At 30.9% G+C, this 230,686-nt stretch carries 194 protein-coding genes (1 of these 194 cut by a window edge); 116 read left to right on the top strand and 78 right to left on the bottom strand.

Going from position 1 to position 230,686, the window contains the following annotated elements:
- The 6 genes from pgi to Q4586_RS00945 all read left to right on the top strand — a co-directional run.
- A protein-coding gene (gene pgi, locus Q4586_RS00970) for a glucose-6-phosphate isomerase (protein WP_068701759.1) crosses the window boundary here: on the top strand, positions 1 to 1,246 show its 3' portion. 323 nt of this gene lie to the left of the window's left edge; the window shows 1,246 of its 1,569 coding nt (coding positions 324–1,569); the start codon falls outside the window, past its left edge; its stop codon occupies positions 1,244 to 1,246.
- A 134-nt stretch (positions 1,247 to 1,380) separates the two neighbouring features.
- On the top strand, positions 1,381 to 3,945 hold the full coding sequence (locus Q4586_RS00965) for a TonB-dependent receptor (RefSeq protein WP_303525534.1): 2,565 nt from the start codon (positions 1,381 to 1,383) through the stop codon (positions 3,943 to 3,945).
- 11 nt (positions 3,946 to 3,956) lie between these two features.
- Entirely contained in the window at positions 3,957 to 5,753 is a 1,797-nt protein-coding gene (locus tag Q4586_RS00960) for a hypothetical protein (RefSeq protein WP_303525533.1), read from the top strand.
- Between the two features lie 98 nt (positions 5,754 to 5,851).
- Complete coding sequence (locus tag Q4586_RS00955; protein WP_303525531.1) at positions 5,852 to 6,262, top strand: hypothetical protein; 411 nt, start codon at positions 5,852 to 5,854, stop codon at positions 6,260 to 6,262.
- A 63-nt stretch (positions 6,263 to 6,325) separates the two neighbouring features.
- A complete protein-coding gene (locus Q4586_RS00950; protein ID WP_303525529.1) occupies positions 6,326 to 7,054 on the top strand; it encodes a lysophospholipid acyltransferase family protein in 729 nt (242 codons plus the stop codon).
- A 31-nt stretch (positions 7,055 to 7,085) separates the two neighbouring features.
- Positions 7,086 to 8,066, top strand: coding sequence for an acyl-ACP desaturase (locus tag Q4586_RS00945; protein WP_068701751.1), 981 nt, complete (start codon positions 7,086 to 7,088; stop codon positions 8,064 to 8,066).
- Between the two features lie 29 nt (positions 8,067 to 8,095).
- On the opposite strand, the gene Q4586_RS00940 is transcribed toward Q4586_RS00945, so the two are convergent.
- Complete coding sequence (locus tag Q4586_RS00940) at positions 8,096 to 8,881, bottom strand: amidohydrolase (protein ID WP_303525526.1); 786 nt, start codon at positions 8,879 to 8,881, stop codon at positions 8,096 to 8,098.
- 74 nt (positions 8,882 to 8,955) lie between these two features.
- Here Q4586_RS00940 and Q4586_RS00935 point away from each other — a divergent pair, with 74 nt between their 5' ends.
- On the top strand, positions 8,956 to 11,712 hold the full coding sequence (locus Q4586_RS00935; protein ID WP_303525524.1) for a PD-(D/E)XK nuclease family protein: 2,757 nt from the start codon (positions 8,956 to 8,958) through the stop codon (positions 11,710 to 11,712).
- 189 nt (positions 11,713 to 11,901) lie between these two features.
- Here the strand turns inward: Q4586_RS00935 and Q4586_RS00930 are convergent, their stop codons facing one another.
- Positions 11,902 to 12,324, bottom strand: a complete 423-nt coding sequence (locus Q4586_RS00930) for a molybdenum cofactor biosynthesis protein MoaE (protein ID WP_303525522.1) — start codon at positions 12,322 to 12,324, stop codon at positions 11,902 to 11,904.
- A 112-nt stretch (positions 12,325 to 12,436) separates the two neighbouring features.
- Here Q4586_RS00930 and Q4586_RS00925 point away from each other — a divergent pair, with 112 nt between their 5' ends.
- Together Q4586_RS00925 and Q4586_RS00920 are read left to right on the top strand one after the other, a co-directional pair.
- Complete coding sequence (locus tag Q4586_RS00925) at positions 12,437 to 13,624, top strand: phosphoglycerate kinase (protein WP_303525520.1); 1,188 nt, start codon at positions 12,437 to 12,439, stop codon at positions 13,622 to 13,624.
- Positions 13,625 to 13,696: 72 nt separating this feature from the next.
- Entirely contained in the window at positions 13,697 to 14,737 is a 1,041-nt protein-coding gene (locus Q4586_RS00920) for an aldo/keto reductase (protein WP_303525518.1), read from the top strand.
- A 72-nt stretch (positions 14,738 to 14,809) separates the two neighbouring features.
- Here the strand turns inward: Q4586_RS00920 and Q4586_RS00915 are convergent, their stop codons facing one another.
- Positions 14,810 to 15,112, bottom strand: coding sequence for a DUF6370 family protein (locus tag Q4586_RS00915; RefSeq protein ID WP_303525515.1), 303 nt, complete (start codon positions 15,110 to 15,112; stop codon positions 14,810 to 14,812).
- Positions 15,113 to 15,122: 10 nt separating this feature from the next.
- Positions 15,123 to 16,091 carry a tryptophan--tRNA ligase gene (trpS, locus tag Q4586_RS00910; protein ID WP_303525512.1) on the bottom strand — a complete coding sequence of 323 codons (969 nt, stop codon included), beginning with the start codon at positions 16,089 to 16,091 and terminating at the stop codon, positions 15,123 to 15,125.
- Positions 16,092 to 16,196: 105 nt separating this feature from the next.
- Here trpS and Q4586_RS00905 point away from each other — a divergent pair, with 105 nt between their 5' ends.
- Positions 16,197 to 16,988, top strand: coding sequence for a lysophospholipid acyltransferase family protein (locus Q4586_RS00905; protein WP_303525509.1), 792 nt, complete (start codon positions 16,197 to 16,199; stop codon positions 16,986 to 16,988).
- Entirely contained in the window at positions 16,960 to 17,601 is a 642-nt protein-coding gene (trhA, locus tag Q4586_RS00900; RefSeq protein ID WP_303525506.1) for a PAQR family membrane homeostasis protein TrhA, read from the top strand. Before Q4586_RS00905 ends, trhA begins: the two co-directional genes overlap by 29 nt.
- A gap of 2 nt (positions 17,602 to 17,603) precedes the next feature.
- Here the strand turns inward: trhA and Q4586_RS00895 are convergent, their stop codons facing one another.
- Positions 17,604 to 18,074: a CYTH domain-containing protein gene (locus tag Q4586_RS00895; RefSeq protein ID WP_303525503.1), complete on the bottom strand. Its 471-nt coding sequence runs from the start codon at positions 18,072 to 18,074 to the stop codon at positions 17,604 to 17,606.
- Between the two features lie 92 nt (positions 18,075 to 18,166).
- Here Q4586_RS00895 and recO point away from each other — a divergent pair, with 92 nt between their 5' ends.
- The 10 genes from recO (at position 18,167) to Q4586_RS00845 (ending at position 31,127) form a co-directional block, all read left to right on the top strand.
- The gene (gene recO / locus Q4586_RS00890; protein ID WP_068701732.1) at positions 18,167 to 18,889 is read left to right on the top strand and encodes a DNA repair protein RecO; all 723 of its coding nucleotides are present in this window, start codon (positions 18,167 to 18,169) and stop codon (positions 18,887 to 18,889) included.
- Between the two features lie 3 nt (positions 18,890 to 18,892).
- Complete coding sequence (locus Q4586_RS00885; RefSeq protein WP_303525500.1) at positions 18,893 to 21,355, top strand: TonB-dependent receptor; 2,463 nt, start codon at positions 18,893 to 18,895, stop codon at positions 21,353 to 21,355.
- A 9-nt stretch (positions 21,356 to 21,364) separates the two neighbouring features.
- Positions 21,365 to 21,634 (top strand): DUF3817 domain-containing protein, encoded by a 270-nt coding sequence (locus Q4586_RS00880; RefSeq protein ID WP_068701728.1) that lies wholly within the window; start codon positions 21,365 to 21,367, stop codon positions 21,632 to 21,634.
- A 499-nt stretch (positions 21,635 to 22,133) separates the two neighbouring features.
- Entirely contained in the window at positions 22,134 to 22,343 is a 210-nt protein-coding gene (locus Q4586_RS00875) for a hypothetical protein (RefSeq protein ID WP_303525493.1), read from the top strand.
- A 100-nt stretch (positions 22,344 to 22,443) separates the two neighbouring features.
- A complete protein-coding gene (locus tag Q4586_RS00870; protein WP_303525491.1) occupies positions 22,444 to 23,181 on the top strand; it encodes a GLPGLI family protein in 738 nt (245 codons plus the stop codon).
- A 375-nt stretch (positions 23,182 to 23,556) separates the two neighbouring features.
- A complete protein-coding gene (locus Q4586_RS00865) occupies positions 23,557 to 24,294 on the top strand; it encodes a GLPGLI family protein (RefSeq protein ID WP_303525489.1) in 738 nt (245 codons plus the stop codon).
- A gap of 220 nt (positions 24,295 to 24,514) precedes the next feature.
- Entirely contained in the window at positions 24,515 to 27,184 is a 2,670-nt protein-coding gene (locus tag Q4586_RS00860; protein ID WP_303525486.1) for a carboxypeptidase-like regulatory domain-containing protein, read from the top strand.
- Positions 27,185 to 27,457: 273 nt separating this feature from the next.
- Entirely contained in the window at positions 27,458 to 27,655 is a 198-nt protein-coding gene (locus Q4586_RS00855; RefSeq protein ID WP_303525483.1) for a hypothetical protein, read from the top strand.
- Between the two features lie 57 nt (positions 27,656 to 27,712).
- Positions 27,713 to 28,450 carry a GLPGLI family protein gene (locus Q4586_RS00850; protein WP_303525480.1) on the top strand — a complete coding sequence of 246 codons (738 nt, stop codon included), beginning with the start codon at positions 27,713 to 27,715 and terminating at the stop codon, positions 28,448 to 28,450.
- A gap of 13 nt (positions 28,451 to 28,463) precedes the next feature.
- A complete protein-coding gene (locus tag Q4586_RS00845) occupies positions 28,464 to 31,127 on the top strand; it encodes a carboxypeptidase-like regulatory domain-containing protein (RefSeq protein ID WP_303525477.1) in 2,664 nt (887 codons plus the stop codon).
- Between the two features lie 33 nt (positions 31,128 to 31,160).
- Here the strand turns inward: Q4586_RS00845 and Q4586_RS00840 are convergent, their stop codons facing one another.
- The 5 genes from Q4586_RS00840 to Q4586_RS00820 form a co-directional block, all read right to left on the bottom strand.
- A complete protein-coding gene (locus Q4586_RS00840) occupies positions 31,161 to 31,403 on the bottom strand; it encodes a MoaD/ThiS family protein (protein WP_303525474.1) in 243 nt (80 codons plus the stop codon).
- A 34-nt stretch (positions 31,404 to 31,437) separates the two neighbouring features.
- Positions 31,438 to 33,903 carry a DUF5686 and carboxypeptidase regulatory-like domain-containing protein gene (locus Q4586_RS00835; protein ID WP_303525472.1) on the bottom strand — a complete coding sequence of 822 codons (2,466 nt, stop codon included), beginning with the start codon at positions 33,901 to 33,903 and terminating at the stop codon, positions 31,438 to 31,440.
- Positions 33,904 to 34,027: 124 nt separating this feature from the next.
- Positions 34,028 to 36,616 carry an AsmA family protein gene (locus Q4586_RS00830; protein ID WP_303525470.1) on the bottom strand — a complete coding sequence of 863 codons (2,589 nt, stop codon included), beginning with the start codon at positions 36,614 to 36,616 and terminating at the stop codon, positions 34,028 to 34,030.
- Between the two features lie 122 nt (positions 36,617 to 36,738).
- Entirely contained in the window at positions 36,739 to 37,365 is a 627-nt protein-coding gene (locus Q4586_RS00825; RefSeq protein WP_303525468.1) for a PAS domain-containing protein, read from the bottom strand.
- A gap of 73 nt (positions 37,366 to 37,438) precedes the next feature.
- Positions 37,439 to 38,050 (bottom strand): PAS domain-containing protein, encoded by a 612-nt coding sequence (locus Q4586_RS00820; protein WP_068701704.1) that lies wholly within the window; start codon positions 38,048 to 38,050, stop codon positions 37,439 to 37,441.
- Between the two features lie 133 nt (positions 38,051 to 38,183).
- Between Q4586_RS00820 and Q4586_RS00815 the strand changes: the two genes are divergently transcribed.
- The 8 genes from Q4586_RS00815 to Q4586_RS00780 all read left to right on the top strand — a co-directional run bounded on the left by Q4586_RS00815 (position 38,184) and on the right by Q4586_RS00780 (position 51,257).
- Positions 38,184 to 40,460 carry an NADP-dependent malic enzyme gene (locus Q4586_RS00815; protein ID WP_068701702.1) on the top strand — a complete coding sequence of 759 codons (2,277 nt, stop codon included), beginning with the start codon at positions 38,184 to 38,186 and terminating at the stop codon, positions 40,458 to 40,460.
- A 53-nt stretch (positions 40,461 to 40,513) separates the two neighbouring features.
- On the top strand, positions 40,514 to 41,095 hold the full coding sequence (gene ruvA / locus Q4586_RS00810) for a Holliday junction branch migration protein RuvA (protein ID WP_068701700.1): 582 nt from the start codon (positions 40,514 to 40,516) through the stop codon (positions 41,093 to 41,095).
- 5 nt (positions 41,096 to 41,100) lie between these two features.
- The gene (gene sov / locus Q4586_RS00805) at positions 41,101 to 48,243 is read left to right on the top strand and encodes a T9SS outer membrane translocon Sov/SprA (RefSeq protein ID WP_303525461.1); all 7,143 of its coding nucleotides are present in this window, start codon (positions 41,101 to 41,103) and stop codon (positions 48,241 to 48,243) included.
- Positions 48,244 to 48,267: 24 nt separating this feature from the next.
- A complete protein-coding gene (gcvH, locus tag Q4586_RS00800) occupies positions 48,268 to 48,648 on the top strand; it encodes a glycine cleavage system protein GcvH (RefSeq protein ID WP_068701695.1) in 381 nt (126 codons plus the stop codon).
- On the top strand, positions 48,614 to 48,991 hold the full coding sequence (locus tag Q4586_RS00795; RefSeq protein ID WP_084442999.1) for a VanZ family protein: 378 nt from the start codon (positions 48,614 to 48,616) through the stop codon (positions 48,989 to 48,991). The genes gcvH and Q4586_RS00795 overlap by 35 nt, the downstream gene beginning before the upstream one ends.
- Before the next feature lie 64 nt (positions 48,992 to 49,055).
- On the top strand, positions 49,056 to 49,778 hold the full coding sequence (locus Q4586_RS00790; RefSeq protein ID WP_068701693.1) for an energy transducer TonB: 723 nt from the start codon (positions 49,056 to 49,058) through the stop codon (positions 49,776 to 49,778).
- A gap of 105 nt (positions 49,779 to 49,883) precedes the next feature.
- On the top strand, positions 49,884 to 50,630 hold the full coding sequence (locus tag Q4586_RS00785) for an energy transducer TonB (RefSeq protein ID WP_068701691.1): 747 nt from the start codon (positions 49,884 to 49,886) through the stop codon (positions 50,628 to 50,630).
- A 45-nt stretch (positions 50,631 to 50,675) separates the two neighbouring features.
- Positions 50,676 to 51,257 carry an acyltransferase gene (locus Q4586_RS00780; protein ID WP_303525453.1) on the top strand — a complete coding sequence of 194 codons (582 nt, stop codon included), beginning with the start codon at positions 50,676 to 50,678 and terminating at the stop codon, positions 51,255 to 51,257.
- A 103-nt stretch (positions 51,258 to 51,360) separates the two neighbouring features.
- Here the strand turns inward: Q4586_RS00780 and Q4586_RS00775 are convergent, their stop codons facing one another.
- From Q4586_RS00775 to Q4586_RS00750, 6 genes are read right to left on the bottom strand one after another with little or no spacing between them, the layout of a single operon-like run.
- The gene (locus Q4586_RS00775) at positions 51,361 to 52,740 is read right to left on the bottom strand and encodes an MptA/MptB family glycosyltransferase (protein ID WP_068701686.1); all 1,380 of its coding nucleotides are present in this window, start codon (positions 52,738 to 52,740) and stop codon (positions 51,361 to 51,363) included.
- The gene (locus Q4586_RS00770; protein WP_303525448.1) at positions 52,740 to 54,230 is read right to left on the bottom strand and encodes a cellulose synthase family protein; all 1,491 of its coding nucleotides are present in this window, start codon (positions 54,228 to 54,230) and stop codon (positions 52,740 to 52,742) included. Before Q4586_RS00770 ends, Q4586_RS00775 begins: the two co-directional genes overlap by 1 nt.
- Positions 54,230 to 54,922, bottom strand: a complete 693-nt coding sequence (locus tag Q4586_RS00765) for a glycosyltransferase family 2 protein (protein WP_303525446.1) — start codon at positions 54,920 to 54,922, stop codon at positions 54,230 to 54,232. Before Q4586_RS00765 ends, Q4586_RS00770 begins: the two co-directional genes overlap by 1 nt.
- 3 nt (positions 54,923 to 54,925) lie before the next feature.
- Positions 54,926 to 55,369 (bottom strand): toxin-antitoxin system YwqK family antitoxin, encoded by a 444-nt coding sequence (locus Q4586_RS00760; RefSeq protein ID WP_303525444.1) that lies wholly within the window; start codon positions 55,367 to 55,369, stop codon positions 54,926 to 54,928.
- Positions 55,370 to 55,415: 46 nt separating this feature from the next.
- Positions 55,416 to 57,020 carry a 4Fe-4S binding protein gene (locus Q4586_RS00755; RefSeq protein WP_303525443.1) on the bottom strand — a complete coding sequence of 535 codons (1,605 nt, stop codon included), beginning with the start codon at positions 57,018 to 57,020 and terminating at the stop codon, positions 55,416 to 55,418.
- A 4-nt stretch (positions 57,021 to 57,024) separates the two neighbouring features.
- The gene (locus tag Q4586_RS00750) at positions 57,025 to 58,368 is read right to left on the bottom strand and encodes an NAD(P)/FAD-dependent oxidoreductase (RefSeq protein WP_068701676.1); all 1,344 of its coding nucleotides are present in this window, start codon (positions 58,366 to 58,368) and stop codon (positions 57,025 to 57,027) included.
- Between the two features lie 139 nt (positions 58,369 to 58,507).
- On the opposite strand from Q4586_RS00750, the gene Q4586_RS00745 reads away from it, so the two are divergent.
- The 3 genes from Q4586_RS00745 to Q4586_RS00735 are packed head-to-tail and all read left to right on the top strand — an operon-like array spanning position 58,508 to position 61,649.
- The gene (locus tag Q4586_RS00745) at positions 58,508 to 59,380 is read left to right on the top strand and encodes a transporter (RefSeq protein ID WP_303525441.1); all 873 of its coding nucleotides are present in this window, start codon (positions 58,508 to 58,510) and stop codon (positions 59,378 to 59,380) included.
- 21 nt (positions 59,381 to 59,401) lie between these two features.
- Positions 59,402 to 60,397, top strand: a complete 996-nt coding sequence (locus tag Q4586_RS00740; protein ID WP_303525438.1) for a glycoside hydrolase family 113 — start codon at positions 59,402 to 59,404, stop codon at positions 60,395 to 60,397.
- Entirely contained in the window at positions 60,387 to 61,649 is a 1,263-nt protein-coding gene (locus Q4586_RS00735; protein ID WP_303525436.1) for a BamA/TamA family outer membrane protein, read from the top strand. Before Q4586_RS00740 ends, Q4586_RS00735 begins: the two co-directional genes overlap by 11 nt.
- 10 nt (positions 61,650 to 61,659) lie before the next feature.
- Here the strand turns inward: Q4586_RS00735 and Q4586_RS00730 are convergent, their stop codons facing one another.
- The 4 genes from Q4586_RS00730 to Q4586_RS00715 form a co-directional block, all read right to left on the bottom strand.
- Positions 61,660 to 62,544, bottom strand: coding sequence for a sterol desaturase family protein (locus tag Q4586_RS00730; protein WP_303525434.1), 885 nt, complete (start codon positions 62,542 to 62,544; stop codon positions 61,660 to 61,662).
- 47 nt (positions 62,545 to 62,591) lie between these two features.
- On the bottom strand, positions 62,592 to 63,587 hold the full coding sequence (locus Q4586_RS00725) for an inorganic phosphate transporter (RefSeq protein WP_303525432.1): 996 nt from the start codon (positions 63,585 to 63,587) through the stop codon (positions 62,592 to 62,594).
- Positions 63,588 to 63,702: 115 nt separating this feature from the next.
- Entirely contained in the window at positions 63,703 to 64,449 is a 747-nt protein-coding gene (locus Q4586_RS00720; protein ID WP_068701663.1) for a uroporphyrinogen-III synthase, read from the bottom strand.
- Between the two features lie 12 nt (positions 64,450 to 64,461).
- Entirely contained in the window at positions 64,462 to 65,109 is a 648-nt protein-coding gene (locus Q4586_RS00715; RefSeq protein ID WP_068701661.1) for a DUF4271 domain-containing protein, read from the bottom strand.
- Between the two features lie 81 nt (positions 65,110 to 65,190).
- Here Q4586_RS00715 and Q4586_RS00710 point away from each other — a divergent pair, with 81 nt between their 5' ends.
- From Q4586_RS00710 to Q4586_RS00700, 3 genes are read left to right on the top strand one after another with little or no spacing between them, the layout of a single operon-like run.
- Positions 65,191 to 65,913, top strand: a complete 723-nt coding sequence (locus tag Q4586_RS00710; protein ID WP_303525427.1) for a polyprenol monophosphomannose synthase — start codon at positions 65,191 to 65,193, stop codon at positions 65,911 to 65,913.
- Between the two features lie 2 nt (positions 65,914 to 65,915).
- Entirely contained in the window at positions 65,916 to 67,253 is a 1,338-nt protein-coding gene (locus Q4586_RS00705) for a dihydroorotase (RefSeq protein ID WP_303525424.1), read from the top strand.
- Positions 67,254 to 67,709 (top strand): DUF4296 domain-containing protein, encoded by a 456-nt coding sequence (locus Q4586_RS00700; protein ID WP_068701655.1) that lies wholly within the window; start codon positions 67,254 to 67,256, stop codon positions 67,707 to 67,709. It abuts the gene before it with no gap.
- On the opposite strand, the gene Q4586_RS00695 is transcribed toward Q4586_RS00700, so the two are convergent.
- Positions 67,710 to 68,711, bottom strand: coding sequence for an NAD-dependent epimerase/dehydratase family protein (locus Q4586_RS00695; RefSeq protein ID WP_303525418.1), 1,002 nt, complete (start codon positions 68,709 to 68,711; stop codon positions 67,710 to 67,712). It abuts the gene before it with no gap.
- A 61-nt stretch (positions 68,712 to 68,772) separates the two neighbouring features.
- Here Q4586_RS00695 and tyrS point away from each other — a divergent pair, with 61 nt between their 5' ends.
- The 13 genes from tyrS to Q4586_RS00630 all read left to right on the top strand — a co-directional run bounded on the left by tyrS (position 68,773) and on the right by Q4586_RS00630 (position 85,091).
- Complete coding sequence (gene tyrS, locus Q4586_RS00690; RefSeq protein ID WP_068701652.1) at positions 68,773 to 70,077, top strand: tyrosine--tRNA ligase; 1,305 nt, start codon at positions 68,773 to 68,775, stop codon at positions 70,075 to 70,077.
- 368 nt (positions 70,078 to 70,445) lie between these two features.
- Positions 70,446 to 70,772: a hypothetical protein gene (locus tag Q4586_RS00685; RefSeq protein WP_084442997.1), complete on the top strand. Its 327-nt coding sequence runs from the start codon at positions 70,446 to 70,448 to the stop codon at positions 70,770 to 70,772.
- Positions 70,773 to 71,024: 252 nt separating this feature from the next.
- Positions 71,025 to 71,825, top strand: coding sequence for an MbnP family protein (locus Q4586_RS00680; RefSeq protein ID WP_303525412.1), 801 nt, complete (start codon positions 71,025 to 71,027; stop codon positions 71,823 to 71,825).
- Positions 71,826 to 71,895: 70 nt separating this feature from the next.
- Positions 71,896 to 72,933: a cytochrome-c peroxidase gene (locus Q4586_RS00675; protein WP_303525409.1), complete on the top strand. Its 1,038-nt coding sequence runs from the start codon at positions 71,896 to 71,898 to the stop codon at positions 72,931 to 72,933.
- Between the two features lie 25 nt (positions 72,934 to 72,958).
- Complete coding sequence (locus tag Q4586_RS00670; protein WP_303525406.1) at positions 72,959 to 73,888, top strand: transporter family protein; 930 nt, start codon at positions 72,959 to 72,961, stop codon at positions 73,886 to 73,888.
- Position 73,889: 1 nt separating this feature from the next.
- Positions 73,890 to 76,226 carry a TonB-dependent receptor gene (locus Q4586_RS00665; RefSeq protein WP_303525403.1) on the top strand — a complete coding sequence of 779 codons (2,337 nt, stop codon included), beginning with the start codon at positions 73,890 to 73,892 and terminating at the stop codon, positions 76,224 to 76,226.
- 69 nt (positions 76,227 to 76,295) lie between these two features.
- Entirely contained in the window at positions 76,296 to 77,534 is a 1,239-nt protein-coding gene (locus tag Q4586_RS00660) for a PepSY-associated TM helix domain-containing protein (RefSeq protein WP_303525400.1), read from the top strand.
- Between the two features lie 91 nt (positions 77,535 to 77,625).
- A complete protein-coding gene (locus Q4586_RS00655; protein WP_068701639.1) occupies positions 77,626 to 78,168 on the top strand; it encodes a DUF2911 domain-containing protein in 543 nt (180 codons plus the stop codon).
- A 152-nt stretch (positions 78,169 to 78,320) separates the two neighbouring features.
- The gene (locus tag Q4586_RS00650; RefSeq protein WP_303525395.1) at positions 78,321 to 81,635 is read left to right on the top strand and encodes a leucine--tRNA ligase; all 3,315 of its coding nucleotides are present in this window, start codon (positions 78,321 to 78,323) and stop codon (positions 81,633 to 81,635) included.
- A gap of 79 nt (positions 81,636 to 81,714) precedes the next feature.
- Positions 81,715 to 81,972, top strand: coding sequence for a SemiSWEET family sugar transporter (locus tag Q4586_RS00645; RefSeq protein WP_068701635.1), 258 nt, complete (start codon positions 81,715 to 81,717; stop codon positions 81,970 to 81,972).
- A 35-nt stretch (positions 81,973 to 82,007) separates the two neighbouring features.
- Positions 82,008 to 82,967 carry a hypothetical protein gene (locus Q4586_RS00640; protein ID WP_303525394.1) on the top strand — a complete coding sequence of 320 codons (960 nt, stop codon included), beginning with the start codon at positions 82,008 to 82,010 and terminating at the stop codon, positions 82,965 to 82,967.
- An 81-nt stretch (positions 82,968 to 83,048) separates the two neighbouring features.
- Positions 83,049 to 84,203, top strand: a complete 1,155-nt coding sequence (locus Q4586_RS00635; protein WP_303525390.1) for a GNAT family N-acetyltransferase — start codon at positions 83,049 to 83,051, stop codon at positions 84,201 to 84,203.
- Between the two features lie 21 nt (positions 84,204 to 84,224).
- A complete protein-coding gene (locus tag Q4586_RS00630; RefSeq protein WP_303525387.1) occupies positions 84,225 to 85,091 on the top strand; it encodes an acyl-CoA thioesterase in 867 nt (288 codons plus the stop codon).
- Between the two features lie 70 nt (positions 85,092 to 85,161).
- On the opposite strand, the gene Q4586_RS00625 is transcribed toward Q4586_RS00630, so the two are convergent.
- The 6 genes from Q4586_RS00625 to Q4586_RS00600 all read right to left on the bottom strand — a co-directional run bounded on the left by Q4586_RS00625 (position 85,162) and on the right by Q4586_RS00600 (position 95,918).
- Entirely contained in the window at positions 85,162 to 87,411 is a 2,250-nt protein-coding gene (locus Q4586_RS00625) for an inorganic phosphate transporter (protein WP_068701628.1), read from the bottom strand.
- 72 nt (positions 87,412 to 87,483) lie between these two features.
- Positions 87,484 to 88,686 (bottom strand): porin, encoded by a 1,203-nt coding sequence (locus Q4586_RS00620; protein ID WP_303525382.1) that lies wholly within the window; start codon positions 88,684 to 88,686, stop codon positions 87,484 to 87,486.
- Between the two features lie 233 nt (positions 88,687 to 88,919).
- A complete protein-coding gene (locus tag Q4586_RS00615) occupies positions 88,920 to 89,804 on the bottom strand; it encodes a metallophosphoesterase (protein ID WP_303525381.1) in 885 nt (294 codons plus the stop codon).
- A gap of 71 nt (positions 89,805 to 89,875) precedes the next feature.
- A complete protein-coding gene (locus tag Q4586_RS00610) occupies positions 89,876 to 91,840 on the bottom strand; it encodes a DUF5689 domain-containing protein (protein ID WP_303525379.1) in 1,965 nt (654 codons plus the stop codon).
- Positions 91,841 to 91,854: 14 nt separating this feature from the next.
- Complete coding sequence (locus Q4586_RS00605; RefSeq protein WP_303525377.1) at positions 91,855 to 94,638, bottom strand: carboxypeptidase-like regulatory domain-containing protein; 2,784 nt, start codon at positions 94,636 to 94,638, stop codon at positions 91,855 to 91,857.
- 179 nt (positions 94,639 to 94,817) lie between these two features.
- Positions 94,818 to 95,918: an acyltransferase family protein gene (locus tag Q4586_RS00600; RefSeq protein ID WP_303525374.1), complete on the bottom strand. Its 1,101-nt coding sequence runs from the start codon at positions 95,916 to 95,918 to the stop codon at positions 94,818 to 94,820.
- Between the two features lie 144 nt (positions 95,919 to 96,062).
- On the opposite strand from Q4586_RS00600, the gene Q4586_RS00595 reads away from it, so the two are divergent.
- Entirely contained in the window at positions 96,063 to 97,109 is a 1,047-nt protein-coding gene (locus Q4586_RS00595) for an endonuclease/exonuclease/phosphatase family protein (protein WP_068703867.1), read from the top strand.
- 2 nt (positions 97,110 to 97,111) lie between these two features.
- Here the strand turns inward: Q4586_RS00595 and Q4586_RS00590 are convergent, their stop codons facing one another.
- The 3 genes from Q4586_RS00590 to Q4586_RS00580 form a co-directional block, all read right to left on the bottom strand.
- Positions 97,112 to 97,456 carry a hypothetical protein gene (locus Q4586_RS00590; RefSeq protein WP_068701615.1) on the bottom strand — a complete coding sequence of 115 codons (345 nt, stop codon included), beginning with the start codon at positions 97,454 to 97,456 and terminating at the stop codon, positions 97,112 to 97,114.
- 55 nt (positions 97,457 to 97,511) lie between these two features.
- Entirely contained in the window at positions 97,512 to 99,197 is a 1,686-nt protein-coding gene (gene recJ, locus Q4586_RS00585; RefSeq protein ID WP_068701613.1) for a single-stranded-DNA-specific exonuclease RecJ, read from the bottom strand.
- Between the two features lie 109 nt (positions 99,198 to 99,306).
- Positions 99,307 to 99,732: an OsmC family protein gene (locus Q4586_RS00580; protein WP_068701611.1), complete on the bottom strand. Its 426-nt coding sequence runs from the start codon at positions 99,730 to 99,732 to the stop codon at positions 99,307 to 99,309.
- Positions 99,733 to 99,844: 112 nt separating this feature from the next.
- Between Q4586_RS00580 and Q4586_RS00575 the strand changes: the two genes are divergently transcribed.
- Positions 99,845 to 100,435, top strand: a complete 591-nt coding sequence (locus Q4586_RS00575; protein WP_068701609.1) for a carboxymuconolactone decarboxylase family protein — start codon at positions 99,845 to 99,847, stop codon at positions 100,433 to 100,435.
- A 67-nt stretch (positions 100,436 to 100,502) separates the two neighbouring features.
- Here Q4586_RS00575 and mscL read toward each other — a convergent pair whose 3' ends face one another.
- The 3 genes from mscL to Q4586_RS00560 are packed head-to-tail and all read right to left on the bottom strand — an operon-like array spanning position 100,503 to position 102,657.
- Positions 100,503 to 100,913 carry a large-conductance mechanosensitive channel protein MscL gene (gene mscL / locus Q4586_RS00570; protein WP_068701607.1) on the bottom strand — a complete coding sequence of 137 codons (411 nt, stop codon included), beginning with the start codon at positions 100,911 to 100,913 and terminating at the stop codon, positions 100,503 to 100,505.
- 45 nt (positions 100,914 to 100,958) lie between these two features.
- Positions 100,959 to 102,059: an alanine racemase gene (gene alr / locus Q4586_RS00565; protein ID WP_068701605.1), complete on the bottom strand. Its 1,101-nt coding sequence runs from the start codon at positions 102,057 to 102,059 to the stop codon at positions 100,959 to 100,961.
- The gene (locus Q4586_RS00560; RefSeq protein ID WP_303525359.1) at positions 102,052 to 102,657 is read right to left on the bottom strand and encodes a thymidine kinase; all 606 of its coding nucleotides are present in this window, start codon (positions 102,655 to 102,657) and stop codon (positions 102,052 to 102,054) included. Before Q4586_RS00560 ends, alr begins: the two co-directional genes overlap by 8 nt.
- A gap of 101 nt (positions 102,658 to 102,758) precedes the next feature.
- Between Q4586_RS00560 and Q4586_RS00555 the strand changes: the two genes are divergently transcribed.
- The 3 genes from Q4586_RS00555 to Q4586_RS00545 are packed head-to-tail and all read left to right on the top strand — an operon-like array spanning position 102,759 to position 105,588.
- Positions 102,759 to 103,568 carry a DUF8457 domain-containing protein gene (locus Q4586_RS00555; RefSeq protein ID WP_303525356.1) on the top strand — a complete coding sequence of 270 codons (810 nt, stop codon included), beginning with the start codon at positions 102,759 to 102,761 and terminating at the stop codon, positions 103,566 to 103,568.
- Positions 103,569 to 104,561: a glycosyltransferase family 4 protein gene (locus Q4586_RS00550; RefSeq protein ID WP_303525354.1), complete on the top strand. Its 993-nt coding sequence runs from the start codon at positions 103,569 to 103,571 to the stop codon at positions 104,559 to 104,561.
- Positions 104,548 to 105,588, top strand: coding sequence for a DUF3089 domain-containing protein (locus tag Q4586_RS00545; protein ID WP_303525351.1), 1,041 nt, complete (start codon positions 104,548 to 104,550; stop codon positions 105,586 to 105,588). The genes Q4586_RS00550 and Q4586_RS00545 overlap by 14 nt, the downstream gene beginning before the upstream one ends.
- 1 nt (position 105,589) lies before the next feature.
- Here the strand turns inward: Q4586_RS00545 and Q4586_RS00540 are convergent, their stop codons facing one another.
- Positions 105,590 to 106,417 carry a universal stress protein gene (locus tag Q4586_RS00540; protein ID WP_303525348.1) on the bottom strand — a complete coding sequence of 276 codons (828 nt, stop codon included), beginning with the start codon at positions 106,415 to 106,417 and terminating at the stop codon, positions 105,590 to 105,592.
- A 166-nt stretch (positions 106,418 to 106,583) separates the two neighbouring features.
- On the opposite strand from Q4586_RS00540, the gene rimP reads away from it, so the two are divergent.
- From rimP to infB, 3 genes are all read left to right on the top strand, one after another.
- Complete coding sequence (gene rimP, locus Q4586_RS00535; RefSeq protein ID WP_068701592.1) at positions 106,584 to 107,045, top strand: ribosome assembly cofactor RimP; 462 nt, start codon at positions 106,584 to 106,586, stop codon at positions 107,043 to 107,045.
- Positions 107,046 to 107,057: 12 nt separating this feature from the next.
- The gene (nusA, locus tag Q4586_RS00530) at positions 107,058 to 108,314 is read left to right on the top strand and encodes a transcription termination factor NusA (protein ID WP_068701590.1); all 1,257 of its coding nucleotides are present in this window, start codon (positions 107,058 to 107,060) and stop codon (positions 108,312 to 108,314) included.
- A 130-nt stretch (positions 108,315 to 108,444) separates the two neighbouring features.
- Positions 108,445 to 111,288, top strand: coding sequence for a translation initiation factor IF-2 (gene infB / locus Q4586_RS00525; RefSeq protein ID WP_068701588.1), 2,844 nt, complete (start codon positions 108,445 to 108,447; stop codon positions 111,286 to 111,288).
- A 265-nt stretch (positions 111,289 to 111,553) separates the two neighbouring features.
- On the opposite strand, the gene pruA is transcribed toward infB, so the two are convergent.
- Positions 111,554 to 113,179, bottom strand: coding sequence for an L-glutamate gamma-semialdehyde dehydrogenase (gene pruA, locus Q4586_RS00520; RefSeq protein WP_303525340.1), 1,626 nt, complete (start codon positions 113,177 to 113,179; stop codon positions 111,554 to 111,556).
- A gap of 193 nt (positions 113,180 to 113,372) precedes the next feature.
- Here pruA and Q4586_RS00515 point away from each other — a divergent pair, with 193 nt between their 5' ends.
- From Q4586_RS00515 to Q4586_RS00500, 4 genes are all read left to right on the top strand, one after another.
- Positions 113,373 to 114,050, top strand: a complete 678-nt coding sequence (locus Q4586_RS00515) for an NRDE family protein (RefSeq protein ID WP_303525338.1) — start codon at positions 113,373 to 113,375, stop codon at positions 114,048 to 114,050.
- 234 nt (positions 114,051 to 114,284) lie between these two features.
- The gene (locus Q4586_RS00510; protein ID WP_303525335.1) at positions 114,285 to 114,797 is read left to right on the top strand and encodes a hypothetical protein; all 513 of its coding nucleotides are present in this window, start codon (positions 114,285 to 114,287) and stop codon (positions 114,795 to 114,797) included.
- 8 nt (positions 114,798 to 114,805) lie between these two features.
- Positions 114,806 to 116,521 (top strand): hypothetical protein, encoded by a 1,716-nt coding sequence (locus tag Q4586_RS00505; RefSeq protein ID WP_303525332.1) that lies wholly within the window; start codon positions 114,806 to 114,808, stop codon positions 116,519 to 116,521.
- 4 nt (positions 116,522 to 116,525) lie between these two features.
- Positions 116,526 to 117,869 (top strand): hypothetical protein, encoded by a 1,344-nt coding sequence (locus Q4586_RS00500; protein WP_303525329.1) that lies wholly within the window; start codon positions 116,526 to 116,528, stop codon positions 117,867 to 117,869.
- A gap of 1 nt (position 117,870) precedes the next feature.
- On the opposite strand, the gene Q4586_RS00495 is transcribed toward Q4586_RS00500, so the two are convergent.
- Genes Q4586_RS00495 through Q4586_RS00485 form a run of 3 tightly spaced genes read right to left on the bottom strand, consistent with a single transcriptional unit; the run spans position 117,871 to position 120,634 of the window.
- Positions 117,871 to 118,986: a DUF3667 domain-containing protein gene (locus Q4586_RS00495; RefSeq protein WP_303525327.1), complete on the bottom strand. Its 1,116-nt coding sequence runs from the start codon at positions 118,984 to 118,986 to the stop codon at positions 117,871 to 117,873.
- Complete coding sequence (gene apaG, locus Q4586_RS00490) at positions 118,986 to 119,372, bottom strand: Co2+/Mg2+ efflux facilitator ApaG/CorD (RefSeq protein WP_068701572.1); 387 nt, start codon at positions 119,370 to 119,372, stop codon at positions 118,986 to 118,988. Before apaG ends, Q4586_RS00495 begins: the two co-directional genes overlap by 1 nt.
- A 41-nt stretch (positions 119,373 to 119,413) precedes the next feature.
- On the bottom strand, positions 119,414 to 120,634 hold the full coding sequence (locus Q4586_RS00485; RefSeq protein WP_303525323.1) for a type IX secretion system plug protein: 1,221 nt from the start codon (positions 120,632 to 120,634) through the stop codon (positions 119,414 to 119,416).
- Positions 120,635 to 120,791: 157 nt separating this feature from the next.
- Here Q4586_RS00485 and Q4586_RS00480 point away from each other — a divergent pair, with 157 nt between their 5' ends.
- The 15 genes from Q4586_RS00480 (at position 120,792) to Q4586_RS00410 (ending at position 139,284) form a co-directional block, all read left to right on the top strand.
- Positions 120,792 to 122,144, top strand: a complete 1,353-nt coding sequence (locus tag Q4586_RS00480) for a Na(+)-translocating NADH-quinone reductase subunit A (protein WP_303525320.1) — start codon at positions 120,792 to 120,794, stop codon at positions 122,142 to 122,144.
- 3 nt (positions 122,145 to 122,147) lie between these two features.
- Positions 122,148 to 123,353 carry an NADH:ubiquinone reductase (Na(+)-transporting) subunit B gene (locus Q4586_RS00475; protein ID WP_068701566.1) on the top strand — a complete coding sequence of 402 codons (1,206 nt, stop codon included), beginning with the start codon at positions 122,148 to 122,150 and terminating at the stop codon, positions 123,351 to 123,353.
- Between the two features lie 2 nt (positions 123,354 to 123,355).
- Entirely contained in the window at positions 123,356 to 124,096 is a 741-nt protein-coding gene (locus Q4586_RS00470) for a Na(+)-translocating NADH-quinone reductase subunit C (protein ID WP_068701563.1), read from the top strand.
- A gap of 2 nt (positions 124,097 to 124,098) precedes the next feature.
- Positions 124,099 to 124,743 carry an NADH:ubiquinone reductase (Na(+)-transporting) subunit D gene (locus Q4586_RS00465; RefSeq protein ID WP_068701561.1) on the top strand — a complete coding sequence of 215 codons (645 nt, stop codon included), beginning with the start codon at positions 124,099 to 124,101 and terminating at the stop codon, positions 124,741 to 124,743.
- Between the two features lie 30 nt (positions 124,744 to 124,773).
- Positions 124,774 to 125,508 carry an NADH:ubiquinone reductase (Na(+)-transporting) subunit E gene (nqrE, locus tag Q4586_RS00460; protein WP_303525311.1) on the top strand — a complete coding sequence of 245 codons (735 nt, stop codon included), beginning with the start codon at positions 124,774 to 124,776 and terminating at the stop codon, positions 125,506 to 125,508.
- The gene (gene nqrF, locus Q4586_RS00455; protein ID WP_303525309.1) at positions 125,508 to 126,824 is read left to right on the top strand and encodes an NADH:ubiquinone reductase (Na(+)-transporting) subunit F; all 1,317 of its coding nucleotides are present in this window, start codon (positions 125,508 to 125,510) and stop codon (positions 126,822 to 126,824) included. Before nqrE ends, nqrF begins: the two co-directional genes overlap by 1 nt.
- A 199-nt stretch (positions 126,825 to 127,023) precedes the next feature.
- Positions 127,024 to 128,376: a DEAD/DEAH box helicase gene (locus Q4586_RS00450; RefSeq protein ID WP_271405853.1), complete on the top strand. Its 1,353-nt coding sequence runs from the start codon at positions 127,024 to 127,026 to the stop codon at positions 128,374 to 128,376.
- Complete coding sequence (locus tag Q4586_RS00445) at positions 128,376 to 128,738, top strand: DUF8840 domain-containing protein (protein WP_068701555.1); 363 nt, start codon at positions 128,376 to 128,378, stop codon at positions 128,736 to 128,738. The genes Q4586_RS00450 and Q4586_RS00445 overlap by 1 nt, the downstream gene beginning before the upstream one ends.
- Before the next feature lie 571 nt (positions 128,739 to 129,309).
- Positions 129,310 to 129,564, top strand: a complete 255-nt coding sequence (locus tag Q4586_RS14000) for a uracil-DNA glycosylase family protein (RefSeq protein ID WP_367997982.1) — start codon at positions 129,310 to 129,312, stop codon at positions 129,562 to 129,564.
- A gap of 203 nt (positions 129,565 to 129,767) precedes the next feature.
- A complete protein-coding gene (hflX, locus tag Q4586_RS00435) occupies positions 129,768 to 130,970 on the top strand; it encodes a GTPase HflX (protein ID WP_303525304.1) in 1,203 nt (400 codons plus the stop codon).
- Between the two features lie 343 nt (positions 130,971 to 131,313).
- Positions 131,314 to 131,928: an energy transducer TonB gene (locus Q4586_RS00430; RefSeq protein ID WP_303525303.1), complete on the top strand. Its 615-nt coding sequence runs from the start codon at positions 131,314 to 131,316 to the stop codon at positions 131,926 to 131,928.
- Positions 131,929 to 132,066: 138 nt separating this feature from the next.
- Positions 132,067 to 132,792, top strand: a complete 726-nt coding sequence (locus tag Q4586_RS00425; protein WP_303525301.1) for an energy transducer TonB — start codon at positions 132,067 to 132,069, stop codon at positions 132,790 to 132,792.
- A gap of 32 nt (positions 132,793 to 132,824) precedes the next feature.
- Complete coding sequence (locus Q4586_RS00420) at positions 132,825 to 135,503, top strand: TonB-dependent receptor (RefSeq protein ID WP_068701547.1); 2,679 nt, start codon at positions 132,825 to 132,827, stop codon at positions 135,501 to 135,503.
- Between the two features lie 134 nt (positions 135,504 to 135,637).
- Positions 135,638 to 136,369: an energy transducer TonB gene (locus Q4586_RS00415; RefSeq protein ID WP_303525294.1), complete on the top strand. Its 732-nt coding sequence runs from the start codon at positions 135,638 to 135,640 to the stop codon at positions 136,367 to 136,369.
- An 80-nt stretch (positions 136,370 to 136,449) separates the two neighbouring features.
- Positions 136,450 to 139,284 carry a TonB-dependent receptor gene (locus tag Q4586_RS00410; RefSeq protein ID WP_303525291.1) on the top strand — a complete coding sequence of 945 codons (2,835 nt, stop codon included), beginning with the start codon at positions 136,450 to 136,452 and terminating at the stop codon, positions 139,282 to 139,284.
- A 71-nt stretch (positions 139,285 to 139,355) separates the two neighbouring features.
- Here the strand turns inward: Q4586_RS00410 and Q4586_RS00405 are convergent, their stop codons facing one another.
- From Q4586_RS00405 to Q4586_RS00380, 6 genes are all read right to left on the bottom strand, one after another.
- Complete coding sequence (locus Q4586_RS00405) at positions 139,356 to 140,432, bottom strand: CNNM domain-containing protein (RefSeq protein WP_068701541.1); 1,077 nt, start codon at positions 140,430 to 140,432, stop codon at positions 139,356 to 139,358.
- Between the two features lie 91 nt (positions 140,433 to 140,523).
- Positions 140,524 to 141,366, bottom strand: a complete 843-nt coding sequence (locus tag Q4586_RS00400; RefSeq protein ID WP_068701539.1) for a DUF3078 domain-containing protein — start codon at positions 141,364 to 141,366, stop codon at positions 140,524 to 140,526.
- A gap of 71 nt (positions 141,367 to 141,437) precedes the next feature.
- Positions 141,438 to 142,289, bottom strand: a complete 852-nt coding sequence (locus Q4586_RS00395; protein ID WP_068701537.1) for a DUF3078 domain-containing protein — start codon at positions 142,287 to 142,289, stop codon at positions 141,438 to 141,440.
- 19 nt (positions 142,290 to 142,308) lie between these two features.
- The gene (locus Q4586_RS00390; protein WP_303525280.1) at positions 142,309 to 142,818 is read right to left on the bottom strand and encodes a DUF2480 family protein; all 510 of its coding nucleotides are present in this window, start codon (positions 142,816 to 142,818) and stop codon (positions 142,309 to 142,311) included.
- 1 nt (position 142,819) lies between these two features.
- Positions 142,820 to 143,140 (bottom strand): DUF59 domain-containing protein, encoded by a 321-nt coding sequence (locus tag Q4586_RS00385; RefSeq protein ID WP_068701533.1) that lies wholly within the window; start codon positions 143,138 to 143,140, stop codon positions 142,820 to 142,822.
- 13 nt (positions 143,141 to 143,153) lie between these two features.
- Positions 143,154 to 143,579, bottom strand: a complete 426-nt coding sequence (locus tag Q4586_RS00380) for a SufE family protein (RefSeq protein ID WP_068701531.1) — start codon at positions 143,577 to 143,579, stop codon at positions 143,154 to 143,156.
- A 73-nt stretch (positions 143,580 to 143,652) separates the two neighbouring features.
- Here Q4586_RS00380 and Q4586_RS00375 point away from each other — a divergent pair, with 73 nt between their 5' ends.
- Complete coding sequence (locus tag Q4586_RS00375) at positions 143,653 to 144,579, top strand: PfkB family carbohydrate kinase (RefSeq protein WP_068701529.1); 927 nt, start codon at positions 143,653 to 143,655, stop codon at positions 144,577 to 144,579.
- 84 nt (positions 144,580 to 144,663) lie between these two features.
- Positions 144,664 to 146,562 (top strand): amidophosphoribosyltransferase, encoded by a 1,899-nt coding sequence (locus Q4586_RS00370; RefSeq protein WP_303525276.1) that lies wholly within the window; start codon positions 144,664 to 144,666, stop codon positions 146,560 to 146,562.
- A gap of 68 nt (positions 146,563 to 146,630) precedes the next feature.
- On the opposite strand, the gene Q4586_RS00365 is transcribed toward Q4586_RS00370, so the two are convergent.
- Positions 146,631 to 146,993, bottom strand: coding sequence for an SPOR domain-containing protein (locus tag Q4586_RS00365; protein ID WP_068701525.1), 363 nt, complete (start codon positions 146,991 to 146,993; stop codon positions 146,631 to 146,633).
- A gap of 215 nt (positions 146,994 to 147,208) precedes the next feature.
- On the opposite strand from Q4586_RS00365, the gene Q4586_RS00360 reads away from it, so the two are divergent.
- The 9 genes from Q4586_RS00360 to recQ all read left to right on the top strand — a co-directional run bounded on the left by Q4586_RS00360 (position 147,209) and on the right by recQ (position 160,886).
- Entirely contained in the window at positions 147,209 to 148,498 is a 1,290-nt protein-coding gene (locus Q4586_RS00360) for a c-type cytochrome (RefSeq protein ID WP_303525272.1), read from the top strand.
- A 31-nt stretch (positions 148,499 to 148,529) separates the two neighbouring features.
- Entirely contained in the window at positions 148,530 to 151,670 is a 3,141-nt protein-coding gene (locus Q4586_RS00355) for a TAT-variant-translocated molybdopterin oxidoreductase (protein ID WP_303525270.1), read from the top strand.
- 26 nt (positions 151,671 to 151,696) lie between these two features.
- Positions 151,697 to 153,094: an NrfD/PsrC family molybdoenzyme membrane anchor subunit gene (gene nrfD / locus Q4586_RS00350; RefSeq protein WP_068701519.1), complete on the top strand. Its 1,398-nt coding sequence runs from the start codon at positions 151,697 to 151,699 to the stop codon at positions 153,092 to 153,094.
- Positions 153,084 to 153,611, top strand: a complete 528-nt coding sequence (locus Q4586_RS00345) for a DUF3341 domain-containing protein (RefSeq protein ID WP_068703864.1) — start codon at positions 153,084 to 153,086, stop codon at positions 153,609 to 153,611. The genes nrfD and Q4586_RS00345 overlap by 11 nt, the downstream gene beginning before the upstream one ends.
- A 9-nt stretch (positions 153,612 to 153,620) precedes the next feature.
- Complete coding sequence (locus Q4586_RS00340) at positions 153,621 to 154,166, top strand: c-type cytochrome (protein ID WP_176714932.1); 546 nt, start codon at positions 153,621 to 153,623, stop codon at positions 154,164 to 154,166.
- Positions 154,167 to 154,188: 22 nt separating this feature from the next.
- On the top strand, positions 154,189 to 155,733 hold the full coding sequence (locus Q4586_RS00335; protein ID WP_068701517.1) for a quinol:cytochrome C oxidoreductase: 1,545 nt from the start codon (positions 154,189 to 154,191) through the stop codon (positions 155,731 to 155,733).
- Between the two features lie 34 nt (positions 155,734 to 155,767).
- Positions 155,768 to 156,775, top strand: coding sequence for a cytochrome c oxidase subunit II (locus Q4586_RS00330; RefSeq protein WP_068701515.1), 1,008 nt, complete (start codon positions 155,768 to 155,770; stop codon positions 156,773 to 156,775).
- A gap of 29 nt (positions 156,776 to 156,804) precedes the next feature.
- Positions 156,805 to 158,574 (top strand): cytochrome c oxidase subunit I, encoded by a 1,770-nt coding sequence (locus Q4586_RS00325; protein ID WP_068701513.1) that lies wholly within the window; start codon positions 156,805 to 156,807, stop codon positions 158,572 to 158,574.
- A gap of 197 nt (positions 158,575 to 158,771) precedes the next feature.
- Complete coding sequence (gene recQ, locus Q4586_RS00320) at positions 158,772 to 160,886, top strand: DNA helicase RecQ (protein ID WP_068701511.1); 2,115 nt, start codon at positions 158,772 to 158,774, stop codon at positions 160,884 to 160,886.
- A 52-nt stretch (positions 160,887 to 160,938) separates the two neighbouring features.
- Here recQ and Q4586_RS00315 read toward each other — a convergent pair whose 3' ends face one another.
- Both Q4586_RS00315 and Q4586_RS00310 read right to left on the bottom strand, forming a co-directional pair.
- Positions 160,939 to 161,556 carry a hypothetical protein gene (locus Q4586_RS00315; RefSeq protein ID WP_068701508.1) on the bottom strand — a complete coding sequence of 206 codons (618 nt, stop codon included), beginning with the start codon at positions 161,554 to 161,556 and terminating at the stop codon, positions 160,939 to 160,941.
- Positions 161,540 to 162,022 (bottom strand): RNA polymerase sigma factor, encoded by a 483-nt coding sequence (locus Q4586_RS00310; RefSeq protein ID WP_068701506.1) that lies wholly within the window; start codon positions 162,020 to 162,022, stop codon positions 161,540 to 161,542. Before Q4586_RS00310 ends, Q4586_RS00315 begins: the two co-directional genes overlap by 17 nt.
- Before the next feature lie 119 nt (positions 162,023 to 162,141).
- Here Q4586_RS00310 and Q4586_RS00305 point away from each other — a divergent pair, with 119 nt between their 5' ends.
- The 4 genes from Q4586_RS00305 to Q4586_RS00290 are packed head-to-tail and all read left to right on the top strand — an operon-like array spanning position 162,142 to position 163,776.
- Positions 162,142 to 162,648 (top strand): GbsR/MarR family transcriptional regulator, encoded by a 507-nt coding sequence (locus Q4586_RS00305; RefSeq protein WP_068701504.1) that lies wholly within the window; start codon positions 162,142 to 162,144, stop codon positions 162,646 to 162,648.
- Between the two features lie 38 nt (positions 162,649 to 162,686).
- A complete protein-coding gene (locus Q4586_RS00300) occupies positions 162,687 to 163,058 on the top strand; it encodes a hypothetical protein (protein ID WP_068701502.1) in 372 nt (123 codons plus the stop codon).
- Complete coding sequence (locus Q4586_RS00295) at positions 163,055 to 163,399, top strand: hypothetical protein (protein ID WP_141677634.1); 345 nt, start codon at positions 163,055 to 163,057, stop codon at positions 163,397 to 163,399. Before Q4586_RS00300 ends, Q4586_RS00295 begins: the two co-directional genes overlap by 4 nt.
- A gap of 2 nt (positions 163,400 to 163,401) precedes the next feature.
- Positions 163,402 to 163,776 carry a Yip1 family protein gene (locus Q4586_RS00290; protein WP_068701498.1) on the top strand — a complete coding sequence of 125 codons (375 nt, stop codon included), beginning with the start codon at positions 163,402 to 163,404 and terminating at the stop codon, positions 163,774 to 163,776.
- An 80-nt stretch (positions 163,777 to 163,856) separates the two neighbouring features.
- On the opposite strand, the gene Q4586_RS00285 is transcribed toward Q4586_RS00290, so the two are convergent.
- The 4 genes from Q4586_RS00285 to Q4586_RS00270 form a co-directional block, all read right to left on the bottom strand.
- A complete protein-coding gene (locus tag Q4586_RS00285; RefSeq protein WP_068701495.1) occupies positions 163,857 to 164,492 on the bottom strand; it encodes a peroxiredoxin-like family protein in 636 nt (211 codons plus the stop codon).
- Positions 164,493 to 164,615: 123 nt separating this feature from the next.
- Positions 164,616 to 168,047: a methylmalonyl-CoA mutase family protein gene (locus tag Q4586_RS00280; RefSeq protein ID WP_303525243.1), complete on the bottom strand. Its 3,432-nt coding sequence runs from the start codon at positions 168,045 to 168,047 to the stop codon at positions 164,616 to 164,618.
- A gap of 70 nt (positions 168,048 to 168,117) precedes the next feature.
- Positions 168,118 to 168,441 (bottom strand): hypothetical protein, encoded by a 324-nt coding sequence (locus Q4586_RS00275; protein WP_068701492.1) that lies wholly within the window; start codon positions 168,439 to 168,441, stop codon positions 168,118 to 168,120.
- 57 nt (positions 168,442 to 168,498) lie between these two features.
- Positions 168,499 to 169,389: a LysR substrate-binding domain-containing protein gene (locus tag Q4586_RS00270; protein ID WP_303525240.1), complete on the bottom strand. Its 891-nt coding sequence runs from the start codon at positions 169,387 to 169,389 to the stop codon at positions 168,499 to 168,501.
- A 79-nt stretch (positions 169,390 to 169,468) separates the two neighbouring features.
- Here Q4586_RS00270 and hutH point away from each other — a divergent pair, with 79 nt between their 5' ends.
- The 11 genes from hutH (at position 169,469) to Q4586_RS00215 (ending at position 180,838) form a co-directional block, all read left to right on the top strand.
- Entirely contained in the window at positions 169,469 to 170,956 is a 1,488-nt protein-coding gene (gene hutH / locus Q4586_RS00265; RefSeq protein ID WP_303525237.1) for a histidine ammonia-lyase, read from the top strand.
- 14 nt (positions 170,957 to 170,970) lie between these two features.
- A complete protein-coding gene (gene hutU, locus Q4586_RS00260) occupies positions 170,971 to 172,965 on the top strand; it encodes a urocanate hydratase (RefSeq protein WP_303525971.1) in 1,995 nt (664 codons plus the stop codon).
- Between the two features lie 12 nt (positions 172,966 to 172,977).
- On the top strand, positions 172,978 to 173,505 hold the full coding sequence (locus Q4586_RS00255; RefSeq protein WP_303525236.1) for a DUF4136 domain-containing protein: 528 nt from the start codon (positions 172,978 to 172,980) through the stop codon (positions 173,503 to 173,505).
- Between the two features lie 88 nt (positions 173,506 to 173,593).
- Positions 173,594 to 173,758: a C1orf53 family protein gene (locus Q4586_RS00250; RefSeq protein WP_303525234.1), complete on the top strand. Its 165-nt coding sequence runs from the start codon at positions 173,594 to 173,596 to the stop codon at positions 173,756 to 173,758.
- Between the two features lie 56 nt (positions 173,759 to 173,814).
- Complete coding sequence (locus Q4586_RS00245) at positions 173,815 to 174,522, top strand: DUF4197 domain-containing protein (protein ID WP_303525231.1); 708 nt, start codon at positions 173,815 to 173,817, stop codon at positions 174,520 to 174,522.
- Positions 174,523 to 174,682: 160 nt separating this feature from the next.
- The gene (gene ruvB / locus Q4586_RS00240) at positions 174,683 to 175,705 is read left to right on the top strand and encodes a Holliday junction branch migration DNA helicase RuvB (RefSeq protein WP_068701478.1); all 1,023 of its coding nucleotides are present in this window, start codon (positions 174,683 to 174,685) and stop codon (positions 175,703 to 175,705) included.
- Between the two features lie 10 nt (positions 175,706 to 175,715).
- Positions 175,716 to 177,029, top strand: coding sequence for a hypothetical protein (locus Q4586_RS00235; protein WP_303525226.1), 1,314 nt, complete (start codon positions 175,716 to 175,718; stop codon positions 177,027 to 177,029).
- Positions 177,030 to 177,042: 13 nt separating this feature from the next.
- Positions 177,043 to 178,770 carry a SulP family inorganic anion transporter gene (locus tag Q4586_RS00230; RefSeq protein WP_303525225.1) on the top strand — a complete coding sequence of 576 codons (1,728 nt, stop codon included), beginning with the start codon at positions 177,043 to 177,045 and terminating at the stop codon, positions 178,768 to 178,770.
- An 8-nt stretch (positions 178,771 to 178,778) separates the two neighbouring features.
- Entirely contained in the window at positions 178,779 to 180,185 is a 1,407-nt protein-coding gene (locus Q4586_RS00225) for an MBL fold metallo-hydrolase (protein ID WP_303525223.1), read from the top strand.
- A 7-nt stretch (positions 180,186 to 180,192) separates the two neighbouring features.
- Positions 180,193 to 180,570 carry a rhodanese-like domain-containing protein gene (locus Q4586_RS00220; protein WP_303525222.1) on the top strand — a complete coding sequence of 126 codons (378 nt, stop codon included), beginning with the start codon at positions 180,193 to 180,195 and terminating at the stop codon, positions 180,568 to 180,570.
- A 1-nt stretch (position 180,571) separates the two neighbouring features.
- Positions 180,572 to 180,838, top strand: a complete 267-nt coding sequence (locus Q4586_RS00215) for a heavy-metal-associated domain-containing protein (RefSeq protein WP_068703860.1) — start codon at positions 180,572 to 180,574, stop codon at positions 180,836 to 180,838.
- Between the two features lie 34 nt (positions 180,839 to 180,872).
- Here the strand turns inward: Q4586_RS00215 and Q4586_RS00210 are convergent, their stop codons facing one another.
- From Q4586_RS00210 to Q4586_RS00180, 7 genes are all read right to left on the bottom strand, one after another.
- On the bottom strand, positions 180,873 to 181,052 hold the full coding sequence (locus Q4586_RS00210) for a hypothetical protein (RefSeq protein WP_068701468.1): 180 nt from the start codon (positions 181,050 to 181,052) through the stop codon (positions 180,873 to 180,875).
- A gap of 150 nt (positions 181,053 to 181,202) precedes the next feature.
- Positions 181,203 to 183,542: a TonB-dependent receptor gene (locus Q4586_RS00205; RefSeq protein WP_176714930.1), complete on the bottom strand. Its 2,340-nt coding sequence runs from the start codon at positions 183,540 to 183,542 to the stop codon at positions 181,203 to 181,205.
- A 382-nt stretch (positions 183,543 to 183,924) separates the two neighbouring features.
- Complete coding sequence (arfB, locus tag Q4586_RS00200; RefSeq protein ID WP_068701464.1) at positions 183,925 to 184,329, bottom strand: alternative ribosome rescue aminoacyl-tRNA hydrolase ArfB; 405 nt, start codon at positions 184,327 to 184,329, stop codon at positions 183,925 to 183,927.
- Between the two features lies 1 nt (position 184,330).
- A complete protein-coding gene (locus Q4586_RS00195; RefSeq protein ID WP_068701462.1) occupies positions 184,331 to 184,942 on the bottom strand; it encodes an AAA family ATPase in 612 nt (203 codons plus the stop codon).
- On the bottom strand, positions 184,903 to 185,538 hold the full coding sequence (gene pnuC, locus Q4586_RS00190) for a nicotinamide riboside transporter PnuC (protein ID WP_068701460.1): 636 nt from the start codon (positions 185,536 to 185,538) through the stop codon (positions 184,903 to 184,905). The genes Q4586_RS00195 and pnuC overlap by 40 nt, the downstream gene beginning before the upstream one ends.
- A complete protein-coding gene (locus Q4586_RS00185; protein ID WP_068701458.1) occupies positions 185,522 to 185,782 on the bottom strand; it encodes a hypothetical protein in 261 nt (86 codons plus the stop codon). Before Q4586_RS00185 ends, pnuC begins: the two co-directional genes overlap by 17 nt.
- 65 nt (positions 185,783 to 185,847) lie before the next feature.
- Positions 185,848 to 186,474: a 4'-phosphopantetheinyl transferase family protein gene (locus Q4586_RS00180; RefSeq protein WP_303525205.1), complete on the bottom strand. Its 627-nt coding sequence runs from the start codon at positions 186,472 to 186,474 to the stop codon at positions 185,848 to 185,850.
- Between the two features lie 63 nt (positions 186,475 to 186,537).
- On the opposite strand from Q4586_RS00180, the gene ahcY reads away from it, so the two are divergent.
- The gene (gene ahcY / locus Q4586_RS00175) at positions 186,538 to 187,854 is read left to right on the top strand and encodes an adenosylhomocysteinase (protein WP_303525203.1); all 1,317 of its coding nucleotides are present in this window, start codon (positions 186,538 to 186,540) and stop codon (positions 187,852 to 187,854) included.
- Between the two features lie 57 nt (positions 187,855 to 187,911).
- On the opposite strand, the gene Q4586_RS00170 is transcribed toward ahcY, so the two are convergent.
- The 12 genes from Q4586_RS00170 to Q4586_RS00115 all read right to left on the bottom strand — a co-directional run bounded on the left by Q4586_RS00170 (position 187,912) and on the right by Q4586_RS00115 (position 204,152).
- On the bottom strand, positions 187,912 to 188,094 hold the full coding sequence (locus tag Q4586_RS00170; protein WP_068701452.1) for a hypothetical protein: 183 nt from the start codon (positions 188,092 to 188,094) through the stop codon (positions 187,912 to 187,914).
- 895 nt (positions 188,095 to 188,989) lie between these two features.
- A complete protein-coding gene (locus Q4586_RS00165) occupies positions 188,990 to 189,997 on the bottom strand; it encodes a TlpA family protein disulfide reductase (protein ID WP_303525199.1) in 1,008 nt (335 codons plus the stop codon).
- A gap of 79 nt (positions 189,998 to 190,076) precedes the next feature.
- The gene (locus tag Q4586_RS00160; protein WP_303525197.1) at positions 190,077 to 191,615 is read right to left on the bottom strand and encodes a YifB family Mg chelatase-like AAA ATPase; all 1,539 of its coding nucleotides are present in this window, start codon (positions 191,613 to 191,615) and stop codon (positions 190,077 to 190,079) included.
- Positions 191,616 to 191,697: 82 nt separating this feature from the next.
- Positions 191,698 to 193,662 carry a protein-disulfide reductase DsbD family protein gene (locus Q4586_RS00155; protein WP_303525194.1) on the bottom strand — a complete coding sequence of 655 codons (1,965 nt, stop codon included), beginning with the start codon at positions 193,660 to 193,662 and terminating at the stop codon, positions 191,698 to 191,700.
- Positions 193,663 to 193,667: 5 nt separating this feature from the next.
- Positions 193,668 to 195,002, bottom strand: a complete 1,335-nt coding sequence (gene tilS, locus Q4586_RS00150) for a tRNA lysidine(34) synthetase TilS (protein ID WP_303525192.1) — start codon at positions 195,000 to 195,002, stop codon at positions 193,668 to 193,670.
- A gap of 16 nt (positions 195,003 to 195,018) precedes the next feature.
- Positions 195,019 to 195,840 (bottom strand): alpha/beta hydrolase, encoded by an 822-nt coding sequence (locus Q4586_RS00145; RefSeq protein WP_068701440.1) that lies wholly within the window; start codon positions 195,838 to 195,840, stop codon positions 195,019 to 195,021.
- Between the two features lie 3 nt (positions 195,841 to 195,843).
- Positions 195,844 to 196,077 carry a hypothetical protein gene (locus Q4586_RS00140; RefSeq protein ID WP_068701439.1) on the bottom strand — a complete coding sequence of 78 codons (234 nt, stop codon included), beginning with the start codon at positions 196,075 to 196,077 and terminating at the stop codon, positions 195,844 to 195,846.
- 22 nt (positions 196,078 to 196,099) lie between these two features.
- Entirely contained in the window at positions 196,100 to 197,410 is a 1,311-nt protein-coding gene (locus Q4586_RS00135; RefSeq protein WP_068701437.1) for an anthranilate synthase component I family protein, read from the bottom strand.
- Positions 197,411 to 197,473: 63 nt separating this feature from the next.
- The gene (locus Q4586_RS00130) at positions 197,474 to 199,846 is read right to left on the bottom strand and encodes a sodium-translocating pyrophosphatase (RefSeq protein WP_068701435.1); all 2,373 of its coding nucleotides are present in this window, start codon (positions 199,844 to 199,846) and stop codon (positions 197,474 to 197,476) included.
- Between the two features lie 118 nt (positions 199,847 to 199,964).
- A complete protein-coding gene (locus Q4586_RS00125) occupies positions 199,965 to 200,492 on the bottom strand; it encodes an inorganic diphosphatase (RefSeq protein WP_303525189.1) in 528 nt (175 codons plus the stop codon).
- Positions 200,493 to 200,594: 102 nt separating this feature from the next.
- Entirely contained in the window at positions 200,595 to 203,099 is a 2,505-nt protein-coding gene (locus Q4586_RS00120) for a DUF5686 and carboxypeptidase-like regulatory domain-containing protein (protein WP_303525188.1), read from the bottom strand.
- A 69-nt stretch (positions 203,100 to 203,168) separates the two neighbouring features.
- Entirely contained in the window at positions 203,169 to 204,152 is a 984-nt protein-coding gene (locus Q4586_RS00115) for a pyruvate dehydrogenase complex E1 component subunit beta (protein ID WP_068701429.1), read from the bottom strand.
- A gap of 216 nt (positions 204,153 to 204,368) precedes the next feature.
- On the opposite strand from Q4586_RS00115, the gene Q4586_RS00110 reads away from it, so the two are divergent.
- From Q4586_RS00110 to gldA, 8 genes are all read left to right on the top strand, one after another.
- Positions 204,369 to 205,109 carry an electron transfer flavoprotein subunit beta/FixA family protein gene (locus Q4586_RS00110; protein ID WP_068701427.1) on the top strand — a complete coding sequence of 247 codons (741 nt, stop codon included), beginning with the start codon at positions 204,369 to 204,371 and terminating at the stop codon, positions 205,107 to 205,109.
- Positions 205,110 to 205,180: 71 nt separating this feature from the next.
- The gene (locus Q4586_RS00105; RefSeq protein ID WP_303525183.1) at positions 205,181 to 206,134 is read left to right on the top strand and encodes an electron transfer flavoprotein subunit alpha/FixB family protein; all 954 of its coding nucleotides are present in this window, start codon (positions 205,181 to 205,183) and stop codon (positions 206,132 to 206,134) included.
- Positions 206,135 to 206,276: 142 nt separating this feature from the next.
- On the top strand, positions 206,277 to 206,885 hold the full coding sequence (locus tag Q4586_RS00100) for a bifunctional nuclease family protein (RefSeq protein WP_303525181.1): 609 nt from the start codon (positions 206,277 to 206,279) through the stop codon (positions 206,883 to 206,885).
- 14 nt (positions 206,886 to 206,899) lie between these two features.
- Positions 206,900 to 208,645, top strand: a complete 1,746-nt coding sequence (locus Q4586_RS00095) for a nucleoside transporter C-terminal domain-containing protein (protein WP_303525179.1) — start codon at positions 206,900 to 206,902, stop codon at positions 208,643 to 208,645.
- A gap of 111 nt (positions 208,646 to 208,756) precedes the next feature.
- Positions 208,757 to 209,581 carry a thymidylate synthase gene (locus Q4586_RS00090; RefSeq protein WP_303525177.1) on the top strand — a complete coding sequence of 275 codons (825 nt, stop codon included), beginning with the start codon at positions 208,757 to 208,759 and terminating at the stop codon, positions 209,579 to 209,581.
- A 63-nt stretch (positions 209,582 to 209,644) separates the two neighbouring features.
- Positions 209,645 to 209,830, top strand: a complete 186-nt coding sequence (locus Q4586_RS00085; RefSeq protein WP_068701417.1) for a hypothetical protein — start codon at positions 209,645 to 209,647, stop codon at positions 209,828 to 209,830.
- A 20-nt stretch (positions 209,831 to 209,850) separates the two neighbouring features.
- Positions 209,851 to 210,336, top strand: coding sequence for a dihydrofolate reductase (locus Q4586_RS00080; protein WP_068701415.1), 486 nt, complete (start codon positions 209,851 to 209,853; stop codon positions 210,334 to 210,336).
- 96 nt (positions 210,337 to 210,432) lie between these two features.
- Positions 210,433 to 211,326: a gliding motility-associated ABC transporter ATP-binding subunit GldA gene (gene gldA, locus Q4586_RS00075; RefSeq protein WP_303525174.1), complete on the top strand. Its 894-nt coding sequence runs from the start codon at positions 210,433 to 210,435 to the stop codon at positions 211,324 to 211,326.
- On the opposite strand, the gene Q4586_RS00070 is transcribed toward gldA, so the two are convergent.
- From Q4586_RS00070 to dnaE, 3 genes are read right to left on the bottom strand one after another with little or no spacing between them, the layout of a single operon-like run.
- Positions 211,319 to 211,957 (bottom strand): hypothetical protein, encoded by a 639-nt coding sequence (locus Q4586_RS00070; RefSeq protein WP_303525172.1) that lies wholly within the window; start codon positions 211,955 to 211,957, stop codon positions 211,319 to 211,321. The two genes, gldA and Q4586_RS00070, sit on opposite strands and share 8 nt — an antisense overlap.
- 35 nt (positions 211,958 to 211,992) lie before the next feature.
- The gene (locus Q4586_RS00065) at positions 211,993 to 212,349 is read right to left on the bottom strand and encodes a hypothetical protein (RefSeq protein WP_068701409.1); all 357 of its coding nucleotides are present in this window, start codon (positions 212,347 to 212,349) and stop codon (positions 211,993 to 211,995) included.
- 1 nt (position 212,350) lies between these two features.
- Positions 212,351 to 216,724 carry a DNA polymerase III subunit alpha gene (gene dnaE / locus Q4586_RS00060; protein ID WP_303525167.1) on the bottom strand — a complete coding sequence of 1,458 codons (4,374 nt, stop codon included), beginning with the start codon at positions 216,722 to 216,724 and terminating at the stop codon, positions 212,351 to 212,353.
- Positions 216,725 to 216,965: 241 nt separating this feature from the next.
- Here dnaE and Q4586_RS00055 point away from each other — a divergent pair, with 241 nt between their 5' ends.
- From Q4586_RS00055 to rimM, 3 genes are all read left to right on the top strand, one after another.
- Positions 216,966 to 217,157: a cold-shock protein gene (locus Q4586_RS00055; protein ID WP_068701405.1), complete on the top strand. Its 192-nt coding sequence runs from the start codon at positions 216,966 to 216,968 to the stop codon at positions 217,155 to 217,157.
- Positions 217,158 to 217,327: 170 nt separating this feature from the next.
- Positions 217,328 to 217,837, top strand: coding sequence for a 30S ribosomal protein S16 (locus Q4586_RS00050; protein WP_068701402.1), 510 nt, complete (start codon positions 217,328 to 217,330; stop codon positions 217,835 to 217,837).
- Positions 217,838 to 217,853: 16 nt separating this feature from the next.
- Positions 217,854 to 218,384, top strand: coding sequence for a ribosome maturation factor RimM (gene rimM / locus Q4586_RS00045; RefSeq protein ID WP_068703857.1), 531 nt, complete (start codon positions 217,854 to 217,856; stop codon positions 218,382 to 218,384).
- Between the two features lie 77 nt (positions 218,385 to 218,461).
- On the opposite strand, the gene Q4586_RS00040 is transcribed toward rimM, so the two are convergent.
- The gene (locus Q4586_RS00040) at positions 218,462 to 218,965 is read right to left on the bottom strand and encodes a GNAT family N-acetyltransferase (protein ID WP_303525161.1); all 504 of its coding nucleotides are present in this window, start codon (positions 218,963 to 218,965) and stop codon (positions 218,462 to 218,464) included.
- Positions 218,966 to 219,021: 56 nt separating this feature from the next.
- Here Q4586_RS00040 and Q4586_RS00035 point away from each other — a divergent pair, with 56 nt between their 5' ends.
- Complete coding sequence (locus tag Q4586_RS00035) at positions 219,022 to 219,612, top strand: PhnA domain-containing protein (RefSeq protein ID WP_068701398.1); 591 nt, start codon at positions 219,022 to 219,024, stop codon at positions 219,610 to 219,612.
- A gap of 95 nt (positions 219,613 to 219,707) precedes the next feature.
- Here Q4586_RS00035 and Q4586_RS00030 read toward each other — a convergent pair whose 3' ends face one another.
- Positions 219,708 to 220,766, bottom strand: a complete 1,059-nt coding sequence (locus Q4586_RS00030) for a nucleoid-associated protein (RefSeq protein ID WP_068701396.1) — start codon at positions 220,764 to 220,766, stop codon at positions 219,708 to 219,710.
- Positions 220,767 to 220,799: 33 nt separating this feature from the next.
- Positions 220,800 to 221,399, bottom strand: coding sequence for a ribonuclease HII (gene rnhB / locus Q4586_RS00025; protein WP_068701394.1), 600 nt, complete (start codon positions 221,397 to 221,399; stop codon positions 220,800 to 220,802).
- Between the two features lie 137 nt (positions 221,400 to 221,536).
- Between rnhB and Q4586_RS00020 the strand changes: the two genes are divergently transcribed.
- Positions 221,537 to 223,495, top strand: a complete 1,959-nt coding sequence (locus Q4586_RS00020; RefSeq protein WP_303525152.1) for a putative porin — start codon at positions 221,537 to 221,539, stop codon at positions 223,493 to 223,495.
- Positions 223,496 to 223,760: 265 nt separating this feature from the next.
- Here the strand turns inward: Q4586_RS00020 and nhaC are convergent, their stop codons facing one another.
- Together nhaC and Q4586_RS00010 are read right to left on the bottom strand one after the other, a co-directional pair.
- Positions 223,761 to 225,245, bottom strand: a complete 1,485-nt coding sequence (nhaC, locus tag Q4586_RS00015) for a Na+/H+ antiporter NhaC (protein ID WP_303525149.1) — start codon at positions 225,243 to 225,245, stop codon at positions 223,761 to 223,763.
- Positions 225,246 to 225,289: 44 nt separating this feature from the next.
- On the bottom strand, positions 225,290 to 225,490 hold the full coding sequence (locus tag Q4586_RS00010; RefSeq protein ID WP_303525147.1) for a hypothetical protein: 201 nt from the start codon (positions 225,488 to 225,490) through the stop codon (positions 225,290 to 225,292).
- Between the two features lie 411 nt (positions 225,491 to 225,901).
- Here Q4586_RS00010 and Q4586_RS00005 point away from each other — a divergent pair.
- On the top strand, positions 225,902 to 230,686 hold a 4,785-nt coding region (locus tag Q4586_RS00005), incomplete at its 3' end, for a BspA family leucine-rich repeat surface protein (RefSeq protein ID WP_303525145.1).

The raw sequence follows: 230,686 nt of genomic DNA, 5'->3' as shown, positions 1-230,686 counted from the left end.
ACCTATTGTAATTGACGGAAAAGATATAAAGCCTAAAATACAAACTACATTAAGAAAAATAAAAGCCTTTAGTAATAAGGTAATTTCAGGAAAATGGAAAGGTTTTACAGGGAAACCAATTACAGATATTGTTAATATTGGAGTAGGAGGGTCAGATCTAGGGCCAAGAATGGTGGTAGAATCATTACAGTTTTATAGGAATAGATTGAATACACATTTTGTATCTAATATTGATGGAGATCATGTGTCAGAAACTTTAAGTAAGTTAAATCCTGAAACCACTTTATTTGTCGTTGTATCAAAATCATTCACCACAGATGAAACCATAACAAATGCAAATACGATTAGAAATTGGTTTTTAAAATCAGCTTTGGTTTTTGATGTTGCTAAACATTTTGTAGCTGTTTCCTCTAATATAGAGGAGGCAATTAATTTTGGAATAGATAAAAAAAACATTTTTCCAATGTGGAATTGGGTTGGAGGTCGTTTTTCTTTATGGTCTGCAGTAGGTTTATCTATAAGTTTGTCTATCGGATATGATAATTTTAAAGAGTTGTTAAATGGTGCCGAAATAGTTGATGAACATTTTAAAACGGCTGATTTTTCTAAAAACATCCCTGTAATACTTGGTTTGTTAGGGGTTTGGTATACTAATTTCTTTGAATGTGAAACAGAAGCCATTCTACCTTATAGCAATTATTTAAGAAAACTACCTGCTTATTTACAGCAGTCTATTATGGAGAGTAATGGTAAGGGAGTTGATAGAAATGGACAAGAAATAAACTACCAAACCGGAAATGTAGTTTGGGGAGCAGCTGGTACAGATATGCAGCATGCTTTTATGCAATTGGTACATCAAGGTACCAAATTAATACCAACAGATTTTATTGGTTTTGAACAGTCTTTATACGGGGTAACTTCTCATCATAAAAAGTTAATGGCTAATTACTATGCGCAAATGGAGGCTTTAGCAAATGGTAAAACAAAAGAAGAAATCCATTTAGAATTAAAAATGGAAAACAAACTAAATGAAATTAACCAGCTATTACCTTATAAAACCTTTAAAGGAAACCGTTCTAGTAACTCACTTATTTTTAATAAATTGTCTCCTAAATCTTTAGGGATGTTGATTTCAACTTATGAACACAAAATTTTCACACAAGGTGTCATATGGAATATTTATTCTTTTGATCAATTTGGTGTAGAATTAGGTAAAGAAATTGCTAAAAAAATGCTATCAAGTTAAATTATATTCTAATTTATTGAATTTTTTATTGCGATTTTTGTTAAAATGATGTTAAGAAACTTAACATTAACTTAATATTGGCAGGAAAGAAAAGCAAGACCTTTGCGCTGCATTTAATAACAATTAGATTAAAAATGAAAAAATTCAAAAATGTTTTACTTGTAGCACTGTTCTTTGTAACAGCTACAGTTTTAGGGCAAACAAAACTTACTGGTACAGTGGTTGATGAAATGGGTGAACCATTACCAGGGGCAAGTGTTGTAGTTAAAGGAACTACAAATGGAATAGCAACAGATTTTAATGGAGAATTTAAGCTTAATGCTAAAAAAACTTCAGGGTCTGTAATTTTATCTTTTATAGGATACATTAATAAAGAAGTTACTTATTCAGCTTCAAGTACTAATTTAGGAACTATTAAATTAGAACCTTCAAATGTTTTAAACGAAATCGTAGTAACGGCAACTTCTTTCGCTATCGATAGAAAAACGCCAGTTGCAGTATCTACAATTAAAGCAGAAGAAATTGAAACTAAATTAGGAACTCAAGAATTTCCTGAAATTTTAAAATCTACACCTGGTGTGTATGCAACCAAAACTGGTGGTGGTTACGGAGACTCAAGAATTAATTTACGTGGGTTTAGATCTGAAAATGTAGCTGTAATGATTAACGGAGTTCCTGTTAATGATATGGAAAACGGAGCAGTATACTGGTCTAACTGGGCAGGTTTATCAGATGTAACATCTGCAATGCAGGTTCAAAGAGGTTTAGGAGCTTCTAAAGTAGCGGTGCCATCTATTGGAGGTACAATTAATATTATTTCTAAATCTACTGATGCTGAAAAAGGAGGGAACGTTAAAATGTCTGTAGCAAATGATGGTTATTTTAAATATGGAATGACTTTATCTACAGGAGTAATGGATAATGGTCTTGCTATTACAGCTTCTGCAGCACACGTTTCAGGAGACGGTTATGTTGATGGACTTCAATTTAATGGAGTGAATTACTTCTTAAATATATCTAAAGAGTTAAATGATGATCATAAATTATCTTTTAATATAATAGGAGCACAACAAGAGCACGGACAAAGATATAATACAAGAACAATTGCACAAAATAGAGCAACTGAACAAGGGGGTAAAAGATTTAACCCAGATTGGGGTTATAGAAATGGTAAGGTTGAAAATGTTTCACAGAACTATTACCATAAACCACAAATATCTTTAAATCACGATTGGACAATTTCAGACAAAACTTTTGTAACCACAGCAGTATATGCTTCTTTTGGTTCTGGAGGAGGAAGAAGAACAGAAGGTACAGGGAAATTCACAAACGATGAATATAGATTAGGTGACGTTGATACACCAATTGATTTTGATAGAATTGTTGCAGAGAACAAAGCAAATGGAGCAAATGGAGCTACAGATGTATTTACAGCTTCAGTTAACGAGCATAAATGGTATGGTATTTTATCTACATTAAAAACCGAATTGTCTGATGAATTAACTTTATCAACAGGTATCGATGGTAGATATTATGTAGGAACTCATTATTATGAAGTTACAGATTTATTGGGAGGTCAATATTTTTTAAATCCAAAATCAAACGATAATAATTATAATCAACCATTAAAAGTTGGTGATCGTTATAATAGAGATTATGAAGGAAGAGTATTAAGATATGGTGTTTTTGGTCAATTAGAATATTCTAAAGATGATTTATCAGCATTTTTATCTACAACAATATCTAATACAAGATATGGTAGATCAAGTTTCTTAGATGATTCTTCAAATCCAAACGGAAATGTTTCAGATAATGCAAATTTCTTAGGATATGGAACAAAAGGTGGAGTAAATTATAACATCAATGAAACACACAATGTATTTGCAAATGTTGGTTACTTTTCAAAAGCACCTTTTTTAACAGGAAATGTATTTCTTGATAAAGAATCAGTAGAGTTAAACGATCAAGCGCTTAATGAAAAAGTATTTAGTGCAGAAATAGGATACGGTTATAGAAGCGAAAGGTTTAACGCAAATGTAAATATTTATAGAACTTCTTGGTTAGATAAATCATTAACAAAAAGTATAAATGACCCAGATAATGTTGGTCAGCAATTAGAAGCAAACTTAGCAGGTTTAGACGCATTACACCAAGGTATTGAGGTTGATTTTGTATATAAAATGACAGATGACCTTATCTTAAACGGTATGGCATCATTAGGAGACTGGAGATGGAAAAGTGATGTAAGTGGTAGAATTTTTGACCAATCAGGTACATTGTTAGAAGAAGTAGTGGTAAATGCAACTGATTTAAAAGTATCTGATGCAGCACAAACTACTTGGTCTTTAGGCTTAAAATATAAAGCATTAGAAAAATCATCTATCTTTATAGATTATAACTACGCAGGTGATTTATATGCTAAAATGGATATTAATAGAAGTACTGATAGAAAAAATACATGGCAATTACCAGAGTATCATTTATTTGATTTAGGATTTAACCATGGTTTTGAAATAGGAGGTTTAGATGCTTCTTTATCAGGAAAAATGAATAATATTTTTGATGTAGAATATATATCTGACGCATTTGATAAAACTGAAGAAGTAAGCCCTGGTGTATTTGAGCATACAGCAACTAACGCAGGTGTATATTACGGAGCAGGAAGAACTTTCAGTTTAGGTTTAACAGTTAAATTTTAATAAACAAAACCATGAAAAAAATATTTTTATTATTAACAGTTTTTACAATGGTTTTCACTTCATGTGAGCCATTAGAAGATATCAACGCTTTAGTTGATGCAAAAGAAAATGCAATTGTAGGTGATGCAGAATATACACTAACAGATGATGACTACGATACGTTAGAGCTAAACTATGGAAGTTTCAATTCTGAAGATGATGCTAAAGAAAAGATACCAGCATTATTAGCAGATTTATACCCAGCATGGGGAAATAAGTCATCTGTATTAGTAGGTTATAAATTATACAGAGGTAGAGCTTTTAGTTTAAAAAACTATGAGTTAAGCGAGAGTGATTATGCAGTAAGCGGAAGTAGTACAAATGCTTTTGAAAGTAGCGTTACACCTTCAGATTATTTACCGGGAATTTTATCAAATAAATATAGTTCTTCTGATGAAGGAGATTATGTTTCTACAACTTATGCACAATATACAGGTAGTACAACAGCTGTTACTCCTAAAGTTTCTTTAGAAGAAAACTTTGATTATGGCGCAACTGCAGGGTATTTAACAACTGTTTCAGCAGGAGCATGGGTAAAACACTCAGGAGCTGATAATCAACTGAAATATGCAACAACAGGATTGTCTATGACAGATTATCCTTCAGATGCTGCAGGTGCAATCTCTTTATCTAGTGCAAATTCAGAAGATGTAAATAAAGCTTTTACTTCTGATATTACTTCAGGTATGGTATATTCAAGTGCTTTAATAAACTTAAGTGAAGTTAATGGAGGTACTTATTTCTTCCACTTAATGAATGAGAGTACTACTTATTCTGCAAGGGTTGGTGCGAAAAATAATGGGTCAGATAAAATTTTATTTGGTATTGGAGCTAGCTCTAGCTCTTTAACTTACGGAAGTAACGCTTATGATTTAAATAAAACTTACCTTATAGTTGCATCTTATAACACAGCAAATGGGGTATCAAATTTATATGTGTTAGACGCTGTTACAGATACTGAACCAGATACACCAGAAGCTACTAATACTGGTAATCCAAATAATACAGCAAAAAGAATAGGTATCCGTCAAGGAAACGGAGGGCCAACAGGAACAGTAGATGGTATACGTGTTGCTAACACATGGTCAGCAATAATGAATAACGGAACATTACCTGATGAAGTTGTTGGAGAAAAAATGTTTACTACTGTAATGTACACCTATGATGGAACTACATGGAAATTACCTACAGACAATTATTACTCAGTAACTGAAGATGATTTTACATCAATGGGATTAAGTAATTTTGGAAGCTCTAAACCAGCAGCAAATTATTTACCAACATTTTTAAACATCAAATTTCCTTATGCTCAAGATGGAGATGTATTAGATGTAGTGTATAACTATGTGTCTAGTTCAAGCGGAGCACAAGTAAGAGGAGATTTATATACAAAAACTGATGGAGTTTGGGAAGCTTATAAATCTACAATTGAAACTACTTTACAATTTGGTCACGATGGTACAAACTGGGTACCAGACAATACAATTAAGTATACCTTGGTAAGAAATGCAGATTATGAATATATGGCATCTCAACTTACCTCTGCTGAATATGCTGGATTAATAGGTAACTTAGCTAGTTATGGAGACTTTGATTATAATTGGTCAGATACTCAAATAAACTATGCCTTAGCCTTATTCTTAGATCACCATGCACCTACAGCAGCTGAAGGTCAAAAGTATTTATTATCGTACGTAGTATACGATAATGGAGAAAATGAGTTTCAAAGATTATTTGAAAAAGTTGAAGGAGCTTGGGTAGTTAAATAACCAAAATCAAAAATAATATTTCTAAAACCACCTCAATAGAGGTGGTTTTTTTATGCCCAAAAATTAGTACATTTACGCTAACAAAAAACAAACAAATTATGATAAAGACATTACATTCTTATTGGGCATATATTGTAGTAGCGGTATTGATTTTTACAGTACTAAATGCGGTTATTGGTTTGATACAAAAAAAAGAATTTACCCATAAAGAATTCCGATTAGGATTATTTAGCTTAATAACAACTCACATTCAATTATTATTAGGGTTCTTAGTATATTTTATTGGCGGGTTTCAAAAAGGATTAGGAGATATGAAAGATGCTCCTGTTAGATTATTAGCGTTAGAACATCCTTTAATGATGATTATTGCTATTGTTTTAATAACAATAGGTTGGTCTAAACATAAAAAACAAGTAAAAAGTGCTGCTAAATTTAAAACATTCACAATATTTTATGGAGTAGCATTATTATTGATATTATCAAGAATTCCTTGGAATAATTGGTTTTAATTTAAATAAATAGTCCCGCTTTCGCGGGATTTTTTATTTTTGTTCACTAATTAAAATAAAAGAATGAAATTATTTAGTTATATTATATCGTCAATATTTGCATTGGTGTTTTTTTTACTACTCATAATATTCCATCCCTTACAATGGTTGGGATTAAAATTGTTTGGGCAACAAGGACATCAAAATGTAGTCGATATCATGAATTGGTTTTTAATCAAATCTTTATTAATTTTAGGGATTCGAGTACAGGTAGAAAATGAACAAGAACTACCAGAAAACACAAGTTTAATTTTTGTGTCAAACCACCAGAGTACATTTGATATACCGCCAATTATTTGGCACTTTAAAAAACATTATCCTAAGTTTGTATCTAAAAAAGAACTAGCAAAAGGAATACCAAGCATTTCTTTTAACTTAAGGCATGGAGGGGCAGCCTTAATAGATCGTAAAGATGCAAGACAAGCATTAACAGAACTAGGAAAATTCTCAAAAAAAATAAATAAGAATAATTGGTCAGCGGTTATTTTTCCAGAAGGTACAAGAAGTAGAACGGGTAAACCTAAGTCATTTTCAATAAATGGTTTAAAAATGATTACAAAATACAATCCAGATGCCTATATTGTACCTTTAACAATTAATAATTCATGGAAAGTGTTTAAATATGGTAAATTTCCATTAGGTTTAGGAAGTCCAATAAAAATTAAGACACACGCACCAATAAAAGTAAACAGTTTACCGTTTAATGAGTTAATTGCTAATGTTGAAACTACAATAAAAGAAGCAATTTTTTAGTAAAGAAACAAACAACAACAAACAATATATTATGTCATTACAAAATATCCGAAAGGAAGTAATGCAAACACTGGAAAAAAACATTGACAGTTTTGTAGATAAATTTTTAATTCCTGCTGAGAAAATTTGGCAACCAACCGATTTTTTACCAAACTCACAAAAAGATACTTTTATAACAGAAGTTGAAGAAATTAGAGAGTTATCAAAAGAATTAGACGACGATTTTTGGGTTGTCTTAGTAGGAGATACGATTACCGAAGAAGCTTTACCAACATACGAATCTTGGTTACTAGATTTAGATGGAGTTTCACAGCAACCAGACAATGGTTGGGCAAAATGGATACGTGCTTGGACTGCTGAGGAAAACAGACATGGTGATGTTTTAAATAAGTATTTATACCTTTCAGGAAGGGTAAATATGAGAGAAGTCGAAATATCTACCCAACACTTAATTGCTGATGGTTTTGATATTGGTACAGCTACCGACCCTTATAAAAACTTTGTATATACAAGTTTTCAGGAATTGGCAACATACATATCGCACAATAATGTAGCAAAAATCGCCAAAAAGAAAGGACACAAAGCATTAGCAAAAATGTCTAAAATTATTGCAGGTGATGAAATGCGTCATCATATTGCTTACGCTGATTTTGTAAAAGAAATTTTTAAAATTGACCCAAGTGAAATGATGTTGGCTTTTCAGCACATGATGAAACACAAAATAGTAATGCCTGCAATGCATTTAAGAGAATCATTTGGAGCTAAAGGAAGTTTATTTGACGATTTTTCTACCGTAGCACAAAGAGTAGGTGTATACACTGGTTTTGATTATGTAGATATTCTTAAAAAACTAAACACCGTTTGGGAAATTGATAAAGTTACCGGTTTAACACCTGAAGCTGAAAAAGCACGTGATTATTTAATGAAATTACCAGACAGAATGTATCGAATTACCGAACGTATCGTAGTTCCTGATACAAAATTCAATTTTAAATGGATGATTCCAGCATAGTAAAAAAGCAACCTATAAGGTTGCTTTTTTTATTGAATATTAAAAATATCTTTATCGTCTAAAAATTTAAATTTATCACGAATTTTATTTTGAACTTCTTTATTTAGCTCAATAATCAAACAAGTTTCCATTCCTTTATCATTTTTAGCTAAACATTTTCCTAGCGGGTCATATCCAACAGAATTACCGTTGTATTCGTAATTATTAGCATCTTGTCCAACTCTATTTACACCAATAGTATAACTCATATTTTCAATGGCACGCGCCTTTAATAAAGTATCCCAAGCTTCAATTCTATTAATTGGCCAACTAGCTACATATAAAAGTAAATCATAATTTTCGGTATTTCTAGCCCAAACAGGAAAACGTAAGTCGTAACAAATTAATGGACAAATTTTCCAACCTATATAGTTAATTATAGTCTTTTTATTACCTGCTGAAAATATTTTGTGTTCGCCAGCTAAAGTAAAAGTATGTTTTTTATCGTAAAAATCAATTTTACCAGAAGGATGTACAAAAAGAAGTCGATTAAAATATTGATTTTTTTCAGTAATAATAATACTTCCTAGAAGTGCACATTTTTTTCGAGCAGCTAATTTTTGCATCCAAATTAGGGTAGGCCCATTCATGGTTTCAGCTAAATTAGTAGCATTCATGGTAAAGCCAGTAGTAAACATTTCGGGTAAAATGACGATATCAATATTTGAAGAAAGTGTGTTTATTTTTTCTTCAAAGTTTTTTCTATTTTCAGATGGATTTTCCCACACTAAATCAGCCTGAATTAATGCTACCGTAAGTTTGTTATTTGTATTCATTATAAAAAAATGAAATTGTTAATCATCTCAAAAATAAGATAAAAATTGTACTTTGGGTTGATTAAAAAATAGCTATGAACTCGTTTATTTCTGAAACTTTAGATGATATTTTACAAACGACCAAATCGTTTGAAAATGTTGTGTTTATACTTCCGTCTCAAAGAGCTGGAGTATTTGTAAAACAAACTTTTAAAAACAAAATTTTAGCAGGTTTTTTACCTAAGGTTGTTAATATTGGCGATTTTGTTGAAGAAATTTCTGAAATTAACAAGGCAGATTCGGTACAATTATTATTTCATTTTTATACCATCTATAAAGAGATAGAAAAAGAACCAGATACTTTTGATGTATTTTCATCATGGGCTTTTACAGTTTTACAAGATTTTAATGAAATAGATCAACATTTAATTGATACAAAAGATATTTTCGTGTATTTACGCGACATTCATCGATTAAAAAAATGGTCGGTAAAAGGCGAGTTTAAAGAAACAGAACTGATAAAAGATCATTTTTCTTTCATGGAAAAGTTAGAAAAATTTTATGCTGTTTTCTATCAATTTTTACTTGAAAATAAAATTGGTTATCAAGGAGTTTTATATCGAGAAGCAACTAAAAAGGTTGAAAGTTTTATCAAAAAAAACGATGGTAAAAAATATTATTTCATCGGTTTTAATGCTTTAAATACAGCTGAAGAATACTTGTTTCAAGAGTTTTTATCAGTAGGAAAATCAGAAGTTTATTGGGATGTTGATAAAGCATTTTATGAAACAAACCATCAAGCGGGGAGTTTTCTTAGAAAATATAAAAAACAATGGAAGTATTATGAGAAAAATCAGATGCAAACAATTAAAAATTATTTTTCAGCATCAAAAAATATCGAAGTTATTGGTGCATCAAAAAATATCACACAAATAAAATATGCGGGCGAAATTTTATCAAAATTACCAAACCATAACAATACAGCCTTGGTGTTGGCAGATGAAACATTGTTGCCAATAACATTAAACTCATTACCCAAAAGTGTTGAGGCTATAAATATTACTATGGGATATCCGTTAAAAGACATTCCTACAACAAGTTTAATTTTTGCTATTTTTCAGTTGTTTAACAATCAAGAAAAATTAGCAAAGCAAACAACACAGCAGTTTTATCATAAAGATGTTGTTAGGTTTGTAAAAGATGCAGCGGTTTATAAGTTATTACAACTTGATGAAACTAAAAATATTGCCGATCTTATTTCTGAAACAATTGTTAAAGAAAACAATACTTTTATAACTCAAAAAGAAATTAATGATTTCCTTTCGCCTTTAAATGAGGAAATTAAATTAACATTAAATTTAATTTTTAATCCATTTACAACAGTTGCTGAATTTTTGGCAAGAATATTAAGGTTAATTGCTGTTTTAAAAGAGCATGCCAACGATTTAGAAAAAGAATATTTATTCCGTTTTTATACGGCATTTACACAATTACAAAACTTACATATTGAGTTTAATTATGTGCAGGATTTAAAAACATTACATCAGTTTTTTAAGCAATTAATACAATCAGAAAGTTTGTCTTTTCAAGGAGAGCCTTTACAAGGATTGCAATTAATGGGAGTTTTAGAAACGCGAATGTTAGATTTTGAAAACGTAATTATTACTTCGGTAAATGAAGGGGTATTACCAGCAAGTAGTCAACAAAATACCTTTATTCCGTTTGATGTAAAAATAGCCTTCGGATTACCAACATATAAAGAAAAAGACGCGTTGTTTTCGTATCACTTTTTTAGATTATTACAACGAGCAAAAAATATTTTTATTTTATATAATACCGAACATGATGTTTTTGGAAGTGGAGAAAAAAGCCGATTTGTTACGCAATTAGAGATGATGCGAAATGATATTTCAGAAAAAATTATTAGTCCAAAAGTGGTTACATCATCAGTAAAATTAAAAGAGATAAAGAAAGATGAAGCCGTTTTAAGCCGATTAAAGGAAATTGCAAAAAGAGGAATATCACCATCAGCATTAACCAATTATTTATACAATCCGATTGCTTTTTACAAACAAAAGATTTTAAAAATTAATGAGTTTGATAATGTTGAAGAAACCGTTGCTGCAAATACTATGGGAACAGTGGTGCACGATACTTTAGATAAGCTATATCAGCCTTATTTTGGCAAGTTTTTAAAACTAGACGATGTTTGTAAAATGCAAAAAGAATCGAAAGAGCTGGTAATACATTATTTTACTGAGCATTTTAAAAATGGTGATGTTTCAACAGGAAAAAACAGATTGGTTTTTGAGGTAGCAAATCGTTTTGTTGAAAATTTTTTACAGAAAGAAATCGAATTGTTAAAAGATAAAAACAATCAACTTAAAATTATAGAAACTGAAAAGAAAATTGCTACAGAAATAACTGTTGAAGGCATTGATTTTCCAATAAAAATTCATGGTGAAGTTGACCGAATTGATGAGTTAAATGGAGTTACCAGAATTATAGATTACAAAACTGGAATGGTTGATGCAAACAAATTAAAATTGGTAGATTTTACAAATATTCGTGATTTAAAACATCATAAAGCAATTCAGGTATTATTGTATGCTTTTATTTATACACAAACAACAAATTTCCATTTTGAAAATGGCTTAGAAACAGGAATCATCTCTTTTAAAAATTTAAAAAGTGGCTTTTTAAAAATGAATTTCTCATCCAATTACCGAAATCCCGATAATGAAGTTACATCAAAAAAATTAGAAGAATTTATGGAAGAGATTAAAGAAATTTTAAAAGAGTTATATGATCCGAAAGTTAACTTTATCGAACCAGCAGATTTGCCATATTAATTTTTACGCAAAAGAAAAGAGTAAAATTTATTTTACTCTTTTAAACTCATTTGAAAAACGCAAATATATTTCCCCCCAGAAGTATATTAACATTGTAAATATATAAATGAATTTAATAAGTAAATTGTAAATAATCGTAATGCTTTGTTTATCTGAGTAATATATGTATAATTAATGCGAGAAATAATATTATGGATGCGCATTTACCCATACTTCACCATCTTCAAAATATTCTTTTTTCCAGATAGGTACAGTCTCTTTTAAGGTGTCAATTGCAAATTGGCAGGCCTCAAAAGCAGCATTTCTGTGTGGTGAAGAAACCGTAATAATTACAGGAATGTCTTTTATTTGTAAAAGTCCTTCAGCATGATGAATAGCAATTCTTTTTATCGGAAATTGAACTAAAGCTTCTGCTGCAATTTTTTGCATTTCTTTAATAGCCATTGGTTTGTAGGTAGAAAAATCTAATTGTGTAACAGCTTTGTTTTGAGTGGCATTTCTTACAGTACCTACAAAAACTGCGATTCCGCCACAAGAAGCATCTTCTACAAAATTATAACATTCTTGTAAATTAAGTTTTTCAGATGTAATTTTAATTGATGTGTTGCTCATAGCTAAGTAAAAAAGTTTAACAAAGATATAAGTTTTGAAAACTACTTTTTATGTAAATCAATCAGAATTAAATAATTATTTTAGCAATTGATTTATAAAGATTACAACAAACATGACAACATTAAACGATTTTAATTTCGAAAACAAAAAAGCATTAATCCGTGTAGATTTTAATGTACCTTTAAATGATGAATTTCAGGTAACAGATATTACAAGAATTCAAGCAGCAAAATCAACAATTATTAAGATTTTAGAAGATGGAGGTAGCTGTGTGTTAATGTCGCATTTAGGTCGCCCAAGCGGAGTTGAAGAAAAATACTCGTTAAAACATATTGTTAGTAAAGTTACCGAAGTAATTGGTGTACAGGTAAAGTTTGTTGAAGATTGTATTGGTGATAAAGCAGAAAAAGCTGTTGCTAACTTAAAAAATGGTGAAGTTTTATTATTAGAAAACTTACGTTTTTATAGCGAAGAGAAAAAAGGAGATGTAGCTTTTGCTGAAAAATTATCAAAATTAGGAGACGTTTATGTAAACGATGCTTTTGGAACCGCGCATAGAGCACATGCATCAACAGCAGTTATAGCACAGTTTTTTGCTGATAATAAATATTTTGGAAACCTATTAGCAACCGAAATTAAAAGTATAGACAAGGTTTTAAATAATTCAGAAAAACCTGTAACTGCAATTTTAGGAGGGGCAAAAGTATCATCTAAAATAGGAGTAATTGAAAATATTATCGAAAAAGTAGATCATATTATAGTGGGTGGAGGTATGACGTTTACCTTTATTAAAGCCTTAGGAGGATCGATAGGAAATTCATTAGTGGAAGATGATAAATTAGAGTTAGCATTATCTATTTTAAAATTAGCGAAAGAGAAAAATACCGAAATACATTTACCTGTAGATGCAGTTATTGCGGATGCTTTTTCAAACGATGCTAATACACAAACTGTTGATACAACTAAAATTCCTGATGGATGGATGGGGCTTGATTGCGGACCAAAAACCTCAGAAAAATTTGCAACAGTCATTGCAAAATCGAAAACTATTTTATGGAACGGTCCTTTAGGAGTTTTTGAATTAGAAAACTTTGCCAACGGAACAATTCAATTAGGAAATGCTATTGCAACAGCAACCGAAAATGGAGCTTTTTCACTTGTTGGAGGAGGAGATTCGGTAGCAGCAGTAAAACAATTCGGTTTTGGAGATAAAGTAAGTTATGTTTCAACTGGAGGAGGCGCAATGTTAGAAATGTTAGAAGGAAAAACATTACCAGGAATTGAAGCGATCATTAATTAAACAATTTTTTAATATAACAATGTGTCAATTTATTGTTTCATTGCTACATTAGTTCATTTTTATATTATTACAATGAAATACACAACATTACCAAATACCGATATAAAAGTTTCTAAAATTTGTTTAGGAACTATGACTTGGGGAAATCAAAACACACAAGAAGATGGTTTTGAACAAATGGATTATGCTTTAGAACAAGGTGTAAATTTTTGGGATACTGCCGAATTATATTCAGTACCTGCAACACCTGAAACTTATGGAGCAACCGAAAAAATTATTGGAAACTGGTTTAAAAAAACGGGTAAAAGAGAAGAGGTTGTTTTAGCAAGTAAAATTGCTGGAGGAGGTGATTATACGAAGCATATTCGTACCGGCGGATTTACCAAACAAAATATTATTGATGCCGTTGAAGGAAGTTTAAAACGCTTACAAACCGATTATATTGATTTGTATCAATTTCACTGGCCTTCACGAGGCGTAAATTGTTTTGGTGTACGTGATTATCCGTATAAAACAGCTACTAAAGAAGCCGAAAATCATTTAGAGATTTTAGAAACAATGGCTGCCTTGGTACAGGAGGGAAAGATAAAACACATTGGATTATCTAACGAAACTCCTTGGGGAACGATGAAGTATTTACAAACTGCAGAGCAACATAATTTACCAAGAATGGCAACTATTCAAAACTCGTATTCGTTAATTCATAGAGGCTACGAAGTAGGTATGAGTGAGGTTTCTATGCGAGAGAACATTGGTTTACTAGCCTATTCACCATTAGCGCAAGGTGTATTATCGGGTAAATATTTAGATAATAAAACACCAGAAGGAGCAAGAGGTACTTTATTTCCAAGGTTTATTGCACGTTATATGAGTGAGGGTTCTTTAAAAGCGGTTAAAGAATATCAAAAAATAGCACATAAACACGGTTTATCATTGGCAGAATTATCGTTGGCTTATATTAATCAATTGCCGTTTGTAACTAGTAATATTATTGGGGCTACAAAAATGAGTCAGTTAAAAGAGAATATCAATTCTATTAATATTGATTTATCAGAAGAAATTTTAAATGAAATAGAAGCAATACATGCAATAATTCCAAACCCTGCACCATAATTTAAAATGTAAAGAGGTAAAAAAATCCGAAGTAAATTTCACTTCGGATTTTTTATGCTTACTTATAAAAAATTACTCAGCGATTTTAAGCGTTGTAGCTTTAAACCTGTTATTTTCTAATTTTCCGGTAATTTTTACTTTTCTAATAACGTTACAAAAGCCAATTTTTTCGTCGTGTGCATCTCCAAAATCATCAATATGGGCACCATCAATAAAATAGGCTTTACCGTCAACTTTAATAGCTAAATCACATCCTTTTTGGCTTTCTAAATCAAATTTACATTGACCGCAAGAAGCATCAGCAATAAAAGTTTTTTCTTTTGGAGCTGAACAAGCTAAGGTTCCTAATAAAAATAAAAAAAGTAATTTTTTCATACTAAAATTTTTAATATCCAATTTTAGCACGAGTTCTTGATAGAACATCTTGCGCCACTTTTTTTGCTTTTTCAGCACCAATAGCTAAAGCTTCATCAATTTCGTGTTTGTTTTCCATATAATGTGCGTATTTAGCACGAACCTCTTTAAAGTTTTCTATAATAAGTTCGTACAAAGCTTGTTTTGCATGTCCGTAACCATAATTACCACCTTCGTAATTTGCTCGCATTTCTGCAATTTGCGTATCCGAAGCTAGTAGTTTATAAATAGCAAAAACATTATCAGTGTCTGGGTCTTTAGGGTCTTCTAGCGCTTTGCTATCAGTTTGAATACCCATAATTTGCTTGCGCAATTTTTTATCAGCCAAGAAAATATTGATAAAATTATTTCTTGATTTACTCATTTTTTCACCATCTGTTCCAGGAACTAATTTGGTGTTTTCATTTGTTTTTCCTTGAGGTAATACAAGTGTTTCTCCAACAATATTATTAAGTCTGCTAGCTACATCACGAGCCATTTCTAAATGCTGTAATTGGTCTTTACCAACAGGCACAATTTCGGCATCGTATAATAAAATGTCGGCAGCCATTAACATCGGATAGGTAAACAAACCACTATTAACATCAGCTAAACGATCGGCTTTATCCTTAAAACCATGTGCTAATGTTAATCGTTGGTACGGAAAGTAACAGCTTAAATACCAAGATAATTCTGCTACTTGCGGAATATCACTTTGTCGATAAAAAACAGTTTTATTAATGTCAATTCCACAAGCAAGCCAAGTAGCAGCAACGCTATAAGTATTTTCTCTTAATTCGTTACCATCTTTAATTTGTGTTAACGAATGCATATCGGCAATAAAAATAAAGGATTCATTTTTAGTGTCATTTGCCATTTCAATGGCTGGTAAAATTGCACCTAATAAATTACCTAAGTGTGGAGTTCCTGTACTTTGTACTCCTGTTAAAATTCTTGACATGTGTTTGTTTTAAAAAAATTATGTAAACAATGTTTACGACTACTTGATAGTAGCAAAAATAAGCTTAAAATTGATGAAACAAAAGAAATTACTACATTCGCATTCATGAAATACTTACTTTTTCCTTTCCGATTACTTTGGCGTATTTGGTTTTATTTATTGATGATTGTTTCTGTCTTAGCGATGGTTCCTTTTTTATTAGTGCTTTTGTCTGATGAAAAATATTACGGTACTTTTTGGAAGTTAATGAGAGCTTGGTCGTTCTTTTTAATTTATGGAATGGGTTTTCGTTTAAAAATTGATAAAGAAGAAAAAATCGATCCGAAAAAAAGCTATGTATTTATTGCAAATCATGCCTCGTTACTAGATCCTTGGATTATGATTGCAATGAATAAAAACCCGTTGTTGTTTGTAGGAAAAAAAGAATTGGTAAAATTACCAGTATTTGGTTTTTTTTACAAAAAGGCTGTGGTTATGGTTGATAGAAAAGATCCGAAAAGTAGAAAAGAAGTATATGCTCGCATAAAAAAACGATTAGATGAAGGATTAAGTATTGCTATTTATCCTGAAGGATTAGTGCCTACAGAAAATGTTGTGCTTGCTCCTTTTACCAACGGAGCATTTAGCTTAGCAATTGAGCACCAAATGCCAATAGTTACGCAAGTTTATTATGATGCAAAACGATTGTTTTCTTGGGATTTTTTTAAAGGACATCCAGGGGTTTTTAGAGTAAAACAATTAAAATTTATTTCAACTCAAAATTTAATAATTCAGGATAAAGAAGCTTTAAAAAAGCAATGCTTCAATTTAATGAATAATGAATTGTTAAATGATAAAAAATATATGAAAGATACAAACCGACCAAATAATGAGCGAGAGTTTAAATCACCAGTATAGTAAAAAGGAAGAAAAACTAAATGTATTAACACATGGTTTTGGTTTGGTACTGGCTATTATAGCTATGCCTTTTTTGGTTTTAAAATCGTTAGAATATAACGAGTTTTGGAAAATAAGTAGCTTTGTTATTTATTCTCTGAGTTTAATTATTTTATACGCTGCCTCTACATTTTACCATGCCGCAAAAGAACCGAAATTAAGACGCAGACTAAATATTTTTGATCACGCAGCTATTTATGTGTTAATTGCTGGTAGTTATACCCCTTTTTGTTTGGTGGTTTTACCAGATTCATCGGGCTGGTGTTTGTTTGTTTTTGTGTGGTTGTTTGCATTAGCAGGGGTTGTGCTAAAATTTTTTTTTACAGGTAAGTTTGATAAATTATCAACAGCATTATATTTAATAATGGGTTGGCAAGTAATTTTTTTGATAAAGCCTTTAATGAATAGTTTATCTTCTGACGGATTATTTTACTTAATGGCTGGAGGTGTTTTTTATACTGTTGGTGCCATTTTATATTCGATAAAAAAAATACCATATAATCATGCTATTTTTCATGTTTTTGTACTTTTAGGAAGCTTTAGTCATTTTTGGGCAATATATAAACATGTGTAAATTTACCATTTTAAAAATGGAAGTTTGCTTAAGTTTGAGTTATAATATTTAATATTACCGGTTACTTCTTCACCCAACCAATTTGGTTTTGTAAAATGTTCGTTTTCATTATTTAGTTCTATTTCAGCAACTAATAAGCCTTCGTTTTCACCTAAAAACTCATCAATTTCATAAGTATGATTATCAATCTTAACTAAATATCGATATTTTTCAATAATACCCTTTTCACATAAGTTTAGTAACTCTTTAGCCTCTTGTAAATCAATTTCTTTTTCCCACTCAAATCTTGAAGTTCCAGTTTTGTTAGAAGCCCCTTTTATAGTTAAAAATCCTAAATAATTCATTATTCTAACTCTGACTACACGATTTTTATCAGCGTTTAAAAAACCTTGTTTTATGTAGTTTTTTTGATGCGCTTTTTGTTTAAATTCATCCGAAGTAATTAAAAATTTACGTTCTATTTCTATTGCCATATAAGTTGATTCATTTTTACGCTAATGTACCAATTTTGTTGTGTTTATTAAATTATCTTTGACGCGTGTTTTTATAAATAAAAAAAAATTAAATGGCGTTAGTTACCACAAAAGCAATTGTTATTAGTGCGCTTAAATATGGTGATACTAGTTTAATTGTAAAGTGTTTTACGTTAAAGGACGGAATTCGATCGTACATGATACGTGGAGTGTTAAAATCAAGAAAAGGAAAACTTAAGGCAGCTTATTTTCAACCATTAACACAGTTGAAAATTGAAGCAAATCATAATAATAAAAACACTTTAAATTCAATAAAAGAAGCCCAAGTTATTCATCCATATGAGCATATTTATACTTCGGTTATAAAACAATCTATTGTGCTTTTTTTATCTGAAACGCTTTCAAATATTATTAAAGAAGAAGAAGAAAATTCGGTATTATACGAGTATATTGAAACAGCTTTAGTATGGCTAGATACACATGACAGTATTGCAAATTTTCATTTACTTTTTTTATTGAATTTATCTCGTTTTTTAGGGTTTTATCCTGATGTGTCTCAATCTGATAAACCAGCCTTTAATTTATTAGAAGGAAATTTTACAGATGCCACTTATGAGAAATTAATTATAACGGGACACGAATTAATACTTTTTAAAAAGCTGTTAGGCATAAATTTTGATGAGATACACACAATTTCGTACAATAAAAATGAAAGGCAAATAATACTCAGAACCATAATTAGATATTTTGAATTACATTTGGAGAGTTTTAAAAAGCCAAAATCATTAGACGTTTTAGAAACCGTATTTAATTAATATATGAAGCAAATTATCACATTATTTTTTTTACTAACATTTACTATTGTTTTTTCACAAAGCCTTATTATTACTGATGCCGAAACAGGTAAAAGTATTGACGGTGTTGCCGTATTTAATAAAAATAAAACAACCGCTGCGGTTAGTGGTGTTGATGGAGTTGTAAATATTTCAGATTTTAAAAAAAATGAGATTATTATCTTTTCGCATGTAGGTTATGCTGAGTTACAAGAAAAAAAATCAGCATTAAAAGAAAATAATTACCAGGTATACCTATCTAAACATTCTGAACAATTAGATGAAGTTGTGGTTTCAGTTTTTAAAAACAAAGAAAAAACAAATCGCATTGCCGAACAAATTGCAGTTATTTCGTTAAAAGAAATTCAAAAAGTATCGCCACAAACATCGGCAGATTTGTTGGCTGCAATTCCAGGAATAAAAGTACAAAAGTCGCAATTTGGTGGTGGTAGTCCGGTGCTTAGAGGTATGGAGAGTAATCGTGTTTTATTGGTGGTTGATGGTGTGCGTATGAATAATGCAATTTACAGAAAAGGACATTTGCAAAGTTCAATAACCGTAAATCCGAATTTATTAGATAGAACCGAGGTGGTTTTTGGACCCTCATCGGTTATTTATGGATCAGATGCGTTAGGTGGTGTAATTCATTATTATACAAAAACACCAAAATTATCAGAAAAAAATCAAATTAAAGGAGGTAGTTTTTTACGATACAGTTCGGTTAATAATGAGGTAACAAATTCGGTGTCGGCTGAGTTACAGTTTAAAAAGTGGGCAGCACTTACTAGTTTGTCACATAGTAATTTTGGAGATTTAAAAATTGGTAAAAACCGTTCTCACGGATTTGATGATTGGGGAAAAACTTTTTTTTACTCTGATAATTTAAATGGAAATTATGCCGAAAATCCAGTTGCGAATAACGATGTAAATTTACAGAAAAATACAGGGTTTAGCCAAACTGATTTTTTACAGAAATTTTTTATTCCCTTATCCTTAAAAACCGATTTAAAAGTAAATATTCAATATTCAACATCATCAGATATACCAAGATTTGATAAGCTGAGTGAACTTAAAAGTGGTTCGTTAAAATTTGCTGAATGGCAATATGGTCCACAAAACAGATTATTAGTTTCGTCACAATTAGCAATCAATCCCAATAAAAAATGGTTAAATAAAGGTACTATTACTGCGGCATATCAAAACATAGAAGAAAGTCGAATTCAAAGAAAATTTGGTAGTTTAGAAAGGTCTTATAGAGAGGAAACAGTAAATGTGTATAGTTTAACGGCCGATTTTACAGTTCCTTTAGCAAAAAAACGCGATTTAGGTTATGGTTTTGAAGTTGCTTATAATAATGTGCAATCTAATTCTTACGGAAAGACGTTGCGAGTAATAGATAATAATATTGTTGGTTTTGATGCTGATTTTAAAGTGCAATCTCGTTATCCTGACGGAGGAAGTAGTTACTTTAGCTCGGCAATGTATTTAGATTATCGACAAGATATTACCTCAAAATCAACTTTAAATACAGGTATTCGTTTAACAAACACACAATTAGATGCTACTTGGGTAGACGATACTTTTATAACCCTACCAAGTAACGATATCGATTTAAACAATACCGCACTTACAGCCACTATTGGTTATGTGTATAAACCTGTTAAAACATGGCAATTAAATGCAGTGTTGTCATCAGGATTCCGCTCGCCAAATATTGACGATGTTGGTAAAGTAAGAGAAAAAAATGGTGAAGTAACGGTGCCAAATATCAATTTAAACCCAGAACATGCTTATAATGCAGAGATTGGTGTTCAAAAATATTTTAATAACCGAAAATTTAGAGTTGGTGCTAACGTATATTATACCTTGTTAAATAATTATATTTATCGTGAAGGTTATCAATTGAACGGAAGTAACACCGTTTTATATGATAACGAACTTGGTGATATTGTTGCTAATGTAAATAAAGGAACTGCTTATATTACGGGAGCAACGGTAAGTTATCAAGGGAAATTATTTGCTAATTGGAGTACTTCAGGCTTTTTAACTTATACCAAAGGAAAAGCCTACGACACTAATTTACCAATGTCTTCAATTCCGCCATTATTTGGCCGTTTCGAATTAAATTATTCAAAAAATAAGTTTGAAGGTGGTGCAAATTTAGTATTTAATGCTAAAAAAGATATTACCGATTATAATTTAGACGAAGGTATTGATAACCATACCCAAACACCTATCATAAATGAAACCGCAACAAAAGATATTGATACATATTATGGTACTCCAAGTTGGATGACCGTAGGTTTGTATGCAAAATATACTGTAAACGATAACATATCAGTACAAACACAATTTACCAATTTGTTTGACGAACATTATAAAGAATTTGCCAGTGGAGTTTCTGCTGCAGGACGTAATATTTCAGTATCTTTAGTCACTAATTTTTAAACACACAAAATGATTAATATATTTAAAATAGTAAGTTTATTAGAAGGAGTTTCTTATATATTATTACTTTTTATAGCAACGCCTATTAAATACTTACAAGGAAACCCTGAATATGTAAAATTATTAGGAATGCCACACGGATTACTATTTGTAGTATACATAATTATGGCTATTATGTTAAAGTACGAGCTTAATTGGAATGGTAAAACATTCGGAATTGTATGCTTATTATCAATTTTACCTTTCGGAACTTTTTTTGTTGGCAAGTACTTAAAATAAACAATATTATATTTTATACTTACAAAAAGCTGCAATTTTTAATTGCAGTTTTTTGTTTTTTAAAGGTGCTTTAAGTTTAAAAAAAACAAAAAAACTAAATATGTTTAATTTTTTCATTTTCTTTAAAAAGAGCATTTTTTTTTGAATTTATCCTTCGGTAAATATAAATCGTTAATAATGAGTGGTTAAGGTTGTTTTTTTTAACATTTTTTTAACATTTTTTTAACAAAAAATTAGGGATATCCCTAATATGAAATAGGGTTACCCCTAAAAACGTTAACATTTTTTAAATATTTAATTTTTAGTTTTACAACAGTAGTAAAATAGTTGATCACTTTTTTATTATAAGATAGCTATCAAAAAGAAGGATGTTTATAAATTGCGCGCATTTTTCTTTTTAAATTTTCGATGTGTTACCTTATGTATCTAATAAGGAAGGTTGTCTTCTTAAAAAAGAAGAGTATAAATAAATTAATCAAATTAAAAATTTAGTAAGTTTATGAAAGCTTTAAAATCAATGTTAGTTTTAGGAGTGTTTTCTGTTGCATTAACAGCAATGTCAACACCCAATGAAAGAGAGAAAGAAATTAACCAAAAAGAAATATTAAAAATGAATGTACCTTGTTCTACTGTTTATACAGTTTGTGATAAAGCACACCCTGATAGTTATGGTAATTTTGCTTCTTGCATGGATAAAAATGGTTGTTAAAAGTATTTAATAATGTAATATATAATGTCTTTGATAGGTTTTTTTATAGCAGTATTTTGTATGTTAAAACTATCAAAGACATTTTTTTAAAATAAAAATAATGTTAAAGACAAGAGTGGTATTAATACTTTTTATAGCTGTTTCTATACAGATTATAGCTCAAAGTAAAAAAGGAAGTATTGTATATAAGGCAGAACTTAATAAAAAGTATATTGACAGCTTTTTGGTGGAGTTGAATAAAGAAAAAGATACTCCTATGAGTATAAAACAAGAGGTTGTACGAATGTATAGAAACTCAAAACCAGATGAGTTCATTTTGAGTTTTAAAAATGAAGAGTCATATTATAAACACATACCAAAACTAGAAGAAGAAGGAGGTTATAATATTGGTAGTTCAGCAGGTACAACACCATATTATACAAATAACAAAACAAAATCCATTATTCAAATGAGTGAATATTTAGGATATATTGCTCATAAACCTTTAGATTGGAAAATAACTAATAAAACAAAAAATATAGGTAAATATAAATGTTATCAAGCCATTGCATTAGAAAGACTTTATAGCAGAAGAGGTTTTTATTATACCAAGAGAATAATAGCTTGGTTTACCCCAAGTATTCCTTTAAATTTTGGACCAAAGTATTATAAAGGTTTACCAGGTTTAATTTTAGAAATTAATAGAGATAAATTTAATATTAGTGCGATAAAAATAAACTTCAATCCTACAAAAGAGTTAAAAATTAAAAGACCTTCCAAGAAAGCTAAAATAAAAACAGAAAAAGAAGCACATGGAATAATTAAAGATTTAGAGAAAGAAAGAAAAAAAAGAGATTAAAATATTGCAAAAAGAAGCAAGAAACGCAATAATGATTTGAAAAGGTAAAAACTAATTTTGATGATAGTAATGGTATTTGCTACAAGCAGTTTAGTGAATGCGAATACAAGTGTTGAGGTTAATATAAAGTTATATTAAGAAATAGAAGCGTATGATAAATGTGGTGGTTTTGCAGGAAGGGTAGCACGTGACTATTCAAATAGAGGATATGACTATTGGATAGTATGGTTTGCAGCCTACGGACATTGTTTTGATAGAACGGTAACGGTAGCAGAAACGGTAGTGCCAGATGCAGTAATTATTGAAAGAATAAAATAATGCAAAAATGTAGTCATTTTAAATGACTACATTTTTATAATTTTTAAATACCATAAAATGAAAAACGCAATTACAACAATATTTTATTTACTCATAACTGCTAACTTATTTTCACAAGAATTATTTAAATCAGGAGAAGTAGTTTATAGTGTTAAAATAAGTCCTGAGCAAAACTTAAACAATTCCTTAGAATCTAAAAACATGTATCATAGTTTTCAAAAGAAAACCAACCTTTTTTCTGAGAAACTAAAATATACGCTTAAATTCAATAAAAAGAATTCTATTTTTTATTTAAACTCAAACTTAGCTATGGATAGTGAAGAGAGTTTTAATAAACTAGCTCTTATTTTAAATAAAGGAGATAATAGGTATTTTGTAGATTTAAAGAAAAGGCAAATGACAGAGGAAAAACCTTTTTTTGGAGAAGATTTTTTAATTGTATCAGCAACTTCTGATTTAAAGTGGAGGTTAGTTAATGAAAAGAAAAAGATTGGAAAATATATTTGTTATAAAGCCACGGTGAAGAGAAAAAATAATGGACCTAAAGGTGTAGTTGATCCTTATTCTACCTATACGGCTTGGTACACTCCTGATATTTCGTTTAACTATGGGCCGTTTGAATTTAATAGTTTGCCTGGTTTAATTTTAGAACTTTCTATTAAAGATAGAACATATACAGCATCAAAAATTACATTGAAAAAAGAAACAATAAAAATAAATAAGCCTAATAATGGGAAATTAGTTACTAAAAAAGAATTTGATAATATTGGCAAAAAAGCTTTTGAAAATAGGTAGCATTATAGATTATAAAAAAGGATTACAAATTACCTTTTATATATTTTATTTAAAACACTACTATTAGCACAAAACAGGTTACAAGGTAAGATGTTTTAAATCCTAAAGAGAAAATTGTTATAAAAAAACCAACTAAAGGAAAACGAATGACAAACGAAGAATATGAAGAAATGAATAGAAATTTCTTTAAAGATTTAGGAAGAAAATAAAGAAAATAAAAATGCTAAAAAGAATTATATTTCCATTACTAGTTTTAATTACTGTTAATTTTTGTAGCGCGCAGACTGTAGTTTTTAAAGGTACTGTAAAAGATAGTTTGCAAAATCCGTTATCGTATACTAATATTATAGCAAAACCCAAAGATGTTACTAAAAACATGAATTTTGCTATTACAGACGAGCAAGGTCGTTACCGTTTAGAGCTTACTAAAAACAACGCATACACCATAAGTATAAGTTATTTGGGCTATGAAAAAGTTGAGATTGAAATAATACCAGCTACAAATAGCACAAAAAATTTTGTGCTAAAAGAAGCTAAAAATCAATTAGATGAAGTAGTTATTGAGCTTCCTGTAACGGTAAAACAAGATACCATTATTTACAATACTGATAAGTTTGTAAACGGTAGCGAGCGCAAGCTTAAAAATGTACTTAAAAAATTACCAGGTGTTGAGGTTGATAAAAACGGAGGCGTAACTGTACAAGGTAAAAAAGTAACCAAGTTATTGGTAGATGGTAAAAAGTTTTTTGGAGGTGGTACTAAATTAGGAGTAGAAAATATTCCTGCAGATGCGGTTGATAAAGTGGAGGTAATAGACAATTATAATGAAGTTGCTTTTTTAAAAAATGTATCAGATTCTGATGAAATGGCAATGAATATTCAGCTTAAAGAAGATAAAAAACGTTTTCTTTTTGGTGATGTTGAAGCTGGTGCAAATATAAGCTATGATTCTTTTTATAAAACCAATGCAAACTTGTTTTATTACTCTCCTAAAACCAATGTTAATTTTATTGGTAACTTAAATAATATTGGTGAAAAAACTTTTACGTTTAAAGATTATATGAGTTTTCAGGGCGGCATTAATGCTGTTTTTAATGGTGATTTTAATTGGCGAGGCGGCGATTTTTCTCAGTTTTTAGAAAACAAGGATGTGCTAGAAAGCGTACAGCGTTTTGGCGCTTTAAACATTACAAAAACCGTAGCCAGTAAGTTAGATATTTCTGGTTATGCTATTTTTTCTCATAATAATACCCAAAGTTTTAACGAGGCAACCAATCAATACACTACTTTTTTAGAAGAAAAAGAAAGTAAAACAACTTCAAAAAACATATTAGCTATTGGTAAGTTTAATATAGAGTATACTCCCAATATTAAAGAGCAATGGTATGTACGAACACAGGTTAAAAAATCGGCTATAGAAAGAGGTAATTTAACCAATACGTCTATAAATACTCAACTAGATAACATCAATATAAATAAAGAAAATGATATTTGGTATGTAAATCAGAATATAGAATGGCATAAAGATCAGTCTGAAAAACACACGTTTTCAGCTACCGCAAATTACACCTTCGATAAAAATAATCCAACTACTTTTTGGAATGCTTCACAATCATTTTTAGCTAGAATAAAACCAATTATTCAGCCTTTAAATACGAATCAAGCTTCTTTAAGAATTAATCAATTAAATCAAAACGAAAAGCATCATTTGTACACAGTTTTTAAAGATTTTTGGGTGTTAAATAATGACAATCATATTTATACAACGATAGGAAACACTCATCAGCAAGAAAAATTTATAAGTAATGATTTTCAACTGTTGGATGATGGTACCGAAAACGATTTTTCATCAAACGGATTTAACAATACTACGGTTTTTAAACACAATGATTTTTTTGCAGGTGTTCATTATAAATTCAGAACCGGAATATTTACTTTTAAGCAAGGTGCGTATACGCATAATTATAATTGGCGTGTAAATCAATCAACATCAATCAAAAAAAATAAATGGGTGGTATTGCCAGATTTTCTACTAAAGATTGAGTTTAATAAGTCAAAAAAAATTCAACTGAATTATAATTTAAAAACTAATTTTTCAAACGCTTCTAAATTGGCAAGTCGATTTTATTTACAATCCTATAATTCGGTATTTAAAGGAAATCCTAATTTAGAAAATGAATTGTATCATTCGGCACGTATTCGTTATAGTCGTTTTAGTTTGTATCGCGGTTTAATGTTGTTTGCAAACGCAAATTACACCAAAAGAGTAAAAGGATTTAGAAGTGCGGTGAATTTTGATGGTGTAAATCGTTTTTTAACCATTGATATGTTAGATAATCCGAATGAAAGTTGGAGCGTTAGAGGTTCATTACGAAAGAAAATTAAAAAAATTAGATATAATTTAGAGGGTAATTATAAGGCTTCTAATTTTAAACAAAGCATCAATAATAGTTTTGTAACCAATAAAAGTAACGATTACGGTTTTGATGTTGGTATAGAAACATTGTTTGATAAATTCCCAACTATAGAAACCGGTTTTAGAAGAAATATTGGTAAATACACTTCTAGCAATTCAACATCTAAATTTACAACCAGCGAACCGTATGTAAATATAGACTATGACTTTTTAGATGGATTTGTTTTTAATTTAGATTATACGCATTATAATTATCTAAATAAAGCAGAAAATATTGATAATAAATACAACGTTGCAAATGCAGTGTTGTCATATCAAAAAGAAGATAGTCCTTGGATGTTTAAATTAACGACTCAGAATTTATTTGATACTACTTTTAAACAAAACAATAGCTTTTCTGATTATTTAATAACCGATTCTAAAACATATATAATGCCAAGAGTTGTATTGTTTAGTATTGGTTATAAATTATAAAACACAGGTCATTACGAGGAAGAGTTAAGAATAATGTTATTGTATAAAGCGAAATTTTTCTCTATCAATAAAGATATTGCTTAACTTTATATTGTTTTATTCATAAAGATAAAAGTATATTTACGGTTTTACCTTACTTTTTTTACGGTTTTTTTTTAATTTATTGGTTTTTTTTATGAGTATGTTTGAATTATTCTTTCGCGAAGAATAGTTCAAGACTTTGAAAAGTTATAAACATTCAAAGTTATAATTAATCATTTAAATTATTTAATAATGAAAAAATCAATATTAGAGTTAGGAAAACCATTAAACAAAACAGCACAAAGAAATATTACAGGTGGAATAACAAAGCATCTTCAATGCAAAGCAAATGCTTTATCTATAGAGTTTACTAGTGCGGAAATTCTTAAGAGAAAACCTATAGTTTCAAAGTTTATGGACGAATATAAAAAATGTATGGGTTATAATTAATCTACAATATTCTTCGAGCAGTTTTTATTGCTCGGAGAGTGTTTTAAATAAATAAACATGAAACATATACTATTACTATTTTTTATAGCAACAACCAATTTGTTTTCTCAAGCAACAGGTGAAATTATTTATGGAGTTAAATTAAATTTAACTATTGATGAAATAAATGAGAAAGCAAAAAAAATGAATAAGAAGTATCTTAATAAAGGTCTTATAAGGAGCATTAAAAGAATGGTTGAAAATTCAGCAGAGGTTGAAGGTATTTTAAGTTTTTCTAATCGTGTAGCTAATTATAAGGCTATTGAAGAACTAGATAATGAAAGAATTTATGGTTCAGGAGCTTCTATATTAGAGGGTAGTAGTGGAGGGGATACATTATATTTTACTTCATTAGTTTCTCAAAAAAATAAAGAGAATGATTGTGAAACTTTAGATGAATGTTATGTAATAGAAAACGAAAAACCAATATGGCAACTAACACAAGAAACAAAAAAAATTGGAGGATATTTGTGTTATAAAGCTATTAGAACAAATTCTGAATTTATAAACTTTAATCCTGTCGCTTGGTACACTAATGAAATACCGTTAGGCTATGGCCCTTTAGATTATTATGGTTTACCTGGTTTAATACTAGAGTTAGAATTAACGGCAGTTACATTTAAGGTTAAAAAAATAACATTAAATCCAAAAAATAACATTGAAGTAAGAGAGCCTAAAGGAAAAAAAATAACCAAAAAAGAGTATGATAAATTATTAAGAAAATCTTTTCCTGATTTTTATAATTATAAAAAATAAGTGTACGTTATATATGATTAAAAATGTTTTTTTAACCATTCTAATAGTATATTCAATAACACTTACTGCTCAGAATATAGAATTAAAAGGTGTTGTAAGAGATAGTTTACAAACTCCTTTAGCTTATACTAATATAATTGCAAAACCGAAAGATGTTACAAAAAACATGAGTTTTGCTATAACAGACGAGCAAGGTAGGTATCGTTTAAATCTTAAAAGTAAAAACACTTATACAGTAAGTGTAAGCCATATTGGTTACAAAACTGTTGATTTTGTAATTAAGCCTTCCCTAAAAAACAATCAAAAAAATATTATTTTATTAGAAGCAAAAAATAAATTGGATGAGGTGGTTATTGAATTGCCTGTTACCGTTAAAGGAGATACGACCATTTATAACACTAATAAATTTGTAAACGGTAGCGAACGTAAGCTTAAAAATGTACTAAAAAAATTACCAGGCGTTCAGGTAGATAAAAACGGAAACGTTACGGTACAAGGAAAAAAAGTAACCAAAATGTTGGTTGATGGGAAGCCTTTCTTTGGAGGAAGTACAAAGTTAGCTGTTGAAAATATACCTGCTGATGCTGTTGACAAAGTAGAGGCAATAAAAAATTATAATCAAGTTGCATTTTTAAAAGGGTTAAACGATTCTAATAAATTAGCAATGAATATTAAGTTAAAAGAAGATAAAAAACGATTTATTTTTGGTGATGTAGCAGCAGGTAAAGGAAATGAAAAGTACTATAAAGCCAATGCAAATTTATTTTATTATTCGCCAAATACAACGATGAACTTCATCAGCAGTTCTAACACTATTGCTGAAAAAATATTTACGTTTAAAGATTATTTAAGTTTTAAAGGTGATGTAAATAGTGTATTCAAGAATGATTTTAATTCGAAAGATTCTAATTTATCGCAGTTTTTAGAAAAATCTGACATCACAAAAAGTAACGAGCAATTTGCTGCATTAAATCTTACCCGAGCTTTGTCAGCCAAATTAGACGTTTCTGGTTATGCCATTTTTTCACACACAAAAACGAACAGTTTTGTAACCAATAAAAATACATATGCAGGGTTTTTAGAGCAACAAGAAAATAATACTATAACTAAAAATACTTTGGGTATTGGTAAGGTTAACTTTAGTTATGGGCCAAACATTAATGAACAATGGTATTTTAAAACTCAAGTAAAACGTTCGAAAAATAATAACAAAAATGCGCTATCATCAATTGTTAATACTAATGAAAATGATATTTATACTGATAAAAATGGTATTACATCTAGTATAAATCAGAATATAGAGTGGCATAAAAAAGGAAAAGGTAAACATACATATTCTGCCATTGCTAATTTTACATTTAACAACAATAATTTACATTCTTTGTGGAAGACAACAAACCCTATTTTTAATGGTTTAATACCTATTGATAATGGTCAAAACACAATAGTACTTAAGCAAAGTAAAAATGCAAAAAATTATAATTTTACAACTGTTTTTAAAGATTTTTGGGTGTTAAACCGTAAAAATCATATTTACGTAACGTTAGGAAATATATATCAAAAAAATAAGTTTTTTACAAGCGATTCTCAATTACTAGATAACAGAACAGAGCGTGATTTTATGGAAGATGGTTTTGGTAATGATACTCAATTTAATTTTACTGATTTGTTTTTAGGAATGCATTATAAATTTAAAACAGGAATTTTCACTTTTAAGCAAGGAGTTTATTTGCATAAATATGATTGGGAAATAAATCAGAACACTAATTTTAACAAGAAAAAATGGGTTGCATTACCTGATTTTTTAATGAAAATTAAGATCAACAACTCAAAAAGTTTAGTTATAAAATATAACTTAAAGACAGATTTTACTGATGCTTCAAAGTTTTCTAATAGATTGTATTTAAATACGTATAATTCGGTTTTTAGAGGGAATGAGAAGTTAGAAAATGAATTATATCATTCTGCAAGTATTAATTATGGGCATTTTAGTTTTTATAAAGGATTATTTTTAAATGCTAACTTAAACTATACAAAAAAGAAAAAAGGGTATAATAATACTATTGAGTTTTATGAAAATGCAAATAGTATAGATAGGTTTTTAACAATTAAAATGATAGAAAACCCCAGCGAAAGTTACAATGCAAGTGTATTTCTTGAAAAAAAAATAAAGAGTATTAATTACAGGCTTTTAGGTGATTATATGAAATCTAATTACATACAAAATATCAATAATAATTTTGTAACTAATAAAAATACTGATTATACCTTTGATGTTGGTATAGAAACTTTGTTTGATAAATTACCTACTATAGAAACTGGTTTTAGAAAAAGTATTGGTAAATATACTTCAAGTAATTCAACGTCTAAATTTGTAACCAACGAACCGTATGTAAATATCGATTATGACTTTTTAGACGGATTTGTTTTTAATTTTGATTGTACACATTATAATTATCAAAATAAAGCAGAAAACATTAATAATTCGTACGATGTTGCCAACGCAGTACTGTCATATCAAAAAGAAGATAGTCCTTGGATGTTTAAATTAACAACTCAAAATTTATTCGATACTACTTTTAAACAAAACAACAGTTTTTCTGATTATTTAATAACCGATTCTAAAACCTATATAATGCCAAGAGTTGTATTGTTTAGTATTGGTTATAAATTATAAAAACAGCTCATTACGAGGAGGAATGACGAAGCGTTACCCTCCACTAACAGGCGGAATAATAGCAACTACATCATTTTCTGTAATAATAGTTTCATCAGTTGCATAACTTTCGTTGATAGCAATAGCATACGAACTCATTTTTTGTAATTCAGGATATTGTTTTGTAATCAGTTCTTTAAAAGAAGTAATATTACAGTTAATAGGAAGCGCAATCTTTAAAGAAGCACTTCCTATTAAATCTGTTGCAATACCAAAAAGTAATACATTTATCTTCAAACGCGTAAATTTTGATTAAAATTCAGAAGTAAAATTACAATTTAATTCCGAATAACACTCTGTTTTCTTGTTTTCCGTTAAAGTTAGATCTTGCAAAATCTACGCGTAAAAAACGCCATTTTCCAAAACCAATATTATCTAATCCAACAGCAAATTCGGTATACGGTTTGTTGCCTGCTGTAAACAAACCTTTTGCACCTGTTACTAAATGAAAGTTTAATTTATTTAACAACGGAACTTTACTTAATAAGGCGCCTTTAAAATTATATTCTCCATGTAATTCTCCGTATTTGTCATTGGTGCTTAACTGATAATAAGGTAACATGTAAAAGTTGTTTAAATAATTATTGTTAGGTGCAATTAACAAGCGATTTCCGTTAAAATGAGCGTAGTCTATAAATGGGATATCTTTTTTCTCTAAAAACATACCTCCTTTTGCTTTGTATTTAAACTCTCCCCAATTACTTAAGGATGTTTTTTGAGTTAATTGAGCATACACTACATCTGAGTTCCATTTGGTATTATCAGTACTAAAATTCTTTTTATATCCCACAAATAACGAAGGGTATTTATTGCTACTTACAGTATACTTTCCGTTAGGATAAGATACATATTTTTGATCAAAATTAATGGTACTACCAACAGAAAAAGTCCACATTTTATGAGGTGTAAAACCAGTTGTAAAATCGGAAGTATTTTGCGGATTGTTAGAGGTGTAATCAACATCACTTTTAGGAAACATTACATAATTAGTGGTGTTAAATAATGGTTTTCTATCTGCATATTCTAATGAAGAAGACATGTGAATACCATTAATTACTTCTCTTGAAAAAGATACTTTAGCAAAAGTTTTTTCGTAAATTTTTAAATAGTTTCTTTCAAAAAGTACTGAACTAATAGTATTCCAGAATTTTGAAATAGGTTGTTTTGCATTGAATTGTGAAGTTGTAATACCTCCACTAATTGTTAAAACAGGTTTGGTTGTATTGTTCCATTTGTATGAAAAATAACCAGTAGGTCTCAATTTTTTATCAGAAAAGCCATAGTTAAAATTTGTACCAATATTAAAACGTTTTCCTTTTTTGTTTACAGATTTGTAGTAGTTTATTCCTATAGAAGAGTTCCAACCTTGTACAGTGTTAAAATTTATATCTGTTATAGGTGATGAAAAGTTAAGTCCCCATTTGTTATAGGTATCATTGTATGAGTACCCTGTAAGAATATTTAAAAGGTTAAATTTATTTTGTTTTACATCAACAGAGTCTAAATATTTTTTAGATTTTCTGATGATTTTAATACTGTCTTTTAATTTGTAATCGGCCACTTCTTCAGTAGTTAAGGTAACAGGACGAATTTTAGTCCAATACAAACTATCTTTTTCAGTAGCATTTTTAGCGAAAGATAAAATTTCACTTCCAAAGTATTTTTTAGTGTAATTAGGGGTAAAGTTATAGTTTGAATAGGCTGCTGAAAAACGACCATTAAAATTAAACCCAAACATACCGGCCTTAAAGTCGATGGTTTGTGTAACAGGTACCCAAGCTTTGTTTTTAAGTGAGTAATTGTAGTTTTGTTTAATACGAAGAGAGTCGATCATAGGTATACCTACCTGCCCTCCGGTAGCAACAATATCAGCACCGTAAATTGCCCAGTCATCTTCAACAATGTAAAGGAAACCGCTAAAAACACGATCATTTTTTCTTTTAGGAAGTATTTTTATTTTACTAATTAATTTACTGTTTTTATCGTAAAATGTTCCTTCCAATTTGTAATTATAATAGCCAAAAGCACCATTTGCAATGGGTGAAACCATTTGAGCATCTGCTAAATCAAAAGAGTTTTCATATAAATTAAAATTAACTTCTTTTGCTTGGTTAAAGCTAATTCCGTTATCGCTACCAGAAACTTTTGAGGCTATAATGTGTTCTTTAAAATTACGAGGTTTTTTTTGGAATGAAATTTTAGAAATTGTTTCAGAAAGGTATACGATTCCACTTCTTGTAGAGTCTAATCCGCCACCCATATCGCCAATTTTTTGGCCTAAAAATTTTTTCGGAAGATTTTTTACTTTAAATAATCCGCGAGAATAAAAATCGGCTTTGTATTGAGCAAATTTATCAGTGTTTTTGCTTTTGTTGGCAATCACGTTTCTAATAATTTTATTCGCGGGATTTTCATCCGAAGAAATTAAAACTTCATCTAAGGTAACTTCTTCCTCAGAAAGCTCCACATTTACAACAAAAGGAAAAGAAGAAATGGTAACAGGTTTTTTAATTGTTTTGTATCCTAATATTTGATAAACAATGGTATGTTTTCCTTTTTTCGTTATGGGTAATTCATAATTTCCACTATTGTTTGTGGTAGTTCCTGTAATGGAGTTTTCTAAATAAATACTAACAAAAGATAATGGTTGCTTTTTAGTATTTGTTACTTTTCCTTTAATTTGAGCAACCAAAAAAGAAGTGCTTATTAAAAGTAAAAGGGTAGTTATTCTCTTCATAATTAGTTTTTTATTGCAAACATAAAAGAAGACTTATGTAAAGTGTATTTAAAAAATGTTAAATAACTTACAAAGTCTCCTTAAATATAGACAAGACAAATAATAAAAAGGTTGCCTGTAAATTTTAATTACCTTTTTTCTTTTTACCAAATAAGCCTTTTAAAGCATTGGTAACTTTTTTTACGTTGTCTTCTTTTTTATTTGTTGTTTTGCTAGTATCCTTCTTTTTACTAGGTAAAAATTTACTTAAAGTGTTAGAAACTAATTTATCTTTTTGTTGTTTAATTAAGGTTTGACTTAATTTTGTTACAGAAGAAGATAAATCTGTTTTTACAGACGGATTTGACATGTTACCAGTAATATTAGCAGTTACTGGTACGGTAACATTTTGCTCATCGGTACTTAATTTTGATAGTAAACCCTGTACATCTTTACCTAAATATTTGGCAGGTACATCTAAGGTTAAATTGTAGTTCATGTTTTGGTCAAAACCATGACTACCACCAACATTAATACCGATATCTTTATATTTTAATTTAAACGGTTTTACAACCACTTTTCCTTTGTTAAACGATAAATGAGTTTTAACGTCAGATAAATCAAGGTCATTTAAATTAATAAACGATAGTTTATCTGTTAATAAACTTAACGCTTTTGTTTTCTTTGGATTTATTTTTGTGGTTAATAATTCTGCAAAAGCTTTACCCGTAAGTGAAGTTAAGTTTGGTGTAAAATCAGTATTTAAAGCTCCTGATAAATTAATATCAGAATTTAATTTACCATTCATGGCACCTACAACAGGTCCTAATGATTGTAGTAATTCTAAGCTAGAAAAAGATTCAGCAATATCAAACGATTTTATACCTAATTTCATGTCGAAAGTAGGTTTTTCGTTTTGCGTATTTACTTCTCCATTTAAAGCAACTTGACCGTTAAAAATACCTACGGTAACGTTTTGTAAAATTGCTTTTTGGTTTTTTATAAATAAGGTTCCTTTTACATTTTTTAAGGCTAAATTATCGTAATGCACTGTTTTTGCATTGGCTAAAAGTGTACAGTCTAAAAATGCAGGGATTTTGATTGAAGTTCCATTAGTATCATCTTTAGGAGTAGTTTCTTCTTCTTTCTTTTCGGTAGTATCTGAAGTTTCTTGCATAAAATCGCCAATGTGTAAATTGGTTGAATTTACGTTTAGTTTTCCTTGTAATTTTTTATCAGAAAGTAAAAAACCTAGTAAATTTTTAAGGGTACCATTGGCTTTTAAATCACTTTTACCCGTAGTTGCGTTAAACTTGGTTAAGGTAATTACACTGGGCTTAAAATCAACCGCAGCTTCTTTAATATGAAAAGCGTTTATAAGATCATTTGAAGAAAACACAAAATCGTTAATTTGTATTGTTCCATTATTTTTTATACGATTTACAGCACTGTTTTTAATAGCATTCATATCAAATTGCGTGCGTAAATTCGCCTTTAAAATACCACTTAATTTTTGCTCTAAATTAACAGGGTAGGCTTGGTTAATTTTTGCAAGATTTAAAGTTCCTTTTATGGTTGCATCTAGTTTAGGGTTGGTTGTTATATTGTGCGCCGTTGCTTTACCAGAAAAAGTATCTTCGTCAATTTTAAATGAAAGATTGTTAATACTCGCAAAAGTATTTTTAAGTTTACCGGTGGTGTTTTTTACCTGTGCATTTATGTTAATGTTTCGAACAGTTTTAGGTAAATCAGGATATTTGAATGAAGCGTTTTCAGACTGCACAACAATATCTAATTTAGGTATGTGCGTTGCATCTAAAATTCCGTTAACTTTTCCTTTTACACTAAAATTTCCTTTTGTGGTAACGTTGGCAATACCTTTTGTGTAAGCTTGCGGAATTAAACCTAAAAAGTTTTTAAAGTCTGATGAAGGTGTTTTAAAGTTGATGTCAATTTCTTGATTGGTATTGTTTAATTGCACATATCCATCAAAAATTAAAGGCAGGTCATTTAGTTTTAATTCGTTTTTTAGGAAAGAAAATTTATTGTTAACTAAATCCATCCCTAAAACAGCATCGAGTTGTATTTTTTGGTTTTTAGCGTATGAATTTCCATCCATAGCAAAAGAAATATCAGTTGTTGTATGAGTGTCTAACTCAGTGTTTGATTGTGAAAAATCACCACTTCCACTATGGTTAAAATTAGCAAATTCAACAGCTATTTTACCTTGTTTGTCGTTATATTTTATTGCCGTGTTGGTAATTGCATACGAATTGATTGATAATCCAAAGTTTGAAGGGGTTTCATCAACTGTTTTTGTAGTTTTTTCAGAAGGAATAGCAATGTCGTAATTAGCATTTCCTTTTTCATCAACAAGTACGTTTACTAAAGCATCATTAATTGTAAAAGATTGGATGCTTAATTGACCAGACGAACTTTTAAGTAAGTCGGTAAGTTTTAATTTTAATAAAATATCTTTTGCAAAAACTAAAGTGTCACCTTTAAAAGGAGCTTTGTTTATAACGGTAACATCTGATAATTGTACTGATGCACTTGGGAAGTTTCGAATAAAACTTAGGTTAGCATCGCTAAAATCTACCTGAGCATTTACATTATTATTAACCGTGGTTTTTACTAAATCAATTATTTTATCTTGAAATAAAAGCGGTATGCTAATTAAAAGAATAAAAAAAACTAGCGCGATACCTAAAAGTATTTTATAAATCTTTTTCATAAATGTAAATGAGTTAATTATTAAAAAAAAACAAAGGTCAGTATTTATTTACAAATAAAAAGAGAAAGAAAAGGTAAAGTTTATGTAATAAAAAAAACAGCCTTTAAAAAAAGGCTGTTTTTTTATTTAGGATTTGTGTCTCCGAAGAAAAACCAATTTATACCTTTTTTCAATTTATTAGGTTCACTAGTATTATTAGTGTTTTGTTCTTTTTTTGATTCATCTTCAAATAAATCAACAACAAAATCATCGTAACTTTTACCAATCTCTTCTTTTAAATATGCTTTAAAATACAATTCGCTAGCAGCTTCACTTTTAGCGGTTTCAATATCTAAAAGTGTTTTGTATAATGGTTCTATTTTTTCAACAACACTATTAGGTAATGCTTTTCTACGTCCAGTATATCCTGTAATTTTTCCTTTTTCATCTTTATCGATGGTAAAATCGGTAATTACCCAATAATACCTACCGCTACGAGTAAGGTTTTTAACGATGGCATGAATGTTTTCTCCTTGTTTTAAACTTTCCCATAATACTTTAAAAACTACTTTAGGCATATCGGGATGCCTAATAATATTATGAGGCTCACCTATTAATTCTATTTTATTGTATTCAGATACTGCTTCAAAAGCATCATTCATATACAGTATTGTTCCGTTAGCATCCGTTTTACTACTAATAATTTGTGTTTTGTCCCATTTTATTTCTTCATCGAGAATTTGTTGGGGGCGCATAGGGTGGTTTTTCATAATTTGTTCACTTTTTTTGGGAGAACGAAATTACAATTTTATTCTGTCTTATATTAAGCTAAATTGAATGTTTTTATTGCGGATTGGTATCTCCAAAAAAGAACCAATTTAATCCTTTTTTAAATTTACTAGTTTCGTTTTGTTTTTCTTCATCTTTTTTAGATTCTTCTTTAAATAAATCAACAACAAACTCGTCATAACTTTTACCTATTTCTTCTTTTAAATAAGCATCTAAATAGAGTTCACTAGCAAGTTCACCTTTTGTTTTTTCAATTTTTAAAAGAGTGTTATATATCGGTTCTATTTTTTCAACAACACTATTAGGAACTGCTTTTCTACGACCTGTATATCCAGTGGTTTTTCCAGTTTCATCTTTATCAATAGTAAAATCGGTAATTACCCAATAATACTTACCAGTTTTGGTTAAGTTTTTAACAATAGCGTGGTAATTTTTACCTTCTTTTAAAGCGCTCCACAATGCTTTAAAAGCAACTTTTGGCATGTCAGGATGCCTAATAATATTGTGAGGTTCGCCAATTAATTCAATAGCATTGTATTCACAGGCATCAGTAAAAGCATTGTTTGCGTATAGAATAGTACCGTAAATATCAGTTTTACTTACTATTGTTTGAGTTTTATCCCAGTTTACTTCTTTGTTGATGATTGATGTTGGAGGATTTTTCATGGTTTTTATTTTAATAATTAAGGCAAAATTAGATACTAAACTATTTTAAAAAAATGATTTTAGTCATGTTTTAAAGTTTTAACTAAATAACAAAAATGTATATTTGTAAGTTCAAACAAACAACAACGAACCTATGAGTGATTCTAGAAAAAGGCACGAAGCTTTGTTATACCACGCAAAACCAAAACCAGGAAAAATAGCAGTAGTACCTACTAAAAAGTATGCAACACAGCACGATTTATCGTTAGCATACTCCCCAGGAGTAGCAGAGCCTTGTTTAGAAATAGCTAAAGACAAAAACAATGTTTACAAGTATACAGCAAAAGGAAATTTAGTAGCTGTTATATCTAACGGAACAGCAGTTTTAGGTTTGGGAGATATAGGTCCTGAGGCATCTAAACCTGTAATGGAAGGAAAAGGATTACTGTTTAAAATATTTGCTGATATTGATGTTTTTGATATTGAGGTTGATGCTACAGATGTTGATAAATTTGTAGAAACAGTTAAAGCAATAGCTCCTACTTTTGGAGGGATTAACTTAGAAGATATTAAAGCACCTGAAGCTTTTGAAATAGAGAGAAGGTTAAAAGAGGAATTAGATATTCCTGTAATGCATGATGATCAGCATGGTACCGCAATAATTTCAGCAGCAGCATTAAAAAATGCAATAGAAATCATTAATAAAGATATTGCAACAATAAAAATTGTAGTAAATGGAGCAGGAGCCGCCGCTATATCTTGTACGCGTTTATATTTAGCTTTAGGAGCAAAAAGAGAAAACGTGGTGATGTGCGACAGTAAAGGAGTTATCAGAAAAGACCGTGATAACTTGACTTCACAAAAAGCCGAATTTGCAACAGATAAAGATGTAAATACGCTAGAAGAAGCAATGCATAATGCAGATGTTTTTATAGGATTATCAAAAGGGAATGTAGTAACGCCAAAAATGTTACTTTCTATGGCCAAAGATCCTATCGTTTTTGCAATGGCAAATCCTGAACCAGAGATTGAATATCAATTGGCAATAGATACTCGTGATGATATCATTATGGCAACTGGTAGATCAGATCATCCTAACCAAGTAAATAACGTATTAGGATTTCCGTTTATTTTTAGAGGAGCTTTAGATGTTAGATCCAAAAAAATTAATGAAGAAATGAAAATGGCAGCAGTGCATGCCTTGGCAGATTTGGCAAAACAGTCAGTGCCTGAACAAGTAAATATTGTATATGATGAAGTAAGTCTTTCTTTTGGAAAAGAATATATAATTCCAAAACCATTTGATCCAAGATTAATTTACGAAATTCCTCCAGCAATTGCAAAAGCTGCAATGGATTCTGGTGTAGCCCAAGAACCTATTACCGATTGGGATAAATATCGTGAAGAGTTAATGGATCGGTCAGGTACAGGAAGTAAAGAAATACGATTGCTACATAATAGAGCAAAAAAAGCACCAAAACGTGTTGTTTTTGCAGAAGCAGATCATTTAGATGTGCTTAAAGCAGCACAACGTGTACATGATGAAAAAATAGGGATTCCTATTTTATTAGGAAGAAAAGATATTATATTAGAGCTAAAAAATGAATTAGGTTTTGATGCTGAGGTACTTATTATAGATCCTAAAACAGATGAAGAAACCGAAAGAAGAAATCGTTATGCAGAGGCTTTTTGGAAAACAAGACAGCGCAAAGGAATTTCTTTTTTAGAGGCTCAAAAATGGATGCGTGAACGTAATTATTTTGCTGCAATGATGGTGAATACTGGTGAGGCTGACGCTTTAATTACTGGATATTCTAGGTCATATCCATCGGTTGTAAAACCAATGTTAGAGTTAATTGAAAAAGACAAAGGTGTTACAAGGGTGGCAGCAACCAATATGATGCTAACTAAACAAGGACCTATGTTTTTAGCAGATACGACTATAAATATTAATCCAACAGCAAAAGATTTAGCAAAAATTAGCCAGTTAACCTCTTCTTTAGCAAAAATGTTTGGTATGAAACCGCATATTGCTATGTTAGGTTTTTCTAATTTCGGATCGTCAAAAGCAGAAAGTTCTACAAAAATAAGAGAGGCAGTTTCATACATACACCGTTACCATCCTAATGTTATTGTTGATGGTGAGTTACAAGCAGATTTTGCCTTGAATCCAGAGTTGTTAGCAAAAGAATTTCCTTTTTCTAAATTAAACGGTAAACGTGCAAACATTTTAATTTTTCCAAATTTAGAGTCTGCAAATATAACTTACAAATTAATGAAACAAGTTGATGGTGTTGAATCTATCGGGCCAATTTTGTTAGGTATGAGTAAGCCTGTTCATATTTTACAATTAGGAGCAAGTGTAGATGAAATGGTAAACATGGCAGCAGTAGCAGTGGTAGATGCTCAAAATAAAGGAAATAAAAACTAAAAATTTTTAAACTAAAAAAAATGTCTAACTTGGGCATGTTGAAAATTAATTAAATGATCACACAAATTAAGGGGAAACTTGTGGAGAAAAATCCTACACATGCAGTAATAGACTGTAATGGAGTAGGCTACTTATTACATATTTCTTTAAATACATTTTCATTGTTGCCTGACAATGAAAATGTGCTATTATATACACATTTATCAATTCGTGAAGATGCACATACTCTGTATGGGTTTTTTAATAAGATTGAACGAGAAATATTTAAATTACTTATTTCGGTTTCGGGAGTAGGACCAAGTATTGCACGAACAATGTTGTCATCAATGACATCTGAAGAAATACAACAAGCTATTGCTTCTGAAAATGTAAAAGTCATACAATCTGTTAAAGGAATTGGTGCCAAAACTGCTCAAAGAGTTATTGTTGATTTAAAAGATAAGGTGCTAAAGATTTTTGATTTAGATGAAGTTTCAGTTATTCAAAACAATACAAATAAAGAAGAAGCGTTATCTGCATTAGAAGTACTTGGTTTTGCTCGTAAACAAGCAGATAAAGTTATAGGAAATATTTTAAAAGAAACACCTGATGCTAGTGTAGAAAAACTAATAAAACAGGCGTTGAAAAATTTATAAAAAGGTTGAAAAAAAGCATTATTAATAAATTACTTACAACACTTACTATATTGGTAAGTGTTGTTTCGTTTTCACAAAACACCTCGGGTAATAGCACAAACCCTGTTAAAAATGATACAATTGTACCTTTAAAATATAATTTTAAAAGCAATCAAAAAGGGAGTCTTTTTTTAAATAACCCAACAGTAAAACAAGTAACGTACGATAAGTCAATCAATAAATTTGTAATGGTTGAAAAAATAGGAGATTATTATGTAGGTACTCCTATTTTTATGACACCTGAAGAATACGATAAGTACCGATTAAAAAATGATTTAAAAGATTATTTTAAAGAAAAGGTAGATGCTACGAACCCTAAGAAAAAAGGAAACAAAAAAGCTCGTAAAAATCTATTACCAAAATATTATGTAAACTCTAAGTTTTTCGAATCTATTTTTGGAGGGAATACAGTTGAAGTAAATCCAACAGGGCAGGTAAATATAAAATTGGGAGGAATTTATCAACGAAATGAAAACCCTCAAATATCTATTGAAAATCAAAGCAGTTTTACGTTTGATTTTGATCAACAAATAAGTACAAGTTTACAAGCAAAAGTTGGTAAACGATTAAAGGTAACGGCAAATTATGATACACAATCTACCTTTGATTTTCAAAATGTTATAAAATTAGAGTATACACCTACCGAAGATGATATTATAAGAAATATCGAAGCAGGTAATATTAGTATGCCAATAAAAAACTCATTAATAAATGGGGCGCAAACACTTTTTGGTGTAAAAACAGAACTGCAATTTGGTAAAACCTATGTTACCGCAGCTTTTTCACAACAAAACTCGCAATCTAAAACAGTTATTGCCGAAGGAGGTGCAACCATTGAAGAGTTTGAGTTAAGAGCCTCTGATTATGATAATGACCGTCACTTTTTTTTAGCACAATATTTTAGAGAAAACTATACAGATGCCTTAAGTAATTATCCTTTAGTAAATAGCCCTATAAACATTACAAGAGTAGAGGTTTGGATAACCAATAGAACTCAAAATGTTACTGATTATCGTAGTATTGTAGGTCTTGCCGATATAGGAGAATCTAATGACGTAAACAAAGTAAATCCAAACGAGGTAAATACCGTTCCCAGTCCTATCTCAGCAAATTCCAAGGTATTACCATATAACGGGGTAAATAATTTAAACTCTTTATTAGCAACCACTACAGGAGGTATTAGAGATGTTGCTACTGTAGATTCGGCTATTAATACCATCATGCCAGCTCGCCAAGGGTTTAACTATTCTTATCTTCAAAATGCAAGAAAATTACAAGCTAATGAATTTAGGTTACATCCGCAATTAGGTTTTATCTCTTTAAATAGAAGATTAAATGACGGCGAAGTTTTAGCTGTTGCTTATGAATATACTGCTGTTGGAGCATCAGGAGGAGAAACAGTATTTAAAGTAGGAGAGTTTTCTAATGATGGAGTCGTAGCACCATCAAATTTAGTGGTAAAATTATTACGTAGTGAAATTTTAAATACAACAAGAAAAAACACGGTTACTAATGAAGATGAAGGTTTTCCTACATGGCGTTTAATGATGAAAAATGTTTATGCATTAGGAGCCTCTCCTTTACAACGTGAAGGATTTCGTTTTGAGTTATTATATCGTGATGATGAAACAGGAACACTACAAAATACACTACAAAAGGCAGAAACTGATAAAAATGATCCAGATGAAGATAAACAAGTTAGAAAAAAGCCACTGTTACGTATATTTAATTTAGATAAATTAGATCAAAGTGAGTATGCTGTACCAAAGGGAGATGGTTTTTTTGATTATGTAGATGGAGTTACTGTAAATTCTGAAAGAGGGTACGTGTTGTTTCCAGATCCCGAGCCATTTGGAAGCGATTTAAAAAATGTACTAACCAGTACAGTCGATCAAGATAAATATCTTTTCGAAGAACTATATTTAACTACCAAAATTCAAGCTAAAAACGAGTATCAAAATAAAGATAAATTCTTTTTAAAAGGATATTTTAAATCAGAAACTAGTAGAGGAATTTCTTTAGGAGGCTTTAATATTCCTAGAGGTTCTGTAAAGGTAACAGCAGGAGGACGACAATTGGTTGAGGGGATAGATTATGTGGTAGATTACCAATTAGGGCGTGTACAAATTTTAGATCCAGGATTAGAAGCTTCAGGAGTACCAATTAACGCAACAACTGAAAGCAATACTCTATTTAGTCAACAACAAAAAACCTTTATTGGTATTGATGTAGAACATCGCTTTTCTGAAGAGTTTATCTTAGGTGGAACATTTTTAAATGTAAGCGAAAAACCAATTACCCCAAAAGTAAATTTTGGAGGAGAACCGATTGATAATGTAATGTTAGGATTAAACCTAGATTACTCAGCAGAAGTACCTTATTTAACAAAATTAGCGAATAGGCTGCCATTTGTTGAAACCGACGCTCCGTCAAATGTATCTGTTAGAGCAGATATGGCATATTTATTACCAGGATCGCCAAGCGGAATTAATGTAGACGGTACAGCAACTTCATATTTAGATGATTTTGAAGCCTCTCAAATACCGATAAACTTAAGCTCACCACAACAATGGTTTTTAGCAAGTACACCCGAATCACAAGGGTTTAACGGAGGTGCAGGTGATTTAACATATAATTATAAAAGAGGTAAAATAGCATGGTATAATATAGATCAACTATTTTACGGTAGCGGAAATAGACCAAACAGTATTGATGAAAATGAACTGTCACGAAATGAGGTGCGCCAAATACGTTACAACGAATTATTTCCAAATACAGATTTAGATATTACGCAACAAAACTTAGTAAGAACATTAGACTTGGCCTATTATCCGTCTGAAAGAGGACCATATAACTATAATGCAAATGCAAGTTCAGTAACTCCCGAAGAGCGTTGGGGAGGAATTATGCGTTCATTAACAACTAATAATTTTGAACAAGCAAATGTTGAGTATATTCAGTTTTGGTTAATGGATCCTTATGAAAACTACTCAATTAGACAAGAAGAAGGGGTGCCAGTAGGTGTTGACCCTCAGGACCCAAGTAACCATGTAGGGAAATTATTTATAAATCTAGGAAATGTATCTGAAGATATATTAAAAGACGGAAGAAAACAATATGAAAACGGTTTGCCTACTGATGGAGATAAAGTTGATGGTGCCAATGTAAACGAAACAACCTGGGGTAATACACCAATAAATCCTTCAATTTTATACGCTTTTGATTCGAGCCCTGATGCAAGAAGGCAGCAAGATATAGGTTTAGATGGTTTAACTGATGCAGAAGAAAAAATAAAATATCCAGCATTTGCTTCTTTAGATGACCCAGCAGGAGATAATTTTCAATATTTTAGAGGTGGTGCTATAGCATCAAGCTCTTCGGTATTATCAAGGTATAAAAATTTTAACGGTACACAAGGAAACTCGCCTACAGCAAGTCAGTCAAATGAATCTTACCCTACATCATCAACAGCATACCCAGATGTAGAAGATATCAATAAAGACCAAACAATGAATCCCGTAAACAGTTATTTTGAGTACGAGGTTTCATTAAATAAAAGTGATTTACAATTAGGTAGAAATCATATTATCGATGTGAAAAGTGAACCGATTACATTAGTTAATGGAGCATCTAGAAACACAACATGGTATCAGTTTAGAATTCCAGTTAGAAATGTGGTTGACGCTCAAAAAATTAATGGAATTACAGATTTTAATAGCATTCGTTTTATACGAATGTTTCTTTCGCAATTTAAAATTCCTGTTGTTTTAAGATTTGGAGAATTAGAATTGGTAAGAGGAGATTGGCGTAGATATACAAAAACATTACCAAATACAGGCGTACCTGCAGATTTAGATAATACGCAGCTTAATAAGTTTGAAGTTGGGGTTGTAAGTATAGAGCAAAATCAAGAAATTTATAAACTTCCTCCAGGTATTCAAAGAGAACAATTGCAAGGGACTAATAGAATTCAACGTCAAAATGAACAATCGGTAACTTTAAAAGCAACAGATTTACCTGCTGATGAAGTACGAACTATTTTTAAAAATATAAGTATTGATATGCGTAGGTATAAAAGTTTACGTATGTTTTTACATGCCGAAAAACCTAGTACAGCAAGTACACAAGACGGAGATGTGGTTGCTATTGTAAGGTTAGGAACCGACTTGAATGATAATTATTATGAAATCGAAAAACCATTAATATTATCAACTGAAAGAACTACTTCATTAGATGTTTGGCCAGAAATTAACAATTTAGAAGTACCGTTAGAAGAATTAGCAAACTTAAAAATAGAAAGACCAACAGGTACAGGAACAAGTATTACCGATATTTTTTCAGGAACAAGTTCAAACGGATTAAAAATATCAGTAAAAGGAAACCCTACTTTAGCCCAAATAAGAACAGTAATGCTAGGAGCTAAAAACGTATCAAATTCAGATAAAACAGTTGAAGTTTGGTTTAATGAATTGCGTGCCGTAGGTTTTGACAATAAAGGTGGTTGGGCAGCCGTTGTAAATGCAGATGCAAACTTAGCTGATGTTATGGATGTATCTTTAGCAGGTAGAATGTCTACCATAGGTTTTGGTAATGTTGAAGATCGTGTGCAGCAAAGAAGCATCGAAGAAATTAAACAATACAGCGTTGCAACTAATGTTCAGTTAGGAAAAATGATGCCTAAAAACTGGAATTTACAAGTTCCAATGAGTTATAGTTATGGAGAAGAGTTTAGAGACCCTAAGTATGATCCACAATTTCAGGATGTTAAATTAGAAGACGCGCTAGATAAAAACCCAAATAGCAAAAACGCACAAGATTATACGCGAAGAAAAAGTATTAGCTTTATTAATGTTAAAAAGAATAAAAATCCGAAAAGCACAAAAAAACCTAAGTTTTATGATGTAGAAAATTTTTCGGTTTCGTATGCACATAGCGAAGAATTTCATAAGGACTATAATATTGAAAAATTCGAAAATAAAAATGTAATGGCAGGGGCGAGTTATAACTTTAATTTTAAACCTTTTGTTATTGAGCCTTTTAAAAAATCGAAAACGTTTAGCAGTAAATATCTACGATTTATAAAAGATTTAAATTTTAATCCAGTTCCCAAAACAATTGCATTAAATTCTCGAATTAATAGAAGTTATAATTCACAACAATCAAGAAACTTAATAGAGGGTTTAACAGCACAACCAGAACTCATTCAACGTAGATTTTTATTTAATTGGGATTATACGATTGGTTTTGATTTAACTAAATCATTACAATTAAATTTTAACGCAACAAATAATCATATTTATGATAATTTTGGGCAAAATGAATTAGAAGTTTACGATCAGTTTTTTACAGTTGGTAGGCCTGATAATTATCATCAAAAGTTAAATGCAACTTATAAATTACCACTTAATAAGTTGCCGTATTTAAGCTTTTTAAGTGCGGATTATGGATATAATGCTGATTTTGATTGGAAAGCAAGTTCTCAAAGTAGTTTAGAGTTACCTAACGGACAAAATATAAGTTACACTGATGTGGTAGGTAATATGATACAAAATGCCAATACACACAATTTAAATACTAATATTGATTTTGGACGTTTTTACAAAACGTTGAAACTAGATAAGTTGTTGTTAAAAGGAACCAAAAAGAAAGTTGCGAAAAAAGGAGCAGCTACTTTAGGAGCTAAAGCATCAAAACAAAAAGCAAAATTAAAAAGGAATGCTTCTTTTGGTCATAAAGTGATGAAAGGGATGTACGATGTATTAACCTCAGTAAAAAGAGCGAAAATTAGTTACACTCAAAATAACGGAACCCTGTTACAAGGATATAAACCATCAGTAGGTTTTTTAGGAAGAAATAATTATGGAGGAGGGGCTGCACCAACTTTAGGCTTTGTGTTTGGTAGTCAAACAGATATTTTAAACAAAGCAATTGAAAACGGGTGGTTGGTAACAAGAACAAGTCAAACTGATGAAAATCAACCATATTACAGTAAAAATTACGGTAAAACAAGATATAAAAAGTTAGATTATAACATTTCAGTAAAACCATTTAAAACACTAACTGTTGATTTACGAGGAAACCGTATTCAAACCAGTAATTTAAATCAACAATTAGATGTAATTTCTGATGGAAATGGAGGTTTTCATCAAGACCCTAATATTAAGGCCTTTGAAACAGGTAATTATAGTATTAGTCATTTTATGTTAGGAACAGCTTTTACTGATAGTGAAGTTTTATACCAAAATTTCTTAGATAATCGAACAACCATTTCAAACAGGTTGTCCGCAGCCTCTGGTTTACCAAACACTCCAGGAGGGTCAGGATATAAAACAACAGGGCAACAAGCCATGTTACCAGCTTTTATAGCGGCATATTCTGGTAATAATGCTAGTTCTGTAAGTACTGGTATGTTTAAAAACATACCAATACCTAATTGGACATTACGTTTTAATGGCTTTATGAAGAATAAGTGGTTCAAAAAAACATTTTCTTCTTTTACCTTATCACATGGGTATAAATCATCCTATACTATCGGAAATTATACAAATAATCTCCAATATGATTTATCTGCACCAACAAATACAAATACTTCTGGTAATTATCAATCAGAACTATTACTTTCGTCAGCAACTTTAATAGATGAATTTTCGCCATTAGTAAAAGTAGATTTTAGAATGAAAAATTCATTTTCATTTAAAGGAGAAATAAGAAAAGATAGAAGTTTAACATTAAACTTTAATAATAACACATTAACCGATATTAAAGGAACAGAATATGTTATTGGGTTTGGATATAAGATTAGAGATGTTAAATTTGTAACTCGATTTACAGGTAAAAAAGAAACATTAAAAGGAGATATTAATTTAAGAGCAGATATTTCGCTAAGAGATAATTTAACTCTAATACGAAGTGTTGATGAAGAAAATAGTCAAATAACAGGAGGAGAAAATTTATTTGGATTAAAATTTATAGCAGATTACAATTTAAGTAGTAGTTTAACGGCGTCGTTTTATTATAACCATCAAACGTTTCAATATGCGGTGTCAACTACATTTCCGAGACAGTCAATCAATGCAGGAATTAATATAATATACAATTTAGGAAATTAAAATAAACACAATAAAAATAGAACAATGAACATTCCATCAGAATTAAAATATACAAAAGACCACGAGTGGGTTAAGGTAGAAGAAGGCGTAGCTACTATTGGTATTACAGCTTTTGCGCAAGGAGAATTGGGCGATATCGTGTATGTAGATGTTGATACTTTAGATGAAACTTTAGATATTGAAGAAGTTTTTGGTTCAGTAGAAGCAGTTAAAACGGTATCAGACCTTTTTATGCCTTTATCAGGAGAAGTAATTGAGTTTAATGAAGCATTAGAAGATGAGCCAGAGTTAGTAAATTCAGATCCTTATGGAAAAGGATGGATGATAAAAGTAAAACTATCTGACGATTCACAAACAGCAGACTTGTTAAGTGCTGAAGCATATCAAGAACTTATTAAGTCGTAATTTAATAAGAATAGCAATACTAATTACGATTGGTATTGCTGTTTTTAGCTTAATAAAAATTGAAAATCAACAAATTCAAATAAAAAATATAGATAAGCTAAAGCATTTGATAGCTTATTTTATTTTAACTTTTATTTGGTTGTTGGCATTTAAAAAAACAAAAACTAGCAAATTATTTATAGCTTTTTGTTGTTTTTTTTTCGGCATAGTTATTGAAGCTCTTCAAGTTACAATAACAACACATCGTTCAGGTGAGTTGTTAGATATTGTAGCAAATACGATGGGTATTTTAATAGCTTACATTATTTACTTTCTTTTTTTTAAGAAAAATGTAGCTATTTAAAGGATTAGCTTGTAAAAGTTAAAATAATTTAATTAAATTAGCGAACTATTAAAAAATATTTAGGATGGAAATTAAGAAAAATCCAAAATCAAACTTAGAAAACTATAGTAAACTGTTTATGCAGTTAGGTTTGGTTTTAGCTTTATTTGTAACGTATATTGCAATTGAAAATAAAACATACGATAAAGAGTATGGAGATTTAGGAATGGCTAATATGGCTTCTGAAATAGAAGAAGAAACTATAGAGCTTCAAATAGAACCGCCAAAACCAAAACCTAATACACCACCACCACCAGCACCAGATAAGATAGAAGTTGTAGAAGATGAAAAAGAAGTTGAAGAAACAATTATTGAATCTACAGAAACAGATGAGTCAGAAGCCGTAGAAGTAGAGGATATCGAAGAAGCAGTTGAAGAAGAAGTTTTGGTAGAAGATGTACCTTTTGCAATTATTGAAGAAGTACCAATTTTTCCAGGATGTAAAGGAACAAAATCTCAAAAGAAAGCTTGTTTAAATAAAAAATTACAGAAACATGTTCAGCGCTATTTCGATTCAGAATTAGCAAATGAATTAGGCTTAGCACCAGGTAAAAAGAGAATTTATGTTCAATTTAAAATTGATAAAGATGGTTCTATAACAGGTGTAAATGCAAGAGCACCTCACCCAAGATTAAAAAAGGAAGCTATGCGTGTAGCTAGAAAGATACCTAAAATGAAACCAGGTAGACAAAGAGGTAGAGCGGTAAGAGTAGGTTATACCTTACCAATTACTTTTAATGTAGAGTAAATTTTACCAAAAAATATAAAAAAAAGCAACCTAATTAGGGTTGCTTTTTTTTATTGGCACACTTCTTGTTTTTAACATAGTATTAACTTAAAAAAAATTAAAGCTATGAAAAAACTAAAAAAATCTCCAAGAAAACAACTAGAAAAATTTTCATCAATTTTTACTCAGTTAGGTTTGGTACTTACTTTATTTATTGTTTTTATCTCGTTAGAGTATGAAACAGAAAAGAAAATAGCAGATGTGCCTATTCCTTTTGATAATTCGATTGAAACTGTATTTACATTTTCTCGCCCTATTGTTGTTAAAAAAGTAGAAAAGAAAGTAAAGGCAGTGGTAAAAAAACAAATAGTTAAAACAGTTGTGCTTCCTAGAATTATTAAAAGCACCGAAGCTGTAATTGAAACAATTATTAAGCCTACCAAGGATAACACACCTATTGTTGATTCGAACCAAAATATAGTTACACCAAAAATAATAGAACCCTTAGTTGAGAATACAATGTCAATAAATAACGTACAAAACACCCCTGTTTTTAAAGGATGTGAAGGTTTATCAGAAATAGAAAACAAAAAGTGTTTTGAACGTAAAATTCAACAACATGTACAGCGTTATTTTAACGCAGAAATAGCACAAGATGTAGGTTTAAGAGCTGGAAAGTATAAAATTTTTACACAGTTTATAATTGATAAATCAGGTGTAGTTTCTGAAATAAAAATTAGAGCACCACATAAGCGATTGGAAAAAGAAACAAATAAAGTAGTAACAAAAATACCTAACTTTATACCTGGTAAACAAAATAATAAACCCGTAAAAGTAAAATACACATTGCCAATTACTTTTAAAGTAGAATAATTTTAAAAACTCAACTTTTTAAGTTGAGTTTTTTATTTTTGTTTTATGGATACAACAAATTCTTTTTTTGCTCACGAAACAGCTGTAATTGATACTAATAGTGATATTGGTAAAGGAACCAAAATTTGGCATTTTAGCCATGTTATGCCTGATTGTAAAATTGGGAATGACTGTAATATTGGACAGAATGTGGTAATATCACCAAAAGTAGTTTTAGGAAACAATGTAAAAGTTCAGAATAACGTATCTATTTATACAGGAGTAATTTGTGAAGATGATGTGTTTTTAGGGCCTTCAATGGTATTTACCAATGTAATTAACCCTAGAAGCGCAATTAAAAGGCAAGATCAATACTTAAAAACGATTGTAAAAAAAGGAGCAAGTATTGGAGCCAATGCCACCATTGTTTGTGGAAACAATATTGGTGAATACGCATTTGTAGGTGCAGGTGCAGTTGTTACAAAAGAAGTACTGCCTTATGCATTGGTTGTAGGAAATCCATCAAAACAAATAGGGTGGATTAGTGAATATGGGCATCGTTTAGAGTTTAATGATCAAGGAGAAGCATTTTGTTTTGAAAGTAAGGAAAAATATAAACTAGAAAATAATAGCGTGTTAAAAGGCTAATTTTTTAAAAAAGTACTTGTTTATAAGCAATGACTTCTCTATATTTGAGAAGTGGTTGTAAAACCACATTCTTTTTCATAGCAATTTTTCCCACTTGATTTTATTAAGTGGGTTTTTTTATAGATACTTCCCAAATTAAAAAAACATATAGAATTATATATTCTAAGCCAACAAACCATAAGTTTTCTTTCCATGGTAAATTAGCATAGGCTTGATAGCTTAAAATAATTACAAAACTCCAAATTAACGGAAATCTATATTTTGTAAATACACTTAAAATTAAAAGTGTAGCAGTATACCATGGATGCATTGTAGTAGAGGTAAAGTAATAGAAAGATAACCCAAACAACATGGCTGTAATTAGTTGTATCGTTGATTTATTGTTGCGAAAAAAACTTAGTCCAATCAAAAATAAAACAGTTAAAATGGGCATTATTTTGCCGATTATAGCAATTTCATTATAACCTCTAAATAAATAACCTATTTCTCGTGCGATATAATAAAAGCTAGCATTAAATTCAAAACTTTTAAACCATAAACCAACGGAGTTAAAATAATTCGAAATTAATTCTGATGAGTAAAAAGGCAAAAACAATAAAAGTATAATCGCTAGAATCAATAGATAAAAATAGAGTAATTTTTGTGGTTTTTCGGAGTAAAACTTAAACCAATTCCATGTAATTAAACTTTTATTATGAACCCTTTTTTTTACAAACCATTGAAAAAATAAGGGTAAAAATAATAAAGGAATTAATTTTACCGAAACCGAACAGGCGAAAAGTATTGCTGCTAACACCCATTTTTGTTGCTGTAGTTTATACAAGCTCCACACTAAAAAAAATAACATAACAGGTTCGAAATGTAAGTTACCAGTCATTTCGATAATTATAAAGGGGTTTAAAGCATATAAAAAAATGTTACGAACTGGTAAATTTAACGATGCTAATAATTTTTTTCCGAAATATAAAATTCCAATATCCGCTAAAATAATAATAACTCGCATAACCAAAACACTACCTAAAATACTTTTGTTGGCAAAAATAGCAGCTATTAAAAAGCATAATTGATTTATTGGTGGATAATTGGTGTAATGACTTCCGTTCATTATTCCCATTCCGTTGTATAATTCAACGGCTTGGTTTACTGGGTATTTTTGCTGCTCGATAAATACTTTTGGTAATGATAAATAAGGATTTAATCCCTCAAAAATCATTCTGCCATCCCAAATAAATCGATAAAAATCTTGTGATAAATTTGGTATAGCAACTAGAAAAATCAGTTTAAATAAAATAGAAAGTAAAGCTAAGGTGTTAAAAGAGAATGTATTACTTTTTAATAGCCAATAAAAGCATCCGAAGAGAGAAATCCACAGGAATAAAAGCAAATTAAACTGCGTGCGTTCTAAAAAATATCCAAAGAAAAAATATAAAATTACACATAAAATTATAGCGGTAATTCCATTATATTTTTTCCACAAGAGCATTAAGATTTAGAAAAAAGAGATTTAAAAAACACGTATCCAAAACCAGTAAATAACATTAAGTGAAAAGGAAATAAACCAAAATCACCTCCTTGATCACCAACAATAAAAGCACTATACATACCAAAGGCAAAGTATAGGGTTAAAAAGCCTTCAATGATTACGTTTAAAGATACTTTTTTACGAATGTATTTATTGTTTTTCCAGCCATCTTTAAGACTTTTAATATTAAATTTTGGTGTACGTACAAATTCACTTTTTTTACCAAAATGACCTTCTAAAACAGCTATTGAGTTATGTAAAGAAAACCCCATAGCAATAGAGAAAAATGTGAAAAAAGTACCTACATAGCTAAAAAAGTTTTTAATACCAGCGCCATAGGTTCTTTTATACATATGCCAATAGCAAATGAAAAATATTAAAGAGCTAATAACAAAAAAACTCATTGTGTAAAAGAAAGGTTTTAAATGAGCATACTCATTTTTAATATATAACATAGGAATACTTAGTATACCAACAATAAATACGTTTAAAAACATAGAGCTGTTTAACAAATGTAAGAGCCCATGAATTTTTGATTTAAAGGATAGATTATTGTTGGTAACCACCCGTTTAAACATCTTTTGAAAGTTTTCGGCACCACCTTTATTCCATCGAAATTGTTGTGAGCGAGCTGCACTAATTATTACGGGTAATTCGGCTGGTGTTTCTACATTTTCTAGGTATTTAAATTTCCAGTTTTTTAATTGTGCTCGGTAACTTAAATCTAAATCTTCAGTTAAGGTGTCGCCTTCCCAATTACCAGCTTCATAAATACATTGTTTACGCCATATACCTGCTGTACCATTAAAATTTATAAAGTGCCCTTTGCTATTTCTACCAACTTGCTCTAACGTAAAATGGGCATCTAAAGCAAAAGCTTGAATTTTTGTTAAGGTTGAGTAATTTCTGTTAATATGTCCCCAACGTGTTTGTACCACACCAATTTTAGGATCTTTAAAATAAGGAACAGTTTTTTCTAACCAATCTTCTTGAGGTAAAAAATCGGCATCAAAAATAACAATGAACTCTCCTTTAGCAATTTCTAGTCCTTCTTTTAACGCTCCGGCTTTAAAACCTTGACGGTTTTCCCTTCGAATGTGTACAATATCTAATCCTGTTTTTTTAAGTTGATCGATATGTTTTGCGGTAGAAATTACTGATTCATCTGTAGAATCGTCTAAAACTTGTATTTCTAATTTGTGATTCGGGTATTTAATTTTTGCAATGTTATTTAGCAAACGCTCCATTACATACAACTCATTAAATACCGGTAGCTGAATGGTTACAAAAGGGATTTCTTCGGGCTTAGAAAAATCGAATTTTGGCGAATTATCTTGTTGCTTTTGCGCTTTTAAGTAATTAAACAATAAGTTTAATTGTGCTAAAGCATACATAAAAATTAGTATCAACGAAATAGTATAAATGACTATTATTATATACTCTAAAATCATTATTTAAAACTGTATTTAAATATCCAAGTTAATATTTTAACGCCGGCTAAGATACTACCTTTTACGGTACCAGAAACTTTTGATACACCAATTCTGTTCCTATATTTCATAGGTATTTCGGTATAGCTAAATTTTTGTTTTAAAGCTTTTAATTGCATTTCAACCGTCCAGCCATAGGTTTTATCTTCCATATTTAAAGCAAGTAATTTATCGTATTTGATAGCTCTAAATGGACCTAAATCTGTAAAATTTGCCTTAAAAAAAAATTTCATTAAAAAAGTAGCTAACCAATTTCCGAAAATTTGTTGTGGAGTCATTGAACCGTTTTCTCTTAATTTTTCAACCCGAGCACCAATTACAAAATCTATATTTTGATTGATGATCGGGCTTACTAATTCGGTAAGTTGTTCAGGGTAATCAGAATAATCACCGTCTAAAAAAACAATAATATCTGGCTTGTTTTTTTGATTAGCAATGTGTTCCATACCTTTTAAACAAGCATGCCCATAACCTCTTCTGTTTTCTGTTAAAACGGTTGCTCCCGCTTTTTTTGCATTTTGTTCGGTAGCATCGGTTGAGTTGTTACTAATTACAATTATTTCATCAACAATTGATGGAATATCGTTAATTACAAGTCCAATAGAATCTTGTTCATTGTAAGCAGGAATGATAACTTTAATTGATTGCTTCATTATTTATTGTAAGTCAGAGAGTTTGTTTTCTTTTTTGAAAGAAGAAAAACTATCCCATTCTTTTATTTTTTTTCCGTTTTTAAATTTAGATGCTCTCGTTAATTTTTTATTTTTATACAGTAAACAATAACCATTTTTTTGGTTGTCTTTTAATTGGCATTTATGATTAATATTTCCGTTTTTATCATAATATAACCACCAATCGTTTTGTTTTCCATTACTAAAATGTCCTTCTTTTTCTTTAGAAGCATCTTTACGGTAAAAGTACCAATATTTATCAGGATGATTGTTTTTAAAATGCCCTTCTTTTTTAACGTTTCCGTTTTTATAGTAAAACTTCCAGTACTTAACTTTTGCTGTTTTTAAAATCCAACCTTCAGCTTTTATATTACCATTGTTAAAGTTGATTTTTGTATATTTATTTTGTCCCAATATTGTAATGCTCATAAATAATAACAAAAGCAAAAAAATACTTTGAATATTATATTTTACTTTATTTATCATTCACTAACTTCATTAAATCAACATCGTTTCCTAGTAATACTTCTGTCGGATTTATACGCCCTTCTTCTGGGCCATTTTCTAACTTTAAAACTCCACGCGGACAAACAGCAGAACAAACACCACAACCAACACAACTTGAACGAACAATGTTTTCTCCTTTTTGTGCATAAGCTCTTACATCAATTCCTTGTTCGCAATAAGTAGAACAATTACCACAAGAAATACATTGCCCTCCGTTTGTGGTAATTCTAAAACGAGATTTAAAACGCTGCACAAATCCCATATAAGCAGCTAACGGGCAACCAAAACGACACCAAACACGGTTTCCTAAAATAGGGTAAAATCCGGTTCCTATAACTCCAGAAAAAATAGAGCCTATTAAAAATCCGTAGCTAGTTTGTATATCATAAGCAGAAATACCAAAAGCAATTTCTTTCCAGCTTTCTATTTCAGCAAAATAAGTGTATAAAGTTAAGGCAGTCATCCCTAGCGCAAAAACTAAAACTCCGTGTATTAAATAGCGTTCAATTTTCCAAGAAAATAATGATTTACTCGATAACTGTCTATATGGATCACCTAGGGTTTCGGCCAATCCACCGCAACCACAAACCCAAGAACAATACCATCTTTTTCCATAAAAATAAACCATTACAGGAACGATAATTAAGGTTAGTAAAATTCCCCATACCAACATAAAAACACCTAAGTTTCCGCTTTCTAATAAATTGTTGATATTCCAATCGAAAAAGAAAGAATAATTTAACGGAAAGGCATTTTTAAAATCAAACCAAGGTTTGTTAAAAGCAACTAATATTTCAGGAATTAAAAAGGCAAAAGCAATTTGAAAAAATAATACAACTGCTGTTCGTAGTATTTGATAGTTATTATGACGGTACTTGATAAACATTCTTATAGCAAAAACACTCATTACTGCGCAATACATAAATCCGTATAAAAACCATTGGCTAGCAGGGTTACCACTTAAATTTTTACTAATAGGGTTGGTTGCTAAAATAGGATTTACCAAATAGTTAGGGTAAAAGTATAGGAACATATAAAAGCCCACAAAAAATATAAAAGCTACAATTCCTAAATAACCTCTGTTGGTTGCTGAATGTTGAAAAATACCATTGTTTTTAATCCCTGCTGGACCTAATAATTTGTAATCTGTAGCAAAAGCAATTGTGCCTCCTAAAATTGCTAATCCAAACGTTAAAAAGAAAAATAAACTTTGATTGTTTTTAACCCAACCCGTTGCCGATTCTCTAACCAAAGGATATATAAAATCTTTAGATGTTTTGTTCCATTTTAACCAGATAATTTTATCCCAAGCAATTTCTTTTTGTGCTTTATGGTATTGGTTTGATGCTTTTGCTATTTCGATTATTTTAGAAGATAAAGCATAGGTACTTAAGTTTTTATCTACAATTTCATGCTGTGCCTTTTCTATAAAAAACTCACTTTTTACCTTTTGAACTACCCACGTGTCAAAAGTTTTTTGAGAAACGTTATTTGTACCTGTAAATATACTTGCAGTAAAAATTGCAAAACCGATAAAGCATATTAGCAATCCGATGTTTTTAATTGTTTTCATGTAATTATGCTTTATTAAAAATTCGTTTCCAACTCTTCTTTTTTAGTTGAATATTAGTGTCATTTTCTTTGTTGAATTTTGCAATAATTTCTGGTTCGTGAAGTTTAAAAAATTCAGGGTCAAAATTAGCATCTGCTAAATGTTCTAAAACATGTTCTACCGATTTTTTGTTGGTTAAAACAGCGTCAAAAAACTCATGACGCATTCTAATACCAAAAGTGTTAATTCCAATAAACTCATGGGTGTTTTTGTCATAATTAATGTGAATACATTTTTTGCCACTTTGGTGTTCCCAATAAAAACGAGCTTCATTTTCTTTAGGTTTCGCCCAAACCCAACCGTAGGTTTGATATTCAATATCAATAAATTTAGCAGAGTTAAACCAATGCCCGGGTTTGTAGGCAGTTTTGTTATCACAAATAGTTTGCGCAACAGTTTCTCCCATCATTCTACCAGTGTACCAAACAGCTTCAATTGGCCTGCGATTACCAATTGCTTCATGTTGTTCAGCGCAATCACCAATGGCATAAATATCGTTAATGTTGGTTTCTAAAAACGAGTTTACTTTTACACCACGACCAATTTCTATCTCTGAAGATTTTATAAAATCGATATTTGGCGAAACTCCAGCTGTTAATCCAACTACGTTACATGTTATTTCTTCGCCAGTTTCAGCAATTATAACAGATTTTACCTGTCCATTTTCATCAGCTTTAATCTCTTTTAGGTTTACACCTAATCGTAAATCAATATGATTGTTAGTAATTTCTTTGTTAATCATTGCAGACTCTTCTTTTGGTAAAACTCCACCCCAAAAACTTTGTTCACGAACCAAAAAAGTTACGGGTATATTTCTGCTATGTAACATTTCAGCAAGTTCTATTCCTATTAAACCACCACCAACAATTACAGCCCTTTTACATACTTTGTTATTAGGAGCAAATTTTTCTAATTTTTCTAGGTCTTGTTTATGATACATTCCCAAAACACCTTCTAAATCTTGACCTGGCCAACCAAACTTATTAGGTTTAGAACCTGTAGCGATTATCAATTTATCAAAAGAAAAAGATTCTCCATTTTTAAATTCTAATTCCTTTTTTTGAGTATCTATATGGCTAACAAACCCTTTTTTTAATTCGATGTTATTCTTTTTCCAAAACCAAGGTTCATAAGGTTGCGTATGTTCAAATTTCATATGCCCCATGTAAACATACATTAAGGCAGTTCTTGAAAAGAAGTATTCAGTTTCAGAAGAAATAATGGTAATTTTTTTGTCAGATAATTTTCTGATATGCCTTGCGGCAGTAACACCAGATATTCCATTACCGATAATAACAACGTGTTCCATAAAAGTTGATTTGCAGTTAGGTCGTTGTTAAAGTTAAGAACTTAATAGAATAAATAAATTTAGAATGGTTTTAAATAAAGATAAAATGCAAGTAAATTAAAAATACTACGTCTTATAATTCAATTAAAAAAGATTAAAAATGAAAATTAAATTCGGTTATATTGTTGCAATAGTGTTGTTTAGCGTTATAAGAGGTTACTCTCAAGAAAAAGAGTTAGAAAAAAGTAATATACAAACGTATACACCATCAAAGCTATTAAATAAAGGGCAATGGGATGTTAAATGGGGAAATAACTTATATACAGAAACAAAATTTGCAAATGAAAACGGAGATTCAAAATCAAAATTAAGAGAAAACTTTTTTACATCGTCTGTTGAGATTTTTACAGGGATTTCAGATAATAATCGTTTTAATATTGGTTTTTTAGCAGAGTTTAGATCCAATACAATTGGTGGGAGACAAGCTTTATCTGTTTTTAGTTTAGAAACTGGACAAACCGAAAGAAAAGGAATTACCTCTATTGCTCCGGCAATTAAATTTCAACCGATAAAAAGCTTAGGGAGTTTTTCGATACAATCTGCAATTCATATTCCTTTAGTTGATGTTGAGCAAGATGCTAATGGAGTTTTTTTAGATCAAGCTTCATGGATTTTTCAAAATAGATTTTTTTATGACTATACATTCGAAGGAGGCAAATGGCAATTATTTACTGAACTAAATACTGAATATAGTTTTGGAGAGGAAGGTAAAAGTTATGCTAATAATAGCTATTTATTAGTGCCAAGTGTTTTTATGAGTTATTTTCCATCATCTAAAGCAACTGTTTTAGGTTTTGTTCAACATTCTGAGCGTTTCGGAGATTTTACACAAGATTATACTGCGTTAGGCTTTGGAGGGAAATACCAATTAACTAAAGAGTTAAATATAGAAGCTTTGTATAGTAATTTTGTTAGAGGAACCAATAATGGATTAGGGCAGAGTTTCAATATTGGCATACGAGCGTTATTTTAAAAAATGTGTAAATTAGGAGTTATGAAATTATATAAACTCCTTTTACTTTGTTTGCTCTGTTTATCATGTAAAAGTCAAACAAAAAAAATAAACGGAATTAGCTTTGTAGCTTCTTCTGATAAGATAAACCAAAAACATACATCCCCAGTTATAAAGGTGTCTGCCAATTATGTTGCGCTGATGCCTTTTGGTTTTATTAAAGATTTAGCATCACCTACAATAACTCATAATACAAATCGACAATGGTTTGGCGAAACTGAAAAAGGAGTAATTCAATATGCTGAGGAATTTAAAAAGAATAATATTAAACTGATGATAAAACCTCATATATGGGTTTGGAAAGGCGAGTTTACCGGAAATATAACAATGAAAAATGAAGATGATTGGAAGGTTCTAGAAACATCATATGCAGCATTTATTTTAACGTATGCAAAAACAGCACAAAATTTAAAAGCTGATATTTTTTGTATTGGTACCGAATTAGAACAATTTGTTAAAAATAGACCGGTTTTTTGGAAAGGACTGATAAAAAAAATTAGAAGTATTTATAAAGGAAAACTTACTTATGCAGCCAATTGGGACGAGTATAAAAGAGTGTTTTTTTGGAATGAATTAGATTATATAGGTATTGATGCCTATTTTCCGTTAAGTGATAAAAAATCACCAACTCTCAAAGAATTTGAACAAGGTTGGCAAATTCATAAAGAGGAAATTGATAGGGTTAGAAAGAAACTAAACAAACCTGTTTTGTTTACTGAATTTGGATATAGAAGTATAGATTATACAGGGAAACAACCTTGGGATTCTAAAAGGGTTATTGATAAAATAAACCATCAAAATCAAAAAAATGCAATGCAAGCTTTGTATAATCAATTTTGGAAAGAAAATTGGTTTGCTGGCGGGTTTATTTGGAAATGGTTTCATAACCACCAAGAAGTTGGTGGAGAAAAAAATAATAGGTTTACGCCACAAAATAAACCAACAGAAGAATTAATTAGAAAATTATATGCGCAATAAAATAATAGTGTTTTTAATTATTGGAATCAATTTTTGTTCATTTTCACAAAAAAATACAATTCTTGATGTAAAAATTAAAGGGTTAAAAAAAACAAAAATAGGGCTGATAAAAAAGATTTTAGCAACTAAAAATAATACTTCTTTAGATTCTGTTTTGTTAAGTAAAGATATGGTGCGTTTAAAACGTTTGCCTGCAATTTCACATGCTTATTTTCAAGTATTTCATTCACATGAAAACAAGTACAATGTTTTTGTAAATGTTGTAGAAAATCATACGCTAATACCAGAGTTAAACCTTTGGACAACTACGAATGAAAAAACAGCGTATAAAATTGGGGTTTCTGACTATAATTTTTTAGGGCAAAATATTATACTCGGGGCATTTTATCAAAATAACGGATTTGATTCGTATGGCATTAATTTTAAAGCACCAACATTGTTTTCTAATAAATGGGGCTTGGCGTTAAATCATCAAAAATGGATAAGTGAAGAGCCTTTGTATTTTGATGATAAAACCGCCAATTATAAATATCAAAACACATCATACGAAGCGCTTGCTTTGTATCAAATAAATTTTAAAAATAACCTGCAGTTTGGATTGAATTATTTCAAAGAAAAGTATAATTATTTATCAGGAAATACATCGGCAAAAATCCCCTTAAAATTAGATGTAAATAAGTTGTTGTTTAAAACAGTTTATACTTACGATAATTTAAATTATCATTATCAAAATATAAGTGGATTTAAAAGTCAATTTTACGGGCAATACGTGATTTCTGAAAATGAATATCAAGATGATTTTTTAGTTTTTTGGAACGACTTTTTGTATTACAAACGAATAGGAAAAAAAGGAAATTGGGCAAATAGATTACGGGTAGGCTTGGCATCAAATATAAAAAGTCCATTTGCACCTTTTGCATTAGATAATAACGTAAACTTAAGAGGTGTTGGTATTTTAGTTGATAGAGGTACAGGTAGTATTGTTTGGAATACCGAATACCGACACACAATGTATGAAAACAATTGGCTAGCAATACAAGGAAATGCTTTTGTTGATGTAGGTAGTTGGAGAAATCCAGGAGGTAGTTTTAATGACTTTACTAAAACAAAAAACATGCAAGCATACTCAGGATTAGGATTACGGTTTATCAACAAAAAAATATTTAATGCAATATTTAGAATTGATTATGGATATGGTTTAACTAAAAATGCATCAAAAGGATTTGTTTTTGGAATTGGGCAGTATTTTTAAGCTCATTTAATTACTTCTCGCGTAGCGGATACAATTCTTGACTGATAAAATCTTGCGGGAAATTTTCATCATTTTCAAAACCTAATTCAATATCTCTTCCATTATACGGAATGTAATTTGTTTTAAAAATATAATCCCAAATACTTAAGGTTATTCCAAAATTGACACCGGTTTTTCTGTTTTCTGGAAGTTCTTTTGCATGATGCCAAATATGCATTTTAGGATTGTTTAAAATGTATTTTAAAAAACCATAATCCCAGTTGATGTTAGCATGATTTAAATGACCAATAGTAATGTTAAAAAAATGAACAAAAGCTACATCTTTGGCTGTAAAACCACCGATAATTGCTAACGGAATGTACTTCATTGAATTGTATAACACAGGTTCCATCCAGTGATAACGTAAATGCGCAGCAAATCCCATTTCTTTTACTGAATGATGTACTTTGTGAAATTTCCACAAAAAATTATATTTATGTAACAATGTATGTGTAAACCATTGCACAAAATCGATAATTATAAAAAAGACAAAAATTCTTATCCAAAAGTTAAATTGATTAATATCAAAAACTTGAAAACTCTTAATTGATAACTTGAACGTATTTAAAAAATCATTAAAAAATTGTGCTGCCGAATTAGATAAAGCTATTAAAACGATTAAATTCAGTATAAAGAAGTTAAAAAACATATAGAAAAGATCTAGCCAAAAATCTTTTCTAAATATTGATTGATTTTTTCGCCAAGGAAAAACTATTTCTAACGCCCAAACAACTAAAGAAATTATAATTAAACCGTAAAAATAATTCTCCCAATTTAATTCCATTAAAACAGATTGTTTTAGATAGTTCCAATAATCTCTATAAGAGTTTTTTATAATGTCTAAATATTTATTCATTTACATATAAAATATGTTAGTAACTACACAATAAATATACTAATTTTTTATCCTACAATTTCTAGTAATTTAAAAATCAGCGCACTCATAATTGCTGCTATTGGTAAGGTAAGTATCCAAGATAAAATAATCTTACCAATTACTTTATAGTTTGCTTTTTTTGTAACGGTTCCAATTCCAAAAAGAGAACCAACTGAAACATGTGTTGTAGAAACAGGTAAGCCATGAACACTTGCGGTAGTTACTAATAGCCCGGTAATTATATTGGCGGTAAAGCCTTGACCTGAGTTCATTTTTGTAATTTTGTTACTCATTGTTTCCCCTACTTTTTTAGCATTTATCAATCCACCTAAAGCCATAATAATTGCAACAGAAATCATGCTCCATTTAATGTTAATTGTATTAATAATTATTAATAAACCTACAATTTTAGGAGTGTCGTTTAATCCTCTAGCAAAACTTACAATACCTGAACTTATATAATGTAACGAATCTAAAATTTTGTTAGAATCTATGTTTAATAAAGTTGAGTGTTGTTTATTTAATGTGGGTATTTGTTTTCGTAAAAACTTAAAGAATAAATAAAAAGTTAAGCTTAAAAATGCAGCCATGAGTGGACTAACAATTAATGGGATTAAAAAAGTATTACTAAGTTTTGTAAAATTAAATTCTGCACCTACGGCCATAATTCCTGCACCCAATAAACCACCAACTAAACTGTGTGTTGTTGAAATAGGCATCCCTATTTTAGTTGCAGTAAAAACGGTAATGGCGGCACCTAAGGCAATAGCAATTGCAAAATTTGGAGTTTGTATTAAATCATTAGGAACTAATCCTTTTCCTGAAAAATTTTTAACTAATTCATCGGCTAAGAAAATAGCAGCAACAGCCCCTGAAAAAGTTGTAATTGTAGCCCAATTTATGGCTTTCTTATAGCTAGTAATTCCGCTGCCAAATAAGGTAGCAACACCTTTAAAATTGTCATTTGCACCATTACTGTATGCTAAAAAACATGCGGCAATAAAAAGTAGTAATAAGATCATTGAATTTAATTTTTCAATTTTGACGTAAAACGTACTTTATACTTACGGATATAAAAAAGAAAACCATCAAAGAACAAAATCTTTGATGGTTTTTATAATTATAAAAAAGTAAATGCTACTTTTTGTTGTTGTCTTTAATATATTTATCTAAAGCCATAGTCATTGAAGGAGTTTCTGGGGTTGGAGCAGCAATGTCTACACGCAACCCTCTGTCTTCAACAGCTTTAATTGTTGAATTACCAAAAACAGCTATTCGAGTGTCATTTTGTTTAAAATTAGGGAAATTTTTAAATAAGCTATCAATTCCTGAAGGACTAAAAAACACTAAGATGTCGTAAAAAACATTTTCTAAATCTGATAAATCACTCACAACTGTTTTATATAAATCAGCACGTTTCCAATTTACACCTAATTTATCTAATTCTGCTGGGATTAACGGTTTTAGTTTATCTGACGAAGGAAGTAAAAATTTTTCGTCTTTATGTTTTTTTATCAATTTACTTAATTCAGGAAAAGTACGAGTACCCACATAAATTTTACGCTTTCTGTATACTACATATTTTTGTAAATAATAAGCTACAGCTTCTGATTGGCAAAAATATTTCATGCTATCTGGTACTGTGAAGCGCATCTCTTCAGCAATTCTAAAAAAATGATCTACTGCATTTCTACTCGTTAAAATGATTGCAGTATAGTTGTTTAAATCAATTTTTTGAGATCGAACTTCTTTTCCGTCAATACCTTCAACATGAATAAAAGAGCGGAAATCAATTTTTACTTTTTGTTTTTCAGCTAAATCAAAATAAGGAGAAGTTTCCGTCTTAGGAGCTGGTTGAGAAACTAAAATAGTTTTTACTTTCATATGTTTTTCTCTTTACGTAGTCGTTGTTATTTTATAAACAATTAATAGCGGTGCTATTTCAAGGGTGCAAAAGTACAAAATAAAATAAAATAACTTACGTAATACTATCTTTTTGTTGTTTTTTAAAATTAAAAACCCTCTGAAAATAAATAAGATACCAAAACACATTAATAAAAAAATAACACTATTAAAGGCATATTGATACACAATAATAATAGGAAGTAGTAGTAAGCAGAGAGAGTTTAAGTATTCTGATTTAAGTACTAAAAAATACTTAATAATAGGTGAAAGCCCTAATGTATTTGATAGGAAGAAATTTAAAAAATGTTTTATAGATAAGTAAGAGATAGAGAAAGAAAATATAATTAAATAATTAAAAAAACTAACATCATAATCAGTATCAGTTAAGTTGATTATTAAAATTAAAAAAAGAGCAATCACAACCGAAGAAAATAAAAACAATAATAAATTAAAAGGTGTGTAAAAAGAAGTGTTATTAGTTACTTTTTTTTTAAAAAAACCAGGGGTGAAAAAAGCAAGGGTGTAACCAAATAACTTATTTGGCGCAAGTAATTTCATTAACGCTAATAAAATAATAGCAAATACAATTACCAAAGTAATCCAATTATTGTCAGTTATAATGCGTTCTATTGCTTGCAATTGTATTTGTTTTATGCTTTTATTTAACACAAAATTAGTGATTATTTAGTGTATATTTGCTCAGATTTAGATGAAAATTACATGAAATCAGACGCTTTAGTTATAATTCCTACTTATAACGAAAAAGAAAACATCGAGGCAATAATACAAACAACCTTTAATCAAAAAAAAGAGTTTGATATTTTAGTTGTTGATGATAATTCACCTGACGGAACAGCAGATATTGTAGAAAAATTACAAAAAACATATCCAAATAATCTTTTTTTAGAAAAAAGAGAAGGTAAAAACGGTTTAGGTACCGCATACATTCATGGATTTAAATGGGCTATAAATAAAGGTTATGATTTTATTATTGAAATGGATGCCGATTTTTCGCACAATCCAAACGATTTAGTAAAATTATACGAAGCTTGCAAAAATAACGGGGCAGATGTAGCTATCGGGTCACGTTACTCTGTAGGTGTAAATGTTGTTAATTGGCCTATGAGCAGAGTGTTATTGTCTTATTTTGCTTCAAAATATGTGCGTTTAATTACAAGAATGCCAATTCATGATACCACTGCAGGTTTTGTATGCTACAGAAGAAAAGTTTTAGAAAAAATACAATTGGATAAAATTAAATTTATAGGATATGCTTTTCAGATAGAAATGAAATTTAAAGCTTGGAAACATAAATTTAAAATAAAAGAAGTTTCGGTAATTTTTACTGATAGAGTTTTAGGACAATCAAAACTAAGTTCAGGAATTATAAAAGAAGCTATTTTTGGAGTTATAAAAATGAAATTAAAAGGTTTACCAAAATAATTATGAAATCATATTTAATAAAAAACGCAACTATTGTTAACGAAAACAAAGTTTTTAAAGGCGATGTTTTAATTGAAGGGAATTATATAAAAGAAATTTCAACCGAAATTAATGCGAATTCAAATGTTGAAATTATCGATGCAGAAGGAAAATATTTAATTCCGGGTATGATTGATGATCAAGTACATTTTCGTGAACCAGGATTAACTCATAAAGCAAATATAGCTACCGAAAGTAAAGCAGCTATTGCTGGTGGAATAACATCGTTTATTGAAATGCCCAATACGGTACCACAAGCAACTACGCAAGAGTTGTTAGAAGATAAATTTATAACAGCCTCTAAAACATCGTATGCTAATTACTCATTTATGTTTGGTGGTACGAATGATAATTTAGAAGAGTTGTTAAAAACAAATCCTAAAAATGTAGCAGGAATTAAATTGTTTTTAGGATCATCAACCGGAAATATGTTGGTTGATAACGAAGAGGTGTTAGAAAAGATATTCTCATCAACTGATATGTTAATTTCGGTACACTGCGAAGACGAAGCTACCATTAGAAAAAATACCGAAGAATATAAAGCAAAATATGGTGATGATATTCCGTTAAAATACCATCCAATTATTAGAAGTGAAGAAGCTTGTTATTTATCATCTTCAAAAGCAATAGCGTTGGCTAAAAAAACTGGCGCAAGATTACATGTTTTTCACTTGTCAACAGCTAAAGAAACAGCATTGTTTAGAAATGATATTCCGTTAGAAGAAAAGAAAATTACCGCCGAGGTTTGTGTGCACCATTTATGGTTTACAGACAAAGATTATGAGGAAAAAGGAACTCACATAAAATGGAATCCGGCAGTAAAATCTCAAAAAGATAAAGACGGATTATGGAAAGCTCTATTGGATGATAGAATTGATGTAATTGCCACTGATCATGCGCCGCATACTTTAGATGAAAAAGACAATGTATATACAAAAGCACCTAGTGGAGGACCATTAGTGCAACATGCAGTAACAGCTATCTTAGAAAAAGTAAAAGAAGGAGTTTTGCCAATTGAAAAAGCGGTAGAAAAAATGTGTCATAACCCAGCAAAATTATTTAGGGTAGAAAAACGCGGATTTATAAAAGAAGGTTTTTATGCCGATTTAGTTTTGGTTGATACTGAAAAAAAATGGATGGTTGCTAAAGAAAATATTTTATATAAATGCGGATGGTCTCCTTTTGAAGGTGTTGAGTTTTCAAGTAAAATAACACACACTTTTGTAAACGGAAACTTGATGTTTGTTAATGGAGTTTTCGACGAGAACACAAAAGGAAAACGCTTAGAGTTTAAAGCATAAATGAAAAAAATAACCTACATAATCGTTCTGTTACTTATTACTTCATGCACCACAAGTAATACTATTTACAAAGCACCAAAATCTTTAATCCCTAAAGACTCTATGGTTATTTTGTTAACAGATATGTATATCGCTTCGTCTGCCGAAAATGTTAAAAATAAGTTTTTAAAAAAAGAAAAAAACTATATGATGTTGGTGTATGAAAAGTATAAAATTGATAGTTTACGATTTGATCTTAGTAATAAATATTACACTTCTGAAATAGAAGAATATTCTGATATGATTAAAGAAGTGAAAAAGAATTTAGACTCTATAGAAACATATTATATCGGAAAAGATACCTTGAGGGGTAAAAATAAAAAAATTGAGGACAAATTAATTTTAGAAGAAGATTTTAAGGAAGAAAGTAAAGTTGTTTTTAAAAGAAAACCGTTAAATATAAAGAAGCGTGAATAATTATGAATTATAATTTTCACAAATTTGATTGATGGACGTATTGATTAATTCAAATTTAAAATTCAATTTTTTTACTATTTTTTCTGACGAATAATAAGATTTATTGTGAGAGGCCTTTGCTGAATTTTTAGTTAGCAAAGGCTCTTTTTTTGTTATCAAAGTTATTACCGAATCAATTCTCCAAATAAACGAAGTTATTAGCGTTCCAACTTTTATATACGGTTTCTTTTTGTGCAAACCATCTGCAATAGTAAATAAAACATCTTTAAAAGATTTATTTTCTGATACCAATACGAATCGTTCGTTTTTAATATCAGATTGCAATAATAAAATCATTGCTTTTACAACATCTTTTACACTTACAAACCCAGTAATACCTTCTGTGTAAAACTTAAATCCATTGTTTATTTGTGTAAATAATTTTCCCGATCCTTCATTCCAAAAACCGCTCCCTAAAATTACCCCTGGGTTAACAATTATAACATCTAATCCTTCTTGACTACCGCGCCAAACTTCCATTTCGGCACCATATTTTGTAATCGAATACCCGTTATTGTTATCTTCGTCTGCCCATTCATTTTCCTCATCAATAGGTTTTCCGTTTATAGCATTTCCAACCGCAGCAATAGAGCTTACAAAGCAAAACTTAACAACTTTAGCATCAATAGATAAGTTAATCATGTTTGCGGTACCATCAATATTTACCTGACGCATCTTTCTATAATCCTTCGGATTAAAAGAAACCAAAGCAGCACAATGATATACATTTGTTATACCTTTAAAAACAGGAATTAAAGATGGAATTTCAGTAATATCAGCCTTAATCCATTCAATTTTGCTAAATAATTGCTCAATATTTTCGGTATAGTAAGAAAATATTTTTTTTACCTGCTCTTTTTTTTCTTCAGTTCTATAAATAGCACGAATCGTATCATTTTTTTGAGTTAAATGATATAATAAATGTGAGCCTACTAAACCTGTTCCTCCTGTAACTAAAATCATATAACGAAAATAGAATTTTTTAAACGATAAATGTATCTTTGTGTCTTTAAAACTCATAAAAATGACCAAAAATTTAGTAGCAGAATTACGTTGGCGTGGAATGGTTCACGACATGATGCCAGGAACAGAAGAGCAATTACAAAAAGAAATGACGGCAGCATATATTGGTTTTGATCCAACATCTGATTCATTGCATATAGGAAGTTTGGTGCCAATTATATTGCTTGTACACCTTGAAAAAGCAGGACATAAACCTGTTGCTTTAGTTGGTGGAGCTACTGGAATGATTGGTGATCCGTCAGGAAAATCAGACGAACGTAATTTATTAAATGAAGAAGCTTTAGCTAAAAATGTTGATGGAATTAAGCGAACTTTAGCACGTTTTTTAAATTTTGATAATGGTACTGAAAACTCTCCAATTTTAGTTAACAATTACGATTGGATGAAAAATTTTTCATTTATCGAATTTGCGCGTGATGTTGGTAAACGTATTACAGTAAATTATATGATGGCGAAAGATTCTGTAAAGAAACGAATTTCTGGTGATTCTAATAACGGAATGAGTTTTACCGAATTTACGTACCAGTTAATTCAAGGATACGATTTTTATCATTTGTATAAAAACCATAACTGTTTGTTACAAATGGGAGGTTCAGATCAGTGGGGAAATATTACTACTGGTACCGAGTTAGTGCGTAGAATGAATGTTGGTGAAGAAGCAAAGGCATACGCAATGACCTGTCCGTTAATTACCAAAGCAGATGGTTCTAAATTTGGAAAATCAGAAGGAGGAAATGTGTGGTTAGATGCCGATAAAACATCTGTATATAAATTTTACCAATTTTGGTTAAACACTTCAGATGAGGATGCTGAAAAGTATATTAAAATATTTACCTTTTTAGATGAAGCTACTATAAATTCATTAATTGAGACACATAAGGAAGCACCACATCAAAGAGCATTGCAAAGAAAATTAGCTGAAGAAGTTACTACTTTTGTACACTCAAAAGAAGCATTAGACAAAGCAATTGCAGCTTCTAATATTTTATTCGGAAAATCTACATCGGAAGATTTAAAGAGTTTAGACGAGCAAACATTTTTAGATGTTTTTGATGGCGTACCGCAAGCGGAAGTTTTAAAAGCAGATATTTCAGAAGGTTTATCAATGATTGATGCATTGTCAGGTAAAACTAGTTTTTTAAAATCTAACGGAGATGCAAAAAGAGCTTTAAAAGAAAATGCGGTATCGGTAAATAAAGAAAAAGTAAAAGAAGACTTTACAATTACAGCAAAAGATTTAATTGCTGATAAATATGTGTTATTACAACGCGGAAAAAAGAGTTATTTTTTATTAAAAGTAGCGTAATTAAGAAGCTATTTTAATATCAAAAGTTAAAGGGCATCGCTTACAGTTGATGCCTTTTTTTTGGTACTTATTGCAGCATTTATTTTTAGGTTTTATACAGTTAGCAGTGCAAATAGAAGTGCATACGGCTTCTTGTTGCATTGAAACAACAGGAAGAGCTTTTTTATTTTGAGTATAAAATACAATCATAACTTATGTAATTCGGTGCAAATATACTGCTTTATTTAGAATAAATTAAAATAGTATTTTCTTAAGTTTTAGTTGAGTAAAAAAAATACTTAAACTATCTTTGTACTAAGTATTTTTAAACATAAGTTTTGTTACAAAAACTAAGTATATATTTTTTCATCTTATTGTACATGGTCGCTATGTTACGACCTATAGCTCCCTTTGTAGAGTATGCAATAAACTACGACTATATATCAAAAGTGTTATGTATAAATAAAGATAAACCAGCACTTCAGTGTAATGGTAAATGTCAATTAATGCAAAAAATACAACAACAACAAGATGATGACTTTAGATCTTTACGAATTGTTGCTGAAGATTACCCAATTGGTTTTGTAGAGTTGCTTAGTTTAAAAGATAAAAAACAAAAGAAACATATAAACCAGACTCATTTTTTTTACAAACAAACCTATTCTTATTTGTTTGTATCTGCTACATTTCATCCACCAAATACTTTTCATTTATAACGGTTGGCTTAATTTATACTTGTGTTTATAATATGAGTATAACATGCTATTTATTAAATAGAATTTCGATCAATTTATCTATTATTCTGTTTGTTTCCTAATGTTAAATTTTAAGCAAATGTTTAAAATTTAATTAAGAAAAAATACAGTACAAAAAACTGAACTAATTTTAGTTTTTAGATAAAGCAGTTTGATCAAATAAAAAATAGTTGACAAACATAAAACAGTTTGTCAACACTAAAAACGTATAAAATGAAAAAAACAATCACTTTATTGGCAATTACTATTGCCTTTACTTTCGCGTCTTGTAGCGATAATACTCCTTTGGCTTTAGAAGGAAAAAATAATATTTCAATAGAATTTGATAACTCATTTAAAGGAGATGATTTAATTTTAGGAAACACTTCATACACTAATGGTAATAACGAAAACTTAACCATAAGCGCTTTTGATTATATCGTAAGTAATTTTGTTTTAGTTACTGAAAGTGGTGAAGAGGTTATATACCCTAAAGAAAAGGGGTATTTTATTATTAGCGAAGGTGGTGGTGATAAAGTTAAAAATGTAAAAGTAATGTTAGAAGATGTTCCTGCTGGGATGTATACTCAACTAAAATTTGGTATTGGCGTAGATCAAGAAAGATATATTCAAGGACAAGCAGCACAAGAAAATTTTTGGACTAAAGCTGAAGACTACAGCTTAACTTGGAGCTGGCAAGCTGGTTATAAATTTGTGGTTTTAGAAGGTGGTTTTGAATCAGCTACACAAATTGAAGAGAAAAATTTTATGTTACATATTGCAAGCAGAGGTACCACGGTAGATTTGTATAAAGAGGTAACACTTTCGATGGAAACAGCATTGGTTAGCAATGATAAATCGCCACAAATTCATATACAAGTTGATGCAAGTAAAATGCTTGACGGCGCTAATAAAGTTAAACTTTCTGAAGGAGAAACGATAATGGGCGGAGAAAAAGCAGGGTTAGTTGCCGAAAATAACAAGGAAATGTTTTCGGTACACCATGTGCATAATGGTAGTGATTCTCATCACTAAACTTACATTAAACCTTAGAAGTTTTTTAAATTTCTAAGGTTTATTTCAATTACTTAAAACATTTATATAGATGAAAAAGTATATACTATTAATAATAGGTATGTGTGTTTTTGTTGGTTGTAATAATGATGAAGGAGTTTACGAAAAAGTACCAATAACATTCGTAAAACCGAGTAACTTTCCCGAAGTAACGTATACTTTAAATAATAATCCGCTTACCGAAAAAGGTGTCGAATTAGGTAAAAAGCTATTTTATGAAGGTAAGTTGTCATCCGACGGAGTCGTTGCTTGTGCATTTTGTCATCAACAAAAATTTGCATTTACACATCATGGGCATCAGTTTAGCCATGGAGTAGACGATAGAAAGGGAACACGTAACGCGCCACCAGTACAAAATATGGCATTTCAAAAACAGTTTTCTTGGGATGGAGCAGCCTTTCATTTAGATTTATTTTCAATTATTCCGATAACAAATCCAGATGAAATGGGCGAAACCGTAACCAATATTTTAGAAAAATTACGAAAAGACGAAATGTATGAAAAATTATACAATCAAGCTTTTGATGACGGTCAAATAAATACAGAAAATACTTTTAAAGCCTTGTCGCAATTTATGGTAACGATGGTTTCATCAAACTCTAAATACGATAAGTATGTTAGACACGAGTCTGGTGGTAATTTTACAATTGAAGAAAAAGAAGGCTTGGACTTATTTAAAAGTAAATGTGCCACTTGTCATAAAACAGCATTATTTACCGATGATGCTTTTAGAAATAATGGACTGCCTATAAATCCAGCAATTAATGATTTAGGCAGAATGCGAGTTACACTTGTAGAAGACGATAAGTATAAATTTAAAGTACCAAGTTTAAGAAACATTGCTTTAACGGCACCTTATATGCACGACGGTCGTTTTGGATCGTTAGCATCAGTACTTAATTTTTATGCAAACGGAGTACAAGAAACTCAAAATTTAGATCCCATATTAAAACATGCTAATGGAAATTTAGGAATTTCAATAGCAACAGATGAAAAAAACAAAATTATAGCATTTTTAAACACATTAACCGATGATGAATTTATTGAAGATAAAAGATTTGCTGACTAAAAAAACACATACATTTCTTTTTTGCATGTTAACAATAGTCATGTATTCTAGAAATCCTTTTCCTGCCGATTACCGTCTTTTTTTAGAAGATTGCGACGCCTGTGGTTGTAGTAATAATGGCGGAAGTTTAGGAATGGGAGGTGTTGTTGATAATAATTTTGTAGGAGTGAGATATTTATATCAAAAATATGAATCGAGAGATGGAATTTTTAATAATTCACCAATAATAAACGAAACATTTAATACGCTTCAAGTATGGTCGCGTATTCCTCTTGCAAAAAAAATAGCGCTACAGGTTTTTATTCCTTTTCATTTTCATAATAGAAATTATGTAGATAAAATAAATGAAATAAATGGACTTGGAGATATAACAGTGCTTTCTAATTATACGATTTTAAATAAAAAAAATGGCGCGTATAATGAAGCAACAGATAAGGTTTCCTCTTCAAATCACTTATTAAAAATTGGTGTAGGAGTAAAGTTGCCAACAGGTAACTATGATGCAGCAATAAACAATAGTATCAATCCTAGCTTTCAACTAGGTACCGGAAGTGTAGATTATATAGCAAACATGCAATATGTTTACAAATACAATAAATTCGGCATAACAAACTACTTAAATTACTATTACAAAACAACCAATAAAAAAGAGTACAGATTCGGAAATCAGTTTAATTTTAATAGTACTTTTTTTTATGTTTTTAAAGATAATAAAAATCATGCTTTTGTGCCTTCTTTAGGTGTGTCAGGAGAGTTTTATGCACATAACAAAAACTTTAATATTCAGGTGATAAATACAAACGGACACGCGTTGTTTACAAACATAGGGGTTGAGTATAATACTGAAAAAATGACATTTGGTGGGTTAGCAATGTATCCAATCAACCAAAATTTAGCGCAAGGAACTATTGAGGTAAAATATAGAACAAGTTTGTATATCAATTACAATTTTTAACATGATGAAAAAATTAAAAATAATTTTATTAATAGGACTTTTAATACCTATTTATAAAGGGTTTACTCAGGTTAAATACAAAGGTAAAATAAGTGATAAGGATAATAATCCAATTGTAGGAGCTGCTATTATTTCAACAGTAAATAAAAACAAAGGAGTTGCTACCGATTTTGAAGGTAATTTTATAATTAAATTACAAAAATCAACAGTACAGATAACAAGTGTCGGTTATAAAACAAAAACGATTAAACTTATTAGCGATTTTAATAAAATTACATTAGAAGAAGACGAACATAGCTTAGATGAAGTTATTGTTTCTGCAAGTAGAGAGTCGCAAAAAAGAACAGAGGTTCCTGGGGCTATTGGTATTGTTACTTCAAAAGATATTGATGAGACGAAAGCCTTTGGAGTTGATCAATTAGTAAATCAGGTTCCAGGAGTATATATGAGTTCATCAATGGCAGCAAGTAACGAACAACATATGATGGCCATTCGTACACCAATCGCAACCAAAGCATTATTCTTGTATTTAGAAGATGGTTTGCCAATTAGACCTGTGGCAGTATTTAATCATAATGCGCTTTTAGAAATGAATAGCACATCCTTTGGTAGAGTTGAGGTTTTAAAAGGACCAGCATCGAGTATTTATGGTAGTGAAGCAATTGGGGGTAGTATAAATTTTATTACTGAAAATCCAAGAAAAGAATTTGGAGGGTCATTTGGTATAGAGGGAAACTCATTAGGATTGCAAAAGATTGAAGCAGAGGTTTCAACAACTGCATTAGATAAATATGGTTTTTATGTAGGGGTACATAAAGTGCGTCGTGTAAATGGATTAATTGAACATTCAGATTATGAGAAATTTGCAATTACTTTTAAGAATGTAAATGATTTTAGTGAATCTTTACGATGGACAAATACGGTGTCCTTTATAGATTTTCGATCTGATATGGGGTCAAGTTCTTTATCAGAAGAAAATTATTTAGCAGGTAAATATGAAAGCAATCATACATTCGCAGAAAGAGAAGCAAGATCACTACGCTTTCGATCTACATTAGATAAAATTTGGAATGATAATAATAAAACATCATTCAATTTCATTTATCGTGATAATGAAATGAATCAAATTCCGTCATACAGAATATCTACAAGAAGTGAATTTGGTGAAATTAATTCCAATAAATTTAAAAGTGTTGTAGGTTTAATTCAACATAAAATAGATTTTAACTTTGCTGATGCATCATTAATTATAGGGGGAACAGTAGATTATTCGCCACAAGAATATTATGCGAAACAAATTAGAGTTACGTACGATGCTACCACCAAAAAATTTATTGATTATGACGTGACAAACAATTATAAAATGTTTTACGATGCAGATATATTAAACTATGCGAGTTATGCACAATTTGAAATATCACCTATTAATAATCTAAAATTTACTGCTGCCATTCGCTACGATGGTTTTAGTTATGATTATGATAATAAAGATGAGGGGGCTTCTGGAGTTGAAGACCAAAAAGTTACTTACAATAATTTTGCGCCAAAAATTGGGTTAAACTATAATTTTAATAAAAGGTCAGGTATATATGCTAATTATTCAAAAGGATTTACACCACCTCAAATAGGTTCATTATTTAGAAATAGTGGTTTAAATGGTGATTTGTATGAATTAAAACCAGCGAAATTTAATAATTTTGAGGTTGGAGCTTATGCAACCTTAAATTCAAATGTTAAGTTAGATCTTGCTATTTATCGTTTAGATGGTAAAAACCGTTTTGTTACAACTTCTGACGATGCAGGGAATTATTTATCTCAAAATGCAGGAGAAACACGTTCGCAAGGAGTTGAGTTAGGGTTTAATTGGAAAATAACTGATAATTTAGAATTTGATTATAATGGTAGTTATGCAAGCCATAAATACATAACTTTTACTGAGGCAGCTAAAGATAGAAAAACAGGAAACTATTTTACTATAGATCGTTCTAATACCGCAATGCCAATCGCACCAAAATATATTGCTTCAACATCTTTAAAATACAAGCCCATAACGAACTTATTGTTAACCTTACAGCACGAGCAATTAGGTAAATATAATTCAAGTTTTGAAGGAGCTGCTATAGTAAATGGTCAATCAGGGCAAACTACAGTATATGATGGTCATCATCTTATTAATTTAAAGGCAAGTTATACTTATAGGAATTTTGAAATTTGGGCACAAGGTTTAAATCTATTTGATAAATTATATTCAACAAGGGCTTCATATCGCTATGGTTCGGTTAAATATAGTGTAGGAGCACCTGTTTCTTTTTATGGAGGGGTTAAATACAATTTTTAATAATTAATTTATTCTATTATTCTTAATGATACAAAATGATAAGTATTATTAGGAATTCAATCTCAAACAATGAAAAAAGATAAAAAATTAAATCAATGGTTTTGGAAATGGCATTTTATTGCAGGAATCATTTCATTACCTTTTGTATTAGTGCTTTCTATAACGGGAGCAATTTATTTATTTAAACCAGATGTAGAAAAAGAAGCAATAGCTACTATTCAAAATATAGAAAGTACTCAGGCTATAACGGTTTCTTATGAAAAGCAATATGAAAATGCAAAGGAGTATTTAAAAAAGAAACCAAATACATTAATTCTAAATAATGAGGTTACAAAAGGTAATGAATTTATTTCAGGAAGATTTGGTGGTAAAAAAAGTGTTTTTGTAAATAAATATACGGGTAAAGTTTCTGGAAGTTTCAGTGCTAAAAAGACTTGGATGTATACTGTTCGAAAACTTCATGGAGAATTATTAGGAGGTAAAGTTGGAACAAAAATCGTAGAACTAACTGCTAGTTGGATGGTTGTTTTAATTTTAACAGGACTGTATATTTGGTGGCCTTTTTCTAAAGGAATAAAGGGAGCTTTTGTTATTCGATTTAAAGAAGGAAGAAGAACCTTGTATAGAGATTTGCATGCTGTAACTGGTTTTTGGATATCTATTTTATTATTAGTTATTTTAGCTGGAGGTTTTCCTTGGACAGATGCTTTTGGAAGCAACTTTAAATGGGTGCAGAAAGTAACCAATACAGGGTATCCTAAAACATGGAGCGGACGAGGGTTAACATCTACATTAAAAGAAAAAAGAATTACAATTGAAGAGATGGTTGCAATAGCCAAGCAACAAAACTTACCAGGTGTAATTAGTTTAGGATTTCCAAAGTCAGCAAAAAGTACCTTTAGTGTTTCTAATAAAACCTTTCCTTTAGCTGCTCAAAAAATGTTGCATTTTGATCAGTATTCAGGTAAATTAGTTAAAGAACATACTTGGAGTGATGTTGGTTTTTTAATGAGAGGACGCATGTGGGTTATGGCATTTCATCAAGGAGAGTTTGGAGCTTGGAATTGGTGGTTAATGTTTGGCATAGCAATTGCTTTAACCGCCATGAGTTTGGCAGCTATAATATCTTATATTTATAGAAAGCAAAAAGGAAGTTGGGGGGTACCAAAGGTGTCTACTAAATTTAAATTAACTAAAAGTAATATAGTATTGATTATAGGACTTTCAATTGTGTTTCCTATGTTTGGTTTTAGTGTAGTTTTGATCTTTTTATATGAGAAACTCCGTGCTTTAAAATTTAGTAATTAAGATAAAATCCATATAATTTAAGAGAAAAGATTGTAAGTTTACTGCTTCAAAAAGACTAACGATAAGTATAAATAAATAAAAATACATAATTATGAAAAAATCAGTAGTATCAATCTTTATATTTACAATTGCACTTGTATTTACAAATAAGGCAGTTGCACAAAGTTTTGCTGGATTAGATAAAAGCCCAATGGATGCAGCAGCATATCCAAGTAGCTATAGAGTTTCAGATAAATTAGTGAAAGTAGTTTATAGTCGCCCACAATTAAAAGGGAGAAAAGTTTCTAAATTGGCACCAAATGAAAAAGTTTGGAGAACAGGTGCTAATGAGGCAGCTGAAATTACTTTTTACAAGGATGTTAATTTTGGAGGGAAAGATGTAAAAGCAGGAACATATACGTTATTCACAATTCCAGGAGACAAAGAATGGACAGTGATTTTAAGTACTGCTAAAAATGTTTGGGGATCTTATTTTTATAATGAAACCGAAGATGTTGCTAGAGTAGCAGGTAAAGTTTCTAAATCAAAAAAATCAATTGAAGCCTTTTCAGTCGTTTTTGACGGAGAAGATAATAATGCAAACATGTATTTTGGTTGGGGAAAAACAATTGTATCAGTACCTGTAAAGGGATAAAAAATAAATTCTTTTGAGAAGCAAAAAATATACTTTTATTAAAAAGTGCAAACATTTCTTTGCACTTTTTTTTATGCCTTTATTTAAAAAAGGGATCCGCTTTATTGTTCCACACAATAACCGTAAATTTGCAGCTTCTTAAAAGAAATACAATGCAATATAATCATCAAGAGATAGAAAAGAAATGGCAACAGTTTTGGGCAGATAACCAAACATTTAAAGCCAGTAATGAATCTGAAAAACCTAAATATTATGTGTTAGATATGTTTCCTTATCCATCAGGAGCAGGACTACATGTAGGGCATCCATTAGGCTATATTGCATCAGATATTTACGCGCGTTATAAGCGTCATAAAGGCTTTAATGTATTGCATCCGCAGGGATATGATTCTTTTGGTTTACCAGCAGAACAATATGCTATTCAAACAGGACAGCACCCAGCAAAAACCACCGAAGAAAACATTGCCACTTATAGAAGACAATTAGATACCATCGGTTTTTCTTTCGATTGGTCTCGTGAAGTTCGTACGTCAAGCCCAGAGTATTACAAATGGACACAGTGGATTTTTACACAATTATTTAACTCTTGGTATAATAAAGATACTGATAAGGCAGAAGATGTTGAAACCTTAATTGCTGTTTTTGAAACAGCAGGAAACGAAACAGTTAATGCTGTTTCTGATGAAGATATTACTATTTTTTCTGCGGATGAATGGAAAGCATTTTCAACCAAAGAACAAGAAGCAATCTTATTACAATACCGTTTAACCTACTTATCAGATACCGAAGTAAACTGGTGCCCAGAATTAGGAACAGTATTGGCAAATGATGAAATTATAAACGGAGTTTCAGAACGTGGAGGTCATCCAGTTATTCGTAAAAAAATGACCCAATGGTCTATGCGAATTTCGGCATACGCACAACGTTTGTTAGACGGGCTACAAAACATCGATTGGCCACAACCTTTAAAAGATAGCCAAACCAATTGGATTGGAAGAAGTCAAGGAGCCATGGTAACTTTTAAGGTAGCTCCTTTAGAAGTTTCAGATACAGGTGCAAAACTGTCATTTAAAGAGTTAGAGGCGGTTAAAGAAATGCGTTTAAATCTTTCGAAGGCAGAAGAAGTACTTTGGAATGAATTAAAAAATAAAAAAGGCGCTGCTAAATTCAGAAAAAAATATACTATCGGTTCTTATTTAGTAGACTATGTATGTTTAGCAAAAAATATTATTGTAGAATTTTCTGGTAAGGAAGATGAAGCAAAAAGAGATGCTTACTTTACAAGTGAAGGGTTTCACGTAGTGCGTTTTACAAACGAAGAAGTATTAGAAAATGTTTTAGGCGCAGTATCTAAAATTAATGATACAATTCAATTTGCAAAACCAATTGAAAAATCAACTGTTGAAGTTGAAGAAACGATAGTAGAAAACGATTATAAAATTGACGTTTTTACTACTAGACCTGATACTATTTATGGTGTGTCATTTATGACCTTAGCACCAGAACATGAGTTGGTAGCAAAAATTACATCTGAAGGGCAGAGAAAAGCGGTTTACGATTATATTAAAGCTACTGCAAAACGTTCTGAAAGAGAACGAATGGCTGACGTAAAAACGATTTCAGGTGTTTTTACTGGTGCGTATGCTCTACATCCGTTTACGGGAAAAAAAGTACCAATTTGGATTGGAGATTATGTGTTAGCAAGCTACGGGACAGGTGCTGTTATGGCGGTTCCTTGTGGAGATCAACGTGATTATGATTTTGCAAAAAAATTCGAATTAGAGATTCCTAATATTTTTGAAGATGTAGATATTTCTGAAGCTGCGCATGCAGATAAAGAAGGAACTAAAATTGCAAATTCTGATTTCTTAAACGGTTTATCGTACAAAAAAGCGATGAAATTAGCGATTTACGAAATGGAACAAAAAGGTTTTGGTTTTGGAAAAATAAACTATCGTTTACGTGATGCTGTATTTAGCCGTCAGCGTTATTGGGGAGAACCTTTTCCTGTTTTTTATAAAGATGGAATGCCACAAATGATTGAAGCAAAACACTTGCCAATCGTTTTACCAGAAGTAGAAAAGTATTTACCAACCGAAGATGGAAAACCACCGTTAGGAAATGCTGAAGTTTGGGCTTGGAATACTGAAACATCTCAAGTTGTTAGTAATGATGAGATAAACGGAGTTACTGTTTTTCCTCTTGAACTAAACACAATGCCAGGTTGGGCAGGTAGTTCATGGTATTTTAACCGTTACATGGATTCAACCAATGAAGGAGAGTTTGTAAGTAAAGAAGCTGGTGATTACTGGAAGCAAGTAGACTTATATATTGGTGGTTCAGAACATGCAACAGGACATTTATTATATGCTCGTTTTTGGCAAAAATTCTTGTTCGATAAAGGTGCTTTGCCAGTTGATGAATTTGCTAAAAAACTAATCAACCAAGGAATGATTTTAGGAACTTCAGCTTTTGTATATGAAGCATTATTTGAAGGGAAAACTAAAAATATTTACTTATCATCTGATTATTTTCAAGGAGAGAATCAAATAACTGAAAAAGATACTGAATTATGGACAAGAAGAAATAAACAATTAGTAGCCTCAGGTCTTACCTCAGAAAATGAAAAATCATTAACTTTTAGACCAATTCATATTAATGTAAGCACGCTTGAAGGAGATATAACTGTTGATATTGACAAACTAAAAGAATGGAGAGACGACTTTAAAACGGCAAACTTTGTTTTTGGTAGAGACAAACAATTTGTATGTTATAGAGAGGTTGAAAAAATGTCGAAATCAAAATACAATGTTGTTAATCCAGATTTAATTTGTGAAGAGTTTGGTGCAGATGCTTTGCGTTTATTTGAAATGTTTTTAGGGCCTTTAGAACAAACAAAACCTTGGAAAACCTCTGGGATTTCGGGAGTATATTCATTCTTAAAAAAGCTTTGGAAATTATATATTGGAGAAGAAGGCGTTATTGTAACGGAAGAAGAACCAACTAAAGACGAATTAAAAGTATTACATAAAACAATTAAAAAAGTAGCAGAAGATATTGAGAATTTCTCTTTTAACACTTCGGTCTCTACTTTTATGATTGCAGTAAATGAGTTAACAGCTTTAAAATGTAATAAGCGTGCAATTTTAGAACCTTTATTAGTGTTAATTTCACCTTATGCACCACATATTGCTGAAGAACTATGGAGTCAGTTAGGTCATATAACATCTATTTCTACAGTTGATTTTCCTAAATTTGAAGCCTCTCACTTAATAGAAAGTTCTAAAACATATCCAGTTTCTTTTAACGGAAAAATGCGTTTTACGTTAGACTTGTCTTTAGATTTAAGTAAAGATGAAATTGAAAAAATAGTAATGTCAGAAGAAAGAACTCAAGCACAATTACAAGGACGTGAGCCTAAGAAAATAATTATAGTGCCTGGTAAAATTATTAATATTGTAGGATAAAAATAAAGATAAGTATAAAAGGAAGACTTTTTTTGAAATTTAAAAAGTCTTCCTTTTTTTTTTGATAAAAATAAATACTATGGATAATTTTTATGAAGTATTAGGTTTGTTAGCAGCTACATTAACAACAGCGTCATTTTTACCGCAAGTATACAAAACATGGAAAACAAAATCTACAGAAGGATTATCATTAGTAATGTATTCTGTGTTTTTTATAGGTATTGTACTGTGGTTAATCTATGGAATCCATTTAAAAAGTACACCTATGATTTTAGCGAATAGTATAACAGCTGTATCTTCATTATTTTTGGTAATAATGAAGCTTAAATATAAATAATCTAAAGGAATTTTAAAAGTTTATAAAAAAACAGAATGAATAAGATAGCATTAAAAAGTTCTTGGCTTTTTTTATTAATTCCTTTAGGAATTATATTTTTTGTAGTTGTACCTGAGTTAGAAAAAAAATACGATAGGTATAATAATAATCAAATAACGCTTCAAAAAGACATTTACAGGTTAGATTCTTTAAGACAAGAAAAAAAACTAAGTTCAAAAGGGAAGCATTTACTTAAAAAATTAGAAATAACTGTGCCTGTTCATAAAAAGGTTTACGGTAACGAGCAATTTCTGTTTTATAAAACAGGAGGAATGTTACTTGTTTTAGCATTTATGGGAATTGGTATGGTGTTAACAAGTTATATCTCTAATAGAAAGAAAACATCTCCTAAAAACAAACAAATAGATTTTGTTTTTGAAGACCCAACAAATGATGTAATTGGCCAACAAATATCGTGGGATGCTTTAGAAAACTCTGCTAGTAATTTTGCGAGTGAAGTATATAAAAAAACAGCACAAGGTTATAAAATAACATCTAGTTCGTTTACAAAAATATTTGCTTGGAGTTTTTTCTTGATAGGATTAAATTATGTTGTGATTTCATTTTATGAGTATTATCATATTTACGATATTCCACTTACTTTTATGAAAGGCGGAAAATTGTTTTTTACTTCTGGAGGCCCTTTTTTATTAATTGGGTTAGTATTGTTGTTCATGTTTTCACCAAAAGTATTTATACATACTCGAAAAAGAAAAATTATTATTGGAGGCGAAATTTTACAATTTCAACAAGTATATGCATTACAAGTATTGCAAAAATTTTCATCCGGAAGTGGTTCGTCCGGAGGTTACTTTTCATACGAGTTAAATTTAATAACAAATAAAGGTATTAGATATAACTTATTAAATCATGGAGATAAAATGTATATTTTAAGTGATATGATGAAAATTAGTAAGCTTTTAAAGGTGCCAGTTTGGAATAATGGAGTTATGTAATATTGTTTACATAAACTTTTAGTAATTTACATCCAAAATAAAAAGGTGTTGGTGAATTTTTTATCTTGTACAAAGCATACTTTGAATGTTAAATATTTTTATGCAGTTAATGATATACCAAATAAAGTTTGGCAAGAATTAAATTGCACAGAAAATTTATATTATAATCCTAAATATTTAGCAGCATTACAGCAAACACACCCCAAGATACAATTCGCTTATATTGTTCTATTTAAAGAGACTAAAGCGGTAGCAATTGCTACAGTTCAAATAGTAGATTTTTATTTAGATAGTGTTCAAAACAACATGCAATCTATTGTAGAATGGATAAAATGTGTTGGAAGAAAATTAAGAATTTTATCGCCAGAAAAACCTTTTAAAATACTTACCTGTGGCAATACTTTTGTAAGTGGAGAACACGGCGTTTTTATAAAAGATGATCAGAATAAAAATGAGATAATTTTAAAAATTGCTAAGGCGATTATTGACTTTACTAAACTAAAACCTCAGAATAAAGTCGATTTTTTTATGCTAAAAGATTTTGAAAAGGAATCATTGTTTATTACTGATGAACTGCATGATGAAGGTTATAATTCATTTAATGTAGAACCTAATATGGTTTTAAGGTTAGAGCATGTTTGGATAGGTTTTAATGATTATTTATCTGCATTAAAAACAAAATTTAGAGTAAAAGCAAAAAAAGCTTTAAAGTTAAGTGAGGCTTTAAAAACTGAGGATATTACAGCAGAAAGACTTAAAGATTTATTGCCAGAAATGAAAACGTTATATAAAACGGTTGCTACTAAATCAAGCTTTAATTTAGGAGATTTTAATATCAATACTTATAAAGTATTAAAAGATGATTTAGGAGCTGCTTATTTTTTAAGGGCCTATTGGTTAGAGGATAAACTAGTAGGGTTTTCATCAGGTGTTTTTAACAAAAACTCATTAGACGCACATTTTGTAGGGATAGATTATGCTCTTAATAAAGAATACGCTATATATCAGCGTATGCTCTATGATTATATTTTAATAGGAATCCAAAAAAAAGTAACTATGATAAACTTTGGAAGAACAGCCAGTGAAATAAAAAGTTCGGTAGGTGCTGTTCCGCAAGATTTAACTATTTATTTGCGACATAAAAAAACAATAACAAATCGTATTTTAAGTTTGTTTTTAAAACGAATTCAACCTTCTGAATTTAAAGAAAAGCACCCGTTTAAAATAAAGAATTAATAGCATAAGCTAATTTATAAAATGAAGAATACTCAACAATTATTAGATATACTAACCTTGGAGGTAGTTGGAAACAATAATTTTAACGGAATTAGTAGAGATATTGGAAGCCCAAATGTTTTTGGAGGACAAGTTTTAGCACAATCGTTAAATGCAGCTTATAGAACCGTTAAAGAAAGTCGTGTTTTACACTCACTACATTCATATTTTTTAGAGGCAGGAAATTTAGAAGTTCCAATAACTTATAATGTGCAAATTATTCGTGATGGTGGTAGCTTTTCTACTCGTCGTGTTACAGCGCATCAAAACGATAAAACAATTTTTATATTAGCATGTTCTTTTCATAAAAAAGAAGAAGGGCATGAGCATCAAATGTCTATTAAAAAAGACTTAAAGCAACCTGAAGAGTTATTAAGTTGGACAGATATGTTACATCAATTTGGGGGGTTTTTGCCTAAAAAATTAAAAAGTTTTTTAAGTATTGAAAGACCGATAGATTTTAAACCTGTACACATTGTAAATCCACTTGATATAAAGGATTTGCCACCTGTAGTTGATGTTTGGTTTAAGTTAAAAGGAAATTCAGAAGGATTGTCTTTAGCTTTAAAGCAACAAATTTTAACCTATATTTCTGATTATAATATTTTAACGGCTTGCTTAAACCCGAATGCTAGTGTAGCTAATTTTGGGAATACACAAATGGCAAGTTTAGATCATTCTATGTGGTTTTACCGCGATTTTGATTTTGATGATTGGTTATTGTTTTCAATTGAAAGCCCCAACACTTTTGGGGCTCGTGGTTTTGCTTGTGGTAATATTTATACAAGGCAAGGTGTTTTAGTAGCTTCAGTAGCACAAGAAGGTTTAATACGACCAATGAAAAAGTAAAACGAAAGTTTAGTTAATAAAAAAACCGAGTGAAATCTTCACTCGGTTTTTTTATTATTTTAAGTAAAAATTATACATTTTTACTACTTATATGAAATTCTTCATAGGTTTCCAATAAACTCATAAGAGCAGCGACTAAGTCCTGTGTTTCAATTAAAACACTAAAGTATAAAGTGGTGTTTTTAGGACTTGTTTCATCTGTTCTAATACGAGCTACTTGTTTTTCGATAGATGCTGCAACATCTTTTAACAATTCTTTCTTTTCGTTAATAATAGTTGTTAAATTATCGAAACTTCTGTTTTCAAAAGTAGCACTAATATCATCTAATAATTTAGAAAGGGTGTTGTCAATTTCTTTTAAGTCTTTTAATTGACCTTTCTTTAGATTTTTGTGATTATTATTTACATGTTTAAAACTTGCTCTAGAGATATAACTAATAGATTGTGCAACATCTTGTAGGTATCCTAATACTAAGATATAGAATCTACTTGCTTGGACAGATGTGTCATCTAAAGATTTAATAAAGTAGAATACTCCATCTTTTAATTCGTCAATTTCATCATTTAACTTAGCAACATGCTTATCAGTTTTACGCAATTTATTTAAATCATGGTTTGCTAAGTCGTTAACAACGCTAGTGTATAGTTTATTTACACGAGCCGCAACTTCAGCAATATGATCAGCACTTTCTTCAATCACTCCGTTAATTGTAATTAATTCAGCTCTTTCAAAATGCATTTGTTTTTTTACTTCTTTCGATTTTTTTCTGTGCTTTAATGTATTTCTACCTATTAAAAGTGCTACTACTAATAATAAAATAGGAATCATTACCATGTTAAAGCTAATTAAGTAGGCTACAAGGGCAGCAGCTAAAAATGCAGTTAATGCAGTTAAAAACCATCCGCCGATAACATTAATTACTCCTGCAACTCTATAAACGGCACTTTCACGTCCCCAAGCTCTATCAGCCAAAGAAGTACCCATAGCAACCATAAAGGTTACATACGTTGTAGATAATGGTAGTTTCATAGAGGTTGCTATTGATATTAAAATACCTGCAACAACTAAATTAACAGCAGCTCTTACTAAATCAAAGGCTGGCATTTCAAAAGTTTTATCTTTTGGTAATTCAATTACAGGTCTTTGAAATTTAGTGTCAACAAAAGCAAGTGTTTTCGCAGGAAATATTTTAGAAATACCTGTGTTAATACCCATTGCAATTCTTACAACTATTCTAGATAATGGGTTTGGTTGAAATTTTTCGTGCCCTTCACCTTGTCTAGATAAATCAATACCAGTTTTAATTACATTTTGAGCCTTACTAGAAGTCCATAATGTAACTACCATAATAGCACCTGCAAATAATAATAAATAAACATTTGAAGGTACTTTTTTAGCTAATATTCCCATTGAAAAAGCGTCGGCGGCTACGCCAGAAACTTCCCATGCTTGAAATGAGTTCCAAGCAGCAATTGGTACACCAACAAAGTTTACTAAATCATTACCAGAAAAAGCCATTGCTAAAGAGAATGTACCTACTCCGATAATTAATTTTAAAACGTTTACTTTAAAGAAGCTAATTAATGCTTGAGAAATTAAACTCCAAACCATAAAACTTCCAGCAATAATTAATAGTGTGTTTCCTTCTATTAAATGCTTTATATCTTTGTAAAAAGGGGTTCCTTTCATTCCTTTTATAATAATAAAGTAAGTTATAGCAGTAATTGCAAAACCTCCAAATAAAGCGTTTATATAGTTTGCTCTTTTTTCAAAATTGAAAGAGTATATTAGTCTAGATATAAACTGAACAATAGCACCAACAGAAAAGGCAACAACAACAGATAGTAGTATACCGTTAATAATTTCGATTGCTTTTTTATGGTTGATATAATTCCATATATCTGAGATTGTTTGAGAGTCACTTGATGAGATTTTTATTAGTGAAATACAAACTGCTGCTCCTAATAATTCAAATACAATAGATACTGTTGTTGAGGTTGGCATACCTAATGAATTAAAGATATCTAATAATAAAATATCAGTAATCATTACTGCCATAAATATGAACATGATGTCTTGAAACATGAACATATTTGGATTAAAAATCCCCTTACGTGCTACTTCCATCATTCCGCTAGAGGTAATCGCTCCAAAGAATACACCTACACTAGCAATTATCATGATGTTCCTCACCTTAATGGCTTTAGAACCGATTGCTGAATTTAAAAAGTTAACAGCATCATTACTAACTCCTACGACTAAGTCAACGACAGCTAAAATAGCTAAGGCGACAAGCATTAAAATATATGGATCTCCCATTTTTTATTTTTGTTTTTTTTGCAAATTTACAAACACTATGTTAGTGCTTATGTTAGGTTTATGTTATCTTTTTTAAAAGTGGATGTCAAGTTGTAAGCGGCACATTAACTCATTTGTGCCAAGGCCTAAATCTAAATAACTAGCATCAGCTTGCACTTTTAATTTATGACCAACAATGTATTTAGATACCCCTAAAGTATATTGATTTTCAGCACCTTTACCAGTTATTTTTTTATCTAAGCTAATGTTTGTATAACGTCCAGAAACTTCCCAGTTTTTACCTAACAAGTATCCGGTTTGTAGGTTTAATCCACTACCAACCTGAACGATACTAGCGATAGAATCATCAGAATTTACTGCAAAAGGATTTTTGGCGTCTCTATAAGCATATTCACCCATAAAAGAAAAGCCTTTGTATTTAAACATTGCATCAACAAAAAGGGTAGTAATATTTGTTTTGTGCATCTCACCTGTATCTAGTACCATATACGATCCTTGGTTACCTTTTGTTTTAACAGCATTGTTGTTAAAATCATAACTAGTACCAATAGCTAACTTTGGAGTTTTTTCCTTTTTCAAATCTCCACCTTTATAATCGCCCTTGCTAGTAAAATTACCAAAAGGTAAAACCTCAATACGAGCAGTATACTCATGTCCTCCAAGGTTTCCTGTAGTTACATTTCTACCTTCTCCTTGTGCGATGGATAAAACTTCACGCACAATAAAGTCATCTGATAAGTTAAAATGATGTCTTAATTGCAAGCCCATATCTCTATCAATATTGAATCGTTTGTTTAATAAAGAACGATCTACCATTTGAAGATTTGCAGAAGATACCACACGTTCTCTATTTCCTGGTAGTTTAGTTTGTCCTACCCACAGCTCAAAATTTTCGTAAAAATTCCACATGATAACTGCATCTAAAATATATCTAGGAGCGTTGTTTGTAAATTCTGAAGCTCCGCCAATATCTCTGTTAGATAAGCCAAGTTCTAATTTGTATTTTAATTTAGGAGAGTAAGCAAAACCTTTAAACTTTAATCGAGCTCTTCTTACTAGAAATGAAGAAGACGGGTTTGAAAGTCCATCTGCATGAGAATCCCATTTGGCGATGGTTAAAAATTGCATTCTTGCTCCGATATTCATCGACCAAGTACTATCTTTACCTATTAAATTGAATAGTCCTTTTCCGAATTTAGGAGTGTTTTTTTGCTGCGCATATATACAAGATATCGCAAACATACTTACAATTGTAAGTGCTGTTTTAAGCTTCATTAGTGATGTTTATTAGTTTTTGTCGCTGCAAATAACTAACACTAATGTTAACTTATTGTTAACAGGATATTAAATTAAAAAAACTGCCTCGGCCAAAGGCAGTTAGCCTAATAAAATAGTCGACAAAAACTAATATTTATCTAATGGCTTTGTTTCTTATAAGAAGAGTGTCAAAAGTATTTCTTTTCTTTTATCTTAATGTTAATAGTAATTTAATAAACGGTTATTTAAACCTAAATATATTGAGTTACTGACGCGGGGCCCTCTAAAATGGTTCTTGTAATTTGCATTGTTCCATTTTTATTAGTGGCAAGATGCCATTTGATAAGCGTAATTTTATTGTTCTCTATTTCAAGACCAGTTATACATCGAGGGTGAACACAACTACCGTCATTAAAATGAGGTAATTCGTTTTGAGACGGAAACCTAGGGCGGTGTGTATGACCAGTAATTGTCATTTGATTATTGTTGTTTTTAATCCATTTTTCAATACGGCTTTCAACTTTTATAAGTTCTTTAAAGTTTTGAGCAGGACTTGTAGGATCATTTATACCAATAAGTTGTAATGGTCGCCATAATATTTTAACTAAAAAGCGGCTTAATTTCCAAAAATTATAGTTAAACCAATCTGCTTGATGACCGTGCATTAAAAAAATTGATTTTTTATCTTCTTGTTCTAGTCGAATGGCTTCAGAAAAAGAAATGTTTATCATTAATTCTTTTTCTTTTCCATCAATAACATCATAATAGTAATTTAAGTTTTTCCTTACATTTTTAGGATTTCTATAGTCCATATCATGATTTCCCCATATTAAATGCAAGCGATTTTTATCGTGAAACTTTTTTAAAAGAAGATACACATGTTTATTGGCATTAAAGATATTCACAAACTTATTTTCCCATAGTTCATCACCATCTCCTAATTCAATATAAGTAAAGTCTTTTTGTAAGTATTGCGATAATGCATAATGAAATATTTTACGATTGTGAGAAAAATCATCAGCAAAGCTATTATCACCTCTATGACAATCTGAAAATAAAATATATTTTGATTGGCTATTTAAAGGTATTTTTTTTGCTTGTTTAAAAGCACGACTAATTCTATGATTTGAAGACATCAATATTATTTATAAGATAAATATGCGTAAAAAAAACGAGTTTATAAAACAGAGTTTTTAAATATAATTTATTATCTATTACCTATGGAAGAAAAATCATCGATGTTTTTTACTTCCCATTCTGAATTAGTAGTGTTTGTTCCTGAACTTGTGTTCCAGTCGATATTTCCTTTAATAATGGATGTTTTTCTAATTAAAGTATGATTTTTAGTAGCTTCTGACATTCCAGCAACTTCCCATCCAGTTCCTGGATCTTCACCTATTTTACCAATCACATCAATTACGACATTGTTTTTTAACAGTGCTATGGCATCATCACCATTAAAATAAATTACGCCTGATGCCACATTACCTTGATTTTTAATGTAATCATTTGCAATTGCACTATATACAACCAATGTTTGGCCGTTTATTAAGGTTGTGTTAGTAAGTGTACTAAAATCTAAACTTCTGGTGGCACTATCAGAGCCATTACCGTATAATTCTATTTTATATGTAGATAAATCAACTGTGTTTCCTGTGTCGTTATAAATTTCGAGGTATTTATTGTTGCTTGAACCTTCTACATATTCAGAGAAAAATAAATCGTTACCTGAACCATCTCCGGTAGCTGTACAATCATAAGTTTGGGTAAAGTTAATGTCAGATTCACCTCTAATATATAATTGAACGATATTGTTTCGAGTTATAATTCCTGTAATGGTTCCTTTTTTGTTACTAACTTGATTGTTTGCGAATACAGCTCCTGAGTTGACAGAAAGTATTTTTAACTCATTATTACAATCGGATGTTAAAGTGTTTTCACCGGCATAGTTTTTTGTAATGTTTTTAAATTGTATATCTTCAATTTGTACTAATTTACTTTCATTATTTCCTGATAATGCTTCGGTAAAAGTGATGATTTCAGGAGTCGGTAGCGTGCCGTTTACTGTATTTAATATATTCGAAGTAGTTAGATTTAACTGCAACAATCCATTGTTTTTAGTAAGTTTTAAGCCATTAACAGCAATTGTTATTTCATCTCCTAAATTTAAATTGTGCGTATCGTTAAAGTTTAAAAATATTCCTGCAGATGAATCTTGAACAAAAGCATTTTTGTTTGAGATATTTTTTTTAGAAAGATCAGAAGTAACAATTACTTTTACCTTTAAATTATTGGTAATAGTTGTTTCGCTACCTGTAAAAAGTGTTTTAATATCGTCCAATAAAACTTCAGTGGCGTTATTGTAGCAACCATAGTTTTGGGTAAGTTGTACATCGTTTGTATCTCTTATAAATAACTGGTATTCTAAATCCAATTTATTTAAAACAGCAGTGATACTTCCTTTTTTATCAGGAATAAGAAATGTTTTAAAATCGGCAAAACCACTAGTAGTTAATGTTATTGATGTAAAAGAATCACAATTCATAAAAATTCTATCAACAGTATCGGTATTCGAAGCGTTTGCATAAGTTAATCCTTGTATTTCTGATTGTAGATTGTTAATATTTACTAAGGTGTTTATATTTGCATCTGTTATTTGTGCTGCTGTTAATTCGGTAGGGGTTATGGTTGCAATTTCTGAAGCTCTATCGATGTAATGTACATAATCATTAGTACCAATTCGATCAACACCATTTCTAAAAGTGTTTTCGATTCCTATTTGATAAGCGTCATTTTTTTTATTTAAAAACAATCCTTTTAAGTTGATAAATATTTTACGTCCAATAGCGTATCGGGCATTTAAGTTAAAATCATCAATTAATATTTCAAAACCTACGGATGGATTTTCTGGTGCATCCTGAATAATAATACTTTTATAAAAATTACCTGCTTTGTCATTAGAAATTACATACCCGAAAGTGGTAATACCTTCTTTAAATTCAACCAAACGTCCTTGGTATAGTTGTGCAATTTCTGATAATGATTTTATAGTTGTATATTCTTTATCATCGCCCAATGTAGGAATGGTAAAATTTCCATCTTCTACACAACTAGATAAAATGAACGAAATAAAAAATATTGTAACGAATTTAAAGGTGTTTATTGTTTTCATTTTTCAGCATTTTTTTAAAATCTATAATTTATATTTACAAAATATGTAGTGCCTCGTCCGTACCAATATTTACTACCAAAATTGGGTGCTCCGTTTATATTATCATTACTTTCTAATTTGTAATTTGAGGTTCTTCCTTGTTCGTAACCTCCAGTTTTATATTCTTCATTTAGTAGATTAGTTATACTAGCAAAAAAACCAATGTATTTGCTATTGCCAATTCGCCAAGTTTTTCCGCCGATAGCATTTAGGGTAACATAACTATCAAACTTTTCTTGTGTTAATAGTTGCTTTGCTGTAATAGGATCGAAGTTTGGAAAAGGTTGCCCATCATCAGAAATAAAAGAAGTTGTTCTTTTTATTGGAGAAATATCTACATAAGCATTATCTAAATAATTTGCAGTTACCCCAATAAACCAGTATTCAGGATCGCGATATTCAAAGCCAAAAGAATAAGCTGTTTGTGGTCCAGATGCTACTTTATAATTTTTAAGATTTGTTTGTCCGTAATCTTTAATTCCTCTTTTATCAAAACCTGCTAAATTAGAAGCGCTACTAATTTCTGAAGTTAGAATAATATTAGGGTTATTATTGTAAGTATATTGACCAATATTAGCCGCAGCTTTTAGTTTAAATGTGGATAATACTTGTGCTTCGAAACCAAACTCTACACCAAAATGTTGCTTGTTAATTCCTGTTACAATTTCTTGTATAAATAAAGCTTCGCTACCAGTAAAGTAAAAAGCGATATCTGTAGCATCTTTTATAGCGGTGTAAAATCCTGTTATTTTTGATGTTATAAACAGTGATCTTAAAATATAGCTAGCATCAAAAGCAGTAATTTTTTCATTACCTAAAGTACTTATGTCATCAATAGTTAGGTTGTTGTATCTAGCGTTAGCAAAAGAATTTCTTATAGACGGAACTTTACTAATATAACCTGCATTAAAGTCTAGTAAGTGTCGCCCAGTAAATTTATAAGTAAGTCCACCTTTTATGCCGTAGCCAAAAGAAGATAATTTTTTTGATTTTCCGTAAGAGTTAGGAATCTCAGCGTTTTTGGTGTTACCAGGATAAATACCGTTTTTATATAAGCCTTCTCGTTGATATGTGGTGTTGTTTACTGAAACAGCCGTGTAAAAATCTACTTTGTTATATTTAAATTGTAACTGTGAAAAACCACTATAAACAGTTGAGGTTAATTTGTAATTATACTTAAAACGATCTCCTTCTCTTACAATTCGATTAGGGTTTAATAAATCATTTTGATAATTATCTTCAAGTGGATCACCAAATTTATTAATATCTACATAGCCTGTGGCTCCAAATAAATCTAAAACAGTTGCAAAATTTTCTGAATCTAATTTACTGTATCTCAATCCGCTGTTAAGTGTGGTGTTTTCTGATAATTGAGTGTTTAAAAGAGTATTTATTGTTAATTTTTTATTGTCGTTACGATCTTCATATAAGGCAAATAACGCGTCATCCTTTCTATCTTGATTGCTTATATATAAATCACGCCAATTTAATTGTCCATCATTCTTAAAATTTATCAATGCTTTATAAGCATTTTCATGATCGGCGCCATAGGAATCATTTAAAAAATAGTTAGGTAGTTTTCGGTAATAAGTTGGGTCAGGATCACCACCTCCATTAAAATCAATACGACTATTACCTGTTTCGCCAAACTGATAAGCAATACCCGTGTTTAGTGTAGTTTTATCGTTAATATTCCAAAAATGATGCAACATAATAATAGGTTCGTGAATTCTTTTTATTCTCGAATTTCTGATTTTCCCGTTCTGATATCCCCAGTAGGGATTGTATTTTATGCCTTTAATATCGTAAACTTGTTGTGTGTTAGCGGCAGATTTTCCTCTACTGTTTTGTGCTTGAATGGCGGTTAAATTTATACTATGTTTTTTGTTAAGTTGTTTTTCTATAGAGAGAAATATCGAAAAAGCGTTGTAATTGGTGCCTTCTGTAAAACCTTCATCTGCATATCTTTTACTTCCTGATGCCGCAAACGACCATCCTTTTTTTGTGCTTCCTGAAGCGTATGTTGCCATTAGACGATGTGAATAACTTCTGTTAGAAGAAGCATACGAAACACTTATTCCTTTTTTATACTCAGAAGCGCGAGTATTTATATTGGTGCTACCCAAAACACCTCCAAAAGTATAGTTAGATGGAGTTAAGCCATTACTAAATTCTTGATTTCTTAATACGGTGTTTAATCCGCCCCAATTACTCCACTGCGGACGGCCATCGTATAGTTTATTCATCTCAATTCCGTTAATTAATACTTTGGCATTATCTGAATCTAAACCTTTAACTCTGTAAAAAGAAGAACTCCATTCAAAAGCAGTAGTACGCAAATAAGTATCCATTGAAGATTGTAGCAGTCCTGAAATATTATCAGCTGTACTTGAGTCGTCATTAAGTTCATCGTCTGTAATTATAATGGTACTAAGGTCTTGTTCTTCTATGATGTTTTTATGCATTAAAATGATGCCTAAATCAATGATTTTATCAGATGCAAGAATGGGGAAATTTTGTGTTTGATATCCTTTTAAGGTAACGCTTAAAATGTGTTTCCCTTCAGGCAAATGGTTTAATTCAAAAAAGCCAAAAACATTTGTTGCATTTTTAATTTTCGTGTTTTTTATACTTATAAAAACTTTTTGCAAGGGTTTTTCTGAATCGCGGTCAATTACTTTTCCTATTACACTATTTTGAGCATTTAAAATAGGTGAATACGAAAGTATTGATAACAATACTATTGTAATCTTTTTCATAGATGCTTGTTTAATTATATTAATTAATCGCGCTAATTTTTATTTAAAGATACATTTTTTTAAGATAAAACAAACTTATATATTATTGTTATTCAGTTTTTTATGGTTTTTAGCTAAACAAATACTGAAAAAAATAAAATTTAATTCAGGATTTGTTTACAGATTAGTAATTGTTGGTATTATATTTTAATTATTTTATTTTTCTTAAATAACCAATAAGCAAATAACCAGATGAAAAAAGTAAAAGCAATAGCAAAAAGTAAACTACCTAATTTATTGCCAAAAATTGGTTGGAAAATAACATTATATAAATATGCATATAAATTGGTGTTTTTAAATACTATAACGCTAGCAAATATTTTTATAAAAAGGATTGATAAAATATAACTGATTAAAGGATTTATACCAAAAACGTTGAATGTAAAAGTCCAACGAGTAATTTTTTTATAATCAATAATATAAATTAATAGCACCCATATAAACAATAAAATACTTGAGGTGTATAAAACATACGAACCTGTCCAGAGCGATTTGTTAATCGGGTAAAAAATGTTCCATATAATAGCTAAAACTAGCATTGCTGTTGCAGTTAATAAAAGTTGTTTAATTTTTTGTAAAGAATTTTTCTTGTTAGATAAAGCAAGTGATGTTATAAAATATCCGAGTAAAATTTGTGCAATACTTGATAATGTGCCTAATAAACCTTCAGGGTCAAAAGGTATTCCGTATCCTTTATAAAGGTGCGCTTCGCCAAAGATCATAATGTCTAATTGCCTGCCAATGTTACCCGCTAAAGTTAAATAGTTATCTGCATCTCCATAAAAAAACAGTATTCCCCAATGCGCTAACATTAATGAGATACAGGCTATTAAAATTGCGTTAGTTTTTTTTAATAAAAGGATAAGTAATCCTGCAAAAAAGAAAGCCAAAGCTATTCTTTGTAGCACACCAAAAAATCTTAAATCTGTAAAAGAAGTGTTGTAAAAAGGAAACCAATTAAGCAGTAAGCCAATTAAAAATATTAAAAAAGCCCTTTTAGTTATTTTTTTAGCAACTGTTGCATGGGGTAGTTTAAACATCTTTTTAAAAGATATAAATAACGACATTCCAATAACAAAAAGGAAGGAAGGAAAAACAAGATCAGCAGGAGTACATCCATTCCATTTAGCGTGTAATAAAGGTTTATAAACATGACTCCATGATCCAGGAGTGTTTACAATTATCATAAAAAAGATAGTTAAACCTCTTAAAATATCTATTGATAGTAATCTACTTTTCACGTATCTAGTTTTTTTAAAAGTAAATAACCTGCTTGATTTTTAAAAAGAAAAATTAAGAAACTTTTTTCGTAGAAATAGTATTTTTTTGGGAATTGTAACCATTCTCTTTTTTTTATAGTATTTTTAAGAAAAATTTTAAAAATGATTAAAAGAATAGTTTGTATCGTTTTAGTATTTATAGCGTCGTTTTCTTATGCGCAACAAACCAATAAAAGCTATAAAATAAGAACTATTGGATTTTATAATCTTGAAAACCTTTTTGATACAGTTAATGATGTTGAAAAAAATGATGAAGCGAGTCCGATAATGCATATTCAGCATGGTCGCGAAGAAATTTATAAAGATAAGATTGATAAGTTAAGTAAGGTTATATCACAATTAGGTGCAGAAAAAACAAATACAAGTCCTGCTATTCTGGGCGTTGCTGAGGTAGAAAACAAAAAAGTATTAGAAGATTTAGTGAGTTCAGATAAATTAAAATCAAAAGAATATAAAATTATTCATTTTGATTCTCCTGACAAACGAGGTATTGATGTTGCACTTTTATATCAAGAAAAATATTTTAAACCGATTCACTTTGAGGCTTTTAATCCGAATGTGTATAAAGAAAATAAAAAAGTGTATACCCGAGATATATTGTGGGTTTCTGGTTATTTAGATGATGAATTAATTCATGTAATCGTAAATCATTGGCCATCGCGTAGAGGAGGAGAAAAAAAGAGTAGGCCATTGCGTGAAAAAGCCGCATATAAAGTAACTCAAATTATAGAAAAAATTAAAGAGAATGACCCGAAACCAAAAGTATTTATTATTGGCGATTTTAATGACGACCCTATAAATTCAAGTTTAAAAACGGTTTTAAAAACGAAGGCAAAAAAGAAAGATGTTATAGAAGGGAGTCTTTATAATCCTTACGAAAATATGTTTCGACGCGGATTTAATACGTTAATGTATCGAGATAAAATTAATTTATTTGATCAAATAATTATTAGTGCTCCACTTTTAGATAGGGGAGAAAAAGATTTTTCATCTTTTAAAATGTTTAAGTCAGCAATTTTTAATAAACAATTTTTAACTGAAAAAAAAGGACGCTATAAAGGGTATCCTTTCAGAAGTTTTTCAAGCGGAAAATACACTGGCGGTTATAGCGATCATTACCCAGTTTACATGTATGTAATTAAAGAGAAATAACTTTAATTTTTACATAAATCGTTAAGGTAGTTATTCATTCGCATTTGAAATAAAGTACCTTTAAGTAAGTCATCTATCTGACTTAGTTCTATTATTGATACCGCCATGCTTACTTTATTTGAGGGTGTTTGTAATAAGATAGATTTACAATTATCACCTTTTACACAAGTGGCACAGTTTTTTTGGTTTTTAGAATCTAGTACCTTCTCTAAAAAAACTTCAATTTCATGTACGGTTAAATGAAAACCTGTGTCACGAAATATTAACTGAATTAAATTAGCACTTTTGTTTTTCCAATGAAATGCAATTCCTATTTCGTTGTCGTATATTTTTATAATTTCTTCCATAAATAATTTATTATGGAAACAAATATATAATTTATTTAGAATTAATCTAAATAAATTATTTTAAATCTTTTAAGACTAATTGAATTGAGGTGTTTCCTTGCCAAGTATTTTCATCTAAGGTATATACAATATCAAATTCATTTTGAATTGACGACATTTTATTACCTAAGTTAAAACCAATAGCATTATAAGTTCTTTTGTCTGAGCCGTAAATAATATTTAATTTCAAATGTGTTTTATCAGCTCCAACAGGTTTTCCGTAACCATTATCTCTAACCGATGAGGTGGTAAAGGTTGGTTTTAGGTTTTGTGGACCAAAAGGTGCCATTTGTTGTAATATTCTATAAAATTTAGGAGATATATCTTCTAAATCTAACTCGGAATCGATACTAATTTCTGGGGTTAATAAGTTTTTATCGATGGTTGTTGCAACTACTTCTTCAAATTTGTTTTTAAAATTTTCGTATTGTTCTGGTAATAGCGTTAAACCAGCAGCATATTTATGGCCGCCAAATTGCTCAATAAACTCACTACATTGCTCTAAAGCATTATACACATCAAACCCTTTTACAGAGCGTGCTGAAGCGGCTAATTTATCGCCACTTTTGGTAAAAACTAAAGTTGGACGATAATAGGTTTCTATTAAACGAGAAGCTACAATTCCGATAACCCCTTTATGCCAGTTTTCGTTATAAACAACTGAGGTAAATTTCTTAGTTTCATCATTGTTTTCAATTTGAAGTAAGGCTTCTTGTGTAATTTTTTTGTCGAGTTCTTTTCTATCAGAATTATATTTTTCTATGGATGCAGCAAAATCAATTGCAGTTTCAAAATCCATTTCGGTTAGTAATTCGACCGCATGGTTACCATGTTTCATTCTACCAGCGGCATTAATCCGCGGAGCGATAATAAAAACAACATCAGTAATGGTTAATTCTTTTTTATCTAATTGATGAATAATTGCTTTAATTCCGTTTCTGGGTTGCGAGTTAATTATTTGCAATCCCCAATAGGCTAAAGTTCTGTTTTCGCCAGTCATTGGTACAATATCTGCAGCAATTGCAGTGGCTACCAAATCTAAATAAGCTACTAAGTCATCAATCGTTTGATTTCTTTTGGATGCCAATGCTTGTATCAATTTAAAACCAACACCGCAACCACATAATTCATCATACGGGTAATAGCAATCTACTTGCTTCGGGTTTAAAATAGCGACGGCTTTCGGTACTTCTGTTCCGGGTTTATGGTGGTCGCAAATAATAAAATCGATGTTTTTATCAGATGCGTATGCAACTTTTTCAATGGCTTTTATACCGCAATCTAAAGCGATAATTAAAGAGAAATCGTTATCGTGTGCAAAATCAATACCCATATAAGAAACACCATAACCTTCGGCATATCTATCGGGAATATAAGTGGCAATATTTGGGTGAATTGTTTTTAAATAAGACGACATTAAAGAAACGGCAGTAGTTCCATCAACATCATAATCCCCAAAAACTAAAATATTTTCGTTGTTAGCAATTGCTTTTTCAATTCGCTGAACAGCAATAGCCATATCTTTCATTAAAAACGGATCGTGTAAATCGTTTAATGAAGGGCGAAAAAACTGTTTTGCTTTATCAAAACTATCAATATTACGTTGTACCAAAATTTTAGCTAGGGTTTTATTGATGGATAATTCTTTAGCTAGTTGAGTTACTTTTTTAGAATCGGGTTCTTGCTTTAAAGTCCAACGCATATTTTTAATTTAAAACGAAAGGATTAGTAAGTTAACCTTCAGTTGTTTATTATGTGTGATTCTGAAATAAATTTAGAATGACGTAAAAGTTATCAATTAATACGAATGTTTATTGATTATGAAAATGATTATTGATTTTTATTTCAGCAAATCGTCTAAACATTTCCATTACGCCACAATATTTATCAACCGATAATTGTACCGCTTTGTTAATTTTATCTTCGTTTAAATTGGTTCCGTAAAAATGATAATCAACAAAAACTTTATGATAGTATTTTGGATGCTCTTCTGTTAACTCTCCTGTAATTTCAATTTTAAAATCATCAACAGAGATACGCATTTTTTCTAATAACGGAATTACATCTACACCCGAGCATCCTGCTAAGGCAGATAACATCATGGCTTTTGGTCTTAATCCATCTCCTTTTCCTCCATTTTCCTCGCCTACATCTATAAAGGTTTTATGTCCACTAGGATTGTCGGTTTCAAATTGCATGTTTTCTTTCCAAACTGTTGTAACTGTGTGTGATGCCATAATCTAATTTTTTTTTTGTTTCTTGCGTAAGCGAATTTAATATAGTGTCGATAAAATTTATTGAACTTAAAGACAAACTTACAGTAAAAATAGTATTAATAAAATAGAATATATGCCATTAGTAACACCATTATCAGCAGAGCATGATAAAGAAACAAAAGAATTAGCTGAATTTTTTAACGAAACCCTTGGGTTTTGCCCGAATTCGGTTTTAACAATGCAGCGTCGTCCTGCCATTTCAAAAGCTTTTATCAATTTAAATAAAGCAGTAATGGCGAATGAGGGAAAAGTAACATCAGCCTTAAAAAGAATGATTGCTTGGGTGTCAAGTAATGCTACAGGTTGTAGGTATTGTCAAGCGCATGCTATTAGAGCTGCAGAGCGCTATGGAGCAGAACAGGAGCAGTTAGATAATATTTGGGAATATAAAACACACCCTGCTTTTTCGGATGCAGAGCGTGCTGCGTTAGATTTTTCATTAGCGGCATCGATGGTGCCAAATATGGTGGATGATAAGATAAAAACAGAATTGTATAAATATTGGGATGAAGGTGAAATTGTAGAGATGTTAGGAGTGATTTCTCTCTTCGGATATTTAAATAGATGGAATGATTCTATGGGGACATCAATTGAAGATGGAGCAGTAGAAAGTGGAAATCAATATTTAGGGAAACATGGCTGGGAAAAAGGAAAGCATGTTTAAAAATATAAACCAATAAAAAAAGCCGGTAAAATTTAATTTTACCGGCTTTTTTTATTGGTAACAGATATTATTTATTTTTAAGTAAATCTCTAATCTCTCCTAATAAGTCTTCCTGGCTAGGTCCTTTTGGGGCTTCAGGAGCTGGTTCTTCTTTTTTCTTTAAAGCGTTAACACCTTTTACAACCATAAACATTACAAATGCAACGATAATAAAATCGATAATATTAGTTAAAAACTCACCGTAAAGAATTGCGACTTCTCCTGTGATTTTACCAGTTTCATCGGCTACTCCTTGTTTTGCGATGTATTTTAGGTCTTTAAAATCAGCATTAAATAATAAACCAATTAAAGGTGAAACGATTCCGCCAGTAAAAGAGGTTACTACTTGTTTAAAAGCAGCACCCATAACAAAACCAACAGCTATGTCGACTAAGTTACCTTTCATTGCAAACTCTTTAAATTCTTTAAGCATTCCCATTATTTTTGTTTTTAATAGTTAATAGCGTTGAAAAATATAAAAAAATTAGCGTTTCACCAATCTTTTTACGCGTTGTGATATGGCTGTAAGTGTTTCATAAGGAATGGTTTCGCATTTATGAGCCATGTATTGTATGTGTTGTTGGTGGTTAAATATAATAACTTCATCACCTTCTTTACAATCAATTTTTGTAACATCTACCATGATCATATCCATGCAAACATTTCCTATAATAGGAGCAGGTTGATTGTTGATAAACACAAAACCTTCTTTGTTTCCTAGTTTACGTGAAATACCATCGGCATGCCCAATAGGAATTGTAGCACTACGTGTTGGTTTACTAGCAACAAATGCTCTATTGTATCCGACAGTTTCACCAGGTTGAATTAGGTGTATTTGTGAAATGATTGATTTTAAACTGTGGGTGTTTTTTAACTGAGCTGTTTCTTGTTCGTTGTTTCCAAAACCGTATAAACCAATTCCAATACGCACCATGTCAAACTGAGCTTGTGGATAATTTATAACGCCAGAAGTATTTAGAATATGAATCATAGGCTTGTAACCTAAATGCTCATAAATTTGTTTTATGATATAAGCAAAATTATTTATTTGACCGATGGTAAACTCTTGTTCGTTGGGGTCTTCACTGGCAGCTAAGTGCGAAAAGATAGAAGCAACTTTTATGTTGTTTGATTCTTTTAATTGAGCAATAAGAGCAGGTGTATCAGTATGCCAAAAACCTAACCTATTTAAACCAGTATTAAATTTGATGTGAACTGGGTAATTCATTAAGGTTTTTTCATCTGCTAGCTGTAAAAAAGCATCAAATATTTTAAAATTGTATAAATTAGGCTCTAATCGATGCTTTATAATTTCTGCTAAATTCTGTATTTGCGGATGTAAAACTAAAATAGGTGTTTTAATACCAGCTTCACGTAAAATAATACCTTCATTTGAGTAAGCCACTGCAAAATAATTAACTTTGTCTTGAAGTAATTTAGCAATTTCTACAGCTTCACTACCATAGCCAAAAGCTTTTACAACAGCTAATATTTTAGTTGAAGGGTTTAATTTTTGTTTAAAATAAGCAAGATTATGTGCTACAGATTTCGCATCAATTTCTAAAACAGTAACATGATTATTCATCAGATAATTTTTCTTTATATTGTTTTTGCATTGCTTTATAGTAAGCAGCTCTACTTAAGGGTTCGTACTCTTGGGTTTCGCCCAATAAAACCAAATCGTCATTTAAAGCTTTTCTGTGACTATAATGTGCTAAGTTTCCTGTGTGTGTACAAACGGCATGTACTTTTGTAACATATTCGGCTGTGGCCATTAATGCTGGCATAGGGCCAAAAGGATTTCCTTTAAAATCCATATCTAAACCAGCCACAATAACACGGATACCTCTGTTTGCTAAATCGTTACAAACAGCCACAATTTCATTGTCAAAAAATTGTGCTTCGTCAATGCCAACAACATCTACATTGTTAGCTAGTAAACGAATATTTGAAGATGCTGGTACCGGAGTCGATCTAATTCGGGTTGCATTATGTGATACGACCTCTTCATCATCATAACGAGTATCTACCGAAGGTTTAAATATTTCTACACGCTGTTTTGCAAACTGCGCACGTTTTAGTCTACGAATTAACTCTTCGGTTTTACCCGAAAACATTGAGCCACAAATTACCTCAATCCAACCAAATTGTTCTGTATGATTTACTGTATTTTCAAGAAACATTTTGTAATTTTAACCGCTAATTATTGATTTTTGTCTTACTTTCGAGTAAGCAACAAATTTATTAAAATTTAATAGCAAATTTTAAATTCAAACAACAACTTATGCACAAAAAACTAGCATCCGATTTAACCAGTATAGCACACAGTATTTTACAGATGAAAAATAAAGAAGATGTGTTTGTGTTGAAGCAGAAAGCACACGAAGTTTATGAAAAACTTTCGGTTTTAGCATACGTAGAAGAGTATATTAATAATACGCCTAATTCTTTAAAAACAAAAGAAGAACTATTGCAAAGTGTTTTGTTGGCTGAAGAAAATAAGTTTAAAGAAAATAAAGTTAAAGCTGTTATTGAAAAGGTAGAAGAAGTTTTTGAACCTAAGAAAGAAGATACGGCAGTTTTTATAAAAGATGAAAAAGATGATGTAACAGTTGATGTTATAGAAACGAAAGTTAAAGAAGAAGTAGTTGCAGAGGTAGAAGTAAAGGAAATTATAGAGCAACCTTTTGATGAGATAGAAAGTTTATTATTTAAAGAGGATGATACTGTTAAGGATGATGTAAAAGATGTTGGAGAAATAAAAACAGCAACTCTTGAAGATGAATTAGAAGGAACTATTTCGGTTGATGTGATGGCAGATTTATTTGAAAAAGTAGATGCTAAAAAATCATTAAATGATCATTTACAAAGCACAATTCAAATAGATTTAAATGATAGGATTGTTTTTGTAAAGCATTTGTTTGACGGTAGTCAAAGTGATTTTAATAGAGTAGTGTCTCAATTAAATACATTTAAAACAGAAAAAGAAGCGAAGAAGTTTATCAGTAAAATGATAAAGCCAGATTATGATTGGTCTGAAAAAGAAGTACATGAAGCACGACTATTTGAAATAATTGAAAGAAGGTTTTCGTAGATGAAATCAGATTTAATAGTTATACATACACATTTTCATAAAAGAAGAACGGGAGTTACGCGTAGTATTGAAAATACGCTTCCAGATTTAAAAAATATATGCGAAACCTATCTTTACGGTTATGGTATTGAAGGTGAAAAAATACCAACTTCAGTATTAAAAAAGTTATTATTTTCAAATAAAAAGGTCATTGTTCATTGCCATAGAAATAACGAAATTCTTAAAATTTTATGGTATCGTTTTTTAGGAGCCAAATTTAAAATTGTAGCAACAAGACATGCCGAAACAAGCCCCTCGGGCTTTACAAGGTTTTTATTAAAAAAATCAGATGCGGTTGTTACTTTAACAAAATCAATGCATAAAAATTTAGGGATAAAGAATACAAAAGTATCCCATGGAGTAAATACTTCGTTGTTTGCGCCTAAAAAAGGAGTTCAGTTAAAAAACATATCTCAAAAAAATATTATTCTTTGTGCTGGTAGAGTTCGAAAAGCAAAAGGACAAAAAGATTTGGTAGCAGCATTGGCTACTCAAATAAAAAACTTTACAGATTGGGCAATAGTAATTGTGGGTAAGGTTGATAAACCTGAGTTTTTAGAAGAGTTAAAACAAGTTGTGGCAGATAATAACATTGAAAAACAAGTTTATTTTATTGATGAGACTACAGATATTGTATCGTATTATCAGGTAGCTAAAATAGCAGTAATTCCATCATATACAGAAGGTTTTTCTTTAGTTTGTGCTGAAGCAATGTCATGTGAAACTACAACAATAGCAACAAAAAATGTGGGAGTACACTCTGAATTAATTACAGAAAATCAATCGGGGTATTTGTTTGAAGTAGGAAATAAAGAAGAACTAAAAGCTATACTTGTTAAAGTGATTAAAAATGAATTACCTGAGTTAGGAGTGGTTGCAAGAACTGAGATTTTAAAAAATTGGAGCGCAAAAAAAGAAGCTCAAGAATTGGTGGAACTGTATGAAAAGTTATAGGGTTAGAGTGTTTAAAGTTAATATTGCTATCGTTTTAATGCTTGCTTTAGTTAGTTGTAAATCTACGTACGATACACAAGTATTTAACGTTAAAAACACGCCGTTAAAACCAGACTATCAATTGGAGCGTTCATGGGCGGTATTACCTTCTAAATATCCTAAAAATTTTCAAGAATACGCGTCTAAACAAATAGATACTTTACAGGCGGATGTTTTTTTTATTTATCCTACTTTAAATACAAGTAAAAAAGATAATCGTTGGAATGTTCCTTTAAATGATGAGGTTCAAAATGATAAAGTACTCAATTCGTCAGTATTATATCAAGCCTCTGTCTTTGCAACTTCAGGTAGAGTATATGTACCTTTTTATAGGCAAGCACATTATCGATCTTTTGATAATAAATATAAAATAGGAGGAGATAAGGCATTAAATTTAGCTTACCAAGACGTAAAAAATGCTTTTGAAGTTTATTTAAAAAAATACAATAAAAACCGACCGATAATTATAGCAGGGCATAGTCAGGGGGCTTTGCATGCAATACAATTATTAAAGGATTTTTTTGATGAAAAGCCTTTGCAGAAAAAATTAATTGCAGCTTATATTCCTGGAATGAGAGTTGAAAAAGATGAATTTATATCAATAAAACCAATGATAACTCCCGATGAAAATGGGGGTTTTGTTTCATGGAACACCTTTAAAAAAGGGCATTTTCCGAAAAACAAAAAATGGTATAAAGGCGCTGTAACAAGTAATCCCATAACATGGAATAATGAGAAAACAACAATTCTAAATCAACACAAAGGATTTTTGTATAGTAATGGTAAAATGTATAAAAAAGCATTAGCAATTCAAATTACCGATGGTTTAGTTTGGGCAACAAACCCTAAATTTCCGTTACGTTTTTTTATGTCTTTTCTTAAAAATTATCATGTAGGTGACATCAATTTATTTTGGCAAGATATACGAGAAAATAGTTTACTAAGAGTTAAAAGTTGGAAAAGAAAGCAAGTTTTTAACCCTAAGTAAACTATACTTTAAAAGTAAGTACGGGTTTTAAAATGTTTTTTGATAAATCTATCGATACACTTCCGTTAAAAAAACGAGACAAACCACTTCTTCCGTGTGTTGCAAGTGAAACCATATCAATGTTATTTTCGTTTGAATAATTTAAAATTCCATCCTGTACAGTCTTGTCATTATAAACTTTTATAGAATAATCTTTCACATTATATTTTTTAATAAAGGCTTCTATTTTGTTCTTAGACTCTGTTGTGTTTTCAAAATTATTAGGAGTATTAACTGTTAAAAAATGTATTTTACTTTTAAACTTTGAAGCGAAATCTAAAAAACCTTCAAGCGCCTTTGCTTCGTCATTTTCAAAAGTAGAAGCAAAAACAAGTTTTTTTAATTTAAAATTATCGTTATCTTTTTTAGTGATTATTACAGGTATGTCTGAGTTTCTAACTGTTTTTTCGGTGTTAGATCCAATTAATATTTCTTCTAAAGCTGTTTGCCCTTTAGATCCCATGATAATTAAGTTAGCATTGATTTTTTTAGAATAATCTCTAATTCCTTCATAGGGATTTTGAAAACGTATAGCATGATATACCTTTTCAACTTTTGGAAAAAATTTAGTTTTAAAATCAATAAGTTTCTCTTTAATTTTTTTAATGTATAACATGCTTTCAGGTATACTTATGTTTGTTCCTGAAGCGACATCATTAAAACCACTAGGTAGTTCTATCATATGAATTAAATGAATTTCGCCATCAGTTTTTAAAGCTATTTTAGAAGCAAGTTTTGATGCGTATTCAGAATGTTTTGAAAAATCGATTGGAAGTAAAATTTTTTTCATAATAAAAAGGTTTAAAGATAGATAGCTCTTTCAATTTACAAAAAAATAATCAAAGTAGAAAGCGTAGCGGAGTTTGTGTATTAAGTAATAACTTACTATCTTTGCAGCAAATTTATTAATTAGATGGATGGAAGGGGACGATAGTCCCCTCTTTTTATACCTTAGGATGAATCAAGAGATAGTAAAAGAATTATTAGACGAAGCTTTGCAAGAAAACGAATCATTATATTTAATTGATTTGCAATTTTTAGCAAACAGTAAAATAAAAGTGATTGTAGACGGAGATTCAGGAGTGCCCTTAAATGAATGTATTCGTATTAGTAGAAAAATAGAAAACAATTTAGATAGAGAGGAAGAAGATTTCTCTTTAGAAGTAACTACTCCAGATATTGCTCATCCACTTACTGTTAAACGTCAGTATAAAAAAAATATAAATAGAATTTTAAAAGTTAAAACAGCAACTGAAGAATTCGAAGGGACGTTAACCGAAGCAACAGAAGAGAATATTACGTTGTATTGGAAAGCACGAGAACCTAAACCGATAGGTAAAGGAAAACATACGGTAGAAAAAACAATGATTTTAACGTATGAAGATATTAAAGAAGCAAAAGTGAAGATCATATTTTAATAAGAGAATGAAATGGAAAATATTGCGTTAATTGAGTCATTTTCAGAGTTTAAAGATAATAAAAGTATAGATAGGGTAACCTTAATGGCTATCTTAGAAGAAGTGTTTCGTGCAGCATTAAAGCGTAGGTTTGGATCTGACGATAACTTCGATATAATTATTAATCCTGATAAAGGAGATTTAGAAATTTGGAGAAACCGAATTGTTGTAGCAGATGGTTTTTCTGAAGATGATAATGAAGAGATTGAGCTTGCAGAAGCTAGAAGAATCGAGCCAGATTTTGAAATAGGTGAAGATGTATCAGAAGAAGTAAAGTTAATCGATTTAGGTAGACGTGCAATTTTAGCATTACGTCAAAACCTAATTTCTAAAATACATGAACACGATAGTACTAATATATTTAAGCAATTTAAAGATTTAGAAGGTGAAATTTATAGTGCAGAAGTACACCATATTCGTCATAATGCAGTAATTTTGTTAGATGATGAAGGAAATGAAATTGTTTTGCCAAAAAGCGAACAAATTCGTTCAGATTTTTTTAGAAAAGGAGATGCAGTTAGAGGAGTTATAAAATCGGTAGAATTAAGAGGTAACAAACCAGCTATTATTTTATCAAGAACTTCACCAGCATTTTTAGTAAAATTATTTGAGCAAGAAATTCCTGAGGTTTTTGACGGATTAATTACTATCGAAGGTGTTGCGAGAATACCAGGAGATAAAGCAAAAATCGCCGTTGATTCTTATGATGATAGAATCGACCCAGTAGGAGCTTGTGTAGGGGTAAAAGGATCTCGTATTCACGGTATTGTTCGTGAATTAGGAAACGAAAATATTGATGTAATCAATTATACCAAAAATGAGTCGTTATTTGTAGCAAGAGCATTAAGCCCTGCAAAAGTAACTTCAGTTGATATTAAGCCTTACGAAGAAGAAAAAAATGGAAAAAAAGGACGTGTAAGCGTTTTATTAAAGCCAGAAGAAGTATCAAAAGCAATTGGTCGTTCAGGAGTTAATATTCGTTTAGCTAGTGAATTAACTGGTTACGAAATAGATGTACAACGTGAAGGTTTAGAGGAAGAAGATGTTGAGTTAACAGAATTTTCTGATGAAATTGAAGCGTGGGTAATTGAAGAATTCAAAAAAATAGGTTTAGATACAGCTAAAAGTGTACTTGAAAAAGATGTTTCTATGTTAGTACAAAGAACCGATTTAGAAGAAGAAACAATTTTAGATGTTCAACGAGTTTTAAGAGAAGAATTCGAAGAATAAACAATATAAAGGAAGTCAGTCTCCTGCAAAATTGATGAGAATTAATACGAAATCTGACAATAAAAGAAAAAGAACATAACTATACTAACCTATAAAGTGTGTTCTTTGAATATAAAGTATAAAATAATTTATGGCTGAAGGCAACAAATTAAGACTCAATAAAGTATTAAGAGAATTAAACATTTCTTTAGATAGAGCTGTAGAACACTTAGCTAAAAGTGGTCATGAAATAGAAGCTCGTCCTACTACTAAAATTTCTGATAAAGAATATCAAATATTATTTGATGGTTTTCAAACAGATAAATCTAAGAAGGTAGCCTCTAAAGAAGTAAGCGAAGAAAAACGTAAAGAAAAAGAAGCTATTCGTATACAGGCAGAAGAAGAGCAAGAGAAGAAGAGGTTAGAAGACGAAGCTAAAAAGCAAGAAGTTTTAAAAGCCAAAGCTAAAAAATTAGAGCTTAAAACTGTAGGTAAAATTGATGTAAGTACTGGTAAAAAAGTCGAAGAAAAATCAGAACCTAAAGAAGAAGCACCTAAAAAAGAAGTAGCAGCACTTAAAGAAGAAAAACCTGCTGAAGAGCCTAAAAAAGAAACACCAAAGCCAATAGAAAAGGTAGCGGAAACTAAAAAAGAACCTGCAAAGGTTGAAAGACGAAAGCCTGTAAAAGCTAAGTTTAAAATAGTTAAAGAAGCACCTAAAAAAGTTGAAGAAAAACCAACAGTAAAGGCTACGGAAACTAAAAAAGAGGAAGTAAAAGAGGAAAAAGCACCCGAAGTTACTCCAGAAACTGCTGAGAAAATTAAAACGCAGTATAAAAAATTAGACGGTCCTAAAATTACAGGTCAAAAAATTGATTTAAAACAATTTGAAAGACCTAAGAAGAAAAAACCTGACGCTAAGTCTGACGGGGATAAAAAGAAACGTAAAAGAATTAGCAAACCTGGTACACCTAATAAAACAGGTGGAACAGCAAGACCTAATCAAAACCGTGGAGGTAATAGAGGCGGTAATAATCGCCCAGGATTTAGGGGTAGAGGTGCTCAAAGACCAGCCGTTAAAAAAGAAGAACCAACAGAAGCAGAAGTACAAAAGCAAGTACGTGAAACTTTAGAAAGACTTCAAGGTAAATCTAAAAAAGGAAAAGGAGCAAAATACCGTAGAAATAAAAGAGATGCTCACAGAGAACAAACTGAAGCAGAACAGGAAGCACAAGCTTTAGATAACAAAATATTAAAAGTAACAGAATTTGTTACCGTAAGTGAAGTTGCTACAATGATGGATGTACCTGTAACTAACATTATTTCTTCATGTATGATGTTAGGAATGATGGTAACGATGAATCAGCGTTTAGATGCTGAAACATTAGTTATTGTTGCAGAAGAGTTTAATTATAAAGTAGAATTTGTTGGAGCTGAGGTAGAAGAATCTATCGAAGAAGTAGAGGACAAACCAGAAGACTTAATAACACGTGCACCAATTATTACAGTAATGGGTCACGTAGATCACGGTAAAACATCGTTATTAGATTACATTCGTAAAGCAAATGTAATTGATGGAGAATCAGGAGGAATTACGCAGCACATTGGTGCGTATGCAGTTCCTGTTGGCGATCAAAAAATTGCATTTTTAGATACACCGGGTCACGAAGCCTTTACAGCAATGCGTGCTCGTGGAGCTCAAGTAACCGATTTAGTAATTATTGTAGTTGCTGCCGATGATGATGTAATGCCTCAAACAAAAGAAGCAATATCACACGCACAAGCTGCAGGTGTGCCAATCATATTTGCAATTAATAAGATTGATAAGCCAAACGCAAACCCAGATAATGTGAAAACACAATTATCTTCAATGAATTTATTAATTGAAGAGTGGGGAGGTAACATACAATCGCAAGATATTTCAGCAAAAACAGGTCAGGGAATTCCTGAGTTATTAGAAAAAGTTTTATTAGAAGCTGAAATTTTAGAATTAAAAGCAAACCCAGATAAAAATGCAACAGGAGCAGTTGTTGAAGCATTATTAGATAAGGGTAGAGGATATGTGTCAACAATTTTAGTACAAGCAGGTACGTTAAAAATTGGAGATTATATTTTAGCAGGTAAACATAGTGGTAAAGTAAGAGCTATGTTTGATGATAAAGGAAAGAAAGTTTTAGAAGCAGGCCCTTCTACACCAGTATCAATATTAGGTTTAGACGGTGCACCACAAGCTGGTGATAAGTTTAATGTATTTGAAGATGAGCGTGAAGCGAAGCAAATTGCAGCAAAACGTTCTCAATTACAACGTGAGCAATCGGTAAGAACTCAAAAAACATTAACATTAGCAGAAATTGGTCGTCGTATTGCGTTAGGAGATTTCAAAGAACTAAACATTATCTTAAAAGGAGATGTAGATGGTTCGGTAGAAGCCTTAACAGATTCATTCCAAAAATTATCTACTGAAGAAATTCAAGTAAATATTTTACATAAAGGAGTTGGAGCAATTACCGAATCGGATGTGTTATTGGCAACCGCTTCAGATGCCATTATTGTTGGATTTAATGTGCGTCCTCAAGGAAATGCACGTGTAGTTGCAGACAGAGAAGAAGTTGATATTAGAACATACTCTATTATCTACGATGCTATTAACGATCTTAAAGACGCAATGGAAGGAATGCTATCTCCTGAAATGAAAGAAGAAGTTCTTGGTAATGTTGAAATTAGAGAAGTTTATAAAATTTCTAAAGTTGGTAACATTGCAGGATGTATGGTGATGACAGGTAAGATTACTCGTGATGCTAAAATCCGTATTATTAGAGACGGAATTGTAGTACATGATGGTTCATTAACTTCATTAAAACGTTTTAAAGACGATGTTAAAGAAGTAACTAAAGGATATGATTGTGGACTTCAAATTAAAGGATACAATGATATTGTAGAAGGCGATACAATTGAAGCTTACACTGAAGTAGCAGTAAAGAAGAAGTTAAAATAAAACTTTACTTCAATAAAAATAAAAAGGTGCTTTATAAAGCACCTTTTTATTTTTTACAAAAGAAATTGTTTCAGTTTTATGTAAAAAAACGTAACACATAAGTTAAGGGTTTATTTTAAGGGGATTTATTACTTTTTAGGAGGCAACATATTGCGGATATGTTATATATTACTTAATAACGCTACAAATATCTGATTGATTTATAATAAAAAAACCTCTTGATTTTAGATCAAGAGGTTTAATAATGTGTTTTATAATATACATTTTACCCTAAGAAAGGATATTTATAATCAGTTGGTGTTACAAATGTTTCTTTAATTAAACGAGCAGATGTCCAACGTAATAAGTTTTGAGGAGAACCAGCTTTATCATTTGTTCCAGAAGCTCTTGCTCCTCCAAATGGTTGTTGTCCTACAACTGCACCTGTTGGCTTGTCGTTAATATAAAAGTTACCTGCAGCATTTTCTAAAGCTTTAGAAGCTTTTTCAACAATGTATCTGTCTGTTGAGAAAATAGCACCTGTTAATGCATACTCAGTAGATTCATCTACTAATTTTAATGAAGCTTCCCATTCAGCATCTTCGTATACAAAAATTGTCATAACAGGCCCGAATAATTCAGTTGTCATAGTAGCATACGTAGGTGATTTTGCTACAATTACAGTTGGCTCAATAAAGTAACCTTTCGATTTATCATGACCACCACCAATAATAATATCTGCATCCGCATCCGCTTTGGCAGCATCAATATAACTAGCAATTTTATCAAAAGAACCTTCATGAATAACTGCGTTTACGAAATTAGCAGGATCTTCAGGAGAACCCATTTTTAATTCAGCAGCTTGTGAAATTAAATGACCTTTAACTTCTTCCCAAATAGAAGCAGGAATGTAAGCTCTTGAAGCTGCAGAACATTTTTGTCCTTGAAACTCAAAAGCACCTCTGGTAATTCCTGTAGCTACTTGTAAAGGATTTGCTGAGTTATGTGCCCAGATAAAATCTTTTCCACCAGTTTCTCCAACAATTCTTGGGTATGTTTTGTAAATATCGATATTGTTACCAATTTGCTTCCATAAATGTTTAAAAACATGTGTAGAACCTGTAAAGTGTAACCCAGAGAAATCTGGAGAAGCTAATACAGTATCAGTAATCATTACAGGATCACCATAAACAACGTTAATTACACCGTCAGGTAAACCAGCTTCTTTAAATAAATCTACAATTACTTGTGCAGAGTATGCTTGATGATCAGATGGTTTCCAAACAACAACATTCCCCATTAAAGCAGCAGCAGCAGGTAAGTTTGCAGCAATAGATGTAAAGTTAAAAGGAGTAATTGCATATACAAAACCTTCCAATGGTCTATATTCAACTCTGTTCCAAATTCCAGGAGCAGAAGCAGGCTGTTCTTTAAATATGTCAATCATGAATTCTACGTTAAAACGGAAGAAGTCAATCATTTCACAAGCAGCATCAATTTCTGCTTGGTGTACATTTTTAGATTGTGCAATCATTGTTGCAGCATTCATTTTTGCTCTATAAGGACCAGCTAATAATTCTGCAGCCTTTAAAAAGATAGAAGCTCTTTCCATCCAGCTTGTACTAGACCATTCTTGTCTTGCAGCTAAAGCAGTTGAAATTGCTGTATCTACATGCGATTTATCGGCTGTGTGGTATTGACCAACAACGTGTTGGTGATCGTGTGGAGGTGTAATATTTTTGGTGTTTCCAGTTCTTATTTCTTCACCATTAATGTGCATTGGCACATCAATATTACTATTAAACATTGATTTGTATGTTGCTAATAATTCTTCTCTTTCTGGAGATCCAGGAGCATACCCTTTTACAGGTTCGTTTACTGCTTTAGGAACATTAAAAAATCCTCTTGTCATTTTAGTATGTTGTTTGTGTTAAAAAATATTTTTTAATAAAAATTGAAAAACAAAATCTAATGCTATTAATTTGCAAAGATTATGTGGCTCGTTTTGTCAAACAAATTTTAATTGCTTGATAGTACAAAGTTACCATTTATTTTAGTAATTACTAAGTTGTTTTTACGTCTCATTTATCAAAAAATAATACAATATGTGCACGGTAACTTATTTACCTTTAGGAGATCATAATTTTATATTAACTTCAAATAGAGATGAAGACCCGAAAAGGAAAACAATAGCGCCTAAAGAATATGTTGAAGATGGTGTTAAATTAACGTATCCGAAAGATGAATTAGCGGGTGGAACTTGGATTGGTTTGTCTGAAAAAAAACGATTAATTTGTTTGTTAAATGGTGGTTTTGAAAAACATAAACGTGTCGAAAGTTACCGAATGAGTAGAGGGGTAATTGTAAAAGAATTTTTAAAAGTAGCCGATGTAATAACTGTAATAGAGCAGTTTAATTTTGAAGGAATTGAACCTTTCACGATTGTTTTAATTGATTGGAATAACGGTTTAAATGCATATGAATTGGTATGGGATGGAGCGCAAAAATACTTCGAAAAATTAGCAAATGAACCTAAAATTTGGTCGTCATCTACACTGTATACTCAAGAAATGAAACAATTACGCCGTGATTGGTTTAATGAATGGTTGCAAGAAAATGAAAAATTTTCTCAAAAAGATATTTTTGATTTTCATACAGACGAAACAAAAGGAACTGCTGATGTGTCTTTGAAAATGAAAAGATTGCAAGTAAAAACTGTAAGTGTTACGACTGTTTTAAAAGAAGGAAATAAAACAGGAATAAAATATCAACCATTTGTATAGTTACACTTTTCATTTTTGGCTACAAATAGGGAGGTAACGAACAAAAGATTTTGTTATTTTTGTCCCTAAAAAGCTATGTGTAAAAAATGACTGTTATTTTTATCAGTAATTTCTCTCTTTTTATTTACAAGTTGTTTTGAGTTTATTGAAGAAATATCTTTTAATAAAGATGGCTCAGGGTCGGCAATGTTAACCATAAACTTAAGTAAAAGTAAAACTAAAATAGCATCGATAATGTTGTTAGATAGTGTTAATGGTTATAAAGTGCCATCAAAAAAAACGATAAAAAAAGAGCTGGATAAAATTGTTCAAAAAATTAAAGTAACTAAAGGGATTCATCATGTAAAAAGCACTTTAAACTTTGATGAGTATATAGTTACAGTATCGTGTGATTTTGATACTGTTGAGGCACTTAATACAGTTTTAACGGCATTTAGCTCTAAAAGAGATGCTTTGGCGATGCAAAAACACAAGCATTTTAAGTACGATAAAACAACACAAACATTTGTGCGTAGTCATCATTTTAATATTGGTAAAGCATTTCAAAGCACAAAAATGAAAGATCGTAAAGTTTTTGAAACAGCCACATATACAGGTGTTTATCGATTTGAATCTACAGTGAAATCATGTACGAATCAACAAGCAAAAATTTCAAAAAATAAAAAGGCAGTAATGTTACGTGTTACTGCCCAAGATATTATATCAAACAAGCAAACCATAAAAAATAAAATACAACTTAACAATTAAAATTAACCATGAAAAAGATTATTGCTATCCTATTATTTGTAAACACTATTGTTGTTTTACAGGCTCAAAAATTAGAAAATAAAATACCAAATAATGCAGATGTTGTTATTATGGCAAATGCAGATAATTTATTTGATTTAATAAGTGTTTCTGATGTAAATGAAAATATTATTGGAAAAAAAATATTAAAAAATATTAATAGAAAAAGAGAAGATAAAATTACATCAGTAAGCAAGGCTGGTTTTAATATTAAATCGAATGGATATTACTTTTTTCAAAAAAGCGATAGTATTTCATATCATACTTTCTTAGTAGAACTAAACGACAGAGCATTATTTGAATCTATGTTATCGGAAAGAGATATTAAGAAAATTAGAAAAGAAGATGGCTATAGTTTCATTGAGGGGTATAATGATTTAAGAATTTGGAATGATAAAATTCTTTTAATTGTTAACGGAGATAAGTCACGCAGCTACTTTAAAAAACATGATGAACGTTTTGAAAAATTAAAAGAAAAAGGAGAATCGATATATTCGGTTAGAAAGAGATTTGCACAATTATGGACAAAAAAATATGCTTTTTCAATTTTAGAAAATTCAACATCTAACGGAATTGCTACAAATTCAAGTTTTCAAAAAGGAAAGAAAAAGGGTTCAGTTGCTACGCTTTGGGTTCGTAATTACGGAATGTTAGTGTCTGACTTAATAGGTTCTTTTAGTAGGAATTTAAGTTCTTCAATGACTTATTTTATGCCTAAAGAAGGAGAAAATATTTACGGAGTAGAAGAGGTTACTGCAAATTTGTTTTTTAATGAAAATAATGCAAGTATTACTTTAGATATGGCTGTTAGTGATGATATGTCGAAATCTTTTAAGAAGATTTACAATCAAAAAATGAATAGTACTTTAATTAATAGCTTTGATCATAATAAAGCATTGGCTTTTTGGAGTATTTCGATGAATACGGAAGAATTATTAAAGCAGTATCCAACAATGATAAATAAAATGTATGGCGGTATTGTACCAAAGTTTAAAGAAGAAATATCGGTTGTTGCAGATTTATTTTCATTATTAGTTGATGAAGCAGCAATTGCTAAATTAGTAACTGGTGATGCATTATTTGTTTTAAATGATTTTTCAGAAAAAGAGGTTAGTTACACAAGTTATAAGTATGATGAAAACTACAAGCGTAAAGAGGTAACAAAAACTAAAAAAACAGTAGTGCCAGATTTTACGTTAATGATTGGTTCAGAAGAAAAAGAATTATTAACTAAAATATTTAAATTAGGTCAAAAACACAAAACTGTAACTGTATCTAACAATGTTTTTGAATTTATTAAAAAAAGTAAAGATATTCCTTTTAATATATATGCAGTAATTAAAAACGATGTGTTGTATATAACAACATCAAAAGTAAGAGCTATTAATATTGAAGCTGGGAGGATAAATTATAAAGCAACTAAACATAGTAAATTAATAAAAAGAAACTCAAGTGTTATTTATACTGATGTTAATGCTTTAATTAAAAATATGCCAACTGAATGGTTTGGAAGAGATGAGAAAAAAATGGCAGGTATCTCAAAAGCTAATGTTAAAGATGTTAGTTTTAGAGTGTCAAAATTAAAAGGAAATAAAATTTCATCTGAATTACGATTAAATACCAAAGGAAAAGATGAAAATACGTTACAATTATTGTTTAAAATTATTAATGATATAGCAAAGTAATTAGATGCTAAAAAAAGTAGTTTTTACTGTTTTAATTATAGTCGGTGTTTTGTTTACAGTTGGGTATTTTAGATATAATCCAACTGTAAATATAGCGAATACAATACCTGCTTATGCAGATGTGGTTGTTCGTGTTAACTTACGAAAAATAGAATATAAAATATTAAAGGATGTTGTAAAACATCCTTTTTTGTATTTTTCATCCAGTAAAAAAACAATTAAAACAAACACTAGTAAGAGTAAGACATCATTGTTAGATGCTGTAGATATTCCTACAGATATTTTTTGCTATACAAATCATAATAATTTAAAAAATAGTTGGATTAGTAGTGCAATTAAAATTGATGATAAACAAAAGTTGCTGGCTTTTTTAGAGCAAGAAAATTTCATCAAAAAACAATATTCGAAAAATGTTACTTTTTTTACGCGAAATAACTTTAGTTGTATTGTGCAAAACAATGAACTAAAACTGTTGTTTGATTTTAATAATGAGAAAGATATAACTCATATCCTTGATTTTATTTTAAAAAAGAATAGCTATTTACCTGAAAAAAATAAAGTTATAGATTATCTTAAAAAAACAGATAATCTTATAGTAATAGCCACCAAAAAAGATGGTTTTATTGAATTAGGTATTGCTAAAAATAAGTTGTTTTTTATAGGTAATTTAAATAATGATACAGACTTTTTTTTACCATATAAAGCTCGGCATAATATTGAATCTTTAGCGCATATTTCAGCAAAAATAAATAAAGAATTGCTTTTTGGTTTTGTGAAAAATGAACAAAAAAACAAGGTTAAAAAATTAACAACGCTATCGTTAGATTCGATAAAAAAACATTGGAACGGAGAGGTTGATGCAGTAATAACATCTTTTATCAATCAAAAAGATACCATAGTAACGTACGAGTATGACGATGATTTTAATAAAGTAGCAAAAACAACTATTCAAGAAACAATAAAACCAGATCTTAAGGTTAAGTTTGGGGGTAATAATTTTTTTAACTATTTATACAATAAACAAGCAATTAAGTATGTGGCTAACGATAGTTTGCTAGTAGTAAACCCTCTTTTTAAAACATATGTAAAAAATAGACCGAACGAATTGGTGTTGTATTCTAATAGAGAAAAATCGACTCACTTTATGAGTGATAAACAGCATAAATTTTCTTTTTCTTTTGATACTGAAAACTATCTTAAAGCAAGTGAAATTACATCTGTTAGATTTAATAAATATTTGCAATCTGTTAAGAAGATGGAGGCTTTTGTAACGAATAAAAATAAAATAGCAATTTCTATTTGTTTTAAAAATTCTCCGCAAATTTATTTCTATCAACTGCTAAAATAGCCTAATATAGAACGAAAGCGATAAATGAAATCGTAAATGACCCAATAATTGCTAATAAGAAAAACACAAAATTTGCCATTAAAAATTTTATAAAGGTTTTAAAGTACCCTTGCCCATAAAACTTTTTCATCGCCATAAAAAGGTAAATGGTAAAAAGGGTTAAAAAGATACCTAATAAAAATTCAGTGTCCTTTAAATAGCCAATTAAATAAAAGCCAGAAAATAGCAAAAAGAATACAGTTTGGGTATGAAAAACAAAAACTAAATGCTCAACATAGGTAAACTTTCTTCTGATGTATATGATGCTTAAAAATAATGTAAAAAGCGGTAGTAAAATAAAAAGGGCTATCGAAGCATAGGATAATATTTGACGATAAAATTTTTGAGTTTCGCTATCTTTAGCAATAAAAGTATTAAAAACTTCAGTTCGAGAATATAAAAATCGATTTCCGAAAGTTTTTTGCATTTTTAAACTATCTAAGGCAGCGTCTATCGTAATGTCAGGATTTTCTTTTTGAAATTTTATAATTCTTGAAAATTTATTTGTGTCATCAAAACCAATGTTTAATAATGATTGTTTTGATTTTACTCCAACCTTTAAAGAGTCTATTTTGTTATTAACCATTTTAGCTTCGGTAGAATCTTGTGCGCTAATTTCATTAACAACAACTTGTTGTATCGAATCTAAATTTACCTCAAGTGCTTTGATGCCATTTTCGTCGATCTTAATATTCGGACTGTTTTCACTTACTTTTTTCCCATTTTGAAGTTCTTTAAAAGAGTCGTAGCTTTGAGTGATTCCTATAATTAAAAAGAAGATAAGAGATACGGTTAAGTAAAATCGAAAAGGATTAGAATAACGATTTCTTTTGCCTTCAATATAATCAGTCGATACTTTTCCAGGGTTAATTAATAGGGGAATTATTGTTCTCCAAAATTTGGCATCCCAAGAGAAAAACCCAGCAAAAACATCGCGAATAAAGCTACCTAATGTAATTTTTTTACCCTTGTTTTTTTGACCGCATTCAGGACAAAATTTTTCATCTTTGGTAAAAGGGTATCCACAATTTAAGCAATTAGGCTCTTTAATAATTACAACGTTGTTTTTTTTAGCCATTAGTTTAAAGTAGGGGTGCTAGTTAATTGAAATGTTGGAATAGTTACTAAAAACTCTTCAGAGGTTTCCATATTTGTCATTTTGTAATTGCCTTGCATTGCGCCGGTTGTTGAAAGTAAAAAACAGTTAGATCGGTAATTGTATCTTTCGTTTGGTTTTAAAACAGGTGTTTCGCCAATTACCCCCTCACCCTCTACATATTCGGTATGGTTTAGTGCGTCAAAAATTTCCCAAAAACGGGTGGTTAGTTTTACGGTATCTTTCGAGTTGTTTTCGATAAGAATATAATAGCTAAAAGAATGGTATTGTTGATAGCCACGATAAACAACTCCGTTAAAAGTAGTTTTAACAGCTATTTTTATGCCTTTTGTTATTTGTTGAAACATGCTATAAATATACTCTTTTTTAAGTTTTTTGTCAATTTTAATTACCTGTTTTGGTTAAAATATCCGTTTCCAACGCCGATAACACGATCATAAATTTCGCCAAAAGGTTTGTAGTAAACTATTACAGTGTATTCATTTTCAGTTTGATAAAAAGAACCGTCAATCTCATTCAAGTTTACAATTTTATCATTGTTTAAGGTGGCGTAATTATAATTGTAAAAACCCTGTTTAAATTTTATTGAAGCTTCATATAGCTCATTAACAGGGTCGTATTTTAACTTGTTTTCGTCTGTAAGTTGATAATTATTAAACGCTCCGTATATGAATACTTCTTTGTCTTCAAAAGGTTCAAAGGCTTCTAATGAAAAATGAACTATAGAGTAGTCGGCTTCTGTTTTTGAGTTGTTTGCTTCTAAAGTTCGCACAACAAATTGTCCGTTAATATCAGGAGCGTAGGTGTATATTTTGTTTACTCGTTGCTCATTAGTATATAAATAACTATGATAGAGTTCTTTTCGTTCGGTTTTAGCAATGTTTAAACTTGTGTTACGCAAATGTTTGCTATCAAAATTTAAAAATTCATTGCCTCCCCAAAAGTTTGTTTTTAAAACATGGTTGTAAACTAATTGTTGTGGTTTTATAAATTGCGGTTGTAAATTGTTGATAGCCGTATTCCAATTATGATTTTGAAATAAAGAGATGTTAATTTCTTGGGTAGGATTATTAATAATTAGATTCTGATGATTTATGGTAAACTGAACAGTTTGTTTCTGGTTATTAGACTTTGTATCTCTACTTCTAAAAACGGCAACCCCTACGGTAGTAATGTCTTCATAAAAAACACAGCGTCTTGTAAAGACTACTTCGTAATTATCATTTAAAACTGAAATTAAATAATTACCACTTTTAGTAATAATAGTGTTTTGATTTGGAATGTTTACAGCATAATGAGTGTACGGTTGAAGTGTATTAAATGAGTTGGTGATGTTTATGATTTCGTTTTCATCAAAGCCATCAATATATTGATTAGAAGTTAAATTGCTAGGCTTCCAATCATGTGTCATGTGTTCAATTTTATATTGATATTCTTTATTATCGGCATCCAAATCATCAAAAGATAATTCTAAAACTTGGCCTAATCTTACAATTGCCGAAAATTGTTGGGCATTGTGTTTAGGTCGCAATTGAATTGTTTTGATATTTTGTGCGTAAATCGTTTGGTACGAGCTAAAAAGTAAAAGTAATGCAAGGTGTTTTATCATAAGTGCAAATGTATCAAAATGTAGACCAAAGACAAATATCTATTTAGAACAAGTATAAATAAAGAGGTATTGAAAAGATAAAAATACAAATTCGTATCCAAAAAAATCAAAATCTGTAAATTTGCTTGTTTTTAGAAAATCAATTTAATCAGTTCCTATGTCAAAAGACATCCGTATTAAGAAAGGCTTGGATATCAAGCTAGTTGGCGACGCAGAGCAAGTAACTACCGAACTTTCGTTAGGTACTACATTTGCGATTCAGCCTGATGATTTTCACGGCGTTATTCCAAAAGTTTTAGCAAAAGAAGGTACCGAAGTAAAGGCGGGTCAAGCACTTTTTCATTCAAAAAGTGATGAACGTATTTTATTTCCAAGTCCGGTAAGTGGTAAAATTACAGAAATCGTTCGTGGAGCCCGAAGAAAAGTTTTAGCATTTAAAATCACTGCTGATGCACAGCAGGAATACAAAGATTTTGGTAAAAAAGATATTGATGCAATGTCTGGTGAAGAAGTGAAAAATCACTTATTAACCTCAGGTTGTTGGCCATTTGTAAAACAACGTCCGTATGATGTTGTTGCAAATCCAAATCAAGCACCAAAAGCAATTTTTGTATCTGCCTACGCAAGTGCACCACTAGCAGCCGATTATGATTATGCTTTAAAAGGTAAAGAAGCCGAATTACAAGCTGCTTTAACTGCTTTAACTAAACTAACAGAAGGGAAAGTAAACGTTTCAGTTGCAAAAGATTCAACATTATCTCCATTTAGAGATATCAAAGGTGTTGAATTACACAATGTATCTGGGCCACACCCTATTGGTAATGTAAGTACGCAAATAGCACAAATTAATCCGATAAATAAAGGAGAAGTTGTGTGGGTAGTTACACCACAGGATTTAGTTGTTATCGGTGAATTATTGTTAACAGGTAAATTTAATGCAAAGCGTACAATTGCTTTAGCAGGATCTAAATTTAGTAAACCTCAATACGTAACTGCTTTAGCAGGGGCAAGTATTGCTGATATAGTAAAAGGAAATTTAGAAGCTAACAACGCTCGTGTAATAAGCGGAAACGTTTTAAGCGGAGTTCAGGTTGGTGAAGAAGGCTACTTAGGATATTACGAAAATACAATTACGGCGATTCCTGAAGGAGACGATTATGAATTGTTTGGATGGAATAAACCAGTATTTAACAAAGTTTCTACTTCAAGAGCATTTACATTTTCTTGGTTAAATCCGAAGAAAAAATACGACTTAAACACCAATACAAACGGTGAACACAGAGCATTTGTGGTTACAGGAGCGTATGAAGAAGTATTTCCTTTAGATATTTATCCAATGCAATTATTAAAAGCATGTATGTATAAGGATCTTGACGAAATGGAAGGGTTAGGAGCTTATGAAGTTGCGCCTGAAGATTTCGGTTTAACAGAATTTATTTGTGTATCTAAACAACCTCACCAGAAAATAATTCGTGAAGGATTAGATTTAATGAGAGAAGAATTAGGATAAGATATGGGCTTAAAACAAAATTTACATAATTTAAAAGAAAAGTATAAAGGAACTAAAATGGCACCGCTATTTAATGGTTTTCATACTTTTTTATACTTGCCTAATGAGACTACTCACGGAGGAACTCATATAAAGGCAGCAGATGATTTAAAACGTACAATGAATATCGTAATCATGGCTTTAGTACCATGTTTATTATTCGGTATGTTTAATGCAGGATATCAGCACTATGCAGCAATTAATGGATTTACTGAAGGAATGTCTTTCTTTAGTGGCGATTTTTGGAACCTAGACAACTTATTAGTTGGGGCGGTTAAAATTTTACCATTAGTAATTGTTTCATACGTAGTTGGTTTAGCAATAGAATTCGTGTTTTGTATTATAAAAGGGCACGAAATAGAAGAAGGATACTTAGTAACTGGTATGTTAGTACCGTTAATTGTACCAATTGATTTACCATTGTGGATGTTAGCAGTAGCAGTAGCCTTTGGTGTGGTTATTGGTAAAGAAGTATTTGGAGGTACAGGGATGAATATCTTAAACCCAGCCTTAACAATTCGTGCATTCTTGTTCTTCGCATACCCAACTTGGATGAGTGGAGATAAAGTATGGGTTGCCGATGCTAGAGAGTTAGCTGGTACAGCTGATGCTATTTCTGGTGAAACTATTTTAGGTAGTTTAGCACAATCGCAACCATTAACACATTCGGTTTCTGATATGTTCTTCGGATTTATTCCAGGTTCAGTAGGAGAAACTTCAACATTATTAATTTTATTAGGAGGACTTTTCTTAATCTTCACAAAGATTGGAAGTTGGAGAATTATGTTATCTGCAGTAATCGGAGCCTTAGTAATGGGATTCATCTTTAATCAAGTAGTAGATTTTGGATGGATTGGTGAAACAAGTAAGTTTTACGGATTAATGAGTTTAGACTTTTGGAAACATTTACTAATTGGAGGTTTTGCATTCGGTGCTGTTTATATGGCAACTGACCCTGTATCAGCATCACAAACCAATAAAGGAAAATGGATTTACGGTTTCTTAATCGGATTTATTTCAATTATGATCCGTGTATTTAATCCAGCATACCCAGAAGGAGTAATGCTAGCTATTTTATTAATGAACGTTTTTGCGCCAACAATTGACCATTATGTGGTTCAAGGAAATGTAAAGAGAAGATTAAAACGTGCTAAAGTTAAAACTGCCTAATTATGAGTAAGAAGACAGATAGTAATGGATATACGCTACTTTTTGCCATCGGAATGGTATTAGTAGTAGGTGCGTTGTTAGCTTTTACAGCTTCATCACTTCGCCCAATGATTGACGGAAATAAACGTATCGAAAAGCAACAAAACATATTGTATGCTATGGGCGTTAACGAAAACGACGAAAGTAGTGCCGTTTTTGTATCAAAAGATAAAGTAGCTGGTGAGTTTTCAAAATACATCAAAAAGCAATTAGTTATTGAAGGTGATAATGTTACCGAAAATGCTGAAGCTTATTTAATTGATGTTAAAAAACAACAAACAGCTGCCAAAGCAGGAAACGTAAGAAAACTGCCATTATTTGTGGGTGAAAAAGACGGTAAAATGTTTTATATCGCACCAATTAGAGGTAAAGGTTTATGGGATGCTGTATGGGCATACGTTGCAATGGATAAAAATATGGTAATTCAAGGAGCGTTTTTTGATCATAAAGGAGAAACACCAGGATTAGGAGCCAATATTAAGCAACGTTATTTTATGGATGATTTTATCGGTGAAGATTTAATGAACAACGGTTCTTTTAAAGGAATCACTGTATCTAAATCAAATAATGATCCGAAAAACGAAGATAAAAATGATAACGAGGTAGATGCAATTGCAGGAGCAACAATTACTGGAGACGGTGTTGCAGCAATGATTAAATCTGAATTAGGTTTATACGTACCTTACTTTAAAACATTAAAATAATTATGGGACTTTTATCAAAAAAAGACGTAGGATTAATTACGGATCCGTTAGCGGATAATAACCCAATTACAATACAAGTATTAGGTATTTGTTCAGCCTTAGCAATTACAGCAGAGTTAAAAGCATCTATTGTAATGTCTATTTCAGTATTATTTGTATTAGGGGTAGGTAATGTGGTAATCTCATTAATGAGAAACATCATTCCATCAAAAATTAGAATTATTGTACAGTTAATCGTAGTTGCTGCTTTAGTAATTATTGTTGATTTAGTATTAAAAGCATTTGCTTACGAGTTAAGTAAAACACTTTCGGTATTTGTCGGGTTAATTATTACCAACTGTATTATTATGGGACGTTTTGAAGCTTTTGCTTTAGGTAACGGACCATGGAGATCTTTCTTAGACGGAATTGGAAATGCTTTAGGATATGCAGTAATTTTAATTGCGGTAGGTTTCTTTAGAGAGTTGTTAGGTTCTGGTACTTTATTAGGATTTAAAGTATTAGGAGATCCAATAGAACAAACAGGATTATATGCTTTAGGATATGAGAATAACGGATTCATGTTATTATCGCCAATGGCATTAATTGTTGTAGGTATTATTATTTGGGTACAGCGTAGTAGAAACAAAGCATTAATCGAAGACTAACCTAGTTAGGATTCATTAAAATATAGAAAAATGGAACATTTAGAATTATTTTTCAAGTCGATATTTATTGATAACATGGTATTTGCCACTTTTTTAGGGATGTGTTCTTACCTTGCAGTATCTAAAAAAGTAACAACAGCTGTAGGTTTAGGAGCTGCTGTAATCTTTGTATTAGCAGTAACAGTACCTATTAACTGGTTGTTAGACCAATATTTATTACAACCAGGAGCATTATCTTGGTTAGGAGCAGAATATGCAGATTACGATTTAAGTTTCTTATCATTTATCATGTTCATTGCAACTATTGCAACTATGGTACAATTGGTAGAAATTATTGTAGAAAAATTTGCGCCAGCATTGTATAACTCATTAGGTATTTTCTTACCACTAATTGCCGTAAACTGTGCAATTTTAGGAGGGTCTTTATTTATGCAATCTCGTGAAATACCAACTTTAGGTTTATCATTAACTTATGGTATTGGTTCGGGTATTGGATGGTTTTTAGCAATTGTAGCTATTGCTGCAATTCGTGAAAAAATCAGATATTCATCTGTGCCACCAGCATTAAGAGGGTTAGGAATAACGTTTATTATTACTGGGTTAATGGCAATAGGGTTTATGAGTTTCGGAGGTATGTTAACAGGAGGTGATGATGAAGCAAAGAAAGAAGAAGCTCCTAAAGCAAAAATCAAAATAGAAAAGAAAGAAGAAGCAAAACAGCAAGCTGAAAAATTAGCTGATAATACTAAAAAAATTATAGAATAATGATATTTTTAGAAGTAAGTACAGGAGGTACAATAGCTGTAACAGTTATATCTTTTTTAGCAATTGTATTAGTTTTAGTAGGATTGCTATTATTTGTAAAACAAAAACTGGCTCCATCTGGACCAGTAAAAATTACAATTAATGGCGATAAAACAATCGAAGTAGCTTCAGGTGGTACGTTGTTATCAACCTTAGGTAACGAGAAAATATTCTTACCATCAGCATGTGGTGGAGGTGGATCTTGTGTGCAATGTGAATGTCACGTAAATGCTGGTGGAGGTGAAGCCTTACCAACAGAAACACCACACTTTACACGTAAACAATTAGCTAGTGGAGTACGTTTATCTTGTCAGGTAAAAGTAAAACAAGACATGGATATTTCTATTCCAGAAGAAATTTTTGGAATAAAAAAATGGGAAGCTACCGTTGTACGTAACTATAATGTAGCAACATTTATTAAGGAATTTGTAGTTGAAATTCCTGAAGAAATGAATTATAAAGCAGGTGGATATATTCAAATTGAAATTCCAAATTGTGAAATAAAATATTCAGAGATGGATATCACAGCACATCCACAGGATCACCCAGGTGAGCCTGATAAGTTTGAGGCTGATTGGGATAAGTTTAACCTTAGACCATTAGTAATGAAAAATAATGAAACAGTAGAGCGTGCATATTCTATGGCTTCTTACCCTGCAGAAGGAAGAGAGATCATGTTAAACGTTCGTGTAGCTACACCTCCTTTCGATCGCGCCAAAGGCGGATGGATGGATGTAAATCCAGGGGTTGCCTCTTCATACATTTTCAATCAAAAGCCAGGAGATAAAGTAACAATTTCAGGTCCTTATGGAGAGTTTTTTATAAATGAATCAGAAGCTGAAATGTTATACGTAGGTGGTGGAGCAGGTATGGCACCAATGCGTTCACACATTTATCACTTATTTAAAACGTTAAAAACTGGTAGAAAAGTAACGTACTGGTACGGAGGTCGTTCTAAAGCAGAATTGTTTTATATTCACTACTTTAGAGCATTAGAAAAAGATTTTCCAAACTTTAAATTCTTCTTGGCATTATCAGAACCAATGGAACAAGATAACTGGAAAGTTAAAACTGATATTAATGATGAAGCTGGAGACGGGTTTGTTGGGTTTATTCACCAAGTAGTAATAGATCAATACTTATCTAAACATGATGCACCAGAAGATTTAGAATTATATTTCTGTGGACCACCATTAATGAACCAAGCAGTACAAAAAATGGGTGAAGATTTTGGTCTTGATGATGAAAACATCCGTTTTGATGATTTTGGAGGATAAAAACTCAATGTCATTACGAGTAAATATGACAAAGTAATCTTTTCAATAAAAAATAGATTATTTTATAATATAGTTAAAACCGATACAGCAATGTATCGGTTTTTTGTTTTCGTATAATTTTAGTTTATTTTTTACAAAGTAACATACTTATGGTATTTGAAGTTATAAAGCGTACCTTTGCGGCAAATTACTGTAAATGATTACTTTTCAAGATTTAGATTTATCAAATCCGCTACGAAATTCAATTGAAGAATTAGGTTTTGTAAACCCAACACCAATTCAAGAAGAAGCCTTTCCGATTATAAGATCTGGTAAGGATGTAGTAGGTATTGCACAAACAGGTACCGGTAAAACATTTGCGTACATGTTACCGATATTAAGAGATTTAAAATTTTCAAAACAAATACATCCACGAGTATTGGTATTGGTGCCAACGCGTGAGTTAGTAGTGCAGGTGGTTAGTGAAATTGAAAAGTTGTCAGAATTTATGACACTACGTACCGTTGGTGTGTTTGGAGGAATTCCTTTAAATAGACATAAACAAGCGGTGGCTCAAGGAGCAGATATTATTGTAGCTACACCAGGGCGTTTATATGACTTAGCGTTGAGTAATGTTTTAAAAATGAAGTCAATTCAAAAGTTGGTGATTGATGAAGTTGATGTAATGTTAGATTTAGGATTTAGATTTCAATTATTAAATATTTTTGATTTATTACCTGAACGACGTCAAAACATCATGTTTTCAGCAACAATGACAGAGGATGTAGAAGCTTTGATTGATGATTTTTTTACAGCGCCTAAAAAAATATTTATTGCAGTTAGTGGTACGCCGTTAGATAACATCAAACAAATAAGTTATGATGTGCCTAATTTTTATACCAAAGTTAATTTATTAAATGAATTATTATTTGATAAAAATGAATACAGCAAAGTATTGATTTTTGCACCTAACAAAAGAAATGCAGACAGATTATTTGAATGTGTAAAAGAAGAGTTTCCATCACAATCATGTGTAATTCACTCGAATAAAACACAAAATTATCGATTGCGATCTATCGAACAATTTAATAAAGGAGAAAAGAGAATTTTAATAGCTACAGATGTTATTGCACGTGGATTAGATTTAGAGGAAGTTACACACGTAATTAACTTTAATACGCCACATTTTCCTGAAAATTACATGCACAGAATTGGTCGTACAGGTCGTGCAGAGCATGAAGGAAAAACAATTTTATTTGCTACTGAAAAAGAACAAGAAGCAAAACAACGAATAGAGGAGTTAATGAATTATGAGATTCCTAAGTTAGAAATTCCTGAGCAAGTTGAAATATCAAAGCAATTAACAGAAGAAGAACGTCCGAAGGAAGAAAGAGAGGTTAATAAAAACAGAACATCTCAAGAGTATGTTCCAGGTCCAGCTTTCCATGAAAAGAAAGAAAAAAACCAAAAAACCAACCAAGGAGGTTCATATCGTAGAGAAATTGCTAAAAAATACAAAAAGCCAAAAACAAGAGGAGATAAGAATTATAATATGCGAAACAAGAAAAAATAATGCAAGCACTTACCAAACAAGAACTGCATAATTTAGGAATGAATATTGTAGGAAAAAAACTACAAGAAATGGGATACGAATTTGTTGCTATAAATAGTGAACTTAAAAAACATCCCCAGTTTGTATTGTTTAAAAAAGGAGAGCCTACCATTTTTGTTTTAGTAAAAACGACAAATAATATTCAAACACCACAAGAATACGATGTATTGTGGATGGAAACATTTAAAGAGCATGCAAAAAAACAACATGCTAAAATATGGTTTGCAGGAATCGGTATTGCTAATTCTCAAAGTGTTGGTTCACCTGTTTTTAAAGATCAACCTTATTATGTCGCTTTTGATGATTTTGTGAAAGTTTTATAACAAGTTAAAAAACCACTTTTTCGAATAACAAAAAAAATCCTACTTATATAAAGTAGGATTTTTCATTAAGTTTACTTAATAAAAGTTACCTAAGTTTAGTTTCTTGAGTATACTGGTTGTTTACAATAAAGATAAATACCAGTTATACATCTTTAAAAGCTAATTATATAAAACAGTTATTATCCTGTTTTTTAGATGGTTGTGTTTTTGTATATTTGTGATAAGGGAATATTAATTAATAACTTTTAATTATGAAAAATCAATTATTTAAGGGGATTCAAGACTTTTTTAAAAACATTTTTGAGCAATTAGCTGAGTTTGGTAAAGCTGCTGGCTATGCTATAAATCATTAATTTAACATAAGTTTTGAAGAAAAACACTCATTTTAGGGAAAATGAGTGTTTTTTTATGCTTTTTTAATTTTTTTGCTATGAATAATTTATCAGCAAAAATAAAGGAATGTAAAATATGTAAATATTGTATTGATCCAAAACCTATTGTACTTGTAAATAAAACATCAAGAATTATAATTATTGGTCAAGCGCCAGGGTTAAAGGTTCATCAATCTTGAATTCCATGGGATGATGCTAGTGGAAAACAATTAAGAAAATGGTTAGGAGTTAAAGTTGGTCAGTTTTATGATGCTAATAATTTTGGTATTATCCCTATGGGTTTCTATTATCAAGGAAAAGGCAAATCAGGAGATTTACCGCAAATGAAAGAATGTGCTCCGCAATGGCATAACCTGTTGATGAATAAAACAACCAATGTAAAAATAATTATTTTAATAGGGGTATACGCACAAAAGTATTGCCTGAAAGAATAAGCTAAAAAACCTTAATAGCAACGATTAGTACTCATAAAGAATATTTACCTACATATTTTGTATTGCCACACCCATCACCAAGAAAATAGATTTTGATTGAAAAAAAATCCTTGGCTCGAAAAGAAATACTCCCAAAGTAAAAAAAGAAAGTAACAGAAATAATTTAGATTTCATAAGTTGATAAATTTGTATTTTTGCATTCTATGTTAGAAACAAGAGAAGCGATATCAGAAAAGGCGGTTTTAATAGGTATTATAACCCAGCATCAAGATGAAAAACAATCTGAAGAATTTTTAGATGAATTAGAATTTTTAACTTCAACTGCAGGAGGAATAACAGTAAAACGTTTTGTTCAGAAATTAGAAAAACCAAACCCAAAAACTTTTTTAGGTACAGGTAAGTTAGAGGAAGTAAAAGCGTATATAGAAACACATAATATTGGTACTGCAATTTTTGATGACGAATTGACTCCAGCTCAAATCAGAAATATTGAAAATTATTTAGACTGTAAGATTTTAGATAGAACAAATTTAATTCTCGATATCTTTGCAAGTAGAGCGCAAACAAGTTCAGCAAAAGCGCAAGTAGAATTGGCGCAATACCAATATTTATTACCTCGTTTAACAAGGATGTGGACTCACCTAGATAAGCAAAAAGGAGGTATTGGTATGCGTGGTCCTGGTGAAACCGAGATCGAAACAGATCGACGTATTATTAGAGATAAAATCACATTGCTTAAGAAAAAACTTGTTACTATTGATAAGCAAATGGCAGTGCAAAGAAAAAATAGAGGCAGAATGGTTCGTGTTTCATTAGTAGGGTATACGAATGTAGGTAAATCTACATTAATGAATGTTATCAGTAAAAGTGATGTATTTGCTGAAAACAAACTGTTTGCGACTTTAGATACCACTGTACGAAAAGTAGTTATAAAAAATATACCTTTTTTAATGACAGATACCGTTGGTTTTATTAGAAAATTACCAACTCAATTAGTAGAGTCATTTAAATCTACTTTAGACGAAGTGCGTGAGTCTGACTTATTGTTGCACGTGGTTGATATTTGTCATCCTAATTTTGAAGATCATATTGCATCGGTTAATAAAATTTTAGATGAAATTGGTAGTGCAAACAAACCTGTGGTAATGGTATTTAATAAAATAGATGCTTATACACATGAAACAATTGCTGAAGATGATATGATAACTGAAAAATCAAAAATTCATTATACACTTGACGATTGGAAAAAAACATGGATAAATGATTTAGGTAAAGAGAGCCTTTTTATATCAGCTTTAAATAAAGAAAACTTAGAGAATTTTAAAGAAAAAGTGTATGAAGAAGTAAAGAAAATACACATTCAGCGCTTTCCATACAATGATTTTTTGTATCAAAATTATGAGTGATTTTAATTGATTGGCAACCTAAATAATAAAAAATCTTATAAATTCTTTGTGTTTATAAGATTTTTTATTATTTTTAATAACGCTTAATTAAAAAGTTAAGTGTAAGAAAAACAATATTTTATACATTTTATTCCCCCTAAAAATGAAAAAAAATAACACTTCACGGTTTAAATTACCAAAAGAAAACTTAAATATCAAAAGTTTAAATAGGTTCAATTATTTTTTTATGATTTTTAAAGAGAGCTAGAATAGTTTTAACTATTAGAGTCTTGATTTAATGTAAAATAGAAATGTAATGAAAAAGCTAGCGATAATTATAGTCACTTTTTTTTGGATGCAACAAATGTATTCACAAGAAATCTGTGAGTCAAAAGATAAGGTTTTGATAGATGTAAATACTATTAGTAAGTGTGAAGTAGAAACAGGAAGAGCCTACAAAAATACTGCTGTTGTATCTAGAAGAAGATATTTAAAAAAACGAGTTTATTTAAATGAAGCAATTTCTTTAAGTAGTAGTCTAAAAACAAATAATATTTCAACTTTTAAAACGGACAGTAAATTAGATACTCAGCTGTTGTCAGTGCTAAAAAACGCATCAAATAAAAGTATTTCTTTTGATTCTGTTGAAAAAATACCATTATTTATTTCCTGTAGTGACAATGAGTTAGATGAAACAGCTTGTTTTAATAAAGAAATGCAAAACCACATTGTAAATAGTTTTAGGTACCCTGAAAAAGCTTTGCAGAGAGGAATTCAAGGTGATTTAAAAGTGAGTTTTATTATCAACGAAAAAGGAACTGTAACAAGCGTAAAAGTAACCGGTACGAGTGAAAGTGTTCTTTTAAAAAACGAAGCAAAAAGAATTGTCTTGTTACTTCCTAAATTTTTACCAGGAGAAGAAAAAGGAATTAAGGTCAAAGTTCTATATTCATTTCCTATGAGTTTTACGTTGGAATAGATGTTTAATTTGACAGGGTTTTTCCTATTTTTGTTGTTGTATTCAATTATTTAATAAATAAAGCAATATCTTTGCAGACTATCTTAGGTAATTGTTATTCTGTAGATAGTTTATTAATAGAGTAATACCCCGTTTTTTATGAAAAAAATCTTATTGTTATTAATGTGTTCTTTTTCTGTCAGCATTATGTCACAAGAAGTTTGTGAGTCACCAGAAGAAGCAGAGTTAGATTTAAATAGTATTAGTGTGACTAAGTGTACTATAAAAGAATCAAAAAATAAAAATAATAAAAAATCAAGACAAATTACAGTAAAGGTTTCTGCAAATAGGCGCTATTTGAAGAAGAGGGAAGCTGTAAAAAAACAAAAAACAGCAGGGCTTAGTGATTTAGGAGTGGCTTCTATAGAAAATACCGTACAATCTTCGGAAATAACGAAATCGATTTCGTTAAAAAATAATATAAAGGATATTAAAAATAAATTATCTGCTGAAGAGCTGAGAAAAGCATCAAAATTTAGCACAGTTGATAAGATACCATTATTTAATTCATGTAAAAAAGCCAAAAAAGGTGAGCGAATTGATTGCTTTAATCAAGAGATGGTAACTCATATATCCAAACATTTTAGATACCCAAGTGATGCAATTAAAGAATCTATTCAGGGAGAGGTATGGGTTCGCTTTATTATTGATAAAAATGGAGAAGTAAAGAATATAAAAACTTTAGGGCCAAAAAATGGACAGATTTTAAATCAAGAAGCTGTTAGAGTGGTTTCTAAATTACCTCAATTTATACCTGCAAAAAAAGACGGAGGGCGAATTTCAGTGAAATATGGTTTTCCTATTTCTTTTGCTTTAGAAGAGTAATATTAAAATTAAATCAACTTAAATTAAATACTATGCTTAAAAAACTACTTTTAGGTTTTTTTGTGACTTATAGTTTCTTGTTGTCAGCTCAAGTTACAATATCAGGAAAAGTTTATGACGAATATTTAGAACCCTTCCCTAATGCGTTAATTAATTCATTACAAGGTAAAACAATTTCAGGTGTAGATGGAAATTTTACTTTGACTTTAAAATCAGAGCTACCGTTTTCTATTCAGGTTTCAGCATTTGGGTATCAAACAGAAGTTGTAGAGGTAATATCCCTCGATCAAGAAATAAATATTATATTAAAAGAAAATACAAGCTTGGATGAAGTTGTAATTTCAGCGTCTAGATCCCCTGAGCGTGTTATTGAATCACCAGTAACTATTGAAAGAATGGGGATTTCCGATATAAAAAGAAATACTTCGGTATCGTTTTATGATGGAGTTACAAACTTAAAAGGAATTTCATCACGTGAAGCTAGTTATGGGTTTAAATCGGTAAACTCTAGAGGTTTTTCTACTTTTGATAATACAAGATTTGTTCAGTTGGTAGATGGTGTAGAAACGTCAATCCCTGCATTAAATTTTTCTGCGGGTAACGTTGTCGGTCTATCTGAATTGGATGTTAGAGATGTTGAAATATTGCCAGGAGCTTCGTCAGCTTTGTATGGAGCAAATGCTTTTAATGGTATCTTATTGATGAGGAGTAAGAATCCTTTTAAATATGATGGAATAAGTGCATATTTTAAAAGTGGTGTTATTAGCCAAAAAGCTTCAGGAAATAATCAGTTTTATGATGTGGGAGTTAGAATGGCTCATAAGTTTAGTAATTATTTTGCTGCAAAAGTTAATTTAGTGTCTTATAAGGCTGAAGAATGGCACGCAGAAGATGATTCAAATACAACAGGTGTTGGAGGTGTTGTAAAAAGTGGAAATAGAATAGATACTCCAGATTATGATGGGGTAAATGTTTATGGAGATGAAGTTACTTATACTTTTCCAGGTATTGGAACAGTTAGTAGAACAGGTTATGCTGAAAAAGATTTGTATGAATACGATGGAAAAGGAGTAAAGTTTGATGCGTCATTACATTATAGACCGATGGGTAATGAAAAATTAGAAATTGTTTATAACTCTCGCTTTTCACAAGGAAATAATTTGTATCAAGCATCAAACCGTTTTTCACAAGAAGATTTTTATGTAGAGCAACATAAGTTAGAGGTTTTAGGAAAAAACTATTTTGTTCGAGGTTACTATACAGGTAATAATGGAGGAGATAAAACACATGACTTGCGATTTGCAGGTATAGCTTTAAATGAAAAATATAATCCAAGTAATATCTGGTTTGGAGAATATGGAGCAGCATTTTCAGGAGCTATTTTGGGTGTGGCACCGGGGAGTGACACAGCAGCAAGAGCTTATGCTGATAGAAATAGATTACAGCCAGGAACAAGTGCTTTTGAGCAAGCATTAAACGAGGTTATAGATACGCCAATAGCTAAAGGTGGTGCTGGTATAAGAGATAAGACAGGTTTTTATCATGCAGATGCAAACTATAATTTTAGAGATTTAATTACATGGGCTGAGTTTCAAATAGGAGGTTCATATCGTCAATTTATTATTGATTCTCAAGGAACATTATTTACTGATAAAGAAGCGCCTATCAAAACCAGCATGTATGGGGTATACTCTCAAGTGCAAAAAAAGTTTTTAAACGATCGTTTAAAATTTACAGGATCTGTTCGTTATGATAAATCTAAAAATTTTGATGGTGATTTTTCACCAAGAATAGCATTAAATTACTCAATTAAAGAGAACAAAATATTAAGAATTTCGTATCAAACAGGTTTTAGAACCCCAAGTACCATTGAGCAATATTTAGGTTTAAGATCAGGGCCTGATAGCTTTTTAATAGGTACATCTCAAGAAAATATAGATCGCTTTTCTGCTCAGGTTTTAAATAGTAATGGAACAACCAGTGAGATTACTGGAGCAGATGTTTTTGAAAAAGCATTTGTATTAGGTGCAGGAGGTTTTGTTAGTGTAGACCCTACGCCTATAAAACCTGAAAAAGTATCTTCATATGAATTAGGTTATAGAAGTATTGTAAATTTAAGTGATACTAATATTTTAGAGTTAGATGTAAATGGTTATTATAATCAATATGATAATTTTGTAGCAACTAAAAATGTTTTAGTACCCAATTATGGTAATTCAATTATGATTGGCGCTGATGGTAAACCTTTTGATGCAACAGGTTTTGCGATAAATTCAAATACAACAGCAAATGTAGAGTCATATGGAATAGGAATAGGATTGAATACTAAAGTTTTTAAAGCATTTAATTTAGGATTAAATTACACTTTAAGTAAGCTAGTTTTTGATCAGGAAGAAGATTTAGAATTTCAGCCAGGATTCAATACTCCAGAGCACCAAGTGAAGTTAATGTTTGGAAACGATAATTTATTTAATAATTTTGGTTTTAATATTAATGCAAGGTGGCAAAATGAGTTTTTATGGCAATCAGCTTTCTTAAGTGGTAATGTTGAAAGTAGAACAGTGTTAGATGCACAAATGAATTATAGAATACCATCATTAAAATCGGTAATTAAAGTTGGAGGTACTAATTTAACAACAAAAGAATATGTTGTTGCACCTGGATCAGGATTAATAGGTTCAATGTATTATATATCATGGACTATAAACTAATAGTAAAATAAGGTTAAAAAGAGATAAATCATGTATTTGTCTCTTTTTTTTTGTTTTAAGTGGTTATTTGTTGTTTTTGTTGTAAATTTGCGGCCTTTAAAAATAGGTTGATTTTTATTTTTTATCCCTTTATTATGAATAAGTTATTGTTTTTAGGATTCTTGATGTGTGTGGTGACAGTTTTTTCTCAAGAGGTTTGTGAGTCACCTGATGCTGCTGAAGCAGATTTAAATACTATAAGTATTACCAAATGTGCAATTACTCCAATAAAAAAATCTAAAGATAAAAGATCTCGTCAAATTAGAGTGAATGTTTCTGCTAGAAGAAGAGCGTTAAAGAAAAGAACTATAGCGTCAACAAATAGTTTAAGTACTTCAGGAATAGCTAATTCACCCGAGAAAAAAGAAACAGCAACCTTAAATGTTGTAAATTTACCTAAAAAGGTAAATTTAAAAAAGAATATAGAGAGCCTTAAAAACAAATTATCTAAAGAAGAGGTTGATAAAGCATTAAGATTTACAGCGGTAGACAAAATACCAACATTTAAAAGCTGTGAAAAAGCAAAAAGAAATGAAAGGTCTGATTGCTTTAATACAGAAATGGTAAAACACATATCAAAACACTTTAGTTATCCTGGAGAAGCTGTTATATCGCATACTGAAGGAGAAGTTTGGGTAAGATTCATTATTGATAAAAATGGATATGTAAAAAACATCAAAACTTTAGGTCCCGATAATGGCGAAATATTAAATAATGAAGCTCAACGAGTAGTTTCAAAATTACCAAGATTTAAACCCGCAAAAAAAGACGGAATACGTACTTCAGTAAAGTATGGATTTCCTATAAACTTCTCATTAGAGGAATAACTTCACAATTATTTATATTAAATTTTTTTAAAATGTTCAATAAACAATTAACACTAATTGTTTTTACATTGTGCAGTATAATGTCATACGCACAAGTAGAAATAAAAGGATTGGTATACGATGAATACCTAGAGCCTTTTTACAATGCTAATATTACCTTTGATGGTAAACATGTTTCTTCAAATGTAGAAGGTCAATTTACCTTAAAAACGAGTAAAAAATTACCAATTACATTAAGAGTATCTGCTTTTGGTTATCAAACAGAGCAACTTGTTATTACAACTCTAAAAAAATCAATTAATATTATTTTAAAAGAAAATGTATTACTAGATCAAATAGTAATTTCTGCTTCTAGAGTACCTGAAAGGATTATAGAATCTCCAGTTACAATTGAGCGATTTGGTATGACAGATATTAAAAATACATCTTCTAAATCTTTTTATGATGGGTTGGTTAATTTAAAAGGAGTTCAATCAAGAGAAGGTAGTTATGGTTTTAAATCTATAAACACCCGTGGTTTTTCTGATTTTAGTAACTCTCGTTTTGTACAAATGATAGATGGTATGGATACTGCGGCTCAGGCTTTAAGTTTTAGTACTGGTAATTTTTCAGGTGTTTCAGAATTAGATATACTAAGTGTTGAGATTTTACCAGGAGCATCATCTGCTTTATATGGAGCTAATGCTTATAATGGTTTAATGCTTATGAATACTAAAAACCCGTTTAATTATACAGGAATTAGTACGATGTTTAAGAGCGGATACATGAGTCAAAATGAAGGCGGTAATAACCCTTTTTATGATGTGGCAGTAAGAATGGCTTATAAGTTTAACGAATCTTTTGCAGCAAAAGTAAACTTATCATATTATGAAGCAGAAGAATGGCATGCCAATGATTTACGTAATAAAGAAGTTGATACTAATAAATTAATTTTAGGTAATAAAACTTCAACAATTAATTATGATGGAGTAAATACTTACGGAGACGAAATTTTTGGAGATTTATCATTGTATAATAATGCATTACAAAATATAGACCCTAGTATTGAGGAAATTCCATGGGGAACACTTTCGAGAAGAACAGGGTACAAGGAAAGCGAACTTTTAAGAAATGATTTTAAAACTAATAATTTAAGGTTTTCTGGATCACTTTATTTTCGTCCGTTTGAAGATGAAAGTTTAGAAATTGAATTATCTTCTAGATTTTCATTAAGAGATAACCTTTTTCAAGGAACTAGTAGATTTGCTCAAAGAAAGTACTTTACGCAACAGCATAAATTTAATGTGAAAGGAAAAGACTTTTATTTAAGGGCTTACTATACAGGTAATGATTCTGGTGATTCATATGATTTAACAAGAACAGGTATTGCGCTTAATGAAAGTGCTACAAATAGTGCTGCCTGGAGAGATGAATATGTAACTCAACGATACCTTAATAACACAACTATTGAAGAAGCAAGGCGTTTGGCTGACGTAAATAGGTTACAGCCTAATACAAGTTCTTTCAATACCGAATTTAATAAAATTACTACAACTTTAACCTCTGAAGGGGGTAGTGCTTTATATGAAAAAAGTAGTTATATACACTTAGACGGAAATTATAACTTTAAAAGGTTATTAAATAACTGGGCAGATATACAAATCGGAGGATCATTTAGAGAGTATAACCCAGCATCTAAAGGAACATTATTTAATGATTATTATCAAGCTATTGAAATTGAAGAGTATGGTATGTATTCTCAAATTCAAAAGAAACTATTAAATGAAAAATTAAAAGTAACTGGATCACTTCGTTATGATAAGGCAGATAATTTTGATGGTAATTTTTCACCAAGAATTGCTCTAAATTACTCGTTAGGAGAAGAAAAAAATCATGTTTTAAGAGCTTCTTATCAAACAGGATTTAGAAACCCAACTGTACAAGAACAGTATATGTTTTTAAACCCAGCTGTTAAAACTAGTGTGGGTACAGTAAAAGACAATTTAAATAGGATATATATACCAAATAGTTTTTATAATGTTTGGGATGAAGCATCAGGACAATATGTTGGTGCATATAGAACTTTAACAGGTGGTGAAATAATTAATAATTCATTACTAACAAAAACGGTGTATTATGATGTTGATTCATACACTGGAGAGTCTTATCAAAAATCGAATTATGGTGAAGTTGTGCCTGAGGTTGTAAAAACATTTGAACTAGGATACAGAAGTATGTTTCGTTTAAATAATAAAACAAATTTTGATTTAGATGTAAATGCTTATTATAGTAAACATGATAATTTTGTATTTACTCAAGATGTAGTTGTGCCTAATGGAGGTCAAGTATATCCTTATGGAAACAGAAAGTTAACAGCAGATGAACTATTAGAATCAAAAAATGCTTACGGTTTAATTGTGGATGGTGTTTTGGTATTAGATGAAGAAGCTAATATAGCATTTAATAATGGTTTTGTAAATGAGTTTAATATTATTACCAATAGTAAATCATTAATTGAATCATATGGGTTTACTTTAGGAGCACATACAAAATTATTTCAAAATTTTGATTTTGGAGTAAACTATAGCTTTAATGACTATTCTATGAAAGATAAAGATAATGGTCAATTTGAACCTAACTTTAATACGCCTAAACATGCAGTAAAATTACAGTTTGGAAACAATAAACTTTTTAAAGATTTTGGTTTTAATGTTAATGCAAGATGGTCAGATAATTACAAATGGGTTTCTACCTTTGTAAGAGGTAATGTGTCTGCAAGAACAGTAATAGATGCACAGTTAAATTATCGCATACCATCAATGAAATCTAAATTTAAAATTGGAGGAACAAACTTATTCGGAAAAGAATATTTTGTAGCACCTGGCTCTGGTCAAATAGGGCAATTATATTATGTTTCTTGGACAATAAATAACTAATTTCTATAGTTAATTTACATCATAAAAAAACCGAGCATTTGCTCGGTTTTTTTATGATGTAAATTTAAGAATTAAGAATCGTTAGAATGATCAATAGTATCTATGTTTTTTGCTCTTTTTTTCCAATTATTCCTTGCTAAACTTTGTAAATCGGCAACATTATCACTTTCATCCATAATTTCAAAACCTAATAAGGTTTCAATTACATCCTCTTGTGTTACTAATCCACTTACTGAGCCATATTCATCAACAACTAAAGCCAAATGCTCACGTTGTTTGATTAGTTTGTCAAATAAGTCAGGAATAGATAAATCTCTATTTGCAATTATTATTTCTCTTTTAATTGATTTTAAGGCTTCATTTCCTTTCTTATCAATCAAGGCAAGTAATAGTTCATTTTTTAAAAAATAACCAGTTATGTTATCTGTTTTTTCTGAAAACACAGGTATTCTTGAGAAGTGTAATTGCTTGTTGTTGTCAAAAAAAGATTGAATAGTGTCGTTTTCATTTGCAATTGTAATAACAGTACGAGGTGTCATGATATCTTTTATTTGAACATCTTTAAAGTTTAACATGTTTCTAATCACATTACTTTCATTTTCATGAAACACACCTTCTTGCTCGGCAATATCTGTCATAACAGAAAAATCTTCCCTACTTAAAACACTTTCACCATGTCCGCTTCTTCCGCCAATTAATTTTGTGGTTAATTGTAGTATCCATAAAACCCCTGTCCATCTTAACGGAAAGATCATTATTTTTAAGGCTTTGGTTGTAAAATTAGCAAGTTGTTTCCAGTAAGTAGCACCAATTGTTTTTGGTATAATTTCAGAGGCAACAAGTATCAAAATAGTCATAATTGCAGAAACTATAAAAACACCATAACCATCATCATTAAATATTTTTTTTGCTTCAGTACCTACTAAAATAGCTCCAACTGTGTGTGCGAGCGTGTTTAATGTAAGAATGGCAATTAAAGGTTTGTCTACGTCTTTTTTTAAAGCTTCTAATTGTATTGCAAATGTTTTACCTTCTTTCTTTTTTACGTTTACAAAGGTTGGAGTAACACTAAGTAATACGGCTTCTAATATCGAACAGATAAAAGAAAAAAAGATAGATGCTGTTGCGTAAATTATTAATAAAGTCATTCTTTTTAAAATTTTAGCTAAAATAAACAAAAAAGAAAACCTCAAGGGAAAATATTCCTTGAGGTTTTCTTTTTTTATAAGTGTTAAGTTGTTAAAAACCGTAATTTACTCCTAAACCAAATACTTCTTTTGTTTGAAATCCACGGTAGGCATTATCGTCATAAATTGCTTGCATAGAAAGATTTGCTGAGATGTATTTGTTAACTTTCATTACAACATTAACAGTGTAGTCAAGATCAATATTTTGAGCATCTTCAAGGTAGTTACTGTAAAGATTTAAAATATTTTCAACTGAAATGTTTTTCATTATGTCTAACTTATAATAAGCATTTACTGCAGCACCTAATTCATATCTTGAGCTTTCTCCTTGTTTAACACCAAAAGCAGGTCCTAAATCTGTTAAGTGAGCGTCAACTAAAATTAATTTAGAAGTTGCAGGCGCAATGTTTATTTTTAAATTATCAGATTTTTTCCACAACATACCAGGTCCAAATTGGAAGTATGCAGGAGAGAAAAAATGAGATGTTTGTACGTTGTCAACATAAGTTGATGACATTTGTGTTTTAAAATTTAAAAAGGCTGAGTAGTACCAATACCCAGAAGCTCTTTTACCTAATAAAGAGTTTAGCTCTAAACGATCATCTGTTTTTTGAACAGCTTCTTTTTTAATTTTTGTTAGTCCGTAAGAAGCAATTAATTTATTATCCCAAGTCCAATCTCCTTTGGTGTAGTTAAAATCATAATTTAAACCCAGTGTTCCTGAAATGTTGTTTGCACCACCAGCTAACCAATTATTAAAAGCCGATTGGTTAAATAGAAAAGAAATATTTCCACCTCTTTTCCAACCATCTTTAGCTTCTTTCTTCTCTGTTTCTTCTTGAGCATTTATAGATAATGCACCTAGTAAAATAGCGATTGCTACTAATTTTTTCATTATAATAAGTTTTATTTTTGGGTGTAAAATTACACCTTATCTAGGCTTTAGACAATATAATTTTTTAAAAGTCACTTTTGATGGAAAATATAATTTACACCAATTCCAAATACTTCTTTAAATTGTATCTTACTAGAGGCATCATCATCAATAATAGTATGAAAACCAAGGTTGGTTGATATATATTTGTTTATTTTAACAACTAAATTTAATTGATAATTAACATCAATATTAAAAGGGTTTCTTAAATAATCGGAATAAATAGCAATAATGTTTTCCATGGTAATGTCTTTCATTATTTCTTGTTTAAAATAAGCTGATAGATTGAATCCTAATCCGAAATTTGTGTTTTTCCCTTCTTGTACACCATATTTACCTGAAAACTCTGAGCTAACAAAAGTAAAACGTGCAGTTGCTGGCGCTATATTTATTCTTTGATTATCAGATTTTTTCCATAACATACCAGGGCCAAAACTCCAATAAGCAGGAGAAAATAGGTCAGATATAGGTGTTTTTATGTTGTCTTTATATTCATAACCTCTACTATACTGTGTTTTAAAATTAGTAAAAAAAGAAACAAACCAAAGTTTAGATGTTTTTAACCCCAATAAGGAGTTATACTCAAAGTTATCATCTGTTTTCCTTAAGCCTTTTTCATCAATATGACTTAAGCCATAACTTGTAATTAGTTTATTGTCCCAATTCCACTTGTTCTTTTTATAATTAAAATCATATTCAAGTCCCATATTTCCTGCCACAGTATTGTTACCTCCAGCTGCCCAGTTAGAAAAAGAAGATTGATTGAATAAAAAAGTATATTTACCAGTTATTTTTAGTCTTTTAGGTATGCTGTCTTTTGTTTTTTCTTGAGAAAAAACCATGAAAGAACAACCTGTAAGCAATAAAAGCAGAAGTTTTTTCATTGAAAAGGAGGTAAGAGAGTTATTTAGTTTTTTTGTATAAAGGAACAGTTGAGCACGCTTCGCCAAACATAATTGTTTTGGCAATTGGCTGAATTTTTTTGATTAAAAAAGTATAAGCAGATGCAGGTATGGGTTTGTTGGTGCAACCTTTTATAATAACTGGTTTGTTAGCAAATTCAGTAGTATCTAGATTTAAAATTATTTCTTGATAAATAACAGTTTCTAATAATTCTAAATTACCAACAACAATTTTGTTAGCAAATTCTGATAAATGAGCGGTTAATAATAAATATGCCCAAGATGGAATAATGGCATCTGATGAACAAGTTAAAGCAACGTAATTGTTTTGATATTGAGACCAATCGTGATTTTTTACCTGTTCTCTAAAGTCTTTTTCACGAAGAATTAACTCTTCATACAACCAATCTTTAATGTCAAAAACAATACGTTGTCCTTTTGGGTAATAATCTTCAAGGTCAACGGTTATTAATTTACTGTTGGCAACTCTGTTTGTAATTTCTTCAATCATTTTATAACATTCCTAATTCTAATTTAGCCTCTTCGCTCATCATTTCTTGAGTCCAAGTAGGGTCAAAAGTAATTTCTACTTCACAGGCGTTAATTTCTTTTAATGATTTTACCTTTTCTTCAATATCAACAGGTAAGCTTTCTGCTACTGGACAGTTAGGTGATGTTAATGTCATTAATATTTTAGCATCGTTTTCTTCAGAAACAAATACATCATAAATTAATCCTAATTCATAAATGTCTACAGGAATTTCTGGGTCATATATTGTTTTTAAAACACCAACTATTTTATCTCCTAAATCGTCTAATTCTTTATCAGTCATTACTCTTGTTCTTTTAATTTGTTAGTTTAGATTGCTGTGCAATCGCATACATTTTTATTTGTTTTATCATTGAAACTAATCCGTTAGCTCTTGTAGGGCTTAAATGTTCTTTAAGGCCTATTTCATCAATAAAATCAGTTTTAGCTTCAATAATTGCTTGCGGACTTTGATTTGAAAATACTCTTAGTAATAACGCCACAATTCCTTTAGTTAAAATAGCATCGCTATCGGCGGTAAATTCAATAGTATCATTTTTCAATTCAGAATATAACCATACTTTTGATTGACATCCTTTTATTAAATTTTCATCTAACTTATAAGTATCATTTATTAAAGGTAATGATTTACCTAAGTCAATTATATACTCATAACGTTCCATCCAGTCTTCAAACATAGAAAACTCATCAATAATTTCTTCTTGTATTTCTTTGATAGTCATTTTTTAAAACTATTTTTGCACCTTTAAAAGACACTTTACTTAAAAGTGCAAAATTACAGTAAAAAAATAAGAAATGAGTAAATTATTAGCAGTTGGTACCGTAGCTTATGACGCTATTGAAACACCTTTTGGTAAAACGGATAAGATATTAGGAGGTTCTGGAACGTTTGTAGGATTGGCAGCATCGCAATTTGGCGTAAAAACAGGCGTGGTTTCTGTTGTTGGAGGCGACTTTTTGCCGTCATATATAGACATGATGAACAATAAAGGTATTAATACCGATGGTATTGAGGTTGTTAAAGAAGGAAAAACTTTTTTCTGGAGCGGAAAATATCATAATGATATGAACTCTCGTGATACTTTAATTACTGAGTTAAATGTATTAGAACATTTTACACCAGTAGTACCAACAGAATTTAAGGATGCAGGTATTGTTATGTTGGGTAATTTACACCCGTTAACACAGGCATCGGTTTTAGATCAGATGACAGAAAGACCAAAATTAGTTGTGTTAGATACAATGAATTTTTGGATGGACATTGCGTTAGATGATTTACACACAGTTTTAAAACGTGTAGATGTTATTACGATTAATGATGAAGAAGCACGTCAGTTAAGCGGAGAATATTCGTTAGTAAATGCAGCGAAAAAAATCCATGAAATGGGACCAAAATACGTGGTGATTAAAAAAGGAGAACATGGAGCTTTATTATTTAATGAAGGAAAGATGTTTTTTGCACCAGCATTACCATTAGCAGAGGTTTTTGACCCAACAGGAGCCGGGGATACTTTTGCAGGAGGTTTTTGTGGATATTTAGCTAAAACAGAAGATATTTCGTTTGAAAATATGAAAAACGGAATTATTTACGGATCAAATCTTGCTTCTTTTTGTGTTGAGAAATTTGGAACACAACGTATGGAGGAATTAACAAAAGATGAAGTACAAGCTCGTTTGCAGGCTTTTAAAGAGTTAACGCAGTTTGATATAGAATTATCATAAATAAAAATCCGCGCTTTTTTGCCGCGGATTTTTTTATACAACAAAACAACACTAACAACAATACGCAATTAAATATATTATCAAATGAGTGATGCTATTAAACACGAATGTGGTATCGCAATGGTTCGATTATTAAAACCATTACAGTACTATAAAGATAAATACGGAACAGCATTTTATGGAGTAAATAAAATGTACTTATTAATGGAAAAACAGCACAACCGTGGTCAAGATGGTGCGGGTTTGGCTAGTATCAAATTTAATGTAGATCCGGGTACAAGATATATTAGTAGAGTGCGTTCTAATCAATCGCAACCAATACAGGATATTTTCGGAAAAGTTAATAAAAGAATTAACGGAGTTTTTGAAGAAAATCCAACAAAAGTTGATGACGTTAAATGGCAAGAAGAAAACATACCGTACTTAGGAAACTTGTTTTTAGGACACGTTCGTTACGGAACCTTTGGTAAAAACTCTATTGAAAGTGTACATCCATTTTTACGTCAAAGTAACTGGAAACATCAAAGCTTAATAGTTGCAGGTAATTTTAATATGACCAATTCAAAGCAACTATTAAATGATTTAATTGAGTTAGGGCAACATCCAAAAGAGGCTACCGATACGGTAACAGTGATGGAAAAAATTGGACATTTTTTAGAAGATGAAGTTTCTGATTTATATATAAAAGCAAAAGAAGCTGGGTTTAATAAACAAAACGCCTCTCCGTTTATAGAAGAACATTTAGATATACAGCGGATATTAAAACGTTCAGCAAAAAATTGGGACGGTGGTTATGCAATGGCAGGGTTGTTAGGACATGGAGATGCATTTGTATTAAGAGATCCATCAGCAATTCGTCCAGCCTTTTATTATCAAGATGATGAAGTTGTAGTGGTTGCATCTGAACGCCCAGTAATTCAAACAGTATTTAATGTTGCTATTGACAAGATTAAAGAAATCGATAGAGGGCATGCGTTAATCATTAAAAAGAACGGAGAAACTTCAATGAAGCCTGTTTTAGAACAGCGTGAAAAGAAAGCTTGTTCTTTTGAGCGTATATACTTTTCAAGAGGGAGTGATGCTGCTATTTACGAAGAAAGAAAAAACTTAGGAAAATACGTTTTTCCAGAGGTTTTGAAATCAATAGATAATGATATCGAAAATTCAGTTTTTTCATACATTCCAAATACAGCCGAAACTTCATTTTTCGGAATGATGGAAGCTGCTGAAGATGTGTTAAATCAGCAAAAAACAGCTGCTATTTTAGCAGGAGAAGGTAAATTATCAAAAGAAAAAGTAACTGAAATTTTATCTAAAAGACCTCGTTTTGAAAAAATAGCCATTAAAGACGCAAAACTTAGAACTTTTATTACAGATGATAGTAGTCGTGATGATTTGGTAGCACATGTATACGATGTGACATACGGAGTGGTAAAATCGACCGATAATTTAGTTATTATTGATGATAGTATTGTGCGTGGTACAACATTAAAGAAAAGTATTATTAAAATACTAGATCGATTAAATCCTAAAAAAATAGTAGTAGTTTCATCGGCTCCACAAATTCGTTACCCTGATTGTTATGGTATCGATATGGCAAAAATTAATGATTTTATCGCTTTTAAGGCAACGTTAGAATTGCTGAAAGAAACAAATCAATACCATATTATTGATACAGTATATAAAAAGTGTAAAGCGCAAGAGGTTAGTGAAGACAAAGATGTTGTTAATTATGTAAAGGAAATGTATGCTCCTTTTACAGATGAACAAATTTCTGCTAAAATTGCTCAGATGTTAAAAACTAAAAATATTACTTCAGATATTGAAGTGATATTTCAGCCAGTAAGTAGCTTGCATAAAGCATGTCCAAATAATTTAGGAGACTGGTATTTTACAGGTAATTATCCTACGGATGGCGGAAATCGAGTGGTAAATCAAGCATTTATAAACTTCTATGAAGGGAGTGATGAAAGAGCTTATTAAAAAGAGATTTAAGTTTATAAAAAAAAGCGAAATCAATTTGATTTCGCTTTTTTTTATAAAGTCTGTTCTTATAGTGGAATAACAATAGCGCCATTAAATTTTTCTCTTATTTCATTTAAGGCTCTATCAGCTTGTATCCTTGTTTTGTAATTTCCTACTTGCGCTTTCCAGTCAGGTTGGTCGTATGTTAACTTGGTGTAAACGCCAGGGTATTCAACTTGAAATCTGTTTCGTAAGCTTTTTGCTCTTCTTTCTAGTCCGTTGTATAGTTGAATGCGGTAACCAGTTCCGTTGTGTTTATTATACTCTCTTTTTTTAGCAATTAAAGAGGTGATTTCTTTATTGCTGGTAAAAGTATCTTGAGCGTAAGTATTAACAATGCTAATAAAAAGCACCAATAATAATGTTAATAAGAAATTCTTTTTTTTCATTTTTATAATTTTTTTACAAAAGTAACGACTTGCAATTTAATAGATTGTTAGTTTTAATTATTTAGAATAGTTATAAATTATAAATTAGCAATCTCTTAACATTTCACAATTTAGAGATAAGTAGTACTTTTGTCAAGCTTTCTATTATGTTGCTTTTATTGTAGCTTACTAGAAAAAATTGTACCAAAACCGATACAAAACTTATATTTAATAGTATGAAAAGTGTGAAACATCACAGTAGATTAACCCAAACACTCGTAAAGAGTTTAGCTTTCTTATTCGTTTTATTTGTAAGCTTTTCAGCGTTTTCACAAGATGTTGATGAGGCGCGTCAGAAAGAAGGAAAAAAATTATTTAAATCTTTATGTGCTTCATGTCACAAGTTGGATAAAAAACTTGTTGGGCCTAAGTTGGCAGGTATTGAAGAAAGAAGAGAGAACGATTGGTTGAAGTCTTGGATTAAAGATAACGCAGCGTTAAGAGCTTCTGGAGATAAAGATGCAATTGAAATCTTTGAAGAGTATAAGCAGTCAAACATGACCGCTTTTCCTCAGTTAACTGATAAGAATATTGATGATATTTTGTATTATACTACTGTTGGAGAGCTTAAAAAAGCAGGAGAGGTAGTTGTTGTAGCAGGAGGAGCTGAAAAAGAAGATGCTCCAAAGTGGTTAATATATATATTGGCTGCCGCTATTATAGTAGCTTTTTTAATTATTGCTAGTTTGTTAAAAACTATTAGTGAGTTAAAAGGAGCGCCTAAAACACCAGGTGTCTTAGGACAAACGGCTGAATTGTGGCAAGGAGTTAAGCAGAATACTTTTTTACATGTATTAGTAGTGTTGTTTGGGGCTTTGATTACGGCTTATGTTTTATTTGGGACGTTATTTAAAGTTGGTGTCGATGAAGGGTATCAGCCAATTCAGCCAATAGCTTTTTCTCATAAAATTCACGCAGGTGACAATAAGATAGATTGTCAATACTGTCACTCTTCTGCAAAGCATAGTAAAACTTCAGGGATTCCTTCAGTAAGTGTTTGTATGAATTGTCATAAAAATATTTCAGAAGTAGCTGAAGATACTAAAGTTGTGATGGATGACCATACTTTAGTGAAGTCTGATTTAGATAAAGAGATTGCTAAAATTTATGAAGCAGCCGGATGGGATGCTGAAAATTTAGAATATACAGGAGAAACCAAGCCAGTAAAATGGGTTAGGGTTCATAATTTACCAGACTTTGCGTATTTTAATCACTCTCAACACGTTACTGTTGCAGGTTTAAAATGTCAAAAATGTCACGGTCCAGTAGAGGAGATGGAAGAAGTGTATCAACATTCTCCATTAACAATGGGTTGGTGTATTGATTGTCATAAGGAAACAAAAGTTGACTTAAAAGGAAATGAGTACTATGCTAAAATTCATAAAGAATTAGCAGCTAAGTACGGTGTAGAGCAAGTGACAATTGCGCAGTTAGGAGGAAAAGAGTGTGGTAAGTGCCACTATTAATCAATTAGAAAGTAGAAAAACACGTATATAAATGGCTTCAAACAAAAAATACTGGCAAAGTGTTGAAGAACTAAAAGGTAGTTCTGTTGTTGAAACGCTACGTAATAATGAGTTTGTACAAGATATTCCTACAGATGAGTTTTTAGGTGATAAAGAAACGTTAGAAACATCATCAACTTCGCGTAGAGATTTCTTGAAATATGTTGGATTTACAACCGCGGCAGCTTCTTTGGCAGCTTGCGAAGGTCCAGTTAGAAAATCAATCCCTTATGTAGTACAACCAAATGATATTGTTGCAGGTGTTGCTGATTGGTATGCAACTACAATTGCTGATGGTTTTGATTTTGCAAACGTATTAGTAAAAACGCGCGAAGGACGTCCAATTCTTGTAATGCCAAACAAATTGGCAGGAGGAGAAACAAATGCACGTACACAAGCTTCTGTTTTATCATTATATGATAGTGAATTACGTTTAAAAGAACCTCAAGATAGAGAGTCTTTTTTAACTTGGCAAGATGCGGATTCGAAAATTATAGCAAAATTAAACGAATTAAAATCTGCTGAAGAAGAAGTAGTTTTATTAACAGGTACTTTAGCGAGTCCGTCTACTGATAAGGTAATCGCTGATTTTACAACTGCTTATCCAAATGTAAAACATGTTGTTTATGATGCTATTTCAGAAAGTGGAACTGCAGATGCTTTTGAGGCTATGTATGGTACGCGTGCTTTACCTAACTACGATTTTAGTAAAGCTGAAGTAATTGTTTCTATTGGTGCTGACTTCATTGGAGATTGGCAAGGTGGTTATGAAAAATCATATGCTGATGGTCGTAGACCTGAATCTGGTAAAATGTCTTACCATGTCCAAATAGAAAGTAATATGTCTTTAGCAGGTGCAAATGCAGATAAAAGAATGGTTGTAAAACCTTCTGAGCAAGTATTTGCCTTACTTAATTTATATAACGCTGTAACTGGGGAATCTCTTCCATCAAAAGCAACGAAATTAGATACGGAAATTAAAAAGCTAGCAAGCGATTTAAAGAAAGCAGGATCTAAGGGGGTTGTTGTTACAGGATTAAATGATAAAAACGCACAGTTAATTGCATTTGCAATTAACGAAAAATTAAATAGTGAGATATTTAATACCAAAGATGTTAATTTAACTCGCCAAGGTAACGATACTCACGTAGCTCAATTAGTAGCTGATATTAAAAATGGTAAAGTAAAAGGTTTAATTACTTATAATACAAATCCTTTATATTCTTTAGCAAATGCAGCTGATTTAGCAGAAGGAATTAAAAAGTTAAAATTATCTGTTGCAATATCTACTCAAAAAGATGCAACAACTAGTGCTGTAGAATATGCATTACCTGCACCTCATAATTTAGAGAGTTGGGGAGATGTAATGGCTACAAAAGGCATATATAGTTTAATGCAACCAACTATATCTCCATTATTTAATACACGTCAGTTACAAGATGTATTATTAAAATGGTCTGGTAGTTCAGTAAATTATTACGACACCTTAAAAGAATTTTGGAGTGCTAATGTGTTAGGTGGGGCATCATGGAATCAAGCATTACATGACGGTTTCTTTAAATCTGAGATGTTATTAGGAGAGGAAGCTTTTGAAACTTCAGTAGTTATAAATGAAACAGCAGTTCAGCTAGTAAGATCAGCAAATAAAGCATCAGGTTTTGAATTAAACTTGTATTCATCAACGGCATTAGGTGATGGTAAGCAAGCAAATAACCCTTGGTTACAGGAATTACCAGATCCTATTACACGTGCAGCTTGGGATAACTATTTAACCGTTTCTATGGCTGATGCTAAAGAATTAGGTTTTGAAAATCCAGTAAAAGACAACGGAGCGATTAATGGTAACTACGCAAGTGTAACAGTAAACGGAGTAACTATTAAAAATGTACCAGTAATGATTCAGCCAGGTCAGGCAAAAGGATCGGTTGGTTTAGCATTAGGTTACGGTAGAACACAAAATTTAAAAGAAGAGATGCAAGTTGGTGTCAACGCGTATCCTTTCTTAAAAGATGGAAACAATGTACAATACAATGTTTCGATAGAAAAAACTTCAGGATGGCATAAGTTTGCTTGTACGCAGGTACAGAGTACTCTTGCAGGTCGTCATGATATTTTAAAAGAAGCTACTTTAAAACAAGTAACTAACAAGAACTTAGATCCAAAACATACTTGGAATAAGCCAGCAATGGTTTCTTATGATCATCAAGAAGTTGAAGCGAAAAGCATCGATTTATGGGATGATCACGATAGAAGTATTGGTCATCACTTTAACTTATCAATCGACTTAACATCTTGTACAGGTTGTGGAGCATGTGTGGTAGCATGTCATGCAGAGAACAATGTGCCAGTTGTAGGTAAAGACGAAGTTCGTGTAGGTAGAGATATGCACTGGTTACGTATTGATCGTTACTATTCATCTACTGTTTCAGATAAACAACACGAAGCTTCAATGACAATTGAAGAGTTTAGAGCTGAAAATCCAAGTTTAGCAAATAAAGATGTTGAGAGAAAGTATACAGAAAGAGTTTTAGAATTAAGTAAAGGAGATTTATTTGACGCTTTAGAAAATTCTGCTGAAAATCCAGAAGTAGCTTTCCAACCAATGATGTGTCAGCACTGTAATCACGCACCATGTGAAACAGTATGTCCAGTAGCAGCAACATCTCACGGTCGTCAAGGTCAAAATCAAATGGCATATAACAGATGTGTTGGTACACGATACTGTGCAAACAACTGTCCATATAGAGTGCGTCGTTTTAACTGGTTTAATTACTCAGAAAATGAAGAGTTTGACTTTAACATGAACAACGAATACGGTAAAATGGTATTGAATCCAGATGTAGTAGTTCGTTCTCGTGGGGTTATGGAAAAATGTTCAATGTGTATTCAAATGACACAAGCAACTATTTTAAAAGCTAAAAAAGAAGGTAGAGCAGTAAATAAAGATGAATTTGAAACAGCTTGTTCATCAGCATGTTCTACAGGAGCAATGGTTTTTGGAGATATTAATAACTCTGAAGACACCGTTGCAGCATTAAAAGAAGATAACAGAGCATTCCACGTGTTAGATTATATTGGTACAAAACCAAACGTAGTGTACCAAGTGAAAGTAAGAAATACAAACGAAGCTTAATAGTAAATTAATAAGTATACAGATATATGTCGTCTCATTACGAATCATCTTATAGAGAACCTTTAATACTTGGTGACAAGAGTTACCATGATATTACTGAAGATATTGCAAGACCTATTGAAGGTAAAGCAAACAAACATTGGTATGTAGCATTCTATATTTCTTTAGCAGCAATGCTTTGGGGATTTGGATGTATCTTTTACACCGTCGGAACAGGAATTGGTGTTTGGGGATTAAGTAAAAACATTGGCTGGGCATGGGATATTACCAACTTCGTATGGTGGGTAGGTATCGGTCATGCTGGTACACTAATTTCAGCAGTACTACTTTTATTTCGTCAAAAATGGAGAATGGCAATTAACCGTTCTGCCGAAGCGATGACAATTTTTGCGGTATTCCAAGCAGGTTTATTTCCAATTATTCACATGGGACGTCCATGGAATGGATATTGGGTATTGCCAATTCCAAATCAATTCGGATCGTTATGGGTAAACTTCAACTCACCATTATTATGGGATGTATTCGCAATTTCTACGTACTTGTCAGTATCATTAGTTTTCTGGTGGACTGGTTTATTACCTGATTTTGCAACAATTCGTGATAGAGCTGTAAAGCCATTTCAAAAGAAAATTTACGCATTGTTATCTTTCGGATGGTCTGGTAGAGCAAAAGATTGGCAACGTTTTGAAGAAGTATCATTAGTATTAGCAGGTTTAGCTACTCCATTAGTACTTTCAGTACATACAATCGTATCGATGGACTTTGCTACTTCTATTAACCCAGGATGGCACTCAACAATATTTCCACCTTATTTCGTAGCAGGAGCAATCTTTTCAGGTTTTGCAATGGTACAAACCTTATTAGGTATTATGCGTAAGGTTACTAATATGGAAGCATACATTACACGTTTGCATATTGAGTATATGAATATCGTAATTATTTTAACAGGTGGTATTGTAGCAGTAGCGTACGCAACTGAGTTTTTTATAGCTTGGTATACAGGATCTCCTTATGAAAATTACACGTACTTATCATTTGGTGCAGAAGCAGGGGCTTATGGATGGGCATTTTGGTCATTACTAATCTGTAACATTTTTACACCACAGTTATTATGGTTTAAAAAAATAAGAAGAAGTTTTATTTGGTCTTTTATCATTTCAATTATTATTAATATAGGAATGTGGTTTGAGCGTTTTGATATTATTGCAATTGTATTAAGTAAAGGACATTTACCATCAACATGGTGGCGTTTTGAACCAACTTTTGTTGATGTAGGAATCTTTATTGGTACTATCGGATTTTTCTTTGTATTATTTTTATTATATGCAAGAACCTTCCCTGTAATTCCAACAGCAGAGATTAAAACTATTTTGAAATCATCAGGTGAGAATTTTAAAAAATCAAGAGAAAACAATGAGCACTAATAAAGTAATTCACGCATTATATAATGATGATGATATCTTAATGGATGCTGTTAAGAAAGTCAAGGCAGAAAATCATCATATTGAAGAAGTATTTTGTCCATTTCCAGTTCACGGACTAGATCAAGCAATGGGATTAGCACCAACACGTTTAGCAATTACAGCTTTTATGTATGGTATTACAGGTTTATCAGTTGCTATTTGGTTAACATGGTATACTATGATTGCTGATTGGCCGCAAGACATTGGAGGAAAGCCAAATTTTTCATGGGCAACTAACATGCCAGCATTCGTGCCTATCATGTTCGAATTAACAGTTTTCTTTGCAGCACACTTAATGGTGATTACTTTTTACATGAGAAGTAAAATATGGCCATTTAAAGAAGCTGAAAACCCAGACCCAAGAACAACAGATGACCATTTTTTAATGGAAATACCTGTAAATGGTAATGAAGAAGAATTAACTTCATTATTAGAAACAACAGGAGCTGTTGAAATTAATGTAGTAGAAACGCACTAATAAAGAGATATGAAAAGTTTAAAAATAATTATCACTTTAGTTGCAATAGTAAGCTTAGCTTCTTGTAACAATAAACGTAAACCACAAGTACAATATATGCCAGATATGTATGTATCTGTACCTTATGATGTAAATGGTGCTGATGGTTTAAATGCAAAAATGGTAAACAGATTACCTGTTGCAGGTACAGTAAGTAGAAAAGGTATTGTAGCTTATGATATTCCAAATACGCAAGAAGGGTATGAGAAAGCAAAAGCAGAGTTAAAGAACCCATTACCAACTACTGAAAAAAGTTTAGCAAAAGGTAAAGAATTATACGGAATTTATTGTGCTACTTGTCATGGAACAAAAGGTGATGGTAACGGAGTTTTATCTCAAAGAGATAAATTTAACGGTATACCAAACTATAAGGATAGAGATTTAAATCCTGGTAATATTTACCACGTAATCATGTATGGTAAAAACCTAATGGGATCTCACGCAGCACAATTAAAGTACAATGAGCGTTGGCAAGTTGTACAGTACGTTGAGAAATTAAGAAGCGAATTAAAATAAGTATATAATAGATAGTTAAGATATGTACAAGTTTTCAGGAAAATTAAAAATGCTTGCTATTATTTTAATGGCTTTAGGACTTATAGGAACTGTTTATAGTTTCTATAGTGCTCCAAAAACATTAAAAGAAGCAAAAGAAATTTTAGCAAAACAGCACGATGCTCACGGAAGTGATCATGCAGTAGCTGATTCTCACCAAGTACAAACAACACATGTTGTAGCTGCAAAAGAAGAAGCAGTAACTGATACACACATTGATGATAGTACAATAACTAAGGCAAAAGAAGAAACTTCAGTAGCACATACTAAAGATAGTGTAGCTACTCATACCGAAGTAATAAAAGAAGCTCATAAAGAAACAGCAAATGTAGCACATGACGATAAAACCAATCCTCATGCTGAAAATCATGAAGATGCACACGCAGAACATGCTTTTCATCAAATGCAAAATCGTCCTTGGGCAGCATTTTTTGTAGCACTAATGTTCTTTTTAGGAGTTACATTATTAGTATTAGCATTTTATGCAATTCAAAGAGTAGCACAAGCAGGTTGGTCAATCGTATTATTTAGAGTAATGGAGGCTATTACAGCAAACATTCACTATGTAAGTGTTGTAATGTTAGTGTTTTTAATTGCTACATTTATGCATATGAATCATTTATTTCCTTGGATGGGTGAAGGTGTTTTTGACCCTCAAAGTCCAAATTATGACCCAGTTGTAGATGGTAAAAAATGGTTTTTAAATACGCCGGGATGGTTAATTAGGAGTATCTTTTATTTAGTAGTTTGGAATGCTTACCGTTTCATTATTAGAAAAAGTTCTATTGAACAAGATAATGGAGATTTAAAATTGCATAAGAAAAATTATAATCTTTCAGTAATATTCTTATTCTTATTTATGATTACTGAATCTATGATGTCATGGGACTGGATTATGGGAATAGACCCACACTGGTTTTCTACATTATTCGGATGGTATGTATTAGCTACTTTCTTAGTATCAGCATTAACAGTAATTGCGTTTGTAACTATTTATTTAAGATCAAAAGGACACTTACCATTTGTTAACGATAGTCATATTCATGATTTAGCAAAATATATGTTTGGTTTTTCAGTATTCTGGACATACTTATGGTTTGCACAGTTTATGTTAATTTGGTATGCCGATATTCCTGAAGAAACAACTTATTATTTGTTACGTTTTAACGAATATAAAGTACCTTTCTTAGCAATGGTAGTAATGAACTTTATCTTTCCAATATTATTATTAATCAACAGTGATTTTAAAAGCATTCCTTGGTTTGTAACTATTGGAGGTGTTGTAATATTAGCAGGTCATTACTTAGATTTATTCGTAATGATTATGCCAGGAACAGTTGGTGCTCAATACGGATTTGGAGTGGGAGAAATTAGTGGTATATTATTCTTTTTAGGATTATTTATCTACGCAACATTTAGCGCATTTGCAAAAGCAAATCCACTAGCAAAAGGAAACCCATTCTTACACGAAAGTGAAACACACCATTACTACAATATCCAACACAGAGGAGAAGATAGTAAACATTAATAATTATAATTAATAAACAAATAGTTTAGATAATATGCTCGCTTTATTTTATATTTTCATAGCAGTTGCAATAGGAGTTAGTTTTTGGCAAATTACTCGTATTATGAATCTTCGTTCTGTAATTGCTACAGATAAAGACAACGAAACACAAGGTAAATTAGCAATAGGGTTTTTAGTTTTCCTATACGCAATGATGATTTACTGCTTAATAGCAATGAATGTAATTATGTTACCAGAATCTGCTTCGATCGAAGGAGAACACGATGATAACTTATTTAATATTACATTTTGGCTAATCGGTATTGTACAGTTTGCAATGCAATTCTTAATTTTCTTTTTTACTTATAAGTACAGAGGAAAAAAAGAAAACAAAGCGTTATTTTATGCAGATAGTCATAAGTTAGAATTAATATGGACAACTATTCCAGCTATAACAATTGTTCTTTTAATTGGTTACGGTTTATGGGCTTGGAATAACATTATGTACGTTGGTGATGAAGAAAATCCTATTGAAATTGAAGTGTATTCAAGACAATTTGATTGGCAAGCACGTTATGCTGGTGAAGATAATGAGCTAGGTTTAGGAAATGTAAACTTTATTAAAGGTATCAATTCTATGGGAGTTGATATGTCTGATCCAAGTGCACAAGACGATAAAAAAGTAACCGAATTGGTTTTACCAAAAGGTAAAAAAGTATTGTTTAAATTCCGCTCACAAGATGTATTACACTCAGCTTATATGCCTCACTTTAGAGCACAAATGAACTGTGTGCCAGGTATGGTAACTCAATTTGCATTTACACCTAAATATACTACTGAAGAAATGCGTATGCAATCAGAAGTAATAGCAAAAACCGAAGGAATTAACAAAATAAGAAAAGCAAAAGGAGAAGATCCTTATGAGTTTAATTATTTACTGTTATGTAATAAAATTTGTGGTGCTTCTCACTACAATATGCAAATGAAAATCACCGTTGTTGAAGAAGCTGAATACAACAAGTGGTTATCAGAACAAAAAACATTAGCTCAAGTTATTAAATAAGATATTTTTTTAAAGTATATATATAGATTATGTCAGATCATCACCACAAAGAAACATTTGTAACTAAATACATCTTTAGTCAAGATCATAAAATGATTTCGAAACAATTTCTTGTTACGGGTATATTTATGGGAGTTATAGGAGGTTTTATGTCTATGTTATTTCGTTTGCAAATTGCATGGCCAGAAACATCATTTTCAATAATTGAAGCATTTTTAGGAAACCATCAAACAGATGGAATTATGAATCCTGATATGTACTTAGCATTGGTAACAATTCATGGTACAATAATGGTATTCTTTGTTTTAACTGCTGGTTTAAGTGGTACATTTTCAAATCTGTTAATTCCATTACAAATTGGTGCTCGCGATATGGCATCTGGTTTCTTAAATATGGTATCTTACTGGTTATTTTTCTTATCATCAGTAATTATGATTATTTCATTATTTGTTGAAGCAGGACCAGCATCAGCAGGATGGACAATCTACCCTCCTTTATCTGCATTACCACAAGCAATTCCAGGTTCAGGTACAGGGATGACATTATGGTTAGTATCGATGGCAATTTTTATTGCATCATCATTAATCGGATCGTTAAACTATATCGTAACTATTTTAAATTTACGTACCAAAGGAATGAAAATGACAAGATTGCCATTAACAATGTGGGCATTCTTTATTACAGCAATTATCGGTGTAATTTCATTTCCAGTATTATTATCAGCAGCATTATTATTAATTTTTGATAGAAGTTTTGGAACATCATTTTTCTTATCAGATATTTTTATCTCAGGAGAAGTGTTACACTACCAAGGAGGATCACCAGTATTATTTGAACATTTATTTTGGTTTTTAGGTCACCCTGAAGTTTATATTATATTATTGCCAGCATTAGGATTAACATCAGAAGTAATTTCAACAAACGCTCGTAAGCCAATTTTTGGTTACCGTGCAATGATTGGATCTATTATGGCGATTGCATTTTTATCTACAATTGTATGGGGACACCATATGTTTATCTCAGGAATGAATCCATTCTTAGGTTCTGTGTTTACTTTTACAACAGTATTAATTGCAATTCCATCAGCAGTAAAAGCATTTAATTATGTAACTACTTTATGGAAAGGTAATTTACAATTAAATCCAGCTATGTTATTTTCTATCGGATTAGTTTCTACGTTTGTAACAGGTGGTTTAACAGGATTAGTTTTAGGAGATTCTGCTTTAGATATTAATGTACATGATACCTATTTCGTTGTAGCACACTTTCACTTAGTAATGGGGGTATCTGCATTATTAGGTATGTTTGCTGGTGTATATCACTGGTTCCCTAAAATGTATGGTAGAATGATGAATAAAACATTAGGTTACTGGCACTTTTGGTTAACAATTATTTCTGCTTACGGAGTATTCTTTCCAATGCACTTTGTTGGATTAGCAGGTTTACCACGTCGTTACTATACAAACTCAAACTTTCCAATGTTTGATGATTTAGTAGAAATTAATGTATTTATGACTTTAATGGCATTTTTAGGAGGTGCTGCTCAGTTAATATTTTTAGCCAACTTCTTTATCTCTATTTATAGAGGAAATAAAGCAGAACAAAACCCTTGGAAATCGAATACTTTAGAATGGACTACTCCAGTTGAACATATTCATGGGAACTGGCCAGGTGCTATTCCTGAAGTTCACAGATGGGCTTATGATTATAGTAAAACCGATGAAAATGATGAGTATGTACACGGAAAAGATTTCGTATTACAAACAACACCATTATTAGACGGAGAAGAGCCATCTTAAACAAAATTATAAATAATCAATTTTAGATTATTACATTATAAACCTGAACAATATATTATTGTTCAGGTTTTTTTGTCATAAGATTTACAACCATAATAGCTCTTAGTTATTTTATATAAAGAAGAATACCCTTGTTTAATTTATTGAAAATAGTTTGTGTTTGACTATACGAATAATTTTATGATTATTTTTGTAATATGATGCAGGTAACCCCAAAAGATTTATTAGAAAAATTAAAGGCAAACTTCGGATATGATAGCTTTCGATTAGCACAACAAAAAATAATTGAAAATGTTTTAACCAAAAAAGATACCTTGGTAATTATGCCAACTGGTGGTGGAAAATCGATTTGTTTTCAACTTCCTGCATTATTTTTTGAAGGTATCACCATTGTTATTTCTCCATTAATAGCTTTGATGAAAGATCAGGTTGATAGTTTAAAGGCAAACGGAATACCTGCAACGTATTATAATAGTAGTCAATCTCCAGAAGAACAACAAGAAGTTTTTGATGCGGTGGTACAAAAAAATATAAAGTTGTTATATGTGGCTCCAGAAAGCTTATCATTGCTTCATAATATTTTAAATCAAAATTATATTAGTTGTATTGCCATAGATGAAGCTCATTGTATATCGGCATGGGGGCATGATTTTAGGCCAGCCTACAAACAACTTTCTTTCTTAAAAAAATCACTACCAGACGTTCCAATAGTAGCCTTAACAGCAACAGCTGATAAAGCAACACAACAAGATATTTTAGAACAATTATCAATTCCTAATGCCACGAAATTTGTAAGTTCTTTTAATAGAGAAAATATTAGTTTAACAGTACGACCTGCAAATGATAGAGTACAACAAATTATAAAATTCATTAATAAAATACCAAATGAATCTGGAATTGTATATTGTTTAAGTAGAAAAGCGACCGAACAACTAGCAAGTAAATTAAAACAACAAAATATCAATGCTAAGGCATATCATGCAGGTTTAGCATTTGATGAACGTGCAAAAACACAAGAAGATTTTATAAAAGATGATGTGCAAATTATTTGTGCAACCATAGCTTTTGGAATGGGAATTGATAAATCTAATGTTCGTTGGGTAATTCACTACAATATGCCTAAAAATATTGAAGGATATTACCAAGAAATAGGGCGCTCGGGTAGAGATGGATTGCCAGCACAAGCATTACTTTTTCATAGTTATGCAGATGTAATTCAATTACGTCAATTTATTGCAAATACGGGGAATAAAGAAGTACAAGAGGCAAAATTAGAACGAATGAAACAGTTTGCAGAAGCAACGGTTTGTAGGCGTAAAATATTGTTGAGCTATTTTGGAGAGTTAATTGAAGAAAATTGTGGCAATTGTGATGTGTGTAAAAACCCTCCTAAGTTTTTCGACGGAACAGTAATTGGACAAAAAGCACTGTCCGCTATTTATCGACTACAAGAAAAAGAAGCAATGGGGACGGTTATAGATGTACTTAGAGGCGCAAAAAATGCTAATATTTTAGATAAAAATTACCAAACCTTAAAAACCTATGGAGTTGGAAACGATATCTCTTGGAAAGATTGGCAACACTATATAATTCAGTTAATGAATCAAGGGTATTGTCAAATAGCATTTCATTTAAACAATACGTTACAGTTAACTGAGTTTTCTAAAAGAGTACTTTTTGATGGAGAAAAAATTCAATTAACAATTCCTGTTGAAATCAAAACAGTAGCTAAAATTGCAAAATCAAAAAGCAAAAAAGCTATTAAAGCAACCGTTAAAGATACTTTGTTTGAACGTTTACGAAAATTACGATATCGTATAGCGCAAGAAGAAGATATTGCCGCATACTTAGTATTTAGTGATGCAACTTTACGTGAATTAGAAAATGAACGACCGCAAACGGATAGTGCATTTTTAGCGATTAGCGGGGTAGGACAACGAAAGTTAGAAGTATATGGTGGTGAGTTTATGGAAGAAATAAAAAGTTTTGTAAAAGAAAAAAAGAAAGGAAAAAAAGACACGACTTTAGAAACCTATAAGCTTTACAAAGAAGGGTTTTCAATTGATGAAATAGCAAATAAGCGAAATTTAAAACCACAAACCATATTTTCGCATTTATCCAAGTTGTATTTAGAAGGTAAAGAGGTAAGTTTAGATGAATTTATTGATGCATCAACTATTAAGCTAGTAGCAAACGCCAAAAAAGTACTAAAAGATGAAACAGCTTTAAAACCGTATTTCGAATTTTTAGGCGAAAAAGTTCCCTATGAACAAATACGAATAGCATTGACGATTTTACAGAAAAAACAGTAGTAAATTATACTAAAAATAAAAAGGAATTACATTTATAGTAATTCCTTTTTTATTAGGCTTTTAATTCTTCCATTTCTTTAATAATAGTATTTAATTTTGATACATACACTCCGTACATAATTTTAGTTGATAACAGATACACTAAAGTACTTATAAGCGAAACAAATAATGCGATAACAAAACCAATACCTAAAACTTCAATAAAAATGGCATCATCAGAAATAAATCGTGATAAAAAACTATTTTCTTTTATAAAAAAAGAAAGCGCAAAAATTGAGATAATGGCAACAGGTATTCCAAAGATAAACAGTTTTTTTGTAGCTTTCATTATCGAATACATAACGTTTTTATATTCCTTTAAATAGGTTAAATTATCTGATTTAACATCAATAGTATGAAACCTTTTTAAAAGCCGTGAATTAAAAATGTACAAACATAAAATTAAAAAAGTACCATACAATCCAATAATGGTTTCAGATAAAAGAATACCTCCTATAGTAACAATTCCTGCCATAGGCAATAAACCTTTATTATCAAGTTCGTAGGTTCTTTTAATTTTATTAATAATTAATTTAGATTTTTGATTGTATAGGTTATTTATTTTAGGAGTAATTAAAGTATCTTCTTTAATAAAGGCTTCATCCCATATTTTTTCAATTGATTTTTCCATCTAATAATATTTTTAATTGTTTTTTAATTCTGTTAATACGAACCGCAATATTATTGGTGCTCGTTCCTATAATTGCAGCAATTTCTTTGTAAGGGTTTTCTTCTAAATGCAATAAAATAATAGCCCTGTCGGTTTCAGATAATTTTTTAATAGCATCATATAAAAGATTCAAATCTTCATTTTTAAATGCAGTGTTTTTTTCTGACTCTTCATGAAGTGTTTCAGGGATATTATTTCTTCGTTTGTTTCTTTTATTTAAGGTTAAACAAACGTTTAAAGTAATTCGATAAATCCAAGTACTCCATTTCGATTTTTCCTGAAAAGCATCTCTGCTTTTCCAAATTTGTAAGCATGCTTCTTGGTAAAAGTCTTCAAAATCTTGTTGTGAATCTGTATATGCCCTGCATAACTTAATAATAAGACCTGCATGTGGTAATATAGATGTTATATAAAAATCGTTACTCAAAGTTGTTTTTATTAATTAGTATTCGCTTAATTAAAAGTATTACAAAATAATTTAAAAAAAATCAATATTTTATTTTCAGTAATTATTGAAAGTTTAATAATTAGTGTTATATTTGTAGTATGAATTTAGATGAAGCAAAATTAAAATACATTCATACTTGGGGAAGCTTAGCTACAAGTTGGGGAATTAATAAAACAATGGCGCAAGTACACGCTTTATTGTTAGTTTCCAACAAACCAATGTCTGCAGATGCTATTATGGAAACTCTAAAGATATCTAGAGGAAACGTAAATATGAATGTAAGAGCGTTAATAGATTGGGGAATCGTAAGCAAAGAGTTTGTAATAGGAGAGCGCAAGGAATTTTTTGTTGCTGATAAAGATATTTGGGAATTATTTAAACAAGTTACCAAAGAGCGCAAGAAAAGAGAGATTGAACCTGTTTTAAAAGTTTTAGATGAGTTACAAAACGATGTAAATGATAATTCTGAAGATGCGATGGAGTTTAAAAAAGTAATGAAAGATTTAGCTACCGTAACAAATGCAGTTAATACTATTCTTGATAAAACAATTAAGGCTGATGAACACTGGTTATTATCGAGTTTTACAAAAATGATAAAAAAGTAAAAAAATTTAAAATAAAACTTTCAAATATTTCTGAAACTATGAAAATAAACATCTTAATAATAACATGGATTAATAGAGTTTTAATGATTCCGTTTTTAATGCTCTTAATTTTATCAATTTTAGAAAATGATTTCCTCTCTTTAGCAGCTGTTTTAGCCTTTGTGATAGGAATCTTTCATGTGTTTTCATTCTTACTCACTTTATTTTATTCAGGTACTATTAGCAAGTTAGAACGGAAATTAATGTTGATTTATGGTGCGTCAGTTGTGCTTTTTTTTAGTGCTTGTTTTTTTGTTGGTGAGTATAATATCGGCAAAAACCATATTATTTATTACATATTATGTGCTATACCAGTAATTTTATCAATTCATTGGACTTATATTTTAGAAATGATAAAAAAAGAAATATGAGTCAATTCACATACATGATATACCTATTACTATCAAGTACAATTGTTCTTTGGGTAGGAGAGGCTTGTTATAAAAATGGGCAAGTATATATTCTAAATTATTTTCTTGATAGAATCAATTTTGGAAACGGTATAAATAATCTTTTAAGAATCGCTTATTATTTGTTAAACATTGGTTTAATCGTTTGGAGTTTAAATACAATGAATCATATAAATAGTTTAGAAGAAGTAATACTAGAAATAACAAATAGGTTAAGTTATATGATTCTTATAATTGCCTCACTCCATTTTATTAATATTTATACAGTTTATTTAATTCACAAACACTTTAAAAATCAATAACTATGAACACTTCATTAGAATTAATCGCCTACATTATTTATTTACCAATAGCAATTGGATTAACAACGTTTGTGTCATATCACCTTTTTAAAAATAGTAAAATATTTATGTTAGATATTTTTCATCAAAAGGTAGAAATTGCAATGGCTACAAATAAGCTTTTTAAAATTGGTTTTTATTTATTAAATGTTGGTTTTGCACTACGTATTTTAGAAATATATAGTTTATCTAGCTATAAAGGTTTGGTAGAAACTTTAAGTGCAAAAATAGGAGGGTTCTCCATTTATTTAGGAGTTGTAATGATATTTTTTATTCTCTTTTTTTTAAAAGGAAGAAAAGCAAGTAAACAAGCTACTTTACAAATAGAAAATAAATAGTAATTAAAATCGATTCTTTTAACATAAAAAAAGTCAGCTCAAATACTTGAGCTGACTTTTTTTAAATTTAAATCAGTAAATTAAAGTGCAGCAATAATATCAGAAGGCTCTGCTCTTAATTTATAATCTTCAGTAATAAAGCTGTAGGTTATTTTTTTATCGGTTTCAATAATATAGGTTGCAGCAATAGGCAACTCATTAGTTTTATTTCCTTGACTTTCTAATAGGTCTATTCCGAATTTTTTATATAAATCAGCTAGCTCTTTTGGTAACTTGTAAGTTAAACCTAAAGATCTTGCTAGTCCGTTGTCTTTACTAGTTAAAATTTCGAAATCTAACTCGTTTTTTTCTTTAACCGAAAGCGTGTTATCGGGTGTTTCAGGAGTAACAGCAACTAGTGTAGTATTTTTCTCTTTAATTTGTGGCACTACATTTTGTAATGCTTTTAAAGCAAGATTACAATAAGGGCACCAACCACCCCTATAAAAAGTAAGTACAACTTTTCCTTTTTCAAGAAGCGCGTTAAGAGAAGTTAATTCTCCTTTTGCATTAGGTAAAGAAAAGTCTGGGAAAATATCACCTTTTTTTGTTGCGTTTTTTATAATATCAGTTTTTTCTAGTTTATCAATACCAGCTAGCATTATATCTTTTGCTTCTTTAGGTATGTTTTTGGCACTGTTATCAGCGTGCTCTTTTAATTGATTTCTAAGGGTCATATTATCTCATTTATCCAATTGGTCTATTTTTATCTAAAACATTACAAATTATAGGAAAAAAAGCCTAAAAAAAACCTCACAAATTAATGTGAGGTTTTTAACTTATTTGTAAACATTGTTTACTTACATATTCCTTCTGTACTGACCACCAACTTTAAATAAAGCTTCAGTGATTTGTCCTAAAGAACAAAACTTTGTAGCTTCCATTAACTTATCAAATAAGTTTTCATTTTGAATGGCAGCTTGTTGTAAAATAGCCAATTGCTCTTGCACTTTACCGTCATTAGCTTTGTTTAGCAATTCTTTAGTTTGAATCTGAAACTGCTTTTCTTTTTCCGTTGCACGGATAACCTCGGCAGGTTGCACTGTTGGTGATCCTTTAGAACTCAAAAAAGTGTTTACTCCAATAATAGGAAATTCTCCTGTATGTTTTAAGGTTTCGTAATACAAACTTTCTTCTTGTATTTTACTACGCTGATACATCGTTTCCATAGCTCCTAAAACACCACCACGTTCGGTAATTCTATCGAACTCAGTTAATACTGCTTCTTCTACTAAATCGGTTAACTCTTCAATAATAAAAGCTCCTTGAATCGGGTTTTCGTTTTTAGCTAATCCTAATTCTTTGTTGATAATTAACTGAATTGCCATCGCTCTACGTACCGATTCTTCGGTAGGCGTAGTAATGGCTTCATCGTAGGCGTTTGTGTGTAAGGAGTTACAGTTGTCGTTTATTGCATACAAAGCTTGTAACGTAGTTCTGATATCATTAAAATCAATTTCTTGAGCATGCAAAGAACGTCCAGAAGTTTGAATATGATACTTTAACATTTGCGCCCTTGCATTAGCTCCGTATTTATGTTTCATGGCTTTTGCCCATATTTTACGAGCTACACGACCAATTACTGAATATTCAGGGTCGATTCCGTTTGAGAAAAAGAACGATAAATTTGGGCCAAATTTATTGATGTCCATACCACGAGATAAGTAGTACTCAACATAGGTAAATCCGTTTGATAATGTTAACGCTAATTGCGTAATTGGGTTGGCACCAGCTTCGGCAATATGGTATCCAGAAATTGAAACTGAATAAAAATTACGTACTTGCTTTTCGATAAAGTATTCTTGTACATCTCCCATTAAACGCAAGGCAAATTCAGTAGAAAAAATACAAGTATTTTGTGCTTGATCTTCCTTTAAAATATCTGCTTGTACAGTTCCTCTAACCTGCGCTAAAGTGCTTGTTTTTATTTGTTGATAAACATCAACAGGTAAAACCATATCTCCTGTTAAACCTAAAAGCATTAGTCCTAAACCATCATTTCCTTCTGGTAAATCTCCTTGATATTTTGGTCTTTCTAACCCTTTTGAATCGTAAATTTCTTTAAATTTCGCTTCAACAGTTTTTTCTAATTTATTTTCTTTGATGTATTTTTCACAATTCTGATCAATGGCAGCATTCATAAAAAAACCTAGCAACATTGGTGCAGGCCCATTAATGGTCATAGAAACCGAAGTCATTGCATGGCTTAAATCAAAACCAGAATATAATTTTTTAGCATCATCTAAACAGCAAATAGAAACTCCTGCATTACCAATTTTACCATAAATATCAGGTCTTACACCAGGATCATTTCCATATAAAGTAACACTGTCAAAAGCGGTAGACAAACGTTTTGCAGGCATGCCTAAACTCACATAATGAAAACGTCTGTTGGTACGTTCAGGACCACCTTCACCAGCAAACATTCTTGTTGGGTCTTCACCTGTTCTTTTAAACGGATATAATCCCGATGCATACGGAAATTCTCCTGGAACATTTTCTTGTAAATTCCAACGTAATAAATCTCCCCAAGCTTGGTATTTTGGTAAAGATACTTTTGGTATTTGCGTGTGCGATAACGATTCGCTATGTGTTTTTATATTGATTTCCTTATCACGTACTTTAAAAGTATAAATAGGGTTTTTGTATTTTTTAACCTTTTCTTGCCAGTTTAAAATAACTTCCCAATTATGTGGATCTAGATTTAATTTTACCTTATCAAACTGAGCAACCAATAGTTTAACAAAATCTTGTTCATCATTCTGAATTTGTTTCAGAATCTTATCTTCACTTAATCCACTTTTAATAATCTCTACAGCTGAATTTGTAATAGATTCAATTGTTTGATGAATACCATATAATTTTTGAGCAACGATAACTTGATCATCAACTTTTTTATTATACGCTCTATTACTTTCTGATATTTCAGATAAATAGCGCACTCTACTTGGCGGAATTACAAATATCTTTTCAGACATTTCTTTGGTAATTTCCATGTTAGATTTTAAATCAACACCAGTTTTTTCTACCAATTTATCCATAATACGTTTGTACAACGTATTCATTCCTGGGTCGTTAAATTGTGATGCAATGGTTCCAAATACAGGCATATCATCCATATGAACATCCCATAAATTGTTGTTGCGCATATATTGCTTTTTCACATCACGAATTGCATCTAAAGCACCACGTTTGTCAAACTTGTTGATAGCGACTAAATCGGCAAAATCAAGCATATCGATTTTTTCTAATTGCGTAGCAGCACCAAATTCAGGAGTCATTACATATAAAGAAGTATCAGAATGCTCTATAATTTCGGTATCAGATTGCCCAATACCTGAAGTTTCTAAAATAATTAAATCAAATTCAGCAGCTTTTAAAACTTCTACCGCTTCATTTACATATTTCGATAAAGCTAAATTAGATTGACGCGTAGCTAACGATCGCATATACACACGCTCGTTGTTAATGGCATTCATACGAATACGATCTCCTAATAAAGCTCCACCAGTTTTTCTTTTTGATGGATCAACAGAAATTAATCCAATTGTTTTATTTGGAAAATCAATTAAAAAACGACGTACTAACTCATCAACTAATGATGATTTTCCTGCTCCACCAGTTCCTGTAATTCCTAAAACAGGCGTTTTAGAGTTTTTATTTTTTTCGTGAATAGCATCTAAAGTTTCTTTGGCAATTTCAGGAAAATTTTCAGCAGAAGAAATAGTTCTTGCAATGCTTCCAATTTCTTTTTTTGCTAAATCATCAAGCTTTATCGTTAATTTATCTCCAATAGCAAAATCCGAAGTTTTTACCAAATCATTAATCATTCCTTGTAAACCAAGCTCACGACCATCATCTGGAGAGTAGATACGCGTAATTCCATAATCCATCAGTTCTTTAATTTCTTCAGGAAGAATTACACCACCACCACCACCAAAAATTTTGATGTGTTCAGCACCTTTTTCCTTCAATAAATCATACATGTATTTAAAATACTCAGTATGTCCACCTTGGTAAGACGTCATTGCAATAGCATTGGCATCTTCTTGTATGGCACAGTTAACCACTTCTTCAACACTTCTATCATGCCCTAAATGAATTACTTCTACTCCGGTAGATTGAATAATTCGTCGCATAATATTTATGGCAGCATCGTGCCCATCAAATAATGAAGCTGCTGTTACAATTCTAACTTTATGTATTGGTTTATAAGGTGCTATTTGTTCCATTCGTAAATTTTATAGAAAATTGATGTGGCAATTTACGAATTTCTTAAAAGATATAAGAATTGTTTAAGGATTATAAATAATTAAGAAAAGCCCAATATTTACGTGATTCAATGTAGTATAAATTATATTCATTAGCATAAGCTTCACGCTCAAAACTTAAGTTTTTATAAGCTAAAAATCGATTTCGATATTTTATAAGTTTGTAAGTCCACTCGATAAAATAAAAAATAAAAAAGAAAATAACTAAAAGCTCTTGTTGTTGTTTTAAATGAATTTTTTCGTGATTAATAAGTTCTGAATCGTGTTTCAACTCTTTTCGTTTTAAAAAAATAAAAGGATACAAGGTTATACCAATAAAACCTTTAGGAACCATATGTTTAGAAATGAAAATCATAGGTTAATCATAACTTTTTCTTTGGATAAAAATAAGAATTTTAAATTAGATGTGTTTTTAATTTTGTGAGTTTATCGTTTTAAGTAACGATTTTAAAATAGGGTTTCGATTATTAATATTCCAAATTATAGATAATGTGGTGCGTTGCGGAATGTTATTAAGTTCTATATATTTTATGCGCATATTATAACCTTGTAAAAGCGATTTTGGTACGATAGATAAACCAAAATTATTTTCAACTAACTTATAAATAGAGGCAGCATGAATGGTATTGTGTGATACAATTGGTGTAAAATTACTATCATCAAAAATTTGCATTACTTTTTCGTAATACGAAGGGCTATAAGAAGGATCAAATAAAATAAAAGGTTCATTTTTTAAAGTATGTAAACCTTTAAAATTATCATTATTTACCGAATGATTTTCGGGTAAAACCAAACAAAAAGTTTCTTGTAAAATAGGTTTAATGATTAAACCTCTTGGAGCACGATTTAAACGTACAAAACCAATATCTATTTTTTGAGAAAGTAACAATTCTATTTGTTTTTGATTGTCCATTTCTTTTAATCCAAACTGTACGTTAGGATGTTCTTTTTTAAAGCGAAGTAACAAATCAGGAATGATTTTTAACATCGCAGAGCCTACATATCCAAAATTTAGTTTTCCTTGCTTTCCTTCTTGTAATAATTTTGCAGCATCAAAAATGTTGTCAATATCTTTTAAAGTTCTAGATAATTCTTTTTTTAAATGTAACCCTGCAGTTGTTAATTGCACTTTTCTGTTATGTCTAATAAAAAGCTGAATACCTAAATCATCTTCCATTTGTTTTATCTGTCTACTTAATCCAGGTTGTGAAATAAACAACCGTTCAGCAGCTTTTCTAAAATGTAAATCTTCAGCAACAGCTAAGAAATATTTAAAATGACGTAACTCTATTTGATAACTCATAGTTATTAAATGTTGATTTTATTGATATTGTTGGGTATCAAAAATAAAAATAACTTTGATAACTATAAAATAGAAACGAATGTTTAAGTACGGAATAGATAAATTAACTGTAAATAAGGTAATTGCGATAGCAGAAGGGGCTTTAAAAGCAGTAATTACAAAAGAGGCTAAAGAAAAAGTAAATGAATGTAGAAGAAAGGTAGAGGTAATGGCAAATTCTGATGTTGCTACTTACGGAATAAACACAGGTTTTGGTCCTTTGTGCGATGTGCAAATTACACCTGAAGAAACTAGTAAATTACAAGAAAATTTATTGATTACACATGCAGTTGGTGTTGGTAAGCCGATTGATAAAAAATTATCTAAAATAATGATGATTTGTAAGGTTCATGCTTTATGTCAAGGATTTTCAGGAGTGCGTATAGAATTGATTGAGCGTATTATTTATTTTATAGAAAATGATTTATTACCAATTGTTCCAGAGCAAGGATCAGTAGGTGCCTCGGGTGATTTAGCACCATTGTCGCATTTGTTTTTACCATTATTAGGCGAAGGAGAATTTTGGCAAGGAGAGGATATTTTATCAGCGAAAGAAGTATTAGAAAAAAATAACTTAGCGCCGTTAACTTTAATGGCAAAAGAAGGTTTAGGCTTAATTAATGGAACACAGTTTATTTTAGCGCATGCTATTTTAGGGTTACATAAAATGGAATATGTGTTAGATTTAGCAGATGTTGCAGGAGCGATGACTTTAGAAGCATATTCAGGAAACGTATCTCCATTTAAAGAAGAATTACACACGATTCGCCCGTTTAAAGGAAATTTAAAAGTGGCAGAACGCATGCGTATGTTGTTAAAAGATTCTGAAAATGCAGCTGATGATAGTTTTCCAAGAGTACAAGATCCATACTCAATCCGTTGTATGCCTCAAGTACATGGAGCATCAAGAAATGCATATGCGCATTTAAAAGAATTAGCAGAAATAGAAATGAACTCTGTAACCGATAATCCTATTGTATTAAGTGAAACAGAAGCAATATCAGGAGGTAATTTTCATGGACAGCCTTTAGCAATGGTGTTAGATTATGCTTCAATAGCGGCTTCTGAATTAGGAAATATTGCAGACAGACGTTGTTATTTATTATTAGAAGGAAAGCATGGTTTACCTAGGTTATTAACCGAAGCAGGAGGGTTAAATTCAGGATTTATGATTCCACAATACACAACAGCAGCATTGGTTACTGAAAATAAATCATTATGTTTTCCTCCATCAGCAGATAGTGTTCCAACTTCGTTAGGACAAGAAGATCATGTTTCTATGGGAAGTATCTCTGGGCGAAAATTTAATCAAATTTTAGGAAACTTAGATAAGATATTGGCAATTGAATTTATGTACGCTGCGCAGGCAATGGATTTTAGAAGGCCGAATACATTTTCTCCTATTATTGAAAAGAATTTTAAGTTAATTAGAAGTAAAGTTGCTAAATTAGAGGAAGATCGTGTACTTAAAGATGATATAAATGCATTAATAAGTATGGTTAAAAATCAAGAATTTACAGTTCGTTAAAAAAAGAAATTATGATGTCATTTAAAAAACAGATTAAGCAAGGTATTCCAAACGAATTACCTGAAATGCCAGTTTACGATTCTTCAATAAACAGAGCGCCAAAACGTAAAGAAATTTTAACTGCAGAAGAAAAAAAGTTAGCTTTAAGAAATGCTTTACGATATTTTGATAAAAAACATCACGAAGTTTTATTACCTGAATTTGCTGATGAATTGGAACAATATGGTCGAATTTATATGTACCGTTTTCGCCCTACTTATAAAATGTATGCTAGAGATATTAAAGAATACCCAGGTAAATGTGAGCAGGCAAAATCAATCATGTTAATGATTCAGAATAACTTAGATTATGCAGTGGCACAACACCCACATGAGTTAATTACTTATGGTGGTAATGGAGCTGTTTTTTCTAATTGGGCACAGTATTTATTAACGATGCAGTATTTGTCTAAAATGACAGATAAGCAAACATTAACCATGTATTCTGGTCATCCGATGGGATTATTTCCATCACATAAAGATGCGCCAAGAGTTGTTGTGACAAACGGAATGGTAATTCCTAATTACTCTAAGCCAGATGATTTAGAAAAATTTAATGCTTTAGGGGTTTCTCAATACGGGCAAATGACTGCTGGTAGTTACATGTATATTGGCCCACAAGGAATTGTACACGGAACAACAATAACCGTTTTAAACGGATTTAGAAAAATAAATAAATCGCCTAAAGGAAATTTATTTGTAACTGCTGGTTTAGGTGGAATGAGTGGAGCGCAACCAAAAGCTGGTAACATTGCTGGTTGTATTACGGTTTGTGCTGAGGTAAATCCAAAAATTACGCAAGTACGCTTAGATCAAGGTTGGATTGATGAAAAAATTACTGATTTAGATATATTAGTAGCAAGAGTAGAAAAGGCAAAAGAGAGCAAAGAAACAGTCTCACTAGCTTACTTAGGTAATATTGTTGATGTTTGGGAAAAGTTTGATGAAGCAAATGTTCATGTAGATTTAGGTTCTGACCAAACATCATTACATAATCCTTGGGCTGGAGGTTATTATCCGGTAGATATTTCTTTTGAAGATGCCAATGAAATGATGGCAAATGAGCCTGAGTTGTTTAAAGAAAAAGTGCAAGAAACATTACGTCGTCATGCAAAAGCGATTAATAAACATACAGCTAAGGGAACTTATTTCTTCGATTACGGAAATGCTTTTTTACTAGAAGCAAGTAGAGCAGGAGCAGATATAATGGCTGAAAATCCAACAATTGGAAGAGAGTTTAAATACCCATCTTATGTACAAGATATTATGGGGCCAATGTGTTTCGATTATGGTTTTGGGCCATTTCGTTGGGTGTGTACTTCGGGTAGTCCAGAAGATTTAGCAAAAACAGATGCGATTGCATGTAAAGTGTTAGAAAAAATTAAAAAGAACTCACCGCCTGAAATTCAGCAACAAATGGCTGATAATATTCAGTGGATTAAAGGAGCACAAGAAAATAAACTGGTAGTAGGTTCTCAAGCACGTATTTTATATGCAGATGCAGAAGGGCGTACAAAAATAGCAGAGGCTTTTAATAAAGCGATTAAGAAAGGTAAAATAGGGAATGTTGTATTAGGTCGTGATCATCATGATGTTTCTGGGACCGATTCTCCTTACCGTGAAACTTCTAATATTTACGATGGATCTCGTTATACAGCTGATATGGCGATTCAGAATGTTATTGGTGATAGTTTTAGAGGAGCTACTTGGGTCTCTATTCACAATGGAGGTGGAGTAGGCTGGGGAGAAGTTATTAACGGTGGATTTGGCATGCTTCTTGATGGTTCTAAAGATGCATCAAGACGCTTAAAATCAATGCTTTTTTGGGATGTTAATAACGGAATAGCAAGAAGAAGTTGGGCAAGAAACGAAGAAGCTGTTTTTACTGTAAAAAGAGCCATGAAGGTTGAGAAAAAATTAACCGTTACAATTCCTAATTTAGTGGATGATGCATTATTAGAAAATATGTAAAATCTTAAGAAAATGAAAATATCAAAACTACTTTTATTGCCAGTTATTGCTTTTATAATTTCATCATGTAGCTCGGTTAGAGTAACTACAGATTATGACACACAGGTTGATTTTAATCAATATAAAACCTTTGCTTTTTATAAAAAAGGAATTGATAAAGCACCAATTTCAGACCTTGATAAAAAAAGAATTATGAGAGCGGTAGAGGCAGAATTGATTGCTAAAGGAATGCAAAAATCGGCAAATCCAGATGTTTTAGTAAGTTTGTTTACAAAATCGCGCGAAAAAATAAATATCAATGACAATCGTTTTAATGATTATTGGTATCCTTGGTATTATAACCCAAGTACATTAACAGTAACACAACATACAGAAGGTACATTGTTTATAGATTTGCTAGATGCTAAAAGAAAAGAGTTGGTTTGGCAAGGTATTGGTACTGGAGCATTGAGTATAAATAGTGTTGAAAAAAAGGAAGCGCGAGTTAAAGAGTTTGTAAATAAAATAATGGCTAAATATCCGGTAGGTATTAATAAGTAAAATAAATTTTCAATAAATATAAAAGCAACATTAAATCAAAAGTGATTAAAATTTGATTTAATGTTGCTTTTTTTTTGATATTTGTAATATGATAAATAAAATTTTAAAAGCTACTCCAGATGAGTATTATATAAATGAAGACGGGTACCGAGTTTTTAAAGAGTCGTATCATTTAAGACGCGGTTATTGTTGTAAAAATGGCTGTAAACATTGCCCGTATGGTTATGATAAAAAAACAGATAGTTTTAAATAGTGTGACAATTATTAAATAATTGTTTCTAATAAATAGAGTATAAAAATTAAATAAAAATGAAAAAAATTATAGCACTAGCATTCATTGTTCTATTAACAGGATGCGCTGAACTGCAAAAAGTTGTAAAGCAATTACCAACAGGAGGTGTTTTATCTCAAGAACAAATAGGTAATGGTTTAAGACAAGCGTTAGATAAAGGAATTCAACATCAAGTATCTAAATTAACAGCAAAAGACGGTTTTTATCGTAATGAATTGGTAAAGATTATTTTGCCGAAAGAATTACAGGCAGTAGATAAAGGCTTACGAAAAATAGGTTTAAGTAATTTAGCTGATGAAGGATTAAAAGCAATTAACAGAACAGCAGAAGATGCTGTAAAAACAGCTACGCCAATTTTTGTAAACGCAGTTAAAGAAATAAGTTTTAACGATGCAAAAAATATTTTATTAGGAGATAAAAACGCAGCAACCTCTTACTTAAAAGGAAAAACAAATACAGCACTATACAATCAATTTAACCCTGTAATAAAAAAATCTTTTAGTAAAGTAGGAGCCGATAAAATTTGGAATAATTTAATAAATAAATACAATAGTATTCCATTTGTAAATAAGGTAAATCCAGATTTAACAGATTATGTAACAGCTGAAGCCTTAAAAGGAGTTTTTACAATGATCGCTGTTGAAGAAAAAGGAATTCGCGAAAAAGTAGGTTTACGTGATACTGCTTTGTTACGACAAGTGTTTGCTTTACAAGATAAAAAGTAAGCATAACATACTATAAAATAAATAAAACCTGAAGCATTTTTTTGTTTCAGGTTTTTTGTTTGATACCTTTATTTAGTAATATGTATCTTAGCATTACTAATATTGTTACGTAACAATTATTACAAACCAACCATTATATTTCAAGTATATTTGTGCCAATATGAATGAAAATTTAAACCCTGAAAACACCAATTTTTCAACTGAAGAACTCGATGTAGAAAAAAAACTACGCCCATTATCTTTTGATGATTTTTCAGGACAAGACCAAGCAATTGAAAACTTAAAAATATTTGTAGAAGCTGCTAATCAACGAGATGAAGCGTTAGATCATACATTATTTCACGGTCCTCCAGGATTAGGTAAAACCACCCTAGCACATATTTTAGCAAACGAATTAGGAGTCGGTATAAAAGTAACCTCAGGGCCGGTTTTAGATAAACCAGGAGACTTAGCAGGCTTACTAACAAATCTTGATGAACGTGATGTATTATTTATTGATGAAATTCATCGATTAAGCCCTATTGTAGAAGAGTATTTATACTCAGCAATGGAAGATTATAAGATCGATATTATGATTGAGTCTGGGCCAAATGCACGTACGGTTCAAATTAATTTAGAGCCTTTTACTCTAATCGGAGCAACAACTCGTTCAGGATTGTTAACAGCGCCAATGCGAGCACGTTTTGGAATCAGTAGTCGCTTACATTATTATTCAACAGAACTATTAACAACAATTATTCAACGAAGTTCACATATTTTAGGAGTGCCAATATCTATGGAAGGAGCTATTGAAATAGCTGGTAGAAGTAGAGGTACACCTCGTATTGCCAATGCATTATTACGAAGAGTACGAGATTTTGCCCAAATAAAAGGAAATGGGAGTATTACAATTGAAATTGCAAAATATGCTTTAAAGGCATTAAATGTTGATGCTCATGGTTTAGATGAAATGGATAATAAAATATTAGCCACTATTATCGATAAATTTAAAGGAGGTCCCGTAGGAATAAGCACCATTGCAACAGCGGTTAGTGAAAATACAGAAACAATTGAAGAAGTGTATGAACCTTTTTTAATTCAACAAGGGTTTATAATGCGTACCCCACGCGGAAGAGAAGTAACAGATTTAGCCTATAAACATTTAGGAAGGGTAAAAGAAAAAAATCAAGGAGAGCTTTTTTAATAAATAATAAATGGCAGCTAAAAAAAAGAAAAAAAATATTTTAAAACCGACTTCAGGTGGCTGGATACAAAGGTTAAAAGAAGAGAGTTGGGAGGCAGAGCTCTTGGTTTCTGCAATCGCTATTTTTGGAACCTTTAAATTATTTGATATTGTTAATTGGGCAACCAATTTTTTTATAGATGTATTGAATCCTAATCAATATTTTATAGGGTATTTTATTATAACTTTCGGTCTTTTAGCTGTAAGTATGTTAACGGCAATGTTTGTAATACATTTTTTTTTAAGAGCTTATTGGATTGGTTTAGTGGGGTTAAATTCAGTTTTTCCAGATTATAGTATTGAAGATAGTGTGTATTCTAAAATTTACACAAAAAAAATATTAAGCATATTACCTAAATTAAAAGACTCTATTCAAAAAACAGATGAATTGTGTAGTGTAATTTTTTCAGCTGCATTCACATTGTTATTTATCTATGCCTATATGTCTTTATCGACAAGTGTTTATCTACTTGTTTTTAATTTGTTGTCAAAATATTTACCTACTTATATCCTATTAATACCAGTTGGGTTTATTGGTGTACTTATATTTTTACAGATGATTGTTACTTTTATCTCAAATTTAAAAAATAACCGAGAAAAAGAGAAACTGCAAACGATTGCATTTAAAGTAAATAAATTTGCATCAATGGTAACTTACGGACCATTATATAAATCGATTTTACAAATAACAATGATTTTTGGGTCTAACTTTAAAAAGAAAAAATCATTAATATATCTTGTAATATCTTTTTTGTTTGCAGGTATGTTTCTATTTGGAAACCAAATAATAAAAACGAATATATTTTACTTAGTAGGACATGAAAAATATTTTAACGTTACAAAAGTACATGCGAGTTTTTATAAAGCTGAAAATAAAACGAATACATTTTTATTAACACCAGAAATAGAATCGGATAAAATTGAGTCAAATGTGTTAAAAATATTTATTCCAGTTTATAGTTACGAAAAAACTTTTCAAACAAGATTATGTAATCGTTTTGAAAAAGAAATTGAAAACTCACTAGAATTACAAAGAGAAGCTAAAAATATTTATGCTTTAAATTGTTATCAAAAGTACTATCATATTTATATAGACGATAAAAAAGTACCTGTAGATTTTTTAAGGCACAATGGGCATTCAAGAACCAAGCAAGCTGGGGTAGTTTCTTATTTAGACATTTCAAACCTAAAAAAAGGAATGCATAATATAGAGGTAAGAAAAAAGTTTGAAGATAATGAAACATTAAAATGGAAAATTCCATTTTATTTTATAAAAAATAACTAAGCGAGTATTTTAAATGAATTTAAAAAAACTCATACCAATATTAACGTGGTTACCAAACTACAAAAAATCACAGTTTAAAGGTGATGTTGTAGCTGGTGTAACTGTAGCAACGGTGTTAATTCCGCAAGGAATTGCCTATGCCTTAATTGCAGGTTTACCGCCTATTTATGGTTTGTATGCAGCACTAGTGCCTCAATTAATGTATGCAATTTTTGGATCGTCACGGCAAGTAGCAGTTGGGCCTGTGGCAATGGATTCTTTAATAGTAGCAACAGGTGTTTCTACATTAGCTTTAATGGGGTCTGAAAGTTATATTGCTATAGCCATTTTATTAGCGCTAATGGTAGGAAGTATTCAGTTTTTAATGGGGGTATTTCGTTTAGGTTTTATTGTAAATTTTTTATCAAGACCGGTAATTATTGGATTTACATCAGCAGTAGCACTTATTATTGGGTTAAATCAGTTTCGTAATTTACTTGGCGTCGATTTTTTGCAAAGCGATCAAGTACATATTCTTATTGAAGATATTATGAATAGGGTAAACTATTTTAATAAAAACACCACAATTATTGGAGTTATAGCTTGTATTATAATTATGGTTTGTAGAAAAATAAGTAAAAAAATACCCAATGCATTAATAGTAGTTGCGCTAGGAATAGTAACACTTCGGTTTTTTGAAAATCATTTTATTGATGTTGCTATCGTAAAAGAAATTCCTTCTGGATTGCCAAAATTTAGCATTCCTATTATTGATGTTGCTTTAATTAGAGAATTGTTTCCAATAGCAGCAACTTTGGTAATGGTTGGATATCTAGAAATTATATCAATAGGAAAAACATTAGAAGCAAAGCAAGATGAATACAGAATTAGACCTAATCAAGAATTAGTAGCCTTAGGATTAAGTAATATCGTAGGTTCGTTATTTCAATCATATCCATCAACCTCTAGTTTTTCTCGTTCGGCAATAAATGAAGAAGCAGGAGCCAAAACAGGAGTTGCAGCAATAGTGTCTGTGATTATGGTTGTAATTACTTTACTCTTTTTGACACCTATATTTTATCACTTACCTAAAACAATATTAGCGGCTATTATTATTGTTGCAGTATTTAATTTAATAAATATAAAAGAAGCAAAAAGATTATGGAAAGCTAATAATTTAGATTTCTGGCTACTAGTGGCAACTTTTTTTTCAACAATTTTTTTTGGGATAGAGCACGGAATATTAATCGGAGTAGGATTATCATTAATTGTTTTGATTTTCAGAACCTCAAGACCTTATGTGGTAGAATTAGGGAAAGTACCAAATTCTGATTTTTATAGAAACAAAAACAGGTTTAAAGAAGTAATTACAGATGAAGATATTCTAGTGTTTCGTTTTGACGCACAAATTTTTTATGCTAATTCAAATTATTTTAGAGAAAAATTAGAGGAGATGACAGCAAAAAAGGGAGAAAATTTAAAGTTAATTGTATTAGATGCAGAAAGTATTAACAGAGTTGATAGTACAGGAGTAGAGATGCTTAAAGAACGTATTAAGTACTATAATAAAAGAAATATAGAATTTTATTTTGCAGGGGTAAAAGGCCCAGTAAGAGACGATTTTTTTAAAGGAGGAGTCTTAGATGTGGTAAGTATAAATCATTTTTTTATGCGTGCCAATGGCGCTGTAAATTTTTTTAAAACAGGAGATAATCAAAATCAAAAAAAATACGCACAGTATATACATCAAGCGTATGAATAATTAATATTATGAAAATAGAGCAAATTTATACAGGTTGTTTAGCACAAGGAGCTTATTATATAGAAAGTGATGGGGAGGTCGCAATTATCGATCCGTTGCGTGAAGTACAAGCATACATAGAAAAAGCAACAAAGGATACAGGAAATATTAAATATATTTTTGAAACCCATTTTCATGCTGATTTTGTAAGTGGACACGTAACCTTAGCCGAAAAAACTGGTGCTACAATAGTGTACGGTCCAACAGCAAAAACCAACTATAAAGCACATACAGCAACAGACGGAGAGGTTTTTAAGTTAGGTAAAATAACAATAACCGCATTGCATACTCCTGGTCATACCATGGAAAGTACATCGTATTTGTTAAAAGATGAAAATGGAAAAGATCATGCGTTGTTTAGTGGAGATACTTTATTTTTAGGGGATGTCGGGCGTCCAGATTTAGCGCAAAAAGGAGATTTAACACAGGATGATTTAGCAGGTTTTTTATACGATAGTTTACGTACTAAAATTATGACTTTAGCAGATGATGTAATTGTATATCCAGCGCACGGAGCAGGATCCGCTTGCGGAAAAAACCTGAGTAAAGAAACAGTTGGTACTATTGGTGATCAAAAGAAAACAAACTATGCTTTACGAGCAAATATGACTAAAGAAGAGTTTGTAAAAGAAGTTACAGACGGGTTGTTGCCACCACCAGCGTATTTTCCTTTAAATGTAAAAATGAATAAGGAAGGATATCAATCTATCGATGAGGTTATAAAAAAAGGTGCAAAAGCGTTATCGGTTTCAGATTTTGAAAAAGTAGCCAATACAACAGACGCAATTATTTTAGATGTACGTCATCAATTTGAATTTGTAAAAGGATTTATACCACAATCTATTTTTATTGGTTTGGGGGGTACATTTGCTCCTTGGGTTGGAGCTTTAATAAAAGAGGTAACTCAGCCGATTTTATTAGTAACATCAAAAGGAGAAGAAGAAACAGCAATAACGCGCCTATCTCGCGTTGGATTTGATAATGTTTTAGGGTATTTAGAAGGTAGTTTTGAATCTTGGAAAGCATCAGGTAAAGAAATAGATACTTTACGTTCAGTTTCAGCGAATGATTTAGAAGAGGCTTTAAATAATAAAGCAAAGGTGTTTGATGCACGTAAACCAGGTGAATATGATAATGAACATATTGTTGAGGTGCCAAATACTCCGTTAGATTTTTTAAATGAGCATATCGAAGAGTTTCCTAAAAAAGAAGATTTTTATATTCATTGTGCCGGTGGGTATCGTTCGGTAATTGCTGCTTCTATTTTAAAAGCAAGAGGGTATCATAATGTAATTGATGTAGCAGGTGGTTATAAAGCAATTAGAGAAACTAATATTGTTAGAACAGCTCCAGTTTGTTCATCAACATTAAAATAAATAAAGTATGAAAAAGAATATTGTTTTGTTAGGAGTGTTTTTTGTGATGTTATTTTCTTGTACATCAAAAGTAGTAGAGGTAAAAAATATTTCTGTTGATGAGTTGCAAATGTTATTGAAAGACAATAAAGCTATTCAGTTAGTAGATGTTCGTACCCCAACTGAGTGTGCCGAAGGAACCATTAGTAATGCGTTAGAAATAAATGTAACTGCAGATGGTTTTGAAAATATAGCTTTAAAAAAATTAGATAAAGCAAAACCAGTTTATTTGTATTGTAGATCTGGTGGACGTTCTAAAATAGCTTCAGAATTATTATTAAAAAAAGGATTTGAAACCTATAATGTTTTAGGTGGCTATAACGCATGGAAACAAAAAAAGAAGTAAAATGAAACAAGAAATTTATATCGAGAATTTAAAATGTGGCGGTTGTGCAAATACAATTACAAACGGATTAAAAGCAATTGATAAAGTAAGTGAAGTAAGTGTTGATGTTGAAAAATCGTTAGTTACTTTAATAACAAATGAAACAACCTTAGTTGTAGTAAAAGAAAAGTTAGCAAAGCTTGGGTATCCTGAGGTTGGCGACAAAAACACAGTATTACACAAGGCAAAATCTTTTGTGAGTTGTGCCGTGGGTAGAGTAAATAAATAATAAAAATCCGAGCAATTTTACTCGGATTTTTATTTTAAATAGGATCATTAACAGGGTCGGTTACAGGTTCTTCAAAATCACACGGAACTTCCTCATAATTATCTATAAAGCCCTTGTGGTGGTCATACTTTGGTAAATTAACAACTTTAGTACAATCGTCTTCACAACTATATAAAAAGCTAAAGGCGATTGTTAAGATTATAATTTTTCTCATTTTATAAGTTGCTATTGATTTGCTAGTAAATATGCATCTTTTTTAAAGATTCACCAAAGTTATGTTGAAAAAATAAAAAAGGTAGCAATATAAAATTACTACCTTATAATTTATAAGATTATTTTAAGATGTTATATTTAAAAAAACATTTTAAAACTTTAAAGTTACTCCCGCTAAAAAATTAATAGTTGCCTGCGGGTAATACCCTTGTGCTTCTTGCGTCGTACCAGGTGTAGACCAATAATCTAAATAAATATAACCTCTATCAACATACTCTTTATTAAAAATATTGTTTACTAAACCAGTAAATACAATTGATTTAAAGATAGATTTCGTTTCTATCTCATAAATAATATTTAAATCACTTGTAAAGTAGCTATCTAATTTTGAAGCTTCGGTATCCGTATTACTCAAGTATTGCTCGCCTACAAATTTTGATAAAAATGCAATTTTAAAATTTTCTGACGGATGATACGTAAATGTGTTACCAGTTACAATATTTGGAGAATTAGCAATTGTAGTATTTCCTAATTCTTGTAAAGCGCCATCTCTGTTGGTAAAAAAATCTACGTTTTTATTTTGACTTACCGCAATATTTTGACGAACAGAAAGGTTGTTTGTTAATTTTATATCAGCATCAATCTCTAAACCTAATCGATAACTATTACCACTTGTACCACGTAAAGGATCTCCGGTGTCATCAATTTCACCTGTTAATACTAGTTGATTTTGATAATCCATAAAGTATACATTGGTGTTTAATTTAACGACATCGTTTTTAAAACGCCAACCCAATTCGTAATCATTTAAGCTTTCATGTGTATTTACACCATCTTTAAAATCACTTCTATTAGGCTCTCTATTTGCTTTGGCAAACGAAGTATAAAAACTGTTGTTATCATTTAAAGTATAAGTTAAACCAAACTTAGGATTAAAGAAATTAAAATTCTCATCTACATTTAAAGGTTTTCTTTTTGATGTTAATCCGTTTGTTTTATAACTCACAAACCTACTTTGTAAATCGATAAAAGTTCTTAATTTTTCAGTAAGATTAAATGATATTTTAGAAAAAACGTTAAAGTCGTTTTTAGTTGATTTTCCATCATAATAATGATCTCTAATATTTGTGTTGGCAGCTAAATCGCTTCCCCAAATAATTTCTCCGTAATGGTTATTTGTATAATGGCTGTATGAGGTACCAGTAATAATTTCTAACTTATCATTATTATAAGTAGCATTAAAGTTACCGACATAAAAATGGTTATCTAACCAACGACGCACAATTACATCGCTACCATCAACAATTAAATTGTTGTAATCTGCAGCATCTCTATCATCTTTAAATTGTTCAAAATATCCTTTACCACGTGTGTAATTTAAACCAACATTAGTTGTCCAGTTGTTGTTTAATTTTTCATTCCAATGTAATTGATAGTGATCTTGCTGAAAATTATCAATTTCATTTTCGTAGGTTAACGGATTTTGTCTTCTGTCTTCTTTTAATTGTTGCGCCGAAATTCCATCCCAAGCTTGGTAAGTTTTTTCTTTTCCACCAAAAACTAAGGCTTTAATTAAGGTGTTTTCATCGGTATAACTACCTTGTAAAAAGTACGATTTTAAATCAGTCGAAGCTCTATCGATATATCCATCAGAATAAATATTTGATACACGACCAGAAAACTCAAAATGCTCGTTAACTTTTCCTGTGGTAAATTTTACAGTATGTTTGCGAGTATTAAAAGATCCGAAAGAATTTGAAATTTCTCCACCAGCTTCGGTAGCAGCAGCATCTGTTAAAATATTTAAACTAGCACCAAAAGCTCCAGCTCCGTTAGTAGAAGTTCCAACACCACGTTGTAATTGTAAACTTTGTGTAGACGAAGCAAAATCGCCCATATTTACCCAAAAAGTTCCCTGACTTTCAGCATCATTATACGGAATTCCGTTTACGGTAACATTTACTCTTGATGCATCAGAACCACGAACACTCATATAGGTGTAGCCAATACCAGCACCTGCATCTGATGATGAAACGACGTTAGGTAAATAGTTTAATAACATCGGAATGTCTTGCCCTAAATTACGTTTTGAAATTTCTTTTTTAGTAAGGTTAGAATGTGTTACAGGCGCATCTGCTTGTACTCTAACAGCAGCAACCAATACGTCTTCTAAAATAGTCGAACCGGTACTTAATTGAATACTTATTTTTTTGTTTTTTGAGATTTTAATTTTTTGAGTGTACGTGTTAAAACCAAGATAAGTAACCTTAATTGTATGGCTTCCTTTAGCTAATTTTAACTGAAAGTTACCTTCAAAATCGGTAGCTGTTCCTTTTTTTAATTCTTCAAGCACAATTGTAGCGCCTACAAGAGGTTCTTGATTATTATTAACTACTTTTCCTGATAAAATAAAATCTTGTGCGTTTGCTGTTAAGGTTGCAAAAATTACCATTAAAAAAGCTACTATCTTCACTTGTTTAATAAAAGACATCGGTCTCATTTTTTTTAAATAAAATCGAATAAAAAGAGGTAATTACTCTGTTTTTTTTTGAATAATTAAAACGTTATTACAAGAATTTTTTATAAGATTATTTCATATAAATATCCACGAACAACTTGTTTACAAAATGGCGATTATCGCCTCCCTAAACAGCATTACCTGTTCTAGGTTCATTGGGTATGATCTCAGCCGATATAGGCACCCCTTTATGAGAACTGTGCAAAGGTAAACCGAATTTTATAATTGAAAAACAAATTAACACCTGTTTTTTGAAGCTATTTCCTGCTTTCACTACTCGCTTTTTTCGTGCCTCAAAAGAGCTCAAACAAACCGTTCAATCAGGGCTAAGTTTGTTTGCCTAATATTAGAATACTTAATCCAGTTTTGGTTTTTTTCGAAGTGTTTTTTTTAGGGCATTCCGTTGTTTGTTTTCAGCCTTTCTTTTTACAGATGCTTTTGTAGGTTTGGTGGTTCTTCTAATCTTAGGCCTTTTTAAACCTTGTGTAATTAGTTCTAAAAAACGTTTTATAGCTAATTCTTTATTTCTGTGTTGCGAACGAGTTTCATCAGAAAAAAGAATTAAAACACCTTCTTTGGTAAGCCGGTTAGCTAATTTTTTAGATAGGATTTCTTTTTGATTTTCCGACAATTGGCTAGAATCGGTAAGATTAAAAGTTAGCTCAATTTTAGAAGACACCTTGTTTACGTGCTGCCCGCCAGCCCCAGAACTTCTAATGGCTTTAAATTTTAATTCTTTAAGTAACTCTAGCGTATTCATTTTATAAAGAAAGCTTATTTAAGGTGTTTGAAAAAGAATATAAGTTTTCTTTTTTAGCAAGTAATTCATCAATTACTTCGATGGCTTTTTTTAATCGAGTTTCTTTATCACCTTTTAATAAAACGTATGGTCGATTGTATTTTTTTAGCGTATTTTCAAAAGCAGTAAACATTTGTAAGCGCTGTTCGGGTCTGTCACGTAAATCATCCGCTTCCCAAGGAGTATCGATATAGGTTAAAAAGTAAATATCATACTCGCTTTTTATAGCAGCTTCGTCTAATTCATCTTCAACAAATCCGCCATAATACTCTTCTGAATATACTTTGGTTTCAAGTAAATCGGTATCGCAAATTAAAACTTTATCTGCTTTAAGTGCTAAATCATTTTCTAGTTTTATCTGTCCTTCTGCAATCGGAATTATGTCTTTTTGTTCACAAATTTTGCGTTCGTTGTTCCATTTATCTTGTAAATATTTACGCGCAAATTCAGGCGCCCAAACCGTATTGTAATAACGCGCTAATTGTCCAGAAAGTGTTGTTTTACCAGTGCTTTCGGGCCCGAACAATACAACTTTTACAAGATTGCTTTTTGTTTGTGTAAGTTTTTTTTCCATGCTAAATAGCCACTAACGGCAATAAAGGTAAATATTAAGTATTGAAAACTTGTAAATGTAAAACCTTTGTAAAGGTATAAAGGAACAGAAATAATATCCCCAATAATCCAATAAATCCAATTTTCTATTTTTCTTTTTGCCATTAGCCACATTCCTACAAAAAATATTGCGGTAGTAACTGTATCTACATAGGCTGTCCAATTATTCCATTTATCAAAATAAGTGTACACTCCAAAAACAAAAACTAATGTAGCTATAAAGATAAAAACACTTGTTTTTTTTTCTTTTAAAGTTGTGCTAGAAATAGGCGTAACGTTAGTAGTATCATTAACATTACGAGTCCAAATATACCAGCCATAAACACTCATTATAAAATAATAACCGTTTATCATCATATCACCTAGTAATTCCCATTTTAAGAGAAGATATACAAAAATTGCGGTACTAATCATTCCGGTAGGAAATACTAATATTTTATTTAGTTTAGAAAACCAAACAGACAAAAAACCAAAAATTACGGCAATAATTTCTAGCCAAACATCAATAGTGTCGTAGGTTGAGTATTGCTCAAAAAGAAAACTAAAAGCTTGGTTCATAGTTACTGCGGTCAGATTTTACAATTTTCATAAATAATATTCCGCTATCTATTAATTCGAAAGTATTTTTTAATTCGTCTGTTACCATTTTCATTACGGTATCGTAATCACCATACACTTGCGTACTTAACGGGTTTTCAAGAATTGTTAAACCCGAAGCTCTTAGCTTTTTTATAAAATTAATAATAGGAGTTTCAAATTCGTTTTGAAGTGGTGTTAACGTAAGTTCTACTGATATTTTCATAAACCAATGTTTTTAAAAAGCAAAGTTACAAATATTGTAAATGCTATTTAGCAATACATATTTTTTTAATGCGCATACACACAAGTAAAGCCTTCGGTTTCTAAAAAGTTAATTTGGTATTCATCGGTAACACCTTCATATAAAATTTTACCAGTAGTTTCGTTAGTCTCAAAAGAAAAATCTTCAATATAAATATGGTTTAAAAAGAGTAGTTTTTTCTTTCCATAAATTTTATACAAACTTTCTTTAGCTCCCCAAACTATAGTTAACTTACTAACCAAAGCATCATGATTTGCAATTGATTTATAGGCTTCAATCGGCGTAAATTTATGAGCTATCTTTAAAATTTTATCACGTTGTTTTTCAATATCAATTCCAACAGGTTTATCATCAGAAATTATAATACCAGAAAAGGTAAAAGAATGGGTAATTGAAATAAATTTACCGTCTTTTAAATGCGGTTTTCCGAACTCATCATAAACTAAATCAGCATCAGTATAGCCAACTTTATTTAGTAAATGACGTACACTTAAAAACCCTCTTCTATGTAAATCTGATTTCATATTGTTTAGTCGATCGCTACTTCTTTGCGTAAGTGTAATACCATCAGCTAAATCTTCAAAAGATTCTTCAATCTTCCAAATCAATACTTTAGTAGTTTCGTTTACCGTTAATGTTTTGTGAACAGGCATATTTTAGAAAGTTATTTCGTAATTTTGCGACTTAAAATTTAAGATACATAAATATACAAAAATATGAGCACAAAAACCGCTACATACGTTCCTTATAAAGTAAAAGATATTTCTTTAGCTGATTGGGGAAGAAAAGAAATTGAATTGGCAGAGGCTGAAATGCCTGGATTAATGAGCTTGCGTGAAGAATATAAAAACGAACAACCATTAAAAGGAGCAAGAATTGCAGGATGTTTACATATGACCATTCAAACTGCGGTTTTAATTGAAACTTTACAAGCTTTAGGTGCTGAGGTAACTTGGAGTTCTTGTAATATTTTTTCTACACAAGATCAAGCTGCTGCTGCAATTGCTGCTGCAGGAACGCCAGTATATGCTTGGAAAGATATGACCGAAGAAGAATTTGACTGGTGTATTGAGCAAACATTGTTTTTTGGAGAAGACAAAAAGCCATTAAATTTAATTTTAGATGATGGTGGAGATTTAACAAATATGGTTTTAGATCGTTACCCAGAATTAGCTGCTGGAATTAATGGTTTATCAGAAGAAACTACAACAGGAGTTCACCGTTTATATGATAGAGTAAAGGCAGGTACATTACCAATGCCAGCAATTAATGTAAACGATTCTGTAACAAAATCTAAATTTGATAACAAATATGGTTGTAAAGAATCTGCAGTAGATGCAATTCGTAGAGCAACTGATATTATGTTAGCTGGTAAACGTGTTACAGTATGTGGTTACGGTGATGTAGGTAAAGGTACAGCAGCTTCTTTTAAAGGAGCAGGATCTATCGTTACAGTTACAGAAATTGACCCTATTTGTGCATTACAAGCTGCAATGGACGGTTTTGAAGTTAAAAAACTAGAAACTGTTGTTGGTAATTCTGATATTATTATTACAACTACAGGAAACAAAGATATTATTCAAGGACGTCATTTCGAAGCAATGAAAGACAAAGTTATCGTATGTAATATTGGACATTTTGATAACGAAATTGACATGGCTTGGTTAAATAAAAATCACGGAAACACAAAAGATACTATCAAACCTCAAGTTGATAAATACAACATTGCAGGAAACGATATTATTATTTTAGCAGAAGGACGTTTAGTAAATTTAGGTTGTGCAACAGGGCACCCAAGTTTTGTAATGTCTAACTCATTTACAAACCAAACGTTGGCGCAAATCGAGCTTTGGAATAACAAAGAAGCATACAAAAACGATGTATACATGTTACCAAAACATTTAGATGAAAAAGTAGCAAAATTACACTTAGCTAAAATTGGTGTTGAATTAACTGAGTTACGCGAAGAGCAAGCAAGCTATATCGGTGTAACTGTTGATGGGCCGTTTAAGCCAGAACATTATAGATATTAAAAGGTAGTTTTTAGTATATATACAAAACCTCGCCATTGGCGAGGTTTTTTAATTTTATTAGCAAATTCTATCATAAGTATCTAATACTCTATCTGCTCCGTTTAGATTTCCGTTATCTAAGTATCTATCTGCTCTTCTTAATAAACGATCACATCTTCTTCCAGAAGGCCCTCCTCCGTTAATTTCTGTTTGTTCAAGTTTGTTTAATGCTTTTCCTAAGTTTAAAATAGATTTTTTCATTTTTAATTAATTATAAATTTGATTAAATCCTTGAACTATTTAAAGACACTCAAGGTGTATGTCTATTCTTCGCGAAAGAATATTTTAAATAACTATTGTTTTAGTCTTTTATGTACGGAAATAAAATACTAAAAGAATAGAAAGTTTATGATTATTTTTTTTAGAGTCATTTATAGCTTTATGACTTGTAATATTATAGCAACTAATTTACGTGCAATATAATTTTTTTTCTTGTTTTAAGAAAATTTAAAAATAGAAGCCTATGGTTTTAAGGTAGATCATAATATACGCATCTTGTCATCATTGATAGCTTAAAATTGCTTTCTTATTAAGGAGGTTATATAAATTTATTATTTCATAATAAAACCAATATTTATTTTGTTTTCGAAGATTATTAGGGAAGAATAAGCTCGTCAATTATTTTTAGAGACACATCTCTTGTTAAGTTGATTATATCTAAAATATCTCTTATTTTTTTTCTTCAATTTGGCTCTAAAAATAGTTTACGCTATCTCTTAAATATTTTTATCTATCATCAATTTATCGTAAATGTTTTGAGAAAACCTTTTGTTTCATCATGGTTTGATAACTTAATAAACCTAATAGCTTTATATCTAAAATAATATATCTTTCTACTATATTACTTTAGGCTATGGCATGAAGATAAAGAAGGATATAATATAGTTAAAAGTAGGGATTTGTTAATTCATAAGTTGTTTTTATATAGACTTATGTGATGAATACTTTTTGATAAAAACTAATAATTAAAAAAGTAAAATGTTTTATAGGATAATTTTAACTAATAATTGTTCTGTCTCCAGAAGGTATTAAGATTATTTAAATATAAAAAGGACACTGATAAGTGTCCTTTTTATAATATTTTTTTAATTGTTTATTAAATACTTAAAGAGTTGAATAATTCAATTAATTTCGGACTAGAAGGTCTTGGTGCATTTGCAGTTACAATATTTCCTTGCGGATCAATTAAGATAAAACGAGGGATACTATTTACACGATAAGCACTTGCAAAAGTTTTATCTCTTTTAGAGTATAATTGAATTCCGGTTAGGTTTTTTTCTTTAACCATGGTTTTCCATGTTCCATGATCTCTTTCGCTATCAACTGAAATACTTACAAATTCGATATTTTTATCATGATATTGTTTTTCAATTTTTTGTAAAAAAGGAATTTCTTGTTTACAAGGATTACACCATGTTGCCCACATATCAATATAAACATATTTTCCTTTTAAATCGTCTAAAGATGTTGTTTTACCGTTAAAGTTTTCATAGTCTACAAACTTAGGAGATACGGCACCTGCGGCTAATTTTGTAGCCAAATATAACTTATCGGCATGTGTTTTGTTAAGGTAGTTTGTTAAGCCTTTAATGTTTTGTTTTTGAAAAGCAACAAAAGTAGAGTCTAATTTAGTATTGGCAATTCGGGAGTTAAAGTCGTTTACGTAATTATTTACTTTAGTATCAAATTTTTCTTTTGGTAAAGTAAATAACATTTCGTCGTTAAGAAGGTTTTCTTGCAGTAAAGAGGTTTTTGCTAAAAAAGTACTTTCGTCTGATCCTTCACCGGTAAAAGTAACAGTTTCATCAAACTCTTTAGTATCAAGTGTCATGTTAATAATTGCGCCGTTTTTTAAATATAAAGAAGTAGTTTCTTTTCCGTCAAAAACACGGTAAAACCCATCTTTAATATTCATGGTGTCTTTAAATAGGCCATTTTCATCTAATTTAATTACCCTGTTAAACTTTAATTGTGGATTAGAGACAATTATTGAATCAGCATTTTTATTGGTGATTTTTCCTGAAAAAGTAACAAAGTTATTTGTAGCAGGTTTACATGAAACGGCAATAATTGCAATTGCCATTAAATAAATTATTTTTTTCATTATATAGATATGTTTTTATGTTGGTTTAATAGACAACTAAAATACTGATTATTCTATAAAATAAATGTGTTTTAATAGATTATCCTAACCAACCTTCACGATCTAAACTTCTATACTGTATGGCTTCACTTATATGTGTTCCTGTTACAGAAACAGCGCTGTCTAAGTCGGCAATTGTGCGAGCTACTTTAAGTATTCTGTCATAGGCTCTTGCAGAAAGATTAAGTTTTTCCATTGCAATTTTTAGTAAATTTTTACTTTCGTTTGATAGTTTGCAATATTCTCGTAATTGTTTTACATTCATTTGTGCATTGTAATGCACAGTGTTTGATTTACTAAATCTTTTGGTTTGTATTTCACGTGCTTTAGTTACTCGCTTCCTTATTTCGATACTAGATTCTCCTTTTCTTTCTTCTGATAATTTTTCAAAAGGAACGGGAGTTACTTCAATATGGATATCAATTCTGTCTAACAAAGGCCCTGATATTTTACTTAAATAGCGTTGCATTTCTGCAGGAGAAGAGGTCATTGGTGAGCTTGGGTCATTAAAAAAACCTGATGGACTTGGGTTCATACTTGCTACCAACATAAAGCTACAAGGATAATTTACGGCAAATCGTGCTCTTGAAATAGTAACTTCTCTATCTTCTAAAGGTTGTCGCATAACTTCTAAAACACCGCGTTTAAATTCGGGTAATTCATCTAAAAATAATACGCCGTTATGTGCTAATGAAATTTCACCAGGTTGCGGTAAGTTATTACCACCGCCAATAAGAGCTACATCTGAACAGGTATGATGTGGGGATCTAAATGGGCGGTTGTATTGTAAACCTGAATTTTTAATTTTACCGATTACTGAATGAATTTTTGTGGTCTCTAGAGCTTCTTGCAAAGACATTGGAGGTAGTATGGATGGAAGTCTTTTAGCTAGCATTGTTTTTCCTGCTCCTGGTGGACCAATAAGAATAATATTATGTCCGCCAGCAGCAGCAATTTCCATACAGCGTTTTATAGATTCTTGTCCTTTGACATCACTAAAATCAAACTCAGGAAAATCGACATGTTTATAAAATTCAGACCGAGTATCAATAACAGTTGGTTCAATTTTGTTTTTATCATTAAAGTGATTAATAACTTCCAAAATATTATCAACCCCGAGTATCTCCAAATCATTTACAATTGCTGCTTCTTTGGCGTTTTCTTTTGGAAGAATAAAGTGTTTAAAACCTTCTTCACGCGCTTTTATAGCAATTGGTAATGCACCTTTAACAGGTAGTACGCTTCCATCTAATGATAATTCGCCCATTATAATATAGTCATTAATATTGTTAGAGCTAATTTGTTTTGATGCTGCTAAAATGCCAAGAGCTATTGTTAAATCATAAGCCGCACCTTCTTTTCTAATATCAGCAGGAGCCATGTTTATGATTATCTTTTTACCAGGAAGTTTATAATTGTTATTATTAAGAGCAGCTGAAATACGATAGGAACTTTCTCGTACGGCATTGTCAGGTAGGCCTACTAAATGATATCCGATTCCTTTATCAATATTTACTTCAATAGTTATTGTGGTTGCTTCAATGCCAAAAACAGCAGATCCATAAGTTTTTATTAGCATAACTTTCTCTTTATGTTAAAGATAGCTAAAAATAAAGCATAAAAAAAGCCTCTTTAAAAAAGAGGCTTTTTTATTTTTAAAATTAATTTTTATTAAAATTATCTAATCCAGTTTTTAACCAATTGTAATAGGTTGTATGGTCAGAGTATTGTTGAGGTGCGTTTAGTAATTCTAAATTTGGACTCATTAATACATAAAATGGTTGAGAGGCTGTTTTAAAGTTTGCAACTTGTAAGGTAGCCCATTTATCACCATAGGTTCTAATTCTTTTTACTTTACCATTAGGTTTTATAAAATCAAATTGTTCTTCTTCAGGTAATTGTCTTTCGTGGTCATCAACATATAATGAAATTAATACGTAGTCATCATTTATTAATGAATATATCTCTGGTTTTACCCAAATATTTTCTTCCATCTTACGGCAGTTAACACATGCCCAACCTGTAAAATCTAACAAAACAGGTTTGTTTACTGATTTTGCATATGCAATACCTTCTTCATAGTCTTTAAAACAATTTAACCCTAATGGACATTTATTGTCTTTTTTGTAGATACTATGAAATTGCGGTGGTGCAAATCCGCTTAATAGCTTGTTTTGATCCCATATTGGTTTTTTCATAACACCAGGAGCTAAATAAATAGCTAAAGCTAAAGCACCTAATCCTAATAGAACTCTAAAGAAAGTTAGTTTTCCGTATTTTTTCCCAATAAATCCAAATAAATACAAGGCGGTTAGTAAAGATATTAAGGCCCATATACCAATAAAAATTTCTCTTTTTAATAAATCCCAGTGCCCAACTAAATCGGCATTTGATAAAAATTTAAAAGCAAACGCTAATTCTAAGAAACCTAAAAATACTTTAACTGTGTTTAACCATCCACCAGATTTAGGTAAAGAGTTTAGCCATCTTGGGAACATTGCAAATAAAGCAAAAGGTAAAGCTAATGCTAAACCAAAACCAACCATACCAGCTGATAATTGCATAGCTCCACCATCACTACCTAATGATCCAGCTAATAAAGATCCTAAAATAGGTCCTGTACAAGAAAAAGAAACAATAGCTAAAGTTAAAGCCATAAAGAAAACCCCAATAATTCCTCCAATATTTGAAGCACTATCTGCTTTATTACTCCATGAACTAGGTAATGTTAATTCGTAAAAACCGAAAAAAGAACCAGCAAAGAAAATTAAAACAGTAAAAAAGAATAAGTTTAACCACATATTGGTAGAAATACTATTCAAAATTTCAGGATCTAAAGTGTCTAAGTAATGAAAAGGAACACTTAATAAAGCATAAATTAATACAATAAAGAACCCGTATAATACTGCACTTCCAATTCCTTTTCCTCTGTTTTCACTATGCTTTGTGAAAAACGATACAGTTAATGGCACCATTGGAAAAACACAAGGAGTTAAAAAAGCTAATAAACCACCTACAAACCCTAATAAAAAGATGTTTAATAGTGTGTCACCACCATCTTCAGATGATTTTTCAGCGGTACTTTTTAATAAGGCTGTGTTTTTTAAATTTAAGTTTAATGATTGCGATAATGATTGACTTTTATCATCAACTTCAGCAACCGTTTGAGTAACCTTTTCTCCTGTTAAAGAAAATGTGAAATCTTCATCAAAAGGTAAACAGTATTCTTTACAAACTTGTGCATCTAAGTTAAGCGTAATTTGAGTTAAGCTAGCGTCTGATACTGTTATACGTTGTACTAACTTACCTTCTTCTACAAAGAAAATTTCATCTTTACCCCAAATTTCGCTAAATTCTGTTTCTGTTTCACTTTCTTCAGCTTTTCCGTTAAGAGTATACCCAGTTTCACCTTCTGCAGGAGAAATAGTCATAGGTAAAGAAGCATCTTCAGGGTTGTATTGCGAATATAAATGCCAGTCTTCGGCAATTTCAATGTCGAAAATTAAGTCATATTCAGTATCTGAAACTTTTTCAACGGTCGGTGTAACTACAATAGGATTGTCATCCGATTGTGAAAATACCGTTAAACCGATAAACAATAAAAAAAGAGTAAATAATTTTTTCATTCGAGTTAGTTTATAAGGGGTTGTTTATAATTAGTTATTCTTAATAATTTTGTTGTTTTGTCTGAGTTTAAAAAACGTCTGTCTTGTCGTTTACCAACAATCCAAATAATTTTATTATCATTTGAACAAAGCAACCATGTGTTTTTTTTGTCAAAAATTGACATTTTTTCATCTTTAAAATACTTGCTAATTTTTTTCTTTCCTTGCATTCCTGTAGGGTAAAAATAATCACCAGTTTTCCATTTTCTAACGATGAGGGGGTAATTTAACAAATTTTTATCAACAAAAATACTATTTATATCAATAATTGTTTTGTCAAGAGCGTTTTCAAATAATAAATGAATTGGATTGGTTATTTGATTTTTGCCTTTATTTATAGTAACTACCTGATTGTCAGTTTTTTTATGCTTGTTAGTGGGCAAAAGTAATAAAAAATCTCTGTCTTTTAATAAAGTATGTGATTTTGTTACTATTTTCTTACCTGATTGCGCATGGATTAAATGATAAACATCATCCCATTCGGTAAAATTATATTCTTTTAATAGTTGATATAAGTATGGTTTAGGATTTGGTAGCTTTAATAATTCTGTTATATTAATTTTTAATAGCTCGCCTTGTTCGGATAGTACTTTTTTAGAAATATCGTTGGTTTTGTCGATGACAATTTGTTGAGATTGTTTTAAAAAAGAAGTAGTTTTAGCGTGTGTTTTTAATATGTTTGGATTTATTTCTTTAAGAATAGGAAGGATTTGATGCCTGATTTTATTTCGTAAATATTTGGTTTCTGAGTTGCTGGCATCCTCTCTCCATTTTATATCGTTGTTTAAAGCATATTGATGAATTTCTTTTCTAGAAAAAGGTAAAAATGGGCGAACAATGTTTCTGTTTACTTCAGGAATACCTGTTAAACCATCTAGTCCTGTACCTCTAGTTAGGTTTATTAAAAAAGTTTCTAAATTATCATCAGCATGATGCGCAGTTAAAATATAATCAAAATTATGTTCTGTAACTAATTTATTAAACCAATCGTAGCGTAACTGTCGTGCAGCTATTTGGGTTGATAATTTGTTTTTTTTTGAGTAATCAGTTGTTTCAAAACGTGTTGAAAAAACATCAATGTTTAATTGTTTTCCTAGTTGTTTTATAAAATTTTCATCTAAATCACTTTGTTTTCCTCTTAATTGAAAATTACAATGTGCAAGATGAATTGTATAATTAAGTTGTTGTAATAAATGTGTTAAAACAACACTGTCAATACCACCAGAAATAGCAATTAAGAGTTTCTTCTCTTTAAAAAAAGGAAATTTTTTATTAATATGATTTTCAAAAGTTTCTAACATTTTTATGTAAAAAAAATTATAACTGATTATTTAGCCAGTTAACTACATCTTGCAACATTTCATCTTTACACAAATCATTTTGTAATTCATGATAACCATTTTCATAAAGCTTTAAACTAACTTTGTTTGATGCGTTTGCAAAAGATTCTGTGCCTTTATAATCAATAATTTTATCGCCGGTACCGTGTAACATATACATCGGTGTTTTTAAGGTATTAGCATTTTTGATAGCCCATTCGCCAGCATCGATAAAAGATAATGAAAAATTTGGACTAATTTTATCGTGTACTAAAGAGTCATTAATATATTTTTTAACTTCTTCTTTGTCGCGAGATATATCGTTTGCATCAAGTTCATTACCTAAAGTAATAGATGGTGCAATTTTTTGCATAAGCTTACCTAAAGATAATTTCCATGCTGGCGGATCAAAGGCTAACTTTAACATTGGACTTGTAGCAATGGTTCCTGCAAAATTATGATTTTTACGTAATGTATAATTTATTACAGCATTACCGCCCATTGAATGCCCATATAAAAACATTGGTTTGTTGCCAAAAACACTGATTGCCTTGCTAGTTAATTTTGAGATGCTTTCTAAAACAGCATCAAACCCTGGATTGTGACCTCTTTTTCCTTCGGTTTTTCCGTGCCCGAAATGATCAAAAGCAATAACTCCGAAATTATTGTCAGTTAGTTTTTTAGCAACATGTTGGTATCTACCAGAATGTTCGCCCATACCATGAATAATAATCACAACAGCTTTCACGGTTTCTGGTTGCCAAAATTGCCCAAAAAAAATGGTGTTATGGTAATTGAAATTAAACTCTTGATGTGTCATAATTTATTGTTTTTGTAACCATTGTCTTATTTCTTTTCGTAAAGAAACTTCTGGTTTTGGTAACGGAATTGTGCGGCCAAATTGTTTACTTCTCTTAAATTTAGAAAACGTAATTTTATGTTGTTTCCACGCTTCTGGGTATAAATCTAAAAAAGCATTAAAAAAACTTTGTTCATTTATGGTTCCTTCTATTTTAGAAAATACGTGCTTAAATTTTTCTTCTTGGTCTATTATCATAATTTAGTAAATATAACTAAAACTACTTTGAGTTTAGTAAAACATATTTCATTGCTTTTGCTTTTAATAAGCATTCTTCGTATTCTTTTTCGGGAATAGATTTTGCTGTAATTGCTCCGCCAACCGAATAGGAAACGTATTTTTTTTCAGCGTTATATAGAATACTTCGGATGATAACATTGAAGTCAAAATCGCCATTTGGTGTAAAATAACCAACGGTTCCAGAATACAACCCACGTTTGGTTTCTTCTAACTCTTCAATAATTTTCATTGCTGATACTTTTGGAGCTCCTGTCATACTTCCCATCGGAAAAGTGTCTTTAATAACATCAACAGGATGTGTGGTTGTTTCTACTTCTGAAACAATAGTTGAAATCATTTGATGTACTTGTTTAAACGAATATACTTTACAAAGTTGCTCAACTTGTACACTTCCTTTTTTTGCTGTTTTTGATAAATCATTACGAATCAAATCAACAATCATAATATTTTCTGAGCGTTCTTTTTCGTCGCGAGCCAAATCAAAAGCAGTTTTTTTATCATCAATTTTATTGATTAACCTTTTGGCAGTCCCTTTTATAGGCTGTGAAATTATTTTGGTGTTTTCTTTTTTTAAATACCTTTCTGGAGTTGCTGATAATAAATATTGATGCTCTAACTTTAAAAATGTAGCAAACGGAGGTTCAGAAATTTCGTTTAAATGTTCGTAAATTTCAAACGGATTTATAGTAGCGTTTTCGGCATAAAATTCTTGACAAAAATTAGCTTCGTAAATGTTTCCTTGTTGAATATGGTTTAAAACACTGTTTACTCTTTGATGATATTCATCTTTATGAATTCGAAGCTTTATTTTAAGGTCGTTTGTGTTTTTAGATTTTAATTTTGGTTGAAAATTATAAGATGAAATTTCTTCAAAATCTTCTTCAATTTCATCATCAATCATTTTTAAATAGTGAAATTCAACAGTATTTCCTTTAATAAATATTAATTTTTGAGGTTGAAAAAAAAAGAGATCATCGAAACCTAATCCGTCAAAATTAGTGGATGTAAGTTTTTCTACGTCGTTTTTTACATCATAAGAAATATAACCAAAAATATAATCTTTGGTATATGATTGATATTCTTTTAGTTTCTCAAAAGCATTTTGAGAATCGGTTTTTATTGATGTAAATTCATCAACAGCCAAGCAACCATCAAATGAACTATATTGCTGTTCGTAATTGTTTGAATCTAACCAAACAATAGTTTCAAACTGTTGCGACCAACGGAATAAACGTTGTTTAAAATCCGAGGGAAAATCAATAGTAAAAGTTTGTGTGGTTCTAATAGACATGCTACAAAAATAAGAAACCCGATAGAATTTAGCTATCGGGTTTATGTAAAATATACAGCAAAGTTATTTTGTTTTTTCTTTGTTAACTTCTTTTTCGTTTTCAGTAGATGTTGTTGTAATGATGGCTTTAGCTGTGCTATCATCTAAAATATTTTTTTTAAGCTGTTTTTTTATAACTGTCGTTTTTTCTTTATCATCGGCAAAAGTAGCGTCTGTAACTTCAATTTTAATATTGTTTCCGGTTTTTGTACCCCAAACGTTTTCACTGTAATTATTGATTGTTGCTGTATGGTTTCCTAAAATTGGCGCAATTACTAAACCAATTAAACAGGTAAGTTTTATTAAAATATTCATTGATGGGCCAGAGGTGTCTTTAAAGGGGTCACCAACAGTATCGCCAGTTACGGCAGCTTTATGAGCATCTGAACCTTTATAAGTCATTTCACCATTAATCTCAACACCTGCTTCAAACGATTTCTTGGCATTATCCCAAGCGCCACCAGCATTATTTTGAAAAATAGCCCACATTACACCAGATACACATACACCTGCCATATAACCGCCTAAAGGTTCTGCACCAAAAACCAATCCGATTAAAATAGGTGATATGATAGTGATTAAACCTGGTAAAATCATTTCTTTTAAGGCTGCTTTGGTTGAAATATCAACACATTTAGCGTATTCTGGCGTTCCGATTCCTTCCATAATTCCCGGAATTTCTCTAAACTGACGGCGAACTTCGTGTACCATTTCCATGGCTGCTTTTCCTACCGATTGCATTGCTAAAGCTGAAAATATAACAGGAATCATTCCTCCTATAAATAACATTGCTAAAACGTCGGCTTTAAAAATATTAATTCCGTCTATTCCTGTAAAAGTTACGTAAGCGGCAAATAAAGCTAAGGCTGTTAAGGCCGCGGATGCAATAGCAAAACCTTTACCAACGGCAGCGGTTGTGTTACCAACAGAATCTAAAATATCTGTACGTTCGCGAACATGATCTTCTAATTCACTCATTTCTGCAACACCACCTGCATTATCGGCAATTGGACCAAAGGCATCAATTGCTAGTTGCATTGCTGTGGTGGCCATCATTGCTGAGGCTGCTAAAGCAACTCCGTAAAACCCTGCAAAGTAATAAGAGCTATAAATTGCGGCTGCAAATAAAATTACTGATAAAAAAGTTGATTTCATACCAACAGCTAGTCCTGCAATAATATTGGTTCCGGCTCCTGTAGCACTGTTCTGAACAATATCCATTACTGGTTTTTTACCTAAGCTTGTGTAGTATGCCGTTACCATTGATATTAATGCGCCAACTGCTAAGCCAATACAAGCAGCCCAAAAAACATTGATTGAAGAAATATCTTTAATTCCTTCGCCAAAAAAACTCATTTTCATAGTTTGTGGTAGCATCCATTTTATTAAAAAGAAACTTGCAATTAAGGTTAATATAATTGAAGTCCAGTTACCTGTGTCTAAAGCTTTTTGTACCTGACTTTCTCTTGCATTGTTGTCTTTTATGCTTACTAAAAAAGTTCCAACTATTGAGGCGATAATACCTGTACCAGCAATTACTAGCGGTAATAAAACCGGCCCCATGTTATTAAAACCGTCAGTATAAGTTGATGTTAACGACATGTCTCTAATAACATAATTACCTAAAACCATGGCTGCTAAAACAGTAGCAACATACGAACCAAACAAATCGGCTCCCATACCAGCAACATCTCCTACATTATCTCCTACATTATCTGCGATTGTGGCGGGATTACGAGGATCATCTTCAGGAATACCTGCTTCTATTTTACCAACTAAGTCAGCACCAACATCTGCGGCTTTGGTGTAAATACCTCCACCAACTCTTGCAAATAAAGCGATAGATTCTGCTCCTAATGAAAACCCTGCTAAGGCTTCTAATACAATAGTCATTTCATTATAAAAGTTTCCTCCATCGGTAATGAATTGACTTACAAATATTAAGAAAAATAAATTTAGTCCTAAAACGGCTAACCCAGCAACACCAAGTCCCATCACTGTTCCGCCACCAAAGGACACTTTTAAAGCTTGTGGTAAGCTTGTTTTAGCAGCTTCGGCTGTTCGTGCATTAGCGTCGGTTGCTATTCGCATACCAATATTTCCTGCTAAGGCAGAGAAAATTGCTCCGATAATAAATGCAGGAACAATCATAATACTTGTAGTTGCAACTAGTAACGAGATTCCGAATAAGGCTAGTGAAGCAATGATAACAAAAATTAATAAAAGCCGATATTCTGCAGCTAAAAAAGCAAGAGCACCTTGTTTAATGCTTTTTGAAATTGATTTCATTTTATCGTTTCCAGCATCTTGTTTTTTTACCCAAATCATTTTTACATACATAAAAATAAGCCCTAAAATAGCCAAAATTATTGGCAGATACATAATATTTTGTTTCATGTTTTGGTTGTTAAATTAGTAATAAGTGTATGTAAATATAAGAAAATCAGTAACTAAACAAAAAAACCTCTCAGAATGTTCTGAGAGGTTTTTATAAATTATGAGTGAATTTTACAGTTTAAATTGTAAAGTTTCCATTTGTTTTGTGTTCGCTGTTTTCGTATCGCTCGATACATTTATCTAGTATATCATAAGCTTCATTAGCATCACCCCAATCTCCAATGTCAACTTTCTTTTTTTCTAAGTCTTTATATACTTGAAAAAAATGCGTAATTTCTTTTATACGGTGTGGATTTAAGTCAGATAAATCGTTGTAGCTATTCCAAATAGGATCAGTAGTAGGGACGCAAATTATTTTTTCATCTGGACCTTTTTCATCTGCCATATGAAAAACACCGATTGGCTTTACTTCCATAATACACATAGGAAAAGTTGGTTCAGCTCCTAAAACTAATACATCTAATGGGTCACCGTCTAGAGCCAAAGTTTCAGGAATAAAACCATAATCTCCAGGGTACATCATTGATGAAAATAGCATTCTGTCAAAACGAATTTTTCCTAAGTCAAAATCGTATTCGTATTTATTTCTACTTCCTTTTGGTATTTCAATTAAAACATCTACTGTTTTTCTTTCTTTTGAAGTCATATATTTTTCTTTTCTTCGTTTCTAAAAATCGGTTTGCAAAAATAGTGATTTATTAATGTTTTTAGCTATAAAATGATTGTTATTTTATGGTTAAATCAATGATTATAAGCCAGGTTTAATTCCTATACGAATTGCAAATTTTGGAGTAGGAGTAATTAATGAACCAGCAGGAGGTGTGTAATTGCTTCTCCAAATAGCATCAATACGTAAAAAACGCAAGTTACCATAACCAATATTTTCAAGCCCAACACTGTATTCATAGTACACTTTGTTTGGCGAATTATAGTTTATGTTTGATCTGTTAATGGCTAAGTTATTGTTAGAAACAGTTCCATAAGCAGCTCTAAAAGAAACCAAACTACGTAGTTTTAGTTTTTTTATTAATGGAACTCTGTTTAAAATAAATCCATTAAAATGATGCTCAAAATGACCTGCTAAATAGCTGTCAGTTACAAAATCATAATAATTTAATAAAGCAAATGTATCTTTTACTAATGAGAATGTTTGATTTGCGGGAACTACACTTAATAAGGCAATAGGCACTGTTCCAAATGTTTTTCCAGCTTCGATGGTTGCGTCTAAAACACCAAGTTTACTTAAAAGGATTGGGTGGTTGTATTTAAATTGCAATTTATCATAAGTATGTGTTCCGTTAAAAACACCTTTGTAACCTTTTCGATAATTTAAAACTAAGGAAGGGAATATGTTCCGACCAAAACGTCTGTCAACACCTAAGCCATATACAAAACGACCTGGGGTATACGAAACATAAATATCAGACGCTACATCCGTTATTTGTGATTGGATATTACCATTTTGACCTAGATAATCCATTGAAAAATCTTTAGGTGAAGCAGATTGTATTTTTGAGTGTGAAAAATTAAACCCTATGTGTAGGTTTTTTTTGATTTGATAATCGAAATTTGTGGCTATTTTTTCTACTTCAGATAAAAAGAAGTTGTCTCCTCTTGAAAATAGTGCTGTTGTACCGAATGCCGTTCCTAATAATTCTGTTGTGTTTAATAATACACTACCTAATTGTTCAATGTCTTTTTGATAGGCTAGTCCAGCAGAAATTCTTGGTTTGTATGATAAAAGGTAGCGACCTTGTATACCATATTTTATCTTTTTGTCTTTAAATCCGTATGCTAAATGTCCTCCTACACGTAAGCGGTCATCTTTTGTTTTAAAGGTTCTAAATCCTATTTTTGTTCTAAACCCTTCTACTTGATTACTAGCAAAAGCGGTCCATATAGGTCCAAATTGCAATCCCATTCTTGTGTTTACGAATCCGCTAGCAACAGTATTTATTAAACCTGTAATGTTTTTAATTTGTTTTTTCTCTTTTACTTCTTGAATTAAATTATACGTTAAGTTAGTTTCCTCGTTTTCTTTTGTTTTCCAATAAGAAGTGTCTTTCTGATACTGATTAGGTCTTATTTTAACAACCTTCTCTGTATAAAAATTAGTAGGTAACGGTTTGTCTAAAATATAATTATCAAAAGTTGTTGTTTTTTTGATGGTTAAACCTCTGTTGCTTTCGTTTTTATCAATAAAAGTAAAATCACCTTCGTATGCATTTTTAGTAGGTATGTATATGCTGTCATCCTTTACCTCAAACTCTTTTTCAAAGGATAGTCCTCTTACAAAGTTTAAATTGATGCTTTTATGAACTTTCATTTTTAGTTTCTTAATAGAGAAATTTTTGTCTGCTACCCAAAAATTCCCCTGAAAAGCTAAGTCACCATCTCTGATGGGAAAGAAATATATATTATATAATTTTTTGTTGTTTTTAACAATGCTATCATAAAGAACATAATCATAGGTAGAAAATCCATCTGTAGATAATGGACTTACAAAAGATTTTGTTAATAAAGTTATGTTGTTTTTAAAGACATCTATATTTTGAAAAGTATTGGACATTCTGTTAAAAACAAACCCCTGCGCGCCTAAACCATCAGCTTTTTCAGCTTCAATATCTTCTCTGATATTATTGTTTTTATTGTCACCGTATATGTTTGCAATTTGTTCGCTTAAATAAATAGGGATGTAATAATTAATTCCGTCACTATCATATTTTACTCTATCGATAGTTTTTTTATACTCTTTTTTAAAAATTCTTTTTAAAAAGACGGTATCTAGGTTATTTAAACCTATTTCTATTGCTGTATGTTTTTTGTACTGATAATTATTTACTAAATCGAGACCATTTTTTCTCTTTCTTTTCCAAATTTCTTTTAAAATTCGATAGGCTGGATTTTCTTTTTTCTTTAACCTTTTTTTTGGTTTAGAAACAATAATTACCTCTTCTAATTCGTTGGTGCCTTCTTTAAGAGCAATATTTAAAAATTTAGTTTTTTGACTAACTTTTAATGTTTGTGTTTGAAAGCCTACAAATGAAATTTCTAAAGTCCCTCTGTATTTTTTTGTTTTTAAAAAAAAGGTACCATCGTCATTAGTAGTGGTTCCATGAGTGGTGTTTTTTAAAAAAACATTTACAAATGGCATTGGGTTGTTAAACTCATCAACAACTTTACCTTTTAAGGTTAGTTGAGCGTGTATTGTGCTGGTAATGAGTAGTGATAATAGTAATAGCGTGTTTTTCATTTTTTTTATGACTACAAAAACCTTTTGATATTTATCAAAAGGTTTTTTGTTTCTTTATTGGTTTCCTTATTATTTAGTAAGGTATAAAACATCTTTTACTGCTTTAACAACATCATTTGCATTTGGTAACCATTCTTCTAGTAAAACTGGTGAATATGGTGCTGGAGTGTCAGCTGTTGTAATTCTTTTTATAGGGGCATCTAAGTAATCAAATGCTTCATCTTGTATTCTAAAAGTAATTTCTGATGATACACTACCAAAAGGCCATGCTTCTTCCAAAATTACTAATCTGTTTGTTTTCTTTACAGATTCTAATATAGCGTTATGGTCCATTGGACGTACGGTACGTAAGTCAATTATTTCTATTGAAATTCCTTCTTTAGCTAATTCATCAGCAGCTTTATAAGCTTCTTTAATAATTTTACCAAAAGAAACTACTGTTACATCGGTACCTGTTCTTTTAATATCTGCAACACCGATAGGGATAATGTATTCACCTTCTGGAACTTCCATCTTGTCACCATACATCTGTTCAGATTCCATAAAAATTACAGGATCATCATCACGAATAGCTGCTTTTAATAATCCTTTTGCATCATAAGGATTTGAAGGAACAATAACTTTTAATCCAGGGCAATTAGCAAACCAGCTTTCAAAAGCTTGTGAGTGTGTTGCTGCTAATTGGCCAGCAGAAGCTGTAGGGCCACGAAAAACAATAGGGCAGTTAAATTGACCACCACTCATTTGACGAATTTTTGCAGCGTTATTGATTATTTGATCGATACCAACTAAAGAGAAGTTAAATGTCATATATTCAACAATAGGGCGATTTCCATTCATTGCAGAACCAACTGCAATACCCCCAAAGCCTAATTCAGCAATAGGTGTATCAATAACCCTTTTTTCACCAAACTCATCTAGCATCCCTTTTGAAGCTTTGTAAGCTCCATTATATTCAGCTACTTCTTCACCCATTAAATAAATGCTTTCATCTCTACGCATTTCTTCACTCATGGCTTCACAAATAGCTTCTCTAAATTGTATTGTTTTCATACGTTATAATAGTCGTTGTTTATCAAGATTGCAAAAATAATAAAAATACAATTAGCAAAGTGTTTTTTAACTTAAACAAATTGTTAGTTGTGTTTACAAGGGGTTGCTTGTTAAATTATGAACGAAAATTAAAAATTTATTATGCATGCATAGTAAATTAAAAAAAAAACGTAACTTCGTAGCTCAAAAAATTAAGTTTCTTAAAAACAACGATATATGAAAATATTAGTTTGTATCAGTCATGTACCTGATACTACTTCGAAAATCAACTTTACCGATAATGATACAAAGTTTGATACTAATGGAGTTCAATATGTTATAAACCCTTATGATGAGTTTAGTTTAACGCGTGCTATGTGGTTTAAAGAAAAGCAAGGTGCTAGTGTAACTGTTGTAAATGTTGGAAGTGCTTCAACTGAACCAACCTTGCGTAAAGCGCTAGCTATTGGAGCAGATGATGCAATTCGTGTAAATGCAGAACCTACAGATGGTTTTATGGTAGCTAAAGAATTGGCTGAAGTTGTTAAAAACGGAGGGTATGATTTAGTTCTTGCAGGAAAAGAGTCAGCTGATTACAATGGGCAAATGGTACCAGGGATGTTAGCTTCTTTAGTAGATTTTAACTTCGTGAATGCTTGTGTTAGTGTTGAGGTTGATGGAACAAATGTAACTCTAGATAGAGAAATTGATGGAGGTGAAGAAAAAGTTTCTTCAGTTTTACCAATGGTAATTGCAGGACAAAAAGGAATGGTAGAAGAAAAAGATTTACGTATTCCAAATATGCGTGGAATTATGATGGCTCGTAAAAAACCATTAGCGGTAGTTGAACCAACAGGTGTTGCTGCTAGTACATCAACTCAGAATTTTGAGAAACCTGATGAAAAAGGAGCTGTTAAGTTAGTTGATAATGTTGATGCTTTAATCGATTTATTACACAACGAAGCAAAAGCAATTTAAAAGTTAGATTTAAAACCCCGTTGTTATGAGAGATATTAGTTTTCTTGTAATAATATAAAAAACATAAAAATATGTCTGTATTAGTTTTTGCCGATGCATCGGAAGGAAAATTTAAAAAAACTGCTTTTGAAGTAGTTTCATACGGAAAAAAAGTAGCAGAACAATTAAGAAGCAATATGGTGGTGTTAACTATCAACGGAGGAGATGCTTCTGAATTATATGCTTTTGGAGCTGAAAACGTAATAGAAGTAAAAAATGATTTAACATCTTTTAATGCAAAAGCATACGCTTCAATAATAAAACAAGTAGCTGAAGTAAAATCAGCTAAAACAGTAATCATTGATTCAAGTATCGATGGTTTTACAGTAGCTCCATTAATAGCAGTAGGTTTAGAAGCTGGTTATGCGTCTAATGTTGTTGCTTTGCCAAGTAGTACAAGTCCATTTGTTGTAAAAAGAAAAGCTTTTTCTAATAAAGGATTTAATAACACTGAAATTTCTACCGAAGTTAAGGTGGTTGGTGTAGCTAAAAACTCATACGGAGCACATGAAAATGCAGTAGCTGGATCAACTGAAAGCTTTGAAGCTACTTTACCAGAATTAGGTGTAAAGTCTGAAAGTATTAATAAGGCTAGTGGAACAGTTACTATTGCAGATGCAGATATTGTAGTTTCAGCAGGTAGAGGAATGAAGGGGCCTGAAAACTGGGGAATGATTGAAGAGTTGGCAGATGTTTTAGGAGCTGCAACAGCTTGTTCTAAACCTGTATCTGATTTAGGTTGGCGACCACATAACGAACACGTGGGACAAACAGGTAAACCAGTGGCTTCAAACTTATATATTGCTATTGGTATTTCAGGTGCAATTCAGCACTTAGCAGGTATCAACGCATCAAAAGTAAAAGTAGTTATTAATACTGATCCAGAGGCGCCTTTCTTTAAAGCAGCTGACTATGGTATTGTAGGTGATGCTTTTGAAGTTGTACCTCAATTAATAGAGAAATTAAAAGCTTTTAAACAAGCATAAAATTATTGGGGATTTTCTTTTTTCTTTAAATTAGAGATCAACTCATAATTTTTAGTAAATTGTGCCCACTTAAAATGGCTGTCTAAAATTTGAAGCGTAGCGCCTAAAATTAGACAGCCTTTTTGTTATTTATAATGATTACATGAGTTTAATTAAACTAACTATTAAGGGGATTTCGTATAGCCAAACTCAAAGTGGCGCTTATGCATTAGTGTTAAGTGAAATGGAGGGTACAAGAACACTCCCAATTATTATTGGAGCTTTTGAAGCACAATCAATAGCAATTGCTTTAGAAAAAGAAATTCGTCCGCCAAGACCACTTACGCACGATTTGTTTAAAACATTTTCAGATAAATTTTCAATAAAAGTAAGTCAGGTAATTATTCATAAATTGGTTGATGGCGTTTTTTTCTCTAGTTTAATTTGTGAAAGGGAAGGCCTTGAAGAGGTTATTGATACTCGTACCTCGGATGCAATTGCTTTAGCAGTTCGTTTTCAGGCACCAATCTATACGTATGAAAATATTTTAGATAAAGCTGGTATCTATTTGAAAATGGATGAAGAGTTAATTATTGAAGAAGATTTAGAGTCAGATGATATAGAATTTTCTTTAGAAGATGAGCTTGACCAAACTCAAGGTTATAGCCATTTACAGTTAGAAGAGTTACATGAAAAACTGAATGAAGCCGTAGCTAATGAAGATTACGAATTAGCAGCCGAAATTCGTGATGAAATAAGCAAACGATCTTAATAAAATATAATAAAATGAAGAAATTATTTACTTTCATAATGCTTTGTGCATCCATGATAATTTATGGGCAAAGCATAGAAAAAAAGTGGAATTTTTCATCGATTACCACTGATGGTAACTCGGTAGTTGTTATAAACCCATCAGACGTTTTAAGTTTGGCTAAAGGAAACTTTAGTTATTCTTTACAAGCTAAAGATAGTTTGCAAACTGCAGGGAACTACATATATCAAAATAACCTACTGATTTTTAACCATAAACAACCTAAAGATACGGTTCGTTATTATAATGTGGTTGAACTAACGGACAATACTTTAACATTATCAGAAAAAAATGTAGTGTATAAATTTACTTCAGATATAGAAAGTGTTGTGCCTGTTAAACCAATTAAAGACGTAAAAACAACTGTTAATCAAATTGTGCCAAGTAAAGGGTTTTCAATGCAGAGCTTATGGCGTGGTGTTTTAGGAATGCTTTCGTTATTAATTATTGCCTTTTTATTTAGTGCTAATAGAAGAGGAATTGACTGGAAAACTGTAGGATTAGGATTGGCTTTTCAATTAATCATTGCAATAGGTGTTTTAAAAGTACCTTTTGTACAAGCAATTTTCGAATTTATTGGAAAAGGATTTGTTAAGATTTTAGATTTTACACAAGCAGGAAGTGAATTTTTATTTCAAGGTTTGATTTCAGATATGGATACCTTTGGGTTTATTTTTGCTTTCCAAATATTACCAACAATTATATTTTTCTCAGCATTAACTTCAGTGTTGTTTTATTTAGGATGGATACAGAAGTTAGTAAAAGTAATGGCTTTATCATTAAGTAAAATTTTGAAAATTTCGGGAGCAGAAAGTTTATCAGTTGCAGGAAATATTTTTTTAGGACAAACAGAAGCCCCATTACTGATTAAGGCGTATTTAGAAAAAATGAATAAGTCGGAAATTTTATTGGTAATGATTGGTGGAATGGCTACAGTTGCAGGAGCAGTTCTAGCAGCTTACATCGGTTTTTTAGGAGGGGATAATGAAATAATGAAATTGTTTTATGCAAAGCACTTATTGGCAGCCTCAGTGATGGCAGCGCCAGGAGCAATTGTAATTTCTAAAATATTATACCCACAAACTGAAGAGGTAAATACAGATGTAAAGGTTTCTTCAGATAAGATAGGGGCCAATATTTTAGATGCTATTGCAAATGGAACAACAGAGGGTTTGCAATTAGCAATGAATGTTGGGGCGATGTTGTTAGTTTTTGTAGCGTTTATTGCAATGATTAATGGTATACTAGGAGGAGCTGCTGGTTTTAATGGTATTGAGTATTTTGGATGGAATTTCACATCATTAAATGAAATTATTTCTAATAATACACCATACAAAGGCTTGTCATTAGAGTTTATTTTAGGCTATATTTTTGCTCCGTTAATGTGGTTAATAGGTGTTGCAAGTGAAGATATGGCTTTGATGGGGCAGTTATTAGGAATTAAATTGGCAGCAAGTGAATTTGTAGGATATATTCAATTAGCAGAACTTAAAAACATAGCAAGTGCAACGCATTTAACCTATAATAAATCGATAATTATGGCAACTTATATGTTATGTGGTTTTGCAAATTTTGCATCCATAGGTATTCAAATTGGCGGTATTGGTTCATTAGCACCTGGACAACGAAAAACACTATCAGAATTTGGAATGAAAGCTTTAATTGGAGGAACAATTGCTTCTTTAATGTCAGCAACAATTGCAGGTATGATTATCGGGTAGCGAGTCGCTACTGACAACTAAAATAGTTAATAACTTATTAATATAATTTTTAAAAGCTTCAGCATTAAACGTTGAAGCTTTTTTATTTTTACAAAAATCACAAGTAAAAAGATGAAGCAATATTTAGACTTAGTAAAACACGTTTTAGAAAACGGAAACGAGAAAGGTGATAGAACAGGAACAGGAACAAAAAGTGTTTTTGGGCATCAAATGCGATTTGATTTAAGTAAAGGTTTTCCGATGGTGACAACTAAAAAGTTACACTTAAAATCGATTATATACGAATTGCTTTGGTTTATAAAAGGTGATACAAATATTAAGTATTTACAAGAAAATGGTGTGAAAATATGGAATTCTTGGGCAGATGAAAATGGTGATTTAGGACCTGTTTATGGGCATCAATGGCGTAATTGGAATAGCGATGAGGTTGATCAGTTAAAAGAAGTAATAGCTACTTTAAAGAAAAATCCGAACAGCCGTAGAATGTTAGTTTCTGCTTGGAATCCTTCAGTAATGCCAGATACTTCAAAATCATTTTCTGAAAATGTAGCCAATAATAAAGCAGCATTGCCACCATGTCATGCATTTTTTCAGTTTTATGTAGCAGACGGAAAATTATCTTGTCAATTATACCAACGAAGTGCTGATATTTTTTTAGGCGTTCCGTTTAATATCGCTTCATATGCATTGTTTACTATGATGATCGCTCAGGTTTGTGGTTATGAAGCAGGCGAATTTATTCACACCTTTGGTGATGCTCATATTTATAACAACCATGTAGCACAATTAGAACTGCAATTATCTAGAGAAACAAGATCATTACCATCAATAAAAATTAACCCAGCCATAAAAAATATTGAAGATTTTACTTTTGAAGATTTTGAATTAATAAACTACAACCCGCATCCGCATATAAAAGGGGTTGTAGCAGTATAATTTAACTTTATTTTTACTAGTTTGTTTAGTAACTTTGTCAGAGGAACTAAAAAAATATATTAAATGACCACAAATGTTGATGTTTTAAAAGATTCCCTTTACGATAAAATTGCTGATATTAACGATGAAGAAGTTTTAAATGCTATTAAAACACTTGTAGATAATATTCAAATAGATGTTTTAGAAGAATCAATTACCCAAAAAAGAGACTTAACAAGTTATATAAAAGAATGGGCAAAAAGTATATAATTGCTCGGTAACTATAATTTATGATTACATTAATCGCTGCAATTGCAAACAATAATGCTTTAGGAAAAGATAACGATTTAATTTGGCACCTTCCTGCCGATTTAAAACGATTTAAGAAAGTAACTTCAGGGCATCATATTTTAATGGGACGCAATACTTTTGAAAGTATTGGAAAACCTTTACCAAACAGAACATCAGTAATAATAACTAGAAATAACGAATATGTTAAAGAAGGGTGTTTAATTGCTAATTCTGTTGAGGAAGCTATTGATTTAGTTGATGAAAAAAGCGCTTTTATAATTGGTGGCGCTCAAATTTATAAAGAGGTTTTAGCTAAAAATTTAGCAGATAGATTAGATATCACTATAGTACATCACAGTTTTGAAGCTGATGTTTTTTTTCCAGAAATAGATACTGATATTTGGAAAGAAGTAGCAAGAGAAGACTTTAAAGCAGACGAAAAGAATAAATACGATTATAGTTTTGTTTCATACATAAAAAGATAAACAATTGTTCGTTTTTTTAATATCAGAACGAGCGTAGTCGAGACCTCATAAAAATGTTATTCTGAATTTTATTTTAGAATTTTACTTGATAAAAATATGTCAATACAACTTACTGATATTTCTAAAACATACGGAAACCAAAAAGTAGTTAAAGGTATTTCTTTTGAAGCAAAAAAAAGCGAAATTGTTGGGTTTTTAGGTCCAAATGGCGCAGGGAAATCTACCACAATGAAAATTTTAACTGGTTTTATTCGGCCAACCGAAGGAACTGTTTTAGTAAACGGAATTGATGTTATTATAAACCCTATTGACGCGCAAAAAAGCATTGGATATTTACCCGAGCACAATCCGTTGTATTTAGATATGTATGTGCGTGAATATTTACAGTTTCAAGCATCCTTACATCAAGTTAAAAAAAATAAAATAGAAACGGTTATTCAACAGGTTGGATTATCAGTTGAGGCGCACAAAAAAATTAATCAATTATCAAAAGGATATCGCCAACGAGTTGGGTTAGCAGCAGCAATTTTACACAATCCAGCAGTGTTGATTTTAGATGAGCCAACTACTGGTTTAGACCCTAATCAGTTAGTTGAAATTCGTGAGTTGATAAAAGAATTAGGTAAAGATAAAACGGTTTTATTATCTACACATATTATGCAAGAAGTAGAAGCAATGTGTGATCGCGTAATAATTATAAATAAAGGTGAATTGGTGGTTGATAAACCAATTTCGGAACTTAAAACAAGTAACGAACAAGTATTAAAAGTTACGTTTGATTATAAATTAGAAGAACAGTTTATAAAACGATTACCAAACTTAACATCTTACAAAAATACCATAGAAAATAACTGGACACTTACTTTTGAAACAACAAAAGATATGCGCCCAGTAATTTTTGATTTTGCTCAAGAAAACGGATTGAAGATTCTTGGTTTAAATGCTGAAAATAAGAATCTAGAAAGTTTGTTTAGGGAGTTGACTAGTTAGTTGTTTTTTTATTTATTAGTCCCCAAAACTTAGCGTAAAACTCTTGGTCAGTGTTTAGGTTTTTAATTCCGTTACTAAAAAATTGCATTATCTCTTTTTTAAGTATTGGTGTTTTGTTTGTTAAGCAGTCGTTTCCTTTACTATCTAAAATAGAAATAGATGAGTAAATGGTGTTTTTTTTAGAGTTTGTGTCCTCATAACCTCCAGCAACAACGTAAAAATTTTCATCTCTATTGGGTAATAATTTTACTTTTTCCCAAATAAGCATAGGTACTCTTTGATTGCTTATAAATAAGTTTTTATCCCAGTTGTTAAAGGTGTCGTACATTACTTTTCTTGTGTAAAAAGAGGAGTGTGTAGCGTAAAAATTAAGCTCATTTATAAGATTGCCACTATTGTTTTTAACGTATTTAGATTTTTGTATTTTATAATTTACAAAACCATTTATATGTATAAAAGGGTATGGTAGTTTATTAGAAGCGGTAGGTATTTTTTGAGGCTTAGGTATGTGTATTGGTTTTGAAGATTTTATTTCTTCATAATATTTACCAGCAATATACTTTGTTGTTTTTGTTGTTGCACAACTGGATGAAATTAAAACTAATAATAAAAGTAGAAATGAGTTTTTCATGTTTTTTAAACAAATATAATAATTTTGTATAACAGTTAGGTTGAGTAATTAGCTTGATACCATACTTTTATCCAGACTCTTTTTAATATTAAAAAGACTATGTTTTCGATATAGATATCAATATCGGACAACCCTTTTTTATAAACCATTACTTCAGGAACGTCAACAATATATAAAAGGTTTTTATAGCTGTTTAAATCTGTAAGAATTAAATGTTTTAGCACTTTTTTTAATGCTTCTTTTAATGCAAAATGAGTGCTATTTTTGGTTAAATTAATTGTTAAATTAGCTAAGCTAAAATCTTTATTTAGTTGAAGAATTAAGTTTGTGTATAATTCTTCATCAACAGCGTTTATTAATATAGAATCACTATTATGATGTTTAGGAAGCATTTTAATTCAATTTATAATTAATATGTTGCTCATCTAACAGTTTTAAAAATTCGTTTGAAATTTTAATTTTTGTGTTTCTACTTGGTAAATTCAGTTCTATTTTTTCATTGGCTTCCCAAATGGTAAAGTGTAAATTATGCGTTCCGCTATTGGTTACAAATAGGTGTTGCAAATCTTTAATTTTGTTTTCATTTACTTCTTGCAAAGGCATTTTTATAGTGATTTTCTTACACATTTTTTCCATAATATCGTGCAGTAATAAAAAATCGGTAAAGCTAATTCTAGGTTCCCCTTTTATACCTTCTTTGTTTGTCCAACCTGGTTTTATCATTGTTTTTACAAACAAAAAAGAATTAGGAACTAAAAAGTGTTTAAACCTTAAGTATTCTTCACCAAAAATTCTAAACTCAAAATTTTCGCTATAATCTTCAATAAAAAAAGTAGCCCATCCTTTTCCTGCTTTTGAAACTCGATGTTGTACATCGGTAACTATTCCTCCAAATGACATTGCCATTCCTTCGTATTTTGGTAAATCGTTATAATAAGAAAGACTAGCGTTGGTAAATTTTAATTCGTTTTTAAAATCATCTAACGGATGGGCAGAAATATAAATACCAACTACTTCTTTTTCTTTTCCAAGTAATTCCATAGTTCCCCAAGTATCACAAATAGGAATAATAGGTTCAGGCATTTCCTCATCAGATCCTCCACCAAATAAAGACACTTGAGAAGAGTTTTTGTTTTCTTGATATTTATTACCAAAGCGGAGTGCTTTTTCTATAAATTTTTGTCCTTTTTCGTCTTCAATAAAATATTGTGCTCTGTGTGTGTTTGTAAAAGAATCAAACCCACCAGCTAAAATTAATCCTTCAAAAGCTTTTTTGTTAGCAACTCTTAAATCAACACGTTTGGCAATGTCAAAAACAGAAGAGAAGTGACCGTTTTCTTGACGTTCATTAATAATCGCATTTACAGCTGAGGTACCAACACCTTTAATGGCTGCCATACCAAAACGGATAGCACCTTCTTTATTTACTGAAAATTTAGAAAAAGATTCATTTACATCGGGTCCTAAAACGGTAATTCCGGCTCGTTTACATTCTTCCATAAAAAACGAAACCGATTTGATATCGTTCATGTTGTTTGAAAGTACAGCAGCCATATATTCAGCAGGGTAATGTGCTTTTAAATACGCTGTTTGATAAGCAATCCAAGCATAACAGGTAGAGTGCGATTTGTTAAAGGCATACGATGCAAAAGCTTCCCAGTCAGTCCAAATTTTCTCAAGTTTTTTAGCATCATGGCCGTTAGCCATAGCTTGTTCTACAAACTTAGGTTTCATTTTGTCGAGTACCGCAATTTGCTTTTTACCCATTGCTTTACGTAAAACATCGGCTTCACCTTTGGTAAAATCAGCTAGTTTTTGCGATAATAACATTACTTGCTCTTGGTATACGGTAATTCCGTAGGTTTCAGCAAGGTATTCTTCCATGGCAGGTAAATCGTATTCAATTTCTTCATCTCCGTGTTTTCTTCGGATAAAAGAAGGAATATATTCCATTGGTCCTGGACGATACAAAGCATTCATGGCAATTAAATCTTCAAAAACGGTAGGTTTTAAAGATCGCATATGTTTTTGCATACCGGGAGATTCGTATTGAAAAATACCAACCGTTTCTCCTCTTTGGAATAGTTCGTATGTTTTTATATCATCTAGCGGAAAATTTTCAGGATCTAGCAAAACGTCATGTCGTGCTTTTACAATTTTAACGGTATCTTTTATTAAGGTTAGCGTTTTTAATCCTAAAAAATCCATTTTTAGTAAGCCAGCATCTTCAACAACCGAGTTGTCGAACTGAGTTACGTACATGTCAGAATCCTTAGCCAAGGCAACAGGAACAAACTTGGTAATATCGTCAGGTGTAATAATTACACCACAAGCATGAATACCAGTATTACGTACCGAACCTTCTAAAACACGTGCTTTGTTAATGGTTTCTGCCATTAAATCGGATCCGTCAGACAAGCGCTTTAGCTCGTTAACCAATTCAATTTCTTCAGCTCTAAGTTTTTCTTTTAGCGTTTTTTCATCCAAAGAAAATATTTTCTTCAGTTTCATCCCAGGAATCAACTTGGCAATTCTGTCGGCTTCAAACAGCGGTAAATCAAGTACACGAGCAGTATCTCTAATAGAAGATTTTGCAGCCATGGTACCGTAGGTAATAATTTGCGCAACTTGATTTGCACCGTATTTTTCAATTACGTAATCCATTACCCGACCACGACCTTCATCATCAAAATCAATATCAATATCGGGCATCGATACACGTTCAGGGTTTAAGAAACGCTCAAAAAGTAAATCATACTTAATCGGGTCAATATTGGTAATCCATAAACAGTAAGCAACCACAGATCCGGCAGCAGATCCACGACCAGGCCCTACCGAAACGTCCATGTTTCTTGCTTCGCGGATAAAATCTTCTACAATTAAAAAATAACCAGGATACCCTGTTTTTTCAATTACTTCTAACTCAAAGTCTAAACGTTCGCGAATACTTTCTGTAATTTCACCGTATCGCTTTTTTGCACCTACATAGGTTAAATGGCGTAAAAAATTATTTTCACCTCTTTTTCCACCATCTTCTTCATCTTTTACATCTTTAAACTCTTCAGGAATATCAAAAGCGGGTAATAAAACATCACGAGCAAGTGTATAGGGTTCAATTTTATCAACAATTTCTTGAATGTTGATGATTGCCTCAGGAAGATCAGCAAACAAAGCCTTCATTTCTTCGGATGACTTGAAGTAATATTCATCGTTTGGTAAACCATAACGGTAACCTCTTCCTCTTCCTTTTGGTGTTGCTTGTTTTTCACCATCTTTTACACACAATAAAATATCATGAGCATTGGCATCTTCTTTATCTAAATAAAAAGTGTTGTTTGAAGCAACTGTTTTTATGTTATGTTTTTTTGAAAACTTTAAAAGTGTTTCATTTACAACCTTTTCATCTTGTTGATTGTGGCGCATTAATTCGATATACAAATCATCACCAAATTGTTCTTTCCACCAAAGTAAAGCTTCTTCTGCCTGCGCCTCACCAACATTTAATATTTTACTAGGCACTTCACCATAAAGGTTTCCTGTAAGTACAATAATATCTTCCTTGTATTGTTCAATTACTTTTTTGTCAATTCTTGGAATGTAGTAAAATCCATCAACAAAAGCGATGGATGACATTTTTGCTAAATTGTGATATCCTTTTTTGTTTTTTGCTAGTAAAACAACTTGGTATCCGTTGTCTTTTTGACTTTTATTTGTGTGATCGGTACAGATATTAAATTCGCAACCTACAATTGGTTTTAAAGTTTGTTGTGTTGCTTGATTTCCATTTTCAACAGCTTCTTTATTTGCAGCAGTTACTGATTTATTATGTTTAAAAACGGCTTCTACAAAATGGAAAGCAGCCATCATATTACCTGTATCGGTCATTGCAACGGCAGACATGTTGTCATTTGCCGCAGCTTTTACAATATTACCAATTTGAATGGTTGATTGTAAAACTGAATATTGGGTGTGATTATGAAGGTGTGCAAATTGAACATTTTTTAACTCAGCTAAAGCTTCATTCGTATTTATAGTTGCTTTAGCTCCTTTAGATTTTTCAATTCGAACACGAATTTTGTCACTTTCCTTTTTAAGGTTTAAATGATTTAACCCAATTACTTGAATTGTATTAGGGTTAACTTCTTTAAATCGATTAAAAAAGTCGTCTTCACATTGAAGTTGTTGTTTTGTAAACTGCTCAAGCCTTATTAATTCTAAAAAACAACGTGTGGTTGCTTCAACATCGGCTGTTGCATTATGTGCTTCACCAAAACCTGAGCCAAACAAATGTTGATGTAATTCAGTTAATGTTGGTAGTTTAAATTTTCCTCCACGACCTCCAGGTATTTGGCACATACTGGCGGTTTGTTCGGTACAAGTATCTAAAACAGGTAGTTGGGTTAAGTTGTTTTCAATACCTAAACGATGAAATTCACACCCCATAATATTTACATCGAAACCTACATTTTGACCTACCACAAATTTTGCTTTTTGTAAAGCATCGTTAAATAAAGCTAACCCTTCGGAAAGCTGAATACCTTGCTCTTGTGCTAAATCGGTAGAGATACCATGAATTCTTTCTGCGTCGTACGGAATGTTAAATCCATCAGGCTGAATTAAAAAATCATTATGTTCAACTAAATTACCCAATTCGTCATGTAATTGCCATGCTATCTGTATAGCTCTTGGCCAATTGTTGGTGTCGGTAATAGGAGCGTTCCAGCTTTTAGGTAATCCAGTAGTTTCGGTATCGAAAATTAAATACATCGAGAATGTTTAATTATTGAAGTGTTTAGGTAAAATACAGTGTAAAAATACAAAGAATTTACGGTGTTTGTTTTATAAGTTATTAACGAAGGTTTAAAGTGTTGAGAGAATGTTTTTAAATGTATAAAAGCTAACTTATTGTTATGTAGGTGTTAAGTTTTAAATAATTGCAATAAAAACTAATAGAGAGTCAATAAATAAAAGTATCTTTGCACTTTATTAAATTATAATTTTTATTACAATGAAAGAAGGAACAGTAAAGTTCTTCAATGAATCTAAAGGATTTGGATTTATTACAGAAACAGGATCAAACACAGAGCACTTTGTACACGTATCAGGTTTAATCGATGAGATTAGAGAAGGAGATACAGTAGAATTTGATCTTAAAGAAGGAAAAAAAGGATTAAACGCAGTAGACGTTAGAGTATTATAATTAATACTTATTTAATTTTTCTTAAGAGCTTGTTTTTCAGGCTCTTTTTTATTGCAATAAAGTTAGTTTTGTTTTCTTTATAAAGAAAAAAACTATAAATTTGCGCCCACTTATCACGAGATGATAAGATTTGTTAATAATCAAGGTCGCGTACCTTAAAAATTAAAATTATGCCTGTAAAAATTAGATTACAAAGACACGGTAAAAAAGGAAAACCTTTTTACTGGGTAGTAGCAGCTGATTCAAGATCAAAAAGAGACGGTCGTTTCTTAGAAAAAATCGGAACTTACAATCCAAACACTAACCCTGCAACTATCGACTTAGATGTTGATACAGCTGTAGAATGGTTACAAAAAGGTGCTCAGCCAACTGACACTGCTAGAAACATTTTATCTTACAAAGGTGCTTTACTAAAAAACCATTTAGCTGGTGGAGTAAAGAAAGGTGCTTTAACTGAAGAGCAAGCAGACGCTAAATTTGCTGCTTGGTTAGAAGAAAAAACTGGTAAAGTTGCTGGTAAAGTAGATGGTTTAGCAAAAGCTGAAGCAGATGCAAAAGCAAAAGCTTTAGATGCTGAAAAAGCCGTAAACGAAGCGCGTATTGCTGCTAATACTCCTGAGCCTGTTGTTGCAGATACAGAAGAGGTAGCTGCTGAAGGTGGAGCAGATAGCGAAGAATAAAAACTGTATTACGATGTTGCAAAAAGAAGAATGCTTTTATCTTGGCAAAATCGTTAAAAAACATAGTTTTAAGGGTGAGGTAGTTATTAAATTAGATACCGATGAACCCGATCTTTACGAAAATTTGGAATCAGTTTTTGTCGATTTAGGCAATAATCTGGTTCCTTTTTTTATTGAAAAATCTTCGTTAAGTAAAAACACTATGTTTCGCGTAAAGTTTGAAGATGTAGATTCTGAGGCAGATGCCGACGCAATAATGCGCGCAGGAATTTATTTACCTTTAAATTTATTGCCAAAATTATCAGGAAATAAATTTTATTATCACGAAGTTATAGGTTTTACTATTGTTGATAAAAAGTTCGGTAAAGTCGGTAAATTAGTTTATATCAATGATAAGGCGGCGCAACCTCTTTTTGAAATTGAAAATGAGGGAACTGAAATTTTTATACCGATGATTGATGACTTTATAAAAAAAGTAGATCGCGATAATAAAACTATTGAAGTTGAAACACCAGAAGGGTTAATTGAATTATATTTTGAAGATTAATTCTTTTTAAATACATTCTAAAAAACGAAAGATTTTATCTTTCGTTTTTTTGTTTTAGTAACATCATTATGGTGGGGTTAAAAAAGATATTCAAACACATAATCGTCTTCATTTTCAAAAACTTGTTGCATACCAATAAATTTAAAACCTATTTTTTTTAAGAGTTTCTGAGAAGCCTGGTTTTTGGGCATTGTAAAAGCTAATACTTTTTTTTGCTTAAATTTAGTCCGAACATATTCAATGATTAGTTTAGTGGCTTCAGTAGCATAACCTTTACCTCTTCCTTCAGGTAGAAATCCATAACCAATATCAATAAAATCTAACTTATCTCTTTGTAAAGCAGTTGAAGTTCCAATGGGTTTGTTGTTTTCTTTTAAGGTTACGGTAAAAAAACCTAATCCACCTAGTTTTGAATTTTTAAATAGAATATCTTTTAAATAAATACGAGTTTCTTCAACAGATTTCAATTTTTTATCACCTATGAATTCAATCCAATCAGGATCGTTAAATAGTTCAAAATAGAAAGAAGCCTCATTCACTTTAGCTTCTTTTATAATTAATCGTTCGCTTTCTAAAATCATCCCATAAAGATAAAATAAAAATGTACTTTTACAGCCCTTAATTTATAGTATAAAAAATGAGTTTATTACAAGAGTTACAAGATAGAAGTGGCAACCAGTGTGAGTTATGTGCTTCAAAAAATGATTTATCAATTTATGAAGTTCCTCCAATGTCAGTCGGTGGAGTAGATGGAAGTTTATTAGCTTGTGCTACTTGTATTGAACAGATTGAGGATGCTGATAAAACGGACGCAAATCACTGGCGTTGTTTAAATGATAGTATGTGGAGTGAGTTTAGAGCTGTAAAAGTTGTAGCGTGGAGAATGTTATCTAGACTTCGCAAAGAAGGTTGGCCACAAGATTTATTAGATATGTTGTATTTGGAAGATGATGATTTACGTTTTGCAAAAGAAAGCGGAGATCATTTAGATGAAAGTGAAAAAATAATTCATAGAGATGCTAATGGAGCTATTTTACAGGCTGGCGATTCTGTAGTATTAATTAAAGATTTAAAAGTAAAAGGCTCTAGTATGGTTGCAAAACAGGGTACTGCGGTTCGTAGAATTTCTTTAGATCATGAAAATGCTAAATACATTGAAGGTAAAGTTGGGCCTACGCAAATTGTAATCATTACCGATTATGTTAAGAAAATGGCAGAGAAGGAGTAGGAATTTAACGATGAGATTCTGAAACAAGTTCAGAATGACGTTAAAAAATAAGAATTAAAAAAGGGAACGTTTTAAAACGTTCCCTTTTTTAATTCTTATTTTTCAGTATTGTAAAATACTTTATAATATTTCATTTTTTTATCCTCATCATAACCTTGTTCTAGGTATTCAGAAGAAGCATCAGGCGCATCTACATCAATTTTAATTTGGATGTTAGTGTCGAGTTTAATTTCAGTTTTAAACTTACTTTTTTCCTTTTTTAAAACCGCATCTGAAACTTCAAAATTATTACGAATTAAAACATCATTTAAACCTTCAAAATGTTTTTTGTAATCTTCAAACATTCCTTGGTGTTTTTCATTTTCAAAAACTTCTTCTTTAAAACCGTGATAATCTACACTTTCATTTTCTTTAAAGTAATCTACAGTATTTGCTAAAAAATTACTTTGTTCTTGTTTACCAAATTCAGGTTTAATAATTTCTTCCGAAAAATCTTTACACATTTCTAAATAGTTTTGTGTATGTAAATTACGATCGTCAGCAAATTTAGCGTTTAAAAAATTCTTAATCCAATATTGAGCATCGTATTGGTTGTTATCTACCGATAAAATTACGGTTCCTTCAGCATCCGAAGAATTTATAATTAAACAACCTTTGTCTAATTTTTTTGTAGAGATTCCTTTTTGAACTACTACATCAAAACTATCATCATCATCTAAATAAGTTTGAAAAAAATCAACTTTACTTTCAATCTTAAAAACCCCAATAGCTTCGGTTAAAATGTCTTTATATTCGATGCCTTCAAAATAGGCAACAATTACATCACCGGTTTTTATATTGGCAGAGTTTGATTGTTCGTATAAATGATTTACAATATTTTTAGAATGTTCAATGAAAACTTCATTACTATCATCTTCAAAAATATCAGAAGTATATTTGTTAATTTCGTTTAAACGAACGTCGGCATGGTGGTTAAAACGATAACTTTGTGTTACTGTACCAAAGTTTTTTAATAAAAAAGGCATTAGTAGTTCGTAACTTTCTTCATCGAAACGAACTAAACTTTCTGATAATGCATTTTGACCACTGTTGTATTTATTAGCAACTTTATGAATAATACATTTGCTAATTTCGGCACGCGTTCTTTTAATCATCTTCTAAAATATTGGAAGACAAAAATAGAAAAACTAAAGTTTTAATTTAAACTGTTCTGGAAGTAATTTAAAAGTGGTACGATGATAAGGTGTTATACCAAATTGACGAATTGCATTTCGATGTTCTTTGGTTGGGTATCCTTTGTTTTTTTGCCAATTATATTGTGGAAATTCTTGATGCAATTTTTCCATATAATCATCTCTATATGTTTTTGCTAAAACAGAGGCAGCGGCAATACTCATAAATTTAGCATCACCTTTTACAATAGTTTGATGCGGAGTTTCTTTGTATGGTTTAAACTTGTTGCCATCAACAATAATAAACTCTGGTTGAGGTGAGAGTTGTGCGATAGCGCGTTGCATACCAGTTATTGAGGCTTGTAAAACGTTTATTTCATCTACTTCTTTATGATCTATAAAAGCAATGGCATAAGCAAGTGCATGCTTTTCTATATAAGGACGTAATTCTTGACGTTTTTTTTCTGATAGTTGTTTAGAATCATTTAACAACTCATGTTTAAAGTTTTTAGGCAAAATAACAGCAGCTGCAACCACAGGACCTGATAAACAACCTCTGCCAGCTTCATCGGTTCCGGCTTCTAGTAAATGCCCGCTATAGTTTAATTTTAACATGCTGCAAATTAACGGCTTTCAAATAAATTAAAATAATGTTTTACAAAAAAAGAGAATACATAAAGTAATATACTTTAACATAGGTTTATACCGTTTTGGTCGTATCGGTTTCGTTTAATTATTTTACTTTTGTAGCTATGAAGAAAAGTTTTTTAGTGTTTTTTTGTTTGATAAGTGTACAGCTGCTCTTTGCTCAAATTAGGCAATTAGATAATGGTTTAGGTGGATTTAATAATGGGTTAAATCAAAATTTAGATTCTGTATCTAACAATGAAATTAATGTAAAACTTAGTGGAAAAACGAAGTATACGGACTATAAAATAATTTCATTTAAAAATGACACGACGATTATTGACACGACACTTACATTAAAAAAACATTATAAATTTAATTTTTTAAGAAAGGATAATTTCGAATTATTACCTTTTCATAACCAAGGGCAAACGTTTAATAATTTAGGGTATAATTTTAACAATATTTCTCAATTTCCTGATATTGGTTTTCGAGCTAAACAATTTGGTTTTTTTGAAATTGAAGATGTAGATTACTACCATGTGCCTACGCCCACAACAGAGGTTTTATATAGAACAGGTTTAGAGCAAGGGCAGGTTTTAGATATTTTATTTACAACGAATTTTTCAAAACGTTTTAATGTAGGAATTTCGTATAAAGGACTTAGATCATTAGGTACTTATCGACGATCATTGGCGAGTACAGGTAATTTTAGGTTGAGTTTTAAATATGAGAGTCCAAAAGGGCAATATTTTATTAGAGGTCATGCGGTAAATCAAGATTTTTTAAATCAAGAAAATGGAGGGTTAACAGATGCTTCTTTAACTGCATTTCTTAATGAAGACCCTAACTTTAATAGTAGAGGTAGGTTAGATATAAATTTAAATGATGCAGAAAGTACCTTAGAGGGAAAACGCTTGTATTTTGAGCATACGTTTAAAATAGTATCTGCAAAAGATAGTTTGCATCAAAAAGATTTTTCAAATTTAAAAGTAGGACATTCTTTTACGAGAAACTCTAAATACTACCGTTTTAATCAATCAGCAGCAACTCCTTTAATTTTTGGAGATGCAACCATAACAGGAACCATAAATGACAGGGCTAATTTTTTGGTATATAATAATGAGTTTTTCTTAGATTTTAATTCAAAATATATTCTTGGTAAATTTAGAGTAAAAACAGGGTATAGTACCTATAAATATGGATATGAAAATTTACAAAACAACCTAGTAGGTATTACTAAGAATAAACTGAAAGGAGATGGAGTTTCGTTTGGAGCAAATTGGAACGGAAAAATCAATAATTTTTATGTAAACGCATCTGGTAATTTAACACCAGGTAGCGGACGCCTTTCAGGAAATAATTTAAAAGCAGAAGCTTTTTATAAAAAGGATAGTTTATTTACGGTAAAAGGACGATTAGAAATTAGCAATAAGTTACCAAATTTTAATTTTTTATTGCACCAAAGTAGTTATAATAAATATAACTGGGAAAACGACTTTACATCTGTAGGAACTAAAACTATAGGAGGTGTTATTGAATCTAAATGGGCAAATGCTAGTGTTGATATTACAAGTATTGATAACTACACGTATTTTGATGAAAATAGTAAGCCGCAACAGTTTTCAGGTAGTGTTGATTATTTAAAAGCAAAAGTATCGAAGGAATTTGTTTTTGGAAAATTTGCGCTTGATAATACATTAATGTATCAAAAAGTAGCTAGTGGGGGTAGTGTATTTAGAGTTCCTGAATTTGTAACAAGAAATACACTATATTATTCAGGTAATTGGTTTAAAGGAAACCCATTGTTTGTACAAATAGGAGCTACATTCAACTATTTTTCTAAATACAAGGCAAACGCTTATAATCCTTTATTAGCAGAGTTTAGGTTGCAAAATGATACAGAAATAGGTTACCCAACCGTTGATTTATTTTTTAATGGTCGAGTACGAAGAACACGTATTTATTTTAAAGCCGATAATGTGAGTTCTTTCTTTTTAAAGAAAAACTATTTATCGGCACCGAGCCATCCATATAGAGATTTTGTAATTCGTTTTGGAGTTGTTTGGAATTGGTTTATCTAATCGTAAGACGATAACTTATAGTTTTGGATAAGCAATGAGATTTAAATATAGGTTTGATGGTTTTATTACACAGGTTCTCATGGGGGCTATAGTGCTATTTTCTTTTTTATCAATTATTATAAACAAATAGACTTTCAATTATTTTAGCAGTAACAGTTAAATCACCTCGCCAACTTTCTATTAACTCGTTAGAATAACCCCAATGTGCTTTAGAAAGCAAAGCAATATTGGTTAGTAATTCAACGTCTTTTGTGGTTACTTTTTATTATTTTTTTGCGATTTCTCTAATTTTAATTCTAAAAGCAGCGAATAATAAAGTCATAAACGGACTCATCCAGTTAAACATAGCATAAAAAGCGTAATCTATAACTGGCACTCCTAATACACCAGAGTGATAAGCTCCACAAGTATTCCAAGGAATTAATACAGAGGTTACTGTACCAGAATCTTCAAGAGTTCTACTTAAATTTTCAGGAGCTAAACCTTTATCTTTATATGCTTTTGCGTACATTTTACCTGGCACTACAATTGCTAAATACTGATCAGAGGCTGTAAAATTTAAACCAACACAAGTTGCTACTGTACTTGCAAATAAACCGAATACAGAATCGAATAGTCCTAACATAAAACTACTAATTCTTGCCAATGCTCCGATAGCATCCATAATTCCACCAAAAACCATAGCCAAAAGTATTAACCATACAGTACCTAGCATTTTTTTCATACCACCAGCAGTAAATAAATCTTTTAAAATTTCATTATCTGTAGCAACAGAAGTTTCAACAGTTATAGCTTGCATTACACCTTTATATGCGGAGTTAAAATCTAAAACTTCTACACCAGCAATTTGCGCAACAACTTGGGGTTGAAAAATTAATGAAAAAATTCCGCCTAAAATTGTTCCTGCTAATAAAGCAATTAATGGTGGGGTTTTCTTTATTATTAAAATAATTACTAATATCGGAACTATAAATAACCAAGGAGAAATATTAAAAGCTTTATCTATATCAGCTAATAGGTTTTGAGTATTTGCTTCGCCAGTTGTTGTTTGTGTAAAACCTAAAATCATAAAAAAGATTATAGTTACAATAAATGTAGGAACAGTTGTATAAGACATATAACGAATATGTGTAAATAAATCGGTACCTGCCATGGCTGGAGCTAAGTTTGTAGTGTCAGACATTGGGGACATTTTATCACCAAAATAAGCGCCAGATAAAACAGCTCCTGCTGTCATTCCTAATGAGATTCCTAAAGCTTCACCAATTCCTATTAAAGCAATACCTACAGTTGCAGAAGTTGTCCAAGAGCTACCAGTAGCAATAGAAATCACAGCACAAATAATTAAGCAGGCTACTAAAAATATAGTTGGATTCAATATTTGTAAGCCATAATATATCATAGAAGGTATAATACCACTTATTAGCCAAGTTCCTGCTAAGGATCCAACCATTAAAAGAATTAAAATAGCACCAGCTGTAGATTTTATATTCTCAGCTACCTCTTCCATCATTTGTTCGTAAGAAACTTTATTTTTAAACCCTACAACAGCAGCAACAGCAGCTCCTAATAATAAAATAAATTGATTACTTCCACTTAAAGCATCATCACCATATATAAAAACATTATAGGCTAGCATGGTAATTAAGGCAAATACAGGAATTAGTGCCTCCCATATACTTAGTTCTTTATTATCAATAATTTTTTGGTCTTCTATAGTAATTTCAGATAAGTTTTTATCGTCTTGCATTATGTAGTATTTTTCGGTTTGTAATGTTACGATTTTGTGAAGAATTATACAAGTAGAAACCATTTAGTACTTTTGTTAACTATGTATTCATCAATACAAATTGTTTTAGTTACTGCTTGTGGCGAAATAGTACTTGGTAAAAAAGATAGGAAATAAAGCATTGTTATTTGGTGAAATTGGTGGACAATACCTGGTTTTGATGTGTTTATTGGTGACTGAATGTATGGAAATGAAATTGACACCATGGCATTTTATAGAGATTTTACTTACTGTTTTAGATTCTTTATATTTTTTAGGGTAGATGACTTTTAAACTATATAATAAAGGGAAAAAACTAGGTACAATAACTTTTAATAATTAGACTTAGCTGTGTTTTTATTCATCTTTGCCACATCCAATTTTTAGATAGTTTTACTCTTTAGGGTACGCAGTTATTTTTACAATTTTAATACTTGTTTACCCCTGTTTTCAGGGGTAGTAATTTTACCCTTAACAAGGGATATTTAAAATAGTCTATATCTATAATTTTGTTGTAAAACATATAACAGTAATGTTATGTGTTAATATTATTTTATTAAATAATTTAAGATTAGCTTATAAAATAAGTAGTTGCATAACTACACAACTATAAATAATATAAAAGACAACATTATTACATGAAAGTTATAGTTACCATTATTCTGTGCTTTTTTATCTACACGATTTCTGCTCAAAACTTTATTACTACTTGGAAAACAGATAATCCAGGAACTTCATCAGCAACCTCAATTACAATTCCTACAATAAGTGGTGGGTATAATTACGATGTAGATTGGGATAATGATGGGGTTTTTGATGAACTAGGGGTTACAGGTTCTGTTACGCACGATTTTTTATCAGCAGGAAACTATACCATACAAATTAGAGGAAACTTTCCTCGTATTTTTTTTAATAATGGAGGCGATAAAGAAAAAATACTTTCGGTAGATCAATGGGGAGATGGAAAGTGGACTTCTATGGAAAAGGCTTTTTATGGATGTAAAAATTTAGAGGTAAATGCAGCTGATGTACCAGATTTGTCTATGGCAACAAGTATGAAATATATGTTTTCTGGAGCAGCAAGCCTTAATCAGAGCCTTAATAGTTGGGATGTTAGTACAATAACAGACATGAGTGGTTTGTTTTCATCAACTACAATTTTTAATCAAGACCTCTCTAGTTGGGATGTGAGTAATGTGGTAGATATGAGATCAATGTTTTCGTCATCAAAAGCCTTTAATCAAGATATTTCTGGTTGGAATGTTGGTAATGTTACCAATATGTCAGGCATGTTTTCATCTACAGCAGTTTTTAATCAACCTATTGGGGTTTGGAATGTTGGAAGCGTAACAGATATGAGGTCAATGTTTTCATCATCAAAAGCCTTTAATCAAGATATTTCATCATGGAATACGAGTAAGGTAACCAACTTGAGTTGGATGTTTTATTTCTCTGAAGCATTTAGCGGAGATATTAATACTTGGGATGTTAGTAATGTTACAAATATGGGATACATGTTTTCTTATTGTTCTTATAATCAACCTATAGGTAATTGGAATACAGCAAAGGTGAAATCAATGAAATCTATGTTTTTTCAAAACAAAGATTTCAATCAAGATGTAGGTTTATGGGATGTAAGCTCAGTAACAGATATGAATTCTATGTTTTGGGGGGCAAAAGCTTTTAATCAAGATATTTCTGGATGGAATGTAAGTAATGTTACCGATATGGGGGTAATGTTAGCTTGGGCAAAAGACTTTAATTCTGATATTAGTGGTTGGGATGTAAGTAAGGTAATCAACATGAATAGTATGTTTGATGGAGTAAGAGCCTTTAATCAACCTATTGGTTTATGGGATACTTCATCAGTAGTAAACATAGCAAATATGTTTCATAGCGCAACTTCATTTAATCAAGATTTAAGTAATTGGGATGTTAGTAACGTAACCAATATGATGGGAGTATTTTGGAATGCAACAGCATTTAATGGAAATATTTCAAATTGGGATGTTAGTAAAGTAACACAAATGCCAAGAATGTTTTATAAAGCAACTTCATTTAACGTTGATATCACAAATTGGAATGTAGCTTCAGTTACTTCTATGGAAAATATGTTTAGAGAAACAACCATTTTTAATCAAAACATTAGTGGTTGGGATGTAAGTTCGGTAGCAAGTATGGAAGGTATGTTTAGGTATACCGATTTATTTAATCAGGATATTTCTGGTTGGAATGTAGCATCTGTTACCAATATGGAAAGCATGTTTGAAAAAGCTATTGTATTTGATCAAAATTTAGGGAGTTGGAACGTAACGAATGTAACAAACATGAATCGCATGTTTCACTACATGGAACTATCAACCACAAACTACGATGCTTTATTAAACGGATGGAACTCACAAACATTACAACCAAATGTTGTTTTTAGTGGAGGAGGCAGTACATATTGTACAGCAAAATCAGCAAGAGATAATATAATTAATACAGATAATTGGACGATTACTGATGGCGGATTAGCATGTGCTTTAAGTACTACGGATTTTGTAACTACTTGGAAAACGGATAATCCAGGAACATCATCAGCAACCTCAATTACAATTCCAACGCATGGTACAGGTTACAATTACGATGTAGATTGGGATAATGACGGAATTTTTGACGAACTGGGAGTTACAGGATCAGTTACCCACGATTTTTTAACTGCCGGAACTTACACCATACGAATTAGAGGAGATTTTCCACGTATTTATTTTAATAATACAAATGATAAAGAAAAAATACTTTCAGTTGATCAATGGGGAGAAGGGAAGTGGACTTCAATGGAAAAGGCTTTTTTTGGGTGTAAAAAATTAGAAATAAATGCATCAGATTCACCAGATTTATCGAAAGCAACAAGTATGAAGTTAATGTTTTATGGAGCAGAAAACTTTAATCAAAACATTGGTAATTGGGATGTTAGTACAATAACAGATATGGGTGAATTATTTGCAAAAGCAACTATTTTTAACCAAGATATCAATGCGTGGGATGTTTCTTCAGTTACATCATTAAATTATATGTTTTATGAAGCAAGTAGTTTTAATAAAAATCTTAATAACTGGAATGTAAGCAATGTGGATGTGATGAATGGTGTTTTTGAAAAAGCAACTTCCTTTAATGGAGATATTTCAAGTTGGGATGTTTCTTCTGTAAAAACAATGCATTCAATGTTTTATGAAGCAAAAGCTTTTAATCAAAATATTGGTAATTGGGATGTTTCCTCTGTAGAAACGATGGAATATATGTTTTTTTCAGCATCAGTTTTTAATCAAAAAATTGGTAATTGGGATGTTTTTAAAGTAACTAATATGAAAAACATGTTTATGTATGCATCCGTTTTTAACCAAGATATTGGTAATTGGGATGTTTCTAATGTTACTACTATGCGAGGAATGTTTTATTATACAAATACATTTAATCAAGATATTGGTAGCTGGGATGTAGCTAAAGTAACCGATATGTATCGGATGTTTATAGGAGTAAATTCCTTTAATCAAGATATAAGTAATTGGAATGTAGCTAATGTTACTTCTATGAAAGAAATGTTTAAGTATGCAACTTCTTTTGATCAAAATATAGGAGGCTGGAATGTAGCCAACGTTACCAATATGGTAGATATGTTTAAAGATGCAAAACTTTCAACCCCAAACTACGATGCCTTATTAAACGGATGGAATGCGCAAACATTACAGCCAAATGTTATTTTTCATGGAGGTAGTAGTACGTATTGTTCGGGAAAAATAGCAAGAGATAATATAATTAATACAGATAATTGGAATATTACAGATGCTGGATTAGCTTGTACATTAAATACAACTGATTTTGTAACTACTTGGAAAACCGATAATCCAGGAACTTCATCAGCAACCTCAATTACAATTCCAACGCATGGTAGCACCACCTACAATTACGATGTAGATTGGGATAATGATGGGATTTTTGATGAAACAGGAATTACAGGATCGGTTACTCATGATTTTTTAACAGCAGGAACGTATACCATACGAATTAGAGGAACTTTTCCACGTATTTATTTTAATAATGCAAGCGATAAAGATAAAATACTATCGGTTGATCAGTGGGGAAGTAACCAGTGGATTTCAATGGAAGCAGCATTTAAAGGATGTGAAAATTTAGAAGTAAATGCACCCGATTCACCTGATTTATCGAAGATGATAAATATGAGAGAAATGTTTTGGGGAGCTAGTAAGTTTAACCAAGATATTAGTAATTGGGATGTTTCTAATATAGAAAACATGACCTCGTTGTTTGCCATAGCGAGTTCTTTTAATCAAGATATTAGTAGTTGGGATGTATCTAACGTAACCAGTATGGGGTGGATGTTTTCATCAGCAAAAGCATTTAATCAAGATATTAGTAGTTGGGATGTATCAAAGGTAAAATGGATGCAATGGATGTTTGCTTCAACCGATACTTTTAACCAAGATATTAGTGGTTGGGATGTTTCTAATGTAGAGTTGATGAGTTTTATGTTTTGGAAATCAACTTCTTTCAATCAAAATATAAATGCTTGGAATGTGTCTAAAGTAAAAACAATGAGATCTATGTTTGAAGGGGCAATATTTAATGGAAATATAGGTCTTTGGGATGTCTCAAAAGTTATCGATATGAGTTTGATGTTTAAGCAAAATAATTTCTTTAATCAAGATATTAGTAATTGGAATGTTGCTAACGTTACCAATATGAAAGAAATGTTTTCTAGAGCAAGAGTTTTTAATCAAGATATTAGTGGTTGGGATGTTTCTAATGTAACTAATATAAGTTATATGTTTAATTACGCTGTCGATTTTAATCAAGATATTGGTAGTTGGAATGTAGCTAAGGTTACTGATATGAGAGCAATATTTTGGAGAGCAAGCTCTTTTAATCAGGATATTGGTAGCTGGAATGTTTCTAACATAACCGATATGAGTTATATGTTTAGTGGGGCTTTAACTTTTGATCAAAATATTGGTAGTTGGAATGTCGCTAAGGTTACTACTATGAAAGATATGTTTAAAAATGCTAAACTTTCAACTACAAATTACGATGCACTATTAAACGGATGGAATGCACAAATATTACAGCCTAATGTTATTTTTGATGGAGGAAATAGTACCTATTGTTCTGGAGAAACAGCAAGAAATAATATGATTAATGTAGATGGTTGGACAATTATTGATAGCGGAAAAAATTGTGGAGTACCATCGTGTGCGGTATTAAACAGTCCTTCGGATGGAACAACAGATGTATCAGTAAGTACAAATTTAAGTTGGTCATCAATAGCAACGGCAACAGGCTATAAAATTAGTATCGGAACAAGTTCGGGTGCAACCGATGTTGTCAATAATGAAGATGTAGGTAATGTATTGACTTACAATCCA

This window comes from Tenacibaculum soleae, from assembly GCF_030549005.1.
In the GTDB taxonomy this organism is placed as follows: Bacteria; Bacteroidota; Bacteroidia; order Flavobacteriales; family Flavobacteriaceae; genus Polaribacter; species Polaribacter soleae.
The sequence above is the reverse complement of the archived record's forward strand: the minus strand, read 5'-3'. Positions and strand labels throughout refer to the sequence as shown.

Coding starts and splice junctions, on each gene's coding strand:
- Q4586_RS00965 (WP_303525534.1), top strand. CDS start 1,381: ATGAAAAAATTCAAAAATGTTTTACTTGTAGCACTGTTCTTTGTAACA.
- Q4586_RS00960 (WP_303525533.1), top strand. CDS start 3,957: ATGAAAAAAATATTTTTATTATTAACAGTTTTTACAATGGTTTTCACT.
- Q4586_RS00955 (WP_303525531.1), top strand. CDS start 5,852: ATGATAAAGACATTACATTCTTATTGGGCATATATTGTAGTAGCGGTA.
- Q4586_RS00950 (WP_303525529.1), top strand. CDS start 6,326: ATGAAATTATTTAGTTATATTATATCGTCAATATTTGCATTGGTGTTT.
- Q4586_RS00945 (WP_068701751.1), top strand. CDS start 7,086: ATGTCATTACAAAATATCCGAAAGGAAGTAATGCAAACACTGGAAAAA.
- Q4586_RS00940 (WP_303525526.1), bottom strand. CDS start 8,881: ATGAATACAAATAACAAACTTACGGTAGCATTAATTCAGGCTGATTTA.
- Q4586_RS00935 (WP_303525524.1), top strand. CDS start 8,956: ATGAACTCGTTTATTTCTGAAACTTTAGATGATATTTTACAAACGACC.
- Q4586_RS00930 (WP_303525522.1), bottom strand. CDS start 12,324: ATGAGCAACACATCAATTAAAATTACATCTGAAAAACTTAATTTACAA.
- Q4586_RS00925 (WP_303525520.1), top strand. CDS start 12,437: ATGACAACATTAAACGATTTTAATTTCGAAAACAAAAAAGCATTAATC.
- Q4586_RS00920 (WP_303525518.1), top strand. CDS start 13,697: ATGAAATACACAACATTACCAAATACCGATATAAAAGTTTCTAAAATT.
- Q4586_RS00915 (WP_303525515.1), bottom strand. CDS start 15,112: ATGAAAAAATTACTTTTTTTATTTTTATTAGGAACCTTAGCTTGTTCA.
- trpS (WP_303525512.1), bottom strand. CDS start 16,091: ATGTCAAGAATTTTAACAGGAGTACAAAGTACAGGAACTCCACACTTA.
- Q4586_RS00905 (WP_303525509.1), top strand. CDS start 16,197: ATGAAATACTTACTTTTTCCTTTCCGATTACTTTGGCGTATTTGGTTT.
- trhA (WP_303525506.1), top strand. CDS start 16,960: ATGAGCGAGAGTTTAAATCACCAGTATAGTAAAAAGGAAGAAAAACTA.
- Q4586_RS00895 (WP_303525503.1), bottom strand. CDS start 18,074: ATGGCAATAGAAATAGAACGTAAATTTTTAATTACTTCGGATGAATTT.
- recO (WP_068701732.1), top strand. CDS start 18,167: ATGGCGTTAGTTACCACAAAAGCAATTGTTATTAGTGCGCTTAAATAT.
- Q4586_RS00885 (WP_303525500.1), top strand. CDS start 18,893: ATGAAGCAAATTATCACATTATTTTTTTTACTAACATTTACTATTGTT.
- Q4586_RS00880 (WP_068701728.1), top strand. CDS start 21,365: ATGATTAATATATTTAAAATAGTAAGTTTATTAGAAGGAGTTTCTTAT.
- Q4586_RS00875 (WP_303525493.1), top strand. CDS start 22,134: ATGAAAGCTTTAAAATCAATGTTAGTTTTAGGAGTGTTTTCTGTTGCA.
- Q4586_RS00870 (WP_303525491.1), top strand. CDS start 22,444: ATGTTAAAGACAAGAGTGGTATTAATACTTTTTATAGCTGTTTCTATA.
- Q4586_RS00865 (WP_303525489.1), top strand. CDS start 23,557: ATGAAAAACGCAATTACAACAATATTTTATTTACTCATAACTGCTAAC.
- Q4586_RS00860 (WP_303525486.1), top strand. CDS start 24,515: ATGCTAAAAAGAATTATATTTCCATTACTAGTTTTAATTACTGTTAAT.
- Q4586_RS00855 (WP_303525483.1), top strand. CDS start 27,458: ATGAAAAAATCAATATTAGAGTTAGGAAAACCATTAAACAAAACAGCA.
- Q4586_RS00850 (WP_303525480.1), top strand. CDS start 27,713: ATGAAACATATACTATTACTATTTTTTATAGCAACAACCAATTTGTTT.
- Q4586_RS00845 (WP_303525477.1), top strand. CDS start 28,464: ATGATTAAAAATGTTTTTTTAACCATTCTAATAGTATATTCAATAACA.
- Q4586_RS00835 (WP_303525472.1), bottom strand. CDS start 33,903: ATGAAGAGAATAACTACCCTTTTACTTTTAATAAGCACTTCTTTTTTG.
- Q4586_RS00830 (WP_303525470.1), bottom strand. CDS start 36,616: ATGAAAAAGATTTATAAAATACTTTTAGGTATCGCGCTAGTTTTTTTT.
- Q4586_RS00825 (WP_303525468.1), bottom strand. CDS start 37,365: ATGAAAAACCACCCTATGCGCCCCCAACAAATTCTCGATGAAGAAATA.
- Q4586_RS00820 (WP_068701704.1), bottom strand. CDS start 38,050: ATGAAAAATCCTCCAACATCAATCATCAACAAAGAAGTAAACTGGGAT.
- Q4586_RS00815 (WP_068701702.1), top strand. CDS start 38,184: ATGAGTGATTCTAGAAAAAGGCACGAAGCTTTGTTATACCACGCAAAA.
- ruvA (WP_068701700.1), top strand. CDS start 40,514: ATGATCACACAAATTAAGGGGAAACTTGTGGAGAAAAATCCTACACAT.
- gcvH (WP_068701695.1), top strand. CDS start 48,268: ATGAACATTCCATCAGAATTAAAATATACAAAAGACCACGAGTGGGTT.
- Q4586_RS00790 (WP_068701693.1), top strand. CDS start 49,056: ATGGAAATTAAGAAAAATCCAAAATCAAACTTAGAAAACTATAGTAAA.
- Q4586_RS00785 (WP_068701691.1), top strand. CDS start 49,884: ATGAAAAAACTAAAAAAATCTCCAAGAAAACAACTAGAAAAATTTTCA.
- Q4586_RS00780 (WP_303525453.1), top strand. CDS start 50,676: ATGGATACAACAAATTCTTTTTTTGCTCACGAAACAGCTGTAATTGAT.
- Q4586_RS00775 (WP_068701686.1), bottom strand. CDS start 52,740: ATGCTCTTGTGGAAAAAATATAATGGAATTACCGCTATAATTTTATGT.
- Q4586_RS00770 (WP_303525448.1), bottom strand. CDS start 54,230: ATGATTTTAGAGTATATAATAATAGTCATTTATACTATTTCGTTGATA.
- Q4586_RS00765 (WP_303525446.1), bottom strand. CDS start 54,922: ATGAAGCAATCAATTAAAGTTATCATTCCTGCTTACAATGAACAAGAT.
- Q4586_RS00760 (WP_303525444.1), bottom strand. CDS start 55,369: ATGAGCATTACAATATTGGGACAAAATAAATATACAAAAATCAACTTT.
- Q4586_RS00755 (WP_303525443.1), bottom strand. CDS start 57,020: ATGAAAACAATTAAAAACATCGGATTGCTAATATGCTTTATCGGTTTT.
- Q4586_RS00750 (WP_068701676.1), bottom strand. CDS start 58,368: ATGGAACACGTTGTTATTATCGGTAATGGAATATCTGGTGTTACTGCC.
- Q4586_RS00745 (WP_303525441.1), top strand. CDS start 58,508: ATGAAAATTAAATTCGGTTATATTGTTGCAATAGTGTTGTTTAGCGTT.
- Q4586_RS00740 (WP_303525438.1), top strand. CDS start 59,402: ATGAAATTATATAAACTCCTTTTACTTTGTTTGCTCTGTTTATCATGT.
- Q4586_RS00735 (WP_303525436.1), top strand. CDS start 60,387: ATGCGCAATAAAATAATAGTGTTTTTAATTATTGGAATCAATTTTTGT.
- Q4586_RS00730 (WP_303525434.1), bottom strand. CDS start 62,544: ATGAATAAATATTTAGACATTATAAAAAACTCTTATAGAGATTATTGG.
- Q4586_RS00725 (WP_303525432.1), bottom strand. CDS start 63,587: ATGATCTTATTACTACTTTTTATTGCCGCATGTTTTTTAGCATACAGT.
- Q4586_RS00720 (WP_068701663.1), bottom strand. CDS start 64,449: ATGAAAGTAAAAACTATTTTAGTTTCTCAACCAGCTCCTAAGACGGAA.
- Q4586_RS00710 (WP_303525427.1), top strand. CDS start 65,191: ATGAAATCAGACGCTTTAGTTATAATTCCTACTTATAACGAAAAAGAA.
- Q4586_RS00705 (WP_303525424.1), top strand. CDS start 65,916: ATGAAATCATATTTAATAAAAAACGCAACTATTGTTAACGAAAACAAA.
- Q4586_RS00700 (WP_068701655.1), top strand. CDS start 67,254: ATGAAAAAAATAACCTACATAATCGTTCTGTTACTTATTACTTCATGC.
- Q4586_RS00695 (WP_303525418.1), bottom strand. CDS start 68,711: ATGATTTTAGTTACAGGAGGAACAGGTTTAGTAGGCTCACATTTATTA.
- tyrS (WP_068701652.1), top strand. CDS start 68,773: ATGACCAAAAATTTAGTAGCAGAATTACGTTGGCGTGGAATGGTTCAC.
- Q4586_RS00685 (WP_084442997.1), top strand. CDS start 70,446: ATGTTACGACCTATAGCTCCCTTTGTAGAGTATGCAATAAACTACGAC.
- Q4586_RS00680 (WP_303525412.1), top strand. CDS start 71,025: ATGAAAAAAACAATCACTTTATTGGCAATTACTATTGCCTTTACTTTC.
- Q4586_RS00675 (WP_303525409.1), top strand. CDS start 71,896: ATGAAAAAGTATATACTATTAATAATAGGTATGTGTGTTTTTGTTGGT.
- Q4586_RS00670 (WP_303525406.1), top strand. CDS start 72,959: ATGTTAACAATAGTCATGTATTCTAGAAATCCTTTTCCTGCCGATTAC.
- Q4586_RS00665 (WP_303525403.1), top strand. CDS start 73,890: ATGATGAAAAAATTAAAAATAATTTTATTAATAGGACTTTTAATACCT.
- Q4586_RS00660 (WP_303525400.1), top strand. CDS start 76,296: ATGAAAAAAGATAAAAAATTAAATCAATGGTTTTGGAAATGGCATTTT.
- Q4586_RS00655 (WP_068701639.1), top strand. CDS start 77,626: ATGAAAAAATCAGTAGTATCAATCTTTATATTTACAATTGCACTTGTA.
- Q4586_RS00650 (WP_303525395.1), top strand. CDS start 78,321: ATGCAATATAATCATCAAGAGATAGAAAAGAAATGGCAACAGTTTTGG.
- Q4586_RS00645 (WP_068701635.1), top strand. CDS start 81,715: ATGGATAATTTTTATGAAGTATTAGGTTTGTTAGCAGCTACATTAACA.
- Q4586_RS00640 (WP_303525394.1), top strand. CDS start 82,008: ATGAATAAGATAGCATTAAAAAGTTCTTGGCTTTTTTTATTAATTCCT.
- Q4586_RS00630 (WP_303525387.1), top strand. CDS start 84,225: ATGAAGAATACTCAACAATTATTAGATATACTAACCTTGGAGGTAGTT.
- Q4586_RS00625 (WP_068701628.1), bottom strand. CDS start 87,411: ATGGGAGATCCATATATTTTAATGCTTGTCGCCTTAGCTATTTTAGCT.
- Q4586_RS00620 (WP_303525382.1), bottom strand. CDS start 88,686: ATGAAGCTTAAAACAGCACTTACAATTGTAAGTATGTTTGCGATATCT.
- Q4586_RS00615 (WP_303525381.1), bottom strand. CDS start 89,804: ATGTCTTCAAATCATAGAATTAGTCGTGCTTTTAAACAAGCAAAAAAA.
- Q4586_RS00610 (WP_303525379.1), bottom strand. CDS start 91,840: ATGAAAACAATAAACACCTTTAAATTCGTTACAATATTTTTTATTTCG.
- Q4586_RS00605 (WP_303525377.1), bottom strand. CDS start 94,638: ATGAAAAAGATTACAATAGTATTGTTATCAATACTTTCGTATTCACCT.
- Q4586_RS00590 (WP_068701615.1), bottom strand. CDS start 97,456: ATGGAAGAAATTATAAAAATATACGACAACGAAATAGGAATTGCATTT.
- recJ (WP_068701613.1), bottom strand. CDS start 99,197: ATGCGTTGGACTTTAAAGCAAGAACCCGATTCTAAAAAAGTAACTCAA.
- Q4586_RS00580 (WP_068701611.1), bottom strand. CDS start 99,732: ATGGCATCACACACAGTTACAACAGTTTGGAAAGAAAACATGCAATTT.
- Q4586_RS00575 (WP_068701609.1), top strand. CDS start 99,845: ATGCCATTAGTAACACCATTATCAGCAGAGCATGATAAAGAAACAAAA.
- mscL (WP_068701607.1), bottom strand. CDS start 100,913: ATGGGAATGCTTAAAGAATTTAAAGAGTTTGCAATGAAAGGTAACTTA.
- alr (WP_068701605.1), bottom strand. CDS start 102,059: ATGAATAATCATGTTACTGTTTTAGAAATTGATGCGAAATCTGTAGCA.
- Q4586_RS00560 (WP_303525359.1), bottom strand. CDS start 102,657: ATGTTTCTTGAAAATACAGTAAATCATACAGAACAATTTGGTTGGATT.
- Q4586_RS00555 (WP_303525356.1), top strand. CDS start 102,759: ATGCACAAAAAACTAGCATCCGATTTAACCAGTATAGCACACAGTATT.
- Q4586_RS00550 (WP_303525354.1), top strand. CDS start 103,569: ATGAAATCAGATTTAATAGTTATACATACACATTTTCATAAAAGAAGA.
- Q4586_RS00545 (WP_303525351.1), top strand. CDS start 104,548: ATGAAAAGTTATAGGGTTAGAGTGTTTAAAGTTAATATTGCTATCGTT.
- Q4586_RS00540 (WP_303525348.1), bottom strand. CDS start 106,417: ATGAAAAAAATTTTACTTCCAATCGATTTTTCAAAACATTCTGAATAC.
- rimP (WP_068701592.1), top strand. CDS start 106,584: ATGAATCAAGAGATAGTAAAAGAATTATTAGACGAAGCTTTGCAAGAA.
- nusA (WP_068701590.1), top strand. CDS start 107,058: ATGGAAAATATTGCGTTAATTGAGTCATTTTCAGAGTTTAAAGATAAT.
- infB (WP_068701588.1), top strand. CDS start 108,445: ATGGCTGAAGGCAACAAATTAAGACTCAATAAAGTATTAAGAGAATTA.
- pruA (WP_303525340.1), bottom strand. CDS start 113,179: ATGACAAGAGGATTTTTTAATGTTCCTAAAGCAGTAAACGAACCTGTA.
- Q4586_RS00515 (WP_303525338.1), top strand. CDS start 113,373: ATGTGCACGGTAACTTATTTACCTTTAGGAGATCATAATTTTATATTA.
- Q4586_RS00510 (WP_303525335.1), top strand. CDS start 114,285: ATGTTGTTAGATAGTGTTAATGGTTATAAAGTGCCATCAAAAAAAACG.
- Q4586_RS00505 (WP_303525332.1), top strand. CDS start 114,806: ATGAAAAAGATTATTGCTATCCTATTATTTGTAAACACTATTGTTGTT.
- Q4586_RS00500 (WP_303525329.1), top strand. CDS start 116,526: ATGCTAAAAAAAGTAGTTTTTACTGTTTTAATTATAGTCGGTGTTTTG.
- Q4586_RS00495 (WP_303525327.1), bottom strand. CDS start 118,986: ATGGCTAAAAAAAACAACGTTGTAATTATTAAAGAGCCTAATTGCTTA.
- apaG (WP_068701572.1), bottom strand. CDS start 119,372: ATGTTTCAACAAATAACAAAAGGCATAAAAATAGCTGTTAAAACTACT.
- Q4586_RS00485 (WP_303525323.1), bottom strand. CDS start 120,634: ATGATAAAACACCTTGCATTACTTTTACTTTTTAGCTCGTACCAAACG.
- Q4586_RS00480 (WP_303525320.1), top strand. CDS start 120,792: ATGTCAAAAGACATCCGTATTAAGAAAGGCTTGGATATCAAGCTAGTT.
- Q4586_RS00475 (WP_068701566.1), top strand. CDS start 122,148: ATGGGCTTAAAACAAAATTTACATAATTTAAAAGAAAAGTATAAAGGA.
- Q4586_RS00470 (WP_068701563.1), top strand. CDS start 123,356: ATGAGTAAGAAGACAGATAGTAATGGATATACGCTACTTTTTGCCATC.
- Q4586_RS00465 (WP_068701561.1), top strand. CDS start 124,099: ATGGGACTTTTATCAAAAAAAGACGTAGGATTAATTACGGATCCGTTA.
- nqrE (WP_303525311.1), top strand. CDS start 124,774: ATGGAACATTTAGAATTATTTTTCAAGTCGATATTTATTGATAACATG.
- nqrF (WP_303525309.1), top strand. CDS start 125,508: ATGATATTTTTAGAAGTAAGTACAGGAGGTACAATAGCTGTAACAGTT.
- Q4586_RS00445 (WP_068701555.1), top strand. CDS start 128,376: ATGCAAGCACTTACCAAACAAGAACTGCATAATTTAGGAATGAATATT.
- hflX (WP_303525304.1), top strand. CDS start 129,768: ATGTTAGAAACAAGAGAAGCGATATCAGAAAAGGCGGTTTTAATAGGT.
- Q4586_RS00430 (WP_303525303.1), top strand. CDS start 131,314: ATGTATTCACAAGAAATCTGTGAGTCAAAAGATAAGGTTTTGATAGAT.
- Q4586_RS00425 (WP_303525301.1), top strand. CDS start 132,067: ATGAAAAAAATCTTATTGTTATTAATGTGTTCTTTTTCTGTCAGCATT.
- Q4586_RS00420 (WP_068701547.1), top strand. CDS start 132,825: ATGCTTAAAAAACTACTTTTAGGTTTTTTTGTGACTTATAGTTTCTTG.
- Q4586_RS00415 (WP_303525294.1), top strand. CDS start 135,638: ATGAATAAGTTATTGTTTTTAGGATTCTTGATGTGTGTGGTGACAGTT.
- Q4586_RS00410 (WP_303525291.1), top strand. CDS start 136,450: ATGTCATACGCACAAGTAGAAATAAAAGGATTGGTATACGATGAATAC.
- Q4586_RS00405 (WP_068701541.1), bottom strand. CDS start 140,432: ATGACTTTATTAATAATTTACGCAACAGCATCTATCTTTTTTTCTTTT.
- Q4586_RS00400 (WP_068701539.1), bottom strand. CDS start 141,366: ATGAAAAAATTAGTAGCAATCGCTATTTTACTAGGTGCATTATCTATA.
- Q4586_RS00395 (WP_068701537.1), bottom strand. CDS start 142,289: ATGAAAAAACTTCTGCTTTTATTGCTTACAGGTTGTTCTTTCATGGTT.
- Q4586_RS00390 (WP_303525280.1), bottom strand. CDS start 142,818: ATGATTGAAGAAATTACAAACAGAGTTGCCAACAGTAAATTAATAACC.
- Q4586_RS00385 (WP_068701533.1), bottom strand. CDS start 143,140: ATGACTGATAAAGAATTAGACGATTTAGGAGATAAAATAGTTGGTGTT.
- Q4586_RS00380 (WP_068701531.1), bottom strand. CDS start 143,579: ATGACTATCAAAGAAATACAAGAAGAAATTATTGATGAGTTTTCTATG.
- Q4586_RS00375 (WP_068701529.1), top strand. CDS start 143,653: ATGAGTAAATTATTAGCAGTTGGTACCGTAGCTTATGACGCTATTGAA.
- Q4586_RS00370 (WP_303525276.1), top strand. CDS start 144,664: ATGAGTGATGCTATTAAACACGAATGTGGTATCGCAATGGTTCGATTA.
- Q4586_RS00365 (WP_068701525.1), bottom strand. CDS start 146,993: ATGAAAAAAAAGAATTTCTTATTAACATTATTATTGGTGCTTTTTATT.
- Q4586_RS00360 (WP_303525272.1), top strand. CDS start 147,209: ATGAAAAGTGTGAAACATCACAGTAGATTAACCCAAACACTCGTAAAG.
- Q4586_RS00355 (WP_303525270.1), top strand. CDS start 148,530: ATGGCTTCAAACAAAAAATACTGGCAAAGTGTTGAAGAACTAAAAGGT.
- nrfD (WP_068701519.1), top strand. CDS start 151,697: ATGTCGTCTCATTACGAATCATCTTATAGAGAACCTTTAATACTTGGT.
- Q4586_RS00345 (WP_068703864.1), top strand. CDS start 153,084: ATGAGCACTAATAAAGTAATTCACGCATTATATAATGATGATGATATC.
- Q4586_RS00340 (WP_176714932.1), top strand. CDS start 153,621: ATGAAAAGTTTAAAAATAATTATCACTTTAGTTGCAATAGTAAGCTTA.
- Q4586_RS00335 (WP_068701517.1), top strand. CDS start 154,189: ATGTACAAGTTTTCAGGAAAATTAAAAATGCTTGCTATTATTTTAATG.
- Q4586_RS00330 (WP_068701515.1), top strand. CDS start 155,768: ATGCTCGCTTTATTTTATATTTTCATAGCAGTTGCAATAGGAGTTAGT.
- Q4586_RS00325 (WP_068701513.1), top strand. CDS start 156,805: ATGTCAGATCATCACCACAAAGAAACATTTGTAACTAAATACATCTTT.
- recQ (WP_068701511.1), top strand. CDS start 158,772: ATGATGCAGGTAACCCCAAAAGATTTATTAGAAAAATTAAAGGCAAAC.
- Q4586_RS00315 (WP_068701508.1), bottom strand. CDS start 161,556: ATGGAAAAATCAATTGAAAAAATATGGGATGAAGCCTTTATTAAAGAA.
- Q4586_RS00305 (WP_068701504.1), top strand. CDS start 162,142: ATGAATTTAGATGAAGCAAAATTAAAATACATTCATACTTGGGGAAGC.
- Q4586_RS00300 (WP_068701502.1), top strand. CDS start 162,687: ATGAAAATAAACATCTTAATAATAACATGGATTAATAGAGTTTTAATG.
- Q4586_RS00295 (WP_141677634.1), top strand. CDS start 163,055: ATGAGTCAATTCACATACATGATATACCTATTACTATCAAGTACAATT.
- Q4586_RS00290 (WP_068701498.1), top strand. CDS start 163,402: ATGAACACTTCATTAGAATTAATCGCCTACATTATTTATTTACCAATA.
- Q4586_RS00285 (WP_068701495.1), bottom strand. CDS start 164,492: ATGACCCTTAGAAATCAATTAAAAGAGCACGCTGATAACAGTGCCAAA.
- Q4586_RS00280 (WP_303525243.1), bottom strand. CDS start 168,047: ATGGAACAAATAGCACCTTATAAACCAATACATAAAGTTAGAATTGTA.
- Q4586_RS00275 (WP_068701492.1), bottom strand. CDS start 168,441: ATGATTTTCATTTCTAAACATATGGTTCCTAAAGGTTTTATTGGTATA.
- Q4586_RS00270 (WP_303525240.1), bottom strand. CDS start 169,389: ATGAGTTATCAAATAGAGTTACGTCATTTTAAATATTTCTTAGCTGTT.
- hutH (WP_303525237.1), top strand. CDS start 169,469: ATGTTTAAGTACGGAATAGATAAATTAACTGTAAATAAGGTAATTGCG.
- hutU (WP_303525971.1), top strand. CDS start 170,971: ATGTCATTTAAAAAACAGATTAAGCAAGGTATTCCAAACGAATTACCT.
- Q4586_RS00255 (WP_303525236.1), top strand. CDS start 172,978: ATGAAAATATCAAAACTACTTTTATTGCCAGTTATTGCTTTTATAATT.
- Q4586_RS00250 (WP_303525234.1), top strand. CDS start 173,594: ATGATAAATAAAATTTTAAAAGCTACTCCAGATGAGTATTATATAAAT.
- Q4586_RS00245 (WP_303525231.1), top strand. CDS start 173,815: ATGAAAAAAATTATAGCACTAGCATTCATTGTTCTATTAACAGGATGC.
- ruvB (WP_068701478.1), top strand. CDS start 174,683: ATGAATGAAAATTTAAACCCTGAAAACACCAATTTTTCAACTGAAGAA.
- Q4586_RS00235 (WP_303525226.1), top strand. CDS start 175,716: ATGGCAGCTAAAAAAAAGAAAAAAAATATTTTAAAACCGACTTCAGGT.
- Q4586_RS00230 (WP_303525225.1), top strand. CDS start 177,043: ATGAATTTAAAAAAACTCATACCAATATTAACGTGGTTACCAAACTAC.
- Q4586_RS00225 (WP_303525223.1), top strand. CDS start 178,779: ATGAAAATAGAGCAAATTTATACAGGTTGTTTAGCACAAGGAGCTTAT.
- Q4586_RS00220 (WP_303525222.1), top strand. CDS start 180,193: ATGAAAAAGAATATTGTTTTGTTAGGAGTGTTTTTTGTGATGTTATTT.
- Q4586_RS00215 (WP_068703860.1), top strand. CDS start 180,572: ATGAAACAAGAAATTTATATCGAGAATTTAAAATGTGGCGGTTGTGCA.
- Q4586_RS00210 (WP_068701468.1), bottom strand. CDS start 181,052: ATGAGAAAAATTATAATCTTAACAATCGCCTTTAGCTTTTTATATAGT.
- Q4586_RS00205 (WP_176714930.1), bottom strand. CDS start 183,542: ATGTCTTTTATTAAACAAGTGAAGATAGTAGCTTTTTTAATGGTAATT.
- arfB (WP_068701464.1), bottom strand. CDS start 184,329: ATGAATACGCTAGAGTTACTTAAAGAATTAAAATTTAAAGCCATTAGA.
- Q4586_RS00195 (WP_068701462.1), bottom strand. CDS start 184,942: ATGGAAAAAAAACTTACACAAACAAAAAGCAATCTTGTAAAAGTTGTA.
- pnuC (WP_068701460.1), bottom strand. CDS start 185,538: ATGAACCAAGCTTTTAGTTTTCTTTTTGAGCAATACTCAACCTACGAC.
- Q4586_RS00185 (WP_068701458.1), bottom strand. CDS start 185,782: ATGAAAATATCAGTAGAACTTACGTTAACACCACTTCAAAACGAATTT.
- Q4586_RS00180 (WP_303525205.1), bottom strand. CDS start 186,474: ATGCCTGTTCACAAAACATTAACGGTAAACGAAACTACTAAAGTATTG.
- ahcY (WP_303525203.1), top strand. CDS start 186,538: ATGAGCACAAAAACCGCTACATACGTTCCTTATAAAGTAAAAGATATT.
- Q4586_RS00170 (WP_068701452.1), bottom strand. CDS start 188,094: ATGAAAAAATCTATTTTAAACTTAGGAAAAGCATTAAACAAACTTGAA.
- Q4586_RS00165 (WP_303525199.1), bottom strand. CDS start 189,997: ATGAAAAAAATAATTTATTTAATGGCAATTGCAATTATTGCCGTTTCA.
- Q4586_RS00160 (WP_303525197.1), bottom strand. CDS start 191,615: ATGCTAATAAAAACTTATGGATCTGCTGTTTTTGGCATTGAAGCAACC.
- Q4586_RS00155 (WP_303525194.1), bottom strand. CDS start 193,662: ATGAAAAAATTATTTACTCTTTTTTTATTGTTTATCGGTTTAACGGTA.
- tilS (WP_303525192.1), bottom strand. CDS start 195,002: ATGTTAGAAACTTTTGAAAATCATATTAATAAAAAATTTCCTTTTTTT.
- Q4586_RS00145 (WP_068701440.1), bottom strand. CDS start 195,840: ATGACACATCAAGAGTTTAATTTCAATTACCATAACACCATTTTTTTT.
- Q4586_RS00140 (WP_068701439.1), bottom strand. CDS start 196,077: ATGATAATAGACCAAGAAGAAAAATTTAAGCACGTATTTTCTAAAATA.
- Q4586_RS00135 (WP_068701437.1), bottom strand. CDS start 197,410: ATGTCTATTAGAACCACACAAACTTTTACTATTGATTTTCCCTCGGAT.
- Q4586_RS00130 (WP_068701435.1), bottom strand. CDS start 199,846: ATGAAACAAAATATTATGTATCTGCCAATAATTTTGGCTATTTTAGGG.
- Q4586_RS00125 (WP_303525189.1), bottom strand. CDS start 200,492: ATGACTTCAAAAGAAAGAAAAACAGTAGATGTTTTAATTGAAATACCA.
- Q4586_RS00120 (WP_303525188.1), bottom strand. CDS start 203,099: ATGAAAAACACGCTATTACTATTATCACTACTCATTACCAGCACAATA.
- Q4586_RS00115 (WP_068701429.1), bottom strand. CDS start 204,152: ATGAAAACAATACAATTTAGAGAAGCTATTTGTGAAGCCATGAGTGAA.
- Q4586_RS00110 (WP_068701427.1), top strand. CDS start 204,369: ATGAAAATATTAGTTTGTATCAGTCATGTACCTGATACTACTTCGAAA.
- Q4586_RS00105 (WP_303525183.1), top strand. CDS start 205,181: ATGTCTGTATTAGTTTTTGCCGATGCATCGGAAGGAAAATTTAAAAAA.
- Q4586_RS00100 (WP_303525181.1), top strand. CDS start 206,277: ATGAGTTTAATTAAACTAACTATTAAGGGGATTTCGTATAGCCAAACT.
- Q4586_RS00095 (WP_303525179.1), top strand. CDS start 206,900: ATGAAGAAATTATTTACTTTCATAATGCTTTGTGCATCCATGATAATT.
- Q4586_RS00090 (WP_303525177.1), top strand. CDS start 208,757: ATGAAGCAATATTTAGACTTAGTAAAACACGTTTTAGAAAACGGAAAC.
- Q4586_RS00085 (WP_068701417.1), top strand. CDS start 209,645: ATGACCACAAATGTTGATGTTTTAAAAGATTCCCTTTACGATAAAATT.
- Q4586_RS00080 (WP_068701415.1), top strand. CDS start 209,851: ATGATTACATTAATCGCTGCAATTGCAAACAATAATGCTTTAGGAAAA.
- gldA (WP_303525174.1), top strand. CDS start 210,433: ATGTCAATACAACTTACTGATATTTCTAAAACATACGGAAACCAAAAA.
- Q4586_RS00070 (WP_303525172.1), bottom strand. CDS start 211,957: ATGAAAAACTCATTTCTACTTTTATTATTAGTTTTAATTTCATCCAGT.
- Q4586_RS00065 (WP_068701409.1), bottom strand. CDS start 212,349: ATGCTTCCTAAACATCATAATAGTGATTCTATATTAATAAACGCTGTT.
- dnaE (WP_303525167.1), bottom strand. CDS start 216,724: ATGTATTTAATTTTCGATACCGAAACTACTGGATTACCTAAAAGCTGG.
- Q4586_RS00055 (WP_068701405.1), top strand. CDS start 216,966: ATGAAAGAAGGAACAGTAAAGTTCTTCAATGAATCTAAAGGATTTGGA.
- Q4586_RS00050 (WP_068701402.1), top strand. CDS start 217,328: ATGCCTGTAAAAATTAGATTACAAAGACACGGTAAAAAAGGAAAACCT.
- Q4586_RS00040 (WP_303525161.1), bottom strand. CDS start 218,965: ATGATTTTAGAAAGCGAACGATTAATTATAAAAGAAGCTAAAGTGAAT.
- Q4586_RS00035 (WP_068701398.1), top strand. CDS start 219,022: ATGAGTTTATTACAAGAGTTACAAGATAGAAGTGGCAACCAGTGTGAG.
- Q4586_RS00030 (WP_068701396.1), bottom strand. CDS start 220,766: ATGATTAAAAGAACGCGTGCCGAAATTAGCAAATGTATTATTCATAAA.
- rnhB (WP_068701394.1), bottom strand. CDS start 221,399: ATGTTAAAATTAAACTATAGCGGGCATTTACTAGAAGCCGGAACCGAT.
- Q4586_RS00020 (WP_303525152.1), top strand. CDS start 221,537: ATGAAGAAAAGTTTTTTAGTGTTTTTTTGTTTGATAAGTGTACAGCTG.
- nhaC (WP_303525149.1), bottom strand. CDS start 225,245: ATGCAAGACGATAAAAACTTATCTGAAATTACTATAGAAGACCAAAAA.
- Q4586_RS00010 (WP_303525147.1), bottom strand. CDS start 225,490: ATGGTGTCAATTTCATTTCCATACATTCAGTCACCAATAAACACATCA.